The sequence below is a fragment of the Streptococcus ilei genome, from assembly GCF_000479335.1.
GTDB classification, from domain to species: Bacteria; Bacillota; Bacilli; order Lactobacillales; family Streptococcaceae; genus Streptococcus; species Streptococcus ilei.
The window spans coordinates 1382946-1613631 of record NC_022584.1 but is presented as its reverse complement, the minus strand read 5'-3'; the positions used below and the strand labels follow the sequence as shown (position 1 = coordinate 1613631).

The following is a 230686-nucleotide window of genomic DNA, read 5'->3' as shown; positions in this document are numbered from 1 at the left end:
AAAACACCCTAAGTTCGTCTCCTGTAGACATCACTCGGGTGCTATTTTTAACGGCTTTGTATCTTGTTAATAGAACACGCCTACAACTCTTTGGAAAAAGATAAATCCAACTAGGAGCAATCACTCCGTCGTTGGATTTCCTAATTTCATCTTGCATTTTGTGGGCTTTATATCTTATTTGACCTTCATCATTCTGACCAGATTGGCGCGTTCGGCTTCTTCGAGTTTCATTTCGATATAATAGATGGTCTCCTTGAGGTCTGGAATGGTCGCATACTCCAGTCCATTTACCCGACGGCGCGTTTTTTCGATCTCATCGGCCATGAGCTGGCAAGTTTTTTCAATCTCAGCTAGACGAAGCAGGTCTGGGAGGAGTTCTTCCATTTCTTGAATGGTGCTATCCATCTGACTATTGGAAGCCACGTAGCTGTAGACCACGTCTCCCTCATCGTCTCCATACGGATTATCGATATGGGCATGCATCTTGGGCACGCGCACACTCATGATATTCTCCGTCTCGATATGCAGGCTGACCTCACGCGTCGGCACCGCAAAGATTTCCTGGACCATGAGGTCATTTTCCAGACATTTGGCGAGGACAAATTCTTGCATATTTCCGACGAGAGCTGCCTCAACCTTCTGGCGGAGGCGGTCATTTTCACGGACTGATTCGATGAAGCGTCGCATGAGCTCGTCTCGTTTGTCCTTGAGAAGTTTATGCCCTCTAGTTGCTGTCTTCAGACGCTCTTTGAGGGTGTTTAACTCCATCCGGGTGGGTTTGACATTTAATCGTGCCATTTGACTTCCTCCTTTCTACTCCTAGGCTTGTGCTTCCTTGGAAGTTTTTGGGAGGTATTCGTCAATCATATCATCCTTGATCCGCTTGAGCTCTGTCCTTGGCAAGATAGCCAGCAATTCCCAGCCCAGATCTAGACTTTCTTGAATGCTCCGATTGGTAGTAAAGCCTTGATTGATGTATTCCTTCTCAAAGCGATCAGTAAATTTGACATAGAGCTTGTCTGTATCTGACAAGGCAGACTCCCCAAGCACCACGGCTAACTCTTTTGCTTGTTTCCCTTGGGCATAGGCCGCAAAGAGCTGGTTCATGGTTGCTGCATGGTCTTTCCGAGTCTTCCCTTCACCAGATCCCTTGTCTTTCAAACGAGAAAGAGATGGAAGGACATTGATCGGTGGACGGTAGCCACTGTTGTATAGATCACGGGACAGAATAATCTGACCTTCGGTGATGTAGCCTGTCAAGTCAGGAATAGGGTGGGTGATGTCATCCTCCGGCATGGAAAGGATCGGAATCTGGGTCACAGATCCTTTCTTTCCAACCAACCGTCCGGCACGTTCGTAGAGGGTGGATAGGTTGGTATAGAGGTAACCTGGATAGCCCCGACGTCCTGGAACCTCCCGGCGGGCAGCAGATACTTCCCGAAGGGCTTCACAGTAGTTGGTCATGTCGGTCATGATGACCAAGACATGCATGTCTTTTTCATAGGCCAAATATTCTGCCGCTGTCAAGGCAATCCGAGGAGTGGCTATCCGCTCGATAGCTGGGTCATTGGCTAGGTTGATAAAGAGGACGGAGCGGTCAATGGCTCCTGTTTCCCGAAGGTCATTCATAAAGAACTCTGCTTCTTCAAAGGTAATCCCCATGGCCGCAAAGACCACAGCAAAGTTTTCTTCGGAATTCAGTACCGTCGCTTGACGGGCAATCTGAGCTGCCAACTCCTTGTGAGGAAGACCAGAACCGGAGAAGACTGGGAGTTTTTGGCCCCGAACCAGGGTATTCAAGTGGTCAATGGCCGAGATTCCTGTCTGGATAAATTCATCTGGATAGTCCCGAGATACTGGGTTGATGGCTTGTCCATCAATGTCCAAGTACTTCTCTGGGATAATCTCCGGACCACCATCAATGGGTTTGCCCATCCCGTTAAAGATACGCCCCACCATGTCTTCGGACACTGGAAGTTCTAGGGGACGTCCGGTAAAGCGGACTTTGGCTTTTTCCAAGTTGATCCCGCTAGATCCTTCAAAGAGCTGGACCATGGCCTTGTCTTCTTGGACTTCGAGGACTTGTCCCTGACGGATTGTACCGTCATGGAGCTTGATTTCTACGAGTTCATTGTAGTGAACCCCTTGGACCTGATCGACAATCATCAAGGGGCCAACAACTTCGCTGACAGTACGGTATTCTTTAATCACGCTCATTGTCTACTCCTCCTTGGGCTACGATTTGGTGTAGGGTTTCTACGATTTCTTCTTTCAGGGCTTGAATGGTGGCCAACTGATCCTCATGGATGAACTTGCTACGGGCAATGCGGTCCCGAAGATCTACCGTTCCTTCCATGATTTCTGTGAAGTAGGCCCCTAATTCCAACGCTTTTTGACTTTCTTGGTCAAAGGTCAGAATATTGGTCAACAAGGCAACCTGCTTGCTGAAAGAAGTATAGGTGTCTACCTCATCAAAGGCATTTTGTTGCAGGTAGTCTTCGCGGATCATCTTGGCCGCATTCATAGTCAAGCGGTCTTTTTCAGACAAGGAGTCCAAACCAACCAGGCGCACAATCTCTTGCAATTCACTCTCTTTTTGCAACAGATTCATAGCACGGGTCACTTTTTCTGCCCAGCTAATCTGCTCATGCTGATCGATATATTGGCCTACCTCATCTTGGTAAAGGGAATAAGAGCTCAACCAGTTGATGGCTGGGAAGTGGCGTCGTTGCGCCAACTGAGCATCTAGTCCCCAGAAGACCTTGACAATTCGCAGGGTGTTTTGCGTTACGGGCTCTGAGATATCTCCACCCGGAGGGGAAACGGCACCGATGGCGGTAATAGATCCTTCACGTGCAGTGGTACCAAGTGTCTTGACCCGTCCGGCCCGTTCGTAGTACTCGGCAATCCGGCTACCAAGATAGGCTGGGTAGCCTTCATCTCCGGGCATTTCTTCTAGACGACCAGACATTTCACGAAGAGCTTCTGCCCAGCGCGATGTCGAATCGGCCATGATGGCAACGGAATAGCCCATATCACGGAAGTATTCTGCAATAGTAATCCCTGTGTAGATGGAAGCTTCCCGCGCCGCCACTGGCATATTAGAAGTGTTGGCAATCAGAACCGTCCGTTGCATAATGGATTGGCCAGTTGTTGGATCAATCAATTCTGGAAACTCATTCAGAACGTCTGTCATTTCATTTCCACGTTCTCCACAACCAACGTAAATTACGATGTCAACATTGGCAAACTTAGCCACCTGGTGTTGCACGACGGTTTTTCCAGCTCCGAAAGGTCCAGGAACTGCCGCAGCACCACCTTTTGTCACTGGGAAGAAGGTATCAATAACCCGTTGACCTGTGACCAAAGGCTCTACTGGGATCAGTTTTTGTGCAAAGGGGCGGCCACGACGAACCGGCCATTTTTGCATCAAGGTTCCGGTAAAGAGGCTGCCATCAGCCTGCTCAATCTCATAAACTGGCTCCTCTACTGTGTAAGAACCAGATGCAATCTTAGTCACACGCCCACTGACTCCGTAAGGCACCATGATGCGGTGTTCCACCATATTAGTCTCTTGGACGGTACCGACGATGTCTCCAGCGACCACCTCTGTCCCTTCTACCACAGTCGGTTCGAAGGTCCATTTGGTGTTACGGTCTAGATTTGGAACTTGCACCCCACGAACCAGAAAATCACTGGCTGTAACTTCTTGGAAACGTTCCAAGGGGCGTTGGATCCCGTCAAACATCTGCGAGATCAAACCTGGTCCCAACTCAACAGAGAGGGGAGCCCCAGTTGTGACCACCGGTTCACCTGGACCGACTCCAGACGTTTCTTCATATACTTGGATAGATGCCTCATCCCGACGCATCTCAATAATTTCGCCAATCAATCCAAGATCGCCGACCCGGCAAATATCTTGGATATTGGCCTCCTGCATCCCTGATGCGACCACCAAGGGACCGGAAACTTTAATAATTTTTCCTTGAGTCATGTATTCCTCCTGGGAATCCTTTGTTTCTTTGTATTACTTTTGCGCCATATCGGCTAGAGATTGCTTTTGTTGACCATTTTCATCGAAATTAGTTGGATCTAACCAAGCTTCAAAACACTGTTTGATAGCTGGCCATTCTTGGTCAATGATAGACAACCAATCTGTGTCTCGAGTCCGACCTTTATAAACAAGAGCCTGACGGAAACAGCCTTCATAGGTGAATCCCAAGCGCTCAGCTGCTTTACGAGAAGCTTGGTTTAAGGCATCACATTTCCACTCATAGCGTCTGTAGCCCAAATCCTCAAACACATAGCGCGCCAAGAGATACTGAGCTTCGGTTGCCATGCGTGTCTTCTTAAGCAATGGTGAGTAGGTCACCGCTCCAACTTCAATCACTCGGTTGGCTTGATCCATCCGCATGAGAGAGAATGTCCCTAAAGCCTTGCCGGAATCTTTGTCTATAATCGCATAGTAAAAGCGACCTTGGGCTGTCATGAGATCATCCAACAGGCGATCCCACTCAGCTTCATTGTGGACAGGGCCATTGAATAGATAGGTCCACATATCTGCTGGGGAGGCTGGCCCGTAGACCTGATAAAGATCCGCTCCGTGTTTTTCCTTTGACAGGCGCTCGATTACGGTATAGCGACCCTCGATCCGCTCAATAGCTGGTAGACGCCCCGGTGTAAAATCCGGCAGTGCATCTCCAATCTCTTGGCCAAATTCATTTGTTCTCATAAAATATCCTGTCCTACTGCTTTTTCGACATTATCGCGAATGCGTTGCCGTCCTAGCCCAGTCGAGCCCTTATGAGTAGGAATCAAGATGACTGCTGGAGTTACTTGGCGATCGTAGTGGGCAATGGTATCTGGGATTTCCTGAGCCATATCTTCCGTCAGATAGATGATGCCAAAATCTTCTTGGCTCAAGTGACGTAAGGTATTAATGGTTTCCTGAGCCTCTGCTACGGGAAAGGTCTGAAAGCCAATCATCTGAAAAGGAAGGATAGCATCTCGGTTTCCCACAACGGCAATTTTTTGCGTTTTACTGGCCATAGATCGGTCTCATCCTTTCTTTTATTTTGTCAATTGGAAGCTGATTGTCCAGACCTGTCAAGACCAAACGTAAATTCTTCACCTCTAGCTCTTTTCCGAAAAGATAGCGAGCTAAAGGCAAGGGGCCGTCTGTCTCAAAGGAAGCTTGTTCCAAAATTCGGTACTTAATCACATGCTCCAGGTATTCCACTGTCTCAGCGCTCACTCTCCCTGCTCGCATCTGCTCTTCGTACCGAGTCAATTCCACATCATAAGGCAAGGGATTGACTTGTTGAAACCAACTGATGAGGTTGCCCTGCTTCACACATTGGATGACTTCTCTTGCTGAGAGAGTTCCAGCATCGGACAAGAGTTGCTTCATAAAGCTTCCTGGCTTTTTCAGGCTGAGGGCTCGCTCAACTGTGATGACATTGTAACAATCAATGGTCAAGGTGACCAGCGATTCTAAAAGTGGATGCTCAAGGTTTTCCACCAAGCGTTTGAGATGATCAAAGTAAGCCAGATCCATGCCGATTTCCAGAACCCGAATATCCTGATAGTCGACATATTCCTGCCAGGTTGCTGCTACTTCTTGAGCCATAAACTCTGGGCAGTTCTCTGAAGAAAAGGTCTTGGCTACTTGTTCAAGAACTGCTAAGGAATAGGGGCCTGCATCCAATAATAAGAAGTTCAACTCCCTCCCCGTTGCTCGCTCTTTCAAGAAAACCTTGAGATTGTGATAGGTGTACTTGAGGGCAAAGAGGTCAACCACAGCTGGATTCGGAGCTACTTGATAAGCCCAGTCATACTCTGCTAGAAGGTGCTTCATCAAGGCTTGCTCGACAACTTGGACTTGACGCAGTTGATCTGCCTCCAAGGCATAGGCCGTCCCTTGCAAGAGACTGGCACGCGCTTCTGCACCTGGGCTGGTCAGAAGGGCATCAAACTGAGCTGGGCTCAAAAAACTAGCTTCACGTACACTAATCCCGGTATTTACTTGAGAATACGTCCGTTCACTCATAGGCCCTCCTAGTTCTTCTCTTCTTTAAAAATGCTAGCTGCCATATGGAAGCTCTGCTCCTCCCGTACAGCATCAACGAGATCACGGTAGAGATAGCTGGCATCCACTTTGCCAAAGGAAAGGATAAAACCTGCTTCTTGGGCAAGAGTTTCTTTTGCTAACTGAAGCTGTGGATAGGCCTCTATCAAATCCCGACAATCTTGATCCGTCAATTTTTCTGCCGTCACAGCACCTAGGGTTAAGACCATTGCTTGGTCTGCATAACGAGGAAGAATGCGGTGAAGAAATGCGAGTTCTTCTTCACGCGACCAAGCCGCCATTTTCTGGTAGGCGTCCGCAAACAGCTCTTTTAAAACCCGTTGCTTGGTAACCAATGTTGATTGACGTTTTTGATTTTCGATTTGTTGGCTTTCACGTTGCAAGCGGCGCTCAATCGTCTGCAATTGAACCGCCCGTTGATGTAACTTTTCTTCTACCAAACGAGTTTCCTGCAACTGAGCTTCTGCTTGGAGCTTAGCCGTCGCTTCCGCCACTAATTTCCGGCCTTTTTCATGGGCCTGTTCAAGGATGGAGTCCTTTAATTGGGAATAATCCGTCATTGTTTCTATTTCCTCCTTTGGAGTTCTTCACTACCGATAAAAAAGGTGTGTCTAGATTAGCCGACGCGAAGAGTCAAAAGGAAGGACACAACGAAGGCCAAGATGGCATAGGTTTCAACCATGGCCGCAAGGATAACCCCTTTCATCATGTCTTCTGGGCGTTTTGCCAAGATTTGCATCCCAGCAGTTGCGACATTCCCTTGGTGTTTCGCTGAGAAATAGCCAACAATCGCTACTGGAAGAGCTGTGAAGAAGTATGCAACTCCTGTTTCAAGAGCCATATCTGGCTTAATTTGCAACCAGATCAAGATTCCGATAACGAAACCATACAGACCTTGTGTACCTGGCAACAATTGCAAGATCAAAGCTTGGGCAAATTTTTCTGGTTGTTCTTTCAAGAGTGCGGCAGCAGCTTGACCAGTCTTACCAACACCGAGGGCTGAACCCATTCCGCTAAGAGCCACTGCAATGGCTACACCAAGTGCTGCAAAGAAGGCACCCCCATGGGTTGAGAAATATGAAGCTAAAGATTCCATGAATATACTCCTATAAAATTTTTTATGATTGATTTACTGAATTATTTTTTTGTTTTGACATAGCGTTCCGACGGTTTTAGAGGTCGGAAGGGTTTGCCACCACCCTCGTAGAACTTGCCAAAGAACTCGACAAAGATCAAACGAGCCCCGTGCACGTAGCCTGATAAGAAGGACAGGAACATGTTGATAGCATGGAGTAGGACAAAGAGGACAAGGCCGACTGTGAACCGTCCCAGAGTCGGGAAGAGATTGACAATCAAGTTAAAGGCTGACCCGATGCTAGCCCCAGATAAACCGAGCGCCATCAAACGGGTGAAGCTGACCAAGTCTCCGACATAGCCACTAACATTGTAGAGGTTAAACAAACCTGCTGCTAATCCTGATAATTTCTTGGCACTGACAATGGACACCACCAGAATCCCAATCGCATTGAGAATAGCTAGCCACTGGCCAATGGGAACTAGGTAGGATAAGCCTGGTAGGATATTCCCGACTGCTAAGAGCATCAAACCTAATAAGATCAAGACCCAGGCAAAGCCTGCATTGTAGGCTTCCGTATAGTCTTTCAGGCGGACATTTTTCATCCCTCCTAGGAAGAGACCAACCAAAACGGTGATGAAACCAAAGACAACCGATAGGATCAAGATGGTCATAGCATTGGTGGTCGTGCTGATCAAAGCAAAGGGCATCTCAAAGCCGAAGAAGGAACCATATACGACTCCCCAAAGGGCTACCGAGATTCCTAAGAGGCAGAAAAAGCGAAGGTTTTTTGCTGCGCTCGGCCGTAGCTGGAAAGCTTTTAGAGCAAGGCCAGTTGCCAGCGTTAACAAGAGGCCATAGCCAATATCTGCTACCATCATTCCAAAGAAAACAAAGTAGAAGAGAGAGACGATTGGCGTCGGATCTTTCTCGTAATACTTGGGCAGGGCATACATCTCAGTCACCAACTCGAAAGGCTCCACCAAGGCATTGTTTTTCAGTTTGATTGGCACCTGATCCCATTCTTCTTGGGTAACCTCTCGCGTCTGCAAGACGACTTGGTTCCCAAATTCCTTTTGAAGTTTGCCCTTTAAAGCTTCGAGTTGAGAGGTCTCAATCCATCCTTCTAATGCGACTAGATGGGCTGTACTGGCAAGAGAGCCTTTAGCCTCTTCCCGAGCTCCTAGACTCAAGACATAATCGAGTTGGTACTTGAGTTGGTTGAGATCTTCCTTGGCTTGGCTGAGCCTTTCCAAAGTAGCCGCTTCAACAGCTCCTTGTTCTTTGATCTCTCTCTTGAGTTGCTCCAAACGTTCTTTCGGCAGGGTCTCTCCCTGATAGTCAAACTCTTTGAAATGCGAACTGGTCAGCGTATCTTGAAGATCCGCTAAGTCACCAGACTTATACAGGACAACGACTCCATGCTCTGTTTCCGAGCTGAAAACTACATCAACCTCTACATCTGGGTGCGCTAGCAAGGCTTGACGCGCCTGATCCTGTTCACTATTGGGAATGGTGCCGATTAAGCCATGAACATAGCGGAAACGCTTGAGCTGGTCCGGTGTCATTGTCAAGTCAACCCATTTTTCCAAAGAGGCAAGCTCTTCTTGGGCTAGCTGGATGCGATCCCGCGCCTTTGCTAAGACAGCCAATTGTTTTTGCACCGACTGTAAGAGACGTTGCTCATCACGGATAAGCCCATGAGACTCTAAATCGTGAAAAGATAAAGACAAGGGAGCTTCTTTTAGTTTTTCTAATCCCTTCTTTTGAGGAATGAAAGGCTCCAAAGCTTGAATGGCCTTTTCTAACTGCTCTTCCCGACGTCTTAGTTCATCCAGTCTTTGAGCTGATCCTTTGGTCCTATCACTCGTCTGGAAAGCAACTTGCCAGTCCTCTTGCTCGCTCAAATCATAGATTTGGACGGATTCCTCTGACTGGAGCGACAAGAGAAGCTCGTCCATTAGATTTGTGGGCAAGACTAGGGAAAGGTGTTGCATTGGGCTAATTGCCATAGGTTGCTACCACCTTTTCTACAATTTCGTCTACCAAAGCTGCTCGCTTATTTGTCATGGCTTGCTGCACCTTTTCGTCATTGCGCTGGCTGGTCACTGCAAGGTCTGCTGCCAAGCTAGCAATCGTCGCTCTCGAGGACTCTTCCCGCTCTGCTACTAGCTTTGCGGTCTCTTTGTCATAGGATGCTGCCACCTCCTGTAGGTGATCACCTAACTGTTGGCGCAAATCTTGGACCTGATCTTCGTAACTTGCGACAACGGCTTCTGCCGCCATTTCAATCTCTTGCATCATTTCTAGAGTTGCGTTGGCCATCACTCCACCTCCTTACCTCTTCCTTTACGAGAAGGAACAAATTCTTGTGTAAATTATAACATATTTTAACAACTTTTTTCAGCGTCTTTCCTTTGTTTCCAGAGGTTATTTTTTTTACAAAGTTGATTCAAAAGAGACGCTGATTCTGTTCCTTCTTTCAGTCGTTCGCTGGTCGTACTCCTTGTATATCCCGGTTTTTTATGTTATACTGTGAAATATATTATAGGATTTTCTCCATGTGTAACCTCAGTTGAAAGGAGGACCGCTGTGAAACAAGATCGTGATCTCCGAAGCATTATTAAGAGCCATCAAGAAGAAATGACGGAGCTAGAGTTAGACATCGCCCGCTATTTTTTATCTCCTGAAGCACAGCAACACTCTCTTTCCTCGTCTAGAGTGACGGAACTGTTGCATGTATCCAAAGCTGCTTTGACCCGTTTTTCCCAAAAGTGTGGCTTCACAGGCTATCGAGAATTTATCTATCACTTTAACGAAGAAACCAAATCTCAAAAACAACAATCCCCGCACGATGAATTAACCCAGGATGTCTTGCGTCGCTACCAACATGTCCTTCAGGCTACAGAAAACCTAGCAAAAGATGACCAAATCAAAGAAGTCGCTAACTTAATCACTCAAGCAGATCGGGTCTACTTCTTTGGAAAAGGAAGCTCAGGATTGGTGGCTTCTGAGATGAAACTTCGCTTCCTCCGACTAGGCGTTATTTGTGAGGCCTTAACCGATCAAGACGGCTTTGCATGGACGACCAGTATCTTGGATAAATCCTGTCTGGTCATTGCCTTCTCTCTGTCGGGAACCACACGCTCGATTATCCATAGCCTCTTGGATGCTCAAGAAATGGGGGCAAAAACCGTTCTTCTTACGGCTCAACCAGACGCTATCAAAGATGACTTTACGGAAATTTTACCAGTTGCTCCCCTACCTGGAAGCACCTATATTGACCGTATTACGGCGACCCTTCCGTTCTTAACCACGATTGATTTAATCTACGCTCACTTTCTTGAAATGGATCGGGAGCGCAAAGAGAAAATTTTCAATAGCTATTGGGAAAACAAAAAACTCAATGGCTACGATTCACGTAGACGGTAGTCTCCATATGTATCACCAGGCGCCAAGGGCTTTTGCCTTCGGCACCTGGTTTTTCTTTTCCACAAAAAGAGAGTGGGACAGAAATCGGTAATTCGTTAGAATTCGATTTCGTCGTCCCACCTCCGCACAGTTGAGTAGGGCTATAAAAGCTGATGAAAGCAGCGTAGTAGAGCCCATTCAACCACTGCGGCTTGCTCGACAATGCAAAGGCTGGGACTTTTGTCCCAGCCTCTTTTCGATTTAATTGCGTCTAGCTTGCTGTTGCTTGAAATGGTAGTAAGCTCCTATCATCCCCGCCGTATTTTGATGATGCGCAAACTCCAATTGTGTTTTGTCTGCAAGGCTTGGAACGAGGGAGTCTTTGAGGGCGACTGAAATTTTTGGTTTCAATATAGCTTCCTGTCCCATGACCCCACCACCAAGAATGACCACTTGAGGATTGACAACATAACAGATATTGGCAAGCCCCTTACCTAGGTAGTCGACCATGCGATCGATCCCCGCCATACAGATGGTATTTCCTTGGGTCGCTTCCTTGAAAATACGACGACCGCTCCATTGTTCGACAGGGTCCCCATGTTGCTTAGCAACATATTCAACTAAAGCTGTTGTTGAGGCCAAATCTTGGAAGGCGCCATCTTGAAGATGGAGGTAACCGACTTCACAGGCAGAATTGCTAAAGCCATGGAAAATCTCCCCATTGATTAGGAGACAGCCACCGATTCCAGTGCCGACTGTTAAACAGACCGCAACTTGAGCCCCCTGGCCATTCCCTGACATGACTTCTGCTAAACCAGCACAGTTGACGTCATTTTCAATTTCGCAGGGAATATGATAGGCATCTTCAATTTCTTTTTTAAACTGAGTTCCCGCATAATTGGGAATCTGAGGACCTGCATAAAAGATTTCCCCCTTATCGGGATCAACCATGCCAGCTGACGAAATACAGACTCCAAGAATATTATTTTCTTGGAGGTAAGATTCTACTAAAGCTTTGGTTTTCCCTAGAATTCCAGGTCCCCCTTTTTCAGCTTCTGTCGGCATTTCATGCGACTCAATCAAATTCTCTGCTTCATCAATCAGACCATATTTAATATTGGTCCCACCGATATCAATCGCTAGGTAATAGGCCATACACCTCTCCTTTCCGATTTCCATTCCTTTTTAAAGAAAACGTTCCTTGACTTCACGGATTAAACTAGCTGCCTTTTGAACCACTTCCTGGTCTGCTTCAGTTACTGGAGTTAATGGACTCCGAACAGATCCCAGTTCTAGACCTTCATTGATCCGCAAGACTTCTTTAATGACGCCATACATGTTTCCATGAGCAGACGTCAAGACTCCGATGATACCATTGATGGCAAACTGCAAGGCACGCGCAGTCTCCAAATCCTTGTCCGCAATCAATTGATTGAGTTTCAAGAAGAGCTCAGGCATGGCACCATAAGTGCCTCCAATACCCGCTCCTGCTCCCATCAGACGGCCACCTAAGAATTGCTCATCCGGACCATTGAAGACGATATGGTCTTCACCACCTAAAGAAGCAAAGGTTTGAATATCCTGCACCGGCATCGAAGAGTTTTTCACCCCAATGACCCGTGGGTTTTTCAACATTTCTTTATAAAGACTCGGTGTCAAAGCCACTCCTGCTAATTGCGGGATATTGTAGATAACAAAGTCTGTGTTTGGCGCTGCTGCGCTGATTTCATTCCAGTAGTGGGCGACACTATATTCTGGCAAGCGGAAGTAAATAGGCGGAATGGCCGCAATGGCATCTACTCCTAGCTCTTCTGCATGTCGTGCCAATTCCACGCTATCCTTGGTGTTATTGCAGGCTACGTGAGCGATGATGGTCAATTTTCCTTTAGCCACTGCCATGACTTCTTCTAAGACTAGCTTGCGATCGGCCACACTCTGATAGATACATTCGCCGGAAGATCCGTTGACATACAAGCCCTGCACACCTTTCGCGATAAAATATTCTACGAGAGCACACACCCGCTCCGGGCTAATTTCTCCTTGGTCATCATAGCAAGCGTAAAAAGCTGGGATGACTCCTTCATATTTTTTTAAATCTGACATTCTTTTTTCCTTTCACGAATGTTTACAAAATCCTATTTTTTCTTTTTTATTCTTTAAAACGAGCAAATATTTTTTCCATCAATCCAACCTGTAGGAAGGTCAGGCTAGAAAAACCAATCAAGAAGAAGACCATGAGCCCTAGTAGAAAGCTTAAGACAGAAGTCACAAAAACCATAGCTACTAGCAACAAGAAAGTCCCCATAACGAAAAACCATGGGAAATACAAACCGGTTACAATCAGAGCTTTTTGAAGACACTCTACCCAGGTCAAGCGGTAACGCGCCGCAATTGGATAGGCCGCTAGCATGACCAGAAGGAGGAATATGAAGAGTCCTAGACACACAGCTTTTAACACCTGCATCGGCAAAGTTGTCTGGTTCCAAAAGAGCAACAAGTCAAAGAGACAGATCCCTGAAACGAGCAACTCAATTCCTCCGAGCTGAAGACCCAACTTCCAATTTTCGCGAAAGGCGCTGATGTAGGTCCGAATGACTGGTAGGCGACGCTGATGTTTGATCGCAAAAACCGTTTGATACAAACTAATCTTCGCGATTCCGATGGTAACAATCGGTAGACAGCTCAGCACAAAAAGAAGATTGACTGTGACTAAGTCCGCTATTTTCTCGCTGATTCGCATCACCAGATTGTCTGTATTAAAAACTGTTTTGATCAATCCTGCTTCTCTTTGTGACATACCGTCTCCTTTCTGACTCTCTTAATCGATTAAAATCTTCACTAACTGTTTTCGAACCTTATCTTCTTGACCCGCATAACCATTAGGCTGGTGAGGTTCTCCTGGGAAAAAAATCGCAAAATTATGATAACCCAGATGTAGCGGATAAGACTCCTGACAATGGACAAAGCCGATGTCCGATGCTTCATCAAATGCGATAGCCTCATCTGTCACACGAGATCCATAACTCGAAAACTCATGCCCTTCTACCAATAGATGCAAATCGGCATATTTTTTGTGATGTTCAAAGCGATTGCTTTCTTCTTTATTGAGGGTATTTTCCTGAACAAGCAGAAAGACCTTATCCCCATCAATATCGTATCTCCCCAATTCAAAAGAATCCTTCCGATGCTCATAGAGAAAGTCAATAGCTTTATCTAGATTGGGATGGAGCCCCTTGTAAACGGTGATGTTTTTTAAATCATCAAATATCATATACTCATCCTTTCGACACTTTTTAGGACAAGAAAAGAAAACAAGTGGTTTCTTCCCCAGCCCCGTCTAAGGCACCGATGAGGTGTGGAGCACACAAGAGCCCGACACCTCTCAGCCTAGAAAAAAGTATCTGTACACAACTATCATTTGTCCAGGTGGACGACTTATCCTTTGACCGCTCCCATAGTAATCCCTTGGGTGAAGGATTTTTGGAAGACAAGGAAGACCGTAACGATTGGCACCGCTGCTAGGGCTGCCCCAGCCATGATCAAGCCATAGTTAGTAGCCATTTCAGCCTGCATAGTCGCTACCCCTAGTGAAATGGTCAAGTTTTGACGAGAGGTCAACATAACCAATTGCATAAAGTAGTCGTTCCAGGTGTTGATGAAGGTAAAGATGGCAAGAGCTGCAAATCCTGGCTTGACAATTGGGAAGGCAACGCTCCAGAAAGTCCGTAACTCTCCACAACCATCGATCTTAGCAGATTCTAAGAGTTCTGTTGGGATGTTTTCACTAAACTGCTTCATCAAGAAGACCCCGAATGGCCATCCAACCAGTGGCAAGATAACCGCTGCTAGGGTATCGTGGATTCCCATAAAGTTGATAATCCGTACCAATGGAACCAAGACAACTTGCTTCGGAAGGGCCATGGCTGCGATAAAGGTAGCGAAGAGAATTCGTTGACCATAGAAGCGTTTCTTAGCTAAGACATATCCTGCCAAGGAAGAGGTCATACACACTAAGAGCATGGTGGCAAGGGAGATGAAGACACTGTTCCACAACCATTGTAGGGCTGGGTTTTGTACCATCAACTGTTGGAAATTTTCCATGGTTGGTGTCTTTGGCCACCACTGAGGTGGGATCATAATGGTATCTGGTTGAGACTTAAAGGCCCCCGTCAAAATCCAATAAAATGGGAAAATGAACAAGACTGTCAAAAGGAGCAAAACGATGGTGGAAATCACTGTAAAGGCAGTGATGGGTTTCTTTTGTGTTGATTTCATCTGAGGCTCCTTTCTTTAGTATTCTACGTCGTTTCCGAGGATCTTGAATTGCGCAAAACTAATAATGGCAATCATCACTGCAAGGAAGACACCCATGGTGTTGGCATAACCGTATTCAGAGAGTTTAAAGGCTTTTTCATATAAGTAGTACATGAGGGTACTCGTTGAGTAGTTAGGACCACCGGATGTCAACAATTGGATCAAGGCGAAACATTGGAAAGAGTTAATGGTCGTAATGATCGCAATATAAAGGGTTGTTGGCAACAAGCTTGGCCATTTGATCTTCCAGAAAACTTGAAGTTCTGTCGCACCATCGACACGCGCTGCTTCTACGAGAGAATTATCAATATTTCCCATAGCCGCGATGTAGAGGATGATGGGTTGACCAACAGAGGTGGTCAACAAAATAATGATGATGGCCATCAAAGCCCAGTGTTTGTCCCCCAACCAAGAAATATTTTGGTTGATGACATGTCCAGATTTCAATACAAAGTTCAAAATACCTGATAGTGGATCATAGATCCATTTCCATACTACTGTAACAGCTACACTCCCTGTAACAACAGGAAGGAAGAAGACAAAACGGTAGAAGGAACGCGCAATGGCATTTTGATGATAGGTCTGAGAAGCCACAAACAAGGAGAACAATACTACGATTGGAACGGATCCAATAACGATGATAACGGTATTGATCAAGGACTTGATAAAGACCTTATCCGCAAACATGCGGGAATAATTTTCAAAACCAACAAATTTGAAGGAGGTCATAGAGTAATTGAAGAAACTAGTGACAAACCCCATAATCATTGGTGCTAATACAAAGACAATAAAGAAGATTAAAATGGGTGCTAAGAATGCGTAGGAAACCAGCGTCTCCCTCATTCGGATTTTGTTTACCTTCACAATAAGGCACCTCCTGATGTTCTTTTTCTATTTTGATTACTTGATTCTTTATTTGAAGCAATTCCATGTTGCTTCAAATAAAGAATCAATAGGAAGAATGAAAACACAAAGGCCCCTCTTTCAATCTACACATGGAGATAAGAAATCGAGGGGCCTATGCTTTCTTATTTCTATGAAAGGATCATTTGAATTTCATAGATGATCTATTTTTTCTGGATCGTTTCGTTTGCTTTTTCGGTGAACGTCTTCAAAGCATCTTCTGCTTTTTCATCTCCGTTTGAAACAGATTGCAACATTGGGAACCAAAGTGTACGCATTTCTGCAAAGCCGTCGATTGTGTTGTAGTATGGTGAGTAGTATTTAGTCCAAGTGCTGATGGTTTCCATCCGTTTGTCATCATACAATTTACCAAATGAACTACGAACTGGGAAGGCACCTGTACGAACAACGTTCTTAGGACCCCATTCTTTGTCATCAGCGATGAATTGAACAAATTTCTTAGCTGCTGCTACTTTCTTTTCATCCTTGTTGTTGAAGACTGCAAAACCATTGACAAGGTATTCCAATTTTGGTTTGCCTGAATCAGATGGGAATGGTACTTCGACTACTTCAACTTTACTTGCTTCCAACAATTTAGCTTGGATACCGTTTTGTGAAGGTGCCCACAAGATAGTGTAAGAAGTTTGACCGTTGGCAAAGTTTTGGATGTCTGCTCCACCATCAAATTGGGAACCGTTCATAAGCAAACCGTCTTCAATCCATTTAGATGCTTTTTCTAAACCTTTGACAAATTTTGGATCATCCGTTGTATACTTGGTTACTTTTTCATCTGTTACAGAACCACCGTAAAGGTTGGCGATAAAGGCACGAGTACCTTGGTCTCCACCTTGACCATTACTGAAGAGGGATCCTGGTGTGTAGCCTTTGTCTTTCAAAGCTTTCAAGACTTTTTCGAAGTCGTCTGTAGTCCAGCCTTCTTTGACAAGGTCTAGAACTCCTGCATCTTCCAACATTTTCTTGTTCATGGCCATGTAGAATGGTGCTGAACTGATTGGATACATGTAGGCAGTGTCGCCAGCCTTGCTAGCTTGGATGATATTGTCGTTGTTGACATCTTTTACAAAATCTTCTGTAAAGAGATCGTTCAAATCAGCCAATTTACCATTTTTACCGTATTGGATGATCCGCCCTGGTGCGTCAAAGAGCACGTCTGGAGCAGTTCCCGCTTCAATAGCTGTTGTAATCTTTTCAGGACCAGATTTGAAGTCGATGGTTTCTAGTTTAACCTTGATATCTGGATTGGCTTTTTCGAAAGCTTCGATAATAGATTTTTCGTAGGTACCTACACCATCATCAGCTTTCTCTTGAGTAAAGACTGGGAAGGCCCACCAAGTGATTTCTGTTTTACCAGAGTTATCGCTTGAAGATTCAGATTTAGATCCTCCTCCAGATCCACAAGCTGCAAGTGCTAGCACCGCTGCACCAGCTACTAACGAGTACAGTACTTTTTTCATTTTCATGTGATTTCTCCTCACGTTTGCGGTAAGATTTCTCTTACTTAGTGTATCCTCACTGAGGACAGTGGTCATTAAGTATTCTCATTTCTACTGGATGACTTCTCTCTTCCTAGCTTCCTCCTTGTCTCTTTTTACTGTTCTTTTTTTCTATTTTAAAGCTGCGACGAAGCGTTCTGTAATTTCTTTAGGTCGCGTAATAGCTCCTCCTACTACAACCCCTCTGACCCCCAGGTCATGAATTTCTTTGGCTTGTGCAGGATAGTGGATCTTACCTTCAGCAATCACATCGACACCCGCTTGGCAGAGTTGGCGAATCAACTCAATGTCAGGTCCGTCTATTTTCGGACTGTAATCTGTGTACCCAGATAAGGTCGTTCCGACAAAATCAACCCCTGCTTCGACAGCTGTTAAGCCTTCTTCAAAGGTGCTAATATCTGCCATCAAGAGTTGGTCAGGATATTTCTCCTTCACCTGGTGGATAAAGTCGACAATCGATAGACCGTCATGGCGCGGACGTTTGGTACAATCCAGTGCAATCACTGCGATATCTAATACAGCCAATTCATCTACTTCTTTCATCGTAGCAGTAATGAATGGTTCTTCAGGTGGATAATCTCGTTTGATGATCCCGATAATCGGAAGCTTTGTCACTTCCTTGATTTCTTTGATATCGCGGACGCTATTGGCCCGGATTCCAACCGCTCCTCCTTGCTCTGCTGCTTTCGCTAAGAGAGGAATCACACCTCCAGCCTCTGTGTAGAGAGGTTCATGAGGAAGCGCCTGACAAGAAACGATAATGCCGTCTTTGATCTGTTGAATTAATTCTTCTTTCGTGATCTTGGACATACATTCCATCTCCTTTGTTTATTACGTCAACTCGAGTACTTGTAAAGTTATTATATAGTATTTTTAAAGCGCTTACAATATTAACTAATCAAATTGATAATAGTTTCATATTTTAAACTATTATCTCCTCCGTCTGAAACTAGTTTCAGAGATTTAAACATTCTAAAACTTTTTAACAAATTTTTTTCATTTCCAGATTTTTATACGAATAGTATAAGTGACCAAACAAAAAGAAAGGAGGACCACAGATGTACTATACTCCCATTATCATCCCATGGTTTTTGTATTACTTCTTCCGCAAATAAATAAGGAAAGGGAATACCTAACATGAAAAAGAATACCAGAGCTTTTGTTTTATTGATCTTGCTTTCATTGATTTTATTTTAAACAAAAACTTGAAACGTAAGCTAAACACTGCATTGGTTATTTAACCTTATCCTTGCTTCATCTAATCAGCTCAGCTGACACAAAATGAACAAAAGTCAACCACATACAAGCTAGCTCTATTGGAAAATTACCCTAGCTTTGCTATTCAACAAAAATTAGGAGTATTAAGATATGAGATGGCCTATCCACACTATGATATTTGCAATCATCATCGCATTAACCGTTTTACATGATGCACATCTGATTGCATTTCAACCAAAAATGAATTTAGCCATTGCGGCTACGATCTATCTAGCAGTTGATGCTAGATGGCAACAAACAAAAAAGAAAGAGGAAAACTAAATGACAACAGAATTAACACAAAAATTCACACCCTTAACAGAAGCAGAATTGACTCAAGTCGATGGGGGAGCTATCCCATTGATTGCTTGGGTCATTGCTCATCCCTATCTATCTGGCTCGATTGCTGGTGGTGTAACAGCTATCGGAACTGCCATTTGGGGAGCGTTTAAATAATTAATTTGAAGGAGAAAAGCAATGATCGACCAAGTACAATTTAAAGAGCTCACGCATGAAGAATTAAGTGATATCAACGGTGGAGCACTACCAGTTTTATTTGTATTCGCATCCGGTTTTTCCACTGCCTATATCGGGACGACTAAGCTGATTGATGCCTTTCATCGAAATATGACACGAAAATGGTAAAGGAGGAACCCTATGAGCCTAGTATTTATCACCCTCATCCTTTTAACAGGATACTGCATTCTCGATAAGAAAGACCCCAAACAAGTAGAAGGGTACCTTCCTAAATTTGCCATTGCCTTCATGGTCACTTTCACCATTCTGAACGAGGCAATTGATTTACTCTACACGATCTTACATTAAGGAGGACAGCTATGGATACAAGCATCCATTATACTTGCCTAACGGAAGCTGAACTTGCGACCATTGACGGGGGAGCCTCCGTCTTTGACTCGGCAAAATTCATCGTTCAAACATGGAATATTTTATACAATTCCGGACGTGATTTTGGCCGTAGTATCATCAACGGCATTATGTACTAGAAAGGAGCAAGCATGAAACTCGAAGAAACACGTTTTAGAAGCTTGTCCGAGCAGGAGCTTAGTCATGTGGACGGTGGGTCCGTATGGATCACTGTTGGACTGATTGCAACTCCCCTACTTATGGGAACCTTCGCTGGCGCCTTTGACGAATATGCTCGCAAACGAGGCAAACATTAACCACTTCTTTATCATCTCTTAAACAGTTCAAAAAATCCCAGCTTTTAAGAAAGCTAGGATTTTTTCGTATGAACGAAGCAAGACCTTTTTCTATTCTCCCTCTTCATCATCGAGGAAAGTGATCCCAAATAAATGTCTTCTAGAACTTTCAATTCACTAGGCCACCTTTTGAACCGGTTTTTCCTTTACGACAAACACAAAGCCAATAGAGCCGACGAATGCCCCAAGCAAGATCCAATAAACTATATCCGTTGAAGTGAACGGACCTTCTAAGAGACCAGCCAATAAAAAGAGATCAATATACAGTCTGGTGTCACGATAAAAGTCCCAATTGAAATGGTAGCTACCTACTGGATACTGGCGATTGGACACCTGCGGTTGAAAGACCTGAAGAAGAATCAAAATCCCTACAAAAGCAAGATAAGCAAGGCTAACAACCGAAAGCGGATCCTGTATCATCATAGCTACAGCCACTAAAAGTAAGACCAAGAGCCAGAAATGGAAGTCAAACCAGAACTCACGATGATAATGGAACATTTTCTTAAGATCACACCTTTCTATTTATGTTACCTTTATAATTATATTATAGTACATTTTGTTAGGAGCGGCAAGTAAATAGAGGTGACAAGAACAACTACTACATCTGTTAAAAAGGACAGAAATATGAAACAGTTCCTGTCCTTTTTATTTCAGCATCAAACGATTGAACCTTCTTAGCTGAGGTCATTATCAATAATGACTTTCAAGGCATTGTTTTCGCCAGCATGTTTGAAGATTTCATATGCCTTCTCTGCTTCTGAAAGTTTAAAGTGGTGTGTTACCAATTTAGTAGCGTCGATCTTACCAGACTTCAATACATTAAGAAGCATTTCAGTTGTATTGGCATTGACCAATCCCGTGTTGAGCGTAATGTTCTTGATCCAAAGATCATCAAGATTGAAGCTAACTGGCTTCCCATGCACTCCGACGTTGGCAATATGACCGCCGACAGAGATAATATTTTGGCAGACATCAAAGGTTGCTGGATAGCCCACACATTCCATAGAGATGTCAACACCACGACCATCGGTCACTTCATTGATAAAGGCCTTGATTTCATCAATATCACTTGAACAAATGGTATGAGTCGCTCCAAATTTCTTAGAAGCTTCAAGACGAGATTCTGACAAGTCTACCATGATAATAGTAGCTGGAGAGAAGAATTGTACGGTTAAGAGAGCTGCTAAACCGATTGGCCCCGCACCAACGATACAAACGTTGTCTCCTGGTTTCACGTGAGATGGGAGCACCCCAATCTCATAGGAAGTTGGGAGAATATCTGAGAGCATAACCAAGGCTTCATCATCAACAGAGGCAGGTGCATGATAGAGACTGCCGTCTGCGTGAGGAATATGGACATACTCTGCTTGAGTTCCGTTAATTAAGTGGCCAAGAATCCAGCCCCCATCTTCACAGTGAGATGGTAAACCACGTTTACAGTAGTAGCAGGTGTTACAAGCTGTCACACAAGAGATGATAACCTTATCGCCCACCTTAAAGTTAGTGACCGCATCGCCGACTTCTTCGACAATCCCGATTCCTTCGTGACCGAGGATGGTTCCTTCTTTACAAGCTGGAACATCTCCTCCCAAAATATGGAGGTCTGTTCCACAAATGGTCGTTTTTACCAAACGCACAATAGCATCAGTTGGTTTCTTGATGACTGGTTTTGGTTGATCGATCAACTGAAGATTTCCTGCGGATACATATGTTGCTGCTTTCATAAGCGACTCCTTTTTTGTTGGTTTTGTCAAACCATTTTATTACAGTTTTTTACTTTGTGAATATTATAACATACAAAGTAAGCGCTTGCAACATATTTATTAGATTTTTTATAAAAGTATTTTCAAGAAATGAACCATCCTATCAAATGAAAAAATCCCCCACTCTTTCGAGTGAGGGATAGCTGATAAACATCATTTGTTCAGTAGCGTCTTATTTACGACGTCCTGGACGTTCTTTGTAACCGTAGTAAGCATCTTCGATGATTTCTTGCATATGATCCACCATTGGAAGACGTGGGTTAGCTGGCGAACATTGATCTTCGTAAGCAAGGAAGGCCAATTCACGAGAATGTTTCTTCCATTCTTTTTCATCGATTCCTTGTGCTTTGAAGTTCATTTGGATACCTACGCGCTCACCAAGCTCGTAAACAGCTTTTGCATAAGCTTCTACTGCTTCTTCTGGTGTAGAGCATGGAAGTCCTAACATACGAGCGATGTCTTGATATTTCTCATCTGCACGGTAGTAGTTGTACTTAGGCCATGTCGCTGTCTTGGCTGGACGTGTACCGTTGTAGCGGATAACGTATGGAAGCAAGATCGCATTGGTACGTCCGTGAATCGTGTGGAATTGTGCACCGATCTTGTGGGCCATTGAGTGAGAAATACCGAGGAAGGCATTGGCAAAGGCCATACCTGCGATAGTTGACGCATTGTGCATTTTTTCGCGTGAATGGAAGTCTGCGTTCTTCACTGAGCTTTCCAAGTTTTCAAAGACAAGTTTGATGGCTTGAAGAGCAAGACCATCAGTGTAGTCACTTGCCATTTGAGATACGTAAGCTTCTGTTGCGTGAGTCAAGACGTCCATACCAGTGTCCGCTGCAACAGATCCTGGAACTGTCAATACCAAAGCAGGGTCTACGATTGCCACAGTTGGTGTCAATGAGTAGTCAGCGATTGGGTATTTACGGTTGTTTGCTTTATCAGAGATAACGGCAAATGGTGTTACTTCAGATCCTGTACCAGATGTTGTTGGGATGGCGATGAATTTAGTCTTCTTACCAAGCAATGGGAACTTGAAGGCACGTTTACGGATATCCATGAATTTTTGAACCAAGTCACGGAAGTCCACTTCTGGTTGCTCATAGAAGAGCCACATTACTTTGGCCGCATCCATTGGAGATCCACCACCAAGAGCAACGATGGTATCTGGTTTGAAGGCACGCATGATCTCAGTACCACGTTCAACGGTTGTGATATCTGGATCTGGTTCTACGTCTGCAAAGATTTGGTAAACTACCTTGTTGCGACGAAGGTCAAGCTGTTCGATGATGCGATCAAGGAAACCAAGCTCTACCATAGCGTGGTCTGTAACGATCATGACACGTTCAACGTCACGACATTTTTGTAGGTATTCAATTGAATCACGTTCAAAGTATGTTTTTGAAGGAAGTTTCATCCATTGCATGTTATTTCTCCGGCGTCCGACTTTTTTGATATTCAAGAGGTTGATGGCACTAACGTTGTCCCCAACAGAGTTGCGTCCGTAAGAACCACATCCAAGTGTCAATGATGGCAAGAAGGCATTGTAAACATCCCCGATACCACCGAAAGTCGAAGGAGAGTTGCAGATGACACGAATGGCTTTGACTGCTTTACCAAATTCTTTGGTCAATTCTTCGTCTGCTGTATGGATAGCAGCTGAGTGACCAAGACCGTTGAATTCAACCATTTGGCGTGCTTTGTTAATTCCGTCTTCACGGCTTTCAGATTTCAAGACAGCGATAACTGGTGACAATTTTTCACGAGTCAACGGCTCTTTTTCACCAACTTCTTTACATTCTGCAGCAAGGATGTTGGTTCCTTCTGGTACAGAGAAGCCAGCTTGTTCAGCGATCCATGCTGCTGGTTTCCCAACGATGTCCGCATTCAATTTCGCACCTGCACAGTTTTTGCTATTCGCTTTGACACCGAAGCAGAACTCTTCAAGAAGGGCTTTTTCTTTTTTGTTAACAAAGTAAGTATGGTAAGATTTGAATTCTTCGACAAACTCATCGTAGATTTCTTTATCGATGATAACCGCTTGTTCAGATGCACAGACCATTCCGTTGTCAAATGATTTAGACATAACGATATCGTGAGCAGCTTGGCGGATGTTAGCTGATTTTTCAACATAAGCTGGAACGTTACCTGCACCTACCCCAAGAGCTGGTTTCCCACAAGAATAAGCTGCTTTCACCATGGCGTTACCACCGGTCGCAAGGATTGTTGCAATCCCTTCGTGGTTCATCAATGCACTAGTTGCTTCCATAGATGGTTGCGTGATCCATTGTACACAGTTCTCAGGAGCTCCTGCCTTAATCGCTGCATCGCGGACGATTTGTGCCGCATGAGCAGATGATTCTTGAGCCGATGGGTGGAAGGCAAAGACGATAGGGTTCCGTGTCTTCAAGGAAATCAATGCTTTAAAGATTGCTGTTGAAGTAGGGTTTGTTGTAGGAGTGATCCCGCAGACTACTCCGACTGGCTCAGCAATAAGGGTCAAACCAGTGACGTCATCCTCTTGAATGACACCAACTGTCTTGGTGTGGCGCATATTGTTCACTACGTGCTCACAAGCGAACAAGTTCTTAGTCGCCTTGTCTTCAAAGACCCCACGACCAGTTTCTTCATAAGCATGAAGAGCAAGCTCACCGTGAGCGTCAAGAGCAGCTACAGATGCTTTCGCAACAATGTAGTCTACTTGTTCCTGATCCAATTTGCGCATTTCTTCAAGCGCAACAAGCGCTTTTTGCACCAACTCGTCTACGTGTTTTTCAGCAGCGAGTTTCTTTTCTTCAGGTGAGAGAGATTTTTTATCAGCCATTTGATGCTTTCCTCCAATGTTTGAAACCCTTATCCTTTTCCGGAACTTTTTCTTGTTTTCAGAAACTTTCAAGAATAGTGTAAGAAATTTCGATTTGTTAATTTTTTCACAATATAATTGTACTCTATTTTAGAAAATTTGTAAATAGTTTCACAAAGATTTTTTTAACTTTTTTCTATGACCCCTCCTTCTCCTTCTATACAGGAGTATTTTCAAGAAAAAATTGAAGGATTTTTTTGAGAAAACACTTCAATTTCACAAACAAATATTTTCACGCAATTTATGTAAGCGTTTTCTTAATTTTACTAAAAAAAGCAATTTTCTTCAAGTGAAAATTGCTTAAATAGCTTAGTAAATTTCTACGGTTTAACTGGCCCCTGATTGGCTTGATCAACTGCTTCTTTCACGACCTTGGCATACAGGTTTCCTCCGACATCGATGGAACCATCTGATTCTAAACCAAAGTGGACATTATCCGTTCCAGCCCAAATAGCTGGGTTATCGATAGCAACTTGGTACCAGTCTGCTATATAGACATAGTCATATTTTTTAGCCAATTCCAGCTCATACTGTCGAGTCTGAACGGTGACGCTATTGCTATCATTGGCTTCACGCCCGTCATATGGCGTTACCAAAATTAAGCGATGTCCTTTGGGTAATTCTTGAACAAATTTATCCAACAATTCTTGATAATTATTAGAAGAGTTGGTTCCAAGTGCAATCACCACGTTCTTGAGCAAGACTCTATTGGCAATATCCGTTTCATATACTCTTAAGCCTGAATCCAAATTACGACTCACCAAAGCATCTAATTGGATATCCGGCATAACTTGTTTCAAATAATCTGATGCCCGGAGGTTTACAGAATCTCCGATCATGGTCACTCCATCTGACACATTGTAAGAAGTCGCTGAAGCATTGTCTACTTGGGCACGCGTGATCTGCATCTTGCTGTCGGATTGACGAAGCCCTTCGGTAATCAGGTTTTCATCAAAGGCTCCGACGCGTGGCGCAAAGAGTGCAATCCCAAACATGAGCAAGGTCAACGGAATCGCGCTGTAAAAGAGCGGTTTCGTGAAACTACTGAGATCCATAGAGATGCCAAAAATCTTTGGTTCACGTCCAGCCAAGGTTGGTTCAATAATATAGAAGCTTAAGGCAGCAAGGCTAAAAGATACCAGTGTTGTTAGCAGAGAAGCCCAGCCATTGGTCATTAATTGAGAAAAGATGATATAAAATGGCCAGTGGAAGAGATAGACCCCATAACTTGTATCCGCAATAAAGGTAATCACTGCAGGTTCTTTCTGATCTGGCGTCTTTTCATGGAGGACACGAGTCATCACAATCATCACAGATCCTGCAAGAGTCGCTACTAAAAAGCCAAATAAATAGGTCCAAACACTATCAAACGGAAGAATAAAGGTCAAGAGCAACAAGACTAGAAAAGCACCAGCTAAAATTGCTAAGGTCTTCTGTAGAGATAACTTCTTCACTAATTGAGTAAGATTTGGGCTGGTCGTTGTAATCCCTGTTACTGTCGCTAAAGCACTCCCCACAAAGAAAGGAAAGACGTGAGCGATGCTAGAAAAATAGACATTGGACAAATTCTTCGTGACCAGTGCTCCGACAAAGAAGGTCAGGAAGGTCACTAAAAAGAGACCTGTCGAAGAAAGGAAGATATAACCTCTATATTGGCCAACTGATTTAGCTTTTTTACCCAAAAACCAAGCCAAAAGAGCCCAGAGTACGTAGTAATGAACTTCCAGAGCCAAACTCCAGGTATGAATGAAAAGATGAGGGATGAACTGGCTTTCGTAACTTCCGCCACTTAATATCTCATAGAAGTTGGTCACAAAGCCAAAGACGGCTGCAATCTGTGTCCCAATCCCAGCAATAAAGTCTCGTCTGACCAAGAAGGTAAAAGGCATGACCAGCAAGACCATAAAGACTAAAGGAGGAACAATCCGGTAGAAGCGGCGTCGCAGGAAGCCTTTGAGATCAATTTTTTGATGACGGGCAAACTCATCGATTAGAAGAGCCGTGATCAAAAATCCTGAGAAAGTAAAGAAGATATCGACTCCAATAAATCCACCAGGAAAAACTTTTTGAAAGAAATGGTAGAGAAGAACGAGAAGAAGTCCCGTTATCCGTACCAATGAAAACCATTTAATTCGCATTTTGATATATTCCTTGTTTAAACGTTCCTTTATAAACGACATTTTGTTCTGTCGTCAAGGTTCCCTGGCCTTCTGGTTGGCCATTGACAAATTCACCTTCATATTTCCAACCAGCCTTGGCTGTAAAGGTGCCATGACCACTAAAGGTCCCATTGACAAAATTGCCCTTGTAGGTGTCTCCGTTTTCAAAGGTCACGGTCCCTTGGCCATTCATCTTGCCACGAACGATACTGCCGTCATAGCGAATAGCTCCCTTATCGAGGGTCAAAACACCTCCGAAAGGGATAGAGGAAAGAAAAACCCACAAAGCAGACAGAACAATAATCCCCAAGGACAATCGTTCAATATTCTCTCTCGTAACATAGACCTTATAGGTCTCATATAATTCTTTTATTTTTTCCATATTCTGTTCATTCTGTTTCTATTCAACCGGTTACTCATTTAAGGAGCAAGTCCGAAACTAATCTTCTAATCGTTCCAACCATTCTTGACAACCAGCTAGGACGCGGCGATAGGTCTCTTCGAAATCTCCTGTGTACCATGGATCTGGGACACTTTCTCCTGCAAAGAGATGAATCTTGTGCTCTGTCCCAGGAGGTGCCATTCGTTTGAGGTCGGACACATTGTTCTCATCCATTCCTAAGATCAGATCAAAGGTATGAAAATCTTGGTCACTGATTTGAAGGGATGTTTTAGATGCATCATAGGGTACGCCATGGCTACGAAAAATCTTTTGAGTCCCTTGGTGAATAGGGTTCCCATGCTCCCAGTTAGAAGTAGCACGACTTTCAATCTCATACTGGTTGGTCAAGTCCTTCATGACAAACTCCGCCATGGGGCTTCGACAAATATTTCCTAAACACACAAATACGATTTTTTTCATGACAGCACCTCCTTTCTATTATAACAGAATGTAGGAAAAATATAATCTGCTAAAATTATAATTTTGAGGCAAGACGAAAAAAGCCTGTCCACCGTTGAGGTGGGCTGACTTTCTTTTTTTAGTTAGGCAAGATGATCTGAAGGCTTGGCCATTTTCGTTTCCAATCTTTCTTCCGCATGCGTTCCGTATAAACCACCAAGCGCTCTGGGCTGGCTAAAAAATGTGGAGTCGGCTGAACGACGAAGTCTTCGATATCCCTTGTCCCATAGGGGAGAAAGAGCTCCAACTGACCATCTTTCCTTAGGCGAACCGCAAGAGCCGTACACTGCTCGGGGTATTTAGAAACCGCATCACAGGCGCTGCGATAAGGGGCCGTCCCCGGGCTATGCTGGTGCATGTAGACTTGATTCTTCACTTCCCAAGCGTACTGGGGATAGACCTTCTTTAATTCCTGCTCAATCTGCTGCGTCTCCTCATAGCTGATCGCAGGGTCATAAAAGACCAGATCCAGATCTGTCCTTGCGTCAAACCCTGGTCTTCCAGAGAGCTGGTTCCAGATAAAATTTCGTACCGCACCCGCTGCTAACCAAGCATCTGCCAAATCTAGATCTCGAATAATGGCCAAGACTGCCATCATCTCCGAATCCGCTTGGATTTGTTCTACGATCGTTTCTTCCTTCAGCATCTTCTGCTAATCTCCATTGTAGGGATAGCCTAGGTGTTCATAGGCCTTGCGGGTTGCCACGCGCCCAGTCCGGGTCCGCATGATAAAGCCTTTCTGAATCAAGTAAGGCTCATACATGTCTTCTACCGTCTCGCGTTCTTCAGCAATATTGACCGATAGGGTCCCAAGGCCAACTGGGCCTCCTCCGTACATCTCGATCATGGTGCGCAGAATCTTTTGATCGACATAATCCAATCCTTCATGGTCCACATCTAGCATGGAGAGGGCTTTATCAGTAATGGTTTCGTCAATCAAGCCATCCCCCATGATCTGGGCAAAATCGCGCACCCGTTTGAGCAAGCGGTTAGCAATCCGAGGGGTCCCACGACTACGAAGAGAAAGCTCTTCAGCAGCCTCATGGGTAATCTCCATCTCAAAGATCTCGGCGGTCCGCTCGACAATCTCTGTCAGATCATCCTGCTCGTAGTATTCCATATGACCCGTAATCCCAAAGCGAGCGCGCAAGGGATTGGACAGCATACCCGCTCGGGTCGTCGCCCCAATCAAGGTAAAGGGAGGAAGATCCAGGTGGACACTCCGGCTGGTCTCGCCAGCACCAATCATGATATCGATGTAAAAATCTTCCATGGCACTGTAAAGCACTTCTTCGACTGACATAGGCAGACGGTGAATCTCATCGATAAAGAGAACATCACCCGGCTCTAGGTCATTGAGGATGGCTACCAAGTCACCAGCCTTTTCAATGACAGGACCGGAAGTCTGCTTGAGATTAACACCCAACTCATTGGCAATGACAAAGGCCATCGTAGTCTTCCCCAGTCCCGGGGGGCCAAAAAGAAGGACATGGTCCAGCGCTTCATCCCGAAGCTTAGCCGCTTCAATAAAGATTTTTAGCTGGTCCTTGACCTTATCCTGGCCGATATATTCATGTAAATATTGCGGGCGTAGCGTCCGTTCAACAGCCTCTTCATCGCCCATGATTTCATTGTCTAAAATTCTACTCATACAGTCTATTATAGCAAAAAATGATGTCTCTGTTGATTTAAAATCATATTCTATTTAGTATATTACTAATTATTGATTGTTTAGTATTAGGAACCGATTTCCTTCTTGAAATACCTTGTTTCTTTTTAAGGAACGTAGTTTTCGCTTCGCTCAAACTGCATCAATATCTCTAAATTCGGTTGAACTCTTTGAGTTTACCTCATTAAGAGATATAGAAAAGCCACCGGTTTTGGTAGCTCTTATAGGGAGATTATTATGAAAAAGTTTTATCATTCAAAGTTAGGAGGTCTTTGATGATGGTATTAGTATACGACGGGAAGCTTAAAGTTTCCTTATAGTTATTTTTGAAAAATATTTTCTAAAAAAGAGGGGGCCTTCAGCAAGAATTTTATATCCTTGTTTGGAGCCTCCCCTTTTCTCATTATTTCTTAGCAATAGCACGGTAGCTGGTCTTGCTGGTATAGACTTGCCCTGCTCTCAAGATGACCTTTTCAGCTTGGTCACTATGAATGGCATCTGGCACTGTTTGAAATTCGAGGGCCAGGCCATTGTGCTGAACCATTGGTTTGCCTTGAAGATGAACGGTTTCATCTACAAAATTGGCTGAATACACCACCAAGGCTGGGGCTTCTGACTTGAAGGTCAAAAAGCGCCCAGACGGCTGATGGTAGAAGAAACCTGCATTTTCATGCCCTTCTGGCAAAGCGAAGGGATGGTCTAATCCTTCTACCAGGCGGATTTGCGGATCAGCATCCTTGAAGAGATCCTCTAACAGCATGGCTTGGTAGAGATGCTGAACAATTGGACTTTCTCTATCCACAGTGTGAAGAGGAACGCCATCTGGATGAATGGGGTAAAGCCCCTGATGATTGATCTGGAAGACATGGTCATTTATCGGCTGGGTAAAGTTGCCTGATAGGTTGAAATAGCTGTGGTTGGTCGGATTGACTAGGGTGTCCTGGTCTGTCTCTACTCGGTAACTGATTTCCAGCTCCCCTGCTTCAGTCAAAGCATAGGTCACCCAGATCTTGAGATTCCCAGGGAAACCACCTGTGCCATCCGCGCGCTCTGTGTACAGACTGATTTCTTGGTCTGTTACCGACTCCACGCTAAACAAGGCGCTGTCCCAACCAGTCAGTCCACTGTGGTTGCAGTTGGCGCCATTATTGGCCTCCAAGTGGTAGGTTTGACCATTGAGGTCAAAGCTGGCACCTGCGATCCGACCAGCGACTGGACCAATGCTAGCTCCATACTTAGGGCTATTACCAACATAAGCATCGAAATTGTCGAATCCCAATACAATATTAGCGAATTGATCCTGTTTGTCTGGTGTCACATACTCTAGAATAGTAGCTCCATAGGTCATGACAGACAATTGATAACCCAGGTCATTTTCGAGGCGATACGCTTCTACATCTTGACCGTCCAATTGACCAAATCGATATTTTTGATAGTGTTTCACAAGTTGTCTCCTCCAACATCGTTCATTCTAGTGAAAGGGGTGAATCACCACTCCTTGTACAACACGGTTGACTGTTCCAGTTGGTGATGGCGTATCTGGGCGATTTTGAACCTTGAGCGAAGTCAAGAGAGAAATCAATTGACCGTAGATAATGTATGGGAAGGCACGGTAGATATCCAGCGACTCTGCTGATGCTTCTACCAACACTTCTCGTACATGCTCAATCCCAGCAGCTTGGTCGGTCAAGAGGATGACCTGACGGGCAATCTGATCTCCCGCCACTTCTCCAACCAAATCCAAATCGTACTGGCGTGTATAAGGATCAATGGATCCAAAAACCAAGACCAGGGTCTGGTCATTGATGAGGGATTTCGGACCGTGACGGAAGCCAACAGGACTCTCATACATGGTCGCGATTTTACCAGCTGTCAACTCTAAAATCTTGAGCTGGGCTTCATGAGCTAGCCCAAAGAAAGGTCCTGCTCCTAGGTAGATGACACGTTCGAAGTCTAAATCTACAACTTCCTTGACCTCGTGATCTTTCTCCAAGACCTGCTCTGACAGATAAATCAATTCTTCCACTCGTTTTTCCTTAATTTCTTCCTCACTTGGGTCAAAGACCAAGAGGGCTGTCAAAAGCATAGAAGTAAAGCTGGAGGTCATGGCGAAGCCGGCATCGTTGGTTTCTTTTGGTTGGAGAAGCAAGAGATTGCGCTCATCTCCGTGGGCCTGCTGGGCCAGCTTTCCTTCTTCCGCACAGGTAATGGTGATCTGATAGAGTTCATCGACCAAGTCTTGAGCCAACTCAACTGTCGCGACACTTTCAGGTGAGTTGCCACTTCGTGCAAAGGAAACTAAGACCGTCGGCACTTCTTTTTTGAGATAGGTTTGTGGATGCGCAACGATATCGGTCGTCGCAATGGATTGGAAATTCCAATGGCGTTCATCGTGCACTTCCTGCAAATAGGGAACCAAGGTATCCCCCACATAGGCTGAGGTCCCAGCCCCTGTTAAGATAACCTTGATGTAGCCATGACGCTTCCCAATGGTCGCTAAAAACTCTTGGATTTCTTTTGCTTTCTCTTGATAGAGACGATAGGTTTCTTTCCAGACTTCCGGTTGCTGGTAAATTTCACGTGTCGTAATTTCAGCCCCCAGTTCAAGCAGTTCTTCTTTTGTATAATCTAACATGCTTCTCCTCTTTTCTTTTTTAGTGACCGCCTTATAAGCGGTAAGAGGCTGAGACAATCGTCCCAGCCTCATTCCAAATGTTCAAGCGGTTTTCTTATTCGTCCTCGTCATCATCAAAGCTGGATAAGAGATCATTAACCTTCACGACACTTTCGCGCGCACGTTCTGGATAGTTCTCTTCTCCACCGACAAGGCTATGGTTAATAAATTCAATCACCATTGGCAAGTTCATCCCTGCATAGAGGTCAATGGCGCGCCCTTCAAGAATCAGACGGCTAACCGTATTACAAGGAGTGCCTCCCAAAAGATCCGCAAAGACGATGTAGTCCTCAAAGTCTGCAACACAGGCTTCAAACTTGGCTGTAAACTCCTCAGGACCTTCCTCTGGCAAGAGGGCCACGGCATGAATGTTGTCTTGTGGTCCCATAATCATTTCTGTACTGGCTTTGAGCTCTTCACAGAAGCGACCATGACTGACCAATACTAACTGTTTTGCCATACCTTACTCCATTATGCCATTCCAAAGAAGAAGTGGCCAAATGCTGAGAATGCGATTGCTGCAAGGATGATGAGCAAGATAGCTTTTGTAGAGTTCATACCCTTACGTCCAAGCAACCAGTAGATTACACCTGTGATGATAGCTGGTACCAAACGTGGGAAGATAAGGTTGAGCATATCTTGAATTTCAATCGCTTTGTCCCCAATGTGTGGAGCCCAAGAAACTTCAACACCAATCATGCTGGCAATCAAGGCACCAACCATGAAGATACCCAGAACGGAAGCTGCATCGATCAAAGCTGTCAAGGTACTTTGCATGTTGTTGATGAGGTTAACCCCTTCTTTATAGGCAAATTCCAATTGTTTCCAACGGAAAATGTCATAAGCAACTGCCACAGCAATCCACAAGAAGATACCGGCTGGGTTTCCTGCAACAGCCAAAGTTGCTGCGATTGAACCCATAATAGCTGGTACCAATGATCCAAAGATTGAGTCCCCAAGAGGAGCGAATGGTCCCATGAGACCTGTCTTGATACCATTGACCGCATCTTTTGATTTGACACCATCTTTTTCTTCCAAAGCGAGGTCAAAACCAGTGATAATGGTGTGGAAGAATGGTGAAGTATTGAAGAATTGCGTATGCAATTTCATCATTTCTTTCAATTCTGGAGTGCCATCACCATACATTTTACGCAACTGAGGTAAAATCATATAAAGGTAACCAGAAGCCTGCATCCGTTCATAGTTCCAACCTAACTGGAAAGTAAACAGACTACGTTTGTTAATTTGATTAAAATCCTCTTTAGTGAGTTTGTAGTTCTTAGAATTCGTCATCTTCAATTTCCCCGCTTTCTGATTCAGTTACTGGAGCAGCTACGACTGTACGTTGACTGTTTTTGAAGTGTTGTACTGCAAGGAAGATACCGATAATGGCAATACCAATCATAGATACACTCTTGAAGTTGTTAACAAAAGTAATAGCTTGTCCTTCTGGAAGTTTAGCGAACACTTCAGAACCAATAATGCTAGACACTGCAGCACCAAGGCTTTGAACATTGCTATAAAGCACTGTCAACATAGCTGTCAAACCAAAGCCAAGGGCAAGATAGTGAAGGTTACGACGAACAGGAAGGTAACGAAGCAAGATCGCAAATCCAAGACCTGGAAGCATTTGACCTGCAAGTTTCAGACCGTTTGCCAACCATTGTACATTAGCAAGACCTGTAACAACAGTTTCTACGAAAGATCCACCAAAAGCAAGCGCGAAGTAAACTGGGAGAGCACGAGAAAGAGCCCAAGGAAGAGCACCAAGGAGATAGTTGCGTTCGATGCCTTTGTAATCAAAGCGTTCAATCGCAGCATCTACACGGTGAGCGAAGTAAGTTGTAGTCATACGACCAAGAATATCAAAGTATGTCAACAAAGTTGCTACCGGCACAGCGATTGTAGCAATAGCAAGCTCTGGATCAATCCCTTGTGCTACTGAGAAGGCAGTCGCAAGAACGGCACCAGAAGTAGCGTCAATACGAGAAGCTCCACCGAAAGTACCAACACCGAGCACGGTCAATTGAAGAGAAGCTCCGATAAAGAGACCTGTCTTTAAATCCCCCATGACAAGTCCTGTAATGAAACCAGCAAAGACTGGTGAGCCTGCTGATGAAACAATCGTCAACTCATCACAGATTTGATAAGCTGAGTACAAAGTAAGTAGTAAAATTTGCCACCATTGTATCATGACAATTTCCTCCTAAAATTTTTCTTTTTTTATTTATAAACTATTTGAGCAACTTCAAGAAGTCTTCAACTGGATCATTTGGAACCATTTGAGCAGTTAACTTAACTCCTTTTTCAGCTAGCTTGTGGAAAGCTTCCACATCGGCATCCACTACGTTGATCGAACGAGTAATCGGACGAGTCTCATCTGATTGAGACATGTTCCCTACGTTTAAGGTTTCAAGTGGTACACCTGCTTCTACCAAACCAAGGAAGCGGTCTGGCTTGCGGGCTACGATGAAGAGACGTTGGCTGTCATATTTTCCAGCCAAGATATTTTCTGCAGCCTTTGCTACTGGCAAGATACTGAGCTTGACACCAGGTGGTGTCGCTAGTTTCAAACCACTTTTTTCGATATCATTTTGAGCGACTTCATCATCGATCACCATGATACGTGAAACATTTAGTTTGGTAGTCCAAAGGTTGGCTACCTGCCCGTGGATCAAACGTCCATCGATACGGCATCCTACAATAGTCATAAGTTTTCCCCCTTTACTTCTTTGAATGTAGGTTGTGAAACAAGTTTTAAGGTCTCCGTCCAAGTGCCCTCTGTCTCAAAGACGAGGATCTCATTTTCCCCATCTTTGAGAAAACCATGAGGGATGTAGAGGGAGAGTGTTGGACCGACTTCCCAGAAACGACCGATATGGTGGCCATTTACAAGGACGATCCCTTTTCCAAATCCAGTCATATCAAGGAAGGTATCCTCAACCTGATCTAGATGAAAAGCAAATTGATAAAAAGCTGGTTGACCTTCTTGCCATTCTTTCGAAAAGTCCAAGCGATCCAGCTGGCTAAAATCAAGCGCATATTGTTTCCAATCAAGCTTGAAATGAAGATCGATACAAACTCCTGTACGTATTCCTTTTCGCTGCGTATCCGCTAGGAGCTTGTGTCCATAATTGACTCGTCCCATATTTTCGATCAAGAGTTTTAAGTTTGTAATCGTTTTCTTTTTTCCGTTTAAAAAAAGATCTTGACCGATTTCTTCTTGGTATTGAGTGGCAATCAATTGATTATTGGCATAAACCTGTACCCGGTCACGCGCATCGATGATACGCAAGCGCTCTTCTTCCGCATCCATTTCAACATCTGTCTCATAGAGCAGATAGCCTAAGGGATGGTCGATTTCTTCCATGGTCTGTGGATAAAGACTTTCTGTGACCTGAGCAATCTCATTTAAATTACCAAATAAACTAGTCTTGTTGGTTACCTTTAGTCTATGCTCTGGCAAAGTCGACTTCACAAGCGGATCCATCTGTGGATACTCTGGATAGTAGGTCGCCATCATCTTTTTGACTGCATGGTACTTAGGAGTCGGATTGCCCTGCTCATCTAAGAGAGCATCATAGTCATAAGATGTTACCTGTGGCAAATCCACGGTCCCTCGTGCTGAGCAACCGTTCATAAATCCAAAGTTGGTCCCACCATGGAACATATAGAGATTGATAGAGCCTTCTTGTAAGACTTCATGGACTGCTTCTGCCAACTCTTCTGGATCTCGCTTTATGATAGGTTCTTTCCACCGATTGAACCAGCCATCCCAAAATTCCATACACATGAGTGGCCACTCTTTGTCATGCTCAGCAAAGAACTCTTTCATCTGAGAGAAGTTGTAATTCGCACGCGAACCAAAATTACCGGTTACAAAGAGTCCATCCTCAATCAAGGTCCCTGCTCGAAGGGTCGCCCTCCAAGGTCCATCAGAGGTGAAGAGTGGACAAGTAATATCCCGCTCAATCATTAGATCTCTGATCGCCCGAAGGTAGGCCTTGTCTTCGCCATAAGAGCCATATTCGTTCTCAACCTGCATCATGAGGATATTGCCCCCACGATCCAATTGGTACTTGGCCACACGTGGCAGGAGCTCGTCGTAATAGCGAGCCACTTCCTTGAGAAAGGCCGGATCCGATGAGCGAATCCGAAGGTCTTCTTCGATTAACCAGGCTGGCAAGCCCCCAAATTCCCACTCCGAACAGATAAACGGTGACGGACGGAGAATCACATATAGATCCAACTCTTGAGCTACTTGGATAAAGTGTTCCAAGTCCAAATTCCCTTCAAAGTGAAAGTGGCCTCTTTGTGGCTCATGAGCATTCCATGGAACATAGGTTTCAACAGTATTAAAACCTAGAGCTTTTAGGTTATATAAGGAATGATACCAATCCTCACGATCGATCCGAAAATAATGAATTGCACCAGATAAAATCTTAAAAGGTTGATCATTTAAATAAAAATCTTCACGGATTTCAAATGCCCCCATACTGAGAACCTCCTTCTAAGAAACCCTTTTCATTTATTAATATAATATATTGATCAAAAAATGTCAACCACTTTTGAAAAAATATGTTAAAATAATATTAACAAGGGATATCGAAAGAAGAGGTGAAGCACATGGCAATCCCAAAATACCAACACATCAAAGATGATTTGAAGCAACAAATTATCTCAGGTAAATTCGAAAATGGAGATAAATTTTACACAGAAGCCGAGCTGATTAAGATTTATAATGTTAGCTCGATTACTGTTGTTCGGGCTTTAAACGATTTGGCTAGCGATGGATACATCGTCCGCCAACAAGGGAAAGGAACGTTTGTTTCTCGCGCTAGAAAACACAAACTGGTTGAGTTTTCAGACGTTGAAACCTTCCCTATCCAAAAAGCGACCGTAAAAGTTCTCTCTATTAAGCGTGGCAACGCGCTGAATATCCTGGATAAACTGGGGCTCGCTCCTACTCAATTCTATTATAAGATTGATCGGACTCGTCATATTGGTGAAGATACCTATATCTACCACCAGACCTATGTCCCAGAGCAATATATTAACCCAAATTATCCGAGCTTAGATTACTATAGTTCGATCTATGACCGCTTCAAAGAAGATTATCATATCCATATGAATGATGAACACTTTGAAGAAATCAATGATATTGTATTTCCAACACCAAGCAAAATCGCTTCTGTGTTGAATATCGATGAAAACTTCCCAACTGTCCGTCAAGTGAAGACGACAAAATTGGAAGCGACCGGTCAAATTCTCGAATATAGCGAAACCTATAAACGCGGCGACTACTATAAAATCAAATTTATCTCTTGTGATCGTGATCATTGATCATTAAAAGTCTGGGGTCTGGCCTCAGACTTTTATGATACAAATTATAGCATGAAAAAATAGTTCCTAAAACATGTAAAACGAATAATCTATAATTAGTGATAGACTTCCTATAAATAGTTTAATCAGTCAAAATTTATTATGATAAATTCAGGGTCTAGAGCACCTGATATAGGCAAAGAAGAGAGGCTGGGACAAAAGTCCTAGCCTCTTTTCTTTGGATTGTTGAGCAAGACGCAGTGGTTGAGTGGGCTCTACTACGCTGATTTTATCAGCTTTTACAGCCTTACTCAACTGTGCGGAGGTGGGACGACGAAATCGAATTCTAACGAATGACCGATTTCTGTCCCACTCTCTTTTTTAATCAAGTCTATAAGGGGCTTAGTCGCCCAAACCGATGCGTTCGAAGATTTCATCCACCCGTTTGGTGTAGTAAGTTGGGTTGAAGATTTCGTCGATTTCTTCTTGAGTGAGGCGAGAAGTTACCTCTGGATCGGCTTCAAGAAGTGGTTTGAAGTCTACTTGATTATCCCATGATTGGGCAGTCTTTGGTTGAACAAGGTCGTAAGCTTGCTCACGGGTCATCCCCTTCTCAATCAAAGTCAACATCGCACGTTGGCTAAAGATCAAACCAAATGTAGAGTTCATGTTGCGAATCATGTTTTCTGGGAAGACGGTCAAGTTCTTAACGATATTTCCAAAACGGTTAAGCATGTAGTCAATCAAGATGGTTGTGTCTGGTGTGATGATCCGCTCAGCTGATGAGTGAGAGATGTCACGTTCATGCCAAAGGGCTACGTTTTCATAAGCTGTTACCATGTGACCACGGATAACACGCGCAAGACCTGTCATATTTTCAGAACCGATAGGGTTGCGTTTGTGAGGCATTGCTGAAGACCCTTTTTGCCCTTTGGCAAAGAACTCTTCCACTTCACGTTGTTCTGATTTTTGAAGACCACGGATTTCCGTTGCCATACGTTCGATTGAAGTCGCGATGCTGGCAAGAACTGCAAAGTACTCAGCATGAAGATCTCGAGGAAGGACCTGTGTAGAGATTTCTTGAGCACGGATACCCAATTTATCGCAGACGTATTTTTCTACAAATGGTGGGATGTTGGCAAAGTTCCCCACCGCACCAGAAATTTTACCAGCTTCCACACCTGCAGCCGCATGCTCGAAACGCTCGATGTTGCGTTTCATTTCGCTATACCAAGTTGCCAATTTAAGACCAAAAGTCGTCGGCTCAGCGTGCACACCGTGGGTACGACCCATCATGATGGTAAACTTGTGTTCTTTCGCCTTGTCAGCGATGATATTAAGGAAGTTTTCAAGGTCACGACGGATGATGTCATTGGCTTGTTTGTAGAGGTAACCATAGGCTGTATCTACCACGTCGGTAGATGTCAAACCATAGTGAACCCACTTGCGCTCTTCGCCAAGCGTCTCAGAAACCGCACGCGTGAAAGCCACCACATCGTGGCGAGTCTCCTGCTCAATCTCTAAAATACGGTCGATGTCAAAGTCCGCCTTCTCGCGAATCAAAGCCACATCTTCCTTAGGGATTTCCCCCAACTCAGCCCACGCCTCGTCAGCCAAGATTTCCACCTCAAGCCAAGCACGGTATTTATTTTCTTCAGTCCAAATGTTCGCCATCTCAGGGCGAGAGTAACGTTCGATCATGTTTTTCTTTTCCTTTCTTTTGATGTTTCACATCAGTTAGCAACCGGCAATCACGTTATTCAAATTCTTCTTTCTCAATCCACACAGATGGATAGTGATCCAGTGTATTCAAATCTGTATCCAGCGGGACATCATAGATAGCTAAATAGTTATCAGGAAATTGTGCAATTAGCTCTTCGTACTTAGCTTTTACCTTTTCGTGATTGCTACTAGCATACAAGACTTCGACGACTGCTCCAGCCTTATCTTTTTCAACAAATGCGTTGACAATGAGTTGAATCATAAGAATTAATCAAGTCCGTAGCCCGTATTCAGTTTTGGTGAATACGTGAGTCCTTGTTCCTTTCTTTTTTTATTTTTTCTATTAAAAATTGGACGTTTGGTCTCAAATTAATGGTATCCTATGTCCGCGTCTTTCTAATTTTAAAATTTTTTTACAGGAGTAGGGATACTTTTAGTCCAAGTTAAAATACTTGGACTATTACTCTTTTCTTATTTTATATAAAAATTAGATATCTGAATTTAATCTGAATAAATACGGCATCTTTTTCTCTATAATATGTTATATCTTGAATTAATTACTCATATTCACAAATCTATATCTAATTTTTATGTAGATCTCTGGCAACTATTTGCAAATAGTTCTTTCTTGCTTTTATCTTTTCAATCTTTTCTTCTTTACTATAAATGTCATAAACTAAATTTTTAGAAATCATTCCATTATCCCATAATATAGCGACTAGGTCTATTTCTAAATCATTCACTCCAGACTCACTACTGGAGTAGACGTTATTGTCTAATTTTAATTTAAAAAAGTTTGCAAACATATCTGATAATATTAAATTATAGAAATTTTTTCTACTTTCTGTTGAATAATATGTTTTTCTTAGATATAGATCCTCTATATCTCTAACTCTATATTTTCTACTATCTTCCCAACTTAAGTACAAAATTCGAAATATTCTATAACTAACAGAAAATCCTATAGTCTTTTCAAACAACTCATATTCATTAAGCTCATAGCTTTCTTTTTCTTCTTTCAACTTCTTCATCCAAGCATTAAAAAAATCAATATTTTCTTGAATAATAAGTTCATCATTCCCCTCAATAAAATTTTTCCTAAAAATATATTTTCTAGAGTCTAACTGCTCTAACTCCCTTCCGAACTCAATATCTATATTATCTCGTTCAGATTTATCAGTAATAAGTTTCATCAAGTTCTTAATCATAGCAGCTTGAGAAACTATTCCATTTTGAGAAAATTCATCCTTATAGCCCAACATTTTAATTTTTCCACTTAACTCAGACTTAATATCAAAATTCTCACCATTAAGGGCTCTCATAATTTTATTACATGTTTTTTCAACAGTCCGTGATCTTGATAAACCATATAAATCATAGATTAAAGAACGTGATACTGGTTTTTGATTTCCATTAATAATTGAGAATAAGAAAGCATCTTTTGATGGATCTGTGTCAAATACAAAAGAGACTAACAATTCAAAGTTACCAATTACTCCTGATTCCTTCAAACCTTCTAGTCTATGTTGACCATCTACAATAGAGCAAAATTTATTCTCATCTTCACTTATCATAGGAATAGTCAGAGTATTTTCCTCCTCATTTATAACAAAATAATCACTCGATGCAGATAAAATAATAGGGGTGGGGAACATTGCATTCTTTGTTTTACAAAATTCAGCTATACTTTTTATCCTATGGGGATCAAGTTTTCGTTGTATACCGCTACTATCATTATAAGATTTTCTTGTTTTTGATGCTGCAATACTTGCAACTTGAGTTGCTTTCATCTTAACTAAAAACATATCTCCCACAGGCTGTTCTAGTTTGATATAATTTAATTCACTCATAAAAATCTCCCATATCCTGAGAAGTTTCAGACTCTTCACTAGAAAACTGATCATTCAGTGGTACTTCACTTCCTTTAGACTCTTTTATCAAAAAGTCACAAAAGTTTTCAAACTCATTCAAATACCTTGACAGCTCCTCGCAGAACTCCGAATTCTTGAAATTATCTTTATCTGGTTTATAGCAACTTCTCAAACAACCTTTCAAATTGCTCAACATGTTCAAGTCAATATCTAAACTGCTTTGAGTCTCATCTGCAGACGAATCCGTTTTCTGAGCTTTTCTTATATTAATTCGTGTTTCAACATAACTATACGATTCTAAAGACTGAAAGCACTCTAAACTTATTTTCCTGATTCTTTTATTAAACTCTTCAGAAAAATTTGATTCACCTAAAATAATTTTATTTAAATCATCTCTTAGGCTTCTTGAATTTCTTTGAAATTTATCCTCATAATCCTTAACAAATAAGGACAGAGCTTGGTTCTTTCTTCGATCAAAAAAATCCCGACTTTCTTCTTCTGATTTTATTTGTTTCCTAACATCATCTATATTAGTCAATACTAGACAACTGATAAATAGAGAAGGAAGTGCCGTTAGACTTAAAGTATCTGGTACAAAGTTACACCATTTTTTAGATATTAAAGATAATATCAGCGCAAATATAGCTGAAAAAGCAAGGCTCAAAACGAACCAATAAATATTTACTCTCTTTATATTATGTTTTTTAAGAAAATCCTTCATATACTCTCCTAAAAATCAATCCCTTTTCCAAATTCCTCAACCTTATCCGGCACATCACTAAACAAAGTCACATGTCCCATTTTGCGGTTGTGCTTTGCTTCTAGTTTACCATATAAGTGGAGGTGAGCGCTTGGATTTTCTGTGACATATGTTTCAGTAGCCTCGACGTGTTGGCCGAGAACGTTAAGCATGACAGCAGGCGCGTGAAGGTGAATGGATGGCAATGGTGCTCCGAGAACACCCAAGATATGGGTGTCGAATTGCGAGAAGTCGCAAGCTTCGATTGAGTAGTGCCCTGAATTGTGTGGACGTGGGGCAATTTCGTTGACAATGATGTCATCAGCAGTCGCAAACATTTCTACACAGAGGGTACCAGAAAGGTTCAGTTGTTCTGCAATTCGCACGGCCATGGCTTTGGCTTTTTCAGCTAGACTTTCTGGAATACGAGCTGGAACGATGGTCTTAGACAAGATGTTGTTGCGGTGGATATTTTCCTGAACGGGGAAAACCGTCACATCCTTACCATTCCCAGACACGATGACCGAAATTTCAAGGTCGAAGTTAACAAACTCTTCCAAGACACAGTCTGCTGAGTCGGCTAGCGCATAGGCTTCTTCCAAATCTGCTTCTGAACGAATAACCTTTTGACCATGGCCGTCGTAGCCACCGGTCGCAGTCTTGAGGACATAGTTTTTCGACAGGTCGATATCTGCCAAATCTTGTCTAGAAGTCACAACCTTGTAAGGAGCAACTGTGACTCGGGCCTTGTTGGAAAGAAAGTCCTTTTCAAAAATCCGGTTTTGGGAGATGCGGAGCAGGTCTGTCCCTTGTGGAAGTTGCCCATCCTTGATGACCGCATCCAAACCGTCAGCATCGACATTTTCAAATTCATAGGTCAGGACATCGCAACGCTCCGCCAACTGACGAAGAGCGTCTACATCATTATAAGGAGCCACGATGATTTCCGCCACACGAGAGGCCGGGCAATCCGCCGCAGGATCCAGCGCGATGACCTTGTGCCCCATGTAGATAGCCGAAATGGCCATCATCTGACCCAGCTGACCGCCACCGATAATTCCGATTGTTTTAGATGAGCTCATTTGTCGACTCCTCTGCGATTTTTCCTTGTTCTTCTGCAAAGTTAGCAAGCGCATCCGCAATAGCCTTGTCTTCTACTGAAAGGAGACGGAGGGCAAAGAGAGCAGCATTGGTAGCTCCTGCTTCCCCAATCGCCATAGTTGCGACTGGTACTCCACCTGGCATCTGAACGATGGAATAAAGTGAATCCACACCGCTAAGGGCACGTGATTTGACAGGCACACCAATGACTGGAAGGGTTGTTTTAGCAGCTACCATCCCCGGCAAGTGAGCAGCCCCCCCAGCACCAGCGATGATGACCTTGATGCCACGGCTCCGCGCCTCTTCGGCATGTTTGAACATAAGATCTGGTGTACGGTGTGCGGAAACAACTTTCTTTTCATAGGCTACACCGAAGTTATCGAGGACTTCTGCTGCTTTTTGCATGGTGGCCCAGTCAGATTTTGAGCCCATGATGATGGAAATTACTGGTTTCATAGTGAATATCCTTTTCTTTTTTGATAATGGTCTTAGGTGGTGGGGACGGAAGCAAACCTTCGGTTTCATTCCTAAACTTTGAGCCTAAGGTCTCAAAGTTTCCCTCGACCAGAACAGAGCCTGTTCTGGTCTTTTCACCACAGCGACCATTATCTTCGTTTAGCTCGCTTTCGCTCGCTCTGTTAATCTTTTATCGCCTTGCTTCCGATATCTGTTCGGTAGAAGAGGCCTTCTGTGTTTTGGTTGTTGAGTTGGCTGTAGATAATGTTTTGCCCGTCTTTGACGGTATCTGCTGTGGTAACGAGCATGTAAACACGTCCTCCGTTTGAGAGAAGGTCTTGGCCATTTTCAGCGAATTTAGCACCTGCATAGTAAGTGATGATCTCGCCCTCTGTCTTGGCTGGAAGCTTGACACCTTTCTCATAAGCGAGTGGGTAACCGTTTGACGCGACAACCACACCAAGTGTCACACCCTTGTCCGTCCAAGTGATAGCTGGCTCTTTGCCTTCCAAAATATCCGTGATATTTTGCGCCAAGTCAGATGTCAAACGAGGCAAGATGATTTGCGTTTCAGGATCTCCGAAGCGAGCGTTGAACTCGATGACTTTGGGGCCATCAGCTGTCAAGATAAGACCAGCGTAAAGGACACCAAGATAAGGACGCCCTTCTTGAATCATGCCTTCAAGGACTGGCTTGACAATCGTGTCAACCGCTGTGTCAACCACGCTCTGTGGCAAGTGAGGAACTGGCGCATAGGCACCCATCCCACCAGTGTTAGGACCCTTGTCACCATCATAAGCACGTTTATGGTCCTGAGCCGTTGGCATAATGTAGAACTTGTCCCCATTGACAAAGGCAAAGAGAGAGAACTCTTCCCCGTCAAGGAATTCCTCGATAACCACACGCGCACCTGAGTCACCGAATTTATTGTCCAGAAGCATCTCATGAGCGGCTTCGACCGCTTGCTCGACTGTCTCCGCAACGACGACACCTTTCCCAAGCGCCAAGCCGTCTGCCTTGACGACGATTGGAGCACCTTTTTCTTCGATGTAGGCCTTGGCTTCCTCGAAATCTGAAAAAGTCCCATAGGCCGCTGTTGGAACATCATATTTGACCATAATTTCCTTAGCAAAATCCTTAGACCACTCCAATTCAGCCGCAGCCTTGGTCGGACCAAAAGCCTTGAGACCAGCTGCATTGAAATCATCCACGATACCAGCCGCAAGGGCATCATCTGGACCGACAAAGGTCCAAGCAATATCATTGACTTTTGCGAAGTCAATCAGCTTAGAATGTTCGGAAATTCCAATATTGATCAAATCTAGACCATCTAATCGCATCCCGTCATTACCAGGAGCCACAAAAACCTGTTCAACGTCTTTAGACTCCAACAATTTCTTGGCAATCGCATGCTCACGACCGCCAGATCCAACAACCAAAAGTTTCATTTCGAACCTCTTTTGCGAATTATTTTATTAAATTATATCATAATCGTTCGTTTTGTTCTAATATTTCAAGAAATGTCCGATGATTTTCATTAGAAAACAAACTTTTTCCATTATTTTTTAAATTTTTGCTCCTTTTTACGAATATTATAATTGAGACCTCTACTATTTTTTAAAAAAGGAGTTTTATGCAGAGAATGAAGAAACTACTCTTGGCAGCTTGCCTTTTCTGGGCAGGGGCTTCACAAGTTGCAAGAGCAGACCAAAACGTCAATTACATCTACAAGGAAAAGGGACAATTAGTTGTCCACCTCGGGACCATTCCAGATCGCTTCCAAAGCGTTAGCGTCCCCATTTGGTCCGAGCAAAACGGCCAGGACGATCTCATTTGGTATCCTGTTCAACGAGGAGAAAATGGCTTTGATTTGCAAGTACCTCTGACCAATCATTTAGATCAAGCAGGACTTTACCATATCCATGTCTACGGCATCCATCCTAACGGAAACCTTGAAGGACTGTTTCCACTACAGACAATCGTTGAGAAAAAAGACCTCGCATCTTCCCAACCCAAGATCACAGTCCGACCTAGCACTACAGAGCTATTTGAGATCCAACTCCAGCTCTTTGAAGATGTGGATCAAGTCCTCTTTCCCATCTGGTCTGAACAAGATGGCCAAGACGACTTGATCTGGTATCCAGCAAAAAGAACAGCACCTGGTCGCTATCAATTGTCCTTCAACGCTGAAAAACATAAAGGAAAAGGAACCTTTCATCTCCATGTCTACCAGAAAAACAAGGGACACTTAAAAGGCCTGCTCGCCACAGCATTTCAGGTCGAGCGGGCTAAAGCTGCTCCACTGGTCACCCAGCCGGATAATTACTATCCCGTTGGCGAATGTACCTGGGCAGCAAAAGAGCTGGCTCCTTGGTCACAAAACTGGTGGGGAAACGGTGGCATGTGGGCTGCTAGTGCTCGCGTTGCAGGCTTCAGGACAGGAAATACCCCTGAGGTCGGCGCTATCGCCTGCTGGGATAATGGAGGTTATGGCCATGTTGCAGTCGTGACAGAGGTTGAACATGAACAAAAGATTCAAGTAAAAGAAGCTAATTACAATGGAAATCGGACCATCAACAATTTCCGTGGTTGGTTTGACCCAACAAATGTTGTCTGGGGAAGGGTCAGCTATATCTACCCAAATTAAAGGTTTCTTGACTAATAAAGGCACTCATCGATGGATGAGTGCCTTATTTAATCTTTCCAAGATAAAACACATAGTATCATTTTTTTAATAATTGATATTACACATTTTCATAGTTTCAAAGAAATTTGTCCAACCTCGTTAAACATAGAATATCTCTAAAATATACAGCTTTTTTATTCTACCAGCTATAAGAAATATGATTTATTCGTTTCATCCTTATATCAGTTACCTCAAAACAATCCGGCGTAAATATAGCCAAATTGAATCCTTCAGGATTCATAACGCTGCGGAATTCAATTCCTTGATAAATTAATTCTCCAGAAATTGGTTTGGTTAGAGATTTCACAAAATCAGCTATATATTGAGTAGGGATATAATCTAGAATATCATCAGAATTTCTCATTACTCGCCCCATCTCAGAATCAATCTTTTTTAGATTTTTTTTATTAATCGCTAATTCAGCAAGATCATCAATAATACCATCTTGAAAAGGGCTAATTTCAATTATTTTTTTAAAATCAATGACTGTTATTGCAGACTTCAACTTAAAAGTGCCAATACATACATGATCATATAAACCTGTTCTTGTTTCATGTATTGTTGTCGTCTCTGAATCACCTAAATAAAGCATTACAACTCCTTTTGGATTAGCCCTTCCATCGGCTGATTTACCTTTAGGAGGTGCCCCTATCCCTTCTGATTCAAATGGTTTCCCGTCTTTTGAAATCCTACACCTATAGAACTGTTCTCCTTCTGAATGAGTCTTTTGAATAGCTTCACAATACTTTCTTAGAATGCATTTATTAATTTGATTTGAATGAAAACGATTGTTATATTTAATGTCGTCAACAAAATCTTCCCAACTCTTACTGAACAATGAATGATCCTTTAAATAAATTGGGTCATACATCTGCTTTACTCCAACAGGGTGCGTTAACAATTCAGGACTTTCTTCGAATAGATTTTTACAAATCTCAGAAAGCATTTGGTGAATCTTGAACTCCTCTTTAGTAGTAAATATATTCCAATTTGTAGCTATTTCTGTTTTTAGAAGCGTTTCTTGCCCAACTGGGAAATTTTCTATTTTATCTACTGGAGAAAAAATAGAAACGAGAGAGCTCAAAAATGGAATTAAATAGTCGTCACACTGTGTATCATAAACACAAACATTATTATTTGAACAAATGTCACAGCTAGCTTGCCTTTCAGCTATATTAACTTCATTTTTTAGAATCTCATCTGCAAAACAATCTTTACAAATTTTCATTCACTGTCTCCACTGTTCCGATCAAGATACTTACTAACCAATTCAATATGATGCATAATGGACAATTTCTTTACTGTGCCAAGACCTGGATAAGAACCCGTATTATACAGTTTTTCAAATTCATATATCGCCAGCGTTCTTTCCACTCGGCCCTCATTGACAAATGTAATTAATTTTTCAAGTGCTTCCTTAAACTTACCAGCTGGGTTTGTTGGATCTTGGTTTGTTTCTGATACAAAATGGTGAATTCTTAGATTTTCATCAGAATCAAAATAAACGATGTGGATAGCAACAGCATAAGGAGCAAAACCTGATTCACTATACTCCTCTCCTACAATGGAATAATCAGAAAAGCCCTTATATTTATCTTCTATAAAATATTTATGATCATCTGAGAAGAATTCATCATCTTTGTCTGAATAATCCGTATTTCTTGCTAATTTAACGAAATTGTCACTAATCTTGACTTTATTTCCCTGAACTTCTCTTTTTAGTCTTCCCATTTCTGAAATAAAATTATACGCCGTCTTTTGATCCCTATAATTTTTATTATATCCTTGTAAATCATCGGGCTTCTTACATACTGTTATTTGTTTGCCAATATCCGCAATAGACTTAAAATTTTCTTCTAAACTATAATCCTTACTCATCAACGAAACATAATAAAAATTCTCACTTTCATCAATCAAACTATCCAATCGAGTAGCAAGATTACTTTTAGAAAAATCGCTATATTCCTCCAAAAAAGATCCTACACCTGGATTCATTACAATAGAACATTTCTGTCTCTTATCTTTAAAACCCTCCAAAGTACTTACTAGTGTAGGAGATAATCTTACCGGTTCAATAATTGGAATTACAGCGCTTCCTAATTTATTATTTTCTAACAATTCTCTAAGAGCAATTAACTCATATTGTCTTCCTCTCAAATACGGAAAATACATATAAATACTCCTTTATTCATTTAAAAACTGCTTTAATGCCTTAAAATCCTTAGGTTTAAAATTCATGAAATACACTAAAAATTTAAGTTCATAAGGAACATCCGCAAATAAATCTTTATCTATTGAATTCCTCTTCTTCAATTCCATAAGAAAATCCGAATAAAACTGTTCCAATGGAATCTTTTTGGTTAATAATTTACAAACGTCATAATATTCAAATTGAGACACATCTGGTAACGAATTAAAATGTTTCTCAATAATATTTTCATATTCCCCCTTACGAAGTATTTTAAAAATTATTTCCCTATCTAAATCAGTATTGTACTTCTCTGGTTTAATTATTGTTTTAATTTTGCTGTTTCTTTGGAGCACATAAAGACCTACAGGTTTTCTTAACAACTTAATCTTCTCCAAAGCTAAATTTACATTTTTTTCATGAGTAACAATTGCAACGTGATTAAATGCTCTATAGTATTCTGTGATTTGATTTTCTAACCTGTCAAAATTATCAAATTCAGTTTTGATTTCATATACCACAGCTTTTCCATTTATTAAAATAAAATCGGGTTTTGCATTTCCAACAGGTATTTCAGTCAAAGCAGTAGTAGTATTTATACTATGTACCCCTAATAATAATTTATTTAATAACGTATTCTTATAAAAATATTCATTTCTATACGATTGAGAGAGTTTCATATAAGTGTTTTGAATTATAGACAAATTATTACCTAATTTATGATACTGCGATACACACTCAAAAATTGGGTCTTTTTTATTTTGAACGAGGTTTTTTATAGTGTTTCTGGAAAAAAATCTATTAATTAAATAATTTTTTTTAATTTCCACGTCAATCTCCCCCTTAATCGTATTCTACTAATATTTATTATATCAGAAACATCTACCTCTAACACATTCAATTATACTTTATTTACCACGTAAATTCTGAAATTATGATTTTTTAACTTATAGGTATAACTTTTTACATACAGTTTATTAATTCTTCAATTCCTCTCTAAAAAGCGAGCATATACCTTTGGATATGCTCGCTTCAAATTAATTAAAATATAATTTACAAATTTATGATGAGCACTGCTTCACGAATTATAATTTTATATTAACAAAATCTCTTAGCAACTATCAAAGGATTAATTTATAAAATGTCTTACGCCTGTGAAGACCATGACCAAGCCATATTTCTCTCCGCTTCGATAGATTCTTAGTCGCGGACGGATCCACCAGACTGGATGATAGCTTTGATCCCTGCTTTAGCAATTTTTTCCACGTTACTACAAATGAACAGAATTTATTACCTACTCCAAAGATCTTCTATGTAATCCCGGAAAATACTACTTATATCTGCTTTAAATTTTCCTTTTTCTATATTCATAAATTTCCGGCTTTGATATATTTCGCTATTTAAGAATGGGGAAAGCTCATTTAAGACTTCTTCTTTATCTCTATATTCTAAAATAGCTCCATTTTCTATTGTTTTTAACCACAAACCCCTCTTGCTTTCTGCTATTTTTATGAATTTACATATCTCTGTACGATTATTCAAATTATTGTAGCGATTGCTAATTTCTAAAATTGATAATGCTTCTTTTACATATTTATTTTCAGTGTATAACTCTATTGCTAAATTTATGCCATCTTCTGTAATTTCTTTAGAATGCGATAAGTAATTATCAATCGTCTTCTCAAATAAGCTATTTACAGAAAATTTAAATTTAAAATATTCATCAAGCCCATAATAACGAGGATTATAATGAAAGTATTTTGACCCTTTAAACTGTTGATTACAATCTTTACAAGATGGAACTAAATTGAATTTTGACACACAAAATAAAGGAAAGAATGATTGAGGGTAAAAATGTTCGATATCTGCTGTTGTAAATGTCGAATGATTAACAATAGAATTCAAATTACAATAAGGACAAACCTCACAACTGTATAACCCCCATAATCTTACTCTATAAAATTTTCTATACCGCTTATAATTTAAAAAATTTTCGAGTTTTTCATTTAATTCTATAAATTTACTAAAAATTTTATTATTTTCCTTTTTAAATTTAGAAAAATTAGCAGTCTTGTAGTAGAGATGATTACAATCAATTAGTTCTTCCATTTTGGGATAGTGAGTTATACATTGCAGAATATTAGAAACCCACTCTAGCCTATATTTCTTATTATCCGATGATTTCATCTTTTTTAAGTCTAAATAAAATCTACCAACTAAAAAGTATTCAAGAAACAAACCATCCGACTTATCTTTTATATTAAACCATTCATCAGTTATCAATAATTTAAAATTAGCCATATTACCACATAATTTCAAAATTTCTGGAATTATTCTATGCGTATTTCCATCCTTAGCTAATCTTTCTAATAAACTCTTGTAGTAATTTTCAAAACATACATCAATTTCTTTTAATTGTGGTTGCTGAGGTAATTCTAGTTTAATCACTATCTTCTACACTTCTTTCAATTAATGTCTTCAAAACTGGATCATCAATATATAGATAAGCCTCTTTGTCACGTTTTAATATTTTTTTTCTAGCAAATTCTCCGATTGAGTAATCCAAAAAGAAAGTATCTGACAGTATATCAATAATATTTGCAGCAAAAGATTTTTCTGCTCTTTTGATTTCTACCATCTTCTCTTTCACTTCCAGAGAAAAAACGTTTTCTTTGGGAACATCTGAAATCATATATGGCGAATGCGTCGCTATAATAAATTGGATATTCACATCTGAATAGTTATTAACAAGAGTGATACAATCATCAATAAACCTTCTACACCACTCTGGATGAAGGTTCAAATCAGGTTCATCTAATACTAGCACACAATCATTCCCATCTTTACTTGCTCTCCGTATTTCCATGAATATTGAAGAAAACGTGTTAAAATAAACAATCTCTCCGTCGCTTAAATTTTCAAATCGAACAGAGAATAACTCCGAAAATTCTACCATAAGCAATTTAATGAAGTTAAAATTTATATCTTTGTTCCTCAAAGAAGAACTAGATACTTCAATTTTATAAGAGTTACCTTCGAAATACCCGTATTCCTCCAAATTCTTTAAGTTAGAAACAATATCCTTTAAATCATCTCGCTTAATGAACGGAGTATCTCTATTACTTTTTCCCTCAAAATATTTTTTCCTCTCACTCCAGTCTCTTAAATCATTTACTATATTTTCTAAAAATGCTATTTTATCTTTTAAAAATTGTTTGGAGAAATAGTTTTCCTGCAAGTAAAATAAATCTACTTCTCTCAATCTATTAAAATATTCTCCTGTCGACTCTTTTATAATAGAAAAAATTTTATCTCTTTGCTCTCCATCTTTTTCTAAGAATTTTATAAGATTCAATAAATACTTTTCTAAAACCTGGACAACAAAATAATACCCTTTATGTTTTCTAAAATAATAATTTTGAACCATTCGACTATTGAAGCTAATCGAATTTTCTCCTACTTTCAATCTTAAACTTCTTTTCAACCGTTCCGGTAATTCAGCATCAATGTTCATAATTCGATTATTACCATATAGCTCATCTAGTATTGCAGGACTATTGGATGAGTAAGATTGTTTCTGATTAACTTTTAAAAAAATTTTTTGCTTTGTAACATTGTTATTTTTTGCCTCTACTATAAATCTAAACACATTTTCAGCAGATTCCACGTGCTTTTCATTCCTGATTATAGTACTTTTATCCGAGTTAGCATCTTTATAAGAATCTCTGTTAAACCAATTTACAATTGGACTAGATCTTACTAAGGATATTTGCAATTTGACATCTACTTTACTATCATAAGACACAAACTTGTTATTCCCTATGGTCATAAATAATCCTGTATTCGACCTCATATTACTTATTTTATTAATTAAACTTGGACTACCCTCTATAAAAAAAATATTATCTCTAAGATGAAAAATATTAAAGTAACTATTTCTTCCTCTTCGTAAATTGATATTTTTATTTGAAAAAGAAATCAAGTCTAATAAACTACTTTTACCTATGCCATTTTTTCCAACAATTAATGACAAGTTAGATATTTTTTCACCAAAGAATCTTCTGTTCTTATCTTCTGTATAAAACAAATTCCTATCTTTCAGTTTAAATTTATGCTTATCTGAAAAAACGATCTCACTGTTTTTAATACCAGTATCCATTTTTTCTATATAGGTATAAACCAACTCAGCCATAATGATTCCTTTAATCTCTCTTATTATTTTATGTATATTATAGCAAAATTCCATCATTACTGATGGAATTAATTATATATTAATGTCTAAAATGTCTCACGCCTGTAAAGATCATGGTTAAACCATATTTATCAGCTGCTTCGATAGACTCTTGGTCACGGACGGAACCACCCGGTTGGATGATGGCCTTGATACCAGCTTTGGCGATTTCTTCCACGTTATCTGCAAATGGGAAGAAGGCATCAGAAGCAAGAACAGCACCGTCAAGACGGTCTTTGGCTTGGTCAATGGCGATGCGGACGGAAGCCACACGGTTAGTTTGACCGGGACCAACACCAAGTGTCATGTGGTCGTTGGTGATGATGATACCGTTTGATTTGACGTACTTGATGGCTTTCCATGCAAACTCAAGAGCAGTCGCTTCTGTCTCCGTTGGTTGGCGTTTGGTCACCACTTGCCAGTCAGCTGGACTTTCTTTCACCACGTCTTGGTTTTGCACCAGAAGTCCACCGACAACACCTGTGTACTCTGCTTCCACTTCACTAGCATCTTGAGCGTCAAATGGCAAGGCAAGAATCCGCAGGTTTTTCTTTTTATTGGTCAAGATTTCAAGTGCTTCGTCTGTGTAGCTTGGTGCGATGATGATTTCAAGGAAAACACCATGCATCTTCTCAGCTGTTGCAGCATCTACCTCACGGTTGAGAACGACAATCCCACCAAAGATAGAAACTGGGTCAGACTCATAAGCGTAGTTCCAAGCTGTCTCGATATCATCAGCCTGACCGATACCGCACGGGTTCATGTGTTTCAGAGCCACAACGGTTGGACGGTCTTTGAAATCACGGATGATACGAATTGCCGCGTCAGCGTCACGGATATTGTTGAAGGACAATTCTTTCCCGTTGAGCTGTTTAGCCGATGCAATCGAGTAATCCGTCGGCAAAGCTTTTTGGTAGAAATCAGCGTCTTGTTGAGGGTTTTCGCCGTAACGCATTGGTTGTTTAAGGTCATAGGTCAGAGTGAGTTTTTCAGGTTTTTCTTCACCCACTTGAGCTGTGAAGTATTCCGCAATCAAGGCATCATAGGCTGCTGTGTGACGGAAAACTTTTGCTGCCAAACGTTGGCGAGTTTCATAAGTGGTTTCGCCCTTGGCTGCCAATTCGTCAAGCACAACAGCATAGTCAGCAGGGTCTACCACAACTGTAACGCTAGCGTGGTTCTTCGCTGCGGAACGAAGCATTGATGGTCCACCGATATCTATGTTTTCAACCGCGTCCGCATAGGTCACATCTGGTTTGAGGATGGTTTCCTTGAATGGATAAAGGTTGACCACAACAAGATCAATGAGCTCAATCTGATTGTCCTTAGCAGCCTCTAGGTGACTTTCGAGGTCACGACGAGCGAGAAGCCCCCCATGGATATTTGGGTGGAGAGTCTTGACACGACCATCCATCATTTCTGGGAAACCAGTCACATCGTCAATGGCAATGGTGTCTACCCCAGCATTATCAAGGGCAACCTTGGTCCCACCTGTTGAGATAATGTCCCAACCGAGTTTTTTGAGTTCTTGGGCAAATTCAACAATGCCCGCTTTATCTGAGACACTAATTAGTGCGCGTTTAGTCATTTTATTTTCCTTTTTAAAGTTCTTTCTCTGCTACAGTCGAAAATTTTCGTTCCGCTCTAACACTTCCTCATTTTCTCGCTACTCCTAAACTATCCAAGACTTCTGGATAGAGCTTGTACTCTGTTTCGTGGATACGGGTTTCGAAAGTGTCAAGGGTATCATCTGATAGCCGTGGCACACGAACCTGTTTGATGACCTGACCTGTATCAACACCCGAATCCACCCAGTGAATCGTCACGCCAGACTGCTCAACACCTGCATTCCAGGCATCCTCAATGCCATGAGCACCTGGAAATTCTGGCAAGTAAGCTGGATGAATGTTAATAATACGACCCTCGTAAGCAGCGAGCAAAGTCGGACCAACGATTTTCATGTAGCCTGCTAGACAAACCAAGTCAATCTGGTGTTCTTCCAAGAGTTCGACAAGTGCTCCTTCGTAGTCTGCCTTGCTCTCAAACTCCTTGACTTCGAAGGCATAGGTTAAAATCCCAAGCTTTTCTGCTCGCTCAAGTACGTAGGCATCCCGGTGATCTGAAAAGACAAATTCTACTGGAAATTGTTCCGCAATTACCTGGAAGTTTGAGCCATTGCCAGAGGCAAAAACAGCAATCCTTTTAGCCATTATTTAATCACCACACTTGCGCCATCTTTCTTCACAATTCGACCGATTTCATAAACAGGTTCGTCAAGAAGTTCTTTGACACGTTCCACATGTTCTGGTTTCACCGCAAGCATGAGACCAATACCCATATTGAAGATTTCAAACATTTCTTCATGTTTGATTTCACCATATTTTTCAAGGGCTTTGAAAATTGGAAGGATTGGGACCTTGCTTTCGTCAATTTCAGCAGCCAAGTCATCTGAGAACATCCGTGGCACATTTTCGATAAATCCACCACCTGTGATGTGGGCAATACCATTGACCAATTCTTCTTTGATGAGTGGCAAAACAGCTTTGACATAGATACGAGTTGGCTCCAAAAGAACCTCTTTGAGTTTTTTACCTTCCAGTTCTGGGAGGACTTCTTCGCCTGTGTAATCTGCAAAAACACGACGCACGAGTGAGTAACCATTCGAGTGGATACCGCTTGAGGCAAGCCCAAGAATCACGTCTCCCTCTGCTACTTTTGATCCGTCGATGATTTGGCTTTTTTCAGCGACACCTACTGCGAAACCAGCCAAGTCATAGTCATCTTCGCCGTACATACCAGGCATTTCAGCAGTTTCACCACCGATAAGAGCTGCACCAGCTTGCACACACCCTTCGGCCACACCAGCGACCACTTGTTCCAATTTAGCTGGTTCATTCTTACCAGTTGCTACATAGTCGAGGAAGTAGAGGGGCTCCGCACCTGCAGCGATGATGTCGTTGACACACATGGCTACACAGTCTTGACCGATTGTATCGTGCTTGTCGTACTTGATAGCCAGCATAAGTTTCGTTCCGACACCGTCCGTTCCTGAAATTAGAACAGGCTCTTTGACACCTGTTTTCGAAAGGTCAAACATGCCACCAAAACCACCTAGAGCTCCCATGACACCCGCACGCTCTGTACGTGCCACGTGTTTTTTAATCCGTTCTACAACCTCATAACCCGCTTCAACATCCACACCCGATTGAGCGTATGCATTCTTATTTGTCATTTTTTAATCCTTTTCTTTTTTTGAGAAAGAGTGCGACGTATTTTTAGATAAACAATTATTTTATCTAAAAATACTAGTCAGGTCTCTAGCTTTGGTCCCATAGGACAAAGCGTCTACTGACAAATGCTTTAGTTTTTAGTCAGTAGTGAGACGTGGCGCGTAAGCATTTTTATTTGTCATTTGTTTATTCCTTTTTCTCTTCCTAGATCCTACTGATGATCGATCAGATTCACTTGCAAACATTCCTAATAAAAGGATGTCTGCTCATTCAAACTTTCCAAATAGCGTTCTTCGTAGTCATACAAAGGCGTTGGGTATTTCCCATCAAAGTAGGCTACACAAAGACCACCGTTTGGTGCATCGGTATCAATACCAATAGAATCAATCAAGCCATCAATGGACAAGTAGGTCAAACTATCCGCACCGATAATCTCACAAGTTTCCTCTACTGTATGATTGGCTGCAATCAGTTCTTCACGGCTCTGAATATCAATTCCGTAGAAACATGGATAAGCTAGAGCTGGGCTAGCAATTGCCACATGGACTTCTGTAGCCCCTGCTTCTTTCAACAATTTCACAATCCGACGAGAGGTGGTTCCACGCACGATAGAGTCATCAATCATGACAACTCGTTTGCCTTTCACGACACCAGATACGGCAGAAAGCTTCATCCGCACCCCTTGTTCCCGCAATTCCTGAGTCGGTTGGATAAAGGTCCGTTGGACATACTGATTCTTGATCAAGCCCATTTCATTTGGTAATCCAGATTCTTCCGCAAAGCCCATAGCAGCACTGAGAGAGGAGTTGGGAACCCCCACTACAATATCTGCTTGGTTCTTAAATTCTCGTGCCAACTGAGCTCCCATCCGCTTGCGAGCCGTATGGACGTTGACCCCTTGGATATTGGAATCAGGACGGGCAAAATAGATATACTCCATGGAACAAATCGCCAGTTGAGTATCATCCGTATAGCAATCATAGGTAATGCCATTTTCATCAAAGATAACGAGCTCACCAGGGTGCACATCTCGAATCCATTCTGCTCCAATAACCTCAAAAGCACAGGTTTCAGAAGAAACAACCAAGGCTCCATTAGACATTTTTCCGATGGATAGAGGACGGAAACCATTTGGGTCCAGAGCTGCGATTAGCTTATCTTCAAACAGCATCAGATAAGCAAAGCCACCTTTGACCGTATTGAGTGCTTCCTTGATTTTCCCCATAAAGGAAGGGTTGTGACTCCGACGAATCAAGTGAGCTAAAATTTCTGAGTCAGAGGTCGAGCTAAAGATGGCTCCATTTTTTTCTAATTCAGATTTGAGCGATTGGGCATTGGTCAAATTCCCATTATGGGCCAGACCAAACTGGGTATCTTGAAAGCGGAAGAGGAAGGGTTGGATGTTATCCACAGAAGCTTCCCCTGCTGTCGCATAGCGAACATGCCCAATAGCAGAACTTCCTGTCAATTTTTCCAAATTTAAAGGATTTCGAAAGACTTCTGAAAGCAGACCGGTATCCCGATGGCGTCTCAAGGTTCCTTGATCATTGGCCAGGATTCCTGCCCCCTCTTGTCCCCGGTGTTGGAGACTGTGAAGGCCAAAATAGGTGAGTTTCGCAGCGTCTGGATGTCCCCAAATCCCAAATACTCCACACTCTTCATTAAGAGATTTTACTTCGTATGTCATGTTGTATACCTTTTATTTTCCAGTAAAATATTGAACCGCTGATGCAAAGAGATGCTGGTCTTTATTTCCTGGAATATTTTGGAAGAGACCGTCTTCGAAACGTTCTGAGTGTCCCATCTTCCCAATGATTTGACCGTTCTTGCTAGTGATTCCTTCAATCGCATGGACAGAACCATTTGGATTGTATTTAGAATCCATGCTAGGTTTTCCTTCGAAGTCAACGTATTGGCTAAAAATTTGACCATTGTCACGAAGCTCTGCAAATTCCTCAGCTGTCACGACAAACTTCCCTTCACCGTGTGATACTGGGATAGCATGGATGTCACCAACTTCCACGCCAGCAAGCCATGGTGAGTTCGTGTTTGCAATCCGTGTTTCCACCATCTTAGCCACGTGTTGGTTGGCATCGTTGTAGAAAAGGGTTGGACTGGTACTGCTTGCATCTTCAAAGTTACCGTATGGAAGGAGACCTGATTTAACAAGGGCTTGGAATCCATTACAGATACCGATGATCAAACCACCACCTTCGATAAAGTGATCAATAGCTGCACGTACTTTTTCATTGAGCAAGATATTCACGATAAATTTAGCTGATCCATCTGGTTCATCTGCTGCTGAGAAGCCACCCGCAAAGAAGATAATGTTGGCTTTTTCGATGTTGTCAACCATGGTGTCAACTGACTTGACAATCGCTTCTTCATTTAATGTGACAAATGGCACTAAGTTGACTGTTGCACCTTCTTTTTCAAAGGCCTTAGCGGAGTCATACTCAGAGTTGGTTCCTGGGAATACTGGGATGTAAACCACTGGTTTTTCCACTGCTTCTTTAGCTTTAATAACAGGATTTGATGCAACAGCAGGTACTTCTTCCAGTTCAGTAGCCTGTTCAAACTCTGTTGGATAAACTTCTTCCAACTTACCTTGGAAGGCACTGTCAAGCTTGTGTCCATCAAGCGTTACACCGTTGACAAGCAGTGTAAAGTCTGCAACTGTTTGTCCAATCTTCTCAACACCTGCAATTTCTTCAGGAGATGTGAAGACAAATCCGCCTAATTGAGCTGTCAAGCTGGTGTCAAGATCAGCTAATTGAACAGTGGCACCAATATGGTTCCCAAAGCTTGCAAGGGCAAGAGCTTCAAGGACACCACCATATTTGACAGCTGATGCGGCTGTCACTTTGTGAGCCTTTTGAATGGCTTCAAATTGAGCAAAGTTCGACTTGATGAGATCAAAGTCAATCTCTTGGGTTAAAGCTTGACCTGGGATGTAGTAGATATGTTCACCAGCAGCCTTAAATTCTGGAGAAAGAACCTTACGGCTGTCTGCTGTTGTCACCCCAAAAGCAACCAAGGTTGGTGGTACTGTCAATTCTTCAAAAGTACCAGACATAGAGTCCTTCCCACCAATAGATGGCAAACCAAGTTGAATCTGAGCTTCAATAGATCCAAGAAGAGCAGCTACTGGTTGACCAAAACGCTCTGCTTGTTTATCCATCCGCTCGAAGTACTCTTGGTAAGAGAAACGAGCCTTAGACCAGTTTGCACCAGCAGCAACCAAACGAGCGGTTGCTTCAATGACCGCATAAGCAGCTCCATGATATGGAGACCATTCAGCTACATAAGGGTTAAAACCTTGGGCCATGACAGAGGCCGTTGTGGTCACTCCATGTTGGACTGGCAATTTCTGAACAGAAGCTTCCGTTGGTGTGAGTTGGTAGCGACCACCAAGTGGGTGATTGACTGTTGAACGACCAACCGAGCTATCAAAGATAGTTTGTAAACCTTTTTGACTGGCGTGGTTAAGGTCAGCCAATACTGCAAGAGTATCTGCTTCAAGGGTTTTAGCAGATGTTTGGCGTTCTTCTGGGAGCTTGACATCCTTGTCAACTACCTTAGCATCGACAACTACCCGTACTCCGTTTGTATCAAGGAAACGACGTTCCAAATCAACGATGGTTTGGCCATTCCAGTGCATGACAAGATTTGGTTTCTCCGTCACAGTTGCCACGACAACCGCATCAATATTTTCTTTGTTACATTCAACAACGAAGGCATCTACATCTTCTGGACGAACCACCACTGCCATCCGTTCTTGTGATTCAGAAATGGCAATTTCGGTTCCGTTCAAACCTTGGTATTTCAATGGCACTTTGTCTAGATCAATTTCAAGACCATCTGCCAATTCACCGATAGCCACACAGACACCACCAGCTCCAAAGTCATTTGATTTCTTGATCAGACGGGTCACATCCCCATTACGGAAAAGACGTTGAATCTTCCGTTCTTCGATGGCATTCCCTTTTTGAACCTCAGCACCAGCTGTTTCAACCGATTCAACCGTTTGAACTTTAGAAGAACCGGTCGCACCACCGACACCGTCACGTCCAGTCTTCCCACCGAACAAGATAATCACATCACCAGCTTCAGGTTTTTCACGGACAACATTTTCCTTAGGAGCTGCACCGACAACGGCACCTAGTTCCATACGCTTAGCAACGAATCCTGGGTGGAAGTATTCACGAACATAGGTTGTTGCAAGACCAATTTGGTTCCCATATGAAGAATAGCCATGAGCCGCTGTTTTAGAAATCACTTGTTGTGGCAATTTACCAGCGCGAGTCGCTGAAATCGGAGCTGTAATATCACCAGCACCTGAGATACGCATGGCTTGGTAAACGTAAGAGCGACCTGACAATGGGTCACGAATGGCACCACCGATACAAGTAGCCGCTCCACCAAATGGTTCAATTTCCGTTGGGTGGTTATGAGTTTCGTTCTTGAACATAAGAAGCCATGGTTCTTTGACACCATTGACATCTACTTCAATTTCAACTGAGCAGGCATTGATTTCATCAGACACTTCCATGTCATTCAAACGACCATTGGCACGCTCATAGCGACCAAAAATAGTCGCCATATCCATCAAGGTTTGAGGTTTTTCCGTACGTCCCAACTCATCACGCATGGCGATATACTTGTCATAAGTCGCTTGCAATTGTTTTTGGAATTTAGAAGCTGAGAAGTCGATGTTTTTCAACTCAGTCTCGAACGTTGTGTGACGGCAGTGGTCAGACCAGTAAGTATCCAACACCTTAAGCTCCGTCTCCGTTGGTACCCGTCCAATTGACTTGAAATAGTCTTGAATGAAGAGAAGGTCATCCACTTCCATGGCCAATCCTTGCTCTGCCTTATACTGTGCAAAATCTTCTGCTGTATAAGTTTCAAAGAAATCCAAGCTTGGAATGGTCTTATCAGACTCAGAGAAATCCTGCTTGGCAATGCCAAGAGTGATATCTTTGAAACGAGAGTCCACCGGGTTCAAGAGATAGTTTTTAACAGCTTCCAATTCATTCGCATCAATATCCTTGTTAACCAAGTACAATTGAGCAGTATTGACTGTTACATCACTTGAGCTACCAAGCAATAGCAAAGCTTCTTGTGAAGATGCTGCACGTTGGTCAAATTGACCAGGCAAGCTTTCGATAGCAAAGAAAGCATAGTTAGCAAGATCTGCCTTGATCGTAGCTTCATCCAAAACAGTATCGGTCACTTGCTCAGAGAAGATATGTTTCTCCGCACGCGCAAACAAGTCCTCTGCCAAATTAAAGACATCGTAAACCTGCACAATCCGAAGATCCTTCAAAGTTTTCAACTGAAGATTATGCTGTAATTCTTTTAGTAAAGAGTGAGATTTCACACGAAAATCAGCTTTTTTCTCAACGAAAATACGTTTATCCATTTTATTTCCTTTATATCTATTCAAATAGGTTATTGAAGCTGAAGAAAATCATTACTTCAAGCCCTGCAATTTTTCTAAAACAACCTTATATACATCTGTCAGACTGCCCAAGTCTCTACGGAAAACATCCTTGTCCATATGGTGCCCTTCTGCATCCCAAAGGCGACAGTTATCTGGTGAGAATTCATCGGCCAAGATAATCTTGCCATCCTTATCAAAACCAAATTCCAATTTAAAGTCAATCAAACGCAGACCAATTTGCTCAAACCAACTCTTCAACAACTCATTGATACGACGTGTTTCTTCCTTGATATAAGCAATTTGCTCATCATTAGCAATATCCAAAAACTTCACATGCTCATCATTGATAAAGGGATCATCCAACTCATCGTTTTTGTAGTAAAATTCAACGATTGGAGTTTTTAAGTCTAAACCTTCTTCAACACCAAAACGTTTTGAGAAAGAACCCGCAGTCACGTTACGAAGCACAACCTCCAAAGGAATGATGGTCACCTTCTTGTTGAGTTGTTCGGTGTCAGAAATACGTTCGATAAAGTGTGTCGCTACACCCGCAGCATTTAATTTTTCAAAAATAAGAGACGAAATCTGATTATTCAGCACACCTTTGCCCTCAATGGTCTCTTTGCGAGCTCCATTCAGCATGGTTGCCTGGTCCTTGTAGACCGACTTAATCACATGTTCGTCTTCCGTACTATAAATATCTTTTGCTTTCCCCGTATAAATTAATTGATCGGACATCTTCTTGTTCGCCTTTCATCTTTTATCCCTTTCAGTGTATCACAGAGATGTTGTTTTTTCAAGTTAAATCCGTATCTTGTTAGCTTGTAATACAAAAATAATAAGAGATTGAATCAAAAAGATTCAACCTCTTATTTTTAGATGCTTATTCGTTCGTAAAAACCGAACTTTATTTGCTTGTTTTCTTCAAAACGTAGTCTACCATATCTCCAACAGTTGCCATGGCATCAATGTCTTTATCTGGGATGTCAATTTGGTAGGCTTCTTCCAAATAAATAATGTATTCCATGAGATCAACGGAATCTACTTCCAAGTCCTTTCGTAAATCTAAATCCAAAGTAACCTCATAGTCAGATCCCTTATGATCTTGAATCAACCCTTCAACTAGTTTAAAAATTTCTTGATGACGACTCATTTCTCTTCCTCCAATTCTGATAATTCAACCACAGATTTACGAATAACATCTGTTTCCAACATGGTCCGGATCTGGCGGATCGTACTATAGACTGCCTTGGCATCACTAGAACCATGGGTTTTCACGACAGGGGCTTGCAAGCCAAACAAGACCGCACCTCCAACATCTGAATAATCCAAGGTCTTTTTCAAACCTCGTAGATCATTCTTCAAGAGGAGGGCTCCAATCTTAGCTTTCAACCCGCCACCACTAAGGACCGTTTTCAACTGTTTAAAGAGGCCCAGAGCAGTTCCTTCCATTGTCTTAAGGACAGCGTTTCCTGTAAATCCATCTGTCACAATGACGTCAGCAACTCCATCCATCAAGTCACGCGCTTCTACATTTCCTACAAAATTAAGAGAAGGATCTGCTGCTAATAATTGATAGGTCTCCTTGCGTAGGGGATCACCCTTGCTTTCCTCTGTTCCGTTATTTAAGAGACCGATACGAGGCCGCTTAATGCCACGGACATTCTCTGCATAATAGGCTCCCATAATCGCATATTGGTGCAAGTGTGTTGGCGTATTTTCAGCATTTGCCCCCAGATCCAACATATCATAGCCCTTCCCATCAAGGGTAGGAAGAGTCGACATCAAACCTGGACGATCGATGACCTTGATCCGACCGACGATGAAGTAACCAGAGGCAAGAAGAGCCCCTGTATTTCCTGCAGAAAGCATGGCATCCGCTTCTCCATTCTTAACTGCATGCGCTGCTAAGACCATGCTGGCTTGCTTTTTCCGACGAATCGCACGAGTCGGCTCATCATCTGAGTTGATTTTCTCATCCGTATGGACGATGGATACCCGTTCAGTTGCTGTCAGGTATTGCTTAATTTTAGCCTCATCCCCATACAAAATGACTTCAATATCCTTAAATTCTTGTATGGCTTGATTGACCCCTTCTACCAGGGCCTGTGGAGCATGATCTCCACCCATTGCATCAACTGCAATTTTTTTCATTTCTTACCTCCAGACTGATCTTTTAAGATCTCTCCCCAGCTTCCTAGGGAATCAATAAATTTCTTAGATTTTAGATGAATGCCTACATATTCATCATAGAGTTGGTCTAGGCACTTTCTCAACTCTTTCTTCATCTCATCATGGATGGAAATCGTCTCTAACTCACTAAATTTCACAGCTTGAAAACGATCCAACAAATAGAGGGCGTTTGGATCCCAGTGCGCTCGTCTTTCGTCACGATCATAATGATCTGGGCAAAGGACACCACCCAAGCGGAATGAAAAATCAAAAGGCAACCCCACTCGATGACAGACACAACACTCATGGACGTTTAAGGCAACACCAAATCGGGATAAAATCTGCATTTCAAAAATATTGGTCAAGATTTCATAATCCAAGCCCCGATCCATCAATTGCAAGGTCTGCTCTAAAAAAGCAAATAAAGCTGGATCAGGTTGACGATCCTGTATACTAGCATCTGCCAAGGCCAGTATATAGGTTGCGTAGGAAAGACGAAAAAGATCTTGATTAATCCCTTGGAAACTTTGAACCTCATGAATATCTTCGATATAGCTGAGTCCGTCATCATTGATTTTCAGATACATATCCGCTAAAGTCAACGGTTGGATCATAGAATTCAACCGAGAACGATTGGCATGTTTCACGAAAAACATGAGCTTGCCAGCTTGCTCTGTAAAGATTTTAACCAGCTTATCGTCCTCTCGGTAATCCCGATGGTAGAGGACAATGCCACGACTCTCAATGCTCTCCAGCATGTTCTTTCATAAACTCCTTCAACCGACTCATCGCTTCTTGGATTACTTCCATACTTACTGCATAAGACAAGCGCACATATCCTTCGCCGTAAGGGCCAAAAGCCATTCCTGGGATAAAGGCAACAGCCTTTTCTTGGGCTAGGAGCTTCAAAAAATCGAAGGAGTCTTGGTTATATCCTTGTGGGATCTTAGCAAAAATATAGAAGGCCCCATCTGGGCGGATGATATCAAAGCCCATGGCAGACATTTCTTTGATGATATAATCTCGACGCTCTATGTATTCCCGTTTCATCGGCTCTGCGTCGTCTTTACCAACCGTTAAGGCTTCAATGGCTGCATACTGGTTCATGGTCCCCGCCGCAGTCACCAAGTACTGATGACTCTTGATTAAGTGAGCTGTCAAGGGAGCCGACGCAAAGATAAAACCGAGTCTCCAGCCTGTCATGGCATGAGACTTAGATAAGCCATTGATAATAATGGCTTGGTCCCGTAGATAGGATCCCAAGGAAACGTGAGACTGACCTGTATAGGTTAGCTCTGAATAAACTTCGTCACAAACGACAAAGATTTCATATTTCTTCAAGACTCTAGCCAACTCCTGCATCTGCTCCTTAGAGTAGGTGACACCTGTCGGATTAGCTGGGTAGTTGAGAATAACCGCCTTGATGCGATCTCCTTGCTCTTCTATGGCCTTTTCTAAAGCCTCTGGACTGAGGATAAAGCGATTGTCTGTCGTATCGATTTCGACGACACTAGCCCCCATCAGTTTAATAATAGGTTCGTAACCAGGATAAGCTGGTGCTGGTAAGAGCACTACATCTCCCGGTTCCAATATAGCGGTCAAGGTCGCAGAAAGGGCCTCCGTTGCCCCAATCGTGACCAAAATTTCATCCTCTGGTCGATACTGTAGGTTATATTTTTCAGCTACAAACTGACTAGCAGCTTCACGTAGAGCTAGCAAGCCACTCATCCCCGTATAATGACTCTGGTTGGCGTCAATAGCTGCTTTTGCTGCTTCCTTTACATGATCTGGCGTTGTAAAATCTGGTTCACCCAAGGTTAAGCGTAAAACACCTGGAATAGAAGAAATGGCTTGGTCAAACTGACGAATCAAGGAAATCTCGATTCGATTCAAATTTTGATTAAACCGTTTTGTTAAATCCATAGCCACCTCCAAAAAAGTTCTATCACCATTATACTATAAATGGAAAAGCATCGCAAAAAAGGGGCTAGTCCCAACTAAAATGATACAATAATGGCCTTTCTCATCAAAAAAGGACTTAGCACATGCTAAATCCTCTCATTGAATAAATTTTACCAAATCTTTTCTATTCTTGACCACGTGTTGCAACATAATTCAACTGATCACCATGTTTCGCCAAGAAATCCTTCATTTCCGAATCCGGAATTTGACGAAGGTAGAGATTGGAACGGATCGTTTCATCTTCTTCGCGACAAGTAGACAAGACTAGGTACTTATCAGAAGCATTGATTTTAATATTTGGATTTTTTGTACGCGCTGACTCATAGATGTTTTTCAACTGGGTAGTGAAATCTTCATCATCTGAAAAGCTGGTACGATAGAAAGCTGTTGTTTCAGGAACAATGACCAAGCCCATTGCTTCGTAATAATACTTGCGCTCAGGTGTTTCAATAACTACGTAAGGGTGCTGATTAAAGTACTCTTGGTTATCATAGAAATTAACATCATTAAACATGCGATGATCTGCAACTTTACTGCCACGTGCATGACCAAAGAGCCAAGTCAAACGATCGCTAAAGTCCTTTTTGTTATCTGTATCCATGAAAACAGTTCCCATAAGAGGTTCGTTTCCACCATCAAAAGTTTTATCCAAATAAGTAGCATTGTCCCCTGTTTGAACAACAGGCTCATCTAACTCAGTTCCTGGTGCATAAACATAACCAATTGTTTCTGGATTAACCGCAGTTAATTGGGCAAAACGATTTTTTAAATAATCTTTTTCTTCTTGACTTGGTTCATATTTAGCTGCTTGTTTGGTTGAGCTTGTACTAGTTGACTTTTTAGCTGTGCTAGAAGATTTTCCTCCCCCAAATGGATTGAAGAAAATAAAACCAGCAACAATCACGACGACTGCAGTAAGAGCAATAATGATTCCAACCAATTTATTTGAAGCTTTTTTCTCAGCTCTTTTCATTTCGTTGATCTCCTTATGACGATTTTTTCTCTAAAAAATATCACTGAGCCCTAGGACTCAGTGATATTCGTTTCGAGCTAATTAATAATCAAATTATTTAACTGCGCTTGTTTTTGGAAGAGTTTTACCAGCTTTAGCATCAGCTTTAACTAGGTTACCGTTATTGTCAACAGTACCAATAACGTTACCTTTTTCGTCTTTAACTACAACGTTACCATTTTCATCTGTAGTAACAGTAACATCTTTACCAGTTTGAGCTTTGATGTCTTCTGCAATACGAGTAAGGTTAGGTTTGTTATCTTCTACACCAGTTGGATCGTTCCAGTAGTTACCTTGGCTTTGAGCTGCTTCACGATATTTTTGTTGAAGAACTTGGATGTAACGGTTGCGAACAGTATTGTAAGCTTCGTTGTAAACACGATCAAAGTCTTCTTGAGCGCGAGCAAGTTTTACATCATGGTCATGACCAGTGTAATCTTTAGCCGCATCAAGAGCTGCTTGAGCTGCTACTACTGAAGGTTGTTTTGCAACTTCTGCACGAATTTCTGCATCGTGTGCTGCCACTTGTGCATTTGCTTCATCAGCAACGTCACGTTCAGAAACATATTTCTTTTGGATCAATTGGTTAGATGCATTTGGGTTTTCACCTTGTGCAAATACAGGTGCTGCTGCTGCAAAAAGTGAAAGAGCTGCTACTGATGATAATAAAACTTTTTTCATTGTTTTATCTCCTTTTTTCATTTTAAAAAATAATTCGTTACTTCGTAACTATTACTAGTTTACTACGATATATTTTATTTGTCAATAAAATCTGACCTATTTTTTAAATTAATTTTATATTTTTTTAGGTAAGAGAAGATTTGACTTTTAAAGTAGAAATCTTTTATTTTGTGAGTGTTTTACTTCTTTTATTTGATTGCACCACTTTTTGGCAAGGTCTTTTTTGGTAGACAAGGATCCATTCTATCCTCATTTTTTTGTGCTTCTTTCAACAACTCCTCCCTCTGATTTTTTATCTTACTTTCTTTTTTTAACCAGTTGAAAAACATATCTTTCCTTTCTTAAAAAAGAGGCTCTCTACAACCTCTTTTTTACATTTTTAAGATTTTTTCGCATTTCCAATTTCAAATAGAGGAGACAGAGGGCGTTTTTCATGGATGCGGATAATCGCTTCTGCCAATAGTTTAGCGATGGAGATTTGTTCAATTTTATCGATTAAGCGCTCTTCAGGTAGGTAAATGGTATCCAACACCACCAACTTCTTAATGGCTGATTTCTGAATATTGTCCATAGCTGGACCAGATAATACAGGGTGCGTACAACTTGCATAGACTTCTACAGCTCCTGCTTCAGCAAGTGCATCCGCAGCGTGGCAAATGGTTCCCGCAGTATCGATCATATCATCGATCAGGATACAAGTTTTCCCTTCAACGTTCCCAATGATGTTCATGACTTCGCTGGTGTTCATTTTATCAACACTCCGACGTTTATCAATGATGGCGATCGGTGTTTTCAAAAATTCAGCTAGCTTACGAGCACGCGTCACACCACCGTGGTCCGGACTGACTACCACATAGTCAGAACCAATCATGCCACGACGTTCAAAATAGTCTGCAATCAATGGAGCCCCCATCAAATGATCCACTGGAATATCAAAGAATCCTTGAATCTGAGCCGCATGCAAATCAATGGTTAAAAGGCGATCCACACCAGCAATCTCTAACATATTGGCAACCAATTTGGATGTAATCGGCTCACGAGCACGAGCTTTACGGTCTTGACGGGCATAACCATAATAAGGCATCACTACATTAATGGTTTGAGCACTGGCACGTTTTAAAGCGTCTACCATGATCAAAATTTCCATTAAATTATCATTTACAGGAGAGCTCGTTGATTGAAGAATATAAACCTCTTTACCACGAATAGACTCCTCAATATTGACCTGGATTTCCCCATCTGAAAATTGACGTACGGTCGACTTCCCAAGTGGCAATCCCATCTCCTTAGAGACACGTTCAGCCAAATCTTGGTTAGAAGATAAAGCAAACAGCATTAAATCCGAAAACGACATGATTTCCTCCACATAAATTTAACCACAATGTACAAATTGTACAAATCTTCTCTTTACCCATTGTAACGCTTTTTACATGATTTTTCAATCCATAATCCACCAAAAATTAAAATAGTAACTATAGTAAAAAACACCCACTAAAAGTGGGTGTTTTGAATTCTTAGTTTGGATAGATATAAGTAACTGTTCCTTGTGCATTAACTGGGTTAAACCATCCACGGTAGTTCCCAATGCTACGGATACCTAAGTAGTTAGATTCAGATACTTGGATACTTGTAGTTGACTGAACAGCTGTAACCACTGCTACGTGTCCATATCCACCGTCATTCCAACAAGCAATAGCACCGACTTGTGGTTGGCTACCAGTACGGAATCCAGCTGCTGCAGCACTTGCAGCCCACTGCGCTCCATTCCCCCAGTAATCACCAGCCCAAGGAGCCAATACTTTCGCACCCCAAGTACATTCACCTACTGGATATGAACTTGCAGAACTGCTGTATGTTGGACGACTAGCTGCAGCAGGTGTAGCAACAGTTTGAGTTTGAACTACTGGTGCTGCAGGAGTTGCAACAGTTGCTTGAGGTTGTGCTGCTTCAGCTGCTGGTGTTTGAGTAGCAGCTTGCACTTGTGCTTGCAAGTTCGTATTAGCAGATGCTTCTACAGCCTTACGTTGCTCTTCTTGTTGTGCGCGGTATGCTGCTTCAGCCGCTGCTGCTTCAGCTGCTGCTTTCTCTGCAGCCGCTTTTTCTGCAAGCAAAGCATTCTTTTCATTTTCTGCAGTTGATTTTTCAGCTGCCAAATTCAATTGTGCAACCTTCAACTCAGCTTCTTTAGTTGTCAATGCTTGCGAATCTTCATCTAATTTTTGTTGGTTGGCAATAACAGTGTTGATCGCTTCATTGTTTTCTTTTTGCTTAGCGTCAATTGCTTCTTTATCGCGTTTTTGCTCTTCGAGCATTTTGTTGTTGGCGCTAGCAATTTCATTCATTGCAGAAACACGTGAAATAGCTTCAGTCAAAGAACCAGAACTTACAATAGCATTAATGTAACTTGTAGCAGTTCCTGTTGTTTGAGCACTGCGTGCTTGGTTCGCCAATGATTCTTGACGAGCAACAATATTTTTAGAAAGCTCTTCAATCTCTGCTGAAAGTTTAGCAGACTCTTCGTTCAAACGATCATTTTCAGCTTTAAGAGTTTCTTGTTGCTTTTTGATTTCAGAAACTTGAGATTGAATTTGATCAACTTCTGCTTGTGCGCTTTGTTCTTTTGAACTCAAATCAGCAATCTTACTATCTTGTGCAGCAATTTTATCATCAGTAGAATCAGCTCCTACAGAAATAACTGTACCTACTTGTGATAAAGCAACTGTACTAAGTAAAATAGTCGTTAATAATTTTTTCTTCATAAAATAAAAGACTCCTTCATATAAGACACTAACTAGTATAACAGAAAATGAAAGATTTTATGTTACGCCTTTGTTACATTTTTATTTCTATTGATGTATTAAAATAACAAAAAAAGTTAGCTAGAAAGCTAACTTAATTTTATACGGAGAATGGGGGATTCGAACCCCCGCGCCGGTTACCCGACCTAACGATTTAGCAAACCGTCCTCTTCAGCCTCTTGAGTAATTCTCCTAATGGGCACGAGTGGACTCGAACCACCGACCTCACGCTTATCAGGCGTGCGCTCTAACCACCTGAGCTACGCGCCCAAGTAAAAAACTTGGTATTGAACGAATGTTCAAAGCGGGTGACGAGAATCGAACTCGCGACAACAGCTTGGAAGGCTGTAGTTTTACCACTAAACTACACCCGCTTAGTATTAAAAGAAAATGGCGCGAGACGGAATCGAACCGCCGACACATGGAGCTTCAATCCATTGCTCTACCAACTGAGCTACCGAGCCAAATATTGCGGGAGCAGGATTTGAACCTACGACCTTCGGGTTATGAGCCCGACGAGCTACCGAGCTGCTCCATCCCGCGTTAATATTAAGGAGGATGTGGGATTCGAACCCACGCACGCTTTTACACGCCTGACGGTTTTCAAGACCGTTCCCTTCAGCCGGACTTGGGTAATCCTCCAGCTAATTATGGACCTTGTAGGACTTGAACCTACGACCACTCGGTTATGAGCCGAGAGCTCTAACCAGCTGAGCTAAAGGTCCGACAAGATCAATAGTATAGCGGCGAAGGGGATCGAACCCCCGACCTCCCGGGTATGAACCGGACGCTCTAGCCAGCTGAGCTACACCGCCATAAATCGGGAAGACAGGATTCGAACCTGCGACACCTTGGTCCCAAACCAAGTACTCTACCAAGCTGAGCTACTTCCCGAACTAAAGCTTACGCTTTATGCACCCTAGAGGAGTCGAACCTCTAACCGCCTGATTCGTAGTCAGGTACTCTATCCAGTTGAGCTAAGGGTGCTCGTTCTTATTCAATTCTTACATAGTCTTGCGACCATGCACCCTAGAGGAGTCGAACCTCTAACCGCCTGATTCGTAGTCAGGTACTCTATCCAGTTGAGCTAAGGGTGCTTCTTCTCCAACCTAAGTCTATGCCGAGGACCGGAATCGAACCGGTACGATCGTTACCAATCGCAGGATTTTAAGTCCTGTGCGTCTGCCAGTTCCGCCACCCCGGCCTCCTCAAGCGAACGACGGGATTCGAACCCGCGACCCCCACCTTGGCAAGGTGGTGTTCTACCACTGAACTACGTTCGCATCTGTTTCTTTATATAAAAAAATGCCGGCTACATGACTTGAACACGCGACCCTCTGATTACAAATCAGATGCTCTACCAACTGAGCTAAGCCGGCTCATTATTATTCCTTTATGCGGGTTAAGGGACTTGAACCCCCACGCCGTAAAGCGCCAGATCCTAAATCTGGTGCGTCTGCCAATTCCGCCAAACCCGCTATAATGACCCGTACTGGGCTCGAACCAGTGACCCATTGATTAAAAGTCAATTGCTCTACCAACTGAGCTAACGAGTCGTATCATTATCTTCTAGAAACTGCGTTTCTACGGTCCCGACGGGAATCGAACCCGCGATCTTCGCCGTGACAGGGCGACGTGATAACCGCTACACTACGGGACCTATGGGAGTTAACGGGATCGAACCGCTGACCCTCTGCTTGTAAGGCAGATGCTCTCCCAGCTGAGCTAAACTCCCAAATGGTCGTCTAGCTCAGCCAACGGTGAGAAACTGCGTTTCTCTTATCCGCCGATTGGAATCTCGATTTCCTCTCAATTCCAACTAAGCTAAACTCCCAAAAAAGGAAGCGTCTAACTTCCTATCTTGCTAAGCGACTACCATATCTCACAGGGGGCAACCCCCAACTACTTCCGGCGTTCTAGGGCTTAACTTCTGTGTTCGGCATGGGTACAGGTGTATCTCCTAGGCTATCGTCACTTAACTCTGAATGATGAACATTCAAAATTGAATACCTATATTCTAACAAAAATCTAAACGGCTGTAAATATCCTCAGTTACTTTTTGGATAAGTCCTCGAGCTATTAGTATTAGTCCGCTCCATTGCTCACACAACTTCCACTCCTAACCTATCTACCTGATCTTCTCTCAGGGCTCTTACTAACATATAGTTATGGGAAATCTCATCTTGAGGTGGGTTTCACACTTAGATGCTTTCAGCGTTTATCCCTTCCCTACATAGCTACCCAGCGATGCCTCTGGCGAGACAACTGGTACACCAGCGGTAAGTCCACTCTGGTCCTCTCGTACTAGGAGCAGATCCTCTCAAATTTCCTACGCCCGCGACGGATAGGGACCGAACTGTCTCACGACGTTCTGAACCCAGCTCGCGTGCCGCTTTAATGGGCGAACAGCCCAACCCTTGGGACCGACTACGCTAAGCGACTACCATATCTCACAGGGGGCAACCCCCAACTACTTCCGGCGTTCTAGGGCTTAACTTCTGTGTTCGGCATGGGTACAGGTGTATCTCCTAGGCTATCGTCACTTAACTCTGAATGATGAACATTCAAAATTGAATACCTATATTCTAACAAAAATCTAAACGGCTGTAAATATCCTCAGTTACTTTTTGGATAAGTCCTCGAGCTATTAGTATTAGTCCGCTCCATTGCTCACACAACTTCCACTCCTAACCTATCTACCTGATCTTCTCTCAGGGCTCTTACTAACATATAGTTATGGGAAATCTCATCTTGAGGTGGGTTTCACACTTAGATGCTTTCAGCGTTTATCCCTTCCCTACATAGCTACCCAGCGATGCCTCTGGCGAGACAACTGGTACACCAGCGGTAAGTCCACTCTGGTCCTCTCGTACTAGGAGCAGATCCTCTCAAATTTCCTACGCCCGCGACGGATAGGGACCGAACTGTCTCACGACGTTCTGAACCCAGCTCGCGTGCCGCTTTAATGGGCGAACAGCCCAACCCTTGGGACCGACTACAGCCCCAGGATGCGACGAGCCGACATCGAGGTGCCAAACCTCCCCGTCGATGTGAACTCTTGGGGGAGATAAGCCTGTTATCCCCAGGGTAGCTTTTATCCGTTGAGCGATGGCCCTTCCATGCGGAACCACCGGATCACTAAGCCCGACTTTCGTCCCTGCTCGAGTTGTAGCTCTCGCAGTCAAGCTCCCTTATACCTTTACACTCTGCGAATGATTTCCAACCATTCTGAGGGAACCTTTGGGCGCCTCCGTTACCTTTTAGGAGGCGACCGCCCCAGTCAAACTGCCCGTCAGACACTGTCTCCGATAGGGATCACCTATCCGGGTTAGAGTGGCCATAACACAAGGGTAGTATCCCAACAACGCCTCCATCGAAACTGGCGTCCCGATCTCTATGGCTCCTACCTATCCTGTACATGTGGCACAGACACTCAATATCAAACTGCAGTAAAGCTCCATGGGGTCTTTCCGTCCTGTCGCGGGTAACCTGCATCTTCACAGGTACTAAAATTTCACCGAGTCTCTCGTTGAGACAGTGCCCAAATCATTACGCCTTTCGTGCGGGTCGGAACTTACCCGACAAGGAATTTCGCTACCTTAGGACCGTTATAGTTACGGCCGCCGTTTACTGGGGCTTCAATTCATACCTTCGCGTTACCGCTAAGCACTCCTCTTAACCTTCCAGCACCGGGCAGGCGTCACCCCCTATACATCATCTTACGATTTAGCAGAGAGCTGTGTTTTTGATAAACAGTTGCTTGGGCCTATTCACTGCGGCTGACATAAAGTCAGCACCCCTTCTCCCGAAGTTACGGGGTCATTTTGCCGAGTTCCTTAACGAGAGTTCTCTCGCTCACCTGAGGCTACTCGCCTCGACTACCTGTGTCGGTTTGCGGTACGGGTAGAGTATGTTTAAACGCTAGAAGCTTTTCTTGGCAGTGTGACATCACTAACTTCGCTACTAAACTTCGCTCCCCATCACAGCTCAATGTTATAGAACTAAGCATTTAACTCAATTCACACCTCACTGCTTAGACGTGCACTTCCAATCGCACGCTTTAGTTAGCCTACTGCGTCCCTCCATCACTACATACTCTAGTACAGGAATATCAACCTGTTGTCCATCGGATACACCTTTCGGTCTCTCCTTAGGTCCCGACTAACCCAGGGCGGACGAGCCTTCCCCTGGAAACCTTAGTCTTACGGTGGACAGGATTCTCACCTGTCTTTCGCTACTCATACCGGCATTCTCACTTCTATGCGTTCCAGCACTCCTCACGGTATACCTTCTTCACACATAGAACGCTCTCCTACCATACCATTAAAGGTATCCACAGCTTCGGTAAATTGTTTTAGCCCCGGTACATTTTCGGCGCAGGGTCACTCGACTAGTGAGCTATTACGCACTCTTTGAATGAATAGCTGCTTCTAAGCTAACATCCTAGTTGTCTGTGCAACCCCACATCCTTTTCCACTTAACAATTATTTTGGGACCTTAGCTGGTGGTCTGGGCTGTTTCCCTTTCGACTACGGATCTTAGCACTCGCAGTCTGACTGCCGACCATAATTCATTGGCATTCGGAGTTTATCTGAGATTGGTAATCCGGGATGGACCCCTCACCCAAACAGTGCTCTACCTCCAAGAATCTTTATGTCGACGCTAGCCCTAAAGCTATTTCGGAGAGAACCAGCTATCTCCAAGTTCGTTTGGAATTTCTCCGCTACCCACAAGTCATCCAAGCACTTTTCAACGTGCCCTGGTTCGGTCCTCCAGTGCGTTTTACCGCACCTTCAACCTGCTCATGGGTAGGTCACATGGTTTCGGGTCTACGACATAATACTAAAGCGCCCTATTCAGACTCGGTTTCCCTACGGCTCCGTCTCTTCAACTTAACCTCGCATCATATCGTAACTCGCCGGTTCATTCTACAAAAGGCACGCTCTCACCCATTAACGGGCTCGAACTTGTTGTAGGCACACGGTTTCAGGTTCTATTTCACTCCCCTCCCGGGGTGCTTTTCACCTTTCCCTCACGGTACTGGTTCACTATCGGTCACTAGGGAGTATTTAGGGTTGGGAGATGGTCCTCCCAGATTCCGACGAGATTCCACGTGTCTCGCCGTACTCAGGATACTGCTAGGTATAAAGACTATTTTAAATACGAGGCTGTTACTCTCTTTGGCCTACCTTCCCAGGTAGTTCTTCTATAATCTTTATGTCCACATTGCAGTCCTACAACCCCGAAGAGTAAACTCTTCGGTTTGCCCTCCTGCCGTTTCGCTCGCCGCTACTAAGGCAATCGCTTTTGCTTTCTCTTCCTGCAGCTACTTAGATGTTTCAGTTCACTGCGTCTTCCTCCTCATATCCTTAACAGATATGGGTAACAGGTATCACCTGCTGGGTTCCCCCATTCGGACATCCCCGGATCAGCGCTTACTTACAGCTCCCCGAGGCATTTCGTCGTTTGTCACGTCCTTCTTCGGCTCCTAGTGCCAAGGCATCCACCGTGCGCCCTTATTAACTTAACCTTATTAACCTAATTTCTTAAAAAATTAGAAAACTCATTAAATATTCACAGCGTTTTCGGTTTATTTTCTTGTTACTATTTGATATAGATATTCAATTTTCAATGTTCATCCTTGGTGATCTCTCACCAATGGAGCCTAGCGGGATCGAACCGCTGACCTCCTGCGTGCAAAGCAGGCGCTCTCCCAGCTGAGCTAAGGCCCCACAAGACCTCTCAAAACTAAACAAGACGAACGTGCAGGTTTCCTTATCCTTAGAAAGGAGGTGATCCAGCCGCACCTTCCGATACGGCTACCTTGTTACGACTTCACCCCAATCATCTATCCCACCTTAGGCGGCTGGCTCCTAAAAGGTTACCTCACCGACTTCGGGTGTTACAAACTCTCGTGGTGTGACGGGCGGTGTGTACAAGGCCCGGGAACGTATTCACCGCGGCGTGCTGATCCGCGATTACTAGCGATTCCGACTTCATGTAGGCGAGTTGCAGCCTACAATCCGAACTGAGACTGGCTTTAAGAGATTAGCTTGCCGTCACCGACTTGCGACTCGTTGTACCAGCCATTGTAGCACGTGTGTAGCCCAGGTCATAAGGGGCATGATGATTTGACGTCATCCCCACCTTCCTCCGGTTTATTACCGGCAGTCTCGCTAGAGTGCCCAACTAAATGATGGCAACTAACAATAGGGGTTGCGCTCGTTGCGGGACTTAACCCAACATCTCACGACACGAGCTGACGACAACCATGCACCACCTGTCACCTCTGTCCCGAAGGAAAACTCTATCTCTAGAGCGGTCAGAGGGATGTCAAGACCTGGTAAGGTTCTTCGCGTTGCTTCGAATTAAACCACATGCTCCACCGCTTGTGCGGGCCCCCGTCAATTCCTTTGAGTTTCAACCTTGCGGTCGTACTCCCCAGGCGGAGTGCTTAATGCGTTAGCTGCGGCACTGAGTCCCGGAAAGGACCCAACACCTAGCACTCATCGTTTACGGCGTGGACTACCAGGGTATCTAATCCTGTTTGCTCCCCACGCTTTCGAGCCTCAGCGTCAGTTACAGACCAGAGAGCCGCTTTCGCCACCGGTGTTCCTCCATATATCTACGCATTTCACCGCTACACATGGAATTCCACTCTCCCCTTCTGCACTCAAGTTAAACAGTTTCCAAAGCGTACTATGGTTAAGCCACAGCCTTTAACTTCAGACTTATCTAACCGCCTGCGCTCGCTTTACGCCCAATAAATCCGGATAACGCTCGGGACCTACGTATTACCGCGGCTGCTGGCACGTAGTTAGCCGTCCCTTTCTGGTAAGATACCGTCACAGTGTGAACTTTCCACTCTCACACTCGTTCTTCTCTTACAACAGAGCTTTACGATCCGAAAACCTTCTTCACTCACGCGGCGTTGCTCGGTCAGGGTTCCCCCCATTGCCGAAGATTCCCTACTGCTGCCTCCCGTAGGAGTCTGGGCCGTGTCTCAGTCCCAGTGTGGCCGATCACCCTCTCAGGTCGGCTATGTATCGTCGCCTTGGTGAGCCGTTACCTCACCAACTAGCTAATACAACGCAGGTCCATCTGGTAGTGATGCAATTGCATCTTTCAAGCAGATATCATGCAATATCTACTGTTATGCGGTATTAGCTATCGTTTCCAATAGTTATCCCCCGCTACCAGGCAGGTTACCTACGCGTTACTCACCCGTTCGCAACTCATCCGCTCGGTGCAAGCACCAAGCTTCAGCGTTCTACTTGCATGTATTAGGCACGCCGCCAGCGTTCATCCTGAGCCAGGATCAAACTCTCATTAAAATAATTGTTTGTCTTAAACTCATTCTGTCACTGACAGATTTATTGTTTTTTCATTGTTCAGTACTATAACCTTAGTTATAGCGCCCTGCACATTGGTTCGTCTTGTTCAGTTTTCAAAGGTCTTTGTCGCTCTCGCGCGACAACTATATTAGTATATCACGACCAAAACTACTTGTCAATATCTTTTTTCTATTTTTTTAAATTTTTATTTTTTTATGAAAAAGGATGCTTTTTTACATCCTTTTTCATAAATGATGATCCTTGAAATCTTTCAAGTATTCTTGGAGTCTTCTCCGCATTTTTGCTCGTCCAGAAAAACGTTGATTCATCAGAAGTTTATCATAGTCTTCTTTTTCCTGATCGGTTAGGTTTTCTCGGAATTCTTTTAGGGCTCCTCTTAACAGGACTAGTTCATCCAAAAAGAGTTCTGTCTTAAACTCATTCTGTCACTGACAGATTTATTGTTTTTTCATTGTTCAGTACTATAACCTTAGTTATAGCGCCCTGCACATTGGTTCGTCTTGTTCAGTTTTCAAAGGTCTTTGTCGCTCTCGCGCGACAACTATATTAGTATATCACGACCAAAACTACTTGTCAATATCTTTTTTCTATTTTTTTAAATTTTTATTTTTTTATGAAAAAGGATGCTTTTTTACATCCTTTTTCATAAATGATGATCCTTGAAATCTTTCAAGTATTCTTGGAGTCTTCTCCGCATTTTTGCTCGTCCAGAAAAACGTTGATTCATCAGAAGTTTATCATAGTCTTCTTTTTCCTGATCGGTTAGGTTTTCTCGGAATTCTTTTAGGGCTCCTCTTAACAGGACTAGTTCATCCAAAAAGAGTTCTTTTGATCGAAGTCGATGACTAATTTCTCCAATCTCTGTATAAGGTACCTTATTTAACTTCCTTTTATCACTCTCTTGTTTTCTAACTTTATCTTTTATATGATTGCGAAACTTTGTTTTGAAGTAGGTTAATAGAATTTCTTCATTTTCTTCTACTTCAGGATTACTTATTTGTAGCTCATATAAGACCAGTCTACCTTCTTGTTCCCAATCTGAGTGATCCCAAAGATGAATATAAAATTCCTTTTCACATTTCCATACTATCCATTTTACTTTTTCATATGATTTTTTAAAGTTCATTGGACCTCCTTTCTTACTTGTTTTCATTTTAAAGGAGGTTTGGATTTATTTGGGTTTATTTTCTATTTGGAATCTTTTTAACTCTAATCGGTCATTATTTTGATAAGAATGTCAGAATAATGGTTTTATCAAACAAAAAAAGTTGCCACGAATGTAACAACTTTTTTGTGATAGTCCGTACGGGATTCGAACCCGTGTTACCGCCGTGAAAAGGCGGTGTCTTAACCCCTTGACCAACGGACCATTTTTACAATGTAATCTATTATATCAGTTCATTTTCATCTGTCAACACTTTTTTGAAAAAAAGAGCCGAAATTTCGGCTCCCTTGAATGTAGACAAACTATTGTTTTACATAAAAAAGCAAGATGCTTTTCAAAAAATTACTTTTATTTTTAGTCATTTAGGAAGATTAGAAACTTTTCCGCCGTGAGAAAAGTGCCTGAAACGTAATAGTTTCAGGCACTCGGAATTATTGAGACCTTAGGCTCAATAATTAGTCATGGAACTTCTTAGAAGTTCGCTGACGTCCGATCTCACCTAAGGAAAGTTTTTAGAAGACTTTATCTTCAATCTGGGGAGCCGAAATTTTCGGTTCCTTCTAAATACTTTAGAAGACTATAAAGTTTATTACTTATTTTCTTCCATTTTAGATTTAATTTCTTCATAAGATAATGGTTTAGATTCTTTTTCTAATTCTAAATCAGTATCTTCTGGCATTTTACCTGTTTCATACAATGACTTAATTTGAACACTATCCAAGGTTTCGTATTTCAACAAGGCTTCTGCAATCAACTTGTGGGTTTCACGATTGTTCTGGATGATTTCAGCTGCTTTATTGCGAGCTTCATTCAAGAGACTTCTTACTTCTTCATCAATTTCATATGCAGTTTGCTCTGAAATGAATTTTTGAGTCGTTTGAGCTCCAAACATAGCATGGTTGCCTTCGTATTGAACTGGACCAAGCTTTTCACTCATTCCATATTCCGTTACCATAGCACGCGCCATTTGGGTCGCTTGCTCAAAGTCATTGGAAGCCCCTGTGGTTTGAACGTTGAAGATAATTTCTTCTGCAACACGTCCCCCCATCAATCCAGCCAATTGTTCTTTCATATCTTCTTTAGAAAGAAGCATTTGGTCTTCTTTTGGAAGAGCAATCATATAACCACCAGCACGTCCACGTGGAACGATGGTCACCTTGTGAACAACACGAGCATTAGATAGGACTAATCCGACAATGGTATGCCCTGCCTCGTGGTAAGCAACCAATTCGCGTTCCTTTTGAGAAACTGTTCGGTCTTTCTTAGAAGGACCAGCAATCACACGATCTTCTGCTTCATCAATATCAGATGCATCAATGACCTTCTTATTGCGACGAGCCGCTACTAGAGCTGCTTCGTTTAAGACGTTTTCAAGATCTGCTCCAACAAATCCTGGTGTTTGTTGGGCAACCAGTTTCAAGTCAACATCTTTGGCCAATGGTTTATTTTTAGCATGGACACGCAAGATAGCCTCTCGTCCTTTTACATCCGGACGACCGACTAAAACCTTCCGGTCGAAACGACCTGGACGAAGAAGGGCTGGATCTAGAACATCGGAACGGTTAGTGGCTGCAATCACGATGATGCCTTCGTTTCCTTCAAAACCATCCATCTCAATCAAGAGCTGGTTGAGGGTTTGTTCACGTTCATCATTTCCTCCGCCAAGGCCAACGCCCCGTTGACGTCCCACAGCATCAATCTCATCGATAAAGATAATGGCTGGTGCTGCTTTTTTAGCATCTTCAAATAGAGAACGAACCCGGCTTGCACCGACACCGACAAACATTTCAACAAAGTCAGAACCTGAAATACTAAAGAAAGGTACTCCAGCTTCACCTGCTACTGCTTTTGCTAGAAGGGTCTTACCAGTCCCTGGAGGGCCTTCAAGAAGGACTCCTGCTGGAATACGGGCACCCAATTTTGTAAAGCGTTTTGGATCTTTTAAGAATTCAACCACTTCAACGAGTTCTTGTTTTTCTTCTTCAGCCCCGGCAACATCTGAAAAACGAACCTTGATATCTTCCTTATTGGTAGCACGCGCTTTGTTACGACCAAAGTTCATGGCACCACGGGCACCACCGCCACCACCTTGGTTCATCATGGAGAAGAAGAAGAACATGACAATCACAAAGGGAACGATTGAAGTCAGAATGGTAATCCACATTCCACTTGAGCTTTCCCGTTTAATAGTGATGTCAGCCTTATGTTCGGATGCTAAGTTTTGTAATTCTTGAACCGTCAAATCGGACGGTAAGATCACACTAGTGAAGCGAGTGACCTTGCTTGGGCTTGGAGTGAAAAACTGAACCCCTGTATCATCCTTACTGGTTTTTGCTTTGTTATAGGTACCGGAAATTTCAATGACACTACCGTTTGGCTGGTAACTAATTTCCTTGACATTGTCTGATTTGATCTCTTTTACCAATTCTGTATAATTGATTTGCTGACTTTGTCCAATACTGTTTCCAGCAAAGAAATACTGAAAACCTGTAACAGCAGCCACTATAATCAATAAGTATAGAAAAGGATTTCGAACAAAACCATTGTTTTTGTTATTTTTCATCTAATTTCCTCTATTTTGAATATACTTCTTCTTTCAAAACTCCAATATAAGGAAGGTTTCGATAGTTCTCATCGTAGTCTAAACCATAACCCACGACAAATTCATTTGGAATAGTGAAACAAGTGTAATCTGCTTCAATTTCAACCAAGCGACCTTCAGGTTTATCCAATAAGGTGGCAATTTTAACAGATGCCGGTTGACGGCCTTCAAACAATTCTTTCAAACTCTTGAGAGTTTTACCTGTATCAATGATATCTTCAACAAAGAGAATATCTCTTCCCTTAATGTCTTGGTCCATATCTTTGATAATATTGATCACGCCTGAGCTTGATGTTCCACCATGATAGCTAGACACTAGCATAAAATCCAACTCAATATGCGTATCAATATGCTTAATCAATTCTGCCATAAATGGGACGGATCCTTTTAAAATCCCTACTAAAATTGGATTTTTTCCTTGGTAATCTTTTGTCAGTTTTTGACCAAGTTCACGTGTTGCAGTCACGATTTCATCGTGGGAAATGAGTATCTTTTTGATATCGTTCTCTAACATCTTTTCTACCTATCTATTTTCTGGATATAAATTGTATGCTTCATTATACCATTTTTTAATTCCTTACTCAAATCACTGATCGCAATTTCAGGAATAGCCAATATTTGCTTATCTTGTTCTAAAACTACCAGATTATTTCGTTGATGTAAGGGAATTTTTTGGTTAATCAATAATCTGCTAATTTTTCTATGGTGACCGTTCATTAGAATACGATCTCCCTTTTTTCGGGATCGAATAGAAACTGGATGGTTGCTTGGAAGTGGGATAGCCTCTATATATGAATCGCTCGGTTCCACTCCAAATAAAAAGCGATAAGCCCCTACTGCCTTTATGGTTCCAAATTGTAACAAATCTTCTGACAGTCGGTCATCCGTCCTACGACTGATTTTCCGAATTTCAAAATAGTGATAGTCTTTGTAAAGTTCATAACCATTCTTTAGAACTTGTTGCGTATTGGACTTGGTCACTACTATTCTATGTAATTGTTCAAATTGTGCCCGACTCAATTGCAAGTCTGGAAAACTAGCTAGATACTCTTCCAGCAAATAAATCTGAACAGCTGGTGATTGCTTTTGAAACTGTGTCACATCTTGTGGATTCAAATCTTTGGTCAACTCTTTTAAAGCCTGGTGCCAATGACTGAGATCCTCTCCTAAGTTGACCAAAGCACTCGTCACTTGAGGATTTTCTTTTTCTAACAGTGGGAGATAACGATGGCGGATACGATTACGGAAATAGTCCAAGGAGCGGTTGCTCTTATCCTCATAATGAAAAATTTCTGGAAAATCCTTTTTTTTGAAATATAAGAGGGGACGGATCAACACACCCTGTCCAAATGGTTGTTTTAAAGGAATACCTTTTAAATGCCGTGGACGACTCCCACGAATCAGACGCATTAAAATCGTTTCTGCCTGATCATCCATATGATGAGCGGTGACGAGAGCGCTACAAGCTTCTTCTTTCATAACTTTTTCAAAGAAATCATAGCGGAATTGTCTAGCTTGGCTTTCAGAAAAAGGACCAGAGAAATGGGCAACCTTCAGCGGTAGATGTTTTGCTTCAGCTATTGCTCGAATTCCTCTTTCCTCCTGATCAGCTTCAATGCGTTGGTGATGATTGACATGAGCAAGAACGAGGTCGATTCCCAATTGATGCTGATAATGGTAGAGCCAATCCAGTAAGGTCATGGAGTCCACTCCTCCTGATAAAGCCAAAAGGACTTTTTGATGAGATTCAAAAAGTCCCTCCTTTTGACAGAACTGAAGAAATTTTTCTTTCATTACTGTAAGACCTCATAAATATCTTTGGCAATTGCTGAGATAGTCTCGTAATCAGAGTGATCCGTAAAAATAGCTAAAATAAATGGTGAATCGGTATAAACAATGGCGACATCATGACGAAAATCATATGCATCTCCAATCTTGTGAGCAACCTTGACTGGGATATCTTTTGAAATTCGTTGATCATCAAAGCGAGTATCCGACAAAGCATCAATGATCCCACCATTTTGTTGGTAGATAGCTTCCATGACATTTCCTGCCATTTTTGCAGATGCCATTCTATTTTCTACATTCCATGTTTTTCCTGCAATCTTATTGGTCACCTTTTGAAATTCTTTATCTGATTGATGCGTCACATAATAGCCTAAAATATTATGAGCTACATTATCAGATTCTTTGGCCACCCGATTAATCAAATCAGCGACGGTATAATCTTTATCATCTGGTGTTTTTGAAATACTTCCACTACCTTCCGGTTCATAAGATCCAGGATAATCATTGACTTCTTTTGTATACTTTAAAGAAGTCTGCAAATCTACTTGATTCTCATTCAACTCTTTTTGAGTATAGTACAAATATAAAAGCTTGGCTATACTGGCAGAATACATTTCCTGATCTTCATGTATCCCGGCAGTCTTTCCAGTATCCACTTGCTTCACGTAGACTGCAATTCCATCTTTGTTGTACTTCTGATTCAGAATCTCTTGGACTTTTTCCATCCGATTATCTGTAGCAGAAAGTTCATCTTTTGAAATCCAACCCTGGCCAGAAATTTCTAGGTAGATCCCTTTTGAAGTTTTGGCACTCTTGGTGACTTGAACCTTGCTATAGGGAGCCAGACTTGTTTTTTTACTTTTTGCGCCATTCACCAAAGGTTGATCATAAACTGTAAAAGAGGATGACAGCCACATGGTCTTTTTTTCTTCTGTTAATTCCAAAATCGAATCTTCGTAAATTTGATCTTGATCAGCTACTACATACTGTTTATTCGATAATTTAAAAACAGATTTCCCTTGGTCATTCACAAATAATTGATCAACAGTAAAGGGAGTATCAGGCTTGATTTCCCCAGCTTTTTGACTCAATTCTGGATCTGAATAGGTCACGATTGGCTGATAAACATTTGGATTGGACGGGATGGAGACAAAGAAATGGTCTTGAGTCCCTATTTGGCTAGTGTAAGAAGAATCAGAAGTTAAAGGAATTTGGGGCTGGGAGGAATCAGATAAGGGTTGGGTGGCTAAGAAAGTAGGAAAAACCATCCAATAAACTAACTTATTCATCCTTGCTCCTTTCTTGATTTTCTTCCTGCAATTTTAAAGCTTGATTCTTTTTAGCTAACTCTTCTAATTTTGTATCAGAATATTCTAGAAATTGTTGAACTGTTTTTACAATATTTTCCATTATTTCGGTAATAAGTTAGGTATCGTATAAATATATTCGCCATCTTTAGAGAAGGAATATTTTGCGCGTGCATATTTTGCAGCGTATTCGTCATCCTTCAATTTCTCTACGATATCCTTTTGATATTCTTTTTCCTCAAGGGTTTGCTGATATTGTTCTTGCAATTGAACGTATTGTTGTTTGCGTTTTTGAAGCGTCTGGTAACTCTGAGCCAGATTATAGGTTGGAAGGATGAACAATAAAATAATTAAAATGAGAACCCAACCCATAAATCGGTTCTGTTTTTTTCGCTCCTCATTCTGGTATTTCTGACGTTGGTGTTCGTCTTGGATATACCGATTATTCATTTGTACAATATTTTTAGGCATCTTCTTCTATCCTTGTTTCACGAATGATTTCATACATTTTAGACGCATCTTCTTTTTTGGTGCTATCTAACATTTCCAATACTTTTACTGTCAATAGCTTATTTCCAAAGCGAACTTCAATTTCGTCATTTACCTTCAAGTCGGTTGAACTTTTTGCTAGGACCCCGTTAACTTTGATGCGCCCCTTGTCAGCCACTTCTTTAGCTACAGGGCGTCTTTTGATAATGCGGGAAACTTTTAAATATTTATCTAATCTCATCGTATCACCTCTAATGTATTATTGTACCATTTTTTTAGAAAGAGCCCAGTAAAATCTTTCTTTCTAGTCTTGATTTTCCAATTTTTCCTGCTTGATGGCTAGTAATTTCTCCCCAAATTGTCGCAAGCCTTCTAAAATTTCGAAGTCTTTCTTATTTCGCACATCAAAGATTAATTCAATCAATCCTTGGTTTTCTGCAATACGAGCTTTTAAATTCGTTGCTGATAGGGCAGCAAAATAATCTTGAGTCAAGAAAAGTTGCTTGGTAATTGGCTCAAATTTTACCGTTAGTTGCTGGTCTTTTCGATCGACTACTTTAACAAAGACCTGATCTAGATAAGATTTGATAAACCCTATTTCTAGGAGATAGGCTACCACATCTGGGTATTCTCCGAATCGATCAATCAATTCGTCTTGCAAGAGCTCATAATCTTCTTGAACTTGAATTTCTCGAATGCGTTTGTAAATTTCAATTTTTTGACGTTCATCGGAAATATAGTCACTTGGAATGTAGGCATCAATTTGGAGATTGAGTTCTGCATTTCCTTTTTGGCGTTTTTTCTCTTTTCCTTGTTTCTTCTCAATAGCATCTTCGAGTAACTGTGAATACATTTCAAATCCGACAGAATCAATAAAGCCAGACTGAGAAGCTCCTAAAATATTTCCCGCACCTCGAATAGACAAGTCTCGCATAGCAATCTTAAAACCAGATCCCAACTCAGTGAAACCTTTGATGGCTTCTAGGCGCTTTTCAGAAACTTCTGTCAAGGTTTTGTCCGGCCGATACATCAAGTAGGCATAGGCAATGCGATTGCTTCGTCCGACCCGACCTCTCAATTGGTAAAGGGTAGACAAGCCCATATGGTCGGCATTTTCAATAAAGAGGGTATTGGCATTAGGAATATCTACTCCTGTCTCAATAATGGTGGTTGTGACTAAAATATCATACTCACCTTCAATGAAGTCCATCAAGGTATTTTCTAACCGCACTTCACTCATCTGTCCATGGACAAAACCAATAGAGGCTTCTGGAACTAATTCTTGTAGTTCTGAAACCTTTTGTTCAATGGTATCCACCTTATTGTAGAGATAATAGACCTGGCCTCCCCGATCCATCTCCCGACGAATGGCATCTCGTATAATGGTTGGATTGGTTTCTAGGACATAAGTTTGAACGGGATACCGATTGGTCGGTGGGGTTTCAATAACAGATAAATCCCGAATCCCCAACATAGACATGTGGAGGGTACGAGGAATGGGCGTTGCCGTCAAGGTTAAGACATCGACCTTTTTCTTTAATTCTTTGAGGGTTTCCTTGTGTTTGACACCGAACCGTTGCTCCTCATCAATCACGATAAGACCTAAATCAGCAAATTCCACATCTTTAGACAAGAGACGGTGGGTTCCAATCAAAATATCGACCTGGCCTTTTTTAAGTTTTTCCAAAGTTTCTTTTTGCTCAGCACGACTCCGGAAACGACTCAAGACATCGACTTCTACTGGAAAGGCCTCGAAGCGTTCTTTAAAATTGGCATAGTGCTGTTGAGCTAGGACCGTTGTCGGAACTAATACAGCCACTTGTTTGTGGTCTTTGACAGCTTTAAAGGCTGCTCGCATGGCTACTTCTGTCTTCCCAAAGCCCACGTCACCGACCAAGAGGCGATCCATAGGGCTTGAAGACTCCATATCTTTCTTAATTTCTTGGATAGAGCGAATCTGATCATCTGTTTCAACATATGGAAAAGCCTGATCAAAAGCTTCTTGATTCTCATCGTCTGGAGTAAAGGCAAAACCTTGTAATTGACTGCGCTCTGCATAGAGTTGAATCAGATCATCTGCAATATCCTCTACTTCTTGACGGACCTTTTGTTTGGCCTTTTGGAAGCGACCATCGTTCAGTTTGTTGATTTTAGGAGGCTTGCCATCACTCGCAACGTACTTGGACAGCATCTGGATTTGATCCACAGGAATGGAAATCCGGTCCCCATTTTGATACTGGATGGAGATATAGTCTCTGTGAACGCCAGAAATTTCAATGGTTTCTAGTCCTAAATACTGACCAATTCCATGAACCTGGTGAACGACGTAGTCTCCCTTTTCCAACTCATTGTAGTTTTTCAACCGCTCAGCATTGGAAATAGTTTGCCGACGAATCTTTCTTTTAACCTTTTTCTGAAAGATTTCTGTCTCTGTAATGAGGACAATCTTCTCATCCACAAAGTGGAATCCACGCGCCAAACCACCGATGATCAACTGGCTCTGTCCTGGATGAAGCTGATTGGGTACAAGATAATCTAGGTCAATCCCATAGTCTCTCAAGTGCTCTTGTAACTGCTGGAAGCCTTGTTTACTCGTCACCTGAAGAATAACTGTGTAATCTTGTTTACGGAAACGGTCAATTTCATCTTTTAAGAGAGTAAATTGACTGAAGAATTCCTGCATGGGGTATTGGTTAAAAGAATAGAGGGCATCGAATCGCAGATTTCCCAAGCCTTTTTGGAAATTTGAAAAATAAGAAGCTGGTTTATAAGTGCGTAAGTGCGCGCTATTGTCCGCAAAATACTGGGCTTCAGAAAAAGACCGACTCTTTTGTAAATCCTCCGTCAAAAGGTTAGCAACTTCTACATCAAACCGCGTTTCCTGATCCATGATTTTATGGTAATCATCCAAAAAAACAGGAGCATGCTTGGGCAGGTAATCAAAAAGAGTATAGGTTTGCTGATAAAAAAGAGAGAGAAATTTTCGACTATCTGCATGGAGTCGCTGGTGATGCGCCTCTGTGAGAATCTCAGTCAAATAGGATTTTAGCTCTGGATTAGGGCTTTTTTGAATCAGATTTTCTAGGTTCTTCTGTCCTCTTAAAAAATCATCTTTCGTTAGTAGCATATCACTAACTGGATGAACCGTTATCGCATCTAGATTTTCTAGTGAACGTTGAGTCTCTGGAGAGAAAGTCCGAATGCCATCTATCTCATCTCCAAAAAATTCCAGGCGATAAGGGAGATCTTGACTGGCTTCAAAAAGATCTAAAATATCCCCTCGAAGACTAAACTCGCCCTGTTGGCTTACCTGTGAAACCTTTTGATAGCCCATGGCCAGTAGGGTAACTTTCAATTCTGTCAGATTTCGCTCTTCCCCAACAGAGAAAGATTGAATCATAGAGCTGACAGTCTTTGGATTAGGTAAGAGCAAACGGCTACCACTTACATTGGCAATAACGATTCCTTCTTTTTCTGGAGCTAGGAGAAAGTCCAGAGCTTCCAAACGAGAAAAGACTCGTTCTTGGGAAGCAAAGACAAACTCTGCCAAGGGATTGTCATCTCCGAGGAAAAGATAGACCTTTTCTTCACCTAATAATCCCAGTAAATCACTGGCGAGCCGTTCTGCTTCATTTTGAGAAGAGGTCAAGACCAAGACCTTGTGACCATCTTCAACAGCTGTTGCCATCGTAATGGCTTTAGTAGAGGAAGACAGACCTAGTAAAAGAGAGCGACTTCTTTTTTGCTGGTCCTGTTGCCATTTTCTGATATCTTTATTTTGTTGAAATAGATCAACCAGTGTCTTATATTTATCCATTGTATCGTTGCATTGCTTTTTCAAATTGACCATCTTTCAAATAAAAACGAAGAGCTTCTTCTGATTTGTCGATGGCAAGTAGGATGGCAGCATAATCATCCTGATCGAATTTCCCTAAGACATGGTGGACCACTGACATGCCATGCTTAGGTCTTCCGATTCCAATCTTGATTCGATTAAAGGTCTGAGTTCCAATATGGTTGATAATCGATTTGATTCCGTTGTGGCCTCCAGCCGATCCTTTTGCTCGAAGGCGAATCTTGCCGACTTCCATATCCAAGTCGTCATAAATAACGACCAAATCTTCCACCTCTAAGCCATAATAAGTCAAAAGCGCGTGTACGGCCTTGCCACTCTCGTTCATAAAAGTGGTTGGCTTGACCAAAAAGACCTTTTCTCCATCTATAAAAGTAGAGGTTACATCTGCTTGAAAAATCTTATCATGTGAGAAGGTGAGATTGAGAGACTTCGCCAGCTGGTCCACTAGCATAAACCCTACATTGTGTTTTGTTTCCACATATTTATCTCCCGGATTTCCTAATCCGACGATTAATTTTGTCATTTACTTTCCCTTTCAAAAGCCAAAAGGGCTGGAATTTGTTTCCAACCTTTTGGTTATTTACTTGTTTTCTTTATACATTGAAGCGGAATTCCATGATATCGCCATCTTGAACGATATATTCTTTTCCTTCTTCTCGCAAGCGTCCAGCTTCTTTTACAGCCTTTTCAGATCCATATTTCACCAAATCGTCATAAGACATGGTAACTGCACGAATAAAGCCTTTTTCGAAGTCAGAGTGGATGATACCAGCAGCTTGAGGAGCTTTCATGCCACGTTTAAAGGTCCAAGCACGAACCTCTTTTTCACCAGCTGTGAAGTAAGTTCCAAGTCCAAGTAAATGGTAAGCTGCACGGGTCAACTTATCCACACCTGATTCTGTCAAACCAATAGCTTCAAGAAATTCTTTTTTATCTTCATCGTCTAACTCAGAAATTTCTTCCTCCGCACGCGCAGAAATCACCACTACCTCTGCATTTTCTGTTGCTGCAAATTCACGAATTTGCTTCACATATTCGATAGATTCTGGGTCTCCAACGACATCCTCATCCACATTTGCTACATAAAGAACTGGTTTAGTGGTCAAAAGGAAGAGTCCTTTGACTACTTTTTGCTCTTCATCTGTAAATTCGATGGTACGAGCTGATTTTCCATCTTCAAGAACAGGTTTAATCTTTTGAAGAACATTAAATTCTGCAACGGATTCCTTATCTTTTTGAGTACGTGCCATCTTTTCCACACGCGCATAGCGTTTATTCACCGATTCTAAGTCAGCCAAAATCAATTCTAGGTTAATGGTATCAATGTCTGCTAATGGATCGACAAAGGCATCTTCACGACCTTGCTCCCGCATGACATTTTCATCATCAAAGGCACGAACCACGTGAACAATGGCATCAACTTCACGGATGTTGGCCAAGAATTTATTTCCAAGCCCCTCTCCTTTTGATGCACCTTTTACAATCCCTGCAATATCTGTAAATTCAAAGGTTGTCGGAACTGTTTTCTTAGGAGTGATCATTTCCGTCAATTTTTGGAGGCGTTCATCTGGAACTTCTACCATTCCAACGTTTGGATCAATGGTCGCAAAAGGATAGTTTGCAGCCTCTGCTCCTGCTTTTGTAATTGCGTTAAATAGGGTTGATTTACCAACGTTTGGCAAACCTACAATACCTGCTGTTAAAGCCATTTTTCTTCTTCTCCGTTCCCATTTCAATCTTATCTATTATATCATAATTCAAAGAACAAAGGGATGAAAAATGGATTCTGAATTATTACTAAACTGTAACGTTTCCTAAAGTAAAAATATGATATAATCAAACCAACAATAATAAAGGAGTTTTTATCATGAAAAAACTATCAATCAAATCTATCTTTCTGCCTCTTTTAGCAGTCTTTACTCTCTTTCTTCTGGGAGCTTGTGGACAAAGTACAAAAAAAGGTTACCTTCAATTAATTGACCAAGATAAGAAAACAGACATTCGTGTAGTTCTTGAATATCAAGGTGATAAAATTTTAAGTACAGATTCAACAAGTATTATTTACTACGAAGGAACAGGCTTGCCAAAGGAACAATTGAAAAAAGTTATTGATGAATATGATAAAAAATTCAAAGATGTCAAAGGATTCTCACACTCTGCAGAATACAAGGATGACTATCTTGTTGAAAAAACAAAGATTGATTATACCAAGGCAGATTTAAAAGAATTACAAAAAAATCAGTTAATTGCTGCACAAGAAAATCAAAATGTTGATTACATTGGCTACAAGACAACACTTAAAACCTTTAAATCTAATGGTTTCAAAGAAGTAAAAGATGGAAAATTTGAAGAATTAAAATAATAATACAAAAGAGGCTAGGACAAAAGTCCTAGCCTCTCAATTGTCTTTGGATCGTCGAGCAAGACGCAGTGGTTGAGTGGGCTCTACTACGCTGATTTCATCAGCTTTTACAGCCCTACTCAACTGTGCGGAGGTGGGACGACGAAATCGAATTCTAACGAATGACCGATTTCTGTCCCACTCTCTTTTACAATACTTTTTTCATTTTTTGATCAAAATCGTGACGGCTCATCATGACCATATGATCACAATTGCTACAACGAATTTTGATATCTGCCCCTACTCGCCTAATTTCCCAACAATTGGCTTTTTTCCCTGTTGCTTTGATGATACAAGCATGGGGTTTTTTCATTTCTACAAAATCACCGACCTGATACATGGATTTTCCTTTCATCAACATAGAAGACGAAAAGCTAGCCTTTTTGATGCTAGCTTTTGGCCCTTAATTGGTCCGAACTGGTGTAATTAATTGAATGAAGCGTTCAGATTCCTCTGCTGGTACCAATGTAAAGGGACGAACTGCAGAGATGAAGCGAATGACGACTTTTTCACTTTCAATAGCTTTCAAAGCGTCAATCAAATAAGTTGGATTAAAGCTGATGTTCAAATCATCTCCCGAAACTGCTTCTGTATCAATTTCTTCATTCACACGCCCTACCTCAGGAGAATTTACGTGAGCAGAAACAACTCCACTAGCGATTTCTAATTTAACAGTACCATTTTGAGTAGCGTTAGACAAAAGGCGGGCCCGTTCCATTGCTTGGCGAAGATGAGCAACTTTAAAGGTTACTTCAGAACTAAACTCTGTTGGAATCAAGCGATCCGTATCTGGATAGTTTCCTTCTAGTAAGCGTGTATAGAAACTGATATTGTCACTTCTAAATAAAATCTGGTTATTGGCAAAGAAGACTTCAATCTGTTCAATTTCATCTGAAAAGACAGACGTTAATTCGCGTAAAGAACGGCTTGGAATCACAACATCAAAGTTATCCCCGTTTTTTTCAAGGGTAATATTTTTTTGACTCATGCGATGAGAATCCGTTGCCACCGTTTTTAATTCCTTGTGATCAGAAAGGACAAAATGGACTCCTGTCAAAATCGGACGACTTTCTTGGGTACTTGCTGCAAAAGCTGTTTCAGAAATGATTTTCTTCAAGGTTTGAATTGGGAGCGTTAGAGGGTTGCTAGCTGAAATTTCTTGAATGCGAGGATATTGTTCTGCATCTTTCCCTTTAAGGGTAATTTCTGATTTCCCACTAACTAATACAATTTGTTTTTGTTCGATTTCTTTCACATCTAAAACGACATCTGGTAGACTTGAGACAACATTAATAAAGAAAGTTGCTTCTAAGAGAATAGCTCCTGGTGTTGTTACTAGAAGTCCTGCATTTTCATCTTTAACAGAAATAAAATATTCAATAGAAATTTGTCCATTTGAGCCAATGAGAGTAATTCCTTCAGAAGTTACATCAATCTTAATAGTGGATAAGATAGGAATTGCATTTTTTGAACTAATGGCTCTTTTTGTCGTATTTAAAGCTTGTAGGAAATAGGCCTTGTTAATAGAAAAATTGATCATGAGATCTCCTTTTATTATTTTAGTATTAGTAAGTTAATAGTAATAGTAGAGTGTGTGGAACATGTGGAAAAGTCTTCTAAAGCCAGACAGGAATTAAAAAGTTCCTTGTTTACAACATGTGGAAAAAGAAGCAAGTTTTTCTATGATTGTCCACATGAGATTACTTTAATTTTTTCTTGATAGTTTGAATCTCGAGTCTGAGATTGTCATCAATTTCGATCATCCCTTTGATTTTTTCATAAGCATGCATGACTGTTGTGTGGTCTTTTCCTCCAAATTCACGACCAATACGGGGAAGACTATTATCAGTCATTTCGCGGGCGAGGTACATAGCTACTTGTCGAGCTAGGACAATATTTTGAACCCGTCGAGTGCCTTTCATTTCATTGACACTGACATTGTAAAATTTTCCAACCTCAGCTTGAATCTTTTCAATAGGAATTACAGTGATTTGTAAAGATTCATTCTTACGAGCTCGAATGGCTTCGGCTGCGACATCAATTGTAATATCTTTGATTTTTTTAACTCTTGCCACGAGAGAAATATCATTCAAAGCACCTTCTAAGTCTCGGACGTTCGAATCAAATTGACCTGCTAGGTATTCAAGAGTATCATCTGGGAAAGTAAAGTCTAGGTCTTCGATTTTATTTCTCAAAATAGCAATTCGCGTTTCAAAATCTGGTGGTGTAATATTTTGAGTCAAGCCCCACTTAAAGCGCGTGACTAGACGTTCTTCTAAGCTATCTAAATGATCAGGACTACGATCGCTGGTTAGGACAATCTGCTTATTATCCCCATAAAGAGCATTAAAGGTATTAAAGAACTCTTCTTGAGTTGTAACCTTTTTCCCTCCAAGAGATTGAATATCATCAATTAAGAGCAGATCCAAGTTTCGATAGGTTTTTTTAAAGGTATCCATATCATTGAGGCGAAGACGCTCTAAAAATTCATTGATAAAGGATTCTGCTGGGATGTATTTTACTCGAGCATTTGGGTAGTTTTCCATAATCTGATTCCCAATTGCGTTGAGCAAATGCGTTTTTCCTAAACCAGGTCCTCCATAGATAAATAAAGGATTATAAGTGGTAGCTAGGTTTTCAGAAACTGCTAAAGCGGCAGCCAAAGCCCATTGATTTCCGTCTCCACTTACAAAATTATCAAAGGTGTATTTCTTTTTTAACCCTGTTTGGATAGGAGGCAAATCGATTATTGGAGTATGGCTAACTGCATAGTCTCTATTCGTTTCTGAAAGAGGGACGAACTCTTTTTCTTCTTCCTCTTCTTCAAGATTGAATTGATAGGAAATGGTTAATTCTACTGCATAAATTTCAAATCCAGCAGTCAGAATCACCTTTGTCATATTCTCTTCCCAGAATAATTTCTTTACTTCCGCATCTAAATAAATAATGGCTTCTTGTTGATCGACTTTGATGAGTCTTGAAGTAAGGACAAAATAGTCAAAAATTTCTTTTTTAAATGTCTTTTTACTTAATTCAATCACACGATTCCAGAAGGTTTCTTCTCTTGACACCTATCGCCCTCCTATTCATTTTTACTTGCTATGTTTTTCTTATTTTATCATAAAAGGAGGGAGTTTTCCACAACTTGTTCTGAGGGAATAAAAAAGAGTTTTTTCCACAATATGTGAATAGTTATCCCCAATGTGTGTAGAAGTTTTCCACAAGTTGGGGATAAGATAGAATAAAGTAGGAATAGCAAGTAAAGAAGAGTTGTAAATAAGTGGATAAATCTGTTAATTGTTCTATAAAAAATAACAGCCTCATTTGAGACTGTTAATAATTCGTTGGTATTCATCAAGGTTGTTAAATGAAATATGAATACTTCCTTTTTCTTGTTTCGTCAGATGGATTTCTACTTCGGTTCCTAGAATCTTTTTTAGTCTATTTTCTTCCTGTGCTAAAAAGAGTTCTTTCTCTTTTTTACTTGGTGTTTTCTTTTTTTGACCAACCTTTTCTTCCAAACTACGAACGCTTAGTCCTTCTTTCAGAATTCGTTCCAGCCAATAGATTTGTAGATCTTCCTTTAAGGGAACTAAAATGCGGGCATGTCCTTGTGAAATTTTCTCGTTTTTGATAGCGTCTTTGACAGCTGGTGAGAGATGAAGTAAGCGGACCATGTTGCTGATGTAAGGACGAGATTTTCCCATAAATTGAGCAATTTCTTCATGGGTAGCCCCTTTATCAATAAGATGTTGGTAGGATTCGGCCTCTTCAATTGGATTCAAATCTTCTCTTTGTAAATTTTCGATAATGGCTTGTTTGATCATGTCATCATCTGATAATTCTCTTATAATCGCAGGGATTTCTTTGAAACCAGCCATTTGAGCTGCTCGGTAGCGTCTTTCTCCAGCAAGTAGTTCATAACCAACAATAGGAGATTTTCGAACAATAATAGGTTGGATTAATCCATTTTCTTTGATTGAGGCTGCGAGTTCTTCTAATTTCTCTTTTACAAAGGTTTGACGAGGTTGAAAAGGATTGGTTCGTATTTGCTTTACGTCAATAATATCAATTTTTTCCATGATGTATATAGCATAACACACCTTTACAATTTCGTAAAGGTGTGTTGACACTGTTGTAAATTTACTTAATTTCCAAGATTTTCTGTTGATTTTGTAAGTTCAATGGTTGCTGTTTTTTGCTTACCATCTCTATAGAAAATGACTTTGATTTCATCACCAATTTGATGAGAATAGAGGGCAGATTGTAAATCTGCAGTTGATTCAATGGTTGTATCATCGATTTTTGTAATGATATCTAATCGACGTAAATGTTTGGATGCCGGCATATCATTTTCAACTGAGCGAACAAGAACCCCACCTTTGAGTTTGCTTGGAATGTCTAATTGGCTAAGATCAGAAGAGGATAGACTAGCCAGGTCCATCATGGTAATTCCAAGTGCTGGACGAATGACTTTACCATCTTTTTCTAAATGTTCAATAATATTTTGCACATCATTTACAGGAATAGCAAATCCCATTCCTTCAACCGCAGTTTGCCCATTTGAAGAAATTTTACTTGAGGTAATTCCGATGACTTGTCCCTGAATATTGATAAGGGGACCACCAGAATTCCCTGGGTTGATTGCAGCATCCGTTTGCAAAGCTTTTGTAGACACATTTTGACCGTCTTCTGATTTGAGCTTCACAGTACGTCCAAGACTAGAAACAATCCCTTGGGTAACGGAATTGGCAAATTTTGTCCCTAAAGGACTACCAATAGCGATTGCGGTCTCTCCGACGGTCAATTTAGATGAATCCCCAAATTCAGCCACGGTCGTAACGTTGTCTGAACTGATTTTAACAACCGCAATATCTGAGAAAGTATCTGAACCAACAACCTCTCCAGATACTTTATTTCCGTCTGCAAAGAGAATATCGGCTTCTGTTGCTCCCATCAATACATGAGCATTGGTTACTACATAAGCATCTTTACCATCTTTTTTATAGATAACACCTGAACCTTCACTAGCCACTTCTGGATCAGAATCTGTTTCTCCATTAATAAAGCCTTTTTCAGAGGTTTCAGCGTAGGTAATAACAGAAACAACTGCATTTTTAACCTTATCAACAGCTTCACTAGTTGATGTTGTATTCTTATAAGCTCGATTGACTTTGGTAGATTTTATTTCTTGGCTAGAATTTGCAGAATTCCCTTTGGTAAACTGGAAAGAGGTTAAGGTTCCTAAAATTCCTCCAGTAAAACCAATGACAAGAACAAGTAAAAGTTGCAAAGCTTTTTTTAGAAAATTTGATGATTGTTTCATAGTTTTCTCCTATTTATTCCAATTATGGAAAATTATAGATCTAGTTTCTTAATTATAACTTAAAATAGAAATTTTTTCCACAACTTGTGGAAAACTATGTATAAGTGTGAAAAACATGAGTATAGAGCCATTTTTTTAATGATATATTCAAGTGAATTTGTTGAAGACTTGTGTATAAGTTCATTTGTGTTAGAATATGAATATGAAAATTAAGATTGTAACCGTTGGAAAATTAAAAGAAAAGTATTTAAAAGATGGAATTGCTGAATATACTAAACGCTTGGGTCGGTTTACGAAGGTAGAAATGGTAGAATTGCCGGATGAGAAAACTCCAGATCGGGCCAGTGACTTAGAAAATCAGCAAATCCTTGAAAAAGAAGGAAATCGCATTTTAGCAAAAGTTGGCGATCGTGAGTATGTGATTGCTTTAGCGATTGAAGGACAACAATTTCCATCTGAGAAGTTTAGTCAAACCTTAGAAGAGGTAACAGTAAGAGGATATTCTGAAATTACTTTTGTGATTGGAGGGAGCCTAGGCTTGTCTCCAGCTGTAAAAAAACGAGCGAATTTACTCATGAGTTTTGGAAAATTAACCCTTCCCCATCAATTGATGAAGCTTGTTTTGATAGAACAAATTTATCGGGCATTTATGATTCAACAGGGAAGTCCTTACCATAAATGAATCTTGACGCTCCTCCTATTTTCTGATAGAATAAAAGGACATCTGGTCTCATAGCTCAGCTGGATAGAGCATTCGCCTTCTAAGCGAACGGTCGCAGGTTCGAATCCTGCTGGGATCAAAATAAAAAACGTGATTTTTATACAAATCACGTTTTTTTGTTATCTATTTTTTTAAAGAAACTAGATTTTTTTAAAACATATGGGATAAAAAAATTGCAAAAACTAGATTTTCGTTCCAAATAGCTGTAAAAATGAACCAAATAGCGGAAATGTTAAAAAGTCTTTGATTTTTTACTAAAATTTATGTATATTAAATTTAATAATTTAATAACCAAATAAATTATAAGGAGTTTTTTTTATGAAAAATAATCCATCAACAGTTTCTAAGGCATTTAAAGTTCTTACAGAAAAAGAACTGCAGCAAATTTGTGGAGGGGATAAACGAAGAAAGAATAGTGTTGGTGAACTTATTAATCTAATTTTTGGTAGGGGAGGAAACTGATGTTTCTAAATACTCTATCTTTAATCTTAACTATTTTTATAATTTTTTTATCTTTTTTAAAAATTGATCAAAAACTTAATAAATATAGTAAACAATTGATTTTAGGATCTGGTGTTGTTGCTGTATTTGTCATCACAGCGGTCTTAGATTACTTTGATTTAAATATTGATTATCTAATGTTATGTCTATGGCCACTGTTTCTGTACCTTTATTACTATTTTATTTGTAATATTCAACGTCAGATAGCTATTTTATATTCATTCGTCATTTATTTAGCAGTTGAAAGTACAGATACATTTTTATCTGTAATCACTTCTTCTGTTTTTGGTGATAGTATAATTCATCAATGTTCTGACTATTATTTTTTGACTATCCGAATTATCTCACTTGTTTTAATCATGAAGATATTAACCATTCTCGAAGTGAATCTTCTTTATTTTAAAGAGCGGGTTTTTAAGCAATTTGTCCAGGAATTGATTGTTAGTTATCTTATTTTAACCTTAGTATTGAATGCTTCTCATTGGATAAGTGATATTGGTCATTTCAATAGTTTTGGTAGTATGGTAGCAACGATTTGTTTCTTGATGTTTGTCGGAACCTTGGTTCAAATGAAGACGGTTCGAGACCGTTATGAAAAGAAAATGGAGTTGAAGCAAAAGAGGTTTGAACAGCGCCAAATGGAACAGTATATGAATAAAATTCAAGGCCTCTATTTAGAATTAAAAGGTTTTCGTCATGATTTTGGAAATATTATCACTTCCTTAAATTTGGCGATTGAGGAAGAGAATATTGATGATATTAAACGAATTCAAAGAGATGTTCTTGAGGAATGCTATGGCCAACTCCAAAAAGAAGAATATACAGGATTTGACCTAGGAAATATTCGAGATTCTGCTTTGAGAAGTATCTTAAGTAGGGGATGGATTTATGCGGAGGAAATGGGTGTTAAACTAACCTTTGAAACAGAAGACATTATTGAAAAGGTTCCAATGAGATTGTTGGATCTCGTACGAACTGTCGGAATTTTAGTCAATAATGCTATTGAAGCTGCTAAAATGAGTCAAGAAAAAGAAGTTCAAATAGCGGTTTTTAATATGCCAAATGGAGTGCATCTGATTATAAAGAACTCTATTTCTGATGAGCCGATTAATTGGAATCGACTCTATGAAAAGGGATTTTCAACTAAAGGGGATCGTAGAGGAATGGGCCTTGCGATTGTAAAAGATCTTATTGGAGAATATGCTGCGATTTTTCTAGAGACAGAATTAATCAATGGAAGATTTACGCAGAGCTTAGTTATTGGAGAGAAAGGAAGATAGATGAATATTGTATTGCTAGAGGACGAAATTTCTCAACAAGTTCGAGTAGAGAAACATGTGAAAGCTATCGCTGAGGAGGAAGGCCTACGATTAAATATTGTTTCAACCAGTAAAATAACTGAACTAAAGGAATATCTAACCAATGGTGATTTTCATCAGCTTTTCTTCCTTGACATTGATATCAAAGGGGATGAAAAAGCTGGTATCAAGGCAGCTCAAATGATTCGTGAAGTTAATCCTTTTGCGATTATTGCCTTTATCACGACGAAATCGGAATTTGCTACCATTACCTATCGTTACAAGGTATCAGCTCTCGAATTTATTGAAAAACCTTGAATGAAAACTTGTTTAAAGAAAAAATTCGAGAATGTATTCTCTACTTGAAGAAGAATGTGATTGAAAATAAAAATATCGTTGATTTCTTTGAGTATAGTTTCAAAAATATGGAAATTCGAGTTCCATATCGAGATATATTGTACATTGAGACAACTGGAGTTTCCCACAAATTACGACTTGTTGGAAAGAATTTTCAAAAGGAATTTTTAGGGACTATCAAGGATATACTTGAAAAAGATGTAGACAATCATTTCTTCAGTCCCAATCAGTCCTATCTAGTGAATCAAAGAATGATTGTCAACTTTGATCGTCGCAAGAGACTCTTGATGTTAGAAGAGGAGACAACTTGCCCTGTCTCTCGTACACAGGTGAAAAAGGTCGAAAAATTATTAAATAAAATACAGAAAAAGGCTTGACAATTTTTGAATCGATGGTATAATGGGATATGTTCTGTTAATGACATGGTCCGTTGGTCAAGGGGTTAAGACACCGCCTTTTCACGGCGGTAACACGGGTTCGAATCCCGTACGGACTATATCTCATTCCGCCATAGCTCAGTTGGTAGTAGCGCATGACTGTTAATCATGATGTCGTAGGTTCGAGTCCTACTGGCGGAGCTAAACTAGCATCCTAAGGGATGCTTTTTTTGTTTAAAATAAGAGAGTGGGACAGAAATCGGTAATTCGTTAGAATTCGATTTCGTCGTCCCACCTCCGCACAGTTGAGTAGGGCTGTAAAAGCTGATGAAATCAGCGTAGTAGAGCCCACTCAACCACTGCGTCTTGCTCGACAATCCAAAGATAATTGAGAGGCTAGGACTTTTGTCCCAGCCTCTTTATGATGCATCTCTACTGATTTTTTGAGGATTGAGATCTATTTCGAATAGCATTGTAGCCAGCGAAGGAAAGAATTCCAAGTAGAAAAGCGATGGTTCCTTCTTTCAACCCATGTGGAATAAACTGTAGAATAACCTGTCCTTTTCCTTTAGGGACATCAACAGCCATGAATCCTTTTTGAGCTCTTCGAATAGGGACAGGCTGGTCATCCATCGTCGCTGTCCACCCTTTATCATAAGGAAGTGTGAAAAAGAGACTTGTATGATGATCTGCTGTAAAATCTGCAGTGACAGTATTTCCTTTGGTTTGCACATGAACTTCTTGTTGGTGTAAAGTTTCAAAGGCTTCCTGGTAGGCTTGAAGGTTCAAAGCAAAAAATTCTGGATTTTGGAAGGTTACTGTCGAATTTTCAGGGAAGGCAATTCGAATCTTAACAGTTTCTCCTGCTTTAAAGTGACCAATGGTGAAGAAGGGAAATACATTGTCTGTTGTATAGCGGTTGACTTGGCCATTCGTGATGATTTCAACGTCGGTATAATCTTCATTCTCAAATTCTAAAGAAGGAAGGTTTACATAAAGTTGACTATCATTTTGAACGTAGAGCTCATATTCGATACTGGCATAAGTTAGAAAACTATCTGCTTCTACTTTAGCCTTTTGAGGTCCTTGAGAAGGATTGTCTGAGCTAGTTTTCAGTGGATATAATCGCTGATAGAAGGTCAAGGATTGGCCTGTTAGATGATTGAGAAAATTCTTTTGGTTATCCAAGGTTAGATTAGAAAATTGGATATCCTTGTAGGGACTTGCTGTTAGAAATGCTAGTGAAAGAGCTTTTTCATTTTGATATAAGGTTTGATTTCCTTGAGTTTCCAATTTATGAAAAGCAAACTTTTGAGGATTTCTATCTGTAATATTGTATTTGATCCCGAACAGACTGTCCATTAGTAAAGTATTGTTTTGATAGCGTAAGTTTAAGTTCGTTCCATCTGATTTAAAACCAAGCTTGTCCAAGGTTGAACTGGTATCTGTATTTCTGACAGATGAAAATTGGGATATCCCTCTAAAATTGTATTTCATACTGTCATTACCTGTTTGAGGCTGGAGAATCTCTGTTCGGTAAAAATCTTGATCATCCCGTAAACTTGATGTCAACTTATCAATTGCTGGAATCTTTCCTTGATAAGAAGAACGAGCTGCAAATACCCATTCATTTGCAATCCCATCCATCTGATAATAGCTGTTGATACTGATTTCAAACAGACAGAAGAAAAGAATCACAGCAGAAAAAATTGTATAAGAAAGTTTACGAACTGTAAAGGCAAGTGTCACAGTAAAAAATACAAGAAGAAATTCTAGTGTCAATACATAATGACTGCTTGTTAAGAAATGATAGTGCTTGCGAAAGATAAAAGTGAGAATAAATCCAATGCTAACTAGACTAAAAGCTAGACATAGGCGTTGCCAATTGATTTCTTTTATCCGATTGAGGACTTCTGCTGCCATGAACAAAATAGTCAATGAAAATAGCCAGGCATAACGGTGAAGAAACATATTGGGAGCATGCATCCCCTGCCAGAATAAATCTAAAGCTTGTAAATAGAAACTTGCAATAAGAATGACTAATAAAGTCAAATAGGCTAGTTTCACGTGAAACCGAATCGATTTGACAAAGAAAAATAGAAAGGCAAGTAAAAACGGGAACAGACCAACATAGATCATTGGGATAGCCCCATACTTTGTTGTGTCGAAGCTACCAATTAAGTTTTTTGCAAAGACGTCTAAGTACCAACTATTTTCTGTAAAGGTTCTTGTTATCTTAGTAAAGTTTTCCCCATGAGTTCGTAAATCTAAAAGAGTGGGGTAAATCATGATTAAGCTAGTGATCCCAGCTGAAATTGACACAATTGTAAAGTCTAAAAAGGAAGATATTCTTTTTTTTAAGTTCCAGGAAAGCTGCGTACAATACCATAAAGTTAAGAAAATAGCCATCATAAATCCAAAATAATAATTCTGGATGAAGAGGATAGTCAAGCTTGTAAAGTAGAGGACACGCTTCTTCTGAGTCATTAAACGGTGTAAACCTAACAGAATGAGAGGAGCTAAAATAAAGACATCGAGCCAGGTTTTGATTTCAATCTGGCTGATAGAGAAACTCATTAAAGCAAATGAAGTTGACAGTGAAAGGATCAAGAATTTTTGTAGTTGAGGATAGATTCCTTTAATGGAGTGATAAGTTGACAACCCTATCAATCCTATTTTTATCAGTGTAAAGAGATAGACGGAATCAACCATGGATAAACTGTCAAAGAAGAAGACAAAGGGAGATAAAAAACTGCCCAAATAATAGCTAGAAAGAGCGTAAAAATTTAAGCCTAGTCCACTTGTAAAGCTGTAAAAAAGGCTGTCGGTTCCGTGTAAAATATTTCGTAAGGTAACGTCGAAAATAACGTATTGATGAAAACCATCGCCTAATAAAGGAGAAGTCTCACTACCCCAATAAATACCTTGACTGAGGTAGACAAAAAATAAGATTGTAAAGGGAAGTAAAAAAGCTGTAAAGTAAAATATGATGGGGTGTGATAAATAGTTTTTAAATTTCATATGGTCTATTGAAAGACCCTGAAACAAAGGTTCCAGGGTTTTTGATCATTTTGAGTGATTTCTTAGTCTTTCCAAAGTTCTTTGACTTTTGCTTGAACTTCTTGGTTTTCTAAGAATTCGTCATAGGTTTCATCAATCCGGTCAATGACACCATTTTTTGAAAGAACAATGATATGGTTGGCAAGTGTTTGAATAAACTCATGGTCGTGACTGGCAAAGATGATCGATTCTTTGAAGTTTTTCAATCCATCGTTTAAGCTTGAAATAGATTCCAAATCCAAGTGATTTGTAGGATCGTCAAGTACAAGAACGTTTGACTTCAAAAGCATGAGTTTTGAAAGCATCACGCGCACCTTTTCTCCCCCTGACAAGACGTTTACAGGCTTGTTAACCTCGTCTCCAGAAAAGAGCATACGTCCGAGGAATCCACGAAGGAAGGTATTGTCATCTTCTTCTTTACTTGCGAATTGACGGAGCCAGTCAAGGATCGACTCTCCACCTGCAAAGTCAGCTGAATTGTCTTTTGGTAAGTAAGAGCGACTAGTTGTGACACCCCACTTGACAGTTCCTTCATATTCGATTTCACCCATAATAGCGCGGATCAAGGCAGTTGTTTGGATGTCGTTTTGTCCGATAAGAGCTGTCTTGTCACCTGGACGCAAGATGAAGCTGATGTTGTCAAGTATAGTTTCACCGTCAATCTTTACAGATAAGTTTTCTACTGTCAACAAATCATTCCCGATTTCTCGTTCAGCTTTAAAGCTGATAAATGGGTATTTCCGGCTAGATGGGACAATTTCTTCTAACTGAATCTTGTCAAGCATCTTTTTACGCGAAGTTGCCTGTTTAGATTTTGAAGCATTGGCAGAGAAACGAGCCACAAATTCTTGTAATTGTTTGATTTTTTCTTCTGCTTTGGCATTACGATCTGCTAACAACTTGGCAGCCAGTTCAGATGATTCTTTCCAGAAATCATAGTTACCGACATAGAGTTTGATTTTTCCAAAGTCCAGGTCGGCCATGTGAGTACAGACTTTATTCAAGAAGTGACGGTCGTGGGATACAACGATAACAGTATTCTCAAAATCAATCAAGAAATCTTCTAGCCAGGTAATGGATTGAATATCAAGACCGTTGGTCGGCTCGTCCAAAAGAAGGACATCTGGTTTACCAAAGAGAGCTTTGGCTAGGAGGACTTTCACTTTATCCCCATTTGCTAGTTCACTCATATTTTGGTAGTGGAGCTCTTCTGGAATATTCAGGTTTTGGAGGAGTTGTGAAGCTTCGCTTTCTGCTTCCCAACCACCTAGTTCAGCGAATTCTCCTTCAAGCTCTGCTGCACGGACACCATCTTCATCTGAAAAATCTTCCTTCATATAGATAGCATCTTTTTCTTTCATGATGCTATAAAGTTTTTCATTTCCCATGATAACGACGTCAATGGCACGCTCATTTTCGTAGTCAAAGTGATTTTGACGCAGAACAGAAAGACGTTCGTCTGGACCAAGAGAGATGTGACCAGTTGTTGGTTCAATATCCCCAGCTAAAATTTTTAAAAAGGTTGATTTCCCAGCACCATTGGCCCCAATCAAACCATAGGTATTTCCTTCTGTAAATTTGATGTTGACATCATCAAACAATTTTCGATCACTAAAACGTAGTGAGACGTCTGTAACTGTAAGCACGTATATTTCTCCTCTATTTCTGTCTATATAAGCCTATTTTACTAGAAAACGCTTGATTTTTCAATGAATACCCTTAAGCATTTGAGGGAGATGATTATGGAGGATAAAAGAGAGAAGAACTTGACTTTCCCTTGATGTCATTATATAATGAAAATCAATCAGAAGAGTAGTCTAGATTCGTTTTTTAGAGAGCTTATGGTCGCTGAAAATAAGCAATGAACTAGCATGAAATGGACTGATATTCAAATAGAATCTGAACCAATAGAGATTCGGCTAGCAGGCCTTATGTGCAGCTCATTTGTGATGAGCCAGAGGGAACACCAGATGTTGTTCTAAGTGAGGTGGCACCGTGTCTCAGACGCCCTCGCATAGTTTTTGCTATGCGTGGGCTTTTATTTTGTACTTCAGGGAGGAAGAAAAATGACTAAGCCGATTATTTTAACTGGAGATCGCCCGACTGGGAAACTCCATATTGGACACTATGTCGGTTCATTGAAGAATCGAGTTCTTATGCAAAACGAAGACAAGTACCAGATGTTTGTCTTTTTAGCAGACCAGCAAGCCCTAACGGATCATGCTAAAGACCCACAAACCATTGTCGAATCCATCGGAAACGTTGCTCTAGACTATTTAGCAGCTGGATTGGATCCAAATAAATCAACCATTTTTATTCAGAGTCAAATCCCTGAGCTAGCGGAATTGACCATGTATTACATGAATTTGGTCTCTGTTTCACGTTTGGAACGCAACCCAACCGTTAAGACAGAAATTGCTCAAAAAGGGTTCGGAGAGTCTATTCCATCTGGTTTCTTGGTTTATCCTGTTTCTCAAGCAGCAGATATTACCGCTTTTAAAGCCAATCTGGTACCTGTTGGGACCGACCAAAAGCCCATGATTGAGCAAACACGTGAAATCGTCCGTTCCTTTAATCATGCCTATCATTGTGATGTCTTGGTTGAACCAGAGGGAATTTTCCCAGAAAATGAGGCGGCGGGTCGTTTGCCTGGTCTGGATGGAAATGCCAAAATGTCTAAATCTCTTGGGAATGGCATCTATTTAGCGGATGATATGGACACCTTGAAGAAAAAGGTGATGAGTATGTACACGGACCCTGAGCATATTCGTGTCGAAGATCCAGGAAAAATCGAAGGAAATATGGTTTTCCATTATTTGGATGTTTTTGGAAAAGAAGAAGATCAGGCGACTATTCAAGACATGAAAGAGCATTACCAACGGGGTGGTTTAGGTGATGTTAAAACCAAACGCTATCTTTTAGAGATTCTAGAGAGAGAGTTGGGACCTATTCGCGAACGCCGAATTGAATTCGCTAAAGATATGGGACAAGTCTATGATATGCTTCAAAAGGGTAGTGAAGTGGCTCGTTCTGTTGCAGCAGAAACGCTCGATCAAGTCAAGTCTGCTATGGGTTTGAACTATTTCAAATAAGCTCTTGATATGAAGATGATCTAATACAATAAATGATTCAAAAGAGGTTTCAACACCTCTTTTTGAAATATTGTACAAATGATTGACAAATTATCTTAGAATGGTATGATATTATCAATCAAAAAAGACGAGCTTGGCTCAAAAAGAAAGAAAAGAGGAAAATGGGAATGTCAAATTGGGACACTAAATTTTTGAAAAAAGGTTATACCTTCGATGATGTATTGCTCATTCCAGCTGAAAGTCATGTATTACCAAACGATGCAGATCTTCGTACAAAATTGGCGGATAACCTTGTGTTGAATATCCCAATCATCACAGCTGCAATGGATACAGTCACTGAAAGCCAAATGGCTATTGCCATTGCGCGTGCTGGAGGACTTGGCGTTATTCACAAAAATATGTCCATTACCCAACAAGCAGATGAAGTTCGTAAAGTAAAACGCTCTGAAAACGGCGTTATCATTGACCCATTTTTCTTAACACCTGAACATACCATTGCTGAAGCCAATGAACTCATGGGACGCTACCGTATCAGTGGTGTACCTGTTGTTGAAACCATGGAAAATCGTAAACTAGTTGGGATTTTGACCAACCGCGATTTGCGTTTTATTTCTGATTATGATCAACCAATTTCAAATCATATGACGAGCGAGAATCTAGTAACTGCACCAGTCGGTACTGATTTAGAGACCGCTGAACGGATTCTCCAAGAACACCGAATTGAAAAGTTGCCATTGGTAGACGAGAATGGTCGTTTGTCTGGTTTGATTACCATTAAGGATATTGAAAAAGTCATTGAGTTTCCAAATGCAGCTAAAGATGAATTTGGTCGTCTTTTAGTAGCAGGTGCGGTGGGTGTTACTTCTGACACATTTGAGCGTGCAGAAGCATTGTTTGAAGCTGGTGCAGATGCGATTGTGATCGATACGGCCCATGGTCATTCTGCAGGGGTTCTTCGTAAGATTGCTGAAATTCGGGCTCATTTCCCAGACCGCACTTTGATTGCAGGTAATATTGCTACAGCTGAAGGAGCGCGTGCTCTCTATGATGCAGGTGTTGACGTTGTTAAGGTTGGAATTGGACCTGGTTCAATCTGTACAACTCGTGTAATTGCTGGTGTTGGGGTTCCTCAAGTTACTGCGATTTATGATGCAGCTGCTGTCGCGCGTGAATATGGAAAAACAATCATTGCTGACGGTGGAATCAAGTATTCTGGAGATATTGTAAAAGCTTTAGCTGCGGGTGGTCATGCAGTTATGCTTGGTTCCATGTTTGCCGGAACAGATGAAGCTCCTGGTGAAACTGAAATTTTCCAAGGACGTAAATTTAAGACCTATCGTGGTATGGGATCCATTGCAGCTATGAAGAAGGGATCTAGTGACCGCTACTTCCAAGGTTCTGTCAATGAAGCCAACAAATTGGTTCCAGAAGGAATCGAAGGTCGGGTTGCTTATAAAGGATCAGCAGCTGATATCGTCTTCCAAATGATTGGTGGTATTCGTTCTGGTATGGGCTATGTTGGAGCTGCCAACCTTCAAGAATTGCATGAAAATGCGCAATTTGTTGAAATGTCCGGGGCAGGTTTGAAAGAAAGTCATCCACATGATGTTCAAATTACCAACGAAGCACCAAACTACTCCGTTCAATAAAAAAGAAAAAGTGTGAAATTCTATGATTTCACACTTTTATTGTGTCAAAAAGATGTAAATTTAAATTGACAACACTGTTAATTATTCGTCAATTTGACCTGAGTGAATATTGAAGATTTTTAAGTCTTCAGGCAAGTCTTTTAGGTGATCTAGAGTTGTAGTTGTAATAAATGTTTGGATGTCACGAGAGATAACTTCTAGTAAATGTAGTTGACGATTGTTGTCAAGTTCACTCATGACATCGTCTAAGAGTAAAATAGGCTTTTCATTCGTCAAGGATTCAATCAATGAAATCTCTGCTAGTTTTAATGAAAGAACAACACTGCGGTGCTGACCTTGGCTACCAAAAGTCGCATTCATGTCATTGATGTAAAAACTAATGTCATCTCGGTGAGGACCGACACTGGTTGTTTTTTTGATGAGATCCTTGGTCCGATTTTCTCGTAGTAATTTGATAAAAGTTGGGCGAAGTGTTTCTTCATCTTGAAAAGGAACAGAGGAGTCATACCGAATGGTGAGTTTTTCAGCTTGATTGGAAATTTCAAAATGTTTTTCCTGGCCAAAGTTTTCTAATTTTTTAAGAAAAACTTTCCGATGGATGCAGACTCGGCTACCATAATCTGCTAATTGTTCATCTAAAACATCTAAAAAGGTTGGATCTACTGTGTTCGCCGTTTTTAAGTAACTGTTGCGCTGCTTTAGAACATGATGATAGGCTGTTAAATCCGATAGATAAACGGGTTTCATCTGCCCTAAATCAATATCAATAAACTTGCGACGAAGAGAGGGTGATCCTTTAATGAGTTGTAAATCCTCTGGAGCAAAGAGAACCACATTCATGTTACCGATATATGTTGATAACTTGCTTTGTTTTAAGTGGTTCACTTTAGTGACTCTTCCTTTTGAGGATAAGGAAATTTCTAGAGGGATAGAGCCTGTCTTTTTTTCTAACACTCCTGAAACGGTAAATTGTTCCTCTTGAAAATGAATTAAATCTTTATCGGAACGAGTCCGATGGCTACGCGTCAAGGCTAAAAAGTAGATAGACTCAAGGAGATTGGTTTTGCCTTGAGCATTTTGACCTAAGAAAATATTCAAACCGGAGTGGAATTGGAGTTCTACTTCTTTATAATTTCGAAATTTTTGAATATGTATGGATTTAAGCCACATATTATGTCCCTGGGAAACGAACGGGTTTCCGTTTGTTCTCCTCTTTTTTGGTTTTGTGTCTTTTTTTTGTTTCTGTTCTTTGTTTAATTTCTTCACTAATTGAGCAACGCGTTCTTTTTCTAGCTTGTCCGCTTGGTAGTCTTCAATTTCTTCTGGACTAGGTTGCGTAATCGTTACGATTTCCTTATCACCAATTACTTTGATTGTATCTCCTACTCGTAATTTACGTCCTCTTCTGGTTTCCACTTCTCCATTGACCTCTACTTGATTTTCAAGTAAAAAGGCTTTGATAGCTCCACCGCTTTGGATGATTCCCAGTTCTTTAAATAGAGCTTGTAATGTGATAAATTCATCAAAAAGTTTATAGTTCATAGTTCACCTCAATGATTGTTATTATACCACAAAAGGATGAAAAACCTAAAATAGGGCGAGTCAGTGTAAACGTTTTTTAATCTGTCTGGGAAAGATTTTACTGGGATTTCATGATATAATGAAGAGTAATATTTGTTAGAACGAGGATGACGATGGAATTAGTTACTGGTGTTCGAATCCATTTTATGAAATCAGAAAAATTTAAGACCAATGAGATAAAAGTGCGATTCTCGGCCCCCCTTTCTGAAGAAACAATAGCAGGACGTGTTTTAGCCTCACGCATGATCGAAACAGCCAATCAACTTTACCCAACTTCTCAGCAATTTAGAGAACAGTTGGCGAACTTGTATGGAGCCAATTTTTCTACTTCTGTTTCAAAACGCGGCCAAACACACTACGTTGATATTAATTTATCCTATGTCCGTGATGCTTTTTTGAGCAAGAAAAATGTCTTGACAGATCAGATGCTGGATTTATTAAAGGTATCTCTTAATGCTCCTCTTGCAGAAAATGGATGCTTTCATTCAGAAACTTTTTTAGTAGAGAAAAAAAATCTTATCACAGAACTAGAAGCAGAAATTGAAAATCATTTTTATTATGCTCACCAACAATTGAATCGGTTGTTTTATGATCAAGCTGACATGAAACTAAGTAAGTATGGAAGTGTCCAGCAGATTCAGAATGAGGATGAAGAGTCAGCTTATCAAGCATTTCAAGAAATGCTTCAAACAAATCTGATTGACTTTTTCTTTATGGGTGATTTCAATGAACTAGCGGTCATTGAAAAGATCAGTAACTTTGGTTTACAACCTCGTAAATCTAATGTCAACCTTTTTTACACACAATCTTTCTCGAATGTTGTCAGAGAAGGACTGGAGCAGCGAGAGACTCATCAATCTATTTTAGAATTAGGTTATCACTTTCCTGTTCAGTATGGAGAGAAAGAGCATTTTGCTTTAATTGTTTTAAATGGTTTACTGGGCACTTTCTCTCACTCAAAATTGTTTACAGTCATCCGAGAAAAAGAAGGGTTGGCTTATACTATCTCCAGCCATTTTGATATTTTTTCTCATTTTATGCGTATCTATGCAGGGATTGATAGAAAAAATAGAACCCGGACGATGACTCTGATGAGTCGTCAAGTGAGTGACTTTAAGAGAGGGAAGTTTACCAGTGAAGAGTTGCGCTTGACAAAAGAAATGATAATAAATGCTGCAAAATTGTCGCAGGATCGACCTGGCACCTTGATTGAAAGAGCTTATCTAAAATCCACTTTAGGAAAACAGTTCTTGTCAATTGATGATTGGATTCAAGCCATTCAACTGGTGACGAAAGATGAAATTATGGCTGTTGCCAAATCACTCAAATTACAAGCGGTCTATTTTATGGAAGGAAGAGAATGATAAAGAAAGATTTGGAGAAAATAGAGTATCCAGCTGTTGGAGAATGCGTTTATCAGACAACTCTCCAAAATGGATTGAGGTTATATTTAATTCCAAAAACGGATTTTAATGAAAGCTATGCAATCATTTCTACTAAATTCGGTTCAGTTGACACAAGATTTACAATGGATGGAGTAGAAGGTGTAAAAGAATTTCCAGCAGGGATTGCACATTTTCTTGAACATAAATTATTTGAAGATCAAGACGGTCAAGATTATTTACAACATTTTGTACGGCTGGGGGCTGAAAGTAATGCTTTTACTAGCTTTACGCAGACCAGTTATCTCTTTTCGACTACCTCGTATGTCAATGAAAGTCTGAAATTGTTACTGGAGATGACACAGTCTCTTCATCTCTCAAAGGATTCTCTAAAGAAGGAACAATCGATTATTCAACAAGAAATCGAAATGTACCAAGATAGTCCTGACTATCAATTATTCTTTAGGGCGCTGGCGAATCTCTATCCAGATACACCATTGGCCCAAGATATTGCAGGTACTACAGCTTCTCTCTCTCAAATTGATGAAGAGAGTTTACAGGATAATTTCGATTTATTCTACCAACCATCCAACATGTATCTAGTAGTTGTCGGAAATTTTGATCTTGACAGTCTTGTGAACCTTGTTTCTGAATTTGAGATGAAAACTTCTTCAAATCCTCTTCCTCACATTTCACCTGTAGACTTAAATCCAGTTGTTCAAAATGAGACAAGTCGGATGGAAGTTGCTTCACCAAAATTAGCAATTGGAATTCGTGGAAGAAATCAAATTCCTCCTATGTACCAGTATCGCTACAAGATTATCCTCAAATTATTGTTTGCAATGATGTTTGGGTGGACATCCAAACGATTTCAGTCGCTTTATGAAGTTGGTAAACTTGACAACTCCTTGACATTAGAAATTGAAGTCGAGTCTTCGTTTCACTTTGTGATGTTAACGATGGATACTTCTGAACCTGTCAGTATATCACATCAGTTCAGAACTGCCATAAAGAATTTTGAGAAAGATCCCGATGTGACTCAAGAGCATTTGGATACGATTAAAAGCGAAATGTTTGGTGATTTTTTACATGGTTTGAATTCCTTGGATTATATTGCTACTCAATTTAATCCAATTGAGACGGGTGAAAATCTATTTGACCTTCCAAAAATTTTACAAAGTATTTCTTTACAAGACGTTGTAAAGGTTGGGCGAGACTTTGTCAACGCTTGTGATATGACGGACTTTATCATTTTTCCTAAATAATGGGAAAAGAATGGAATGATGATTTTGTCGAATTAAATCGAGGTCGGTTTTGTCAATTAGATGTAAACTATTATGTAAACTAGTAAGGAGACTAGAATGAAAAAAGAAAATATTCCTAATGCCTTAACACTGATTCGAATTGTGTTTATTCCCATTTTTATTTTGATGCTAATATTTGGCAAAAGTTATGGCTGGCATGTAGCAGCAGCTATCGTATTTGCTGTTGCAAGTATCACCGATTATTTAGACGGTTATCTAGCTCGTAAATGGAACGTTGTTAGTAACTTTGGAAAATTTGCAGATCCTATGGCTGATAAGCTTCTTGTCATGTCTGCCTTTATCATGATGATTGAATTAAAGATGGTTCCGGCCTGGATTACGGCAGTTATTATTTGCCGTGAATTAGCTGTTACTGGCCTCCGTCTGTTATTGGTTGAAACAGGAGGAGTTGTTTTGCCAGCAGCTATGCCTGGAAAAATTAAAACCTTCTCACAAATGTTTTCCATTATTTTCCTTCTCTTTCATTGGGATTTATTGGGCCAATTGACGCTTTATGTTGCGCTAATCTTTACAGTCTACTCTGGATATGAATACTTTAAAGGCAGTGCCTACCTCTTTAAAGATACCTTTAGATAAATGAATAATATTATAGAAGTTCGAAATCTTACATTTAAATACCAAAAAACAGATGAGAACCATCAGTTAAATGATATTTCGTTTCACGTGAAACATGGTGAATGGTTATCCATTATCGGACATAACGGAAGTGGTAAATCAACAGTGGTTCGTTTGATTGATGGTTTGTTGGAACCTGAATCGGGTGAAATCTATATCTCTGGAGATTTGCTAACTCCTGAAAACGTTTGGGATAAACGTAGTGAGATTGGTATGGTTTTTCAGAATCCGGATAACCAATTTGTTGGAGCTACTGTAGAAGATGATGTGGCGTTTGGATTGGAAAATCAAGGGATTCCAAGAGATGAGATGGTTCAACGAGTAGATGAAGCTTTGAAAATGGTTCGCATGGATGAGTTTAAGGATCGAGAACCAGCTAGGTTATCCGGTGGACAAAAGCAACGGGTGGCGATTGCAGGAATTATTGCTTTACGACCTAAAATCATTATTTTGGATGAAGCGACCAGCATGTTGGATCCTGAAGGACGCTTGGAACTGATTCGTACGGTTCGAGAAGTTAAAGAACGATACGGTTTAACGGTTATTTCTATTACCCATGATTTAGAGGAAGTTTCCCTAAGTGATCGGGTTATTCTCTTTGAAAAAGGGAAAGCGACCTTGGATCTGACTCCAAGAGAACTCTTTTCTCGAGATGATTTAGATGAAATTGGACTAGAAGAACCTTTCGCGAATCGATTGCGAAGCATTTTACATCAAAAAGGTTTTCCAGTCGGAGAAACCTATCAGACTGAAGGAGAGCTAGAAAAACTATTATGGGAATTGCTTTAAAACAGCTTAGTTATACCTATCAAGAAGGAACTCCATTTGAAGGAGCGGCTCTTTTTGATGTGAATATGGAAATCCCAAGCGGTTCTTATACAGCTCTAATTGGGCATACTGGAAGTGGAAAATCAACCATTCTCCAATTATTAAATGGTCTGCTTTTACCTAGTCGAGGGGAAGTGCAAATGAATGATTTACACATTGATTCTGAGTCCTCTCAAAAAGAGTTAAAGAACCTTCGGAAGAAAGTTGGTCTTGTTTTTCAATTTCCAGAAAGTCAACTTTTTGCTGAGACTGTGGTAAAAGATGTCGCTTTTGGTCCTCAAAATTTTGGAGTAGACCAAGAGTCAGCTGAAAGCATTGCCAAGGAGAAATTGACTTTAGTCGGTCTTTCTGAAGAGTTGTTTGAACGGAGTCCCTTTGAATTATCTGGAGGACAAATGAGACGGGTTGCTATTGCAGGCATTTTAGCGATGGAACCTGAAATCTTGGTACTGGATGAGCCGACAGCTGGCTTGGATCCCTCAGGCAGACGGGAATTAATGAAGCTATTTGCGTCACTTCATCAAGCTGGCATGACCATCGTTCTTGTTAGTCATTCTATGGAAGATGTGGCAGAATACGCAAATCTTGTTTATGTTTTGGAAAAAGGACGAATTGTGAGGTCTGGGCACCCAAGGGACGTATTTCAGGATGTAGAAGGGTTAGAAAATATTCAATTAGGTGTACCTAAAGTGACGAAATTTGCTTGGCGTTTACGTCAAAAAGGACTATCTTTGCCAATTTTACCAATCACTTTACAGGAGTTTAAGGAGTTAATTGGACATGAATAGTATGATTTTAGGACGATATGTACCAGGTAATTCCATTCTCCATCGTATGGATCCAAGAGCAAAGTTACTGGGACTTTTCTTATTAATTGTTATTTTGTTTTGGGCTAATAATGTGATGACAAATGCCCTGTTATTTTTATTTGCCCTTGCTTTGATTTTGATTGCTAAAATCCCCTTTCGTTTTTTTATTAATGGCTTGAAATCTATGGTCTTTATCATCGCATTCACCACCCTCTTTCAGTTGTTTGCGACGACTGGTGGTAAGACTTTATTTCAATTTTATTTTTTGACTGTAACGGATAAAGGTCTTGCGCAAGCTGGTGTGATCTTTTGTCGTTTTATTCTCATTGTTGTATTTTCAACGATTTTAACGCTGACAACCACACCCTTAAGCTTAGCAGATGCAGTAGAAAAATTGTTAACTCCTTTTAAAATGATCAAAGTTCCTGCTCATGAAATTGGGCTCATGTTGTCTATGAGCCTCCGTTTTGTTCCCACTCTGATGGATGATACAATTCGCATTATGAATGCACAGAGAGCTAGAGGGGTTGATTTTGGAGAAGGAAATCTCCTTCAGAAAATCCGCTCTTTTATACCGATTTTAATTCCCTTGTTTGCATCAAGTTTTAAACGTGCAGATGCTCTTGCAATTGCCATGGAAGCAAGAGGTTATAAAAGTGGAGAGGGAAGAAGCCGATACAGGCAGTTAAAATGGCAAGCCTTAGATAGTATAGCTATTCTATCTATAGTGGCAGTTGGTGCTATCATTTTTTGGTTAAAATATTAGAATACCACCACTACATATAGGGTGTTTTTTCTAAAAAGATGAAGAAAAACGCTATTTATAGCGTTTTTTGCATGAAAAATACATGTTTTTGTAACCTTTGTAACATAAAATATAACTAACTGTAATATTTAATGTGTAAGATAGTATTATGTTCGAAAGGAGAATGTATTGATGAACACAAAAAAAGTCCAATGGACATTAACTTCTATTATCTCAGCTCTTTCACTTTTTGTTACTGGTGTGGTAGTGAATGCTGAAACATACGAAGTAAAAAATGGTGATACTTTATCAGAAATTGCGATTAAGAATAACACTACTATCGAAAAGCTTGTTGAATTGAATCAAATCAGCAATCAAGATTTGATCCATGCTGGTCAAATTATTGAGTTGGGTGAACGTTCAAACTCATTGATCAACAAAGTAAATACTGCCAAAGCAAGTCAGGAACCATTAGCTGGAGCTTCTACAAATCAAGTTGCAGCAGAAACAACAACTACTGCTACTTATAATGCGACACCAGTTGTTACGAATTCTGGAAATGGGATTGTACTTGCAAATGGAAATACTGCTGGAGAAACTGGATCTTATGCAGCAGCTCGAATGGCTGAAATGACAGGGGTTCCTGCATCAACTTGGGAAGCAATTATTGCCCGCGAATCAAATGGTCAAGTGAACGCAGCAAACCCATCTGGGGCTAGTGGTCTTTTCCAAACAATGCCAGGTTGGGGTTCAACTGCTACAGTTGATGATCAAATCCAAGCAGCTTATAATGCCTATTCAAACCAAGGACTTTCAGCTTGGGGATACTAAAAAAGAGGGGGAACCCTCTTTTTATTTTGTTTCTTATCTTGACAAGTGCGGGAAAGAGTTGTAAAGAGGTACGATAGTATTCGTCAACCTTGATGACCGATGTGTAGTCTTACCCAAGCGTGATTTTATACAAAAAAGAGGTTTACAATTTTGTAAACCTCTTTTATCAACTTAAATGAGTGAGTAAATCTAGGGGAGAATCTATGATGGTATCAGGACTTTCCTCTTTTAATTGATTTAGAGGAGCAAAACCCCAACTGACTGCAATTGTATGAATGCCAATGGTTTTTCCTCCAATGATATCAAATTTAGTATCCCCAACGATACAAGCCTCATCTTTTGGAATTTCATGATCCAACAGTACACGCTGAATGATATCAGCTTTGTGCATGGATCCAGGGATAGAACCATAAATCCCTTCAAAGTAATCACTAATTCCTAGTAAATGGGCTATTTCAAGACTCACTTCCTGATTTTTAGAGGTGGTGATGAATAAGTGGAAACCCAATTCCTTCAATTGATGAAGGAGTTCTTTGATACCTGGGTAGAGGTAGGTTTGCTGTTGGCCGGTTTCTTTGTAATAGGTGCGATAGATTTCTACAGCTTTTGTGACAAGTTCTTTTGGAACATGGTTTGTAAATGTAACCTCGAGTGGAGGGCCCATAAAGGTTCGAATAGTCTCTTTATCAGGTGCAGGAACCCCCAGCAGGTTAAAAGTGTGTAGAAAGGTGGTCTCGATACCTTCGGAACTATCGACTAAGGTCCCATCCAAGTCGAAAAATATATACTTCATAGATTACTCTCCGAAAATTTCTTGTTGTAGTCGTTTCCCAGTTGGAGTAGTTGCCAGACCACCTTCAGCAGTTTCTCTAAAGGCAGTTGGTAGGCTTGATCCGACCTGATACATAGCATCGATGACTTCATCAACAGGTATTTTGGATTCAATTCCTGCCAGGGCCATATCTGCCGCAATATATGCATAACTCGCTCCCATAGCGTTTCGTTTGACACAAGGAACCTCAACTAGTCCTGCAACAGGATCACAAATCAGGCCTAGCATATTTTTAATGACGAAACAAATAGCTTGGCTAGCTTGGTAGGGACTTCCTCCCGCTGCTAGCGTTAAAGCTGCTGCGCTCATAGCAGATGCTGACCCAACCTCTGCTTGACAACCTCCCTCGGCTCCAGAAATCGATGCATTGTTGGCAATAACCAGACCAAAGGCTCCAGCCGCTAATAAGAATTCCAATTGTTGGTGTTCATCTAAATGGAGTTTCTCAATCGCTGAAGTGAGAACAGCGGGTAAACAACCGGCCGATCCGGCTGTTGGAGTAGCACAGACCAAGCCCATTTTTGCATTGTGTTCGTTGACAGCGATAGCATTTTTGGCTGCAGTTAGGACAGTATAGTCAGAGAGGGCTTTTCCAGATTGAATATAGCGATCTAGTTTTGCAGCATCTCCTCCTGTCAAGCCACTTCGAGAAAGCTGATCATTGAGGCCTAAGTGGACAGATTCTTTCATCACCTCAAGATTACGTGTCATAAGAGTCAGAACTTCTTCTCGCTCACGGCCAGTTAGTTCAAACTCGGTAGCAATCATTAATTCTGCGACATTTCCTTCATAGTGGAGGGTCGCTTGCTCAACTAGTTCTGTAATTGAATAAAACATGGGGTCTCCTTATTGAAAGAAATTCACATTGTGTAAATGGGGAATTTGACGGATTAATTCAATCGCTTCGTCACAATTTCGAGAATCTACTTCAATGATCATAATAGCCTTTTCACCAGCTTTTTCGCGGGTTACGTTCATTTGGGCGATATTGATATCATAGCGGGAAAGGGCTTCTGTAACATGGGCAATCATCCCAGGAACGTCTTGGTGAACGATAATAATAGTTGGGGTGTTCATGTTCAGTGAAATTGCGAAGCCATTTAACTCAGTTACCTGAATATTCCCCCCACCAATAGAAATTCCGGTGACGGAGATAGTTTTATGCTCATTTTTTACCGTGATGGTCGTCGTATTTGGATGAGGAGCATTACTCTCCTTTTGAATAGACCAAACGATTCGAATTCCTCTTTCATGTGCAATTTCAAGACTATTGGGAATTCTTGGATCATCTGTGTCCATGCCTAAAATACCAGCTACAAGGGCCAAATCTGTTCCGTGACCGCGATAGGTTTTGGCAAAGGAATTAAACAACTGAAATTCAACTTCTGTCGGATCCTCTCCAAAAATAGAAGAGACAATTTTTCCAATACGAACGGCTCCAGCAGTATGGCTACTAGAAGGTCCAATCATAACTGGTCCAATAATATCAAATACGGATTGGAATTTAAGCGAATTCATCAGTCTGCTCCTTAGGGTTTCTTTTCTTTCATTATAACAAATCTAGGTCTTGTTTTCTCCTATTTGAGAGGGAAATTTTGTTTTAAACTTAAAAGATACTTAAAACCATTTTATTTGAGGTGTTATTTATTCTCGCTAACACATTGTTGAAACATTTGACGTGATTTCATAAAATTTCCGAAACATTTCTTCTGTAAGATAGAGAGCATACAGAAAAGGAGTGTAAAACCATGAATAAAAAAATGTTTGTAAAACGTGTTATCGAACTTAGCTTATTATCAGGAATGTTTATTCCTGTCCTCGCCAGTGCAGAATCTTACACTGTAAAGTCAGGGGATACCTTATCTGCTATCGCTAAGGAAAAGAACACCACTGTTGATGAAATTGCTAAGAAAAATAAGATTAGCAATGTAAATCTCATTACAGTTGGACAAGTTCTTGAGATTGAAGAAACTAGCTCAACTAAACAGACAACTGAGCAAGCTACCACCAGTAAAGTTGACACTACACAAGCAACAACGACGGGTTCTGCATCAAATGGCTTGAGTGCAGAGGATGCTGCGGCTAAAGAATGGATTGCTCAGAAAGAATCAAGCGGCAGTTATACAGCACAAAATGGCCAATATTATGGTCGATATCAGTTAACAATCACGTATTTAAATGGAGATTTATCACCTGAAAATCAGGAGAAAGTAGCCAATCAATATGTCGTTAACCGCTATGGATCATGGTCTGCAGCTAAAAACTTCTGGTTGACCAATGGTTGGTATTAAAGTACATGAAAGAGTTCAGCAATTGGACTTTTTTTTGATTTACAGAGCTGTAAACGTAGATAAAATAGTAAATAAGAAGAATGGCAAGATGCTTGTTTTCTACTATAAAGCGTGTTACAATTGATAATGCTCAAAACGACCTTCAATCGTTGAAGCAAACCACGACCTTCAATCGTGAGAAACGAAAAGATGGGAGAAATCTATGAGTGATAACTCGAACACACGTGTTGTTGTTGGAATGAGTGGTGGTGTCGATTCATCTGTAACGGCTTTGTTGTTAAAGCAACAGGGTTACGATGTCATTGGCATCTTCATGAAAAACTGGGACGACACAGACGAAAATGGGGTCTGTACAGCTACGGAAGATTACAAAGATGTAGCAGCAGTTGCAGACCAAATTGGCATTCCTTACTATTCTGTCAACTTTGAGAAAGAATACTGGGATCGCGTCTTTGAATACTTCCTTGCAGAATACCGTGCAGGCCGTACACCAAATCCGGATGTCATGTGTAACAAGGAAATCAAATTTAAGGCCTTCTTAGATTATGCCATGACTCTCGGTGCCGATTATGTAGCGACAGGGCATTATGCGCGCGTGGCACGAGATGAGGACGGCATTGTTCATATGCTACGTGGCGTTGACAATGGGAAGGATCAAACTTATTTCTTAAGCCAGTTGTCTCAGGAGCAACTTCAAAAAACCATGTTCCCATTGGGACATTTGGAAAAGCCTGAGGTTCGCCGTTTGGCAGAAGAGGCTGGATTGGCAACAGCTAAAAAGAAAGATTCCACTGGGATCTGCTTTATCGGTGAAAAGAATTTTAAAGAGTTTCTCAGTAACTACCTCCCTGCCCAGCCAGGCCGAATGATGACTGTAGATGGACGTGATATGGGCGAACATGCTGGTTTGATGTATTACACAATCGGTCAACGGGGTGGTCTTGGAATTGGTGGTCAACAAGGTGGGGACAATGCCCCATGGTTTGTAGTTGGTAAAGATCTGAGTCAAAATATTCTTTATGTCGGTCAAGGCTTCTATCATGAAGCACTCATGTCAACAAGTTTACAAGCTAGTCAAGTTCACTTTACACGAGATATGCCAGAAGAGTTTACACTAGAGTGTACAGCCAAGTTCCGCTATCGCCAGCCAGATTCCAAAGTGACGGTTCATGTCAAGGGTGACAAGGCTGAGGTTATTTTTGCAGAACCTCAACGGGCCATTACACCAGGTCAGGCTGTTGTCTTTTACGATGGTGAAGAGTGTCTCGGAGGTGGTTTGATTGACAATGCTTACCGGGATGGAGAAGTTTGTCAGTATATTTAAATTGACAAATTTTCTCAATTTGCTACAATAAGAAAAGCAATAGAAATGATGGTCAAAGCTCATGGATGTTGCAGGCTTTTTTGTCCTGCACTTCTCAGAGTTTTGACTATTTTTGTGTCGTTTCGAAAGGAAGTAACATGCAAGAACAGGATTTTCGGACCAAGTTGAATCAGACAGTTTTTGGTGTGAGAGCAACTGCTTTAATTGTAGAAAATGGTCGATTGTTAGTTATAGAAGACAAGGATGGTTTCTATACAATCGGTGGCGCTCTTCAAGTGAATGAAGCTACAGAAGATGCTGTGGTTCGGGAAGTCAAAGAAGAACTTGGCGTTGCTTCTAGAGCTGGTCAGCTAGCTTTCATTGTTGAAAATCGCTTTAATCAAGCTGGAATCCACTACCATAATATTGAATTTCATTATTTGGTGGACTTGCTGGAAGATGCCCCTTTAACCATGCAGGAAGATACAAAGTCCTTACCTTGCCGGTGGCTTGCTATAGAGGCCTTATCTACTGTTGACCTGAAGCCGGCATTTTTAAAAACGGCCTTACCAGAATGGAACGGACAATTACAACACATACAGCTGGAGAAATAGGAGAAAAGATGACTTATAATTTTATAGAAGAATACGATATTATTGTAATCGGAGCAGGACATGCGGGTGTAGAAGCCTCACTTGCTGCGAGCCGGATGGGTTGTAAAGTTCTACTTGCAACCATCAATATCGAAATGTTGGCGTTTTTGCCTTGTAATCCTTCGATTGGTGGTTCTGCAAAAGGGATTGTGGTCCGTGAGGTAGATGCCCTCGGTGGAGAGATGGCCAAGAATATTGACAAGTCCTACATTCAAATGAAGATGTTGAATACAGGAAAGGGTCCAGCAGTCCGTGCGCTTCGTGCCCAAGCGGATAAGGAACTTTATTCTAAGGAAATGCGTAAGACGGTTGAGAACCAAGAAAATCTGACTCTTCGCCAATCAGTTATTGATGAGATCATCGTCGAAGACGGGAAGGTCAGAGGAGTTGTAACAGCGACTCATCAAGCCTATGGAGCCAAGGCTGTTATTGTCACGACAGGGACAGCTCTCAGAGGAGAAATTATTATCGGGGATCTCAAGTATTCGTCAGGACCAAATCACAGCCTTGCTTCGATTAAACTGGCTGATAATTTAAGAGACCTAGGACTTGAAATTGGTCGTTTCAAAACAGGAACGCCTCCTCGTGTCAAGGCATCGTCAATCAATTATGAAGAAACGGAAATTCAACCTGGTGATGAAAATCCAAATCACTTTTCTTACAATTCGCGTGACGAGGATTATTTAAAGGATCAAATCCCTTGTTGGCTCACCTATACCAATAGTCAAAGCCATGAGATTATCAACAGCAATTTACACCGGGCCCCTATGTTTACAGGTGTTGTAAAGGGTGTTGGTCCTCGTTATTGTCCATCTATTGAAGATAAGATTGTTCGCTTTGCGGATAAGGAACGCCACCAACTTTTCCTAGAACCAGAAGGACGCAATACAGAAGAAGTATATGTCCAAGGCTTGTCAACCAGTTTACCAGAAGACGTGCAAAGAGAACTAGTTCATTCAATTAAGGGGCTAGAAAATGCTGAGATGATGCGTACCGGTTATGCAATTGAGTACGATATGGTTCTTCCACATCAGTTACGAGCAACTTTAGAAACAAAGAAAATATCAGGTCTCTTTACAGCGGGCCAAACGAATGGAACATCTGGTTACGAGGAAGCTGCTGGCCAAGGAATTGTAGCAGGGATTAATGCGGCTCTGAAAATTCAAGGGAAACCAGAACTCATTTTGAAACGGAGTGATGGCTATATCGGGGTCATGATTGATGACTTGGTGACCAAAGGAACAGTCGAACCATATCGGTTGTTAACCAGTCGTGCTGAGTATCGCTTGATTCTCCGTCATGATAACGCAGATATGCGCTTGACAGAAATTGGGCGCGAGGTTGGTTTGGTTGACGATGAACGTTGGAACCGTTTTGAAACCAAGAAGTATCAGTTTGAAAATGAGATGAAACGTCTTGACAGTATCAAGTTAAAACCTGTAAAGGAAACCAATGAAAAAGTTACAGCACTTGGCTTCAAACCATTAACAGATGCAGTTACTGCCAAAGAATTTTTACGTCGACCAGAGGTATCCTATCAAGATGTTGTCAACTTTATCGGACCTGCTGCGGAAGAGTTAGATGATAAGATCATCGAACTGATTGAAACAGAAATTAAGTATGAGGGATATATCTCAAAAGCTTTAGACCAGGTTGAAAAGATGAAACGAATGGAAGAAAAACGAATTCCTGCCAATATTGACTGGGATGATATTGACTCCATCGCAACAGAAGCTCGTCAAAAGTTCAAACTGATTAATCCAGAGACCATTGGTCAAGCTAGTCGGATTTCAGGTGTCAACCCAGCTGATATTTCTATCTTGATGGTTTATCTTGAAGGCAAGAGTCGGAGTATTTCGAAAAACCAAGAAAAAGAATCCTAACTTGATGAGGATGTAAATATGTGAAGGAAGTGGCTGAAGAGCTACTTCTTTTCTCGTTTTATAGTTTGTTTACAATGGTGTAAAGATTCTTTACAGTGTTAGACAAGTGATCAATCAATCCATGATCCATCTTAGCCATTTGTTTGGCGGAAAGGCTTGACTGGCCTCGCTTTTTCTTATATTTTATGGTATAATGGCCCAACAGAGGTTTATGATGAAAAAATTTCGTATGACTCCTATCCATTATTGTATGGTAGGTTTGTTAGCATTTATTATATTAGCCATCAGTTCCAGATTAATGGGTGGCACAATTGCAAATTTATTTGTGATTCTGTTGATCCTTTCCGGTGTCATCTATCTTTTTCTTCATCAATTAAAGCAAGTAGAGTTAGATGAGTTAGAACAAATTCAATATGTCAATCATCAGGCTGAAAATGGATTGGCCTCGCTACTAGATAAAATGCCAGTTGGTGTGATTAAGGTAAACGGTGAAACCAATGAAGTCGAGTGGTTTAATCCCTATGCGGAGTTGATTTTCTCCACTGAGGATGGACAATTTGATGTGGAATACCTGCAACAAGTTTTGGCAATTCCATTTGAGGGGAAAGGCCATTACGCAACCATTGGGGATAAAAAATATTCGGTTTATCTGGATTCCCAAGCTAGTGTCGTTTATTTTTTTGATGCTTCAAGCGAGTACGAAGCCAACGTCGGTCTTGTTACCACTAGACCGGTTATCGGGATTATGTCTGTAGACAACTATGATGACTTAGAAGATGTTGTGTCTGATTCAGATATCAGTAGCATCAATGGATTTATTGCAAACTTTGTTGAAGAATTCTCTGAAAAATACCATATGTTTTACCGAAGAGTTGGGATGGATCGTTTTTATCTCTTTACCGACTATACGGTCCTTGAACAATTAATAGAATCCAAATTTTCTATTATTGACCAATTCCGTGAGGAAGCAAAAAATCGTGAATTACCAATTACGGTAAGTATGGGATTCTCATACGGGGATGGCAATCATGATGAAATTGGTAGAGTTGCTTTATCGAATCTAAACTTAGCTGAGGTTCGAGGGGGTGACCAAGCGGTTGTAAAAGAAAAAGAAGAAGGTAAGGATCCTATTTTCTTTGGAGGGGGGACAGCTTCTTCTATCAAGCGCACCCGTACACGTACTCGTGCGATGATGACAGCTATTTCTGAAAAATTTAAATCGGTTGATCAGGTATTTGTTGTTGGCCACAAAAAATTAGACATGGATGCTTTGGGGGCATCGATTGGGATGCAATTATTTGCAAACAATATCAACGAACGCTCTTATGCTGTTTATGATGATAGGTCTATGGCTCAGGATATCAAACGAGCGGTTGAAAAAATTCAATCTGATGGAGCGACTAAACTATTAACGGTTTCAGATGCTTTACGGATGGTAACTGATCAATCCCTTTTGATTATGGTGGACCATTCGAAGACAGCTCTTACGCTTTCAAATGATTTGTATGAGAAGTTTTCCCAAGTCATTGTCATCGATCACCATAGACGGGATGAAGACTTCCCTGAAAATGCCATGATCACTTATATTGAAAGTGGTGCAAGTAGTGCGAGTGAGTTGGTTACTGAATTGCTTCAGTTCCAAAATTCTAAGAAGAACCGCTTGAATAAGATTCAAGCCAGTGTTCTGATGGCAGGTATTATGTTGGATACCAAGAATTTCTCAGTTCGTGTGACAAGTCGTACATTTGATGTAGCTAGTTATTTGCGAAGCCGAGGCAGTGATAGTGCCCTCATCCAGGAAATTTCAGCTATTAACTTCGATGAGTACCGCGAAGTAAATGAATTGATCCTAAATGGTCAAATGGTCTTCCCACATATTATTGTGGCAACGGGAGCAGAAGATGTTCCTTATGGGACAGTCACCATTAGTAAAGCAGCGGATAGTATGTTGGCCATGTCCAAAATTGAAGCTACCTTTGTTATTGCTCTGAATGAACAAGGAAGCATTTCCATTTCAGCTCGAAGCAGAAGCAAGGTTAATGTGCAAAAGATTATGGAGCAAATGGGAGGCGGAGGCCACTTTAATTCTGCGGCTTCTCAATTGTCAGATGTAACAATAGATCAGGTTCGTGCCCAGTTGATTGACTGTATTCGAGAAGAGGTCCAAAAGGATAAGGAGGAAGAAGAATGAAAGTTATCTTTTTAGCAGATGTAAAAGGAAAAGGAAAAAAAGGGGAAATTAAAGAAGTCCCAACAGGTTATGCTCAAAACTTTTTGATTAAAAAGAATTTAGCCAAGGAAGCCAACGCCCAAGCGATTGGGGAGCTTCGTGGTAAGCAAAAATCTGAAGAAAAAGCCCATGCGGAACTAGTCGCAGAAGCGAAAAAAATTCAAGCAAAATTAGCAGAAGAAACGACCGTTGTCCAATTTACAGAAAAAATTGGTCCTGATGGACGTACATTTGGTTCTATTACCAATAAAAAAATTGCAGAAGAACTACAAAAACAATTTGGAATCAAAATCGATAAGCGTCACATTCAAGTGGCTTCTCCAATTCGCTCTGTTGGCTTGATTGATGTGCCTGTTAAAATTTATCAGGATATTACAGGTGTTATCCAAATTCGAGTAAATGAAGGTTAAGTAAATCGTTAGAAAGGAATGACTATGGCTGAGATAGAAGAATTAAGAACCCAGCCTCAAGATATCCAAGCAGAGCAATCTGTCTTAGGAGCCATCTTTATCGATGAGGGAAAACTGGTTTTTGTTCGTGAGTTTATTGAGCCAGCAGATTTCTTTAAATATGCCCATCGGTTAATTTTTAAGGCGATGATTGACCTTGCAGACAGGGGAGATGCTATTGATGCGACTACAGTTCGCAATATTCTAGATAGTCAAGGGGATTTACAAAATATCGGTGGTCTCTCGTATCTAGCCGAAGTCATCAACTCTGTTCCAACCTCAGCCAATGCGGAATATTACGCAAAGATTGTTTCTGAAAAAGCGGTGCTAAGACGCTTGATTGCTCGTTTAACGGAGAGTATAAATCAAGCATATGATGGAGCTAGTCCGTCGGATGAGATTATTGCAGGTGCAGAAAAAGCTCTGATTGATGTTAGTGAAAAGACTAATCGGAGTGGTTTCAAGAATATTAAGGATATCTTAAATATCAACTTTGGAAGTCTTGAAACTCGGTCTTTGCAGACAACGGATATTACTGGGATTGCAACGGGGTATCGAGATCTTGATCATATGACAACAGGTCTTCATGAAGAAGAGTTGATTATTCTTGCAGCTCGTCCAGCGGTTGGTAAAACTGCCTTTGCTCTAAACATTGCTCAAAATATCGGAACCAAGTTGGATAAAACAGTTGCTATTTTCTCGCTGGAAATGGGTGCTGAAAGTTTGGTAGACCGGATGTTGGCAGCAGAGGGCTTGATTGAATCCCATTCCATTCGTACTGGTCAGCTGACAGACGATGAGTGGCGGAAATATGCAATTGCACAAGGAAATCTAGCCAATGCAAGCATTTATATAGATGATACTCCCGGTATTCGGATTACAGAAATTCGGTCTCGTTCTAGGAAATTAGCACAAGAGACCGGTAATCTCGGTCTAATCCTCATCGACTACTTGCAGTTGATTACTGGGACTGGACGTGAAAACCGTCAACAGGAAGTCTCAGAAATCTCTCGTCAATTAAAAATTTTGGCGAAAGAATTAAAGGTTCCTGTGATTGCACTCAGTCAGCTATCTCGGGGAGTCGAACAACGACAAGACAAACGTCCGGTTCTATCAGATATCCGTGAATCAGGATCCATCGAGCAGGATGCAGATATTGTTGCCTTTCTATATCGAGATGACTATTATGAACGTGCGGGTGAGGAAGAAGAAGGCATGCCGAATAACAAGGTTGAAGTCATTATTGAAAAAAACCGTTCGGGTGCGCGTGGAACAGTGGAGTTAATCTTCCAAAAGGAATATAATAAATTCTCCAGCATATCAAAGAGAGTAGAGGAATAATGGATGAGTGATGCATTTACTGATGTAGCGAAAATGAAAAAAATCAAAGAAGAAATCAAGGCTCATGAAGGTCAAATTGTAGAAATGACCTTAGAAAATGGCCATAAACGTCAAAAAAATAAGTTTGGTCGATTAATTGAAGTCTATCCTTCTTTGTTTATTATTGAATACACAAATGAAAATAGTTTACCTGGTGAACCAGCAACAACCTATGTCGAATCTTACACTTACTCAGATATTTTAACTGAGAAAAATCTGATTCATTACTTAGACTAATTTGGTTAGGGTGAGCTACAAATTTCAGCCGTCTCTTCTCGGAGATGGTTTTTTTATTATATGATTGTTATAACTATGTAAAAATATTGACAAAGCTGTCAATTTTACAATCCAATCTGTCAATAATAGACAGGGGATCTTTTAAAGGGTTTTGTTCTTAATCTTTCTAAAATAGAGACATTTGGGAGACTGTTAAAACAATCATGCTTGACAAGTTGTAAAAAAGTTGTAAAGATTCATGTAAACAAAATAAAAATGAGAGGATAGAAAAGGAAATACATGATAATCGAAGTCAGAAATTAGCGATTTAGAAAGTCGCTAGCTAGAAGCGCCCATTTTACTTTTCACTTATAGAAAGAAATACAAAAAAACGAGAAAGCAACTTTACAAGGACTGGTATTGGTGGTATAATAGAATTTGTGCGAAATGACAGCAGGACAAAATGAAGCTCGTCAACAGGAAGCCAGCTAGAAAAGTAACCTTTGCTGTTTGGGCGAAGGCTTTCTGAACGAATCAGGTTTGTCTAAAACGTTATTTCCTACAAAAAATTATTTTTATAGGAGGACATTTCAAATGTCACGTTATACAGGACCATCTTGGAAACAATCTCGCCGTCTTGGCTTGTCACTTACAGGTACAGGTAAAGAATTGGCACGTCGTAACTACGTACCAGGTCAACATGGACCAAACAACCGTTCAAAATTGTCAGAATACGGTTTGCAATTAGCTGAAAAACAAAAACTTCGTTTCTCTTACGGACTTGGTGAAAAACAATTCCGTAACTTGTTCGTACAAGCTACTAAGATCAAAGAAGGAACTGTCGGTTTCAACTTCATGCTTCTTTTGGAACGTCGTTTGGATAACGTTGTTTACCGTCTTGGACTTGCGACTACTCGTCGCCAAGCTCGTCAATTCGTTAACCACGGTCACATCCTTGTTGACGGAAAACGTGTTGATATCCCTTCATACCGTGTAACTCCAGGTCAAGTGATCTCAGTTCGCGAAAAATCAGCTAAAGTCCCAGCTATCCTTGAAGCTGTTGAAGCAACTCTTGGACGTCCAGCATTCGTATCATTCGATGCTGAAAAATTGGAAGGTTCATTGACTCGCTTGCCAGAACGTGATGAGATCAACCCAGAAATCAACGAAGCACTTGTGGTTGAATTCTACAACAAAATGCTTTAATTTTAAGAAAAAACTTGCAGAAAGCCTACAACAGTGGGCTTTTTGTTTTGTCTTAAAATGTTGATTTCTTGGGTTTGCTTAGATATTTGTTCCCTATGCTTGCTTCATAGAAAGAAATGACCGCCTGTAAAAATAGGCGGTTTTTCTTTTTCAAAATAAATGATCATTCTCCTGATTTGGAGATTTTTATGACCAAATACTTAAAATAATAAACCAAATAGCGATTTTTTCTTCTCCGATAGTCCTTTTTGTTAAGATGAAACAAACAATTGGAAAGGGTTCTTATGGGATTTAAGAAAAAACATTATCGCCAACAAGTTGACATGAGAGACTGTGGTGTTGCAGCTTTAGCCATGGTCTTTGGCTACTATGGATCATACTATTCTTTAGCTAGTCTGCGGGAGAAGGCAAAAACGACTGCAGATGGAACGACTGCCTTAGGTTTGGTCAAGGTAGCTGAAGAGTTGGGCTTTGAGACACGCGCCTTTCGAGCAGACCGCACTCTTTTTGACTTAGAAGGAGTGACCTATCCATTGATTGTCCACGTGATCAAGGATGGGCGTCTCCCTCATTATTACGTAGTGTATAAGAAAGATAAAAAACATCTTTACGTAGCAGATCCAGATCCAAAAGTAAAGATGACCAAATTGACGATCGAAGAGTTTGAAAAGGAATGGACAGGGATTGTCATTGCCTTGGCCCCGACTCCGGCCTATCAACCTAGTAAGGAAAAGAAAAATGGGCTCCTAGACTTTGTCCCTCTTTTGTTTAAACAGCGACAATTGGTCCTTCATATTGTTCTTGCAACTTTATTGGTAACCCTTATCAATATTGTTGGTTCTTACTACCTACAATCAATTATTGATACCTATGTGCCTGATCAGATGAAGCAGACCTTGACTGTGATTTCACTAGGTTTGATTGTGGTTTACATCTTACAGCAAATCCTCACCTACGCTCAGGATTATTTGCTCTTGGTATTAGGTCAACGCTTGTCTATTGATGTCATTCTGTCCTATATTAAGCATGTTTTTCAGTTGCCCATGAGTTTCTTTGCAACTCGACGGACAGGGGAAGTGGTGTCGCGGTTTACAGATGCCAACCGCATTATCGATGCTCTGGCTAGTACGCTGCTTTCAATCTTTTTGGATCTGTCCATTGTTTTGATTTTATCCGTAGTCCTGTTTAGCCAAAACGCTCACCTCTTTTTCTTGACCATTCTCTTGCTGCCGATTTATGCAGTCATTATTTTTGCCTTTATGAAGCCTTTTGAGCGCTTAAATAATGAAACTATGGAAGCCAATAGTGTCTTGTCTTCTTCTATTATCGAAGATATCAATGGGATTGAAACCATCAAGTCTCTTACCAGTGAGCGTAGTCGTTATCAAAAGATTGACTCAGAATTTGTGGATTATCTGAAGAAGTCCTTTGCCATGAGCAAGGCGGAAAGTCTTCAAAAGGGGCTCAAGCACTTGGCTCAGTTGATTTTGAATGTTTTGGTCTTGTGGATGGGAGCTCATTTGGTCATGAAGCAAGAATTGAGTTTGGGTCAGCTGATTACTTACAATACTCTCCTTGTTTATTTCACAGGGCCTCTAGAGAATTTGATCAACCTCCAAACCAAACTTCAAGCCGCCCGAGTAGCTAATACCCGTCTGAATGAAGTCTATCTAATAGACTCTGAGTTCGCAGAGAAGAAGCCCCTTCAAGAGCGTGAGGCTCTCGATGGTGATCTAGTATTTGAGGGAGTAGATTACAAGTACGGTTTCGGGGCCAATGTTCTAACAGATATTAACTTAAGAATCAAAAGAGGGAGCAAGGTAAGTTTTGTCGGTATTTCAGGTTCTGGAAAAACAACGCTAGCTAAAATGATGGTGAATTTCTACCAACCCACTAAAGGAACGATTCGTCTGGGAGGAAGGGATATCCAGCAAGTGGATAAAACCTTGCTCCGCCAGCAAATCAATTATTTACCCCAGCAGCCCTATGTCTTTAATGGCACAATCTTAGAGAACTTGCTACTAGGAGCACGGGAAGGAACGAGTCAGGAAGATATCTTGCGCGCTGTTGAAATCGCAGGAATTCGAGAAGATATTGAGCGCATGCCCCTCAATTACCAAACGGAATTAACAACGGATGGTATGGGAATTTCTGGTGGACAACGGCAGCGGATTGCTTTGGCGCGTGCTTTGTTAACGGACGCTCCTATTCTGATTCTGGATGAAGCGACCAGCAGCCTAGATATCTTGACGGAGAAGAAAATTGTGGACCGCTTGATGGCCTTAGATAAGACCATTATCTTTATCGCCCATCGGTTAACGATTGCAGAACGGTCTGAAAAAGTCTTCCTCATGGACCAAGGTTGTCTTAAGGAAGAGGGAAGCCATGAAGAACTACTGAAAAAGAATGGCTATTACAGCCATTTAGTTACTTGTTAAGAGAGGACTAGGAGAAAAAAGAGAGTATGATGAACGAAAAATATTTTGAAAGTGCAGAATTCTATCAGAAACGTTTCCATAATTTTGCTAGTTTATGGGTAGTCCCTTGTTTTCTTTTACTACTTTTTGTTGTGGGATTCTCTGTCTTTGCCAAGAAGGAAGTGACCTTGTCTAGTCGAGGGACAATTGAAGCTACGCGCGTGATTGATCAAATCCAATCAACCAGTAATTCTCCCATTCAAGTCAACCATCTAAAGGAAAATAAAGAGATTAAGAAGGGAGAAATCTTGGTAGAATACCAAGAGGACCAGGAAAAACAACAAGGAATGAGCTTAACGCAACAGCTAGACCTCTTAAAGAAACAGGAGGAACAATTAAAATTGTTGAAAACGAGCATTGAGACAGGGGAGAGCCAGTTTACAGGAAATGAGCATTTTGGTTATGACCAGCTGTTTAAGGATTACCAGCAACAGATAGCGATTCTCCAAGCTCAAGCCCATCAACAAAATGCAACCATTGCTTCTCAAAATGCCAGTGCAAGTTCCAGTCAAGCAGAAATTGGCCAAGTTATCCAAGACCAAGAGAAGCGCTTAGCTGATTACCATAGTCTAAAATCAGCTCTACTAGAGGGGAGAAGTCTGGATGCGACTCATCCACTTTACTCTTTCTACCAGAGTTACGCTCAGCAAGCACACGGAGAGGAAAATGCTCAAGCACAAGCTTCTTTTATTGGCCAGCTGGATAGTCAAATCCAGCAGTTAGAGGCAAGTATTTCTAATTATCGCATCCAATATGCGGGATCCGGAAGCCAACAAGCTTATTCGACCAGTTTAGATAGTCAAATAGCCTCCCTGAAAGCTCAACAACTGAGTAAGGTCGGACAAGATCTTCTGCTTCTTTCTCAGCAAATCGCAGATCTAGAAAGTAAGGTAAAAACACAAGAAACTCTTCTTCAGAAGACTCGGATTCTAGCGAAGGATGAAGGGGTGCTTCATTTGAATGATGAAACAAAAGGAGCGAGTATTGTAGCGGAAGGGACTCCTCTGGCTCAAGTTTATCCTCTCATTCAGAAAGAAAAAGAAGTCAAGATTGTCACCTATATTCCTTCAAAAGATATAGCCACGATTCATGTGGGAGATCGGATTCGCTTTAGCACGCAGGGAAGTAAACAAAAACCAATTACGCTAGAAGTCCGTATTAGCTCAATAGCTTCGAGTGCAACTCGGACAGAACAAGGCAACTTTTTCAAAATAGAGGGAGTTCTTCGTCTTAAGGATCATGAGGCCAAGCTCCTACGGTACGGTTTGGAAGGGAAGTGTGTCTTGATTACAGGAGAAAAATCCTACTTCAGTTTCTTTGTGGATCAATTTTTAGGAGCGGGGAACTAAAGAAGGATAATAGAAAAAGAGACCGAGGTCTCTTTTTTATTCCAGCATTTTTAATAGGAAGTCAGCCATTTGTTGCGGGCTTTCTTTTTGGCCTCGCGCAACCCACATTTGACAGACTCCAAAGAAGGCATTGGTGAGGTAGACAGAACTGTAGTCTCTTTCGATTTCTGTCAAAGATCGATGGCCATAACGCTCTTGCAAGCTATCGACTAGTAGAACTTGTAGTTTATGCCGTAAGAAGGATTGAATTTCTTTTGTCCCATTCTCGGTTAGAAGGACAGCAAAGAGGGGCTCCTTGGTGAGAAATTCGAAAACTTCGGTAACGGCTTGGTGTTTATCTTCTTTTTGTTTGTCAAAGATGTATTCAACTTTGTGGAAAAATTCCTGTTGGTAGCGCTCGATCATATCATACTTATCGCGGTAGTGGGTATAGAAGCTACTCCGGCTGATACCAGCCTCTTTTGCCAACTGAACGGTTGAAATCTCATCAAAGGACTCTCTATGAAGCAGGTCAACCATGGCTTCCTGGATGATATGTTTTGTTTTTATTCTCTTGTTGCTTTCGGTAACCATTCTAGTCCCTTTCTTTTATATACAAAATTATACACAGTGTCCAAAAATCGCTTTTTTAACTTGCGGTTTTTCAAAAGAACTGTATAATCAATTATATCAAAAAATTAGACAGTGTGTATAAAAAGGAGACAAAAAATGTTTAAAGAATGGAAAGCGATTTTTAGGAAACCGACCGTTATCGTTGTGATGATAGGGGTTGCTTTGATCCCAGCTCTCTATAATGTGATCTTTCTATCTTCTATGTGGGATCCTTATGGCAAGGTTTCGAACTTGCCGGTAGCAGTTGTCAATCAAGATCAGCCAGCTCGTTATCAAGAACAAGAATTGACAATTGGAAAAGACATGGTGTCCAATTTTGAGAAGAGTGATGCCCTGGATTTTCATATTGTAGATGAAACAGCAGCTAAAGAAGGACTGAAAAAGGGTGATTATTATATGGTGGTGACCTTGCCCCAAGATCTATCCGCTAAAGCAGCTTCTATCTTAAGCAATCATCCCGAACAAATGACCATTGCCTACCAAACATCTAGTGGCCATAGCTTTATTGCTGGTAAAATGAGTGATTCAGCCATGATAAAAATTCAGCAAACCGTTGCTAGTAATGTTACCAAAACCTATACCAACGCTCTTTTTGAAAAGATGGGAAGCTTGAAGACAGGAATGGGAACAGCAGCTGAAGGAAGTCAAAAGCTGGCAACCGGTGCTGGTCAGTTAAAAGAGGGTGGGCAAACCCTGACAGACCATTTGACAACCTTGTCCAATTCGAGTCTGTCTTTCTCAAATGGGGCACAGACTCTTAGCACAGGACTCTTGGCCTACACCAGTGGAGTTGGTCAATTAGCGACAGGTCTTCACCAAATGAAGGAGAAAGTTCCGACCCTCGTATCGGGAGTTGGGCAACTTCATAATGGTTTTACCTCCTTTAGTAGTGGACTGACGGCCTATACGTCTGGTGTTGGACAACTTGGAGATGGTTTGAACCAAATGGCTAGTCAAACGCCTCAGTTAGCCTCTGGAATTGGCCAATTGCATACAGGAATGAACACTCTCACAACAGGACTGGATACCTACACAAAAGGAGTCAGTCAGTTGAATGTTGGTGCTAGCAATTTGACGAATGGTCTAACAAACTATAGCACAGGGCTTGCTACTCTCAGTGGTGGAGCTAGTCAATTAAGTGGTCAATCGGAAGCATTGAGAAATGGAGTGTCTCAGTTAGAAACAGGAATTCAAACCTTATCTACACAACTTTCTCCGTCACCAAATCAACAAGAGCAGCTTGCCCAATTAACAGCAGGCCTCACCCGATTAAATGAAGCTATTCAGAACACGAGCGGAGATACTAGTCAACTCAGCACAGCATTGGCAACCATTGCCACCTCTGCTCAAGGGATTTCAGCTGCAGCACAGGCTGACCGCAATTCAGTACTAGCCAATCTTCAAGCTACTGCTGCCTATCAATCGATGACAGCCGAACAACAGGCAGAACTGACGGTTGCTGTGTCTGCTACTTCAAGTACGACGGAGACTGCTGCTCAAGCGATTTTAACTACCGTTCAAGGTTTGCAAGAAGGCTTAACGACCGAGAGTCCTTTGGCCAAAGTAAAAGAAAGTGCTAATCAGATCTTGCCAACAGCTTCGTCTACCTTGAATACTCTTTCAACTAGCTTGAGCTCCGTGCAGACAGCAGTGACAGAGCAACTTCTACCAGCTAGCCAAACTCTCAACCAAGGAGTGCAACTCTATACGACAGGGGTAGATCAGTTAGCTGGCGGAGCTAGTCAGCTTAATGATAATAGTAGCACCTTGATAGCAGGCGCTAGTCAATTGAGTGCGGGGACCAGTCAACTGGAGCAGAAATCTGCGGATTTGGTATCTGGAAGCAGTCAACTAGCAACAGGATTGGGAGAACTAAATGGAAAGATGCCAACTCTGATTATGGGAATGGACCAATTAGTTTCAGGGGCCAACCAATTGACTAGTAAGTCTAGCGAATTAACAACAGGTGCTGGACAACTGGCCAGTGGGATTGGTCAATTAAACACTCAAACACCAGTTTTAGCTAGCGGTGTTGATCAACTCGTATCAGGAGTCGATCAGTTATCGGATAAATCAGCTCAGTTACTATCAGGTTCTCATCAATTGGCGGATGGTGCAAGTAAAATAGCTGATGGCTCTGGTCAATTAGCGACAGGAGGCCAAGTTCTTGTCGGGGGCTTGGGGGATCTCCAAGCAGGTAGTCAGAATCTCAGTCAAGGCTTAAGTTCGGCTAAGGACCAATTAAATAGCGCTAGCACTAAAAAAGAAAATGCCAGCGTATTGTCAGATCCAATTACCCTTTCAAAGACAGACCATGATAATGTTTCAGTGAATGGAGTGGGAATGGCACCTTATATGATATCAGTTGCCCTTTTCGTCGCTGCTCTTTCTACCAATATGATTTTTGCCAAATTGCCATCTGGGCGTCATCCAGAAAGTCGTTGGGCTTGGCTGAAATCGAGATTGGAAGTGAACGGGATAATTGCTGTCTTGGCTGGTGTCCTGGTCTACGGAGCTGTTCATCTGCTAGGGATGGCAGCAAACCATGAAGCTTTGACTCTTTTCCTCTGTGTGCTAGGAAGTGCGACCTTCATGTCCATGGTGACGGCCTTAACGACATGGAACAACAAGGTAGGAGCTTTTATCTCTTTGATTCTCTTGCTCCTTCAACTGGCTTCTAGTGCAGGAACTTATCCGCTTGCCCTCACCAATCGTTTCTTCCAAACCATTCATCCGCTGTTGCCGATGAGCTATACCGTATCGGGACTAAGGGAAACCATTTCCTTGTCTGGTCAGATAGGTGGGCAAGTCACCTTCCTTACCCTGGTTTTGCTACTGTGTATTGGTTTAGGAATGCTGGCCTATCAACCTCAAAAGATGGAAGAAGACTAAACTTACTCTATCCATAGTTTCATGTGAAACAAATCCCCTTCTCTGAAGAGAAAGGGGATTTTTCTTAGTTAAAATAAAGCACTTCAGGATCTGGAGTAACATAGACAAGGTTATCACCCTTAAAGACAAGTTGAACTTGTCCTTCTTTGTAGGTAAAGACTGTAAAAGTTTGCTCTAATTGAGCCGTTTGAGCTAGATCGACTACACCAGCCCAAAAAGCATGGAGTTGCTCGTCAGTTAAAAGGCCCTCTTGATAGAGATTAACAAGGTTTTCTTTTTCCTTTTCTGAAAAGGTCTCGAGCATATAATTTGAATCAACATGGGTTTTTTCAGGTTTACCAAGAATTTTTTTGACTATTTTTGTTGTATAGCCTTCGAAATCAGGTGTATGCACTTTTAATCCACCGTCATATTTTTTATAGTAAACGACAGAATCACCAGTTGCATAGATCTTGTCCTTGGGGGCTTCGCTAGCATTGGCAGGGAACACCTCCATTTTTTTGCTTGAGCTGGTTTTTGTCTTAGACTCTTTCTTTTCTTTGTTCGAAGAGCTAGTTTTAGATGATTTTTTAGAAGATGAGGCTTCTTTTTCACTTTTCTCTTGTTTTTTAGAGGAGGGACGAGTGCTTGTTTCTTCCGGTTTGAAATATGATTGAAAATCAGACATACAGGCTGTCAAGAAGAAAAGACTCAAAAAGAGAGTTGCAAGGAGAGTGATTTTTTTAGACATCATATAAATCCCTTTCTAATCATAGAGCGTCATTTCTTCTATTGTACACTATAAAAGCTCGAAAAGCACGAAAAAATAGGAGAGAAGCTGTATGAAGTAGGTATTTATTTCATACAATCTTTCTCTCCTGTAAGGGATAGCTCGTTGTGATCTTATTTGAAGCGAGGAGGCTAGGACTTTTGTCCCAGCCTCTTTTTAGGGGTTTAAGAACTTTTTAAGGAAAAGTGGTATACTGTTTCTAAAAAAATTAAGGAGTCTTGCATGAGAAAGAGAGCTATTTTTGAAGATATCGTCTCCATTATGACTCACGATTCATCTACTATCAAAGATCGAAAAGGATGTGATCCAGAGCCTTTTCGGGAAAAAATAACAGATGATATGGCGGATGATGCCTTTCTTTATCAAGTCAGGTCCTACCTAGCCAGTTTTGGTATTATTGGGCACATCTCCTTTCAGAATAAAAAAGCTGGTCAGAAAGGCTTTCTCTTACGTGTAATGGACCATCAACTTTATGTTGAAAAGGCGCATGCAGACACTGGTCTCCAGGCAGGGGATCAGATCCTAGGTCTGGATGGAAGTGACTTGGAGCAGGTGGCGTCTCTTCATAAGGACTATTTTATAAGTAAGACCCCCGAAAGACACTACCGAGAATGGGCGGATTTGGTCTCTCAGTCCAAAAGAGTCACCCTGCTTCGAGAAGGGGTAGAAAAGACCATTGAAGTAGCGCCCAGTCGAGAGCCGATCCAAGATCAGATTTTTTGGAAACGGTTAGACGATGAGATTCTTTATCTTTGTCTGGATAACTTTATGGATGAAGGAGCTATTAGTCGCTTATACCAAGAGTGTTTACCGATGATGACGGAAGTCAAGTTCCTTCTCATTGATGTCCGACAGAACGGTGGAGGGACAGATTCTTTATATTTCCCTCTATTACATCTAGGCTTAGAGAAGGGTCAGGGCTATGATTCGCTTGACTGGGATGATGATGGCATGGAAATTCTCTACACGGAACGCAATGTCGACTTACGCTTGAAGGATTTTGAGGACTGGATGCAACAGGAAGAGATTAGTTCCGAAACAATTAAACTCCTTGAAGAGATGAAAGAGGATCTACTCCGCTATCGGGGCAAAGGCTATGTGCTGTACCAGCAAGAAAACGAGGAATTCTTCCCAGAGGTTAGAGGCGGCCAATATCCCGAACAGATCTTTATCTTATCAGATATCTATTGTGCTTCATCTGGGGACAATTTTGTCCAGATGATGAAGCAGTTTAAGAAGGTAACGGTGGTAGGTAGACCAACTCTCGGAATTTTAGACTATTCCAATTGTTGTACCGTTGATTATGGTGATTATCGATTGATGTTTCCTACTTCTCGCTGTCTAAGCGTAGATCAAGGTAGAGGAATGACGGATAAAGGTGTTGAACCGGATATAGAAATTCCCTGGACTCCAGCTCATTTTGAAAGAGACGTAGAAGTAGACAAGTGTTTGGAATTGATTCGTCAGAGTCGCGGAACGGCAAAATAAGGCTTAGATTAGATGATGGTTGACTTAAATCAGAAAAGCAATCAATTTAAGGGCAGATCTCAATTGTCTCTTATGGTAACGTTTTCTAGTATTTTTTCCTTGTGTTTGGATTGCTTTGACTGAACAAAAAATGGTAAAATAGTCAGTGATAATCAAAATGAAGAGTGAAAAAGATGAAACATAAAACACTTTATAAATTTATAGGGCAAACAATCTTGTATTTCGCTATTTTCTTAGCCCTACTCTATTTCTTTAGTTACCTTGGTCAAGGTCAAGGTGGCTTTATTTACAATGAATTCTAAAGGAGATCCCTACCGTGTCAAACCAACCAATTACTGATATGATTGAGGCGATTGAACGTTACGCCCAACTACAACCAGACTATCCTGTCTACAATGTCCTTGGAGAAGAGCATACCTATGGCCAATTGAAGGCTGATTCAGATAGCTTAGCGGCCCACATTGACCAAATGGGACTTCCTGAAAAGTCACCTGTTGTGGTCTTTGGTGGACAAGAATATGAAATGTTGGCAACCTTTGTGGCCCTGACCAAGTCTGGCCACGCCTATATCCCAATTGACAGCCACTCTGCCTTGGAGCGCGTGTCTGCTATTGTTGAAGTGGCTGATCCAAGCTTAATTATCGCCATCAATGAGTTTCCAATTGAAAATCCAGCTGCTCCAGTCATGTCCTTGGAGCAAGTGCGTGAAGCTTATGCGGCTCAGAATATGTATGACTTGCAACATCCGGTCAAGGGGGATGATAACTACTACATCATCTTTACCTCGGGGACAACTGGAAAACCAAAAGGGGTGCAAATTTCACACGACAACTTGCTCAGCTTCACCAACTGGATGATTACAGACAAGGAATTTGCGACGCCAGAGCGTCCGCAAATGTTGGCCCAACCACCTTATTCCTTTGATTTGTCTGTCATGTACTGGGCACCGACCTTAGCTCTTGGAGGGACCCTTTTTGCCCTTCCATCAGCCATTACTCAAGACTTTAAACAACTCTTTGCGACCATCTTTTCTCTTCCGATTGCTATCTGGACTTCAACGCCATCTTTTGCAGATATGGCCATGTTGTCTGAAGATTTCAATGCTGAAAAGATGCCAGGCATTACCCATTTCTACTTTGATGGGGAAGAGTTAACGGTTAAAACGGCTCAAAAACTGCGCGAGCGTTTCCCAAATGCTCGGATTATCAATGCTTATGGACCAACGGAAGCGACGGTAGCTTTGTCGGCAGTTGCTATCACAGATGAAATGCTAGCGACTCTTAAACGCTTGCCAATTGGTTATACTAAAGAAGATTCTCCAACCTTCATTATTGATGAGGAAGGAAACAAATTGCCAAATGGAGAGCAAGGAGAGATCATCGTGTCTGGACCGGCTGTTTCAAAAGGTTATATGAATAATCCAGAGAAAACAGCAGAAGCCTTCTTCGAATTTGAAGGACTTCCAGCCTACCATACGGGAGATGTTGGTACCATGACAGATGAAGGTCTTCTTCTCTATGGTGGTCGGATGGACTTCCAGATCAAGTTTAACGGCTATCGTATTGAGCTAGAAGATGTTTCTCAAAACTTGAACAAATCTCAGTACATCGACTCGGCTGTTGCAGTGCCACGCTACAACAAAGATCATAAGGTTCAAAATCTCTTGGCCTATGTCATCTTAAAAGATGGCGTCAAAGAGCAATTTGAACGCGAGATTGATATTACGAAAGCCATCAAGGAAGATTTGGAACACATCATGATGTCTTATATGATGCCTTCAAAATTCCTTTACCGTGATAGTTTACCGCTAACTCCAAACGGGAAAATCGACATCAAAGGGTTGATTAGTGAGGTTAACAACCGATGATCGAGTTTTTGAAACAGCTCCCTCATTTAGAACCCTATGGGACCCCGGTCTACTTTATTTATCTGATTGGGGCCTTATTGCCCATCTTTGTTGGCCTCTTCTTTAAAAAGCGATTCCCAGTCTATGAAGCCTTGGTCAGTCTCGCCTTTATTGTTCTAATGCTGACAGGGACGGATTTGAAACAAATCTATGCGGTTCTTTTCTACCTCTTTTGGCAAATCCTTTGGGTCTACTCCTATAAATTCTATCGAAGCCAGCGTGACAACAAGTGGGTCTTTTACCTCCACTCTTTCTTGGTCGTTTTGCCCTTGGTTTTTGTGAAGGTGCAACCAGCCATTGATGGCACCCAGTCTTGGATGGGCTTCCTTGGGATCTCTTATCTGACCTTCCGAGCAGTGGGCATGATTATCGAGATGCGAGACGGAACCCTCAAAGACTTTAGTCTCTGGGAATTCTTGCGTTTCTTGCTCTTTATGCCGACTTTTTCAAGTGGGCCGATCGACCGCTTCAAACGCTTCAATGAAGATTATCTGACGATTCCGGATCGAGATGAGCTTCTAGATATGTTGGAGCAGAGCGTCAAGTATATCATGCTTGGCTTCCTCTATAAGTTTATTCTAGCTCATATCTTTGGCCATCTCTTACTAGGACATGTCAAGACCTATGCCCTTCTTCAAGGGGGAATCTTTAACCTAGGCACCTTAGGGGTCATGTATGTCTTTGGTTTGGATCTCTTCTTTGACTTTGCAGGCTATTCTATGTTTGCCCTTGCGGCATCTAATTTGATGGGAATTAAGAGCCCAATCAACTTTAATCTCCCTTTTAAGTCACGTGACTTAAAGGAATTTTGGAATCGTTGGCACATGAGTTTGTCCTTCTGGTTCCGGGACTTTGTCTTTATGCGTCTAGTCATGGTTTTGATGCGCAACAAGGTCTTTCAGAGTCGGATTACAACGTCAAACGTTGCCTATATCATTAACATGTTGGTCATGGGCTTTTGGCATGGGGTTACCTGGTATTATGTAGCCTATGGTCTCTTCCACGGTCTGGGTCTTGTAATCAACGACGCTTGGTTGCGGAAGAAAAAGACAATCAATAAAGAACGCAAGGCAAAAGGACTGGAGCCCCTACCAGACAATCGCTGGACCCAGGCTCTTGGTATCTTTATTACTTTCAATACCGTTATGCTGTCCTTCCTGATTTTCTCAGGTTTCTTGGATCAGCAATGGTTTCCAAAAATGAAATAAGAAAAGGAAAAATGAAAAATGGATGTAAAATCACAAGTAATTGAAATTATTGATGAATTGTTTATGGAAGATGTCTCAGATATGATGGATGAGGATCTCTTTGATGCGGGTGTTCTTGATAGCATGGGAACCGTTGAGTTGATTGTTGAATTGGAAAACCGCTTCGATATTCGGGTTCCAGTATCTGAATTTGGTCGTGATGACTGGAACACAGCCAACAAAATCGTAGAAGGTGTCATGGAGCTTCAGAATGCTTAAACGATTGTGGCTGATTCTGGGTCCGGTCTTTTGTGCCATGGCTCTTGTCGCCACTCTTCTCTTTTTCTATCCGATTAACCATAAACATAATCTGACAGAGGAGAAAAAGGCCGCAGTGAGCTTGACAGCAGAAGGCTTTAAAAATCGTGCCCGTAAAGAAGAAGCGCTCGGGGATCCCAACTATCGTTTTGTACCCTTCTTTGGTTCCAGCGAATGGTTGCGGTTTGATATCGTCCACCCAGCAGTACTAGCTGAGAAGTATGATCGTTCTTATCGCCCGTATTTTCTAGGGCAACGAGGAGCAGCGTCCTTGAACCAATATTTTGGGATGCAGCAAATTCTTCCTCAACTAGAAGGAAAAACCGCTGTCTATGTGGTATCGCCCCAGTGGTTTACGAAGGATGGCTATGATTCGTCGGCCTTTCAGCAATACTTTAACAGCGATCAATTAACTAGCTTTTTGGCCAACCAAGAAGCTGGCCCAGCAAGCCAGTATGCGGCGTCTCGTCTTTTGCAACAGTATCCTAATGTTGCTATGCAGGGAGAAGTTCAGAAGCTAGCGAAAGGTCAAAACCTATCTGGTTTTGAAAAAGGTCTCAATCAGACCCTCATGCGCTTTGTTCGTCGGGAGGATGCCTTCTTTAGCACCTTTACGGCAATGAACAATAGCAACTATGAGAAGAAAGTTCTCTCTCGCTTAAATGACTTGCCAGATACATTTTCTTACGAAGCTTTGGAAGAGGTAGCGACTGCGGAAGCCAAAAAGAAAACCAATAATAACAAACTAGGCATTAGTAATAGCTTTTACAACCATCGACTTGCAAGTAAGTTAAAGAAACTCAAAGGATTCCAAAAGAATGAATCCTATGAGCAATCTCCAGAATACAATGATTTACAACTGGTCTTGGATCAGTTTGCTCAATCGAAAACCAATGTGATATTTGTCATCCCTCCAGTTAACTCTAAATGGATGGCCTATACAGGTTTGAGTAAAGAAATGTATCAACGGACAGTTGAAAAAATCCGTTACCAATTAGAAAGTCAAGGCTTTACCCATATTGCTGATTTTTCTAAAGATGGTGATAATCCCTACTTTATGCAGGACACCATTCATATGGGCTGGAATGGATGGTTGGCATTTGACAAGGCAGTTGATCCTTTTGTCTCCAACCCTCAACCGGCTCCTGAATACAAGATTAACAATCGTTTCTTAAGTCAGGACTGGGCTAACTATAAAGGCCAGCCGGATCAATTTAAGTAAGATGCGAAGAGGTTGAGAATACCCAGTCTCAACCTTTTTCCTATAGTTTTAAAGAAACTTATCCCCATATTCACAGACTTATCCACAGACTTGTGGATAAGTCTATCTACTAGAAAGAGAGAAACTGGTAAACCATGAAAACAATGAAGAAAATAGCTGTTTATGCGATTCTTCAAGGAATCGTGATTTTTCTCATTACGGGCCTCATCACCCAATTCATCAGAGGAGACTTCTTTTTCCGTAACTTGGCTCCAATATTTGGAGTCTTGGCAGCTATCATGCGTTTTGGAACAGCTAGTCTGATGAAAATCTTGGCCCCAACCCTATACGATGAAGAGGCCAAACAAGAGAAAGCTCCTACCGGGAAAGAAGCTGAATAAAAGAACTGTTTTTTCTGGAAAAATCTCTGGAAAAGCACTTATCTGACAGGCTTTATGGTAAAATAGAAGGAAGAATATTAGTTTGGAGAGTAAAAATACAATGAAACGTTCCATGTATGCTGGACGTGTTCGCGAGGAACACATTGGACAAGAACTGACCCTCAAAGGATGGGTGAGTCGACGCCGTGATTTGGGTGGCTTGATCTTTATTGATTTGCGAGATCGTGAAGGGATTATGCAATTGGTCATCAATCCAGAGACGGTCAATTCGGAAGTAATGGCAACGGCTGAGAGTCTTCGTAGCGAGTATGTGATCGAAGTGACAGGTCAAGTTGCTGCCAGACAGCAAGCTAATGATAAAATTGCAACAGGTCAGGTTGAAATGCATGTTTCTTCCTTAACTGTCCTTAATACGGCAAAAACCACACCATTTGAGATCAAGGATGGCATTGAAGCTAACGACGATACCCGTCTACGCTATCGATATTTGGACTTGCGTCGTCCAGAGATGTTGGAAAACTTGAAATTGCGTGCCAAGGTAACCCACTCTATTCGGAACTACTTGGATGAGCTGGAATTTATTGATGTGGAAACACCTTTCCTTTCTAAGTCAACTCCAGAAGGGGCGCGTGACTATCTCGTTCCATCTCGTGTTAACAAGGGTCACTTTTATGCCTTGCCTCAAAGCCCTCAAATCACGAAACAATTGTTGATGAATGCTGGTTTTGACCGCTATTATCAAATCGTCAAATGTTTCCGTGACGAAGATTTACGTGGAGACCGCCAACCTGAGTTTACACAGGTCGATTTAGAAACCTCCTTCCTGACAGAGCAAGAAATTCAAGATATTACGGAAGGTTTAATCGCGCGTGTCATGAAAGAAACCAAGGGGATTGAAGTAACACTTCCTTTCCCACGGATGAAGTACGATGATGCGATGGCTCTTTACGGTTCTGACAAACCAGATACTCGTTTTGAGATGCTCTTGACAGACTTGACAGAAGTTGTAAAGGGTGTAGACTTCAAGGTCTTCTCAGAAGCTCCAGCAGTGAAAGCCATTGTGGTCAAAGGAGCAGCAGACAACTACTCACGTAAAGATATCGATAAGATGACCGAAGTAGCCAAACAATATGGCGCTAAAGGTCTTGCATGGGTCAAGGTAGCTGATGGTGCTTTAAACGGTCCAGTTGCTAAGTTCTTGACAGACGTGACAACAGAGTTGACAAGTGCTTTACAGTTGGAAGAAAAAGATTTGGTCCTCTTTGTAGCGGATACACTAGAAGTAGCTAACGCAACACTAGGTGCTCTTCGTTGTAGAATTGCCAAGGAATTAGACCTCATCGACAACAGTCAATTCAACTTCCTTTGGGTGGTAGATTGGCCAATGTTTGAGTGGTCTGAAGAAGAAGGCCGTTACATGAGTGCCCACCATCCCTTTACACTTCCACAAGCAGATACAGCTCATGAATTAGAGGGCGATCTCGCTAAGGTACGTGCTATTGCCTATGACATTGTGCTCAATGGTTACGAACTTGGAGGAGGAAGTCTCCGGATCAACCAAAAAGAATTGCAAGAACGGATGTTTACGGCTCTCGGTTTCTCAAAAGAAGATGCGACAGAGCAATTTGGTTTCTTGCTAGAAGCTATGGATTTTGGTTTCCCTCCACATGGTGGATTGGCTCTTGGTTTGGACCGTTTTGTCATGTTGTTAGCTGGTGAGGAGAATATCCGTGAAGTGATTGCCTTCCCTAAGAACAACAAGGCAACAGATCCAATGACCCAAGCTCCTTCTACAGTAGCCACCAAACAACTGGAAGAGTTGAGTCTACAAGTAGAAGTCAAAACTGAGGAGTAAGAATAAAAGCGGAAAATCCGCAGAAGTAGCTTCTGGGATTTTCCCTTTATTTATAAATTGAGAGATAGTCATGAAAAAAACTCGCTTAGGTAAAATCTTACGTTATTATGTGAGAAGAATTGCCTATAACTTTAAATTACTACGGGTCTTAAAAAGTATTTCCCGAGAGAAGTACGATGAAAAGATTTCGGCTTCTTTGGTCTATGGCTTCCTATCTGCCGTTGCTGTGAACTTCTTTTTCCAGCCGGGACGTGTGTATTCCAGTGGTGCGACAGGATTGGCCCAGATTATATCCGCCCTTAGTGATCGATTTTTAGGCTTTACCATTCCGGTCTCTTTGTCATTCTATGCCATCAATCTGCCATTAATGATCATCGCTTGGTATCAAATTGGTCATAAGTTTACTATTTTCACCTTTATCACGGTGTCTATGAGTTCCTTCTTTATCCAATTTATGCCAGTGGTTACCCTGACCAATGATCCTATTATGAATGCTCTCTTTGGGGGAGTTGTAATGGGGACAGGGATTGGATTTGCGCTTCGCAACAATATCTCCAGTGGGGGAACCGATATTGTTAGCTTGACCATTCGAAAGCGAACGGGCAAGAACGTCGGAAAAATTTCTCTCATCGTCAATGGGACCATCATGTTGATAGCAGGGATGACCTTTGGTTGGAAATATGCCCTCTATTCGATGATTACCATTTTTGTGTCCAGTCGAGTGACAGATGCAGTCTTTACCAAGCAGAAGCGGATGCAGGCTATGATTGTCACTAGCCAACCGGATAAGATAATTGAGAAAATTCATAAGCGTTTGCATCGTGGAGCAACCATTATCCACAATGCGGAAGGGACTTATAATCATCAGGAAAAAGCGGTCTTGCTCACCGTTATTACCAGAGCAGAGTTTAATGAGTTTAAATTTTTAATGAAAAAAGAGGATCCTGAAGCTTTTATTACCATATCAGAAAATGTTCATATTATTGGACGTTTTGTCGAAGTGGAGGATTAAAAAATTCCTGCAAGATAGGCTTGCAGGAATTTTTTTATGCTTGTACTACCAAAATCCAACTATAGGCTGGAATGGTGAATTCTCTTTGAGAAATTTGTTGCTCTCTAGTATAAACATGGGGGTGAGCAATTGCTAATCTAGCAGGCTGTTTGAGTGAATAAGTCCACTCTTGATCCCCCAGGTTGACCAAGATAAGAAGTTTGCGTCCATCTTTTTCGATGCTGTAAGAGAAGGTGTTTTCCGAAGTCCAAGTGACTTGACAGTAGTCTCGAATGGCTTGGGCCTTCTCTAGGTGGAGGAGGTCTTCCTCTTTACGATAAGCAATGAAATCGCGAAGGAAATGGATATCTCTTTCATAGGCTGTAGAAGAAAGCCAGTCTAGTTGATTTAGAGCATCTGGGAGATTGTAAGTATTTTCTTCTAAGCCTTTGCTGCGATAGAACTCTTGGCCGGCATGTAGGAAGGGAACGCCTTGAGACAAGAGGACGAGGTGCAAACCGAGACGAGCTTTAGCCTGTCGCTTCTCCTCTGAAATATTTGGATCTTCAACCTTGAGATAGTCAAAGAAGGTTGCGTTATCGTGGCATTCCACATAGTTAATCGCCTGTTGAGGACGCACAAAGTGGGCTGCTCCTTTGAGTCCAACATTGGCAGTCAAAATATTGGCAAGATCATTGGCCTGATAACGACTATCTATTCGACCTTCCTTCAAGATGCTTCGTTTAACGGTATCTCGGAAGTTGTCACTGAAAAAGCCATAAGGACGAAGGTGACGGGCATTGTATTGATGAGCCAGGAGGTCTGGATCCAGTCCGGTATCCATCTTCCACCCTTCCCCATAAAGGTAAATGTTGGGGTAAATAGCGCTTAATTCATCTTGAATTTCCATCATGGTTTGGCGATCAATGATTCCCATGAGGTCAAAGCGAAAGCCATCAAAGCCATACAGTTGAACCCACTGCTTGACGGATTGCTTGATGTAGTTGCGAACCATAGCCCGTTCACTAGCTACATCATTACCACAGAAGGTCCCGTTGGTCCGTTGGCGGTTTTGGTCATAACGGTAGAAATAGCCAGGAACAATCTGCTCAAAAGCAAAATCGTCAGAGAGGTAAACGTGGTTATAGACGACGTCCATTATGAGGCTGAGATCGGCCTGATGGTATGCATCAATCACTTGTTGTAGCTCAAGGATCCGTTGGTAAGGATCATTTGGCTGGGTGCTAAAACTTCCTTCAGGGACATTGTATTGCACAGGGTCATAGCCCCAATTGTAACCAGCGACAGGGTTGGTTTCATCCACGCTTCCAAAATCATAGAGGGGCATGAGCTGAACATGAGTAATGCCCAGGGATTTCAAGTAATCAAAGCCAAAGGTCTGGTTTTCATGTTTAGGAGATTCTAACAAGGCTGGGAAGGTCCCAGGGTGTTGGAATCCGGCTTCTTTTTGCATGGAGAAATCTCGAACACTTAGTTCATAAATAACGGCCTGAGTCGGATCCAGTTGAGTCGCTGCTCTCTGAATGGGGCGCTCAATCTTGTGGCGGTCGATGACATAGCTAGCTCCTGAATTGGCTTCAGAAGAGAGGGCATAAGGGTCATGAACGATATGGGTTACACCATTAACCTGATGCTGGTAGGCATAAGGGGCTTTTTCCCAATCTCCCTCGAGTACTAGACGCCAAACTCCTTTTTCTGTTCGCTCCATCGGGTAGGCAGTTTGGTTGATCAAGAGCTCAACCTCTTGAGAGATAGGAGCCCAGAAGGCAAAGGTCGTTTGTTCTTTTGAGTAATGAGCTCCTAAATCCTCTCCATCATAAGCATAAAGCTGATCAAAGATGGGTTGACGGACAACATCTCGGAAGTGGAGGAGACAGGACTCGCCGTTACCATTTGAAAGAGTATATATTTGACTCATGTCGACGGGAAGAGGGCTCCGAAGAGTTTTTTCTTCCTCCGTCGGCAGGAGTTCAATCGTGTTGGAACCAGACGTCAATGTAAAAGGAAGAGAGGCCACTACGCTCTCTCCTCCTTCCACGCGAATCAAGTCTTGGTCATCTAAATAAGCTGAAAAATGAGTTGTCATGGGTTCTCCTAAAGTTCAATAATCGAGTGTTCAATGAGCTGTCTATAGCAAACGGTTTTGTTTTCCTTGTTGTCCTTAATAATTTGGAGTAGGGTTCTGACAGATTCACGTCCTAATTCAACCGTATTGATATCAATATAGGCGTCAATTGGAATCCGTGGTTTAATGGAGTCGAAGGAAATAATCGGAAGATCGACTTGTTTGTCTATCAGGTATCTCCGGACCCCTTCGGCAACGAGAATATCCGTTGTCATGAGTGCTTCCAGTTTTTCAAAAGGCAGGGTATCCATGATTTGGTAAGAATTTTCTTCAAGCAAGAAACCAAAGGAGAATTTGACCAATTCTTCACGAAGAGGGATTTGATGACTGGCAAGAGCTTCTTGATAGCCCTTGTAGCGGTCTTGAGAAACAGCCAATTCCTTATTTCCTCCAAGGAAAGCGATGTGTTGGTATCCCTTGTTGATAAAGTATTCGGTCGCATCAAAGGCTGCTTTAACATTGTCGTTATCGACTAATGATACAAAAGGGGAAGTTGCTTTCCCTAAAATCAAGAAAGGAAATTTATCTTCAATACAGAAGTCAACCAGAGGATCATTCAATTTGGAATAGAGGAAGATGAGTCCATCTACCCGCTTACCATAAATCATTTGTTTGAGTTGATCGAGGCGGTGGGTTTCATTAGCCCCTGTACAAATCTGAATCGCATAGCCATGATCAGAGGCGACCTGACTAATCCCACGGAGGACTGTAGGGAAGAAGGGGTTTTGGAAGAACACATCACTTTCATCAGGCAAGACAAGGGCAATCACCTGACTGGACTGGCTTACTAAGCTACGAGCATTGAGGTTTGGATGGTAATCCAGTTCTTTCATGGCAGAACGAACCCGCTTTTTAGTGGCTTCACTGATGGTAGATTTATTTTGAATCACTCGTGTAACGGTAGATGGTGCAACGCCAGCTAGTTTGGCGACATCTTTGATGATGACACGCATAAAGGACCTCCCTAAGGTTTGTAATCTGGATCCCGGAAATGTGTCTTATAGAAGGCAAGCGCGAGGAACAAGACAAATAGGATATTTTGGATCAAGATGGTTGTGGTAAAGACTTGGTGGAACAATAAACTGATCAGGACGCTCGCCAGAATAGGCAAACCAAGACAGTTGAGAGTGAAGTTGAAGCATTCTTTGAAGGTCTTGAGAGAGAAGAGACGTGACTTCCGTGTCAAGAAGAGGAAGAAGGAAGCTCCAAATACTAAAATTGCAAAATTCACAGCAGATAAGAAACCTGAGAAGAGGACGAGGAAGAGGCTAACTGCCAATCGATTGGCTTGGAACCAATCTTTGGAAATGGCTTGGCTTAAAGCATCTTTATTTTCGAGACTCTTTTGATTGATTGCCTGATAAGGAATACTTGCAAGTTCTTTGTTTTCTCTGCTAATCACTAGTTGGGTCTTATCGAAATAGAGGGTTAATTTTTCACCTAACGAAGTCCCTTCGTGATGACCGATGATAACATGGCCAGCTTTGTTCTTGTGAACTCCAAAATGACTGTTATAGACTAGTTCATGCTCTTCAATACGGACACTTTCTTTCAAGTCCTTCATAACATCCTCCGTTAAGGGATCAAAGACATCGCTAACGAAGGTAGTTAAAGGGTAGGTCTGGAGTTCCGCATTTTGAACGGCGACAGGAATGAGTGTCAAGGATAGAAGAAAGAGTGAGGTGAAAATCATTTGGAACCAATTGAGTTGTTTACGGTTCGCAAAGGCTTTTCTTACCTGAAAAAGGCTGGAAAAATAATTAAATGGATAGGGCATGAATTGACCTTTCTAATCTCCGAAATGTGGAGAGCATAGCAAGATTTTATCCTTAACCAAAGATGGGAGAGAGACCGGTAGCAAATCAATCAACTTGCTATCCTTGTCCCACTCCCATCCTTTCCTTAAAGATAAAATTTATGTGACTGGGAGAAAAGTAGGAGAGGAATTCTCCTCCTTTTCTTCATTGATGGAAGTTGTACCTATCCAAGGAAGGTGACAAACTTCTGATAGAAAACCTTATTTTATCCTTTATCCCCACCAGCTGTCAAGCCTGAAACAAAGTTCTTTTGGAGGAAGAAGAAGAGCACACAGATTGGGACTGCAATCAGAATCGCACCTGCCGCAAAGAAGGCAATCTTTTGATTTTTTTGGTCACTGATAAAGGTTTGAAGACCAACCGCTACCGTGTAGTTGATTTCGTCACGAAGCAAGAATTTAGACAAGATGTAGTCTCCAAAAGGTCCCATGAAGGCCCAAAGTGCTTGGACCGCAATCATTGGACGAACCAATGGAAGGACGATTTGCCAGAAGCGACGGAAGTGTCCAGCACCATCTAATTTTGCAGATTCATCAAGTGAAATTGGGACTGTATCGAAGTAACCCTTCATCAACCAAGCATTCATTGGAATTCCTCCACCGACATAGAGGAAGATCAGGAACCAACTGTGGTTCAAGGCGTTCAACATCAAGGCCATAACGAAGAAGGCAGTCAAAGCAGCCATGGTAGGCACCATTTGGATAATCAAGAAGAAGACCAAACTTTGCTTACGAGCCAAGAAGTTGTAACGGCTGTAGGCGTACCCTGCTAGAGTAATGATGGATGTTTGAGCAACCATGGTAATAATGGCGATAATCAAGGTATTGAGATACCAAGTGCCATAGAGGGTATCCGTAAAGAGCTTTTGGAAGTTATCAAAGCTGAGACTGCCACTGAAATCAAGCGTAAAGGCACTGACGTTACCAGTTTTGAAGGCTGAAAGAACCGTAATCAACAAGGGATAGATGATGACGATGGATAGGACAACCAAGTAGAGGTAAGTCAAGAAATGATTAAGGCGGCGTTTAAATTGAACTGAGTTTTTCATTTTACACATCCTCCATATCAAATGCGTGCAGTTTCTTGAAAGCAATCATCGAGATAGAGATCACAATCAGAGAGATAATCAACGTAACCGCAGCAGCCATTGAGTATTGAGGTGATGAGTTCGTTGTCAATTTATAGATCCAAGAAATCAAGATATCTGTCGAACCAGCATTTCCTCCAACAGATCCAGGTCCACCATCGTTAAAGAGGTAGATAATGGAGAAGTTGTTAAAGTTGAAGGTGTATTGGCTAATGAGCGTTGGTGCCGCAACAGCCAAAATCATTGGGAAGGTAATGTTGCGGAATTTTTGCCAAGCGTTTGCCCCATCGATATAGGCTGCTTCATAAAGATCGTTTGGAATAGATTGCAAGATTCCCAGTGTCAAGACGTAAATGTAAGGGAAGCCGAGCCAACCTTGCATCATAATCAAAGCAATTTTTGTCCAGGTAGGGTCCGTTTTCCAAGGAATGAGAACCCCATCTAAGAATGGGAAAATCTTTGCAAAGAGAGGGATGACTTGCGCATTGATTGCCCCGATACTATCGTTGAACATGTTTGAGAAGGTCAAGATAGTGATGAAGGCAGGAACCGCCCATGGAAGAAGGAAGATGACACCAAAGATGCGTTTTCCTTTAATGAATGGTTGGTTAGAAATAATGGCTGTCAAGATACCAAGAACGATTTGAAGTGTTGAAGCTGCCAAGGCCCAGATCAAGGTCCAGCCCAATACAGATGTAAAGGCAGAACGGAAGGTACTCAAAGTCCACATGTTGGTGAAGTTTTGAAGTCCGATCCAATCAAGTAGCGTAAAGCGAGCTGTATGCTTAAAGTCGTAGTTAGTAAAGGCAATCATCAAGGTAACCAAAACGGGGAAGATGATTGCAAAGGTCATGGCAATATAAGAAGGGATGATCAAAAGATAGGGGAAGCCATTTTCATAGATAGCATTGACCATCTCTTTTAGGGTCATCGGTACTCGAATGCCATTATTAATCCGCTTGGCTACAGTACCCGCATCTTTGATATTCAGAGCGTAGAACATCAAATAAACGACTGTGATAATTAAGTGGAAGGCACCACGGATTAAGATAAAAAGAGAGTTATCTTGTCCACGGACGGTACCGAGGGTGATGAGTTTGGACAATTCCCCCAAACCAAGCCCGAAAAAGTAAGCGAGAAAGACAAGCGTTACACCGAGAAAGATGTATCCTTTTGCTTTCTGTTTGTTATAGATTTGTCCCAAGCCAGGAATGAGGGATAACCACATTGCCTTTTTTGGATTTTGTTGTGTTTCCATATCGACTCCTTATATGTGAGCGGTCAGAGGCCACATCACAGCGAAAGGCTGGGAAAGATTCCCAGCCCCTTGGGAACTGTTTTACTTGCCACCGAATTTTTGTTCGATAGTTTCTTTGATCAATTTAACAGCATCGTCAGCAGCATCTTTAGCAGATTTCTTACCACTTACAGCGTCGAAGAGCATAGTTGCAGCTGGATCCCAAACAGTACTCATTTCAGAGATGTTTGGCATTGGTTGTGCATTTTCAAACTGTTTAACAACGGCAGTTGTCAACTCATCGTTTTTACCAACAGCGTATTCACGAGCTTCTGTGTTAGCTGGCACTTCGTTAGTCTTATCGTAGAAGGCTTTTTGTTGATCAGTTGTAGTCAAGAAGTCAACAAATTTTTGAGCTGCTTCAGGGTTGTTAGCACCTGCAGGGATAACCCAAGCTTTACCACCACCGAAGGCAGAATATGCTTTTCCGTTTGGAAGGGTAGGGATAGTTGCTACACCGTAGTTTACTTTAGCTTCTTTCAATGAAGATGCTTTCCATGGTCCATCGATGATGGCAGCTGTCTTACCTTCTTGGAATTGAGTTTGGATGAAGTTTGCAGCACCTTTAGTGTCTTGCAATCCTTTAGGCCATTTAGCGTACCAAGTTTTCGCGTATTCGATACCGTCGATGGCACCTTGGTTGTTCAAACCTACGTCTTTTGGATCAGTACCATCTTTACCGAAGACATATCCACCGTTACCTGAAAGGAGTCCGTATGCATAGTAGAAGTTTGTCCAGTCAGCAAGGAAGGCAGTGTTTTTACCTTCTTCACCAGCGAAGTTATACTTGCTGTCTTTTGCTAATTCTTCAAGTTCACCAAATGTTTTTGGAGCTTCTTGTAGGAGGTCTTTGTTGTAGTAAAGAACCAATGTTTCGATAACTGCTGGTGCTCCATACACTTTACCACCGTTTGTTACAAGTGATTCAGTTGTTTTGTCAGTCTTGCTATCTTTGTTCAATTTAACTTCAGCCAATTGACCGTCGTTACCAAGACCACCTACGCGGTCGTATGGTGCCATCATAACGTCTGGAGCTTTACCAGATTGGTTGTCAAGAGACAATTTGTCCAAACCACCAAGAGCGTCACCAGTCTTGATGTTTACTTTTGTACCACTTTCTTTTTCAAAAGCTTTCGCAGCTTCTTCCATGTAAGATTTGTAACCATTATCGACGTAGACAGTCAACTCGTTTTTAGTAGTAGAAGAAGAATCTTCTTTTTTGCCTCCACAAGCTACCAAAAGAAGTGATGCGAATCCGACTGTACCAAGTACAGCAGCGCTTCGAAGAATTGTGCGTTTCATGATTTATTCCTCCTAAAGAATAAAAATAAGATTATTAGTTGAAAACGTTTTAGACAAACGTTTTCCTTAACACGAATAGTATATCACAGGGAGAAAACGTTTGCAAGTATTTGTGCAAAAATTTTTAAAATTTTTTTATCTTCTATTATACACACAAATAGTTGACAAGAAAATGAGAAAGGGATACACTAGGCATAGGGTTAACCTGCAGAAAAAACATAAAAGTTTAGGAAACCTCTTGCATAAACCACAGGATTACTTTATAATGGATAATAACGCAAACGTTTTCCTTGAACGTTGCATAAAGATGATCTAGGGTCATTTATAAATAGGTTAAATTCAGTTCTATGTCTGATGACTGCCCTTCTTCTATTCTTTCTGAGAGTTGGAGTGGATCAGAAACAGTATAGAAGGTTCGTCTATTTTCTTAAAACAAAAATATATTAAACTAAAGGTGGTACCCCCAATGAAAAAACGCCAAAGTGGTGTCTTGATGCACATTTCATCCTTGCCTGGGAAGTATGGAATCGGTTCGTTTGGCCAAGCAGCCTACGATTTTGTGGATTTTCTCGTTCGTACCAAGCAACGGTATTGGCAAATTTTGCCTCTCGGAACAACAAGCTACGGTGATTCTCCTTACCAATCCTTCTCGGCTTTTGCAGGCAACACCCATTTTATTGACTTTGATCTTTTAATTGAACAAGGGCTCTTGGATGCATCTGATGTAGAAGGTATTGATTTTGGTCAAGATCCAACTGAAGTAGACTATGCCAAGATCTTCGAGCAACGTCGTCCTCTTCTAGAAAAAGCGGTTGAAGCTTTTCTCAAAACAGGTGATTGGGATGACTTCAGCCGATTTGCAGAGCAAAATGCAGCTTGGTTGGAATTGTTCGCTGAATACATGGCTATTAAAGAGCACTTTGAATTAAAAGCATGGACAGAATGGCCAGACGCTGCGATTCGTGTACGTCAACCGGAAGCCCTTGCATCCTACCGCGCTCAATTGGAAGATAAATTGACTTACCATCGAGTAACACAGTATTTCTTCTTCAAACAATGGTTGAAATTGAAAGCATACGCTAACGACAACCATATTGAGATCGTAGGTGATATGCCAATCTACGTAGCGGAAGATTCAAGCGATATGTGGGCAAATCCTCATCTCTTTAAAACAGATGAAAATGGAAAAGCAACCTGCATCGCAGGATGCCCACCAGATGAGTTCTCAGCAACTGGTCAGCTTTGGGGCAACCCAATCTATGACTGGGAAGCAATGGACAAAGATGGTTACAAATGGTGGATTGAACGCTTGCGTGAGAGCTTCAAGATCTACGACATCGTGCGGATCGACCACTTCCGTGGTTTTGAATCTTACTGGGAAATCCCAGCTGGTTCTGATACAGCAGCACCAGGTAAATGGGTCAAAGGTCCTGGCTACAAACTCTTTGCTGCAGTGAAAGAAGAACTCGGTGATTTGAACATCATCGCAGAAGACCTTGGCTTCATGACGGACGAAGTCATTGAGCTTCGTGAGCGCACAGGCTTCCCAGGCATGAAGATTCTTCAATTTGCCTTCAATCCTGATGATGAAAGTATCGACAGCCCTCACTTAGCGCCAAATAACTCTGTTATGTACACTGGTACACATGATAACAACACGGTTCTTGGATGGTACCGCAATGAAATTGACGATCCAACTCGTGAGTACCTTGCTCGTTACACCAACCGGAAAGAATACGAATCTGTTCCACATGCGATGCTTCGTACCGTCTTTGCTTCAGTCAGCTTTATGGCCATCGCTACCATGCAAGATTTGTTAGAGTTGGATGGCTCAGCTCGTATGAACTTCCCATCTACCCTTGGTGGCAACTGGGCATGGCGGATGACAGCGGATCAATTGACTCCTGCTGTTGAGCAAGAATTACTTGATTTCACAACCATCTATCGTCGTGAAAATACTGACTTGGTGAAAGAAGAAGCGAAAAAAGCAGAAAAATAATCTTTCCCCCTATCTAATTAAAACACAAGGAGACACTTAACCATGGAATCATTACAAAAATATGTGATTGACCATCATCAAAAAACAATTGCAGAATGTTCAAACGAAGAATTGTACATTGCTTTGCTTAATTACACCAAGCAAGCAAGTGCCCAAAAGAAATTAAATACTGGTAAGAAAAAAGTTTACTATATCTCAGCTGAGTTCTTGATTGGTAAACTCTTGTCGAACAACTTGATCAACTTGGGTCTGTACGATGACGTCAAAAAAGAATTGGCTGACGCTGGCAAAGACTTGATCGAAGTCGAAGAAGTGGAATTGGAACCATCACTTGGTAACGGTGGTTTGGGACGCTTGGCAGCCTGCTTTATCGACTCTATCTCAAGCCTTGGTTTGACAGGGGATGGGGTTGGTTTGAACTACCACTTTGGTTTGTTCCAACAAGTCCTTAAAAACAACCAACAAGAAACCATTCCAAATGCGTGGTTGACTGACCAAAGCTGGCTCGTTCGTTCAAGCCGTAGCTACCAAGTGCCATTTGCACACTTTACCTTGACTTCTACGCTTTATGATATCGATGTACCTGGTTACAAGATCGAAACCAAGAACCGCTTGCGCTTGTTTGACTTGGATTCAGTTGATTCATCCATCATTGAAGATGGTATCAACTTTGACAAGACAGATATCGCTCGCAACTTGACTCTTTTCCTTTACCCAGATGATAGTAACCGTCAAGGGGAATTGCTCCGTATTTTCCAACAATACTTCATGGTTTCAAACGGTGCACAATTGATCCTCGACGAAGCGATCGAAAAAGGAAGCAACTTGCATGACCTTGCTGACTACGCAGTTGTACAAATCAATGATACTCACCCATCTATGGTCATTCCTGAGTTGATCCGTCTCTTGACTGAACGCGGTATCGAAATGGATGAAGCCATCTCTATCGTTCGTAGCATGACCGCTTACACTAACCACACAATCCTTGCAGAAGCCCTTGAAAAATGGCCACTTGAATTCTTGCAAGAAGTGGTTCCTCACTTGGTACCAATCATTGAAGAATTGGACCGTCGTGTTCGTGCTGAACACAAAGATCCAGCTGTTCAAATCATTGATGAACACGATCGTGTCCACATGGCCCACATGGATATCCACTATGGATACAGTGTAAACGGGGTTGCTGCTCTCCATACTGAGATCTTGAAAAACTCTGAATTGAAGGCCTTCTATGACCTTTACCCAGAAAAATTCAACAACAAAACAAACGGGATCACCTTCCGTCGTTGGCTCATGCATGCCAACCCAAGCTTGTCTCACTACTTGGATGAGATCCTTGGACGCGATTGGCACCATGATGCTTCTAAATTGGAAGACCTTCTCTCATACGAAGATAAAGCAGCTGTCAAAGAAAAATTGGAAAACATCAAAGCCCACAACAAACGTAAATTGGCTCGTCACTTGAAAGATCATCAAGGTGTAGAAATCAATCCAAACTCTATCTTTGATATCCAAATCAAACGTCTTCACGAGTACAAACGTCAACAAATGAACGCTTTGTATGTGATCCACAAATATCTTGACATCAAGGCTGGTAACATCCCTGCTCGTCCAATCACAGTCTTCTTTGGTGGTAAAGCAGCTCCTGCCTACACAATCGCTCAAGACATCATCCACTTGATCCTTTGCTTGTCAGAAGTCATCGCAAACGATCCAGCAGTGGCTCCACACTTACAAGTAGTAATGGTTGAAAACTACAACGTGACTGCAGCAAGCTTCTTGATCCCAGCATGTGATATCTCAGAACAAATCTCATTGGCTTCTAAAGAAGCTTCAGGTACTGGTAACATGAAATTCATGTTGAACGGAGCTTTGACGCTTGGTACTATGGACGGAGCTAACGTGGAAATCGCTGAGTTGGTTGGAGACGAAAACATCTACATCTTCGGTGAAGATTCAGAAACTGTTATCGACCTTTACGCAAAATCAGCATACAAATCAAGCGAATTCTACGCTCGTGAAGCAATCAAACCATTGGTTGACTTCATCGTCAGCGACGCTGTTCTTGCAGTTGGTAACCAAGAACGTTTGTCTCGTCTTCACAATGAGTTGATCAACAAAGACTGGTTCATGACCCTTCTTGACTTGGAAGACTACATCAAAGTCAAAGAGCAAATGTTGGCTGACTACGAAGACCGTGACGCATGGTTGGATAAAGTCATCGTTAACATTGCCAAAGCAGGATTCTTCTCATCTGACCGTACAATCGCTCAGTACAACGAAGATATCTGGCACTTGAACTAATTTGTTTTCGACATTCTAGAAGCAATATACTTAGAAAGAAGAGCTCCTTTTGAATCATATCCTGATTTAGAGGGAGCTTTTTTAGCACAGGATCGCTGGGAAAATCTAAACTTGCGCTTCCCTTAGGTTCACGTTATAATAAATACTATGGATATTAGAAACGAGGAAATACAATGAAGAAAAATCCGATTTATATGTATGTCTTGCTAGCCCTCTCAGCGATGGGAACTCTATTAACTGCTCAGTCCTTCTTTGGATTGGCTAAAGTGGAGATCACAGATGAAACGGCAGCTTCTTTGAACTTAACCACTGCAATTGAACGGGAAGAATATAAAGCCTTCCTTGAAAAACTAATCGTAGCGCTACGCGGACCGATTGCTTGGTTGTTGCTATCTCTTTTAATTGGGGGCTTAATTGCTGTTGGCTATTTCTTCCTGTCTAAAAAGGATATTGTCAAGGCAACCTACGCCTATATGGGTCAAATTGGAGCCTTTGTCCTAATAAGCTTGCACAATTTCTGGTCTTATCGTTCTTCCATGTCGGTGATCACAACAGATAAATTGCGGACCTTGATACAGGCTTCTAGCTTATATGCGCTTGTCTTGAGTATAGTTGTAGCCCTTGTTTACCTGGGAATCCTTCTCTACAAATTAAAAAATAGACCAGCTAGCGACCTTTCAGCTTAGATGACAGCATTCAAAAGCTCCTCTAGCTTAGTCTTAGACAAAGAAGGAGGAGCTTGTCTGATTGGAGAAAAAAATGAAAGTATGTTTTGTCTATATCAGTTTAAGTGGCAATACTGAAAGTTTTGTCCGTCGCCTCAGTGACTATCTATGGGAGCAGTACCCTGACTTAGTTATTGAAAAAATCCATGTCAAAGACCTGGTCAAAGAAGGGAAGCCTTTCTTTGAAGTCGATACTCCTTTTATCGCCTTTTTACCTACCTATCTTGAAGGAGGAAATGGTGTTGATAATGGGGATGTGGAGATTTTAACGACCGATGTAGCAGACTTTATTGCCTACGGAAACAATGCCACTAAATGCTTGGGAGTTGTAGGATCTGGAAACCGCAACTTCAACAATCAATATTGCCTAACGGCCAAGCAGTACAGTCAACGCTTTGGCTTCCCTATGCTAGCAGACTTTGAGATGCGAGGGATGCTAGGGGATATCAAAAAAGTAGCTGGTATTATCGAAGACTTGTATCACTTTTAAAATGAGAAGAGAGTGGGACAGAAATCGAATTCTAACGAATGACCGATTTCTGTCCCACTCTCTCTTTTGTTGCTTATTTTAATTGATCTGTAATTTCTTTCGAAAGTAAGAGGCCGAGGCGATAGTCCTTGTTGATAGCGTGGATGACATCGTTGATGTTTTCCGTCGTTTGGATTTGCTCCTTGATGCCTGCTTTGAATGTTTCATCTTTTAAGAGTTGCTCTTGTAAAATCTTTTGCAGTTTTTCTCTCTCGTATTTATTGATTAAAAAGAGAATGACTAGGCTAACTAAAATAAGAATGTAAACAGTTTGGTTCATAGGGTTCTCCAGAAGATAAGATAATAGATAAGGGAAGCGCTAATCCCTAAAAATATAGGTGTATGTAACATGAGAAAAGGAGTGAGATGGAACTAAATAAGGCTTATTTAGCTATTCCTCTCACCCCTAAAAAAGACGGTTTCCTATCAAAAAGTAAGAAAGATATTACATCTTATCAGGCGCATCCACACCCAATAGACGAAGCGCTTCTTTCAAAACAACTGCTGTTGAGTAGCTAAGAGCAAGACGGCTATCACGTTCTGGGCTTTCATCCAAGATCCGAGTGTGAGCATAGTACTTGTTGAAGGCTTGAGCCAAGTTGATGGCATATTTGGCAATCAAGGATGGATCATAGTTTTCAGCAGCACGTTTGACAACACGAGAGAAGTCTTGGAGAAGCTTGATGATTTCCCAGCTTTCAGGATCGCTCAAGCTATAAGTCGCATCTGCTGATGGTGTGAAGTTGGCTTTGCGAAGGATAGATTGGATACGAGCATAAGCGTATTGAACGTATGGTCCAGTTTCTCCTTCGAAGGATACCATGGCTTCAAGGTCAAAGTCATACCCGTTTCGACGGTCTGTCTTCAAGTCATAGAATTTAACCGCACCAACACCGACTGCATGTGCTACTTCTTCCTTGTTTTCTAGTTCAGGATTCTTTTCTTCGATCTGAGCTTTAGCACGAGAGATAGCTTCTTGAAGGGTTGGTTCGAGCAGGATGATATTTCCTTTACGAGTTGACAATTTTTGGCGGTTCTTTGTCACCAAACCAAAGTCAACGTGGATCATATCGTCGCTCCATTCAAATCCCATTTTCTTCAAAACAGCTTTCAACTGACGGAAGTGGTTGGATTGTTCTTGACCTACAACATAGATGTTTTTCACAAAGTTGTAAGTCCGTGCACGGTAGATAGCGGTTGCGATATCACGAGTGATATAAAGAGTGGCACCATCTGATTTTTTAATCATAGCTGGTGGTAGGTTGACATCATCCAACTCAACGATGCTAGCCCCCTTAGACTCTTTCAACAAACCTTTTTCTTCAAGGATTTGGACAGCTTCGTCCATCTTGTCATTGTAGAAGGCTTCTCCGTTTAAGCTGTCAAATTCAACACCGAGGAGTTTGTAGATACGGTTGAATTCTACCAAGCTCTCGTCACGGAACCATTGCCACAATTCAGTTGCTTCTGGATCTCCATCTTCCAATTTCTTGAACCAGAGACGTCCTTCATCGTCCAAAGCAGGATCGTTTTCGATTTCGGCATTGATGCGAACATAAAGTTTCAACAATTCGTCGATTGGATTAGCTTCGACAGCTTCCTTGCTACCCCATTTTTTGTAAGCTACCATCAAAAGACCGAACTGTTTACCCCAGTCTCCCAAGTGGTTGATTTTAATGGTGTTGTAGCCCATTTTTTTATAGATGTTTGAAATAGCATCCCCGATAACGGTTGAACGTAAGTGACCAACTGAGAATGGTTTTGCGATGTTTGGACTAGAAAGGTCGATGGTAACGTTCGCTCCTTGGCCTTCTTCTTGTTGTCCATAGTCAGCACCCGCTTGGATAACAGATTTGATGACTTGGTCAGAGATTTGTGATTTATCTAAGAAGAAGTTTACGTAAGGACCAGTAGCAACGACTTTTTCAAAGTGAGAGGCATCGATTTTTTCCGCAATATCAGCAGCAATCGCTTGAGGAGCTTTGCGTTCGATTTTAGCCAAAGAAAAGGCAGGAAAGGCGATATCTCCGAGGTCTGAAGATTTTGGTTGCTCTAGTAAATTTAAGATAGTTTCTTGGTCTAAGTCTTCGATGACTTTTGCCAATTCACTTGCAATAAGTTCTTTATGATTCATAGTAGCTCCTTTGGTCTTTTGTTACTATTCTATCACAAAATTCGGCCTTTCTTCAAACTTTTTGGTATAATCAAAGTATAATTATTCAAAAGTGGAGCAAAAATGAAAAAAGATGAACGTCAGCTTTTGATTCGAGAAATTATCCAAAATGAGAAGTTATCGACGCAAAAAGAAATTCAAGACCGTTTAGATCAGAGAGGGGCGGGAGTGACCCAGACAACCTTATCCAGAGACCTACGAGAAATTGGTCTGATCAAAGTAAAAGAGAAGGGTGGTCTCTATTATAAATTAGCCGATGAACCTGATCGAACAGATATTTTTAGACTGATTGCTCAATATGCACAAGTGGTCTCGAGAGCAGAGTTCACACTGGTTGTTCGGACGGAGCTTGGAGAGGCGGCGATTTTAGCCAATGCAGTCGATGAAATTTTGGATGATCAAATCCTTGGAACCGTCGCAGGGGCCAATACCCTTTTAATTGTTTGCAAGGACCAAGAAGTCGCACAAACGGTCCAGCAGACCATTCTCCAACATTCTAGTCACTAGTCAAGGGCGAGGGACCAGTCCAGAAAGGGATCGGCCCTCCTTTTATATCAGTTTAGTGTTGGAGTAAGTTCTCAGAATGAATGAAATGATAGAGAAAAGGAGCGATATGGCAGCAGAAAAAATATCACCTGGCATGCAGCAATACCTAGATATCAAAAAAGACTATCCGGATGCTTTTTTGCTCTTTCGGATGGGGGATTTTTACGAGCTCTTTTATGAAGATGCCGTCAATGCCGCACAGATTTTAGAGATTTCCTTGACTTCAAGGAATAAAAATGCAGAAAATCCGATTCCCATGGCTGGAGTACCTTATCATTCAGCCCAGCAGTACATCGATGTTTTGATCGAAAAAGGCTATAAGGTGGCTATTGCAGAGCAGATGGAAGATCCTAAGCAAGCCGTCGGTGTGGTCAAGCGGGAAGTGGTCCAAGTCATTACTCCAGGGACCGTTGTCGATTCGACCAAGCCAGACAGCGCCAACAACTTCTTGGTAGCCTTGTCTCATGATGAGACGGATTATGGCCTTGCCTATATGGACTTGGTGACTGGAGAGTTTCAGGTCACTAGTTTGAATGATTTTGCCATGGTCTGTGGGGAAATACGAAACCTGCGGGCGCGTGAAATTGTCTTGACCTACTCCTTGTCAGAAATGGAAGAAAGAGTCCTTCTTGGCCAAATGAACCTCTTACTCTCCCCTATCTCAGAAGTGGCGGAGGATGTTCAACTTCTAGGGGCTGAGTTGACTCATTTGGAGAGAATAGCGGCTGGAGGTCTGCTCCAATACGTACAGGAAACCCAGAAGCGGGAGCTCCACCATATCAAGCCTGCCCATCACTATGAAGTCCGTGATTTCTTGCAGATGGATTATGCGACCAAGGCGAGTTTGGACTTGACAGAGAATGCCCGGACAGGTAAAAAACACGGCAGCCTCTACTGGCTCCTAGATGAAAGCAAGACAGCCATGGGAGGTCGTCTCTTACGGGCTTGGATCCAGAAACCCTTAATGGACCGTCATCGGATCGAAGAGCGCCAAGAGATTATCCAAGTCTTCTTGGACCATTTCTTTGAGCGAAGTGATCTGGCAGATCGTCTCAAAGGTGTGTATGACATCGAGCGTTTGGCCAGTCGGGTCTCCTTTGGCAAGATTACTCCCAAGGACCTCTTGCAATTGGGCGAAACGCTGCGCCACGTTCCCTTGATCAAGTCGCTTTTGGTCGAGATGGGAGAGCCTGTTCTAGACCCCCTCATTGCCCAGTTAGATGAGCTACCAGAGCTTTGCCGTCTCATCGAAGCAGCGATTGACCCGGATGCCCCGATTGTTCTGACAGAAGGCAATATCATCCGTACCGGTTTTGATCCAACCCTGGATCAGTACCGTGTCGTCCTCCGAGAAGGGACCGGCTGGATTGCAGAGATTGAAGCCAAGGAACGCGAAGCCAGTGGTATTACCGGTCTTAAAATTGACTACAACAAAAAAGACGGTTACTATTTCCATGTGACCAACTCCCAATTATCCCGTGTGCCAGCTCATTTCTTCCGCAAGGCGACCTTGAAAAACTCCGAGCGTTTTGGGACAGAAGAATTGGCTCGGATTGAAGGAGAGATGCTAGAAGCTCGGGAACAATCAACCAGTCTGGAGTATGCGATTTTCCTACGAATCAGAGAGGAAGTCGGCAAGTACATTCAGCGCTTGCAGTCACTAGCCCAAGCTCTAGCAACGGTGGACGTTTTGCAGGGGCTGGCCTGTGTGGCTGAAAGGCAACAACTGACCCGTCCAGTCTTCCAAGAGGCGCGTGATATCCGGATTGAAAAGGGCCGTCACCCGGTTGTTGAGAAGGTAATGGGAGCTCAAAGCTACATTCCCAATAGTATCCTCATGGATGAGACCTGTGATATCCAGTTGATTACGGGGCCCAATATGAGCGGGAAGTCCACCTATATGCGTCAATTGGCTATCATTGTCATTATGGCCCAGATTGGCTCCTTTGTACCAGCTCAAGCGGCAATCCTCCCTCTCTTTGATGCCATTTACACTCGGATTGGGGCGGCAGATGACTTGGTGTCCGGCCAGTCGACCTTTATGGTTGAGATGATGGAGGCCAACAATGCCATTCGTCAAGCGACTCCAGCCTCTCTTATCTTGTTTGATGAGTTGGGACGGGGAACGGCGACCTATGATGGCATGGCTCTGGCCCAAGCCATTATCGAATACATTCATGACCGGACAGGGGCCAAGACACTCTTTGCTACCCACTACCATGAGCTAACCGACTTGGAGCAGACCCTATCTCGCTTGCGCAATGTCCACGTCGCTACCTTGGAGAAGGACGGCCAAGTGACCTTCTTGCACCGGATCGAAGAGGGACCTGCTGATAAATCCTACGGGATCCATGTAGCTAAGATTGCAGGCCTGCCAAGCGATCTCTTGAAGCGGGCAGATGCCATCCTGAGTCAACTAGAAGGCCAAAGCCAAGAAGTGCCAGTAGCAGCTCCAACCAAGCAATCCTCTCAAGAGCTTGGAGAGCAGTTATCTCTGTTTGCGGCAGACACCACTCACCCAGTACTAGAAGAATTAAACAATCTCGATATCTACAACATGACCCCGATGGAAGTCATGATGGCAGTTGCCGAGATGAAAAAGAGAATATAAGAGAGAGTGGGACAGAAATCGGTCATTCGTTAGAATTCGATTTCGTCGTCCCACCTCCGCACAGTTGAGTAGGGCTGTAAAAGCAGATGAAATCAGCGTAGTAGAGCCCACTCAACCACTGCGTCTTACTCGACAATCCAAAGACAATTGAGAGGCTAGGACTTTTGTCCTAGCCTCTTTTTATTTATCAAGCCTTTCCTTGCAACTGACGATTGATGTCATCCACTTTCTTTTTATTGAGGTAGTAAGAGACAGCCCAGACAATGAGATAGACGAAGCTAAACTCAAAAATGACAGAGAGATAAAAACTGATTTTCATTGGGAACCAGCCACCCAAGGTTGCTAAAGGTAGGAAACCAAAGAGCATCAAGAGGTAGTGGCTGACGGTCGCGCGAAGCAAGCTCCAATCTTTGTTGAAAAGGACACTCCCCAAGCTGAAGAGGAGTCCGATACCGGCCCAGATAAGGGTACAATAGAGCATAACAAGGGATCCATGAACTTCGTGGGCTTGCATCCACTGGCCGACAGCTGAGCTAGGACTGAGAGGCGTATAAGTGGAAGGGGAGTTTAAAAAAGAAAAGAGGATAGAGAGGATGAGACCGATCAAGATCCCTTTCAAAGCGTTGGTAAAATGGTTTTTCATCATGAGAGTTTCTCCTTAATAGCTTTTAAATAACGACGAGAGGAGTAAGTCATCCTTCCGTTTTTGAGATAGATTTGAACCGATCCGCTACCGGTAAAATGCAGGTGATCGATTTCTTTGGTATTGATAATTTCAGATTGGGAAATTTTTAAAAAGTAGATGGGCAAGTCTTCAGAGAGTTGGTAGAGAGGACCTGTGAGGATGAAGTGGTCATCCTTTGTTTCCCCCACCACTTGCCGGTTTTCAATATAGAAACGATGAAACAAGTGGGTCTCTACAAGATAGGTTTCCCCATCCTTTTTCGCTCGCAAGCGTTCCTTCTGGTCCAATTCCTCTATGAATTGTTGGACTTTCTGGATGCGTTCGCTAGGTTGTGGCGCTGTGATAGCAACACCTTCTTCTTGAAAATGAGGGTCAATGGTTACTGTTACTTTCATACAAATCCCTTCTAACTGATTGACGTAAGGTAAGCGATTCGCTAGCAGGACCTCTTGCTTACAATTCTATTAAACACTTTTTCAGGCATCAAGACAAGGTTTTTTGCATATTCGGTCATTTTGTCTGTTTATCTGGTAGAAGTCCAGTATCTTTAATGGAGCTAGGGGATAAGGTTTTATAAACGGAGGCCTTCCTTGGAGATATGGTATAATAGTTCTACCTATGCGCGTATAAAAGATAAGAGGGGAAGCTATGTCACAGATTATCGAATTACCAGAAATTCTAGCCAATCAGATCGCTGCCGGTGAGGTCATCGAGCGCCCTGCTAGTGTGGTCAAGGAACTGGTTGAAAACTCCATCGATGCAGGAGCCAGTCAGATTGTCGTAGAGATTGAAGAAGCGGGCTTAAAGACCATTCAAATTACGGATAATGGACAAGGGATTGCCCACGAGGAAGTGGAATTAGCCCTTCGTCGCCATGCGACTAGTAAGATTAAGAGTCAAGCCGATCTCTTTCGGATTCGGACCCTAGGCTTCCGTGGCGAGGCCTTGCCCTCCATTGCCTCTGTCAGTGTTATGACCATTCTAACAGCTCAGGAAGGAGCCAGTCATGGAACCAAGCTAGAGGCTAAAGGGGGGGAAATCACTTCTCTTGAGCCGGCGACTAGCCCTGTGGGGACTAAAATTAAGATCGAGGACCTCTTTTTCAATACACCAGCCCGCCTCAAATATATGAAGAGCCAACAGGCAGAGTTGTCCCATATCGTCGACATTCTCAATCGCTTGAGTCTGGCCCATCCAGAGATTGCCTTCACCTTGATCAATGACGGCCATGAAATGACACGGACGGCAGGGACGGGAAATCTCCGCCAAGCCATCGCAGGAGTCTACGGCCTTGCTACCGCCAAGAAAATGGTTGCCATCGAGACAGGTGATTTGGACTTTGAAGTGTCCGGCTTCGTCTCTTTGCCAGAACTGACCCGGGCCAATCGCAACTATATTAGCCTTTTTATCAACGGCCGTTACATCAAGAATTTCTTGCTCAACCGGGCTATCTTGGATGGCTACGGCAGTAAACTCATGGTCGGACGCTTCCCGATAGCGGTCATCAATATCCAGATTGACCCCTATCTAGCTGATGTCAATGTCCACCCGACCAAGCAAGAGGTCCGTATTTCTAAAGAACGAGAACTGATGGACTTGATTTCCCAAGCGATTGTTTCCACTTTGAAAGAGCAAGATCTGATTCCAGATGCTTTGGAAAATCTGGCCAAATCGACACTTCGTCGAACAGAAAAGCCGGTTCAGACCAGTCTCCCCCTAAAAGAAAACAGCCTCTATTACGACCGAGACAAGGGAGATTTCTTTGTCCGTCCAGAGGTTGGGGAATCTCGTCCAAGTGGTGAAATAAGCCCAGAGCAAACGATTCTCTTTGCCCCAGAAGAGGGAAATCAGGAGACTAAGTCACCAGCTATCAAGTTTGCGGAGCGAAAGACGCCTCAGTACGACCAACTAGACCACCCAGAGTTGGATCTGGCTAGTCTAGACAAGGCCTATGACAAGCTGGAGGGAGAGGAAGCATCCACCTTCCCAGAGTTGGAATATTTTGGTCAGATGCATGGAACCTATCTCTTTGCCCAAGGAAATGGGGGCCTATATATCATTGACCAGCACGCGGCCCAAGAGCGGGTCAAATACGAAGAATACCGGGAGAGTATCGGGGATGTGGACGGCAGTCAGCAACAACTGCTGGTCCCTTATATCTTTGAGTTCCCTACAGACGATCTGATCCGCCTGCAACAGCGCAAGCACCTCTTAGAAGAAGTGGGCGTCTACTTAGAAGAATACGGAGCTAACCAGTTGATCTTGCGGGAGCATCCGATCTGGATGAAGGAAGAAGAGATCGAGTCGGGTATCTACGAAATGTGTGACATGCTCCTCTTGACCAAGGAAGTGTCCATCAAGAAATACCGGGCTGAGTTGGCTATCATGATGTCCTGCAAACGCTCCATCAAGGCCAACCATACACTGGACGATTACTCTGCACGCGACCTGATCTATCAACTGTCCCAATGTGACAACCCCTATAACTGCCCTCACGGTCGTCCGGTTTTGGTTAACTTTACCAAGTCGGATATGGAAAAGATGTTCCGACGCATTCAGGAAAATCACACTAGCCTACGGGAATTGGGCAAATATTAATCAAACAATAAAGGAATCTTATGTACGAATACATTAAAGGAATCTTGACGAAAATCACTGCTAAATACATTGTGGTAGAAACAGCTGGAATCGGCTATCTCTTGCATGTGGCCAATCCCTATGCCTACTCTGGCAAAATGAATCAAGAGGTGCACGTCTATCTGCACCAAGTGGTCCGTGAAGACGCTCACCTTCTCTATGGTTTTGCAACCGAAGAAGAGAAACAGCTCTTTTTAAACTTGATCTCAGTCTCTGGGATTGGACCTGTCTCAGCTCTGGCTATCATTGCTGCAGACGATAATGCAGGTCTTGTCCAAGCCATCGAAAGCAAGAACATTACCTACTTGACCAAGTTTCCAAAGATCGGCAAGAAAACAGCTCAACAGATGGTGCTGGACTTGGAAGGTAAGATCAATCTTGACCTAGAAGATGCACCGGCTCAGTCTAAAGCCAAAGTTGCAGAAGAAAACCAATCCCTTGAAGAAGCTATGGAAGCCATGTTGGCATTGGGCTACAAGGCAACGGAACTTAAGAAAATCAAGAAATTCTTTGAAGGAACTTCTGATACTGCTGAAAACTACATCAAGTCTGCCCTTAAGATGTTGGTGAAATAGGAGAAGAAGATGCCAAAACGTTGTGGCTGGGTTAAAATGAATAACCCGCTCTATGTAGCCTACCATGATGAAGAATGGGGACGTCCTCTCCACGATGATCAAGCCCTTTTTGAGTTGCTCTGTATGGAGACCTATCAGGCTGGTCTGTCTTGGGAAACGGTGCTCAATAAACGCCAAGCTTTCCGAGAAGCGTTTCATGGCTATCAAATTCAAGCGGTCGCAAAGATGACTGACTCTGAATTGGAGCCCTTGATGGACAATCCAGCTATCATTCGAAATCGGGCAAAGATTTTTGCCACACGAGCCAACGCTCAAGCCTTTCTACAAGTCCAGGCAGAGTTTGGCACCTTTGATGCTTATCTTTGGTCTTTTGTCAATGGGAAAACCATCGTCAATGATGTTCCAGATTACCGGCAGGCTCCAGCGAAGACAGTTCTTTCTGAGAAGCTAGCCAAGGACCTCAAAAAGCGTGGTTTCAAGTTTACGGGTCCCGTTGCGGTCTTATCCTACCTACAAGCAGCAGGCCTGGTCAATGACCATGAGAATGATTGTGAATGGAAAAATCCGAATAGCTAACCCATCGTAGAAAATTTTTCTACGATTTTTCTATTTTTGTGTTACAATGAAGAAAAATTACGAATAGTATAAGTGGAGGCGTTATGAAAGCAGAGATCATTGCAGTGGGAACTGAAATTCTCACAGGACAGATTGTCAATACCAATGCGCAATTCTTATCAGAAAAGTTGGCCGGTCTAGGGATCGACGTTTATTTCCAAACTGCAGTTGGGGATAATGCCGATCGTCTCTTGTCTGTTCTTGCGATTGCGCGTGATCGAAGTGATCTCGTCATCCTCACGGGAGGCCTCGGACCGACCGAAGACGACCTGACCAAGCAGACCCTAGCGCAGTTCTTGGGTAGAGACCTGACCTTTGATCCAGAAGCAATGGCCAAGTTGGACCGCTTCTTTGCCAGTCGGCCAGAACATATCCGAACTCCCAACAATCTGAGACAAGCGCAAATAGTGACAGGCTCAACACCGCTCCAAAATTTGACTGGTTTGGCAGTGGGAGGGTTGATTGAAGTAGAGGGCGTTAGCTATGTGGTCTTGCCTGGTCCCCCTAGTGAACTGAAACCTATGGTTACTGATGAGTTAGTGCCCCTTCTAGCCACAGGCGAGAAGCTCTACTCACGCGTCTTGCGCTTTTTTGGAATCGGGGAAAGCCAGCTGGTAACCGTTCTAGCCGATGTGATTGATGGCCAGACTGACCCGACGGTGGCTCCTTATGCCAAGACCGGAGAAGTGACCTTGCGCTTGTCGACCAAGGCTGCGTCACAAGAGCAGGCTGATCAGAAATTGGATCAGTTGGAGCAAGTGATCCTTCGTCATGAGACTTTAGATGGTCAAGCCTTGAGCCAGCTCTTCTATGGCTATGGAGATGACAATTCCCTAGCTAAGGTTGCTTTTGAACTCTTGCGAGAGAGAGGTTTGACCCTAACCGCAGCAGAGAGCTTGACAGCCGGGATGTTCCAATCGACTCTGGCTAATTTCTCAGGAGCCTCAGCAGTCCTACCAGGAGGTTTCGTCACCTACAGCATAGAGGAAAAGAGCAAAATGCTCCAAATCCCCCTAGCTGAGTTGCAAGAACATGGAGTGGTCTCTGCCCATACAGCTGAGCGGATGGCGGCGCAAGCCCGTCTCTTAACAGGGGCTGATTATGGAGTTAGTCTGACAGGTGTTGCTGGCCCAGACAGTCTAGAAGGCCACCCAGCAGGGACCGTTTTTATTGGAATTGCAGGTCCTAAAGGAGTCCAATCGATCAAGGTCAATATCGCTGGCCGGAGTCGTATGGATGTTCGGAAAGTTGCAGTCCTCCATGCCTTTAATCTGGTACGCCGGACTGTATTATTAGATGAAAATTTGCTATAATGATAAGAAGCTTGTATAGCATTACGCTTTGAATATAGGAGAAAAGAATGGCGAAAAAACAGAAAAAATTAGATGATATCTCTAAGAAATTCGGAGACGAGCGTGAAAAAGCGCTCAATGATGCCCTAAAGTTGATCGAAAAAGACTTTGGTAAAGGATCCATCATGCGTCTGGGCGAACGCGCAGAGCAAAAAGTTCAAGTCATGAGCTCAGGTTCCTTGGCTCTTGATATTGCCTTGGGTGCTGGTGGTTATCCAAAAGGTCGGATCATCGAAATCTATGGTCCAGAATCATCTGGTAAAACAACCGTTGCCCTCCATGCAGTAGCGCAAGCACAGAAAGAAGGAGGCATTGCTGCCTTTATCGATGCCGAGCATGCCTTGGACCCATCTTATGCGGCAGCTCTTGGGGTTAATATTGATGAACTCCTCTTGTCTCAACCAGACTCAGGGGAACAAGGACTTGAAATTGCTGGTAAATTGATCGACTCTGGTGCCGTTGACTTGGTCGTTATCGACTCTGTTGCTGCCTTGGTCCCACGCGCAGAAATCGATGGAGATATCGGTGACAGCCACGTTGGTTTGCAAGCGCGGATGATGAGCCAGGCTATGCGTAAGCTTGGAGCTTCAATCAACAAGACCAAGACCATTGCTATCTTTATCAACCAATTGCGTGAAAAAGTTGGGGTCATGTTTGGGAATCCAGAAACCACACCTGGTGGTCGTGCCCTGAAATTCTACGCTTCTGTTCGTCTAGATGTTCGTGGAAATACTCAAATCAAGGGTACTGGGGACCAAAAAGATACCAACGTTGGTAAGGAAACCAAGATCAAGGTTGTGAAGAACAAGGTGGCTCCACCGTTCAAAGAAGCCATGGTTGAAATCATGTACGGAGAAGGAATTTCACGTACAGGCGAATTGCTAAAAATTGCAACAGACCTTGATTTGATCCAAAAAGCAGGGGCTTGGTATTCTTATAACGGTGAGAAGATTGGCCAAGGTTCTGAAAATGCTAAGAAGTACTTGGCAGACCATCCAGAAATTTTTGATGAGATTGATCACCAAGTGCGCGTGCGCTTCGGTTTGATCGATGATGACACTGCTGTAGTTGTACAAGATGAAGTAGCTGAAAGCCCACTTCTTGAAGAAGTAACACTAGATCTTGATGATGCCATTGAGATTGAAGAGTAATTTTTTTCAAAATAGGTCGAAAGACTGATGGTTTTTATGGTATAATATACTACAATGTTATTATCGTGTGGCGAAAGGAGTGCATGCATGATTAAAATTTACACAGTTTCAAGTTGCACGAGTTGTAAAAAAGCCAAAACTTGGCTAAATGCTCATCAGTTGATCTATAAAGAACAAAACCTTGGTAAAGAAGGGATTACAAAAGAAGAATTACTCGATATTTTGACCAAAACAGAAAATGGCATTGCAAGTATCGTTTCTTCAAAAAACCGATACGCTAAGAATCTAGGTGTCGATATTGAAGACCTCAGCATGAATGAAGTCATCGATATCATCTTAGAAACACCACGAATCTTGAAAAGTCCTATCCTAGTGGATAACAAGCGACTTCAAGTTGGTTATAAGGAAGATGATATTCGAGCCTTTTTACCACGTTCTGTACGAAATGTTGAAAATGCGGAGGCTCGCTTAAGAGCAGCCCTATAAGAAAAGTAGCCAATCGTTTAGCTACTGAGAAGAGTCGAGATGTCAGAATCTCGACTTTTTCTTTTGTATCCGGTCAAAGAATCCACGAAAAAATGGTTGTAAGAATGTTTTTGCGGGGCATTCTATGGTACAATACTTCTGTGGGGAAAATCCCTTTTATAGAAGCTTATCAAAGGAGAAAACATGAAAAAGAAGCTTATTTGTCTAGGAGTCTTGCTTCTGGCGCTGACAGCTTGTGGACAGAAGAAACATGGGAAAACCGATTCTTCCAGTGTTCAAAAATCCAACAGTGCTAAAATTGAATCATTCAATAAAGAAAATCGAAATCTGTTAGAAAAGGCAGAAGAACAGCAAGTCTTTACCAAGCATTTTGTCCTTCCGACAGATGAGAAAGGTATTCGCCAAGAACAGACCATCACCTATCAAGGGGAACAATTACAAAAATTGGTCATGACCAATACCACTCCTGCCAGTGATGAATTGAAAAAAGCCATTCGAGAGGTCGGCCTCGAAGAAGCCCAACGATTGATGGTGGAGTCGATGGACAAGGATGAACAACTCCAACAGGCACGGACTCTTCCAGGCTTTACCATTGAACTGACCGTACCAAATGAAAATGAATACCAAACGGTCATCACCTATGACTTCACTCAGTTGGATACTAAAAAAGCGGTTGAGTTAGAGTACTTCAAATCAGCGAATATTGCGGATTTGTTGAAGTTGACACCAACAGAGTATATGAATAATCTACTCCGTAATGGAGCAAAAGAAGAATAAGGAGAAAACATGAAAAAATTTCTATTACTGGTCGTTGCTGGATTGCTTGTCTTGGTAGGTTGTGGGAATTCTCAATCAAAAGGGGGCAACTCCCTATCGAAAGATAGCGTCATCACTCGGACCTTTAAGATTGACAGAGATGTTGATGAGGTTGACGTGGTAGGTAAACAGGAAATCACAGTGACTGTATCCTACCAAGGAAAGAAATACAAAAAAGTTTCCATCAAACTAGCGACTCATGTGTCGGATGAATTCAAAGCTGAAATCAAGAAGATGATTGATGCTGAGGATGATAAAGAAGGTGCCAAGCAAGCCTTGATCGAAGGTTACGAAGGTGAAGGTGGCATTGATGAATTGAGAGACTACGATGGAATCACCGTGACATCAGATTGGACAGGTGAAGCAATGGTCTCTGAGATTGAGATTGACCCTGATAAAGTAGACTTCGATGACATTAAAAACAGCGAAGACTTGGGAGAAATTTGCAAAATGATCAAGACCTATTCTCCAACGCTCTTCATCAAAAACATGGAAAAGAATGGCTTTAAAGAAGTAAAATAAAGTCATTGAAAAAATATAGCAGATTGTTTTCGGAAACAAGTGATAAAAAGTCCAAGAAAGCCCATGAAATCAGTAATTTTCGTTTGAGAAAGTATGGAAATTATGATATAATAGTATGAATATAAAGAAAGAGGGTGGTATTGTGGGATTTACAGACGAAACAGTACGTTTTAATCTTGACGATTCAAACCGTAAAGAAATTAGTGATACATTAAAGGATGTCTACTTATCTTTGGATGAGAAGGGCTACAATCCAATCAATCAAATCGTTGGTTATGTACTCAGTGGTGATCCTGCTTATGTACCTCGTTATAACAACGCTCGCAACCAAATTCGTAAGTACGAACGAGATGAAATTGTTGAAGAATTGGTTCGTTACTACTTGAAAGGGCAAGGGATCGATCTCTAATGAGAATTATGGGACTAGACGTTGGCTCGAAGACTGTCGGAGTAGCCATCAGTGATCCATTAGGTTTTACTGCTCAAGGTCTGGAGATTATTCAGATTGATGAGGAGAAAGGAGAGTTTGGTTTTGACCGTCTCTCTGAACTGGTGAAGGAATACCGGGTTGATCGTTTTGTCGTTGGTTTGCCGAAAAACATGAACAACACAAGCGGTCCTCGAGTGGAAGCGAGTCAAGCTTATGGAAAGCGCCTTGAAGAGTTATTCAACTTGCCGGTTGAGTATCAGGACGAGCGTTTGACGACCGTTGCCGCAGAGCGGATGCTGATTGAACAAGCAGATATCAGCCGAAATAAGCGAAAAAAAGTAATTGATAAATTGGCTGCCCAGTTGATTTTGCAAAATTATTTAGATCGAAAATTTTAGAAAAAAGAGGAAATAAGATGGCACACAATCATGATCATGACCACAACCATGACGAACGCGAATTGATTACATTGGTAGATGAGCAAGGAAACGAAACCTTGTTTGAAATCCTTTTGACCATTGATGGAAAAGAAGAATTTGGTAAAAACTATGTTCTTTTGATTCCTGCAAATGCAGAAGAAGATGAAAACGGTGAAGTAGAAATCCAAGCTTACTCATTTACTGAAAACGAAGACGGAACAGAAGGCGACCTTCAACCAATCCCAGAAGATTCAGATGATGAATGGAACATGATTGAAGAAGTCTTCAACAGCTTTATGGAGGAGTGATACAGTCTGGGAGACTGTATCACCTCAACTCCTAGAAACTAGAAAGAGTTGAAACATCCAGTGGATGTTTTTAGCCCTGCTTCAAGAAACAAGAAAAAGCAGGAAGTCCGGGGGACGTTTTTAGCCTTGCGCTGAAAATGAAAACCGCAAGTAAGTCTGGGAGACTGTATCACCCCAACTCCAAGAGATTGGAAAGAGTTGGTAAGTCCAGTGGATGTTTTTAGCCCAGCTTCTAAAAATATTGGAAGTGAAATAAGAAACCAAAGAAATAGCAGAGCGTGAGCCAGCAACAAGGCTTGATCGCTCTTTTCTTTTAGGAGAAAGATATGAATCAAATTGAAGAATGGATGAATAGCCGAATTGGACTCAATTTTCGTTCAGGCTTGGGGCGGATGCAACAGGCTGTAAAGCTCTTAGGGGACCCTCGTGAAGCTGTTCCGATGATCCATGTGACGGGGACCAACGGTAAGGGCTCGACCATTGCGTTTATGCGCCAGCTATTCCAACAACATGGCCTAAAAGTCGGGACCTTTACTTCTCCGCATATTGTTAGTATGCATGATCGGATTTGTATCAATGGGCAACCAATTTCGGATCAAAATCTGATTCGCTTGGGTCAGAGCATTCAAGCGATGGAGTCTCAGCTTCTTGAGACTCACGACCAACTCTCTTACTTTGAAATCATCACCCTCTTGGCCTTTTTGTATTTCCATGAACAAAAAGTAGACCTGGCCTTGATCGAGGTTGGGATCGGAGGCCTCCTTGATACGACCAATGTCATCACAGGAGAGGTAGCAGTGATCACCTCAGTAGGGCTGGATCATCAGGAGACCTTGGGAGGAAGCCTAGAGGCCATTGCTAGGCAAAAAGCTGGGATCTTTAAAGCCGGGAAGCCGGCTGTTATCGGTCCACTGGCTAAAGAGGCTGAGCAAGTCTGCATAGAAAAGGCCCAAGCAATAGGCTGTCCGCTAGCTCGCTATGGAGAAGATTTCCAACTGGTGAAGGGCGTCTTTCAAGATGCGCAGCATCGGTTTGACTCACTGAAAATTGGGCTCAATGGAGCTTATCAGGAAGAGAATGCTGCGGTGGCTCTCGAAGCCTTTTTCCTCTTCATGGAGCAGAGAGGTCTGGCGGTCGATGAAAACGGTGTTCGGGAGGCTTTGCAAGCGACTAGCTGGCCGGGTCGTCTGGAAAACTTTGACCAAGGCGTCTATCTAGATGGCGCTCATAACCCTCATGCCATCCATCGCTTGGTCGAATATGCGCGCACCTTTTCAGATAAACGGGTGAAGATCCTCTTTGGTGCGTTAAAGCGCAAAGATTACAAGGGGATGTTGGAGATCTTTTCAAGAGACTTGCCGGAGGCGGACTTAACGGTGACGACCTTTGCTTATGGGGAAGTTGTCCAAGAGGCGGATGGCTTAGGCTATCCTTATGTAGCTGATTTCAGAGATTACTTACAGGATTTTTATAGCCGACAAGATGGCCAAGAGGTGCTATTTGTCACTGGCTCACTCTACTTCATTTCAGAAGTACGCGCTTATCTACTAGAGCAAGGAAAGAATCCTTTATAGGCAGTAACCCTCATCGGTCAGTCATAAAGATTGACCGAAAACTACCTCTATCGTATACTAAAGGTGAGCCACAAATGAACGGGGAAGTCCGTTAAAAAAGTTGGCGCGAAAGGAGACCATCCATGGCAAAGAAAATGACTGTTTTATTAGCAACAGCTACAGTCCTCCTACTTGGAGCGTGTTCAAATCAGCAAACACCATCGCAAACGAATACTTCATCAAGTGCGACGACAACAACGGCGACATCTTCTAAACAGACAACAACCAGCCCGCAGGTGAACCAAACTGGTCTTGACGGAACCTATATGGGAATGGATGAAAGTGATCAAGTGACTCTCGTCATCACTGGTGATTCAGGGACTTGGACAGCTGTAGAGGCAGATGGAGAGCAAGAGCTGAAACAGGTCAAGCTAGATGCTACCAACCAGATCATTTTTATCGGAGATGATGGTTACCGCTATCAATTAGAGGGTCAACAATTGACCCTGAAAGAAACGGACCAAGACTTGGGTGATCAGGATACGATCGTTCTGACCAAGCAATAAACTAGCAGAAGTGAGAGTGGGACAGAAATCCTAGCCTCTCAATTGTCTTTGGATTGTCGAGCAAGACGCAGTGGTTGAGTGGGCTCTACTACGCTGATTTCATCAGCTTTTACAGCCCTACTCAACTGTGCGGAGGTGGGACGACGAAATCGAATTCTAACGAATGACCGATTTCTGTCCCACTCTCTTTTTTCATTTTATCGGGTTTGCGCTCCCTTCTTAGAACTGGTATACTAGTAGGGATTATAAAAGAAGGAGAATGAGGGTGAGTTTTCGAAAGATTCGATTGTTAATGTCCAAATATGGGTTCAGTATCCTCTTTATGGGGTTCGAACTCTGGCTGTCTTTTGCGGCCTTCTTTTGGCTTAATGGATGGTTCCCAAATTGGATGTCTGTCACTATCATGGTCCTCTTGTATATCTCGACCATTTTGGCGATCGTCAACCGCAATATGCCTCCAGAGAGCAAGGTGACCTGGCTCTTGATTGCCGTCATCCCCGTCTTTGGTTCCCTTCTTTACCTCATGTTTGGGGAGCGTCGTCTGTCCAAAAAAGAAATGGTTCAGTTGGAAAATATGGAGTCCATGAATTTCCGTGAGGACAAGAGCCGCGTGCTTCGCCTCCAGTTAAAGGAAGAGAGTAAGGCCGTTTATGGGATGGTCAAGTCTATTCTATCCATGGACCACAATGCAGATCTCTACAACGGGACAGTTTCGACCTTTTTCCCACTAGGGGATCAGATGTTTCCACAATTGTTGGAGGATTTGCGCTCAGCCAAGAAATTTATCTTTCTCGAATTTTATATCATCGAGGAAGGTCTGATGTGGAACAGCATCCTAGATATCCTACTTGAGAAAGTTAAAGAAGGGGTCGAAGTGAAGCTGTTATACGATGATATTGGCTGTATGGCGACCCTCAAGGGAAACTATTCTAAACGCTTGCGCAAGTTAGGGATTGATGCCCATAAGTTTAACAAGGTGGTGCCACGATTAACGGTGGCCTATAACAACCGAGACCACAGAAAGATCTTGGTCATTGATGGTCAGATTGGCTATACAGGTGGGGTCAACCTAGCGGATGAGTATATCAACCAGAGAGAACGCTTCGGCCATTGGAAAGATAGTGCAGTGCGCTTGGACGGTCGAGCCGTCAAGGCCTTGACGCGACTTTTTCTCATGAACTGGTACATTAACCAGGGAGAAATTGAAGATTTTGATAAATACCATATGGAAAACCAAGCGGTAGATGGTGAAGGTTTCTATATCCCCTTTGGTAGTGGACCGAAACCGATCTATAAGTCCCAGGTTGGTAAGGCTGTGTATCAGAATATCATCAATCAGGCAACGGACTATGTCTATATTACGACCCCTTATTTAATCATTGATTATGATTTGACAGAAGATATTCGAAATGCGGCACTCCGAGGCGTTGACGTACGCATCGTGACCCCCTCCATTCCGGATAAAAAGTTGATCCAAATCGTTACACGAGGGGCTTATCCAGACCTGATGGAAGCAGGGGTAAAAATCTATGAGTACACTCCAGGCTTTATCCATAGCAAGCAAGTATTGGCCGATGATGAAGTCGCAGTAGTCGGGACCATCAATTTTGACTATCGGAGTCTAGTCCATCACTATGAGAATGCTGTCTGGATGTATCGAAGCCCAGAATTGACCAAGATCCGAACTGATTTTGAAGAGATTTTCTCCGTGTCTCAGCAGATCAAATTGGACACTTTCCGAATCACCTGGTACCAGTATTTGATCAAAGAGATTATGCAGTTATTTGCGCCCATGCTATAGGCGATGAGATCCCTCCGCAAGAGAAGGGGTCTTTTTTATTACGAAGTAGAGACAAAATATTACAATTTATTTACATAGGCTTGTCTAAGAATGTTCAGGGAGGCTATTTTTGGTATAATGAACATAATCTATAAAAAATAAGGAGAACTTATGAAAAAGCTCGTAAAATATGGTGTCTTACCAGCCTGCTTGTTGTTGTTGGTAGCTTGTTCGTCAAAACCAGCTACTGAGAAAAAAGCAGCCAAAGAGGATAAAGTAGAACAATCTAGTGAGTCAAAAGAGGAAAAAACAAAAAACAAATTGAGAAAGATGGAGATATCATTCTTCGTGCCATCTTCACTGACCATTCTTCTGGTTTCACAACCTTGATGGGAACGTCAGTTGACAAGTGGAAAAAACAAATTACCGAAAAATTTGTTGATGAAAATGCCTCAAAATATCTACCTGCAGAAGACTTTACACTTGAACTCTCAACTGAAACATTCACGCCAGAAAAAATCTTAGAATTGTTTGACCAAGCTCGTTTCAAAGTGCTAGCAACTATTGGTGATGACTATGAAATCACTAAGGTTGAAGACGAAGGAGATACTGCGACAGTTACGTTCAAATCTCGTGCCATTGCAACACGTGACTTGGCTAACTTGATCAACCGTGCAAAATCTAGTCTTTTTGAAAACGGAATTGAAGATGTTAAAAAATTAGAAGACAACACAGATCCAGATCTAGAAAAACGCTTGTCTCTATTGAACAACTTCTTGTTCTATTATGCCTTTGACCGCTTGAATGAAGACTTTGGTTACATCGAACCACGCGAGTACACTTTGGAATTGACGAAAACCAAAGAAGGACGTTACATCCTTAGTGATGAAAGCTTCCTTGAATTGCGTAAGGAAATCTTTGTAAACGAATACTCTGCTGATGGAGCTGAAACTCGTAAAGGAAGCAATTCCTCACAGAGTGACTCAACTAGCAAGGATTCAGATACAAGTTCAACCTCAAAAGATAAAGTATAAATCTATACAAAAGGTGAGTTTTCTCACCTTCAGATTGAAGATAAAGTCTTCCGAAAAACTTTCCTTAGGTGAGTGCGGACGTCAGCGAACTTCGAAGAAGTTCCATGACTTAGTTTTGAGCCTAGGGTCTCAAAACTCCCGAGTGCCTGAAATTATTGTGTTTCAGGCACTTTTCTCACAGCGGAAAGTTTTTAATCTTCTTAAATGGCAAAATAAATCATTTTTGAAGAGTAACTAGCTGTTTTATGTAAAATAATAGTTTATCTACATTCAAAAAGGTGAGTTTCCTCACCTTTTTTATTTACTCATTTCTTTGTCCCATATTGCTGTACAGAGAGCTCAGAATAGTATAAAATTAATAGTGGAGAATTGGGCCTAGATTCCGATTTTTAGGATGATTTTATGTTATAATATTTAAGAAAATAGTATGGGGGATGAAATGAATCGAAGTAGAAAAAACAAACGTTCAACCAGAACGAGCAGTTGGGATCAGCTACGTATTGTCAATAGTGGTCTCTGGGTCTTAACGCTACTTGTGGCTGGACTCTTTCTTTATAATATCTTTAGCTACAATATCCTAGCTTTCCGTTATTTGAATATCCTTGTGACGGCCTTGCTAGTTGGCGGACTTTTTTTAACCTTGGGTTTGATCCTTGCAGGCAAGGCTAAAAAGACGACGCTATTTTTATTGGTTCTGGGCTTGCTAGGGACCTCCGTGGGGACCTATGTTACCCAGCAATTGGTCGATGTCGCTGGAAATGTGAACCGAAATGCCAACTATACGGAATTTGAAATGGCTGTCTATGTCAAAGCGGATAGTCCAATCCAAGATATCAAAGAAATTAGTAGTGTAGCGGCACCTACGGGGAATAACAATGCAGACGATCTTCAAGCCTTGGTAGAGGAAGTGAAGAAAACGCGCCAGCATGACTTGACGATTGAAGATGTGGAATCTTATGTGGCAGCTTACCAGGCCCTACAAGAAGACAAGACAAAAGCCATTGCCTTGAATAGTACCTTTGAAGATACCATTGCAAGTGTGGATGCTGACTATGCGAAAAAATTGAAGAAAATTTACTCTTACAAGATTCGCCGTCAAGTTGAAACCAAAGCCAAGGCAGATGCGAATGCGGACACCTTTAACATCTATGTCAGTGGGATTGATACTTACGGTCCAGTCACTTCGGTTTCTCGATCTGATGTCAATATTATTATGACGGTCAACCGAAAGACCAAGCAAGTCTTGTTGACCACCACTCCGCGTGATGCCTATGTACCGATCGCCGATGGCGGAAACAACCAAGGGGATAAATTGACCCACGCTGGGATTTATGGAGTAGATGCATCTATTCATACCCTAGAAAATCTGTATGGCATCAAGATTGACTACTATGTCCGTTTGAACTTCACCTCCTTCTTGAAGCTTGTCGACTTAGTCGGAGGGATTGATGTAGAAAATGATCAAGAATTTACAAGTCTACACGGGAACTACCACTTCCCTGTAGGAAAAGTCCACTTGGATTCGGAACAGGCCCTTGGCTTTGTCCGTGAACGTTACTCTCTCGAAGGTGGAGACAACGATCGTGGGAAGAACCAAGAAAAAGTGATCGCAGCCATTATCCATAAATTAACATCGACCAAAGCATTGAGCAATTACAATGAAATCATTTCTGGTTTACAAGATTCCTTGCAAACCAATATGCCCTTGCCAACGATTATGAATTTGGTGAATACCCAGTTGGAGACTGGCGGAAGTTACAAGGTGACTTCACAAGCTGTCACTGGACAAGGACGAAATGATTTGCCTTCATATGCTATGCCAGGATCCACCCTCTACATGATGGAGCTGAACGCTGATAGTGTGGCACAAGCCAAAGAAAAGATAAACCAAATCATGGAAGGAAAAAACAATGATTGATATTCATTCACACATTGTCTTTGATGTGGATGATGGACCAAAGACGATTGAGGATAGCAAGTTCCTCATCGAGGAAAGCTACCGTCAGGGGGTTCGTACCATCGTTTCGACATCTCATCGTCGAAAAGGGATGTTTGAAACCCCAGAAGAAAAGATCTATCAAAACTACTTGGCAGTAAAAGAGATGGTGGAGACCTATCTGCCAGAAATGACTTTGCATTTCGGAGCAGAAATCTACTATACGCGAGATATCTTAGAAAAGTTAGAAGCTGGGACCATTCCGACGCTGGCTGAGACCAGCTTTGCCTTGATTGAATTTAGTATGGCGACGCCTTACAAGGAGATTCACCAAGCCTTAAGTGCAGTCTTGCGCTTAGGAGTGACTCCGGTGGTTGCCCATATTGAACGGTACCACTGTTTGGAAAAGAATGAAAAACGGGTGCGGGAATTGATCCGAATGGGATGCTATACCCAGATCAATAGTTCTAGTGTCCTCAAGCCTAAACTGTTTGGTGATCGCTACAAGTTCATGAAACATCGTGCCCAATATTTCTTGGACAAGGACTTGGTCCATTTCGTTGCAAGCGATATGCACAATGTCGATCAGCGCCCTCCATACATGGAAAAAGCTTATCAGTTGATTGAAAAACGTTACGGAAGTGACCGGGCACGTGCCCTCTTTGTTGAAAATCAACAAACATTATTGGATAACGAATTATTTTAACAATCAAGTTCCATCACGGGGATTGAAAAGGAGAAAGTGAATATGAAAAACCAAGAGAGCAAAGAGATCGAGTTGGATGTGGTCTCCCTCTTTAAAACCTTATGGCGTCGTAAATTCTCAATTATCATTACGGCCTTGCTGTTTGCGATTGGAGCCCTAGGGTACAGCGCTTTTGTAGCGAAAAAGATCTATCAAAGTACCAGCCGTATCTACGTGGTCAGCCGTCAGAACCAAGAAAACAATGCCTTGACTAACCAAGATCTTCAAGCGGGATCCTATTTGGTTAAAGACTATCGCGAGATTATCCTTTCTCAAAATGTCTTGAACCAGGCCATTGAAGAGTTGAAGTTGGAAATGACTCCAGCAGAGCTTGCTAAGAAAGTCTCAGTGGCAGTTCCGACAGATACTCGGATTTTGTCCATCACTGCATCAGACCCAGATCCACAAGAAGCAGCTCGCATCGCGAATGGCTTGAAAGATGTAGCGGCAGAAAAAATTATTGCTGTAACCAAGGTGTCTGACGTGACAACATTGGATGAGGCAGTTGTCCCGCAAAATCCTTCTTCACCAAATATCAAACGAAATGTTGTCATTGGCTTTGTCCTTGGTGGTGTCTTGATTTCTATTCTGGTGATCTTGTCAGAGGTATTGGATGACCGTGTGAAGAAACCAGAAGATATTGAAGAAGTGATGGGCATCACACTATTAGGTGTGATCCCTAATGTGAAGAAACTGTAAGAGGGAGAATTCATGGCAACCTTAGAAATTGTAAAAAGCAAATTAGCAGCGATGACTCAGGCCGAAGAGTATTTTAATGCCTTGAGTACCAATATTCAGTTGAGTGGGACCAATATTAAGGTCGTTGCCATCTCATCTGTGCAACCAAACGAAGGAAAATCAACCATTTCTACGAATTTGGCGACAGCCTTTGCGCGTGCGGGCTATCGTACCTTGTTGATCGATGCGGATATCCGTAATTCGGTCATGACAGGTGTCTTCAAGAGCCAAGGACGTGTCGCTGGATTGACAGAAGTACTTTCTGGGAAGAGTGAGATTTCCCAAGCGATTGCGACAACAGACTATCCAAAACTGGACGTTCTCTTGTCCGGTCAGATTTCTCCAAACCCGACAGGTCTCTTGCAAAGCAAAAACTTCGAGGTCATCCTTGAGGCGCTTCGCAATCACTACGACTACATTATTGTTGATACTCCTCCGATTGGGATGGTAATTGATGCAGCGATTATTGCTCAACGCTGTGATGGAAGCTTAATTGTGACGGCGGCAGGGGCTGTGAGTCGCAAGGCTGTGCAGAAGGCCAAAGAGCAACTGGAACAGACGGGGACACCTTTCCTAGGAGTGGTCCTTAATAAATTTGATATTCAATTAGAGAAATATGGTTCCTATGGTAATTACGGGAACTATGGCAATTATGGGAAAAAAAGATAAGGAATAGGATAGGGATATTATGACAGAAGGAAGGGGATTTCACAAATTTGCTTTGGCCTTTGTTCAAAGTTTACCAGTCTTAGTTGTGGCTTATGTGTTTAGTTTTGTGACAGAGACAGAAATCCACTCTAATACAATTTTCTATCTATATTTATTGCATTACGTAGCTTTCTACGTCAGCGATTACAACCAAGATTATTTCAAGCGGGGCCATCTAGTTGATTTCTTACAAACTTTGAAATATAGCTTGTGTTTCGCGCTCGCCATCAGTTTTTCGAGCTTCTTTTTGGAGGAGAAATTCTCCCTTTCTCGTCGGGGGATGATTTACTTTTTGGTTAGTCATACTCTTGTCCTTTATTTGATGAACTACCTCATCAAACGCTATTGGCGACGCTTCTATTACAGCCTTAAAGGAAGTCACAAGATTCTCTTGATTACGGCAAATTCTCGTCTGGATAAAGTTCTGGATCGGCTTCTTTCGTCAAATGATAGCGGTGGAGAAGTAATAGCTGTCACAGTATTGGACCGCCCAAACTTTCAACACCCAACTGTTCGGGTTGTTCCGAAGGAAGACCTGTTAACCTTTGCGACCTATGAAGTGGTAGACGAAGTCTTTCTCAATCTTCCAAGTGAAGAGTATGACATTGGTGAGTATGTCTCACAATTTGAGACTATGGGGATTGACGTCACCGTTAACCTCAATGCTTTTGATTTGAACTTTGCTGGCAACAAACGGATTCGAGAAGTGGCTGGGCTCAATGTCGTCACTTTCTCGACTAACTTCTACAAACCTAGCCACGTGACCGCGAAACGTGTGATCGATATCTGTGGCTCCTTGGTAGGCTTGGTTATCTGTGGCTTGGTAGCGATTGTATTGGTACCTTTGATTCGCAAGGATGGAGGTCCTGCTATTTTTGTCCAGAAACGGGTCGGGAAAAATGGGCGCTATTTCAAATTTTATAAATTCCGTTCGATGTATGTCGATGCAGAGGAGCGGAAAAAAGAATTGTTGGATCAAAACACCATGACCGGTGGCATGTTCAAAATGGACAATGACCCTCGGATTACGCCGATTGGGCGCTTTATCCGCAAGACCAGTCTAGATGAGTTACCACAATTCTTCAATGTTCTAAAGGGAGATATGAGTCTGGTTGGAACCCGTCCGCCAACAGTGGATGAGTATGAGAAATACACTCCAGAACAAAAACGCCGCTTGAGTTTTAAGCCTGGTATTACAGGGCTTTGGCAGGTGAGTGGTCGTAGCGAAATTACAGACTTTGACGAAGTCGTTCGCTTAGATATATCTTATATTGATGGCTGGACGATCTGGTCAGATATTAAAATATTGCTGAAAACGATCAAAGTTGTGTTTAAACGAGATGGAGCGAAGTAAGAATGAGTAAAGTAAGACAGATTCAATTAGGAGAGTTGTCCTTATTAGAAAAGTATATTGAGATTTGTTCTAAGTACAATCTTCGCTATTATGCTTTAGGTGGGACTTTATTAGGAGCTATTCGTCACAAAGGATTTATTCCCTGGGATGATGATATGGATTTAGGAATGCCTAGAAAAGATTATGAAAAATTCCTGGAAATTTGCGAAAAGGAATTGCCGGATCATGTCATCCTAAGAATCCATGATGATAATTTGGGTAACACATCCATCATGGATACTTCCCTTCAAATTGAATTTGGTGGTGTTGTGTGTAGTCCTTTTATCGATGTGTTTCCTTTAGATGGTTATCCATCAGATGGTTTCCACTATTTCTTACACACCAATAAAATTAAGTATTATCGTGCCCTTTCAAAAATATCTGTTATTAATCGCCTGCATAATCGCGACCGAGGTTTCTTTGAAAATACAATTGTGAAGGTCTCTAAGGTCCTTCACCTAGACAAGTTACTAAATACTGAAAAAATCAATCAGAAGTTACAAAATACGATCAAAAAATATGACTTTGAGACAAGTGATCTCGTGGGGAATGTCTTAGGATCCTATCGCGAGAGAGAATTGGCCTACAAAGAAGTATTCGGGGAGCCACAACTCCTTGATTTTGAAACTATTAAAATCAGTGGTCATGCCGATCCGGATGCATATCTGACAAAGATCTATGGCGATTATATGAAGCTGCCTGAAGAATCAGAGCAAAAAGGTCACTTTGAATCCACTTGGGGAGAATAAGTTTGAAAAGTTTTACAATGATGGGGGTCAGGATTGACCCTTTAACAATGGCTGAAACCGTTGCTGCTACAGAACAGTTTGTCCTAGACAAAAAACCGCTCCATTTGATGGGGGTCAACGCAGATAAGCTCAATCAATGTGCGACAGATGAGGCCATCAAGAAAATTGTCAATGAATCTGAAATCATCAATGCAGACGGTGCTTCTGTTGTTCTCGCAGCTCGCTATTTGGGTTATGCTGTGCCAGAGCGCGTGGCAGGCATTGATTTGATGCAGGAATTGCTCCATTTAGCCAATGAAAAAGGCTACTCTGTCTACTTCTTCGGTGCAAAAGAGGAAGTCTTGACAGATATGCTGGCCATCTTTAAAAAGGATTATCCGAATCTCCGAGTAGTAGGTCATCGCAATGGCTATTTCTCCACTGAAGAAGAGGAGACTATCCAAGAAGATATCCGTGAGAAGAATCCAGATTTTGTCTTTGTCGGGATTACCTCTCCTAAAAAGGAGTACTTGATCCAGAAGTTTATGGACAATGGCGTAAACTCTGTCTTTATGGGAGTAGGAGGAAGCTTTGATGTCCTCTCAGGCCATATCAAGCGGGCGCCTATGTGGATGCAAAAGGCCAATCTGGAATGGTTGTTCCGTGTGGCCAATGAACCCAAACGGCTCTTCAAGCGCTATTTTGTAGGAAATGCGACTTTTATTAAGAGAGTAGTACATGAAAAACGGAAAGCAAAAAAATAATATTCTTCATATTTCTCGGACCATGGACATCGGTGGGGCGGAGCGAATTGTCTATCAGTTGGCGACAGACCTCAAGGATGAATTTGACCAGGTTCATGTCGCATCAACTGGTGGATTGTGGGAAGAAAAACTAGCAGAGAATGGGATTCAACACCATCGCATTTTGGACGTCGATAGCAAACAGCCAGCTACTGTACTCAAAATTCTTGCTAGTCTTTCCAAAATCATTAAAGAGAATAAGATCACTCTTGTCCACACCCATCACCGGATGGCTGCTTTTTATATTCGTTTGTTGCAACTGCGTCATCCGAACTTGATTCATGCCTATACAGCCCATAATGTTTTCAAGGATAAATTACCACTTTATAAATTTGCGCTAGGAAAGGCTCGAACGGTTGCTGTCAGCCAAGCTGTCCAGGAAAATATCCTTAATGATGTAAAGTCAAAAAACTCTGTTGTGATTTATAATGGAGTGAAAATGCAACACAGTGAACATACAGTAAATGAAATTACTAAGTGTGACGGTATCAAAATAGGCTGTATAGCTCGCTTATCCGAACAAAAAGGGTTGACCTATCTGATTGAAGCTATGTCACTTGTGACAAATCCAAGTGTCTTCCTGTTTATTGTCGGTGACGGAGAATTGAGAAATGATTTGATAAATCAAACAAAAAAGCTAAATCTGGAAGAAAGAATTCATTTTTTGGGCTACCGAAGCGATGTCGTAGAGTGTATCAATAGCTTTGACTTTTGTGTTCTTCCGTCAGTCTTTGAAGGATTTGGATTGGTTGCAATCGAGGCCTTTATGAACGGTAAAACGATGATTGCAACAGATATTCCAGGTGTGAATGAAGTAGTGAACTCTGAGAATGGGATCCTCGTTCCAGCTGAGGATCCGCAAGCCCTGGCGCAAGCAATTAAAGAGTTGGCAGGAAATCCTGAGAAAAGAGCCTCTTTAGCTGTTCAAGCAAAGAGGGATTATGATACCAAATTTAGCTATTCTATCTTTTTAGACAACTATCGTAACTTTTACCAATTCATGAGAAAGGGTTCAAGATGAAAAAAGTAATGTTGGTGTTTGGGACGCGTCCAGAAGCTATTAAAATGTGTCCTTTGGTGAATGAACTCAAGCAGCACAATACGATTGAAACTGTAGTCTGTGTAACAGGGCAACACAAGGAAATGTTAGAACAGGTCTTGGATGTCTTCCAAGTCACTCCAGATTATGATCTTGGTATCATGAAGGCTAACCAAACCTTGTTCACCATCACGACCTCTATTTTAGAGAAAATCCAACCGGTTTTGGAGCGGGAGCAACCTGATATTGTCCTCGTCCATGGGGATACCACTACCACCTTTGCGACAGCTTTGGCAGCCTTTTATATGGGCATCAAAGTGGGGCATGTGGAAGCAGGTTTACGGACTTACAACCTTCAAAGTCCTTATCCCGAGGAGTTTAATCGTCAGGTTACGTCTATTGTAGCAGACTACAACTTTGCTCCGACCCAGGTTTCAAAAGCGAACCTAGAAAAAGAAGGACGTACCAATATCTTCATTACGGGAAATACAGTAATTGACGCCTTAAAGACAACGGTAAAAGAAGACTACGATCATCCTATTTTGGAATGGGCGAAAGGAAGTAAACTCATCATGTTGACGGCCCATCGTCGCGAAAATCTTGGGAAACCCATGGAACACATGTTCCGTGCGGTCAACCGGATTTTGGAAGAGTTTGAAGATGTGAAGGTGGTCTATCCTATTCACAAAAATCCAAAGGTCAGAGAATTGGCCGGTAAGATTTTTGGAGAGAATGAACGGATGAAAATTATTGAGCCATTGGAAGTGATTGATTTTCATAATTTTATGAACCAAAGTTATATGATTTTAACGGACTCAGGTGGCGTCCAAGAAGAAGCACCTTCTTTAGGGAAGCCGGTCCTTGTCATGCGTGATACAACTGAACGTCCAGAAGGTGTGGCTGCAGGGACTCTGAAATTGGTCGGAACAGAAGAAGAAGCCATCTATCGCAACTTCAAGCTCCTTCTGGAAGACCAAGACGAATACAAGAAGATGAGCCAGGCAAGCAATCCTTATGGGGATGGAACGGCTTGTCAACAGATTGTAGAAATTATCATGAAGGGATTAGCATAATGGAAAAGGTTTCGATTGTCATACCGGTCTATAATGTCGAGGAGTATTTACAGTATAGTGTCGGTAGTCTTAGACAACAGACCTATTCAAATATTGAAATCATCCTGGTCGATGATGGATCAACTGATCGTTCAGGAGAAATTTGTGACCAGTATGCCCAGGAAGATGACCGTATTCGAGTGTTCCATCTTCAAAATGGGGGGATATCGTATGCTCGAAACAATGGTGTAAGAGCTGCAACAGCTGATTGGATAATGTTTCTAGATTCGGATGATTACTATGATCGTAGAACCGTTGAATATTTGATGGGATTGAAAGACCAGTATAATGTTGACTTTGTATCGACTCCGGTCATTGAAGTTAGAAATCACGAGGACAAAGATTTTTCGGGAGAGGTAAATGAAAAGAGTCCAAGAAAATTAGACCGTTATACAGCCCTCAAAGAGATGTTCTATGGTCGCCATGTAGGGACTCATTCGGGGGGGAAACTCTATAAGAAAGAGATTCTACTTCAATATCCCTATCCTGAAGGAATGATCTACGAAGACTTAGCCGTTGCCTATGAGCACATTGCTGCTTGCAAGGAGATTGCTGTTAGCGATCTCAATCTCTATAAGTACTATAGGAGACCTGGTAGTACAGTCAATTCTTCTTTTAGCGATCGCCTTTTGGATTTTTATAAGGCTATGGACTGGAACAGAGCCTATGTTGAGCGGGACTATCCTGATGATCAGGAAATGAAAAAAGCGGTAAATACCCGCTATGTTTTTAATGGCCTGCATGTAGTCCATGCCTTGTTAGGTTCTCAAATGTATGACCAAGTCAACAAGATTCGCAAAGAGTATCGTCACTATTGGAAAGATATTCTAGTCAATTCACATATTACAAGAAAAAATAAACTCAAATACCTTCTTTTGCTCCTTTCTCCTCATTTGTATCAAAAGGTGAGAGCAAAACTAGGCTAGATCGTCAATGGCCATGTTCTAGAGAAGGAAAAGATACAAAAACAGGAGGTTTAGGATGATTTATGCAGGGATTTTAGCAGGTGGAACAGGATCACGGATGGGGATTACGGATATGCCCAAACAATTTTTGGATTTAGGTGGCCGTCCTATTTTAATCCATACCGTAGAGAAGTTCTTACTGGTCCATGAGATTCAAAAGATTGTATTGGGGATTCATCCGGACTGGGTGACTTATACTGAAGACCTGGTCGACAAATACTTGGCTTCTTATAAGGAACGGATCTTGGTTGTAGAGGGAGGAAGTGACCGTAACTCTACCATCGAAAACATCATCTTGGCTATCGATAAGGTGCAGCCTTTAACAGATGAGGATATTATTGTTACACATGATTCGGTTCGTCCCTTTGTCAGCCTAAAAACCATTCAAGAAAATATTGAATTGGCCAAGAGCCATGCTGTTGTGGATACAGTTGTCGAAGCGACCGATACCATTGTTCAAAGCTTGGATAATACCTTTATCACGGATATCCCAGAGCGGCAATACCTCTATCAGGGTCAAACCCCTCAGACCTTTAAAATGAAAGATTTCCTCGCCTTGTATCATGACTTGAGTGATCAGCAGAAAGAAGTCTTGACGGATGCCTGCAAGATCTTTGTCATCAATGGGGAAAAAGTTGCCCTGGCTAAAGGGGAATATTCCAATATTAAAATTACGACGATTACAGATTTGAAAATTGCACGCGGTATGATTGAGGACAATTAATATGTTGAACCAAATCTTTCAGCTGACCCAGCCGAAAAATATCACCATCAAATACCAAGAAGAAGACATGAGCCGTGGAGACAAGGTGTTGATTCGCCCCTATTACATGGCTATTTGTCACGCGGATCAACGTTACTACCAAGGGAAGCGGGATCCTAAGGTGCTCAAAAAGAAGTTGCCCATGGCCCTTATCCATGAATCGTCTGGTATCGTGGTAGCGGATCCTACAGGGACCTATCAACCAGGACAGATTGTAGCCATGGTTCTCAACCAGCCTCCCCATCAAACAGAAGGTGTCTTCTTTGAAAATTATTTAGAGGGAACGCACTTCTTGTCTAGTGGCTTTAATGGCTTCATGCAGGAAGTGGTTGCCTTGCCACTGGATCGTGTAGTGGCTTATCCAGAGGAAGTTCGGGGCCCTGTCACAGCCTTAGCGGAGTTTAGTAGTGTTGCCATGCATGCCATTCATCGCTTTGACCTCATTGCCCACCAACGAAGAGAATCTGTTTTAATTTTAGGTGATGGAAGTCTCTCTTATGTAGTTGCGACTTCTTTAAACTATCTTTACCCAGATTTGAAAATTACAGTCGTAGGGCGCAATAGTGATAAACTGCAATTGTTTAATTTTATCCATCAGGCAATTTTAACCAGCGAGTTGACAGAAGACCAACGTTTTGATCATGCTTTTGAATGTACTGGCGGTCAAGGAAGTGAACCAGCTATCAATGACATTATTGATCACATCAAGCCTCAAGGAACCGTGATGCTGATGGGAGTTAGTGATAACCGGGTCGCGGTCAATACAAGAGATGTTCTTGAAAAGGGCTTGACCCTTGTTGGGTCTTCTCGCTCAGGTCGTGAAGATTTCGAGCAGGCTGTAGAAATGCTGGCGAATCGTCGGGTCCAAAGTCGCTTAAAGAATATCATCCATGTTGACGGAGAAGTTCAAGCTATTTCAGACATTCATCGTGCTTTTGCGACGGATCTAGTTACGCCGTTTAAAACAGTCTTTAAGTGGGGATTGTAGACAATCATGAAAGTTCTTAAAAATTACGCCTATAATCTCTCCTACCAGTTGCTGGTGATTATCTTGCCGATTATCACCACCCCCTATGTGACGCGGGTCTTTAGCTCGAATGACTTGGGGACCTATGGCTATTTCAACTCCATCGTCACCTATTTTATCCTTTTGGCGACGCTAGGAGTGGCCAATTATGGAACCAAAGAGATCTCAGGACACCGGAAAGATATCCAGAAGAATTTCTGGGGGATTTATACCCTCCAGTTGGGGGCTACGATTTTATCTCTTACCCTTTATGTTCTTTTGTGTCTCACCCTACCTTCCATGCAAAATCCTGTTGCTTATATCCTAGGACTTAGTTTGGTTTCTAAGGGACTCGACATTTCCTGGCTCTTTCAGGGATTAGAAGATTTTCGCAAGATTACGGTTCGGAATATCACGGTCAAACTGGTTGGAGTCATCTCCATCTTCTTGTTTGTCAAATCTGCCAATGATCTGTATCTCTATGTATTCTTACTCACCATCTTTGAGCTCTTAGGTCAGCTCAGTATGTGGCTACCTGCTCGTGAATTTATTGGGAAAGCCCATTTTGATATGGCTTATGCACGGGTACATTTAAAGCCGGTCATTCTGCTCTTTCTACCGCAGATTGCCATCTCCCTCTATGTCACCTTGGATCGGACCATGCTGGGGGCTCTCGCCTCTACAAAGGATGTGGGGATTTATGACCAAGCCTTAAAACTGGTCAATATTTTGTTAACCTTGGTGACCTCACTGGGAAGTGTCATGTTGCCTCGTGTATCGAGTCTCTTATCCTCAGGGGACCACAAGGCTGTCAACAAGATGCACCAGATGTCCTTTTTGATTTATAATTTGGTCATTTTCCCGATTATTGCCGGCATGCTGATTGTCAATGATGACTTTGTTCAATTCTTCCTAGGGAAGGATTTCCAGGATGCGCGTTATGCCATTGCCATTATGATTTTTAGAATGTTCTTTATCGGATGGACCAATATCATGGGGATTCAAATTCTGATCCCTCATAATAAAAACAAAGAATTTATGATTTCGACAACTGTACCCGCCATTGTCAGTGTCGGATTGAACCTAATCTTCCTGCCAAAACTGGGCTTTATTGGAGCTGCGATTGTGTCAGTGTTGACAGAAGCTTTGGTATGGGGGATTCAACTCTATTTCACACGAACGTATCTTAAAGAAGTGCCGATTATGGGCTCAATGATGAAGATTGTGCTTGCTTCAGGCCTAATGTATGGTCTATTGTCACTGGTCAAATCCATTGTCCATCTTTCGCCGACTCTGAATGTCGTTCTGTATGCCGGACTAGGTGGGATCATCTATGGAACCTTGATTTTGCTTTTCAAGGTGGTGAATGTGAAAGAGTTAAAACAGCAATTTACGAAACGTGCATAAAGCAAGACTCATCCATAAAGATGGAAGAAGTACTTGTTAGACGAAATAATGGTAACTATGAAAAGAGAGGCCGAGAAAGGAATGATAAAAGATTTTTGATGACCTTGGATATAAATAATGAGATGGACACTTCTGTCTGGCTCAAGACTAGCCTATCTCTTGTTATCCTTGGTTTCATGTTTTTTATCAATGTATTATCAATATGTTAAAAATGAAATTTGACGACCTCCTCGTTAGTGTTGTCGTAGCTATCGTCATATTCTTTAATACCCTATCAACAACGATGTTGAATAAAGGGATTTTTCACATGAATGCAAGCACTCTTTTGTTAGTAGTCTTGCTATTGGCATTGCGGTTTTGGAACAAGATCAATGTTTCTTATACGTACTTGCTATTTTCATTAGCCTTACTAGCAATTGGTATCCTCGTATATGTGAAAACTGGGAGACTCAATTTTTTAGTCTATTCCTTATTGATGTCCTTGTTAATAAGTGCAGATAGGAAGGTCGTTTTACGGACCTATATCTTTGTTGGTGGAAGTATTCTTGTATCAGTCTTCTTCTTATCTCTTTTAAAAGTCATTCCGAACTTGCAATATAGTCGGGGAGGCGTTATTCGGAATTCTTTTGGTTTTATCTATCCTACGGATTTTGCTTCGCATTGTTTTTATCTTTTCGTAGCGATGTCTTATCTATTGAAGAATCGCTATATCTGGCTACGGACCTTTGGTGGGCTCTTCTTGGCCGTCTTTCTCATTAAGTTTTGTGATGCTCGGATGAACGCCTATTCATTGTTGGTGGGAACCTTTATTTTTGCTTTCTTCTATCTGACCAAGGAAAAGAAAATTGGACTCTATGCCCTCATGCCATACTCAGCTGCGATTTTTTCTTCTCTCATCCTCTATCTGACTTATCACTTCTCCTGGACTTCGCCTTTCTATGTGAAAATCAATCAATTGATTACAGGGCGATTAGCCTTAGGGAAAAATGCCTTTAATTTATACGAACTAAATTGGTTTGGAACTAGAGGAGTTCAATTTATTGGTTCAGGGGGGAGCACAGAGTCTGTCCTCAGCTATAACTACGTCGATTCCTCCTATGTCCAAATGCTCTTCACTTATGGTATTGTTCCGGTACTCACCCTCATTTTGATTTATATTGTAGTATCTAGGGATGAGTATAAGAAGGGGAGATATCTTTACGTTGCTATTCTATCTTTAATCACCGTCAACTGTGTGATTGAAGCCTTTTGGTTTGTACCTTCTTATAATATTTTTATGTTTATCCTCTTCACTCGAAACACGATTGATGCTAGTCCATCGGAAACAGTCGGTGAGCTATCATATAGTTAGTGTTGGTATCAGGAGTGGTTGGAGAACTCACCTAAAGTATAAGAATACAATTACTGGACATGTTATTTGTATCAGTCAAAGGCATGTTAAGTTAAACACTGATGACCATCTATTAAAAGGGAGACAACTATGTACGATTATCTAATTGTTGGTGCTGGTTTATCAGGGGCAATTTTTGCTCATGAGGCAACCAAGCGTGGCAAAAAAGTAAAAGTCATTGATAAACGGGACCACATTGGTGGAAATATCTACTGTGAAAATGTTGAGGGCATCAATGTCCACAAGTACGGTGCCCACATTTTCCATACGTCCAACAAAAAAGTTTGGGACTATGTTAACCAGTTCGCTGAATTTAACAACTATATCAACTCACCGGTGGCTAATTACAAGGGGAGCCTTTACAATCTTCCCTTCAACATGAATACCTTCTACGCTATGTGGGGAACCAAGACTCCGCAAGAAGTCAAGGACAAGATTGCCCAGCAAACGGCTGATATGAAGGATGTTGAACCCAAGAACTTGGAAGAACAAGCGATCAAGTTGATTGGTCCGGATATCTATGAAAAATTGATCAAGGGCTACACAGAAAAACAATGGGGACGTTCTGCCACAGACCTTCCACCATTTATCATCAAGCGTCTTCCAGTTCGTTTGACCTTTGATAATAATTATTTTAACGACCGTTACCAAGGGATTCCAATCGGTGGTTACAATGTCATCATTGAAAACATGTTGGGTGATGTGGAAGTAGAACTTGGGGTCGATTTCTTTGCTAATCGTGAAGAGCTGGAAGCATCAGCGGAAAAAGTAGTCTTTACAGGGATGATTGACCAGTACTTTGACTACAAACACGGGGAGTTGGAGTACCGCAGCCTGCGTTTTGAACACGAAATCTTGGATGAGGAAAATTATCAAGGGAATGCTGTAGTCAACTACACCGAGCGAGAAATTCCTTATACTCGGATCATTGAGCACAAGCACTTCGAATATGGAACCCAACCGAAGACAGTCATCACCCGTGAATACCCAGCTGACTGGAAACGGGGGGATGAACCCTACTATCCAATCAATGATGAAAAGAACAACGCCATGTTTGCTAAGTACCAAGAAGAAGCAGCCAAAAATGACAAGGTCATCTTCTGTGGACGCCTAGCAGACTATAAATACTACGACATGCACGTGGTCATTGAGCGTGCTTTGGAAGTCGTAGCAAATGAATTTGATTGAAAGAAATAGTGATTCATGAAGTATTTTCTAAAAGAAGAGTTTTTAAAAGATTCTGGTGCTCGAAACGCCGGAAATAAGGCTAGAAATGATGTCGAGGAGATCGTCAAACGAGAAGGTTATCAACCTTTGTTGTTAACAGTTGATGATTGGTACCAAATGGGAACCCTTAAAGCCCAACAACACAAGGCGAAAGCTCTAGCTCAAGCTTTTTCTCAGTTGAAATCAGGGGATCAATTATTGATTCAATTTCCTATGCTTCATCATAGTTTTTTCACCACTCGCTTGGTAAGAAAAATCCAGCGGAGAGGGGTGAAAGTCAACTTTATTATTCATGATTTGGAAGCTTTACGCTATGCGAATTTGGATACAGTACCTTTGAAGCATAAGATTCGGGTTCATCTTCAAGAATCAAGTTTGTTGAAGATAGCTGATGGAATCATCGCCCACAATCCAATCATGAAATCTGTTTTAGTGGATAAAGGAATTGCGGGAAATAAGATTGTTAGCCTAGGTATTTTCGACTATTTGATTCCAAACTTCCAAGAGAAGACAGGGCTAACGAAGAATCTGCCAATCATTGTAGCAGGGAATTTAGCCCAGGAAAAAGCTGGTTATCTTTACTCACTTCCCGAAGAACCTGCTTATAACCTTTATGGTGTTGGCTTCGATGAGAGCAGAGCTCTTGCGAATGAGACTTACTTTGGGTCCTTCCTGCCGGATGAGCTACCAGCAGCTCTTGAGGGTGGTTTTGGTCTTGTCTGGGATGGGGATAGCGCTGAGACCTGTAGTGGTGTCTTTGGTGAGTATCTTCGCTATAACAACTCGCACAAGGCTTCGCTTTATTTAGCAGCAGGTTTTCCTCTAGTGGTTTGGAAACAATCTGCTCTCTCACATTTTGTCTTAGAGAATAGTTGTGGAATTGCAGTGGAATCGTTACATGATCTCTCTCAAGCGATTGCACAGTTAGACGATAAGGACTACCAAGACTTGCTTGTCAATGCAAAAAGGATTGGCCAAAAGATTCGTAATGGAAGTTATTTAACAAATGCCTTGAATAAAATTGTAAAATAGAAGCCTAAAAAGGCTTCTTTTTATATTCTGTAGAAAAAACACCTAGAAACCTTTTCGAATCCCTCTCGGTGTGCTAAAATAGGAACAGTATAAAATATGATTAAAGGAATGAAAATGAGAAAAAAGGATTTCATTTATTTTACCAGTGCAGCTGTATTGCTAGCTGCCTCAGTTCAAGTTGCCCATGCCGATGAAGTGGGAGTGAAAGAATCGGCAGTTACTGAAAGTGAAGCAGTAACGACACCAGCTAGCTCAGCGCCAGTTGTCGAGGAAAAGCAAGAAGTAGGGACTCATCAATATGTGGCGCCAGCTCCAGTAACAGAGCTTCCAGTCACTAGCTCAGAAGTTACGAAGTCAGACGACCCACAGGTAGAAACAAAGCCTATTACAGCAGGGGAATCTGTCCCATCTTCTGAGTCAGCTGCGAAACCTGTAACGGGGACCACTACTTTCTATAGTGCCGGTTCCAAGGCTCCATCTGGCCGTACAGTTAGTAGCCCTGTTTCGGCAGATTTGACCATCTCTAATCCAGATGTTAATGGGAACTTTACGATTACAGCTAAGAACCTCAAAGGCCTTGAGGGCTACAAGGAAGTGAAGATTCCTTTCTGGTCGCATGCCAATGGAATGAAGGATATCGTTTGGTATAGCCCAAGTCGTCAAACAGATGGTTCTTATACGGTTACAGCTAACGCCAATGATCATGAAAATGCCAGCGGGAAGTACGAAGCGCAAGTCTTCTATGTAGACCAGCAAGGTCGCAATACCTTTGTGAAGAAGGCCTTTGTCGATCGTGCAAAGCCAAGCGCTGACTTATCAATCTCTAATCCGGATTCTAATGGGAACTTTACGATCACAGCCAAGAACCTCAAAGGCTTTGAGGGTTACAAGGAAGTGAAGATTCCTTTCTGGTCGCATGCCAATGGAATGAAGGATATCGTTTGGTATAGCCCAAGTCGTCAAACAGATGGTTCTTATACGGTTACAGCTAACGCCAATGATCATGAAAATGCCAGCGGGAAGTACGAAGCGCAAGTCTTCTATGTAGACCAGCAAGGTCGCAATACCTTTGTGAAGAAGGCCTTTGTCGATCGTGCAAAGCCAAGCGCTGACTTATCAATCTCTAATCCGGATTCTAATGGGAACTTTACGATCACAGCCAAGAACCTCAAGGGCTTTGAGGGCTACAAGGAAGTGAAGATTCCCTTCTGGTCACAAGCGAATGGCATGAAGGACATCGTTTGGTATAGCCCAAGTCGTCAAGCAGATGGTTCTTATACAGTTACAGCTAATGTCAGTGATCATGAAAATGCCAGTGGGAAGTACGAAGCTCAGCTCTTCTATGTAGACCAGCAAGGTCGCAATACCTTTGTGAAGAAAGCCTTTGTCGATCGTGCAAAGCCAAGTGCAGATATCACTATCTCAAAAAACGAGGTAGAAGGTACCTTTACAATCACAGCCAAGAACCTCAAGGGCTTTGAGGGCTACAAGGAAGTGAAGATTCCTTTCTGGTCACAAGCGAATGGGATGAAGGACATTGTTTGGTATAGCCCAAGCCGTCAAGCGGATGGCTCTTATACGGTTACAGCTAAGGCCAGTGATCATGAAAATGCGAATGGTCAGTATGAGGCTCAGCTCTTTTATGTAGACCATAAAGGTCAGAATACCTTTGTGAAGAAAACCTTCGTCCAGTATGAAGGGAAAACAAGTCCGACTGGTACGATCACAATCCAAAACAATAACAAGGATACGGGAACTTTTGACGTCATTATTAAAGATGTCTACAGCCCTAAAGGCGTACGGACCATTCAAGTTCCGACCTGGTCTGATAAGGACGGCCAAGATGATATCCGTTGGTACGAAGCGACTCGTCAAGCAAACGGAGACTACAAGGTTTCTGTCAAGGCTAGCGATCACAAGAACTCTACTGGCAAATACCATGTTCATCTTTATTACATTCAAAATGATGGCTCGCGTGTAGGGGCTGGGACAACAACCACAGAAGTGGAATTTAGAAATCTGACGACCAAGACCCAAACAGGAATCAAAAATGTTAATTCTGGTGCGGGAACCTTTACGGTAACAGTAGACCAAGCACCTCAGGGACGTCGGATCAAGAATATCCGTGTTGCTGCTTGGTCTCAAGCTCATCAAGAAAATCTCTACTGGTATACTACAGCACCTTCTGGTACGCATACAGAAGTGCAAGTCTCTGCAGCGAATCACCAATACCAGAAAGGGAACTACACCACTCACGTCTATGTGGACTATGTGGATGGTGGCGTTGAAGGTTTTGACTTGGGTCAAACGGCTCTTTCACCTCGTGAGACAGTTGATCAAGCAGCATACACTCCTCGTGTTACGAATGGACAACGAGATCGGGTTCTTCGAGCAGCTGCAAATTTAGTAGGTGTTCGAAGTGGAAGTGCAGCCCATCATCAATTGGTCAAGGATTACAATAGCATAAATCCCCTACCAGTTGGATACGCTGTGAAAAATTCTGATGATTGGTGCGATGTGTTTGTAACAACAGTTTTCCAACGCGAAGGTCTTAGTCATCTCATTGGTCGTGAGTGTGGGGTAGAGCGCCACATCCAAATCTTTAAGCGTCTCGGTATTTGGAATGAGGATGGAGCTTCTACACCAAAAGCGGGTGATATTATTACCTTTAACTGGGACCAATACTCTCAACCGAATGATGGATTTGCGGATCATATTGGGATTGTAGAACGCGTCGAAAATGGATTGATTCATACAATCGAAGGAAATTCCGGTGTTGTTGGTACTGTAAAACGCAATGTTTACCGTATTGGACACGGCAATATCCGCGGATTTGCGACACCACGTTATAAATAACAAATTTTAATTTGTAGAAACTCCTGAAAAGATCGATAATAGCTCTTTTCAAGAGTTTTTCTTTTTAAAGATATTAATACTTCACTTATGCTGAAAACTTACCAATCTTCTAATGGGATTTTTTTTAAGAAGAGAGGAGTTATCCTTTAGATTACTTTCGTATTGCTATTCTATATGGTACAATAGGGGAGTATAAAATATGATTAAGGGAATGAAAATGAGAAAAAAGGATTTCATTTATTTTGCCAGTGCAGCTGTATTGCTAGCTGCCTCAGCTCAAGTTGCCCATGCCGATGAGGTGGGAGTGAAAGAGTCGGCAGTCACTGAAAGTGAAGCAGTAACGACACAAGCTAGTTCAGCACCAGTTGTCGAGGAAAAGCAAGAAGTAGGGACTCATCAATATGTGGCGCCAGCTCCAGTAACAGAGCTTCCAGTCGCTAGCTCAGAAGTTACGAAGGCAGACGAGCCAAAGGTAGAAACACAGCCTATTTCATCAGGACAATCTGCCCCATCCTCTGAGTCAACTGCGAAACCAGTAACGGGGACCACTACTTTCTATAGTGCTGGTTCCAAGGCTCCATCTGGCCGTACAGTTAGTAGCCCTGTTTCGGCAGATTTGACCATCTCTAATCCAGATGTTAATGGGAACTTTACGATTACAGCTAAGAACCTCAAAGGCCTTGAGGGCTACAAGGAAGTGAAGATTCCTTTCTGGTCGCATGCCAATGGAATGAAGGATATCGTTTGGTATAGCCCAAGTCGTCAAACAGATGGTTCTTATACGGTTACAGCTAATGTCAATGATCATGAAAATGCCAGCGGGAAGTACGAATCACAGGTCTTCTATGTGGACTATCAAGGTCGCAACACCTTTGTGAAGAAGGCCTTTGTCGATCGTGCAAAGCCAAGCGCTGACTTATCAATCTCTAATCCGGATTCTAATGGGAACTTTACGATCACAGCCAAGAACCTCAAAGGCTTTGAGGGTTACAAGGAAGTGAAGATTCCTTTCTGGTCGCATGCCAATGGAATGAAGGACATCGTTTGGTATAGCCCAAGTCGTCAAACAGATGGTTCTTATACGGTTACAGCTAATGTCAATGATCATGAAAATGCCAGCGGGAAGTACGAATCACAGGTCTTCTATGTGGACTATCAAGGTCGCAACACCTTTGTGAAGAAGGCCTTTGTCGATCGTGCAAAGCCAAGCGCTGACTTATCAATCTCTAATCCGGATTCTAATGGGAACTTTACGATCACAGCCAAGAACCTCAAAGGCTTTGAGGGTTACAAGGAAGTGAAGATTCCTTTCTGGTCGCATGCCAATGGAATGAAGGACATCGTTTGGTATAGCCCAAGTCGTCAAACAGATGGTTCTTATACGGTTACAGCTAATGTCAATGATCATGAAAATGCCAGCGGGAAGTACGAATCACAGGTCTTCTATGTGGACTATCAAGGTCGCAACACCTTTGTGAAGAAGGCCTTTGTCGATCGTGCAAAGCCAAGCGCTGACTTATCAATCTCTAATCCGGATTCTAATGGGAACTTTACGATCACAGCCAAGAACCTCAAAGGCTTTGAGGGTTACAAGGAAGTGAAGATTCCTTTCTGGTCGCATGCCAATGGAATGAAGGACATCGTTTGGTATAGCCCAAGTCGTCAAACAGATGGTTCTTATACGGTTACAGCTAATGTCAATGATCATGAAAATGCCAGCGGGAAGTACGAATCACAGGTCTTCTATGTGGACTATCAAGGTCGCAACACCTTTGTGAAGAAGGCCTTTGTCGATCGTGCAAAGCCAAGTGCTGACTTATCAATCTCTAATCCGGATTCTAATGGGAACTTTACGATCACAGCCAAGAACCTCAAGGGCTTTGAGGGCTACAAGGAAGTGAAGATTCCCTTCTGGTCACAAGCGAATGGCATGAAGGACATCGTTTGGTATAGCCCAAGTCGTCAAGCAGATGGTTCTTATACAGTTACAGCTAATGTCAGTGATCATGAAAATGCCAGTGGGAAGTACGAAGCTCAGCTCTTCTATGTAGACCAGCAAGGTCGCAATACCTTTGTGAAGAAAGCCTTTGTCGATCGTGCAAAGCCAAGTGCAGATATCACTATCTCAAAAAACGAGGTAGAAGGTACCTTTACAATCACAGCCAAGAACCTCAAGGGCTTTGAGGGCTACAAGGAAGTGAAGATTCCTTTCTGGTCACAAGCGAATGGGATGAAGGACATTGTTTGGTATAGCCCAAGCCGTCAATCGGATGGCTCTTATACGGTTACAGCCAAGGCCAGTGATCATGAAAATGCGAATGGTCAGTATGAGGCTCAGCTCTTTTATGTAGACCATAAAGGTCAGAATACCTTTGTGAAGAAAACCTTCGTCCAGTATGAAGGAAAAACAAGTCCGACTGGTACGATTGTAATCCAAAACAATAACAAAGAGACCGGAACTTTTGATGTCATCATTAAAGATGTCTACAGCCCTAAAGGCGTACGGACCATTCAAGTTCCGACCTGGTCTGATAAGGACGGCCAAGATGATATCCGTTGGTACGAAGCGATTCGTCAATCAGATGGGACCTACAAGGTCAGCGTGAAGGCTTCTAACCATAAGAACTCGACAGGGACCTACCATGTTCATTTGTACTATATCCAGGGGGATGATAGTCGTGTTGGTATTGGAGCGACAACAGTACAAGTTGAAAACCGCAAGGCCAATACAAAAACACAGGCTCTTATAAAGAATGTCAATTCTGAAAAAGGAACATATACGGTCACGGTATACCAAGCTCCTCAAGGTCGACAAATTAAGCAAATCCGAGTTGCGGTTTGGTCCCAGCCTCATCAGGAAAACCTTCGTTGGTATTCAACGAAACCAAGTGGTGTGGAAACCAATGTCGACATTCTTGCCTTTAATCATGGGAATGTATCGGGGGACTATACTACACATGTTTATGTAGATTATACAGATGACAGTGTTGAAGGTTTTAATCTTGGAAAAACAAAACTATCCCCTCGTAATCCAAAAGTTGGTTCTCAAACTGCTTATTATTCTCAACGCGATCCTCGTTGGGGAGGGAAATGGTATGGTGTCAGCAACATGGACCAATCGGGCTGTGTTCCAACTTCCTTGGCTATGACTTTTACGGATATTCTCGGACGACAAGTGTTACCAACTACAGTAGCGGATTATCTGTATTACAATACCAATTCTTTTAATAAAATTGCTGTAGCCGGAACAGATGCCGATGGACTTGTTGCTGCTACGAATCATTGGGGCTTAAAGAGCCAAATGCTTACAGGGAAAGATGCAATTGCTGCAACCTTAGTATCCGGAAAACACGTTCTTGCTGCAGTTGAGGAAAGTATCTTTATCAATGCTCCTTATACGCATGAAATCGTCTTGCAAGGCTATGATAACGGGAAAACCTATGTAAGAGATCCATTTAATCCTGCCAACAACGGCTGGCACTCTATTGATTATATCTTCTCAGTAAAAAGTACCGATCCAATCGATGCTAAATTAGGTTCACCATTTTTCAGCATTTTTGCCTAAGGACTTTTCTATAATAGAAAGTCAACCAGCTCCGAAAGAGGGCTGGTTTTTTTGCATCCCTTTGATGACAGGAGAAGGCATTAGACAGGGAGCTTGTGTCAAAAAAAACTTATAAATACCCTAAGGATATCCATGCAAGGTCTTTAGGGGCGTTTTGGAAGGGTATAAAAAAGCTATGGAAACAAGTGATGGAGGCATAAAATAGATCCAAAAAAATAGCTTGCAATCATATTTTTTGGGGGACTTAACCTAAATTGGTTGATTGATGCAGAAATCGAGAAAAATTTTTAAAATAAGAACATTGAGGCGTTTATTTGTTCATTTAGCGACATTTTTTATAAAATCGTTGGCTTATTTGACTCATATATGATAAAAATGTAATGAGGAACTTTTTGGGTTCAAAATGATAAAAGGAGATGAAAGAATGAAAAAGAGACCGTCCTTATGGAAAACCTTTTTGAAAAAAGGGTTTGCCCTCTTCACCATTTTGATGATGCTGGGTCAATTGGGTCAAGGTGCTGTAACAGTCTTGGCGCAAGAGCTAGCAGTCGGAGATAACGGTGCCTTAGATGTTAGCCTCTTGTATGGAGATAAGCAAGAGCATCCAGGCGGCATGGCCTATACCACGTCTGACACCATGTCTGGCTATATTCAGATTACCCCTAAAAATCTGACAACAGATCTCGATGATGTGGTTGTGAACCTAGTGCTCCCAGGGAAATACTTGTCGGAAGTCAGTGTTCCAGGTTTCACTAGTAGTTCACAACATGACGAACCAACAGTGACCAAGGTAGGAGATGATTACCATGTTAGTCTACATTTTACCAACTACCAAAAATCTGAGGTCTTGACCCTGCCATTTATCGCCAAGTTTAAGTTAGGATTCCCTCCTACCAACTACTCGATGGATATCATAGGGACACTCAATATCAATGGTGCTGAGACTGCTATAAATAGTATCACTTGGAAACCTCAATACAAGGATTATACCTTGACCAAGTTTGTCAATCAGAACTATGATGCGACCATGTCCAGAGACTATGCGGAAGCATCTCCAGGGATTGTAACTGGAGCAGATGGCAAAAAGTACATCGAAAAAGCTACTTCAGTTCCGTTTGCTTTCTTGTTAGATGGGATGCGTGGACAGTACAATGGTAGCTATCGTCAGTTGGAATCTGCAACAATCACAGATAAGCTGCCAACCTATACGGACAAAGATGGAAAAACTCGTACAGCGGTTCTAGATACAGAAAAATCAGAAGGTTGGGTCGATAATGGAGATGGTACGGTTTCAAAAACTTTTGTTGCCGATGCCAATGCCAATCCTCAAAACTATCATTCAGATTTGATGCAAAAAATTCAAGACAAGAGTTTCTTGTACTTGAAATTCCCTGATTTGGTCATGGAAAAAGACCAAACCTTAGAAGATGTCTTAGTGAAAGATTTGACCAATACGGCGTCTGTCGTGGGGATTCCTGCGGAACGTGGTGATGGAGAGCCGGATGTAACGGCTGAAGATTCTCTCATCTTCCGACTCACTTCACGTGACTTGGAAGGTAAAGGAGCCTTTGCTAAGCAAGCAGATGGAAATGTCTACGATTCGACAGACTACAAGGCGGCTAACTACAAGTGGCTCTTGAAATACAATAATACCACACCATTTGCTCAAAAGAATCTTGTCTTTTATGATGAGCAAGTAGACTCGCGCTTGAAGTTTACCAAAATTGAATATGGTCGTATGTTGATTGGAATCTATGGAAATGGACCTCTGATCAATCAATACGTGAAACGCATCATCCTAACCATGGAAGATGGCTCAACTAAAGAAATCCAACCAGAGGCAGACAAGGATGGATTTGGAAACATTGATTTGACCAAATATGGAACGGTTGTCGGCTGGAGACTGGAGATGAAAGATGACTTCGCGCTTCCATCTGGTCAAGGGATTTATATTTCTACCTATACAGCCTTCAAGGATCCAGAAAAGACCCATATCGATCAAAATGATGAGTCCAAGAATGCCTATGAAAATACTGGACGGATCACCTATAAAACCCAGTCAGGGGCAGACAGAGACCAATCTGCTAAATGGCAGTTCAAACTTCTTCCATTGACAGAAAATGTTGAACTGACTAAGAATACAGATTATAACAATGTCCAATTCACAGATGGAAAAACCATTCGTTTTGCCCTATCTGCTAATAATGTTCGCTTAGATCCAGGTAAGGATTACAAGGACTTGCGTGTTATTGATCTCTTTGATCCAAATACCTTGGATATTGACTTCAAATACCTAGATCAATACTTTGATAAGAATAACACTCGTTTTTATGCCCCTTGGTACAAATCCTATGAGGTCATTGAAAACTACCACAATTCTGGACGTTCTGCCTTGATTATCCATTTGGATCAAAAGGAATTTATCAAACGCTCCCTAGAGACTGGTGGCAAGGCTAATTTACCATTCATCTATACTAAATTAAAAGGGAAGGCTGATGGCGGAACCTTTACCAACCATATCTATCTGGCAGGAGAAGGCCTCTGGGATCTAGAAACTGCTAACCCGAATACAGTTGCAGTAGATAGCTATGATTTAAACAACAATGGTTCGACAACGGATAAGATTCCTCATGCGGAATCCAACTATACTATTGTCGCAGCTGAAGGGGTTTATTCTCGTAAGTTCATCGCCAAGAACGATGACTTGTCTGATGCTTCAACAGTAACTCGAACCTTTAAACCAGGGGAAACCTTTAATTACAAGTTGACCATTAAGAACAACACAGACAGGCCAGTTGAAAATACGGTGATTTATGACGTCCTCCCTAAAGTTGGAGATGTCAATACACTTGATGCTTCAGCCCGTAAGACAGAATACACAGTTAGTCTTCGCGGTCCGATCACTGCACCGGAAGGGTGGACAGCATACTACACAACGGACACCACAGTTACAGCTAGTACCATGGCACAAGCGGCAGATAGAGATATTTGGACAGCAGATGTCACAGATTATAGTAAAGTAACAGGAATTAAGGTCGTTGCCAATGAAGGAACCACGATTGGTGCTCGAAGCCAAGTAGATATTGCTGTACCTGTTGTTAATCCAAGTGAATTGACAGACCAAGTCAAGCAATTGATGCTAGAACGTACAGAAGATAACAAGGACAATGGTGGCCGTTCAGGTGTTGTACAAGCCCATAACCAATTCGGTTATAGAGCCAAAGGACATGAAGGAAACCGCGAATCCAACACCGTAACTTCTCAAATCTTTGCAGCAAGCTTCCATGTGAAGAAGGTTGATAAAGACGATACTAGCAAAGGATTAGCAGGTGCTGAGTTCACCTTGTCAGATGCTACTGGTGCTGTTCTTGCGACTCAAGTTTCTGATAAGGATGGCGATCTTGCCTTCACCACCCTAACAGAAGGAACTTACACGCTTAAAGAGACTAAAGCTCCAGACAACTACAAGTTGGATGAGACAGAACATGCAGTCCTTGTGACCTACGATGCGGATCAACAGCTCTACCATGTGACGATTGATGGCGAAGCGACTGGTTCAAAAGCTTCACCAAAAGTGATTGCAAATGAGAAAGATATTCATTATATCGATCTGGAAGCTTCAAAAGTTTGGGATGACCAAGACAATGTAGAAGGTCTTCGCCCAGAATCCATTGAGTTCCAATTGTACAAAAATGGAAAAGCAGAAGGGAAACCAGTAGCCCTTTCAGCAGGAAATGACTGGAAAGTAACCTTTAACAATCTTCCAGATAAAGATAAAGACGGCAAGGTGATTACCTATACCGTTAAAGAAGTAAAAGTTCCAACTCATTACACAACTGATAGTCAAGAAGCACAGTTTGTCGATGGGAAAGCAACGATTACCAACAAGCGTACTCCTGAAACTACAGAAGTAACCGTGAAAAAGGTTTGGGATGACGCTCAAAATCAAGACGGTCTCCGTCCGTCAACCATCACGGTGCATCTCCTAGCAAACGGAGAGGAAGTGCAAACAGCCACTCTATCTGGTGAGGGAGATACATGGAGCCATAGCTTCACAGATTTACCAGTCTACAAGAATGGTCAAAAACTAGTCTATACGGTAACAGAAGATACAGTTGCTAACTACTCAACAGTTATCGAAGGTTCGACGATTACCAACAGCTACAAACCAGGTAAAACAAGTGTAACAGTAACCAAGAAGTGGGTTGATGCAGAAAACCAAGATGGCCTTCGTCCGAAGAGCATCAAGGTTCAACTCTATGCTAATGACCAAAAATCAGGTAAAGAGGTAGAACTTTCTGCAGATAACGACTGGACCTATACCTTCTCTGACTTGGATGAGAAAAAAGCTGGTCAAGCTGTTCAGTATACAGTGAAAGAGATTGAAGTACCGAAAGGATATACTCAAACAGTAGAAGCGACCAATCCAGGTCAGGTAGTGATTAGTAATACGCACACTCCTTCTAAGACGAAAGTTCAAGTAACCAAGAAATGGGAAGATGCCAATAACCAAGATGGCCTTCGCCCAGCAACGATTACGGTCAAACTTTATAAAGATGGAGTTGCTACAGACCAGACCCTGGAATTATCAGAAGCTAACCAGTGGCAAGGATCTTTTGAAAATCTTGATGAAAAAGCAGCCGGTAAGGCCATTCACTACACTGTAAAAGAAGAGAATGTCCCAGAAGGCTATACCCTTTCAATTGATGACAAGGATCCAGCACATCCTATCTTGACCAATAAGCATGAGCCGACTGTCACTCAGGTTAAGGTAACCAAGAAATGGGAAGATGCTAATAACCAAGATGGCCTTCGTCCAAAAGAAATTCAAGTTCAATTGTATGCAGGTGATCAAGAGGTGGGCGAGAAAGTTGTCTTGTCTACTGACAATAAGTGGACTCATACCTTTACTAAACTTCCAGAAAAAGCAAATGGAGAGATCATTCACTATTCTGTTAAGGAAGTAGTAGTTCCTAAAGGCTACACCGTAACAGAAGAGAGCCAGGAGAAGGGTGATCTTGTCTTGACCAATACACATACCCCAAGTACGGTGGATATTCCAGTCATGAAGATCTGGGCTGACAATGACAACCAAGATGGCCTTCGTCCGGCTAAGATTACTGTGAATCTTTATGCCAACGGTGAAAAGGTGGCCCACAAAGATATCACAAGCGAGACAGATTGGAGAGAAACCTTTACTGGACTTCCTGAATTTAAGGATGGTAAGAAAATTGTCTACACTCTTCAAGAAGAACGAGTTGAGAATTATTCACCAAGTATTGACCAAGAAAGCTATACCATTACCAATACGCACACTCCAGGTAAGACGAGCCTCTCTGTAACTAAACAGTGGGATGACCAAGAGGATAAAGACGGCCTTCGTCCGAAGAGTGTGAAAGTGCAACTGTATGCGGATGGTAAGAAGTCTGGTGAAGTCATTGAGTTGTCAGCTGAGAACAAGTGGACTCATACCTTTGCGAACTTAGACAAACATGTCAAGGGCAAAGCTGTCACCTATACGGTGGAAGAAGTCGATGTTCCAACAGGTTACCAAGTGACGAAAACAGATGACGGTCAAGGTAATGTTGTTCTGACCAATAAACATGAACCAACAAAACCAGTTACACCAGAGCCTAAGAAACCAGGTAAGAAGATTGGTTTCTTGCCAAGCACTGGTACAACCATCTCCTTGATTAGCTTGGTATTAGCCTTTGTGGTAGCAAGCAGTGCAGCTTATCTCCTTAAAAAGAAGAAAAAATAAGCGCATTTCTTGATTAACAATTGTTTAATCAATCGCGAGAATAGAAGAGGCCCCTTAGGGGGCCTCTTTTTTCTGTGTGGTCAAAAATACAAAAAATTCTTGACAAACTAAAAAATTAGCGTTATTATTAACTAGTTAATTAACCGCTTAATAAACCGATTAAGAAAAAGAAAGGGATTATACATGTTTGGGAGGAAACTAAGGGCCTTAGGAATAGGATTCATCTGCCTCTTGTTGTTGGTGGCTTGTGGAAGCCAGAGAAGTTCGGGAGCTGATTCAACGAAAAAGGGGCTCAAAATTGTGACGAGTTTTTATCCTGTCTATTCCCTAGTTAAGGAGATTTCAGGCGATCGAAACGAGGTCTGGATGGTTCAGTCAGGCGCTGGGATTCATGATTACGAACCTTCGGCCAAGGAGACAGCCCAGATCTATGACGCGGATGTCTTTATCTACCATTCTCAAACACTCGAATCTTGGGCTGGACGTCTAGATCCTAGCTTGCAAGACTCGAAATTGCGGGTTATCGAAGCCAGCAAAGGAATGGAATTGGATAAGGTTGCTGGATTAGAGGATATTGAGGATACGGCAGGCAAGGATGCAAAAAACTTGTATGACCCTCATACTTGGATGGATCCACTGAAAATTGCTGAAGAAGGAAAGATCATCGCCCAAGAGTTGGGAGACATTGATCCAGAGAACAGAAGTTATTATGAGGCCAATGCTCAAAAACTTGAAAAACGCTGTGAGGCTTTGGTGGCCAAATACCAGCCACTCTTTGAAAAAGCGACACAAAAGACCTTCGTGACCCAGCATACAGCCTTCTCTTATCTAGCCAAGCGCTTTGGCCTGAAACAATTAGGAATCGCAGGGATCTCGCCTGAGCAGGAACCAACAGCCCGTCAATTGGCTGAGATTCAACAATTTGTCAAGGATTATCAAGTTCAGACGATCTTTGTTGAGAAGCATACCTCATCCAAGGTGGCCGATAGCATTGCCAAGGCGACAGGGGCAAAAGTGAAGGTGTTAGATCCTCTCGAAGCGGATCCGGAAAATAATAAAGATCTCTTAGAGAACTTAGAAGAAAATATGGCTAGTCTAGCGAAAGAATTACAGGAGTGAGTAAAAAAGAAATGAAGAAAAAAGCAACAATTGGATTAGTAGCAACCTTAGGCTTGGGTTTATGCGCCTATGCCTTAAGTCAGCAAGCACCAGTCAAGGAAGAAAAAAAGAATCAGAATCAGGTGAAGTATTTACAAGGAGACAAGAAAAAGTCAGCTAGTAGCTCAAACAAGCAGGAAGAAAGCATTGAAACCGTCAACTCGAAGGAAAAGATCCAGGCAGAGCAGATTGTGGTCAAAATTACGGATGAGGGCTTTGTGACTTCCCATGGAGATCATTTCCATTACTACAATGGCAAAGTCCCTTATGATGCGATTTTTAGTGAGGAGCTGATTTTACGTGATCCTAGTTACCAACTGCAACAATCGGATATTGTCACACAGGTGCGAGATGGCTATATTATCAAGAAGGATGGGACCTACTACCTCTACCTAACCAATCCGCAACATACGCTAAATGTCCGTTCGGTGGAGGAAATAGCCCAACAGAAAAAAGGAGAGCTGGTCTCAGGTTCGAAAGATAGCGTCCCAAAAGCTGGACAAACTCGTGACTTCAGCCAGCCGAGTCAGGCTCTACGAGAAGGGAAAACGGTGGCTAGTCTGACAGCAGGAGTCAAGCCTGGCCAAGGTGGTTATCGGACAGATGACGGCTATGTCTTCCATCCTGGGGATGTGATTTCTGATACAGGAGATGGTTTTATTGTTCCGCATGGTGGACACTACCACTATATTCCGAAAAGTGCCTTATCAGCTGGAGAATTATATGCAGCCTTAGCGGTTCTAAATGGAGGAAGAAAAAATGAAGTAAATCCCATTGCTCCAGCTTCTAGCCAGCTAGCTTCATCGGTTAATCCGAATCAGCCAATCGCAGACGCGGTCACTCCAACGATTACAGCATCTGTGCCTCATCCAACAGTGACGAATAAAGGGAAAACCTTGCCGAGCCTTTTGGAAGAATTGAAAAATACTCCGCTTTCATCGCGCCATGTTGAGTCGGATGGTTCGGTCTTTGATCCAAGTAAGATTACCAAATGGACAGATCAAGGGGTAGTGTATCCTCACGGGGATCATTTCCATTTCATTCCTTATAGTCGCCTTTCGCCTCTAGAGCGGGAGTTGGCACGACAGTTCCAACTATCCCGTACACAAGGTGGAAGTATCACAAAAGAAGAGAGTCCAACTCAACCTTCAAGTCCAGAGACAAAACCAGTCGATCAGAATCCTCATCACAAGCATGATCATGAAGACCATGAAGCCGATCATGATCATCATCATGAAAATGAACAGGCCCATGAGCACGATCATGGTTTCCATGCAGATCATGTCATCAGCAAGGATGACGAGGGCTATATGGTCGCTCACGGAGACCATGCGCATTACTTCTACAAAAAGGATCTCTCTCCTCAAGAGATCGCAGCGGCAGAGGCAGTGTTAGCTGGTAAGAAGGAAGAAGACAAGGGTCAACCACTGACAGATGATGTAGCGACCTATTCGCGAGATGCTTCGGATGAAGAAAAAATTCAGTACATTAGCCAGACTTACGGCGTCCCTCGGGAAGCTATCAAGATTTCCAATGGTTTCTTTGTATTTAACAATCCAGACCAAGAATACGATCCAACCCATATCCACCCTTATGCAGTACGGAAGGAACATGTTCGGATTCCGCTTGAAACAGGAAATCCCGAGCTAGACTTTATCAACGAGCTTTATGCAACAGCACTTCGCTCCGGTATTTCGCCATATACGATGCAAATCGAGAACGGCCAGTTTGTCATTCCGCATGGAGACCATAACCACTACATCAAGGTACGCTCAGCAGGATTGGCGGACTACTTGGCTCACCGTCTACCGACCATCCAAGCAACTTACCAGAAAGGTGACTTGGACCAGAAAGCTGTAGAGGACAAGGTCAACCAACTCCTAGCAGAAAGTCGGACTTTGTACGCATCAGACCCTCTGCAACAACGACGGATTGAGTTGAACTTGGGTCAATTCTTAGAAACAGTTAAAAACTTCCCAAGCAATTCGACAGCAGGATACTTGGCGAGTCTTGACCAAGTTGATAAAGAATATATCCATGCGACCCAGGAAGTGAAGCCGAAAGAAGAAACAGCCTTGGATCGTCGCTATCAGGAATTGTTGGAACAGGTTCGCTTGCTTGATACCGAAGCCTTCCAACTCAAGAAAGAAAGCCTTGTTTCTCAATTGCAGGAAGCCTATACAGCTAAAGATAGCCAAGGCTTGGATCAGCAAGGAAGATTGTTGCAAGCTATTCAGGAGATGCAAGATCGGACTGGTGTGACTTCGGTGGATTACCTCAAGTATTTCTACCAAAGTTTAAGCGATGCGCGTTTGACACCTGAATTGCGTGCGACAGCATCAGACCTTGCTTTGAAGCTTTACCGAGCTCAGGCCTTTGAAGAAGCTTGGGACTCAAAAGCCCATTTCATGGAACTCTACCAAGCTAAGCAAGCGATTGACCAGCTACTGTCCCAGGATAATGCTCCAACCTATCCAATCGAAAAAACAGTTCTGGATCAAAAGGGAGGAGATGCTCCGTCCTATAACCTAGCTGTTTACGACTTCCTCAAAGGGGTCTATGGTGACTTGGATGAAAAGACAGAGTCCCGTCAACGCTCTAGTATCTTGACAACCCTTTTGGAACAAATCAACTCTCTTTTGCCACAAGTAGAAGAAAGCAAGCGTCCTGCTTTTGAAGAACGTTTAGAACAGGTACGCCAAGAGCCCGATGCTGACAAGGCCTTGACTGCAGGAAAAACTCTTTTGCGTGAAGTTGGTGAAACGATTGAACAACAAAAGCAAAAGAAAACAGAGGAACCTCAACTTGGAGACGTGGCCCTCTATCAAGAGATTTATAACCAGTTGATCGCTCTCCACCAACAATTGGCCGAAAAAGGAGCCAGTGATGCCCAGTTTGAACGCTTAGAAGCTCTCTTTGATCAACTAGCTGATCCAAAGAGTGACAAGAAAGCCTTGCTACAAGCGATCCAAGCTCTTCGAGAGGATTTGCTAGCGGCTCCATCGACAGCAGTGGCGGAAGCAGACAAAGCAACTCCAGCCCCTCAAAGTCCTACCACAAGCGATCCTAGCCAAAATAAGGAAGAGGCTTCAGATCCTGTTCAGACCCCATCACCAGAGTCAGAAAAAACAGAAGCCAGTCCAGTCGCAAGTGAAGAAACGACGGAATAGGAACGATGCAGAAATAAAAGAGGCTGGGACAAAAGTCCTAGCCTCTTAACTGTCTTTGGATTGTCGAGCAAGACGCAGTGGTTGAGTGGGCTCTACTACGCTGATTTCATCAGCTTTTACAGCCCTACTCAACTGTGCGGAGGTGGGACGACGAAATCGAATTCTAACGAATTACCGATTTCTGTCCCACTCTCTTTTAAGCCTTTCTCAAAACTTGGAGAAGGGGCCTCAACTTGAATTTTCTCTAAGGTAAAGGGATGGGTAAGCCGCAAGCGGTGGGCATGGAGCATGAGACGAGGCGCTCTTTCTGGGTTATAGAGAGGGTCACCCACGATCGGATGGCCATGATGAGAGAGGTGGACTCGGATCTGGTGGGTGCGACCTGTCTGGAGCTGACAGTTGACTAAGCTGGTGCGCTTGAAAGTCTTTAAGCTAGTCACATGGGTTTCCGCATAGAGGCCCTTTCGAGGATCAACAATACGCTTGCGTCGATCATGGCGATCACGGCCTAATTTGTCCTTATAAACCAGTTGCTTTTTGGGTAAGGTACCTAAGATTAGAGCCCAATAGTCTCGTTGAATTTTCTTATCTTCTAGCAGCCGATTCAGGACGGGTAAGACAAAGGGATTCTTGGCAAAGACAAGAGCTCCACTGGTTTCCTTGTCCAAGCGATGAACGACATAACAGGTCTTCCCAACATAAGTGGAGACATGATTAAGAAGGGCGATTTCATCTGGTTGATTGGCGTGTGTTTTCATGCCTTCCGGCTTGTTTACGATGATGAGGTGCTCATCTTCATAGAGGGTTTCGACCAGGCTAGCATCCCCTGTCAAGAGATCCTTTTCTTCATAATCTTCCGGATCAAAGGTGAGGGTGAGTTGGTCACCAGCTTCAAGCATTGATTGCCAGTGGACGGTCTCCCCATTGACTTGGACATGTTTTTTGGTTCGCAAAAAATGACGAATCTTTCGTGGGATGAGAAAATAATCTTCAAGGGCCTCTTTGACCGTCATAGCGGGCAAGGCGCTTGGTATCGTTATAGTATACTGCATAGTGTTATTGTATCAGAAAGCAAAGGGAAAGAAAAGATGAGAAGGAGGAAAAGGAGAGGAGAAACAAGTTGCTAAAACCCGCTCTAGAGAGGACTTGATGGCAACCTTAAAGAAAACTAAAAGCATCCGTTTCTGCGAAGGTCTTTCTTGTCTAGACGTTAGGAAGGTGATAAAATAGGGACTATGAATAAATTAAAAGAATTAATGGAGGGAATGATTCGTCATTTCCAACGAGAGAAAAAACCAAGGAAGATTGCGGAAGAGGTTGAGTTATCAACGGACGGGGAGGAGCAAGCTCCAACCTATAGCCGGTCGGAGAATTCACGGAGAAAATCTCACTCCCAACATCCGATCAGACGCTTTTGGCGCAAGTATCACTTGACCAAGATCTTCTTATTGATTGGCCTGACCTTTAGTCTCGTCGTCGGAGGTTACCTTTTCTACATAGCCAAGACGACCAATGTAGCGGATCTGCAAAACGCCCTCAAGGCGACCACGATCATCTATGATAAAGATGGGAATCAAGCAGGTAGCCTAACGGGGCAAAAAGGGACCTATGTTGAGTTAGATGCGATTAGCGAAAACTTACAAAATGCGGTTGTTGCGACGGAAGACCGAAGTTTCTACAAAAATAGTGGGATTAACTACGGTCGTTTCTTCCTGGCGATTTTGACTGCCGGTCGCTCAGGTGGGGGATCGACGATCACCCAGCAGTTGGCCAAAAATGCCTATCTTTCTCAGGATCAGACGGTTGAGCGGAAGGCCAAGGAGTTCTTCCTGGCCCTCGAGATTAACAAAAAATATAGTAAGCAAGAAATCCTGACCATGTACCTCAACAATGCCTATTTTGGAAATGGGGTTTGGGGGATTGAAGACGCTTCTAAGAAATATTTTGGGGTCTCCGCTAGTGAGTTGACTTTGGATCAGTCGGCTGTCCTTGCCGGTATGCTCAAGGGGCCAGAAATTTATAATCCCCTTTATTCCGTCGAGAACGCCACCAATCGTCGCAATACGGTCCTACAAAATATGGTTGCGGCTGGTTATATTGACCAAGCCACAGCAGATCAATCCGCTGCAGTCGACATTCATGGACAGCTGGTGGATGCCTATGAAGGCAAGTCAGAAGATTATCGCTACCCGTCCTATTTCGATGCGGTTATCAACGAGGCTGTCAACGAATATGGTCTAACAGAAGAAGATATCATCAAGAATGGTTACCGGATCTACACAGAGATGGACCAGAATTACCAAGCCAGCATGCAGGTTATCTACGACAATGTAGATCTCTTCCCAGTTGCTGAAGATGGCACGCGGGCAGAATCTGGTAGCGTAGCTCTGGATCCTAAGACTGGAGGAGTGCGGGCGATTGTCGGACGCGTGGCCAGTGACCAAGATGCTGGCTTCAGAAGCTATAACTATGCGACTCAATCTGCGAGAAGTCCTGGTTCTACCATTAAGCCTCTCGTCGTTTATAGTCCAGCTGTTGCCAACGGCTGGTCGACCAACAAAGAATTGGACAATACGACCAGGGTCTACGGCAGTTATACAGTCGATAACTACGGTGGCATTCAAGGTAGCCCGACCGTTCCAATGTACCAAGCCTTGGCAGAATCTCTCAACCTTCCAGCTGTAGCGACAGCCAATGAGTTGGGGCTCAATACTGTCTTTGATTACGGGAAAAAATTTGGTCTCGATATGGACAAGGTGGACAGGTCCCTCGGAGTAGCCCTCGGATCTGGTGTGACGACCAATCCGCTTCAGATGGCTCAGGCCTATGGAACCTTTGCCAACGACGGAGTGATGAATGATGCTCATCTCATTACGAAGATTGAAAATGCTAGCGGTCAGGTCGTGAAAAGTCACAGTCAGAAATCGAAACGAGTGCTCAGCAGCTCAGCCAATAAGAAGATGACCAATATGATGTTGGGAACCTTTACCAACGGGACGGGTGTCAACGCAGCACCATATGGCTATACCATGGCTGGTAAAACAGGAACGACTGAAACGGACTTCAACCCTGATCTTTCCGGAGACCAGTGGGTCATTGGCTACACGCCAGACGTGGTCATTAGTCAGTGGCTAGGATTCCCTAAGACGGATGAAACCCACTATTTGACAGGAACCAGTGCAGAGACCGCATCAGTGATTTTCCGAAATGTCGCCAATAGCGTCCTGCCTTATACAGAAGGAACCGGCTTTGATAATGAGGAAAATTCTTACCAGGAAAATGGAATTGCTCCTGTCGGTCAAGAAACAGAAACGGAAAGTCCAGAAGAGGACAAGGGCTTCTTTGATACGGTCAAAGAACGCGCTGCAGGTATCGTAGACGATGCCAAAAAAGCAATCGATGAAGCAGATATTCCTGGAAAAGCGCAAAATGCCTGGGATACTTTCAAAGGTTGGTTTGGATTCTAAAAATAGACGCTTAAAAGAGGCTGGGACAAAAGTCCCAGCCTCTCAATTGTCTTTGGATTGTCGAGCAAGACGCAGTGGTTGAGTGCTCAAAGCACTGCTTTGAGGTGGTGGATAGAACTTGCGAAGCAAGTATCCTAAGTCTTTGTTCGCTTTTTAAGCTTCAAAGATGCCCTATGTTGACGGAAACTATGTTTCCTTTATCTGCAACCTTCAACAGTCTCCCAGACTGTTGAAGCTGTGCGGAGGTGGGACGACGAAATCGAATTCTTACGAATGACCGATTTCTGTCCCACTCTCACTCGGGAGTTTTGAGAGTAAAACAGTTTGGGAAACTGTTTTAGCCTGAGCCCGGAAATTAAAGAGCGAGGGGATTCAAAACTAATTGAACACGGGCTACGGATTGTGTCAAAAAGATAAGTACTCCTAGAATCGAAAGATTCTGCGTCGAACTTCCTATTTTGACTTAATCCGTGAATGCCCTTTGTATCTTAGTTAAGTCATGGAACTTCTTCGAAGTTCGCTGACGTCCGTACTCACCTAAGGAAAGTTTCTGAGAAGATTTTGAATGGAAAGGATTTTTTAAATCATTTTCCTTGCTTAGCTAGCTATCGATAGGGTGCTAAAAAAGCCTTCAGATAATCTGAAAGGCTTTTGGTTTTAGGTTTGTTACAAGTCTTTATCAGAGACGCTGAAGGTATCTCCGTGTTCAAAGTCACCGTATTGGTAACCACGTTTGAACCAGCGCATACGTTGTTCAGAAGTCCCGTGGGTGAAGCTATCAGGAACGGAGTAGCCATAGGCTTGTTCTTGAAGGGTGTCATCTCCCACGGCGTGGGCAGCATTGAGCGCTTCTTCGATATCTCCCGTCTCCATGAGGCCTTGCTCTTCAATGTAACGAGCCCACATACCCGCATAATAGTCAGCTTGAAGTTCTAAACGGACATTTAAGGCATTTTTTTCTGTCTCACTTTTTCCTCGGATGGCTTTCTGATAACTCTGAAGAGTCCCCAATTCGTTTTGGATGTGGTGGCCGACTTCGTGAGCGATGACATAAGCCATGGCAAAATCTCCGCTAGCCTTGTATTTGGTGGTTAGCTCTTTGTAGAAGCTGATATCCAAATAGATCTTTTGGTCTGTCGGACAGTAGAAGGGACCGGCAGATGCTTGGCCTACACCACAGCCAGTTCGAGTTTGACCTGTATAGAAAACCAAGGTTGGTTTGTGATAGGTCCGCCCTTCATTTTGGAAGGTTTGCCCCCAGAAATCCTCAGTCGTTCCAAGGACTTGACTGACGAATTTGCTATCTCCATCACTCACCTGGGTATTGCTTTGGCGAGTGACTTGGCCTGAGTTATAGTTCTGCGTGGTTTGGCCCTGGTCAAAGAGCCCGCTCAATCCAGCCCCGCCACTCAAAAAGATGAGGACCAGGATCAAGATTAGTTTGCTCTTGAAGCTTCCAGGTGAGAGGAGGATTTGTAAAATACCACCCCCTAAATTCCCACCAGAGCGGCCAGATGAGTAGCTTCCGCCACTTTGCCCGCGACGGTCTTCAATGTTTTTACTTTCTTTCAGATGATCGCTTTTCATAATTTCTCCTTTATCTCCTATATTGTACCAAATCGTAGAGAAAAGCCAAACAAAATGCGCTTCCAGAGAGCAGAAGAACTTGTCAAATAGTAGAAAACTTGCTATAATGGTGTGAATGGAGGCGTTATGGCATTAAAAAAAGCAAGTCTAGCGTGTACGGTTTGTGGGTCACGCAACTACTCAATCAAGTTGAGTGCGACGCCAAAACCAAAACGTCTAGAAGTTAACAAATTTTGTAAACATTGTAGCAAATATACAATTCATAAAGAAACCAGATAGGAGAATGTTGTGAAATTTTTTAAAGATATTTTTGTCTTGCTGAAAAACACGACTTGGCCAAATCGCAAGGAAAGATGGAAAAATTTTATCTCAGTAATTGAGTACACCGCTTTTTTTGTAGCTTTGATTTATTTGTTTGACCAAGTAGTGGCTAAAGGTATTTTGAAGATCATCGATATGTTCTAAAAAAAGAAACAAATCTGCGTCCCCTGTGGATGCTTTTTTTCTTGTCTTGCTGAAGAAAAACAAGAGAAACTTCTTTGATTTCTCCGGTTTTATGTTATAATGGAGCTAGGAAAACAAGAGCCAGAAGGCTTTTTTTAGTATCGTGATGAAACGAACCCCTTCTGGTAGATAAGAAAGGAAATAAAAATGGATAGTTTTGACAAAGGCTGGTTTGTCCTACAGACCTACTCAGGATATGAAAACAAAGTGAAGGAAAACCTTCTTCAACGCGCACAAACATATAACATGTTGGAAAACATCTTGCGTGTAGAAATCCCTACTCAAACTGTGCAAATCGAGAAGAACGGGAAAACAAAAGAAATCGAAGAAAATCGCTTCCCTGGTTATGTCTTAGTAGAAATGGTCATGACTGATGAAGCTTGGTTTGTTGTTCGGAATACACCAAACGTAACAGGATTTGTTGGATCACACGGGAACCGTTCAAAACCAACTCCACTTTTGGAAGACGAGATTCGTAACATCTTGATTTCGATGGGACAAACAGTTCAAGATTTCAACATTGATGTGAAGGTGGGAGATACTGTACGTATCATCGATGGTGCCTTTGCAGACTACACTGGTAAGATCACAGAAATCGATAACAACAAGGTGAAAATGATTATCACCATGTTTGGAAATGACACTGTGGCAGAAGTCAACCTCAATCAAATTGCAGAATTGTAAGGAATGAAAGAGAGTGGGACAGAAATCGGTCCTTCGTTAGAATTCGATTTCGTCGTCCCACCTCCGCACAGCTTCAACAGTCTGGGAGACTGTTGAAGGTTGCAGATAAAGGAAACTTTGTTTCCCTCATTAGGTCATATTTGGAGCTTAAAAGCGAACAAAGATACCAAGCAACCACTGCGTCTTGCTCGACAATTCAAAGGCAATTGAGAGGCTAGGACTTTTGTCCCAGCCTCTTATTCAAAGAAACCCTCCAAGACGTTGGTCTTGGAGGGTTTGTGTGTTATGAAAAGGACTTCTATCCCATCGGTGAGAAAATCAGCTGAGCGCTTGAATAGGATTAGAAAAGAATCCCGAAAAAGGGATTTTTATGCAGGTTCAGAGACTTGGAAGACTGTTTCTTTGTCAAAACCGACAGAGTAGTCCTTTCCGTCTTCACCTTTCCAAGTAAAAATCGTCGCGTAGCCAAAGACGAAAACAGTTTCTGGACGGCCGTGTTTTTCAATGACTTCTTTAGCTGTCATTCCAGGTTGAATATCCTTGAGATTCGTAACCTTTTTAGAGTTAGGCAAGGTTGCAATTTTGTTAGTGGCTTGACCTTTTTCATTAAAATCAATCAAGATAGCACTGCCATCTCCATGCCAGTAAGCACCATTGCCAGAAGTGGAATCAGTAGGACCTAACTTGCTGATGGCTTCTTCTTTTGAAGTAGGAGCAAGGGCTTCATTTCCAACAAGGATTTCCACTTTGATTTCTTTGAAGGCAGCCCATTTTGGCATTTCAGGGATATCCCCGATAGCTTCTAGTGATTCTCCTTGGTCCATCAAGCTCATTGTATAGTTAGGATCCTCGCGCGTGTTAGAGTCTGAAGAACTATGAGAATGATCATCGTCGAAGCCTGATGAAAAATCCTTTTTGCTGGATGACTTTTTAGAGTATGAACTTCTAGAACTCTTAGAGCTTTTAGAGGTTTTTTTAGAGCTGCTAACAAGAGGTTTTCTTTGATGAGTCTCTTCTTGTGCTGGTTGGCAAGCAGCGAGCATGGCCAAAGAGAGGATGCTGAGAGCATATAAGGTCACTTTTTTCATCATATCTTTTCCTTTCATGATTGGAAAACACGATCACTTACGAAGGGGTGAAAGTGAGATTCAATCAAGCTGATGTATCAAAAAAGCCCATTGCTGGGCTCATAGATATTTGTTTGTGAAGGCGGTAGACGGATTTGAACCGACGATCAAGCTTTTGCAGAGCCGTGCCTTACCACTTGGCTATACCGCCACAACATATTCTATTTTATCTTAAAAATCAGATAAGGTCAAGAAAAAATTTCAGACAAAAGGTCTATGAAAGGGAAAGAATGAGAATTTTGCAGAAAAAATAAAGGAAGGAGGGAGACTCTGAAGAAAAGCAGGAAAGTCTAGGAATTTCTCTCAAATGACTTGCAAAAAGCTTCTAAATCTGCTATACTTATAAAGTTGCGTAAAGCAATAAATACTCATCCCGGAACCATTGTGGCACCGTTGCCCTTGTGGTCGTGTTGCAAGCTGACGTCTGGGAGAGGAGAAAAAAACAAAAAGGAGAATTTACTCATGGCAGTAATTTCAATGAAACAACTTCTTGAGGCTGGTGTACACTTCGGTCACCAAACTCGTCGCTGGAACCCTAAGATGGCTAAGTACATCTTCACTGAGCGTAACGGAATCCACGTTATCGACTTGCAACAAACTGTAAAATACGCTGACCAAGCATATGACTTCATGCGTGATGCTGCTGCAAACGACGCAGTTGTATTGTTTGTTGGTACTAAGAAACAAGCTGCTGAAGCTGTTGCTGAAGAAGCTGTTCGTTCAGGTCAATACTACATCAACCACCGTTGGTTGGGTGGTACCCTTACTAACTGGGGAACAATCCAAAAACGTATCGCTCGTTTGAAAGAAATCAAACGCATGGAAGAAGAAGGAATCTTCGACGTTCTTCCTAAGAAAGAAGTTGCACTTCTTAACAAACAACGCGCTCGTCTTGAAAAATTCTTGGGTGGTATCGAAGATATGCCTCGTATCCCAGACGTAATGTACGTTGTTGACCCACACAAAGAGCAAATCGCTGTTAAAGAAGCTAAGAAATTGGGTATCCCAGTTGTAGCGATGGTCGACACAAACACTGACCCAGACGATATCGATGTAATCATCCCAGCTAACGATGATGCTATCTGCGCTGTTAAATTGATCACTGCGAAAATGGCTGATGCTGTTATCGAAGGACGTCAAGGTGAAGATGCAGTTGCATCAGTTGAAGCTGAATTGGCAGCAACTGAAACTCAAGCAGATTCAATCGAAGAAATCGTTGAAGTTGTTGAAGGCGACAACGCTTAATTCGTATAAATAGTAATTACCTAGGAGGGCGGGGCTTAGCCCGGCTCTCCTATTTTTAAAAAAATATAGGAGAAACAAAATGGCAGAAATTACAGCTAAACTTGTTAAAGAGTTGCGTGAAAAATCTGGTGCTGGTGTCATGGACGCTAAAAAAGCATTGGTTGAAGTTGAAGGTGATATCGAAAAAGCGATCGAATTGCTTCGCGAAAAAGGTATGGCTAAAGCAGCTAAAAAAGCTGACCGTGTTGCCGCTGAAGGTTTGACTGGTGTTTATGTGAACGGTAACGTTGCAGCAGTAGTTGAAGTAAATGCTGAAACTGACTTCGTTGCGAAAAACGCTCAATTCGTTGAATTGGTAAACGCAACTGCGAAAGTAATCGCTGAAGGTAAACCAGCTAACAACGAAGAAGCTCTTGCTTTGACAATGCCTTCAGGTGAAACTCTTGAAGCAGCATACGTATCTGCAACTGCTACAATCGGAGAAAAAATCTCATTCCGTCGTTTTGCTTTGCTTGAAAAAACAGATGCACAACACTTTGGTGCTTACCAACACAACGGTGGACGTATTGGTGTTATCTCTGTTATCGAAGGTGGAGACGAAGCCCTTGCTAAACAAATTTCAATGCACATCGCTGCAATGAAACCAACCGTTCTTTCATACAAAGAATTGGATGAGCAATTCGTGAAAGATGAGTTGGCACAATTGAACCACGTGATCGACCAAGACAACGAAAGCCGTGCAATGGTTGGTAAACCAGCTCTTCCACACTTGAAGTATGGTTCTAAAGCTCAATTGACTGACGAAGTTGTCGCTCAAGCTGAAGAAGATATCAAAGCTGAATTGGCAGCTGAAGGTAAACCAGAAAAAATCTGGGATAAAATCATCCCAGGTAAAATGGATCGCTTCTTCTTGGACAACACAAAAGTTGACCAAGCATACACTCTTCTTGCACAAGTCTACATCATGGACGACAGCAAGACAGTAGAAGCTTACCTTGAATCAGTAAATGCTTCAGTTGTTGAATTTGTTCGCTTTGAAGTTGGTGAAGGTATTGAAAAAGCTTCAAATGACTTTGAAGCAGAAGTTGCAGCTACAATGGCAGCAGCTCTTAACAACTAAGAATAAAAAAATAAGAGGTTTCGATGGAAACCTCTTTTTTTTGTAAGGAAGGTACCTAAGACATTTGTTTAAGGCATTTTCTAACTATTAGAAATTTATAATTCATAAAATAACGGAGATATTCTGATTGAAAATTAATTCAAATACATACTGAGACTTTCCGCCGTGAGAAAAGTGCTTGAAACATTGCTGCTTCAAGCACTCGGGAGTTTTGGAACCTTAGATCCAAAACTAAGTCATGGAACTTCGTAGAAGTTCGCTGACGTCCGTACTCACATAAGGAAAGGATCGAAGAAGGTATTTCCTAATCAGATACCATGCTTTTATTTTTTTCTTAATGCGCAAAGGTATTGAGTCCAAAAAGAAGCGAGAGAGTACCCATGATAAGCCCTGCTAGAATGACTCCCAACATGACCGCTAGGACACTCCGTTTGAAGTCCCAGTCTAGAATAGAGGCGGCGAGGGTTCCAGTCCAAGCTCCAGTTCCTGGTAAAGGAATGCCGACGAAGAGGAGTAGGGCCCAAAAGATTCCCTTATCTCCTGCAGCCTCTTCTAATTTTTGGCCTCCACGATGCCCCTTATTGAGACACCAAGTAAAGAAATTCCCGATAAGAGGCTTCTCTTTCCCCCATTCCAGGATATGGCGAGCGAAAAAGAAGATAATAGGGACAGGAAGCATATTGCCAATGACCCCGATCAGGAGGGCTTGCCAAAGAGGAATTCCGGTAGAGATAGCGTAGGGAACAGCTCCACGAAGCTCCACCAGAGGAATCATGGAGATCAAAAAAGTAATAATGTAGTTCATGTGGTATCCTTTCAATTCATCCTTTTCATTCTACCTTATCTCCGCTGGAATGACAACTATTTCAAACAGGAGAAATAGAGGGGGATCGTTAATACTGAATGATGGATGTCCTCCCTATCTTCTTGATCCATTTCTCGTATCTGAAAGAGCTTTAGTATCCCTACATTCCTATTTTATGCTTATAAGAATCTGTTCGACAAAGTATAGTTCTTTTAGTACAAACTATATATTCTTTGCATGTTCTCTTGTTAAAGGCTCAACTTTTGGTATAGTTAAAATGTAGAGTTTCTTTATTTGCAAAAGCATTTTAGAAAGCGCTTACAATTGTAAAAATCCCAAGAGGAGGTTAAATATGGGAAAGTCTTTTTTTGAAAAGCGCAGTGTATTTAGTATTCGAAAGCTTGCGGTTGGAGCTTGCTCTGTATTAATCGGTGTATCTTTTTTTGGAGCTCCGTCTGTTTTAGCTGAAGAAGAAGGAAGAGCTGTAACGGAAGAGGAGACGACAGCCACAACAGAAAGGTCAGAGCAACCGAATGGAGAGGTTGGGACAAGTGATAAAGTTTCAACAACCATAGAGGCTCCTGCTGTGATTACTCCTGAAAGAAATGAGAGAGAAATAGAACAGCCACAGGTAGAACCTCAAACAAGTGAACGTTCTGTTGGGGCTACTGAAGAGGCTACGAAGGACCAAAAACAAGTAGCGGAGGACATGGTGCAAGATCGCGAACGAGACTTTAACAAGGACTGGTATTTCAAATTAAATGCAGCTCCTGGTGCAGAAGGTCGCCAGGTGGATGTTAAAAACTGGAAAAAATTAGATTTGCCTCACGATTGGTCGATCTTCTTTGACTTCGACCACAACTCTCCGGCTCAAAATGAAGGCGGACAATTAAACGGTGGGGATGCTTGGTATCGCAAGACCTTCCGTTTGGACGACAAGGACCTCGATAAGAAGGTGCGCTTGGAATTTGGTGGAGTTTACATGGATTCCAAAGTCTATGTAAACGGGCAATTGGTTGGTCATTATCCAAATGGTTACAATGCCTTTTCTTATGATATTACCCCTTATTTAAATGCGGATGGAAGCGAAAACACCATCGCAGTTCATGTGGTCAACCAACAACCAAGTAGTCGTTGGTATTCAGGAAGTGGGATCTATCGGGATGTCAAACTCAGTGTGACAGACAAGGTTCATGTGGCCAAGTATGGGACCACCATCACTAGTCCAAAATTAGAAGAACAAAAGAATGGGGCAGTCGATACTCTAGTGAAGAGTCGTATTGTCAACCAAGATGATCAAGCCCATAGTATTTATGCGGAATACGAAATCGTTGATCAAAATGGTCAAGTGGTCAGTGAAAAGGTGCGTAGTGAAGTGCAATCCGTTTTGGCTGGTCAAGAGCTCAACCTGTCTCATACCCTTCATGTTGAAAAACCGACCCTCTGGGATGTCAAAACCAATAACCCAGCCCTCTATACTCTCTATACTAGGGTCTATCGCGATTCGCAGTTGGTCGATGTGCAAAAGGAACGTTTTGGCTACCGTTATCTGAACTGGACGCCAGAAGGTGGCTTCTTCCTCAATGGAGTGGCTACGAAATTCCACGGTGTTTCCCTTCACCATGACCACGGGGCACTTGGAGCCGAGGAAAATTACAAGGCTGAATATCGCCGTCTCAAACAGATGAAGGACATGGGAGTCAATGCTATCCGGACGACCCACAACCCTGCGAGTGAACAAACTCTGCAAATTGCAGCGGAATTGGGCTTGATGGTCCAAGAAGAAGCTTTTGATACCTGGTATGGTGGCAAGAAACAATACGATTACGGCCGTTTCTTCGAAAAGGATGCGACCCATCCAGAAGCTCGTAAAGGGGATAAGTGGTCTGACTATGACCTTCGGACCATGGTAGAGCGGGGCAAGAACAATCCTTCTATTGTGATGTGGTCCATCGGTAACGAAGTCGGTGAAGCAGATGGATCTGATAAGTCTGTCGCAACTGTTCGTCGTCTCGTCAAGACCATCAAGGAAGTGGATGCAACCCGCTATGTCACCATGGGGGCTGATAAATTCCGCTTTGGCGATGGTTCAGGAGGCCATGAAAAGGTGGCAGCAGAGCTCGATGCGGTTGGATTTAACTATTCAGAGGCCAACTACGAAAGCCTACGAGCTAAACATCCCAATTGGCTCATTTACGGTTCTGAAACCTCCTCTGCAACGCGGACACGGGGCTCTTACTATCACCCTGAAAGAGAATGGGTAGGAAGCAACCAAGAAGATCGCCATTATGAACAATCAGACTACGGCAATGACCGGGTTGGTTGGGGTCGGACAGCGACAGCCTCTTGGACCTTTGACCGCGATCATGCCGGCTATGCGGGTCAATTTATCTGGACAGGTACAGACTATATCGGTGAGCCAACACCATGGCACAACCAAAATGATACACCTGTGAAAAGTTCTTATTTCGGTATCGTGGATACTGCAGGACTTCCAAAGAATGATTTTTATCTTTACCAAAGTCAATGGTTGTCAGCTGAGAAACATCCAATGGTCCATCTCTTGCCACATTGGAACTGGGACAATCCAGAATTGGCCAATCGTGTCATGGATGAAGAAGGACGGATTCCTGTCCGTACCTTCTCCAATGCTCATAGTGTGGAATTGATTGTCAATGGGGAATCACAAGGGGTGAAGACCTTTACTAAGAAAACCACAGCTGATGGCCGGACCTATCAGGAAGGGGCAAATCCGGATGAACTCTATCTAGAGTGGTTGGTTTCTTATGTACCAGGTAAAGTGGAAGCCATTGCCCGCAACGAAGCAGGGGAAGTAATTGCCCGCGATCAGATCGAAACAGCTGGGAAGCCAGCAGGTGTTCGTCTGCTAAAAGAAGAGCACGCCATTGCGGCAGACGGTAAAGATTTAACTTATATTACCTATGAAATCGTTGATGAAGCAGGCCGTGTCGTGCCAACTGCCAATAATTTGGTGCATTTCCATCTGCATGGACAAGGCCAAATTGTCGGCGTCGACAACGGGGAACAAGCCAGCCGTGAACGCTACAAAGCACAGGAAGATGGCTCATGGCAACGTCGGGCCTTTAACGGCAAAGGGGTGGTCATTGTCAAATCAACTGAGCAAGCAGGATCCTTTACTCTTTATGCTGACTCAGACCGCTTGCAATCAGACCAAGTCAGCCTCTTTACAGGCAAGAAGGACCAGGAAGAACGCTCTATCTTGGGAGTAGAACCGGTTCGGACACAAGTTTACTTAGGTGAAGTACCTGAGCTTCCAAGTCGCGTATCTGTCGTCTATAACGGTGGCATGGCCCAAGAAGAAGCCGTTGAATGGGATGCAGCAGACTTTAGTCGTGCTGGGCAAGTTCGTGTGACAGGTCGTGTTCAAGGACGGACGGTCGAGGCACTGGTCGATGTAATCGGTGTGGAACAAGTCCTTCCGGTCATCAAACAAATCCCGCAGGGAGCGGATCTAGCAACTGTGGATAAGGCTGTGCAATTGGTCTTTACAGATGGTCGAACAGCTAGTTATGACGTTGATCAATGGACCTTGGAAGCCGGTCAAGAGGAGCAATTGTCTACACCAGGTGCTCGCTTGAAGGCGACAGGATTATTAAGCAATGGGGAAACAGTCCAAGCGACTCTGGTGGTTGCAGGTGGAACAGTCAGCAAGGCTAAGAAACCAACAGTGGAGCTAGATGGAGTAGCGCTTCCAAAATTTGGTAGTGGCAACCATACGATTTTCCGTCCGTTAGCTTATGGTCAAGAGCCTGGTCAGGTCACAGCGAGTGCAGAAAATGCCCAAGTGACGGTCTTACAAGCCAATCGAGAAAATGGTTTGAAAGCTCAAATCTTTGTCACTGCTAAGGATACGGGAGCTGTACAGACCTATGCTGTGCAATTCCAGGAAGAAAGTCCACAGATCCAGCGTTTAGAATTGCGTCTGCCAGAAGGGCAAGAACTCAAGGAAGACCAAACAGTCACGCTTGATGTCCTAGCTCATTACCAAGATGGCAGTGTGGCTAGTCTCCAAGCGGATCAAATCGATGTGGTAACAGCAGCCGGTAGTCAAGGAAAAGCGGTCGCAAGCAAGAAAGGTTTGGAACTGCGGGAAGCAGGATTGGTTCATTTACAAGCTAGCTTCCAAGGACAAACAGGAGAATTAACCTTTACCATCACGCCTAATCCAGAAGAAAAGACAGTTGTCAAGGTACGTCCTGTACGGATCAGCACTGATCGAAACGTTTTGCCAGCTCTTCCAGAGACAGTGTTGGTTGAGTATGACAAGGGATTCCCGAAAGAAAAACGCGTGACATGGGATGCCGTAACAGCAGATCAAGTCAAGGATTACCATAGCTTTACTGTCACAGGTCAGGTAGAGGGTGTGGAAAAAGAAGCCCAAGCCCAAGTCACAGTTGAAGGCATTATCGCTGTAGAAGAAGTCAGCACCACAACTCCAGTCGGTGAAAAACCAGCACTTCCAGAAAGCGTGCGGACTTATCACTCCAATGGTAAGACCTATGCTGCCAAGGTAGCCTGGGATGCGGTAGATCCGCAACTCTTGGCCCAAGAAGGAGAAGTTGTTGTCTCCGGTCGTGTAGAAGGAACCAACCTTCCAACCCGTCTCCATATTCGTGTTTCCGCAAACACAGTCAAAGGGGCTAATGTAGCAGAACAATGGACAGGTTCCGTCTTGCCACTCGCTTTTGCAAGTGATTCAAACGATGCGGATCCAGTTGCTAAGGTCAATGATAAGGTCATCTCCTTTACCGATGCTCCAGCCAACCGTTGGACCAACTGGGGCCGTGACAATGCGGAAGATTCTGTTGGTATCTTGTTTGGGGATTCTGGTATCTTGACCAAGCGTGCAGTGGATAACCTCCATGTTGGTTTCCACGAAGACCACGGCGTTGGGGCTCCGAGTGAATATGTGATCGAGTACTATGCGGGTGAGCAAATCCCAACAGTACCAAGCAATCCAAATCGCGTCAAAGACGAAACAGACCATCCATTTAACAACCCAGCTAACTGGAAAGAAGTCAGCAACCTCACCGTTCAAGAACCGGTAGCAGCTGGCAAGATGAATCATTTTAGTTTTGATAAAGTCGACACTTATGCGGTTCGGATCCGAATGAAGACACCAGAAGGCAAACGTGGAAGCTCTATTTCAGAGATTCAGGTATTTGCCAATAAGGTTGCGGCAGAAGAAAAGAGCCAAGTGACCATTCGTGTCAATGGTGAGGTTTTGCCAGGGGTCAACCCAAGTGTGACAGATTACTACATAGATGCGCGTGATCGGGCTTATCCACAAGTGGAAGCCACAGCTAGCCATCACGGCCTTGCAACGGTTGTGCCAAGCGTCCATGAAGGTGAGCCAATCCGTGTCGTCCACAAAGCGGAAGATGGCACCATCTTACAAGAATACCGCCTCCATCTCACAAGCGATGCAGAAAAACTGAAACAATCTGCTCCAGTAGCAGTGGAAGCGGGTCGCCGTTTTGTCAAAGTCGGTCAAAATCTAGTTTTACCATCTACAGTAGGCGTCTACTTCAAAGGGGATACAGGCTATGATCGCAAAGAACTGACCGTGGACTGGCAAGCTGTACCAGCTGATGCACTTTCTCATGAAGGCAGCTTCACGATAGAAGGAAAAGTCCTTGGCTATGATCTGACAGCTCGGCTGACCGTCCGGGTGTCAGAAAAGACGGGAGAAATCCTCTCTGTGAACCGTGACTACAATGCAGAGGATACCAGAGCCTTTGCCAGTGAAACCAATGATCTTGATCCAAACCAAATCGACTATATCGATTACATCAATGATGGTGGCTACAACGAGTACTATCGTTGGACCAACTGGAAGAGAGAACCAGATCAAACAGAAGTGTTTGCCGGTCTCATCTTCAAGAAAAATGGTCAAGTAACAGAGCGTTTAGTCAATAAAGTAGCGGTCGACTTCTTTGCAGATCAGGAAACAGGCCTGCCAACCAAGACGGTTCTTGAACGTTATATTGGTCCAGACTTTGATGTTCCAGATGATTATGGCAATCTGAAAAACCTTCCAGAACATCCATTTAACCAAGCCTCTAACTGGGAAGAAATTCCTTATAGCTTGGATTATGCCTTTGAGCCTGGTTATATCTCTAACCTCAGCTTCAATGAAACCAGAACCAAAGCCATCCGTTTAAGAATGGTCCGTGATGAAAATCTAAAAGGAATTGGAATCGTTGAATTGAGTGCCTATGCTCCAACTGAAGAACCTAATGCAACGACGGATGTCTCTATCCAAGTAAATGGCAAAGAGTTGGAAGGGTTCAATCCGGATGTGACGGATTATCATCTAGAGTATGAGGGAGAACGTCCAATAGTTTCAGCACAAGGTAAAAATGGAGCAGCCGTTACAGTTGTTGATGCTAAAGATTCTAATGCACCTGTCCTTGTCAAGGTTGTATCAGAAGATGGTAAGATAGAGAAAATATATCAAATCTCACTCCTAGCAAAAGCACCAACAGGCTCAGCTATTCCTGAAGAAGGTGTGAAGAATTTGGTCCATACCAAGCCAGAACTCATCATTGAGGCAGAGGAACTTGATTTTGCGCGTGAAGAACGTCCAAATGATAGCTTGCCGAAAGGTGAGAAGAAGGTTGTGCAAGAAGGCCAAGCAGGACGCAAGCTCCATCTGGTGGAAGTCTCTCAAGAAAATGGAGTGGAATCTCGTAAGGAAGTCGATGCTTTTGTAGAACTAGAGCCAGTGGCAGAAATTACAGAGGTGGGTACTAAAGAAGAGGTGCCAGAGACTCCGCAGCCAGAAGCACAACCAGAAGCACAACCACAGCCACAACCGCAACCAGAACCACAACCACAACCACTTCCAAACCCGGGAGTTCCTCTTGCGCCAGAAAGACCAGTGCAAGCAAGAACTCCTCAGTCCTCTATGGAGGTAAAAGCAGTGCACCATGAAGTGACGGAAGTGGCAGGTAAGGAAGTCGAGAAAGGACCTCAAACTCCAGCGGTTTCGCCTGCTCCAGTTTCCGAAGGGACTTTACCGAATACGGGAACAGAAGAAAGCGTCGCAAGCCTCGTTGCAGGTCTTCTAGCAGCAGGACTTGCCGGTGCTGTGCTGGATGACAAGAAAAAAAGAGCCGATAAGGCCAAGTAAAAAAGCTGGATAAACCAGCAAACATACGGTGAAAAGATCACAGGTAACAGAAAGAGGATGGGGAAAGTCTCCACCCTCTTTACCTGATGACATAAAGGAATGGAATATGGGAAAAAGATTATTTGATAAGAGAAATCGATTTGGCATCCGCAAACTATCAGTAGGGGGTTGCTCTGTAGTCGTAGCGACTTGTTTTTTAGGAGTCACTACCAGTTATGCAGAGGAACAAGCTGAGAGAAGTGAGACTCGTGAAGAACGAGTCGACACAAGTGATGTCGAGCATCAAGGGGAGGAGGAAAAAGCTGTGAAAGAGCACCAAGAAGAATCAGAACATTCCTCACCCGTAACGAGTGAGAAAGAAAACCGAGCAGTCAGCCAAGGGACAGAAGCAACCCAACCAGTAGCTACTGCAGATGAGGAACCTGAGATTGCAGACTACGGTCCCCTTCCAAGCAAGGCCCAAATGCAATACCACCGCGAAGAACTGGCAGCCTTCATCCACTTTGGGATGAATACCTACTACGATCGTGAGTGGGGGGATGGGCAAGAAGATCCTTATTATTTCTATCCAGAGCATCTGGATACTGATCAATGGATCAAAACCCTGAAAGACGCTGGCTTCAAACGGACCATCATGGTCGTCAAGCACCACGATGGTTTCCTCTTGTACCCTTCTAAATACACCGACCATACCATTGCCAAAAGTGGTTGGAAGGAAGGAAAAGGCGATATCCTAGCCGAAGTTTCGGCTTCTGCTAGCAAGTATGACATGGATATGGGGGTCTACCTCTCCCCTTGGGATGCTCACAGCCCGCTCTACCATGTGGATACAGAGGACCAATACAACGAATACTATCTCAACCAGCTCAAAGAAATCCTTGAAGATCCTAAATATGGAAACAAAGGCAAATTTGTTGAAGTCTGGATGGATGGAGCGCGTGGCGATGGGGCTCAAAAAGTAACCTATACCTTCGATAAGTGGTTTGACGCCATCCGTAAAGCCCAAGGGGATATTGCTATCTTCTCAGCGGAGCCCACCAATGTTCGTTGGATAGGAAATGAAAAGGGGATTGCTGGAGATCCAGTTTGGCATAAGGTCAATCCGGATAAGATTCGCAACAATCCATCCAATAGCTATCTCAACCATGGAGATCCGGAAGGGAAGCAATACTCAGTGGGGGAAGCGGATGTTTCTATTCGCTCTGGCTGGTTCTACCATGACAATCAAG

At 42.1% G+C, this 230686-nt stretch carries 190 protein-coding genes, 24 tRNA genes, 4 rRNA genes, 5 pseudogenes and 1 other annotated feature (1 of these 224 running past the window's edge); of the genes and pseudogenes, 99 read left to right on the top strand and 124 right to left on the bottom strand.

Annotation, left to right across the window (positions count from 1 at the left end):
• Positions 1 to 174: 174 nt before the first annotated feature.
• The 10 genes from N596_RS07560 to N596_RS07515 are packed head-to-tail and all read right to left on the bottom strand — an operon-like array spanning position 175 to position 9488.
• Entirely contained in the window at positions 175 to 798 is a 624-nt protein-coding gene (locus N596_RS07560) for a V-type ATP synthase subunit D (RefSeq protein ID WP_023027505.1), read from the bottom strand.
• A gap of 21 nt (positions 799 to 819) precedes the next feature.
• Positions 820 to 2217 carry a V-type ATP synthase subunit B gene (locus N596_RS07555; RefSeq protein ID WP_023027504.1) on the bottom strand — a complete coding sequence of 466 codons (1398 nt, stop codon included), beginning with the start codon at positions 2215 to 2217 and terminating at the stop codon, positions 820 to 822.
• Positions 2204 to 3994, bottom strand: a complete 1791-nt coding sequence (locus N596_RS07550; RefSeq protein WP_023027503.1) for a V-type ATP synthase subunit A — start codon at positions 3992 to 3994, stop codon at positions 2204 to 2206. The genes N596_RS07555 and N596_RS07550 overlap by 14 nt, the downstream gene beginning before the upstream one ends.
• Positions 3995 to 4027: 33 nt before the next feature.
• On the bottom strand, positions 4028 to 4732 hold the full coding sequence (locus tag N596_RS07545) for a GNAT family N-acetyltransferase (RefSeq protein WP_023027502.1): 705 nt from the start codon (positions 4730 to 4732) through the stop codon (positions 4028 to 4030).
• Entirely contained in the window at positions 4729 to 5049 is a 321-nt protein-coding gene (locus N596_RS07540; protein WP_023027501.1) for a V-type ATP synthase subunit F, read from the bottom strand. Before N596_RS07540 ends, N596_RS07545 begins: the two co-directional genes overlap by 4 nt.
• Entirely contained in the window at positions 5039 to 6049 is a 1011-nt protein-coding gene (locus tag N596_RS07535) for a V-type ATPase subunit (protein WP_023027500.1), read from the bottom strand. Before N596_RS07535 ends, N596_RS07540 begins: the two co-directional genes overlap by 11 nt.
• An 8-nt stretch (positions 6050 to 6057) precedes the next feature.
• Complete coding sequence (locus N596_RS07530; protein WP_023027499.1) at positions 6058 to 6648, bottom strand: hypothetical protein; 591 nt, start codon at positions 6646 to 6648, stop codon at positions 6058 to 6060.
• 56 nt (positions 6649 to 6704) lie between these two features.
• Entirely contained in the window at positions 6705 to 7184 is a 480-nt protein-coding gene (locus N596_RS07525; protein ID WP_023024938.1) for a V-type ATP synthase subunit K, read from the bottom strand.
• A 41-nt stretch (positions 7185 to 7225) separates the two neighbouring features.
• Positions 7226 to 9175 carry a V-type ATP synthase subunit I gene (locus N596_RS07520; protein WP_023027498.1) on the bottom strand — a complete coding sequence of 650 codons (1950 nt, stop codon included), beginning with the start codon at positions 9173 to 9175 and terminating at the stop codon, positions 7226 to 7228.
• A complete protein-coding gene (locus tag N596_RS07515) occupies positions 9165 to 9488 on the bottom strand; it encodes a hypothetical protein (protein WP_023027497.1) in 324 nt (107 codons plus the stop codon). Before N596_RS07515 ends, N596_RS07520 begins: the two co-directional genes overlap by 11 nt.
• Positions 9489 to 9755: 267 nt before the next feature.
• On the opposite strand from N596_RS07515, the gene N596_RS07510 reads away from it, so the two are divergent.
• Positions 9756 to 10595 carry a MurR/RpiR family transcriptional regulator gene (locus N596_RS07510; protein WP_023024932.1) on the top strand — a complete coding sequence of 280 codons (840 nt, stop codon included), beginning with the start codon at positions 9756 to 9758 and terminating at the stop codon, positions 10593 to 10595.
• 240 nt (positions 10596 to 10835) lie between these two features.
• Here the strand turns inward: N596_RS07510 and N596_RS07505 are convergent, their stop codons facing one another.
• The 8 genes from N596_RS07505 to N596_RS07470 all read right to left on the bottom strand — a co-directional run bounded on the left by N596_RS07505 (position 10836) and on the right by N596_RS07470 (position 18115).
• Positions 10836 to 11729 (bottom strand): ROK family protein, encoded by an 894-nt coding sequence (locus N596_RS07505; RefSeq protein ID WP_023027495.1) that lies wholly within the window; start codon positions 11727 to 11729, stop codon positions 10836 to 10838.
• A 30-nt stretch (positions 11730 to 11759) separates the two neighbouring features.
• Positions 11760 to 12677, bottom strand: coding sequence for a dihydrodipicolinate synthase family protein (locus tag N596_RS07500; protein WP_023027494.1), 918 nt, complete (start codon positions 12675 to 12677; stop codon positions 11760 to 11762).
• Positions 12678 to 12723: 46 nt separating this feature from the next.
• On the bottom strand, positions 12724 to 13371 hold the full coding sequence (locus N596_RS07495) for a YesL family protein (protein WP_023027493.1): 648 nt from the start codon (positions 13369 to 13371) through the stop codon (positions 12724 to 12726).
• Positions 13372 to 13392: 21 nt separating this feature from the next.
• Positions 13393 to 13845: a NanQ anomerase/TabA/YiaL family protein gene (locus N596_RS07490; RefSeq protein WP_023027492.1), complete on the bottom strand. Its 453-nt coding sequence runs from the start codon at positions 13843 to 13845 to the stop codon at positions 13393 to 13395.
• Between the two features lie 164 nt (positions 13846 to 14009).
• Positions 14010 to 14849 carry a carbohydrate ABC transporter permease gene (locus tag N596_RS07485; RefSeq protein WP_023027491.1) on the bottom strand — a complete coding sequence of 280 codons (840 nt, stop codon included), beginning with the start codon at positions 14847 to 14849 and terminating at the stop codon, positions 14010 to 14012.
• 15 nt (positions 14850 to 14864) lie between these two features.
• Complete coding sequence (locus tag N596_RS07480) at positions 14865 to 15752, bottom strand: carbohydrate ABC transporter permease (RefSeq protein ID WP_023027490.1); 888 nt, start codon at positions 15750 to 15752, stop codon at positions 14865 to 14867.
• A gap of 203 nt (positions 15753 to 15955) precedes the next feature.
• Positions 15956 to 17272 carry an extracellular solute-binding protein gene (locus tag N596_RS07475; RefSeq protein ID WP_023027488.1) on the bottom strand — a complete coding sequence of 439 codons (1317 nt, stop codon included), beginning with the start codon at positions 17270 to 17272 and terminating at the stop codon, positions 15956 to 15958.
• 144 nt (positions 17273 to 17416) lie between these two features.
• Positions 17417 to 18115: an N-acetylmannosamine-6-phosphate 2-epimerase gene (locus N596_RS07470; protein ID WP_023027487.1), complete on the bottom strand. Its 699-nt coding sequence runs from the start codon at positions 18113 to 18115 to the stop codon at positions 17417 to 17419.
• Positions 18116 to 18673: 558 nt separating this feature from the next.
• Here N596_RS07470 and N596_RS10265 point away from each other — a divergent pair.
• The 6 genes from N596_RS10265 to N596_RS10255 are packed head-to-tail and all read left to right on the top strand — an operon-like array spanning position 18674 to position 19743.
• Positions 18674 to 18844, top strand: a complete 171-nt coding sequence (locus N596_RS10265; protein WP_023027486.1) for a hypothetical protein — start codon at positions 18674 to 18676, stop codon at positions 18842 to 18844.
• On the top strand, positions 18845 to 19018 hold the full coding sequence (locus tag N596_RS07465) for a Blp family class II bacteriocin (protein WP_023027485.1): 174 nt from the start codon (positions 18845 to 18847) through the stop codon (positions 19016 to 19018).
• 21 nt (positions 19019 to 19039) lie between these two features.
• On the top strand, positions 19040 to 19207 hold the full coding sequence (locus N596_RS07460; protein WP_023027484.1) for a class IIb bacteriocin, lactobin A/cerein 7B family: 168 nt from the start codon (positions 19040 to 19042) through the stop codon (positions 19205 to 19207).
• A gap of 12 nt (positions 19208 to 19219) precedes the next feature.
• Positions 19220 to 19387: a hypothetical protein gene (locus tag N596_RS10260; RefSeq protein ID WP_023027483.1), complete on the top strand. Its 168-nt coding sequence runs from the start codon at positions 19220 to 19222 to the stop codon at positions 19385 to 19387.
• Positions 19388 to 19398: 11 nt separating this feature from the next.
• On the top strand, positions 19399 to 19566 hold the full coding sequence (locus N596_RS07455; protein ID WP_023027482.1) for a hypothetical protein: 168 nt from the start codon (positions 19399 to 19401) through the stop codon (positions 19564 to 19566).
• 12 nt (positions 19567 to 19578) lie between these two features.
• Positions 19579 to 19743 (top strand): hypothetical protein, encoded by a 165-nt coding sequence (locus N596_RS10255; protein ID WP_023027481.1) that lies wholly within the window; start codon positions 19579 to 19581, stop codon positions 19741 to 19743.
• 156 nt (positions 19744 to 19899) lie between these two features.
• Here N596_RS10255 and N596_RS07450 read toward each other — a convergent pair whose 3' ends face one another.
• The 15 genes from N596_RS07450 to N596_RS07380 form a co-directional block, all read right to left on the bottom strand.
• The gene (locus N596_RS07450) at positions 19900 to 20280 is read right to left on the bottom strand and encodes a hypothetical protein (RefSeq protein WP_023027480.1); all 381 of its coding nucleotides are present in this window, start codon (positions 20278 to 20280) and stop codon (positions 19900 to 19902) included.
• A 176-nt stretch (positions 20281 to 20456) separates the two neighbouring features.
• A complete protein-coding gene (locus tag N596_RS07445) occupies positions 20457 to 21506 on the bottom strand; it encodes a zinc-dependent alcohol dehydrogenase family protein (protein WP_023027479.1) in 1050 nt (349 codons plus the stop codon).
• Between the two features lie 211 nt (positions 21507 to 21717).
• Positions 21718 to 24369, bottom strand: coding sequence for a bifunctional acetaldehyde-CoA/alcohol dehydrogenase (gene adhE, locus N596_RS07440; RefSeq protein ID WP_023027478.1), 2652 nt, complete (start codon positions 24367 to 24369; stop codon positions 21718 to 21720).
• 359 nt (positions 24370 to 24728) lie between these two features.
• The gene (locus tag N596_RS07435) at positions 24729 to 26546 is read right to left on the bottom strand and encodes an acyltransferase family protein (RefSeq protein ID WP_023027477.1); all 1818 of its coding nucleotides are present in this window, start codon (positions 26544 to 26546) and stop codon (positions 24729 to 24731) included.
• Entirely contained in the window at positions 26536 to 26949 is a 414-nt protein-coding gene (locus N596_RS07430) for an MORN repeat-containing protein (protein ID WP_023027476.1), read from the bottom strand. The genes N596_RS07435 and N596_RS07430 overlap by 11 nt, the downstream gene beginning before the upstream one ends.
• A 57-nt stretch (positions 26950 to 27006) precedes the next feature.
• Positions 27007 to 27429, bottom strand: coding sequence for a low molecular weight protein-tyrosine-phosphatase (locus N596_RS07425; protein ID WP_023024900.1), 423 nt, complete (start codon positions 27427 to 27429; stop codon positions 27007 to 27009).
• A gap of 118 nt (positions 27430 to 27547) precedes the next feature.
• Entirely contained in the window at positions 27548 to 28114 is a 567-nt protein-coding gene (locus tag N596_RS07420) for a nucleotidyltransferase family protein (protein ID WP_023027475.1), read from the bottom strand.
• A gap of 6 nt (positions 28115 to 28120) precedes the next feature.
• Positions 28121 to 29119, bottom strand: coding sequence for a Holliday junction branch migration DNA helicase RuvB (gene ruvB / locus N596_RS07415; protein ID WP_023024896.1), 999 nt, complete (start codon positions 29117 to 29119; stop codon positions 28121 to 28123).
• Positions 29120 to 29540: 421 nt separating this feature from the next.
• Positions 29541 to 30581, bottom strand: a complete 1041-nt coding sequence (locus tag N596_RS07410) for an aldose epimerase family protein (RefSeq protein ID WP_023027474.1) — start codon at positions 30579 to 30581, stop codon at positions 29541 to 29543.
• A 27-nt stretch (positions 30582 to 30608) separates the two neighbouring features.
• Complete coding sequence (locus N596_RS07405; protein ID WP_023027473.1) at positions 30609 to 31772, bottom strand: SIS domain-containing protein; 1164 nt, start codon at positions 31770 to 31772, stop codon at positions 30609 to 30611.
• Between the two features lie 94 nt (positions 31773 to 31866).
• A complete protein-coding gene (locus N596_RS07400; RefSeq protein WP_023027472.1) occupies positions 31867 to 32271 on the bottom strand; it encodes a PTS sugar transporter subunit IIA in 405 nt (134 codons plus the stop codon).
• 11 nt (positions 32272 to 32282) lie between these two features.
• On the bottom strand, positions 32283 to 33104 hold the full coding sequence (locus N596_RS07395) for a PTS system mannose/fructose/sorbose family transporter subunit IID (protein WP_023027471.1): 822 nt from the start codon (positions 33102 to 33104) through the stop codon (positions 32283 to 32285).
• Complete coding sequence (locus N596_RS07390; RefSeq protein ID WP_023027470.1) at positions 33091 to 34005, bottom strand: PTS mannose/fructose/sorbose/N-acetylgalactosamine transporter subunit IIC; 915 nt, start codon at positions 34003 to 34005, stop codon at positions 33091 to 33093. The genes N596_RS07395 and N596_RS07390 overlap by 14 nt, the downstream gene beginning before the upstream one ends.
• Before the next feature lie 40 nt (positions 34006 to 34045).
• Entirely contained in the window at positions 34046 to 34522 is a 477-nt protein-coding gene (locus N596_RS07385; RefSeq protein WP_023027469.1) for a PTS sugar transporter subunit IIB, read from the bottom strand.
• Positions 34519 to 36306, bottom strand: coding sequence for a glycoside hydrolase family 35 protein (locus N596_RS07380; protein ID WP_023027468.1), 1788 nt, complete (start codon positions 36304 to 36306; stop codon positions 34519 to 34521). The genes N596_RS07385 and N596_RS07380 overlap by 4 nt, the downstream gene beginning before the upstream one ends.
• A 131-nt stretch (positions 36307 to 36437) precedes the next feature.
• Between N596_RS07380 and N596_RS07375 the strand changes: the two genes are divergently transcribed.
• Positions 36438 to 37154, top strand: coding sequence for a GntR family transcriptional regulator (locus N596_RS07375; protein ID WP_006595289.1), 717 nt, complete (start codon positions 36438 to 36440; stop codon positions 37152 to 37154).
• 381 nt (positions 37155 to 37535) lie between these two features.
• On the opposite strand, the gene purB is transcribed toward N596_RS07375, so the two are convergent.
• The 7 genes from purB to purD all read right to left on the bottom strand — a co-directional run bounded on the left by purB (position 37536) and on the right by purD (position 44470).
• Positions 37536 to 38834 carry an adenylosuccinate lyase gene (gene purB, locus N596_RS07370; RefSeq protein WP_023027467.1) on the bottom strand — a complete coding sequence of 433 codons (1299 nt, stop codon included), beginning with the start codon at positions 38832 to 38834 and terminating at the stop codon, positions 37536 to 37538.
• Positions 38835 to 38889: 55 nt separating this feature from the next.
• Entirely contained in the window at positions 38890 to 39117 is a 228-nt protein-coding gene (locus tag N596_RS07365) for a hypothetical protein (RefSeq protein ID WP_023027466.1), read from the bottom strand.
• A gap of 319 nt (positions 39118 to 39436) precedes the next feature.
• Entirely contained in the window at positions 39437 to 40705 is a 1269-nt protein-coding gene (locus N596_RS07360) for a DGQHR domain-containing protein (RefSeq protein ID WP_023027465.1), read from the bottom strand.
• Entirely contained in the window at positions 40698 to 41447 is a 750-nt protein-coding gene (locus tag N596_RS07355; RefSeq protein ID WP_023027464.1) for a hypothetical protein, read from the bottom strand. The genes N596_RS07360 and N596_RS07355 overlap by 8 nt, the downstream gene beginning before the upstream one ends.
• A gap of 8 nt (positions 41448 to 41455) precedes the next feature.
• Complete coding sequence (purK, locus tag N596_RS07350; RefSeq protein ID WP_023027463.1) at positions 41456 to 42547, bottom strand: 5-(carboxyamino)imidazole ribonucleotide synthase; 1092 nt, start codon at positions 42545 to 42547, stop codon at positions 41456 to 41458.
• Positions 42534 to 43022 carry a 5-(carboxyamino)imidazole ribonucleotide mutase gene (gene purE / locus N596_RS07345; RefSeq protein WP_023027462.1) on the bottom strand — a complete coding sequence of 163 codons (489 nt, stop codon included), beginning with the start codon at positions 43020 to 43022 and terminating at the stop codon, positions 42534 to 42536. The genes purK and purE overlap by 14 nt, the downstream gene beginning before the upstream one ends.
• Before the next feature lie 182 nt (positions 43023 to 43204).
• Complete coding sequence (gene purD / locus N596_RS07340; RefSeq protein WP_023027461.1) at positions 43205 to 44470, bottom strand: phosphoribosylamine--glycine ligase; 1266 nt, start codon at positions 44468 to 44470, stop codon at positions 43205 to 43207.
• Positions 44471 to 44664: 194 nt separating this feature from the next.
• Here purD and N596_RS07335 point away from each other — a divergent pair, with 194 nt between their 5' ends.
• Positions 44665 to 45669 carry a GBS Bsp-like repeat-containing protein gene (locus tag N596_RS07335; protein ID WP_258025865.1) on the top strand — a complete coding sequence of 335 codons (1005 nt, stop codon included), beginning with the start codon at positions 44665 to 44667 and terminating at the stop codon, positions 45667 to 45669.
• 178 nt (positions 45670 to 45847) lie between these two features.
• Here the strand turns inward: N596_RS07335 and N596_RS07330 are convergent, their stop codons facing one another.
• From N596_RS07330 to ychF, 55 genes and pseudogenes are all read right to left on the bottom strand, one after another.
• The gene (locus N596_RS07330; RefSeq protein WP_023027459.1) at positions 45848 to 46936 is read right to left on the bottom strand and encodes an RES family NAD+ phosphorylase; all 1089 of its coding nucleotides are present in this window, start codon (positions 46934 to 46936) and stop codon (positions 45848 to 45850) included.
• Complete coding sequence (locus N596_RS07325) at positions 46933 to 47880, bottom strand: sce7725 family protein (protein WP_023027458.1); 948 nt, start codon at positions 47878 to 47880, stop codon at positions 46933 to 46935. The genes N596_RS07330 and N596_RS07325 overlap by 4 nt, the downstream gene beginning before the upstream one ends.
• A 12-nt stretch (positions 47881 to 47892) precedes the next feature.
• Positions 47893 to 48726, bottom strand: coding sequence for a sce7726 family protein (locus tag N596_RS07320; RefSeq protein ID WP_023027457.1), 834 nt, complete (start codon positions 48724 to 48726; stop codon positions 47893 to 47895).
• A 299-nt stretch (positions 48727 to 49025) separates the two neighbouring features.
• A pseudogene (locus N596_RS10440) lies at positions 49026 to 49165 on the bottom strand (IMP cyclohydrolase); the annotation flags it as partial.
• A gap of 21 nt (positions 49166 to 49186) precedes the next feature.
• A complete protein-coding gene (locus N596_RS07315; protein ID WP_023027456.1) occupies positions 49187 to 50344 on the bottom strand; it encodes an HNH endonuclease family protein in 1158 nt (385 codons plus the stop codon).
• Positions 50337 to 52088 (bottom strand): ATP-dependent nuclease, encoded by a 1752-nt coding sequence (locus N596_RS07310; RefSeq protein ID WP_023027455.1) that lies wholly within the window; start codon positions 52086 to 52088, stop codon positions 50337 to 50339. The genes N596_RS07315 and N596_RS07310 overlap by 8 nt, the downstream gene beginning before the upstream one ends.
• A gap of 79 nt (positions 52089 to 52167) precedes the next feature.
• Positions 52168 to 53715 (bottom strand): bifunctional phosphoribosylaminoimidazolecarboxamide formyltransferase/IMP cyclohydrolase, encoded by a 1548-nt coding sequence (gene purH / locus N596_RS07305; protein WP_023027454.1) that lies wholly within the window; start codon positions 53713 to 53715, stop codon positions 52168 to 52170.
• A 67-nt stretch (positions 53716 to 53782) separates the two neighbouring features.
• On the bottom strand, positions 53783 to 54337 hold the full coding sequence (gene purN, locus N596_RS07300; protein WP_023027453.1) for a phosphoribosylglycinamide formyltransferase: 555 nt from the start codon (positions 54335 to 54337) through the stop codon (positions 53783 to 53785).
• Positions 54337 to 55359 (bottom strand): phosphoribosylformylglycinamidine cyclo-ligase, encoded by a 1023-nt coding sequence (gene purM, locus N596_RS07295; protein ID WP_023027452.1) that lies wholly within the window; start codon positions 55357 to 55359, stop codon positions 54337 to 54339. Before purM ends, purN begins: the two co-directional genes overlap by 1 nt.
• Before the next feature lie 245 nt (positions 55360 to 55604).
• Complete coding sequence (gene purF / locus N596_RS07290; RefSeq protein WP_023027451.1) at positions 55605 to 57044, bottom strand: amidophosphoribosyltransferase; 1440 nt, start codon at positions 57042 to 57044, stop codon at positions 55605 to 55607.
• Positions 57045 to 57056: 12 nt separating this feature from the next.
• Positions 57057 to 60782 carry a phosphoribosylformylglycinamidine synthase gene (locus N596_RS07285; RefSeq protein WP_023027450.1) on the bottom strand — a complete coding sequence of 1242 codons (3726 nt, stop codon included), beginning with the start codon at positions 60780 to 60782 and terminating at the stop codon, positions 57057 to 57059.
• 51 nt (positions 60783 to 60833) lie between these two features.
• Positions 60834 to 61541 carry a phosphoribosylaminoimidazolesuccinocarboxamide synthase gene (gene purC / locus N596_RS07280; RefSeq protein ID WP_023027449.1) on the bottom strand — a complete coding sequence of 236 codons (708 nt, stop codon included), beginning with the start codon at positions 61539 to 61541 and terminating at the stop codon, positions 60834 to 60836.
• A gap of 169 nt (positions 61542 to 61710) precedes the next feature.
• Positions 61711 to 61956, bottom strand: coding sequence for an acyl carrier protein (locus tag N596_RS07275; RefSeq protein ID WP_023027448.1), 246 nt, complete (start codon positions 61954 to 61956; stop codon positions 61711 to 61713).
• The gene (plsX, locus tag N596_RS07270; protein ID WP_023027447.1) at positions 61953 to 62957 is read right to left on the bottom strand and encodes a phosphate acyltransferase PlsX; all 1005 of its coding nucleotides are present in this window, start codon (positions 62955 to 62957) and stop codon (positions 61953 to 61955) included. The genes N596_RS07275 and plsX overlap by 4 nt, the downstream gene beginning before the upstream one ends.
• A complete protein-coding gene (gene recO, locus N596_RS07265; RefSeq protein ID WP_023027446.1) occupies positions 62954 to 63733 on the bottom strand; it encodes a DNA repair protein RecO in 780 nt (259 codons plus the stop codon). The genes plsX and recO overlap by 4 nt, the downstream gene beginning before the upstream one ends.
• On the bottom strand, positions 63717 to 64898 hold the full coding sequence (locus N596_RS07260) for a pyridoxal phosphate-dependent aminotransferase (protein WP_023027445.1): 1182 nt from the start codon (positions 64896 to 64898) through the stop codon (positions 63717 to 63719). Before N596_RS07260 ends, recO begins: the two co-directional genes overlap by 17 nt.
• A gap of 163 nt (positions 64899 to 65061) precedes the next feature.
• The gene (gene srtB / locus N596_RS07255) at positions 65062 to 65910 is read right to left on the bottom strand and encodes a class B sortase, LPKTxAVK-specific (protein ID WP_023027444.1); all 849 of its coding nucleotides are present in this window, start codon (positions 65908 to 65910) and stop codon (positions 65062 to 65064) included.
• A 93-nt stretch (positions 65911 to 66003) separates the two neighbouring features.
• Positions 66004 to 66630 (bottom strand): amylase-binding adhesin AbpA, encoded by a 627-nt coding sequence (abpA, locus tag N596_RS07250; RefSeq protein ID WP_042361305.1) that lies wholly within the window; start codon positions 66628 to 66630, stop codon positions 66004 to 66006.
• A gap of 379 nt (positions 66631 to 67009) precedes the next feature.
• On the bottom strand, positions 67010 to 67984 hold the full coding sequence (locus N596_RS07240; RefSeq protein WP_023027441.1) for a ribose-phosphate diphosphokinase: 975 nt from the start codon (positions 67982 to 67984) through the stop codon (positions 67010 to 67012).
• A 160-nt stretch (positions 67985 to 68144) separates the two neighbouring features.
• Complete coding sequence (pcsB, locus tag N596_RS07235) at positions 68145 to 69389, bottom strand: peptidoglycan hydrolase PcsB (protein ID WP_023027440.1); 1245 nt, start codon at positions 69387 to 69389, stop codon at positions 68145 to 68147.
• Between the two features lie 144 nt (positions 69390 to 69533).
• A tRNA-Ser gene (locus N596_RS07230) sits at positions 69534 to 69621 on the bottom strand.
• Between the two features lie 3 nt (positions 69622 to 69624).
• A tRNA-Ile gene (locus tag N596_RS07225) sits at positions 69625 to 69698 on the bottom strand.
• Between the two features lie 33 nt (positions 69699 to 69731).
• Positions 69732 to 69802, bottom strand: a tRNA-Gly gene (locus N596_RS07220).
• A 17-nt stretch (positions 69803 to 69819) separates the two neighbouring features.
• Positions 69820 to 69892: transfer RNA gene (locus tag N596_RS07215), tRNA-Phe, on the bottom strand.
• A gap of 5 nt (positions 69893 to 69897) precedes the next feature.
• Positions 69898 to 69971: transfer RNA gene (locus tag N596_RS07210), tRNA-Met, on the bottom strand.
• A gap of 9 nt (positions 69972 to 69980) precedes the next feature.
• Positions 69981 to 70070, bottom strand: a tRNA-Ser gene (locus N596_RS07205).
• 9 nt (positions 70071 to 70079) lie between these two features.
• Positions 70080 to 70153 (bottom strand) — tRNA-Ile (locus N596_RS07200).
• 16 nt (positions 70154 to 70169) lie between these two features.
• Positions 70170 to 70243: transfer RNA gene (locus tag N596_RS07195), tRNA-Met, on the bottom strand.
• Positions 70244 to 70248: 5 nt separating this feature from the next.
• Positions 70249 to 70322, bottom strand: a tRNA-Pro gene (locus N596_RS07190).
• A 19-nt stretch (positions 70323 to 70341) separates the two neighbouring features.
• Positions 70342 to 70415, bottom strand: a tRNA-Arg gene (locus tag N596_RS07185).
• A gap of 36 nt (positions 70416 to 70451) precedes the next feature.
• Positions 70452 to 70525 (bottom strand) — tRNA-Arg (locus tag N596_RS07180).
• A gap of 21 nt (positions 70526 to 70546) precedes the next feature.
• Positions 70547 to 70632: transfer RNA gene (locus N596_RS07175), tRNA-Leu, on the bottom strand.
• 7 nt (positions 70633 to 70639) lie between these two features.
• A tRNA-Gly gene (locus tag N596_RS07170) sits at positions 70640 to 70711 on the bottom strand.
• A gap of 23 nt (positions 70712 to 70734) precedes the next feature.
• Positions 70735 to 70807, bottom strand: a tRNA-Thr gene (locus tag N596_RS07165).
• 17 nt (positions 70808 to 70824) lie between these two features.
• Positions 70825 to 70906, bottom strand: a tRNA-Leu gene (locus N596_RS07160).
• A gap of 5 nt (positions 70907 to 70911) precedes the next feature.
• Positions 70912 to 70984 (bottom strand) — tRNA-Lys (locus N596_RS07155).
• A gap of 31 nt (positions 70985 to 71015) precedes the next feature.
• Positions 71016 to 71088, bottom strand: a tRNA-Asp gene (locus N596_RS07150).
• A gap of 2 nt (positions 71089 to 71090) precedes the next feature.
• Positions 71091 to 71163: transfer RNA gene (locus N596_RS07145), tRNA-Val, on the bottom strand.
• A gap of 128 nt (positions 71164 to 71291) precedes the next feature.
• A 5S ribosomal RNA gene (gene rrf / locus N596_RS07140) occupies positions 71292 to 71407 on the bottom strand.
• Between the two features lie 452 nt (positions 71408 to 71859).
• Positions 71860 to 71975 (bottom strand): 5S ribosomal RNA (rrf, locus tag N596_RS07135).
• 80 nt (positions 71976 to 72055) lie between these two features.
• Positions 72056 to 74958, bottom strand: a 23S ribosomal RNA gene (locus N596_RS07130).
• A 129-nt stretch (positions 74959 to 75087) separates the two neighbouring features.
• Positions 75088 to 75160: transfer RNA gene (locus N596_RS07125), tRNA-Ala, on the bottom strand.
• 53 nt (positions 75161 to 75213) lie between these two features.
• Positions 75214 to 76762 (bottom strand): 16S ribosomal RNA (locus N596_RS07120).
• The 16S, 23S and 5S rRNA genes sit together here with 19 tRNA genes alongside, the layout of an rRNA operon.
• 664 nt (positions 76763 to 77426) lie before the next feature.
• A complete protein-coding gene (locus N596_RS07110; protein WP_023024841.1) occupies positions 77427 to 77909 on the bottom strand; it encodes a hypothetical protein in 483 nt (160 codons plus the stop codon).
• Between the two features lie 171 nt (positions 77910 to 78080).
• A tRNA-Glu gene (locus tag N596_RS07105) sits at positions 78081 to 78152 on the bottom strand.
• Positions 78153 to 78537: 385 nt separating this feature from the next.
• Positions 78538 to 80511 (bottom strand): ATP-dependent zinc metalloprotease FtsH, encoded by a 1974-nt coding sequence (gene ftsH, locus N596_RS07095; RefSeq protein WP_023024839.1) that lies wholly within the window; start codon positions 80509 to 80511, stop codon positions 78538 to 78540.
• Positions 80512 to 80521: 10 nt separating this feature from the next.
• The gene (gene hpt, locus N596_RS07090; RefSeq protein WP_023027438.1) at positions 80522 to 81064 is read right to left on the bottom strand and encodes a hypoxanthine phosphoribosyltransferase; all 543 of its coding nucleotides are present in this window, start codon (positions 81062 to 81064) and stop codon (positions 80522 to 80524) included.
• Between the two features lie 5 nt (positions 81065 to 81069).
• Positions 81070 to 82344: a tRNA lysidine(34) synthetase TilS gene (gene tilS, locus N596_RS07085; RefSeq protein ID WP_023027437.1), complete on the bottom strand. Its 1275-nt coding sequence runs from the start codon at positions 82342 to 82344 to the stop codon at positions 81070 to 81072.
• Complete coding sequence (locus N596_RS07080) at positions 82344 to 83627, bottom strand: serine hydrolase (RefSeq protein ID WP_023027436.1); 1284 nt, start codon at positions 83625 to 83627, stop codon at positions 82344 to 82346. Before N596_RS07080 ends, tilS begins: the two co-directional genes overlap by 1 nt.
• Positions 83620 to 83748 (bottom strand): SP_0009 family protein, encoded by a 129-nt coding sequence (locus N596_RS10380; RefSeq protein ID WP_006595319.1) that lies wholly within the window; start codon positions 83746 to 83748, stop codon positions 83620 to 83622. The genes N596_RS07080 and N596_RS10380 overlap by 8 nt, the downstream gene beginning before the upstream one ends.
• On the bottom strand, positions 83748 to 84116 hold the full coding sequence (locus tag N596_RS07075) for a septum formation initiator family protein (protein ID WP_023024832.1): 369 nt from the start codon (positions 84114 to 84116) through the stop codon (positions 83748 to 83750). Before N596_RS07075 ends, N596_RS10380 begins: the two co-directional genes overlap by 1 nt.
• On the bottom strand, positions 84109 to 84375 hold the full coding sequence (locus tag N596_RS07070) for an RNA-binding S4 domain-containing protein (RefSeq protein ID WP_023027435.1): 267 nt from the start codon (positions 84373 to 84375) through the stop codon (positions 84109 to 84111). The genes N596_RS07075 and N596_RS07070 overlap by 8 nt, the downstream gene beginning before the upstream one ends.
• 63 nt (positions 84376 to 84438) lie before the next feature.
• Positions 84439 to 87951, bottom strand: a complete 3513-nt coding sequence (mfd, locus tag N596_RS07065) for a transcription-repair coupling factor (RefSeq protein WP_023027434.1) — start codon at positions 87949 to 87951, stop codon at positions 84439 to 84441.
• Positions 87944 to 88513 carry an aminoacyl-tRNA hydrolase gene (gene pth / locus N596_RS07060; protein WP_023027433.1) on the bottom strand — a complete coding sequence of 190 codons (570 nt, stop codon included), beginning with the start codon at positions 88511 to 88513 and terminating at the stop codon, positions 87944 to 87946. Before pth ends, mfd begins: the two co-directional genes overlap by 8 nt.
• A 70-nt stretch (positions 88514 to 88583) precedes the next feature.
• Entirely contained in the window at positions 88584 to 89699 is a 1116-nt protein-coding gene (gene ychF, locus N596_RS07055) for a redox-regulated ATPase YchF (protein WP_023027432.1), read from the bottom strand.
• Between the two features lie 158 nt (positions 89700 to 89857).
• Between ychF and N596_RS07050 the strand changes: the two genes are divergently transcribed.
• Complete coding sequence (locus N596_RS07050; RefSeq protein ID WP_023024822.1) at positions 89858 to 90352, top strand: DUF1307 domain-containing protein; 495 nt, start codon at positions 89858 to 89860, stop codon at positions 90350 to 90352.
• A 187-nt stretch (positions 90353 to 90539) separates the two neighbouring features.
• Here N596_RS07050 and N596_RS07045 read toward each other — a convergent pair whose 3' ends face one another.
• The 5 genes from N596_RS07045 to htrA form a co-directional block, all read right to left on the bottom strand.
• Positions 90540 to 90731, bottom strand: coding sequence for a DUF951 domain-containing protein (locus tag N596_RS07045; protein WP_023024820.1), 192 nt, complete (start codon positions 90729 to 90731; stop codon positions 90540 to 90542).
• Positions 90732 to 90794: 63 nt separating this feature from the next.
• On the bottom strand, positions 90795 to 91931 hold the full coding sequence (gene dnaN / locus N596_RS07040) for a DNA polymerase III subunit beta (RefSeq protein WP_023027430.1): 1137 nt from the start codon (positions 91929 to 91931) through the stop codon (positions 90795 to 90797).
• Between the two features lie 160 nt (positions 91932 to 92091).
• Positions 92092 to 93432, bottom strand: coding sequence for a chromosomal replication initiator protein DnaA (gene dnaA, locus N596_RS07035; protein ID WP_373364509.1), 1341 nt, complete (start codon positions 93430 to 93432; stop codon positions 92092 to 92094).
• A gap of 279 nt (positions 93433 to 93711) precedes the next feature.
• Positions 93712 to 94473 carry a ParB/RepB/Spo0J family partition protein gene (locus tag N596_RS07030; RefSeq protein ID WP_023024814.1) on the bottom strand — a complete coding sequence of 254 codons (762 nt, stop codon included), beginning with the start codon at positions 94471 to 94473 and terminating at the stop codon, positions 93712 to 93714.
• A 65-nt stretch (positions 94474 to 94538) separates the two neighbouring features.
• Complete coding sequence (gene htrA, locus N596_RS07025) at positions 94539 to 95717, bottom strand: serine protease HtrA (RefSeq protein ID WP_023024812.1); 1179 nt, start codon at positions 95715 to 95717, stop codon at positions 94539 to 94541.
• 202 nt (positions 95718 to 95919) lie between these two features.
• Here htrA and rlmH point away from each other — a divergent pair, with 202 nt between their 5' ends.
• The 7 genes and pseudogenes from rlmH to N596_RS06995 all read left to right on the top strand — a co-directional run bounded on the left by rlmH (position 95920) and on the right by N596_RS06995 (position 99172).
• Entirely contained in the window at positions 95920 to 96399 is a 480-nt protein-coding gene (rlmH, locus tag N596_RS07020) for a 23S rRNA (pseudouridine(1915)-N(3))-methyltransferase RlmH (RefSeq protein ID WP_023024810.1), read from the top strand.
• Positions 96400 to 96443: 44 nt separating this feature from the next.
• Positions 96444 to 96517: transfer RNA gene (locus N596_RS07015), tRNA-Arg, on the top strand.
• 239 nt (positions 96518 to 96756) lie between these two features.
• Entirely contained in the window at positions 96757 to 96900 is a 144-nt protein-coding gene (locus N596_RS09770) for a bacteriocin (RefSeq protein WP_023024808.1), read from the top strand.
• Positions 96900 to 98219: a sensor histidine kinase gene (locus tag N596_RS10375; protein ID WP_023027428.1), complete on the top strand. Its 1320-nt coding sequence runs from the start codon at positions 96900 to 96902 to the stop codon at positions 98217 to 98219. The genes N596_RS09770 and N596_RS10375 overlap by 1 nt, the downstream gene beginning before the upstream one ends.
• Positions 98220 to 98971, top strand: a pseudogene (locus tag N596_RS07005) (response regulator transcription factor).
• Positions 98972 to 99018: 47 nt separating this feature from the next.
• Positions 99019 to 99090 (top strand) — tRNA-Glu (locus N596_RS07000).
• 8 nt (positions 99091 to 99098) lie between these two features.
• Positions 99099 to 99172 (top strand) — tRNA-Asn (locus N596_RS06995).
• Between the two features lie 231 nt (positions 99173 to 99403).
• Here N596_RS06995 and N596_RS06990 read toward each other — a convergent pair.
• Positions 99404 to 101992: a YfhO family protein gene (locus N596_RS06990; RefSeq protein WP_023027427.1), complete on the bottom strand. Its 2589-nt coding sequence runs from the start codon at positions 101990 to 101992 to the stop codon at positions 99404 to 99406.
• A 62-nt stretch (positions 101993 to 102054) separates the two neighbouring features.
• Positions 102055 to 103677, bottom strand: coding sequence for an ATP-binding cassette domain-containing protein (locus N596_RS06985; protein ID WP_023024800.1), 1623 nt, complete (start codon positions 103675 to 103677; stop codon positions 102055 to 102057).
• Positions 103678 to 103821: 144 nt separating this feature from the next.
• Positions 103822 to 104046, top strand: a binding site (T-box leader).
• Positions 104047 to 104097: 51 nt separating this feature from the next.
• Here N596_RS06985 and trpS point away from each other — a divergent pair.
• On the top strand, positions 104098 to 105123 hold the full coding sequence (trpS, locus tag N596_RS06980) for a tryptophan--tRNA ligase (RefSeq protein WP_042361299.1): 1026 nt from the start codon (positions 104098 to 104100) through the stop codon (positions 105121 to 105123).
• A 167-nt stretch (positions 105124 to 105290) separates the two neighbouring features.
• Complete coding sequence (gene guaB, locus N596_RS06975; RefSeq protein WP_042361445.1) at positions 105291 to 106772, top strand: IMP dehydrogenase; 1482 nt, start codon at positions 105291 to 105293, stop codon at positions 106770 to 106772.
• A gap of 81 nt (positions 106773 to 106853) precedes the next feature.
• Here the strand turns inward: guaB and recF are convergent, their stop codons facing one another.
• Both recF and N596_RS10370 read right to left on the bottom strand, forming a co-directional pair.
• On the bottom strand, positions 106854 to 107942 hold the full coding sequence (recF, locus tag N596_RS06970; RefSeq protein ID WP_042361444.1) for a DNA replication/repair protein RecF: 1089 nt from the start codon (positions 107940 to 107942) through the stop codon (positions 106854 to 106856).
• 237 nt (positions 107943 to 108179) lie between these two features.
• Positions 108180 to 108314, bottom strand: a pseudogene (locus N596_RS10370) (RNA-binding S4 domain-containing protein); the annotation flags it as partial.
• 152 nt (positions 108315 to 108466) lie between these two features.
• Here N596_RS10370 and yfmF point away from each other — a divergent pair.
• The 7 genes from yfmF to N596_RS06935 all read left to right on the top strand — a co-directional run bounded on the left by yfmF (position 108467) and on the right by N596_RS06935 (position 114888).
• Positions 108467 to 109717: an EF-P 5-aminopentanol modification-associated protein YfmF gene (yfmF, locus tag N596_RS06965; protein WP_042361298.1), complete on the top strand. Its 1251-nt coding sequence runs from the start codon at positions 108467 to 108469 to the stop codon at positions 109715 to 109717.
• Positions 109714 to 111000, top strand: a complete 1287-nt coding sequence (yfmH, locus tag N596_RS06960; protein WP_023024790.1) for an EF-P 5-aminopentanol modification-associated protein YfmH — start codon at positions 109714 to 109716, stop codon at positions 110998 to 111000. Before yfmF ends, yfmH begins: the two co-directional genes overlap by 4 nt.
• A 96-nt stretch (positions 111001 to 111096) precedes the next feature.
• Positions 111097 to 111636 carry a CDP-diacylglycerol--glycerol-3-phosphate 3-phosphatidyltransferase gene (gene pgsA / locus N596_RS06955; protein ID WP_023027422.1) on the top strand — a complete coding sequence of 180 codons (540 nt, stop codon included), beginning with the start codon at positions 111097 to 111099 and terminating at the stop codon, positions 111634 to 111636.
• Complete coding sequence (locus N596_RS06950) at positions 111637 to 112464, top strand: energy-coupling factor ABC transporter ATP-binding protein (protein WP_023024787.1); 828 nt, start codon at positions 111637 to 111639, stop codon at positions 112462 to 112464. It abuts the gene before it with no gap.
• Complete coding sequence (locus N596_RS06945) at positions 112449 to 113291, top strand: energy-coupling factor transporter ATPase (RefSeq protein ID WP_023024785.1); 843 nt, start codon at positions 112449 to 112451, stop codon at positions 113289 to 113291. Before N596_RS06950 ends, N596_RS06945 begins: the two co-directional genes overlap by 16 nt.
• On the top strand, positions 113284 to 114078 hold the full coding sequence (locus N596_RS06940; RefSeq protein ID WP_023027421.1) for an energy-coupling factor transporter transmembrane component T family protein: 795 nt from the start codon (positions 113284 to 113286) through the stop codon (positions 114076 to 114078). Before N596_RS06945 ends, N596_RS06940 begins: the two co-directional genes overlap by 8 nt.
• 171 nt (positions 114079 to 114249) lie before the next feature.
• The gene (locus tag N596_RS06935; RefSeq protein WP_023027420.1) at positions 114250 to 114888 is read left to right on the top strand and encodes a LysM peptidoglycan-binding domain-containing protein; all 639 of its coding nucleotides are present in this window, start codon (positions 114250 to 114252) and stop codon (positions 114886 to 114888) included.
• 166 nt (positions 114889 to 115054) lie between these two features.
• Here N596_RS06935 and N596_RS06930 read toward each other — a convergent pair whose 3' ends face one another.
• The 3 genes from N596_RS06930 to sdaAB are packed head-to-tail and all read right to left on the bottom strand — an operon-like array spanning position 115055 to position 117238.
• Complete coding sequence (locus N596_RS06930) at positions 115055 to 115681, bottom strand: HAD hydrolase-like protein (RefSeq protein WP_023027419.1); 627 nt, start codon at positions 115679 to 115681, stop codon at positions 115055 to 115057.
• Positions 115682 to 115684: 3 nt separating this feature from the next.
• Positions 115685 to 116557, bottom strand: a complete 873-nt coding sequence (gene sdaAA, locus N596_RS06925) for an L-serine ammonia-lyase, iron-sulfur-dependent, subunit alpha (protein ID WP_023024777.1) — start codon at positions 116555 to 116557, stop codon at positions 115685 to 115687.
• Between the two features lie 9 nt (positions 116558 to 116566).
• Entirely contained in the window at positions 116567 to 117238 is a 672-nt protein-coding gene (gene sdaAB / locus N596_RS06920) for an L-serine ammonia-lyase, iron-sulfur-dependent subunit beta (RefSeq protein ID WP_023024775.1), read from the bottom strand.
• A gap of 230 nt (positions 117239 to 117468) precedes the next feature.
• On the opposite strand from sdaAB, the gene apf reads away from it, so the two are divergent.
• From apf to N596_RS06865, 11 genes are all read left to right on the top strand, one after another.
• A complete protein-coding gene (gene apf, locus N596_RS06915) occupies positions 117469 to 118011 on the top strand; it encodes an aggregation-promoting factor (protein WP_023027418.1) in 543 nt (180 codons plus the stop codon).
• Positions 118012 to 118213: 202 nt separating this feature from the next.
• Positions 118214 to 119335: a tRNA 2-thiouridine(34) synthase MnmA gene (gene mnmA, locus N596_RS06910; RefSeq protein WP_023027417.1), complete on the top strand. Its 1122-nt coding sequence runs from the start codon at positions 118214 to 118216 to the stop codon at positions 119333 to 119335.
• A gap of 137 nt (positions 119336 to 119472) precedes the next feature.
• Entirely contained in the window at positions 119473 to 119928 is a 456-nt protein-coding gene (locus N596_RS06905; RefSeq protein WP_023027416.1) for an NUDIX hydrolase, read from the top strand.
• 8 nt (positions 119929 to 119936) lie between these two features.
• Positions 119937 to 121850 carry a tRNA uridine-5-carboxymethylaminomethyl(34) synthesis enzyme MnmG gene (gene mnmG, locus N596_RS06900; protein ID WP_023027415.1) on the top strand — a complete coding sequence of 638 codons (1914 nt, stop codon included), beginning with the start codon at positions 119937 to 119939 and terminating at the stop codon, positions 121848 to 121850.
• Positions 121851 to 122064: 214 nt separating this feature from the next.
• Positions 122065 to 124041: a GGDEF domain-containing protein gene (locus N596_RS06895; protein ID WP_506344841.1), complete on the top strand. Its 1977-nt coding sequence runs from the start codon at positions 122065 to 122067 to the stop codon at positions 124039 to 124041.
• Positions 124038 to 124490 carry a 50S ribosomal protein L9 gene (gene rplI, locus N596_RS06890; protein WP_023024764.1) on the top strand — a complete coding sequence of 151 codons (453 nt, stop codon included), beginning with the start codon at positions 124038 to 124040 and terminating at the stop codon, positions 124488 to 124490. Before N596_RS06895 ends, rplI begins: the two co-directional genes overlap by 4 nt.
• A gap of 24 nt (positions 124491 to 124514) precedes the next feature.
• On the top strand, positions 124515 to 125870 hold the full coding sequence (gene dnaB / locus N596_RS06885) for a replicative DNA helicase (RefSeq protein ID WP_023024763.1): 1356 nt from the start codon (positions 124515 to 124517) through the stop codon (positions 125868 to 125870).
• A 3-nt stretch (positions 125871 to 125873) separates the two neighbouring features.
• A complete protein-coding gene (locus N596_RS06880; RefSeq protein ID WP_023027413.1) occupies positions 125874 to 126146 on the top strand; it encodes a Veg family protein in 273 nt (90 codons plus the stop codon).
• A 573-nt stretch (positions 126147 to 126719) separates the two neighbouring features.
• Positions 126720 to 127331, top strand: coding sequence for a 30S ribosomal protein S4 (gene rpsD / locus N596_RS06875; protein ID WP_003009175.1), 612 nt, complete (start codon positions 126720 to 126722; stop codon positions 127329 to 127331).
• A gap of 284 nt (positions 127332 to 127615) precedes the next feature.
• Positions 127616 to 129769 (top strand): peptide cleavage/export ABC transporter ComA, encoded by a 2154-nt coding sequence (gene comA, locus N596_RS06870; RefSeq protein ID WP_023027411.1) that lies wholly within the window; start codon positions 127616 to 127618, stop codon positions 129767 to 129769.
• Positions 129770 to 129795: 26 nt separating this feature from the next.
• Entirely contained in the window at positions 129796 to 131157 is a 1362-nt protein-coding gene (locus N596_RS06865) for a bacteriocin secretion accessory protein (protein WP_023027410.1), read from the top strand.
• A gap of 36 nt (positions 131158 to 131193) precedes the next feature.
• On the opposite strand, the gene N596_RS06860 is transcribed toward N596_RS06865, so the two are convergent.
• The gene (locus N596_RS06860) at positions 131194 to 131730 is read right to left on the bottom strand and encodes a TetR/AcrR family transcriptional regulator (protein ID WP_023027409.1); all 537 of its coding nucleotides are present in this window, start codon (positions 131728 to 131730) and stop codon (positions 131194 to 131196) included.
• Between the two features lie 135 nt (positions 131731 to 131865).
• Here N596_RS06860 and N596_RS06855 point away from each other — a divergent pair, with 135 nt between their 5' ends.
• Positions 131866 to 134661, top strand: a complete 2796-nt coding sequence (locus tag N596_RS06855; protein ID WP_042361293.1) for a YhgE/Pip domain-containing protein — start codon at positions 131866 to 131868, stop codon at positions 134659 to 134661.
• A gap of 64 nt (positions 134662 to 134725) precedes the next feature.
• Here the strand turns inward: N596_RS06855 and N596_RS06850 are convergent, their stop codons facing one another.
• A complete protein-coding gene (locus N596_RS06850; RefSeq protein ID WP_258025864.1) occupies positions 134726 to 135391 on the bottom strand; it encodes a DUF4947 domain-containing protein in 666 nt (221 codons plus the stop codon).
• Between the two features lie 261 nt (positions 135392 to 135652).
• Here N596_RS06850 and N596_RS06845 point away from each other — a divergent pair, with 261 nt between their 5' ends.
• The 9 genes from N596_RS06845 to N596_RS06805 all read left to right on the top strand — a co-directional run bounded on the left by N596_RS06845 (position 135653) and on the right by N596_RS06805 (position 144798).
• The gene (locus N596_RS06845) at positions 135653 to 136918 is read left to right on the top strand and encodes a S41 family peptidase (protein WP_023024749.1); all 1266 of its coding nucleotides are present in this window, start codon (positions 135653 to 135655) and stop codon (positions 136916 to 136918) included.
• A gap of 173 nt (positions 136919 to 137091) precedes the next feature.
• Complete coding sequence (locus N596_RS06840) at positions 137092 to 137220, top strand: teichoic acid D-Ala incorporation-associated protein DltX (protein ID WP_006595368.1); 129 nt, start codon at positions 137092 to 137094, stop codon at positions 137218 to 137220.
• A 14-nt stretch (positions 137221 to 137234) separates the two neighbouring features.
• Positions 137235 to 138785, top strand: coding sequence for a D-alanine--poly(phosphoribitol) ligase subunit DltA (gene dltA, locus N596_RS06835; RefSeq protein ID WP_023027406.1), 1551 nt, complete (start codon positions 137235 to 137237; stop codon positions 138783 to 138785).
• Positions 138782 to 140032, top strand: coding sequence for a D-alanyl-lipoteichoic acid biosynthesis protein DltB (gene dltB / locus N596_RS06830; protein ID WP_023024745.1), 1251 nt, complete (start codon positions 138782 to 138784; stop codon positions 140030 to 140032). Before dltA ends, dltB begins: the two co-directional genes overlap by 4 nt.
• A gap of 18 nt (positions 140033 to 140050) precedes the next feature.
• On the top strand, positions 140051 to 140290 hold the full coding sequence (dltC, locus tag N596_RS06825; RefSeq protein ID WP_006595371.1) for a D-alanine--poly(phosphoribitol) ligase subunit DltC: 240 nt from the start codon (positions 140051 to 140053) through the stop codon (positions 140288 to 140290).
• Positions 140283 to 141551 (top strand): D-alanyl-lipoteichoic acid biosynthesis protein DltD, encoded by a 1269-nt coding sequence (gene dltD / locus N596_RS06820; RefSeq protein WP_023027405.1) that lies wholly within the window; start codon positions 140283 to 140285, stop codon positions 141549 to 141551. The genes dltC and dltD overlap by 8 nt, the downstream gene beginning before the upstream one ends.
• 143 nt (positions 141552 to 141694) lie before the next feature.
• Entirely contained in the window at positions 141695 to 141931 is a 237-nt protein-coding gene (locus N596_RS06815; RefSeq protein ID WP_195612000.1) for a hypothetical protein, read from the top strand.
• 100 nt (positions 141932 to 142031) lie between these two features.
• Positions 142032 to 143786: an aspartate--tRNA ligase gene (gene aspS, locus N596_RS06810; protein WP_023027403.1), complete on the top strand. Its 1755-nt coding sequence runs from the start codon at positions 142032 to 142034 to the stop codon at positions 143784 to 143786.
• Between the two features lie 70 nt (positions 143787 to 143856).
• Entirely contained in the window at positions 143857 to 144798 is a 942-nt protein-coding gene (locus tag N596_RS06805; RefSeq protein ID WP_023027402.1) for a YitT family protein, read from the top strand.
• A 34-nt stretch (positions 144799 to 144832) separates the two neighbouring features.
• Here N596_RS06805 and pulA read toward each other — a convergent pair whose 3' ends face one another.
• The 6 genes from pulA to N596_RS06775 all read right to left on the bottom strand — a co-directional run bounded on the left by pulA (position 144833) and on the right by N596_RS06775 (position 152426).
• On the bottom strand, positions 144833 to 146884 hold the full coding sequence (gene pulA / locus N596_RS06800; protein WP_023027401.1) for a type I pullulanase: 2052 nt from the start codon (positions 146882 to 146884) through the stop codon (positions 144833 to 144835).
• Between the two features lie 8 nt (positions 146885 to 146892).
• On the bottom strand, positions 146893 to 147876 hold the full coding sequence (locus tag N596_RS06795; protein WP_023027400.1) for a LacI family DNA-binding transcriptional regulator: 984 nt from the start codon (positions 147874 to 147876) through the stop codon (positions 146893 to 146895).
• An 11-nt stretch (positions 147877 to 147887) separates the two neighbouring features.
• Positions 147888 to 148700 (bottom strand): DUF1189 family protein, encoded by an 813-nt coding sequence (locus N596_RS06790; protein WP_023027399.1) that lies wholly within the window; start codon positions 148698 to 148700, stop codon positions 147888 to 147890.
• A gap of 245 nt (positions 148701 to 148945) precedes the next feature.
• Positions 148946 to 149788: a sugar ABC transporter permease gene (locus N596_RS06785; protein WP_023024736.1), complete on the bottom strand. Its 843-nt coding sequence runs from the start codon at positions 149786 to 149788 to the stop codon at positions 148946 to 148948.
• 1 nt (position 149789) lies between these two features.
• On the bottom strand, positions 149790 to 151085 hold the full coding sequence (locus N596_RS06780; protein WP_023027397.1) for a sugar ABC transporter permease: 1296 nt from the start codon (positions 151083 to 151085) through the stop codon (positions 149790 to 149792).
• An 81-nt stretch (positions 151086 to 151166) separates the two neighbouring features.
• A complete protein-coding gene (locus N596_RS06775) occupies positions 151167 to 152426 on the bottom strand; it encodes an extracellular solute-binding protein (RefSeq protein ID WP_023027396.1) in 1260 nt (419 codons plus the stop codon).
• 466 nt (positions 152427 to 152892) lie between these two features.
• On the opposite strand from N596_RS06775, the gene malQ reads away from it, so the two are divergent.
• The 4 genes from malQ (at position 152893) to nrdI (ending at position 157941) form a co-directional block, all read left to right on the top strand.
• Entirely contained in the window at positions 152893 to 154425 is a 1533-nt protein-coding gene (gene malQ / locus N596_RS06765; protein WP_023027394.1) for a 4-alpha-glucanotransferase, read from the top strand.
• A gap of 42 nt (positions 154426 to 154467) precedes the next feature.
• The gene (glgP, locus tag N596_RS06760) at positions 154468 to 156726 is read left to right on the top strand and encodes a glycogen/starch/alpha-glucan family phosphorylase (protein ID WP_023027393.1); all 2259 of its coding nucleotides are present in this window, start codon (positions 154468 to 154470) and stop codon (positions 156724 to 156726) included.
• A gap of 173 nt (positions 156727 to 156899) precedes the next feature.
• The gene (locus N596_RS06755) at positions 156900 to 157412 is read left to right on the top strand and encodes an ABC transporter permease (RefSeq protein WP_023027392.1); all 513 of its coding nucleotides are present in this window, start codon (positions 156900 to 156902) and stop codon (positions 157410 to 157412) included.
• A gap of 61 nt (positions 157413 to 157473) precedes the next feature.
• Positions 157474 to 157941, top strand: a complete 468-nt coding sequence (gene nrdI, locus N596_RS06750; protein ID WP_117744832.1) for a class Ib ribonucleoside-diphosphate reductase assembly flavoprotein NrdI — start codon at positions 157474 to 157476, stop codon at positions 157939 to 157941.
• 73 nt (positions 157942 to 158014) lie between these two features.
• Here the strand turns inward: nrdI and N596_RS06745 are convergent, their stop codons facing one another.
• A complete protein-coding gene (locus N596_RS06745) occupies positions 158015 to 158260 on the bottom strand; it encodes a hypothetical protein (RefSeq protein WP_023024726.1) in 246 nt (81 codons plus the stop codon).
• Positions 158261 to 158425: 165 nt separating this feature from the next.
• Entirely contained in the window at positions 158426 to 160114 is a 1689-nt protein-coding gene (argS, locus tag N596_RS06740; protein ID WP_023027390.1) for an arginine--tRNA ligase, read from the bottom strand.
• A 102-nt stretch (positions 160115 to 160216) separates the two neighbouring features.
• On the opposite strand from argS, the gene argR reads away from it, so the two are divergent.
• Together argR and mutS are read left to right on the top strand one after the other, a co-directional pair.
• Entirely contained in the window at positions 160217 to 160660 is a 444-nt protein-coding gene (gene argR, locus N596_RS06735) for an arginine repressor (RefSeq protein WP_023024723.1), read from the top strand.
• 106 nt (positions 160661 to 160766) lie between these two features.
• On the top strand, positions 160767 to 163310 hold the full coding sequence (gene mutS / locus N596_RS06730) for a DNA mismatch repair protein MutS (protein ID WP_023027389.1): 2544 nt from the start codon (positions 160767 to 160769) through the stop codon (positions 163308 to 163310).
• 187 nt (positions 163311 to 163497) lie between these two features.
• On the opposite strand, the gene N596_RS06725 is transcribed toward mutS, so the two are convergent.
• A complete protein-coding gene (locus N596_RS06725) occupies positions 163498 to 163956 on the bottom strand; it encodes a DUF3021 domain-containing protein (protein ID WP_023027388.1) in 459 nt (152 codons plus the stop codon).
• Positions 163953 to 164390 carry a LytTR family DNA-binding domain-containing protein gene (locus N596_RS06720; RefSeq protein WP_023027387.1) on the bottom strand — a complete coding sequence of 146 codons (438 nt, stop codon included), beginning with the start codon at positions 164388 to 164390 and terminating at the stop codon, positions 163953 to 163955. The genes N596_RS06725 and N596_RS06720 overlap by 4 nt, the downstream gene beginning before the upstream one ends.
• Positions 164391 to 164643: 253 nt before the next feature.
• Here N596_RS06720 and mutL point away from each other — a divergent pair, with 253 nt between their 5' ends.
• The 38 genes and pseudogenes from mutL to N596_RS10450 all read left to right on the top strand — a co-directional run.
• The gene (mutL, locus tag N596_RS06715) at positions 164644 to 166593 is read left to right on the top strand and encodes a DNA mismatch repair endonuclease MutL (RefSeq protein ID WP_023027386.1); all 1950 of its coding nucleotides are present in this window, start codon (positions 164644 to 164646) and stop codon (positions 166591 to 166593) included.
• Positions 166594 to 166613: 20 nt separating this feature from the next.
• On the top strand, positions 166614 to 167207 hold the full coding sequence (gene ruvA, locus N596_RS06710; protein ID WP_023027385.1) for a Holliday junction branch migration protein RuvA: 594 nt from the start codon (positions 166614 to 166616) through the stop codon (positions 167205 to 167207).
• Between the two features lie 9 nt (positions 167208 to 167216).
• Complete coding sequence (locus tag N596_RS06705; RefSeq protein ID WP_023027384.1) at positions 167217 to 167783, top strand: DNA-3-methyladenine glycosylase I; 567 nt, start codon at positions 167217 to 167219, stop codon at positions 167781 to 167783.
• A gap of 83 nt (positions 167784 to 167866) precedes the next feature.
• Positions 167867 to 169135 (top strand): competence/damage-inducible protein A, encoded by a 1269-nt coding sequence (locus tag N596_RS06700; RefSeq protein ID WP_023027383.1) that lies wholly within the window; start codon positions 167867 to 167869, stop codon positions 169133 to 169135.
• Between the two features lie 47 nt (positions 169136 to 169182).
• Positions 169183 to 170325, top strand: coding sequence for a recombinase RecA (recA, locus tag N596_RS06695; protein ID WP_023027382.1), 1143 nt, complete (start codon positions 169183 to 169185; stop codon positions 170323 to 170325).
• 87 nt (positions 170326 to 170412) lie between these two features.
• A complete protein-coding gene (gene spx / locus N596_RS06690) occupies positions 170413 to 170811 on the top strand; it encodes a transcriptional regulator Spx (RefSeq protein WP_006595399.1) in 399 nt (132 codons plus the stop codon).
• A gap of 183 nt (positions 170812 to 170994) precedes the next feature.
• Positions 170995 to 171588, top strand: a complete 594-nt coding sequence (locus tag N596_RS06685) for an SP0191 family lipoprotein (RefSeq protein WP_023027381.1) — start codon at positions 170995 to 170997, stop codon at positions 171586 to 171588.
• A 9-nt stretch (positions 171589 to 171597) separates the two neighbouring features.
• Positions 171598 to 172149, top strand: coding sequence for an SP0191 family lipoprotein (locus N596_RS06680; protein ID WP_023027380.1), 552 nt, complete (start codon positions 171598 to 171600; stop codon positions 172147 to 172149).
• 142 nt (positions 172150 to 172291) lie between these two features.
• On the top strand, positions 172292 to 172558 hold the full coding sequence (locus tag N596_RS06675) for an IreB family regulatory phosphoprotein (RefSeq protein WP_006597020.1): 267 nt from the start codon (positions 172292 to 172294) through the stop codon (positions 172556 to 172558).
• Positions 172558 to 172977 (top strand): Holliday junction resolvase RuvX, encoded by a 420-nt coding sequence (gene ruvX, locus N596_RS06670; RefSeq protein ID WP_023027379.1) that lies wholly within the window; start codon positions 172558 to 172560, stop codon positions 172975 to 172977. The genes N596_RS06675 and ruvX overlap by 1 nt, the downstream gene beginning before the upstream one ends.
• Before the next feature lie 17 nt (positions 172978 to 172994).
• Positions 172995 to 173306, top strand: coding sequence for a DUF1292 domain-containing protein (locus tag N596_RS06665; RefSeq protein ID WP_006595405.1), 312 nt, complete (start codon positions 172995 to 172997; stop codon positions 173304 to 173306).
• Between the two features lie 326 nt (positions 173307 to 173632).
• Positions 173633 to 174880 carry a bifunctional folylpolyglutamate synthase/dihydrofolate synthase gene (locus tag N596_RS06660; protein ID WP_023027378.1) on the top strand — a complete coding sequence of 416 codons (1248 nt, stop codon included), beginning with the start codon at positions 173633 to 173635 and terminating at the stop codon, positions 174878 to 174880.
• A gap of 122 nt (positions 174881 to 175002) precedes the next feature.
• Positions 175003 to 175425, top strand: a complete 423-nt coding sequence (locus N596_RS06655; protein ID WP_023027377.1) for an SP_0198 family lipoprotein — start codon at positions 175003 to 175005, stop codon at positions 175423 to 175425.
• A 265-nt stretch (positions 175426 to 175690) separates the two neighbouring features.
• Complete coding sequence (gene cls / locus N596_RS06650) at positions 175691 to 177226, top strand: cardiolipin synthase (RefSeq protein WP_023027376.1); 1536 nt, start codon at positions 175691 to 175693, stop codon at positions 177224 to 177226.
• Positions 177227 to 177376: 150 nt separating this feature from the next.
• Positions 177377 to 177595 (top strand): hypothetical protein, encoded by a 219-nt coding sequence (locus N596_RS06645; RefSeq protein WP_042361291.1) that lies wholly within the window; start codon positions 177377 to 177379, stop codon positions 177593 to 177595.
• Positions 177595 to 178239 (top strand): hypothetical protein, encoded by a 645-nt coding sequence (locus N596_RS06640; protein WP_042361290.1) that lies wholly within the window; start codon positions 177595 to 177597, stop codon positions 178237 to 178239. Before N596_RS06645 ends, N596_RS06640 begins: the two co-directional genes overlap by 1 nt.
• Before the next feature lie 439 nt (positions 178240 to 178678).
• On the top strand, positions 178679 to 180157 hold the full coding sequence (gene cpsA / locus N596_RS06635) for an LCP family glycopolymer transferase CpsA (protein ID WP_042361442.1): 1479 nt from the start codon (positions 178679 to 178681) through the stop codon (positions 180155 to 180157).
• The gene (cps4B, locus tag N596_RS06630) at positions 180150 to 180881 is read left to right on the top strand and encodes a capsular polysaccharide biosynthesis protein Cps4B (RefSeq protein ID WP_023027374.1); all 732 of its coding nucleotides are present in this window, start codon (positions 180150 to 180152) and stop codon (positions 180879 to 180881) included. The genes cpsA and cps4B overlap by 8 nt, the downstream gene beginning before the upstream one ends.
• A 42-nt stretch (positions 180882 to 180923) precedes the next feature.
• A complete protein-coding gene (locus N596_RS06625) occupies positions 180924 to 181619 on the top strand; it encodes a Wzz/FepE/Etk N-terminal domain-containing protein (RefSeq protein ID WP_023024692.1) in 696 nt (231 codons plus the stop codon).
• Between the two features lie 12 nt (positions 181620 to 181631).
• Positions 181632 to 182327: a tyrosine-protein kinase gene (locus N596_RS06620; protein ID WP_023027373.1), complete on the top strand. Its 696-nt coding sequence runs from the start codon at positions 181632 to 181634 to the stop codon at positions 182325 to 182327.
• A gap of 19 nt (positions 182328 to 182346) precedes the next feature.
• Positions 182347 to 183720, top strand: a complete 1374-nt coding sequence (locus N596_RS06615; protein WP_023027372.1) for a sugar transferase — start codon at positions 182347 to 182349, stop codon at positions 183718 to 183720.
• 2 nt (positions 183721 to 183722) lie between these two features.
• Positions 183723 to 184508 (top strand): LicD family protein, encoded by a 786-nt coding sequence (locus tag N596_RS06610; RefSeq protein ID WP_023024689.1) that lies wholly within the window; start codon positions 183723 to 183725, stop codon positions 184506 to 184508.
• Positions 184509 to 184525: 17 nt separating this feature from the next.
• The gene (locus N596_RS06605) at positions 184526 to 185251 is read left to right on the top strand and encodes a WecB/TagA/CpsF family glycosyltransferase (protein ID WP_023024688.1); all 726 of its coding nucleotides are present in this window, start codon (positions 184526 to 184528) and stop codon (positions 185249 to 185251) included.
• Entirely contained in the window at positions 185226 to 186311 is a 1086-nt protein-coding gene (locus N596_RS06600) for a glycosyltransferase family 4 protein (RefSeq protein WP_023027370.1), read from the top strand. Before N596_RS06605 ends, N596_RS06600 begins: the two co-directional genes overlap by 26 nt.
• Positions 186308 to 187402, top strand: a complete 1095-nt coding sequence (wecB, locus tag N596_RS06595; protein ID WP_023024685.1) for a non-hydrolyzing UDP-N-acetylglucosamine 2-epimerase — start codon at positions 186308 to 186310, stop codon at positions 187400 to 187402. The genes N596_RS06600 and wecB overlap by 4 nt, the downstream gene beginning before the upstream one ends.
• The gene (locus N596_RS06590; protein ID WP_023024683.1) at positions 187402 to 188367 is read left to right on the top strand and encodes a glycosyltransferase family 2 protein; all 966 of its coding nucleotides are present in this window, start codon (positions 187402 to 187404) and stop codon (positions 188365 to 188367) included. Before wecB ends, N596_RS06590 begins: the two co-directional genes overlap by 1 nt.
• Before the next feature lie 55 nt (positions 188368 to 188422).
• Positions 188423 to 189130, top strand: a complete 708-nt coding sequence (locus N596_RS06585; RefSeq protein ID WP_023024681.1) for an IspD/TarI family cytidylyltransferase — start codon at positions 188423 to 188425, stop codon at positions 189128 to 189130.
• Between the two features lies 1 nt (position 189131).
• A complete protein-coding gene (locus N596_RS06580) occupies positions 189132 to 190157 on the top strand; it encodes a zinc-binding dehydrogenase (RefSeq protein ID WP_023027369.1) in 1026 nt (341 codons plus the stop codon).
• A 6-nt stretch (positions 190158 to 190163) separates the two neighbouring features.
• Positions 190164 to 191582 carry a flippase gene (locus tag N596_RS06575; RefSeq protein ID WP_023024678.1) on the top strand — a complete coding sequence of 473 codons (1419 nt, stop codon included), beginning with the start codon at positions 190164 to 190166 and terminating at the stop codon, positions 191580 to 191582.
• 202 nt (positions 191583 to 191784) lie between these two features.
• Positions 191785 to 192933: a hypothetical protein gene (locus tag N596_RS06570; RefSeq protein WP_023027368.1), complete on the top strand. Its 1149-nt coding sequence runs from the start codon at positions 191785 to 191787 to the stop codon at positions 192931 to 192933.
• A 129-nt stretch (positions 192934 to 193062) separates the two neighbouring features.
• Positions 193063 to 194160: a UDP-galactopyranose mutase gene (gene glf / locus N596_RS06565; protein ID WP_023024674.1), complete on the top strand. Its 1098-nt coding sequence runs from the start codon at positions 193063 to 193065 to the stop codon at positions 194158 to 194160.
• Positions 194161 to 194175: 15 nt separating this feature from the next.
• Positions 194176 to 195231 carry a glycosyltransferase gene (locus N596_RS06560; protein WP_023027367.1) on the top strand — a complete coding sequence of 352 codons (1056 nt, stop codon included), beginning with the start codon at positions 194176 to 194178 and terminating at the stop codon, positions 195229 to 195231.
• A 114-nt stretch (positions 195232 to 195345) separates the two neighbouring features.
• The gene (locus N596_RS06555; protein ID WP_042361288.1) at positions 195346 to 198087 is read left to right on the top strand and encodes a GBS Bsp-like repeat-containing protein; all 2742 of its coding nucleotides are present in this window, start codon (positions 195346 to 195348) and stop codon (positions 198085 to 198087) included.
• Between the two features lie 217 nt (positions 198088 to 198304).
• A complete protein-coding gene (locus N596_RS06550) occupies positions 198305 to 201652 on the top strand; it encodes a GBS Bsp-like repeat-containing protein (RefSeq protein WP_042361441.1) in 3348 nt (1115 codons plus the stop codon).
• Positions 201653 to 202076: 424 nt separating this feature from the next.
• Positions 202077 to 207413 carry a Cna B-type domain-containing protein gene (locus N596_RS06545; protein WP_023027364.1) on the top strand — a complete coding sequence of 1779 codons (5337 nt, stop codon included), beginning with the start codon at positions 202077 to 202079 and terminating at the stop codon, positions 207411 to 207413.
• Positions 207414 to 207596: 183 nt separating this feature from the next.
• Entirely contained in the window at positions 207597 to 208532 is a 936-nt protein-coding gene (locus tag N596_RS06540) for a metal ABC transporter solute-binding protein, Zn/Mn family (RefSeq protein ID WP_023027363.1), read from the top strand.
• Positions 208533 to 208543: 11 nt separating this feature from the next.
• Positions 208544 to 209746 (top strand): annotated as a pseudogene (locus N596_RS10455) (pneumococcal-type histidine triad protein); the annotation flags it as partial.
• A 78-nt stretch (positions 209747 to 209824) separates the two neighbouring features.
• A pseudogene (locus tag N596_RS10450) lies at positions 209825 to 211576 on the top strand (pneumococcal-type histidine triad protein); the annotation flags it as partial.
• A gap of 293 nt (positions 211577 to 211869) precedes the next feature.
• Here N596_RS10450 and N596_RS06530 read toward each other — a convergent pair.
• Positions 211870 to 212793 carry an RluA family pseudouridine synthase gene (locus tag N596_RS06530; protein ID WP_042361286.1) on the bottom strand — a complete coding sequence of 308 codons (924 nt, stop codon included), beginning with the start codon at positions 212791 to 212793 and terminating at the stop codon, positions 211870 to 211872.
• A gap of 183 nt (positions 212794 to 212976) precedes the next feature.
• Here N596_RS06530 and pbp2a point away from each other — a divergent pair, with 183 nt between their 5' ends.
• Positions 212977 to 215208: a penicillin-binding protein PBP2A gene (pbp2a, locus tag N596_RS06525; protein ID WP_023024657.1), complete on the top strand. Its 2232-nt coding sequence runs from the start codon at positions 212977 to 212979 to the stop codon at positions 215206 to 215208.
• Between the two features lie 666 nt (positions 215209 to 215874).
• On the opposite strand, the gene ypfJ is transcribed toward pbp2a, so the two are convergent.
• Positions 215875 to 216795: a KPN_02809 family neutral zinc metallopeptidase gene (ypfJ, locus tag N596_RS06520; protein ID WP_023024655.1), complete on the bottom strand. Its 921-nt coding sequence runs from the start codon at positions 216793 to 216795 to the stop codon at positions 215875 to 215877.
• A gap of 126 nt (positions 216796 to 216921) precedes the next feature.
• Between ypfJ and rpmG the strand changes: the two genes are divergently transcribed.
• The 3 genes from rpmG (at position 216922) to nusG (ending at position 217983) form a co-directional block, all read left to right on the top strand.
• Positions 216922 to 217074, top strand: coding sequence for a 50S ribosomal protein L33 (gene rpmG / locus N596_RS09755; protein ID WP_006595433.1), 153 nt, complete (start codon positions 216922 to 216924; stop codon positions 217072 to 217074).
• 9 nt (positions 217075 to 217083) lie between these two features.
• Positions 217084 to 217260, top strand: a complete 177-nt coding sequence (gene secE, locus N596_RS06515) for a preprotein translocase subunit SecE (protein WP_023024653.1) — start codon at positions 217084 to 217086, stop codon at positions 217258 to 217260.
• A gap of 186 nt (positions 217261 to 217446) precedes the next feature.
• Positions 217447 to 217983: a transcription termination/antitermination protein NusG gene (gene nusG, locus N596_RS06510; RefSeq protein WP_006595435.1), complete on the top strand. Its 537-nt coding sequence runs from the start codon at positions 217447 to 217449 to the stop codon at positions 217981 to 217983.
• 368 nt (positions 217984 to 218351) lie between these two features.
• Here the strand turns inward: nusG and N596_RS06505 are convergent, their stop codons facing one another.
• Together N596_RS06505 and N596_RS06500 are read right to left on the bottom strand one after the other, a co-directional pair.
• Complete coding sequence (locus N596_RS06505; protein ID WP_023024651.1) at positions 218352 to 219074, bottom strand: hypothetical protein; 723 nt, start codon at positions 219072 to 219074, stop codon at positions 218352 to 218354.
• Between the two features lie 116 nt (positions 219075 to 219190).
• Positions 219191 to 219261: transfer RNA gene (locus N596_RS06500), tRNA-Cys, on the bottom strand.
• A 311-nt stretch (positions 219262 to 219572) separates the two neighbouring features.
• Here N596_RS06500 and rpsB point away from each other — a divergent pair.
• On the top strand, positions 219573 to 220355 hold the full coding sequence (gene rpsB / locus N596_RS06495) for a 30S ribosomal protein S2 (RefSeq protein ID WP_042361283.1): 783 nt from the start codon (positions 219573 to 219575) through the stop codon (positions 220353 to 220355).
• Between the two features lie 79 nt (positions 220356 to 220434).
• A complete protein-coding gene (gene tsf / locus N596_RS06490) occupies positions 220435 to 221475 on the top strand; it encodes a translation elongation factor Ts (protein WP_023024647.1) in 1041 nt (346 codons plus the stop codon).
• Between the two features lie 334 nt (positions 221476 to 221809).
• Here tsf and N596_RS06485 read toward each other — a convergent pair whose 3' ends face one another.
• Positions 221810 to 222280 (bottom strand): COG2426 family protein, encoded by a 471-nt coding sequence (locus tag N596_RS06485; protein ID WP_023027359.1) that lies wholly within the window; start codon positions 222278 to 222280, stop codon positions 221810 to 221812.
• A gap of 352 nt (positions 222281 to 222632) precedes the next feature.
• Between N596_RS06485 and N596_RS06480 the strand changes: the two genes are divergently transcribed.
• Both N596_RS06480 and N596_RS06475 read left to right on the top strand, forming a co-directional pair.
• On the top strand, positions 222633 to 229457 hold the full coding sequence (locus tag N596_RS06480) for an Ig-like domain-containing protein (RefSeq protein ID WP_023027358.1): 6825 nt from the start codon (positions 222633 to 222635) through the stop codon (positions 229455 to 229457).
• A 106-nt stretch (positions 229458 to 229563) separates the two neighbouring features.
• Positions 229564 to 230686 carry the 5' portion of an alpha-L-fucosidase gene (locus N596_RS06475; protein ID WP_042361282.1) on the top strand. Its footprint extends 2588 nt past the window's final position, so the window shows 1123 of its 3711 coding nt (coding positions 1-1123); it begins with the start codon at positions 229564 to 229566; the stop codon falls past the right edge of the window.

Bases quoted from the DNA above. Each gene is read 5' to 3' on its own strand.
- tilS (WP_023027437.1), bottom strand. From the start codon at position 82,344: ATGAAAGAAAAATTTCTTCAGTTCTGTCAAAAGGAGGGACTTTTTGAA.
- glf (WP_023024674.1), top strand. From the start codon at position 193,063: ATGTACGATTATCTAATTGTTGGTGCTGGTTTATCAGGGGCAATTTTT.
- spx (WP_006595399.1), top strand. From the start codon at position 170,413: ATGATTAAAATTTACACAGTTTCAAGTTGCACGAGTTGTAAAAAAGCC.
- argR (WP_023024723.1), top strand. From the start codon at position 160,217: ATGAAAAAAGATGAACGTCAGCTTTTGATTCGAGAAATTATCCAAAAT.
- sdaAA (WP_023024777.1), bottom strand. From the start codon at position 116,557: ATGTTTTATTCAATTACAGAACTAGTTGAGCAAGCGACCCTCCACTAT.
- N596_RS06545 (WP_023027364.1), top strand. From the start codon at position 202,077: ATGAAAAAGAGACCGTCCTTATGGAAAACCTTTTTGAAAAAAGGGTTT.
- N596_RS06795 (WP_023027400.1), bottom strand. From the start codon at position 147,876: ATGCGTGTCATCATCAAAGATGTCGCCAAACTAGCTGGCGTTGCACCA.
- N596_RS06705 (WP_023027384.1), top strand. From the start codon at position 167,217: ATGCCAAAACGTTGTGGCTGGGTTAAAATGAATAACCCGCTCTATGTA.
- N596_RS07310 (WP_023027455.1), bottom strand. From the start codon at position 52,088: ATGGCTGAGTTGGTTTATACCTATATAGAAAAAATGGATACTGGTATT.
- tsf (WP_023024647.1), top strand. From the start codon at position 220,435: ATGGCAGAAATTACAGCTAAACTTGTTAAAGAGTTGCGTGAAAAATCT.
- N596_RS06590 (WP_023024683.1), top strand. From the start codon at position 187,402: ATGGAAAAGGTTTCGATTGTCATACCGGTCTATAATGTCGAGGAGTAT.
- N596_RS06860 (WP_023027409.1), bottom strand. From the start codon at position 131,730: ATGGTTACCGAAAGCAACAAGAGAATAAAAACAAAACATATCATCCAG.
- N596_RS07395 (WP_023027471.1), bottom strand. From the start codon at position 33,104: ATGACGAATTCTAAGAACTACAAACTCACTAAAGAGGATTTTAATCAA.
- purK (WP_023027463.1), bottom strand. From the start codon at position 42,547: ATGAGCTCATCTAAAACAATCGGAATTATCGGTGGCGGTCAGCTGGGT.
- glgP (WP_023027393.1), top strand. From the start codon at position 154,468: ATGGAATCATTACAAAAATATGTGATTGACCATCATCAAAAAACAATT.
- N596_RS07530 (WP_023027499.1), bottom strand. From the start codon at position 6,648: ATGACGGATTATTCCCAATTAAAGGACTCCATCCTTGAACAGGCCCAT.
- N596_RS06550 (WP_042361441.1), top strand. From the start codon at position 198,305: ATGAGAAAAAAGGATTTCATTTATTTTGCCAGTGCAGCTGTATTGCTA.
- N596_RS06775 (WP_023027396.1), bottom strand. From the start codon at position 152,426: ATGAAACGCACAATTCTTCGAAGCGCTGCTGTACTTGGTACAGTCGGA.
- N596_RS06850 (WP_258025864.1), bottom strand. From the start codon at position 135,391: ATGTCTAAAAAAATCACTCTCCTTGCAACTCTCTTTTTGAGTCTTTTC.
- N596_RS06685 (WP_023027381.1), top strand. From the start codon at position 170,995: ATGAAAAAGAAGCTTATTTGTCTAGGAGTCTTGCTTCTGGCGCTGACA.
- N596_RS06625 (WP_023024692.1), top strand. From the start codon at position 180,924: ATGAAAAACCAAGAGAGCAAAGAGATCGAGTTGGATGTGGTCTCCCTC.
- N596_RS07075 (WP_023024832.1), bottom strand. From the start codon at position 84,116: ATGCCTAAAAATATTGTACAAATGAATAATCGGTATATCCAAGACGAA.
- yfmH (WP_023024790.1), top strand. From the start codon at position 109,714: ATGATAAAGAAAGATTTGGAGAAAATAGAGTATCCAGCTGTTGGAGAA.
- dnaN (WP_023027430.1), bottom strand. From the start codon at position 91,931: ATGATCAATTTTTCTATTAACAAGGCCTATTTCCTACAAGCTTTAAAT.
- comA (WP_023027411.1), top strand. From the start codon at position 127,616: ATGGGATTTAAGAAAAAACATTATCGCCAACAAGTTGACATGAGAGAC.
- N596_RS06615 (WP_023027372.1), top strand. From the start codon at position 182,347: ATGACAGAAGGAAGGGGATTTCACAAATTTGCTTTGGCCTTTGTTCAA.
- N596_RS07475 (WP_023027488.1), bottom strand. From the start codon at position 17,272: ATGAAAATGAAAAAAGTACTGTACTCGTTAGTAGCTGGTGCAGCGGTG.
- N596_RS07515 (WP_023027497.1), bottom strand. From the start codon at position 9,488: ATGGCCAACGCAACTCTAGAAATGATGCAAGAGATTGAAATGGCGGCA.
- N596_RS06930 (WP_023027419.1), bottom strand. From the start codon at position 115,681: ATGAAGTATATATTTTTCGACTTGGATGGGACCTTAGTCGATAGTTCC.
- N596_RS10260 (WP_023027483.1), top strand. From the start codon at position 19,220: ATGAGCCTAGTATTTATCACCCTCATCCTTTTAACAGGATACTGCATT.
- N596_RS06990 (WP_023027427.1), bottom strand. From the start codon at position 101,992: ATGAAATTTAAAAACTATTTATCACACCCCATCATATTTTACTTTACA.
- recO (WP_023027446.1), bottom strand. From the start codon at position 63,733: ATGCTGGAGAGCATTGAGAGTCGTGGCATTGTCCTCTACCATCGGGAT.
- N596_RS07555 (WP_023027504.1), bottom strand. From the start codon at position 2,217: ATGAGCGTGATTAAAGAATACCGTACTGTCAGCGAAGTTGTTGGCCCC.
- N596_RS06485 (WP_023027359.1), bottom strand. From the start codon at position 222,280: ATGAACTACATTATTACTTTTTTGATCTCCATGATTCCTCTGGTGGAG.
- purN (WP_023027453.1), bottom strand. From the start codon at position 54,337: ATGGCTAAAAGGATTGCTGTTTTTGCCTCTGGCAATGGCTCAAACTTC.
- N596_RS07470 (WP_023027487.1), bottom strand. From the start codon at position 18,115: ATGTCCAAGATCACGAAAGAAGAATTAATTCAACAGATCAAAGACGGC.
- N596_RS06645 (WP_042361291.1), top strand. From the start codon at position 177,377: ATGAAAAAGCTCGTAAAATATGGTGTCTTACCAGCCTGCTTGTTGTTG.
- N596_RS06755 (WP_023027392.1), top strand. From the start codon at position 156,900: ATGAAGAAAAATCCGATTTATATGTATGTCTTGCTAGCCCTCTCAGCG.
- pgsA (WP_023027422.1), top strand. From the start codon at position 111,097: ATGAAAAAAGAAAATATTCCTAATGCCTTAACACTGATTCGAATTGTG.
- dltC (WP_006595371.1), top strand. From the start codon at position 140,051: ATGGATGTAAAATCACAAGTAATTGAAATTATTGATGAATTGTTTATG.
- purF (WP_023027451.1), bottom strand. From the start codon at position 57,044: ATGACATACGAAGTAAAATCTCTTAATGAAGAGTGTGGAGTATTTGGG.
- N596_RS07520 (WP_023027498.1), bottom strand. From the start codon at position 9,175: ATGGCAATTAGCCCAATGCAACACCTTTCCCTAGTCTTGCCCACAAAT.
- N596_RS06610 (WP_023024689.1), top strand. From the start codon at position 183,723: ATGAGTAAAGTAAGACAGATTCAATTAGGAGAGTTGTCCTTATTAGAA.
- N596_RS07455 (WP_023027482.1), top strand. From the start codon at position 19,399: ATGGATACAAGCATCCATTATACTTGCCTAACGGAAGCTGAACTTGCG.
- N596_RS06865 (WP_023027410.1), top strand. From the start codon at position 129,796: ATGATGAACGAAAAATATTTTGAAAGTGCAGAATTCTATCAGAAACGT.
- rpsB (WP_042361283.1), top strand. From the start codon at position 219,573: ATGGCAGTAATTTCAATGAAACAACTTCTTGAGGCTGGTGTACACTTC.
- srtB (WP_023027444.1), bottom strand. From the start codon at position 65,910: ATGAAAAGAGCTGAGAAAAAAGCTTCAAATAAATTGGTTGGAATCATT.
- N596_RS07490 (WP_023027492.1), bottom strand. From the start codon at position 13,845: ATGATATTTGATGATTTAAAAAACATCACCGTTTACAAGGGGCTCCAT.
- mfd (WP_023027434.1), bottom strand. From the start codon at position 87,951: ATGGATAAATATAAGACACTGGTTGATCTATTTCAACAAAATAAAGAT.
- N596_RS06785 (WP_023024736.1), bottom strand. From the start codon at position 149,788: ATGAAAAACTCAGTTCAATTTAAACGCCGCCTTAATCATTTCTTGACT.
- cpsA (WP_042361442.1), top strand. From the start codon at position 178,679: ATGAATCGAAGTAGAAAAAACAAACGTTCAACCAGAACGAGCAGTTGG.
- guaB (WP_042361445.1), top strand. From the start codon at position 105,291: ATGTCAAATTGGGACACTAAATTTTTGAAAAAAGGTTATACCTTCGAT.
- N596_RS06480 (WP_023027358.1), top strand. From the start codon at position 222,633: ATGGGAAAGTCTTTTTTTGAAAAGCGCAGTGTATTTAGTATTCGAAAG.
- N596_RS07540 (WP_023027501.1), bottom strand. From the start codon at position 5,049: ATGGCCAGTAAAACGCAAAAAATTGCCGTTGTGGGAAACCGAGATGCT.
- N596_RS07285 (WP_023027450.1), bottom strand. From the start codon at position 60,782: ATGGATAAACGTATTTTCGTTGAGAAAAAAGCTGATTTTCGTGTGAAA.
- N596_RS07380 (WP_023027468.1), bottom strand. From the start codon at position 36,306: ATGGGGGCATTTGAAATCCGTGAAGATTTTTATTTAAATGATCAACCT.
- N596_RS07495 (WP_023027493.1), bottom strand. From the start codon at position 13,371: ATGTCACAAAGAGAAGCAGGATTGATCAAAACAGTTTTTAATACAGAC.
- ruvX (WP_023027379.1), top strand. From the start codon at position 172,558: ATGAGAATTATGGGACTAGACGTTGGCTCGAAGACTGTCGGAGTAGCC.
- ychF (WP_023027432.1), bottom strand. From the start codon at position 89,699: ATGGCTTTAACAGCAGGTATTGTAGGTTTGCCAAACGTTGGTAAATCA.
- N596_RS06505 (WP_023024651.1), bottom strand. From the start codon at position 219,074: ATGATGAAAAAAGTGACCTTATATGCTCTCAGCATCCTCTCTTTGGCC.
- N596_RS07505 (WP_023027495.1), bottom strand. From the start codon at position 11,729: ATGGCCTATTACCTAGCGATTGATATCGGTGGGACCAATATTAAATAT.
- N596_RS06580 (WP_023027369.1), top strand. From the start codon at position 189,132: ATGTTGAACCAAATCTTTCAGCTGACCCAGCCGAAAAATATCACCATC.
- N596_RS07430 (WP_023027476.1), bottom strand. From the start codon at position 26,949: ATGGAAAAAATAAAAGAATTATATGAGACCTATAAGGTCTATGTTACG.
- N596_RS06555 (WP_042361288.1), top strand. From the start codon at position 195,346: ATGAGAAAAAAGGATTTCATTTATTTTACCAGTGCAGCTGTATTGCTA.
- N596_RS06570 (WP_023027368.1), top strand. From the start codon at position 191,785: ATGTTAAAAATGAAATTTGACGACCTCCTCGTTAGTGTTGTCGTAGCT.
- N596_RS07525 (WP_023024938.1), bottom strand. From the start codon at position 7,184: ATGGAATCTTTAGCTTCATATTTCTCAACCCATGGGGGTGCCTTCTTT.
- N596_RS07335 (WP_258025865.1), top strand. From the start codon at position 44,665: ATGAAGAAACTACTCTTGGCAGCTTGCCTTTTCTGGGCAGGGGCTTCA.
- N596_RS06815 (WP_195612000.1), top strand. From the start codon at position 141,695: ATGAAGAAAATAGCTGTTTATGCGATTCTTCAAGGAATCGTGATTTTT.
- N596_RS06605 (WP_023024688.1), top strand. From the start codon at position 184,526: ATGATGGGGGTCAGGATTGACCCTTTAACAATGGCTGAAACCGTTGCT.
- argS (WP_023027390.1), bottom strand. From the start codon at position 160,114: ATGAATCATAAAGAACTTATTGCAAGTGAATTGGCAAAAGTCATCGAA.
- N596_RS06905 (WP_023027416.1), top strand. From the start codon at position 119,473: ATGCAAGAACAGGATTTTCGGACCAAGTTGAATCAGACAGTTTTTGGT.
- dltD (WP_023027405.1), top strand. From the start codon at position 140,283: ATGCTTAAACGATTGTGGCTGATTCTGGGTCCGGTCTTTTGTGCCATG.
- purB (WP_023027467.1), bottom strand. From the start codon at position 38,834: ATGATCGAACGTTACTCTCGCCCTGAGATGGCGAACATTTGGACTGAA.
- N596_RS07465 (WP_023027485.1), top strand. From the start codon at position 18,845: ATGACAACAGAATTAACACAAAAATTCACACCCTTAACAGAAGCAGAA.
- purH (WP_023027454.1), bottom strand. From the start codon at position 53,715: ATGACTAAACGCGCACTAATTAGTGTCTCAGATAAAGCGGGCATTGTT.
- aspS (WP_023027403.1), top strand. From the start codon at position 142,032: ATGAAACGTTCCATGTATGCTGGACGTGTTCGCGAGGAACACATTGGA.
- N596_RS06840 (WP_006595368.1), top strand. From the start codon at position 137,092: ATGAAACATAAAACACTTTATAAATTTATAGGGCAAACAATCTTGTAT.
- N596_RS07030 (WP_023024814.1), bottom strand. From the start codon at position 94,473: ATGGAAAAAATTGATATTATTGACGTAAAGCAAATACGAACCAATCCT.
- N596_RS06805 (WP_023027402.1), top strand. From the start codon at position 143,857: ATGAAAAAAACTCGCTTAGGTAAAATCTTACGTTATTATGTGAGAAGA.
- nusG (WP_006595435.1), top strand. From the start codon at position 217,447: ATGGATAGTTTTGACAAAGGCTGGTTTGTCCTACAGACCTACTCAGGA.
- N596_RS06945 (WP_023024785.1), top strand. From the start codon at position 112,449: ATGGGAATTGCTTTAAAACAGCTTAGTTATACCTATCAAGAAGGAACT.
- hpt (WP_023027438.1), bottom strand. From the start codon at position 81,064: ATGTTAGAGAACGATATCAAAAAGATACTCATTTCCCACGATGAAATC.
- N596_RS07360 (WP_023027465.1), bottom strand. From the start codon at position 40,705: ATGAGTGAATTAAATTATATCAAACTAGAACAGCCTGTGGGAGATATG.
- N596_RS07275 (WP_023027448.1), bottom strand. From the start codon at position 61,956: ATGAGTCGTCATCAAGAAATTTTTAAACTAGTTGAAGGGTTGATTCAA.
- N596_RS07260 (WP_023027445.1), bottom strand. From the start codon at position 64,898: ATGGATTTAACAAAACGGTTTAATCAAAATTTGAATCGAATCGAGATT.
- purM (WP_023027452.1), bottom strand. From the start codon at position 55,359: ATGACAAATAAGAATGCATACGCTCAATCGGGTGTGGATGTTGAAGCG.
- N596_RS06640 (WP_042361290.1), top strand. From the start codon at position 177,595: ATGGGAACGTCAGTTGACAAGTGGAAAAAACAAATTACCGAAAAATTT.
- N596_RS07450 (WP_023027480.1), bottom strand. From the start codon at position 20,280: ATGTTCCATTATCATCGTGAGTTCTGGTTTGACTTCCATTTCTGGCTC.
- abpA (WP_042361305.1), bottom strand. From the start codon at position 66,630: ATGAAAAAAGTTTTATTATCATCAGTAGCAGCTCTTTCACTTTTTGCA.
- htrA (WP_023024812.1), bottom strand. From the start codon at position 95,717: ATGAAACAATCATCAAATTTTCTAAAAAAAGCTTTGCAACTTTTACTT.
- N596_RS06530 (WP_042361286.1), bottom strand. From the start codon at position 212,793: ATGCAGTATACTATAACGATACCAAGCGCCTTGCCCGCTATGACGGTC.
- mutS (WP_023027389.1), top strand. From the start codon at position 160,767: ATGGCAGCAGAAAAAATATCACCTGGCATGCAGCAATACCTAGATATC.
- N596_RS10265 (WP_023027486.1), top strand. From the start codon at position 18,674: ATGAGATGGCCTATCCACACTATGATATTTGCAATCATCATCGCATTA.
- N596_RS06790 (WP_023027399.1), bottom strand. From the start codon at position 148,700: ATGCCCTATCCATTTAATTATTTTTCCAGCCTTTTTCAGGTAAGAAAA.
- recF (WP_042361444.1), bottom strand. From the start codon at position 107,942: ATGTGGCTTAAATCCATACATATTCAAAAATTTCGAAATTATAAAGAA.
- N596_RS07425 (WP_023024900.1), bottom strand. From the start codon at position 27,429: ATGAAAAAAATCGTATTTGTGTGTTTAGGAAATATTTGTCGAAGCCCC.
- ruvB (WP_023024896.1), bottom strand. From the start codon at position 29,119: ATGAGTAGAATTTTAGACAATGAAATCATGGGCGATGAAGAGGCTGTT.
- N596_RS07500 (WP_023027494.1), bottom strand. From the start codon at position 12,677: ATGTCAGATTTAAAAAAATATGAAGGAGTCATCCCAGCTTTTTACGCT.
- ruvA (WP_023027385.1), top strand. From the start codon at position 166,614: ATGTACGAATACATTAAAGGAATCTTGACGAAAATCACTGCTAAATAC.
- N596_RS06680 (WP_023027380.1), top strand. From the start codon at position 171,598: ATGAAAAAATTTCTATTACTGGTCGTTGCTGGATTGCTTGTCTTGGTA.
- N596_RS07240 (WP_023027441.1), bottom strand. From the start codon at position 67,984: ATGTCGTTTTCGGATTTAATGCTGTTTGCTTTATCTTCTAACCAAGAT.
- N596_RS07080 (WP_023027436.1), bottom strand. From the start codon at position 83,627: ATGAATAAGTTAGTTTATTGGATGGTTTTTCCTACTTTCTTAGCCACC.
- N596_RS07355 (WP_023027464.1), bottom strand. From the start codon at position 41,447: ATGAAGGATTTTCTTAAAAAACATAATATAAAGAGAGTAAATATTTAT.
- rpmG (WP_006595433.1), top strand. From the start codon at position 216,922: ATGGCATTAAAAAAAGCAAGTCTAGCGTGTACGGTTTGTGGGTCACGC.
- N596_RS06575 (WP_023024678.1), top strand. From the start codon at position 190,164: ATGAAAGTTCTTAAAAATTACGCCTATAATCTCTCCTACCAGTTGCTG.
- N596_RS06940 (WP_023027421.1), top strand. From the start codon at position 113,284: ATGAATAGTATGATTTTAGGACGATATGTACCAGGTAATTCCATTCTC.
- dnaB (WP_023024763.1), top strand. From the start codon at position 124,515: ATGGCTGAGATAGAAGAATTAAGAACCCAGCCTCAAGATATCCAAGCA.
- mnmG (WP_023027415.1), top strand. From the start codon at position 119,937: ATGACTTATAATTTTATAGAAGAATACGATATTATTGTAATCGGAGCA.
- mnmA (WP_023027417.1), top strand. From the start codon at position 118,214: ATGAGTGATAACTCGAACACACGTGTTGTTGTTGGAATGAGTGGTGGT.
- N596_RS06655 (WP_023027377.1), top strand. From the start codon at position 175,003: ATGGCAAAGAAAATGACTGTTTTATTAGCAACAGCTACAGTCCTCCTA.
- dltB (WP_023024745.1), top strand. From the start codon at position 138,782: ATGATCGAGTTTTTGAAACAGCTCCCTCATTTAGAACCCTATGGGACC.
- N596_RS07330 (WP_023027459.1), bottom strand. From the start codon at position 46,936: ATGAAAATTTGTAAAGATTGTTTTGCAGATGAGATTCTAAAAAATGAA.
- N596_RS06620 (WP_023027373.1), top strand. From the start codon at position 181,632: ATGGCAACCTTAGAAATTGTAAAAAGCAAATTAGCAGCGATGACTCAG.
- N596_RS06845 (WP_023024749.1), top strand. From the start codon at position 135,653: ATGAGAAAGAGAGCTATTTTTGAAGATATCGTCTCCATTATGACTCAC.
- adhE (WP_023027478.1), bottom strand. From the start codon at position 24,369: ATGGCTGATAAAAAATCTCTCTCACCTGAAGAAAAGAAACTCGCTGCT.
- N596_RS10255 (WP_023027481.1), top strand. From the start codon at position 19,579: ATGAAACTCGAAGAAACACGTTTTAGAAGCTTGTCCGAGCAGGAGCTT.
- plsX (WP_023027447.1), bottom strand. From the start codon at position 62,957: ATGAAAAAAATTGCAGTTGATGCAATGGGTGGAGATCATGCTCCACAG.
- purE (WP_023027462.1), bottom strand. From the start codon at position 43,022: ATGAAACCAGTAATTTCCATCATCATGGGCTCAAAATCTGACTGGGCC.
- N596_RS07325 (WP_023027458.1), bottom strand. From the start codon at position 47,880: ATGTATTTTCCGTATTTGAGAGGAAGACAATATGAGTTAATTGCTCTT.
- N596_RS10375 (WP_023027428.1), top strand. From the start codon at position 96,900: ATGTTTCTAAATACTCTATCTTTAATCTTAACTATTTTTATAATTTTT.
- pbp2a (WP_023024657.1), top strand. From the start codon at position 212,977: ATGAATAAATTAAAAGAATTAATGGAGGGAATGATTCGTCATTTCCAA.
- N596_RS07550 (WP_023027503.1), bottom strand. From the start codon at position 3,994: ATGACTCAAGGAAAAATTATTAAAGTTTCCGGTCCCTTGGTGGTCGCA.
- N596_RS07435 (WP_023027477.1), bottom strand. From the start codon at position 26,546: ATGCGAATTAAATGGTTTTCATTGGTACGGATAACGGGACTTCTTCTC.
- N596_RS07445 (WP_023027479.1), bottom strand. From the start codon at position 21,506: ATGAAAGCAGCAACATATGTATCCGCAGGAAATCTTCAGTTGATCGAT.
- N596_RS06855 (WP_042361293.1), top strand. From the start codon at position 131,866: ATGTTTAAAGAATGGAAAGCGATTTTTAGGAAACCGACCGTTATCGTT.
- N596_RS06895 (WP_506344841.1), top strand. From the start codon at position 122,065: ATGAAAAAATTTCGTATGACTCCTATCCATTATTGTATGGTAGGTTTG.
- N596_RS06725 (WP_023027388.1), bottom strand. From the start codon at position 163,956: ATGATGAAAAACCATTTTACCAACGCTTTGAAAGGGATCTTGATCGGT.
- N596_RS07485 (WP_023027491.1), bottom strand. From the start codon at position 14,849: ATGAAATCAACACAAAAGAAACCCATCACTGCCTTTACAGTGATTTCC.
- rplI (WP_023024764.1), top strand. From the start codon at position 124,038: ATGAAAGTTATCTTTTTAGCAGATGTAAAAGGAAAAGGAAAAAAAGGG.
- malQ (WP_023027394.1), top strand. From the start codon at position 152,893: ATGAAAAAACGCCAAAGTGGTGTCTTGATGCACATTTCATCCTTGCCT.
- N596_RS07400 (WP_023027472.1), bottom strand. From the start codon at position 32,271: ATGGCAAAACAGTTAGTATTGGTCAGTCATGGTCGCTTCTGTGAAGAG.
- N596_RS07110 (WP_023024841.1), bottom strand. From the start codon at position 77,909: ATGAACTTTAAAAAATCATATGAAAAAGTAAAATGGATAGTATGGAAA.
- N596_RS07560 (WP_023027505.1), bottom strand. From the start codon at position 798: ATGGCACGATTAAATGTCAAACCCACCCGGATGGAGTTAAACACCCTC.
- N596_RS07420 (WP_023027475.1), bottom strand. From the start codon at position 28,114: ATGCTGAAGGAAGAAACGATCGTAGAACAAATCCAAGCGGATTCGGAG.
- purD (WP_023027461.1), bottom strand. From the start codon at position 44,470: ATGAAACTTTTGGTTGTTGGATCTGGCGGTCGTGAGCATGCGATTGCC.
- wecB (WP_023024685.1), top strand. From the start codon at position 186,308: ATGAAAAAAGTAATGTTGGTGTTTGGGACGCGTCCAGAAGCTATTAAA.
- pulA (WP_023027401.1), bottom strand. From the start codon at position 146,884: ATGACAACTCATTTTTCAGCTTATTTAGATGACCAAGACTTGATTCGC.
- rlmH (WP_023024810.1), top strand. From the start codon at position 95,920: ATGAAAATTAAGATTGTAACCGTTGGAAAATTAAAAGAAAAGTATTTA.
- N596_RS07385 (WP_023027469.1), bottom strand. From the start codon at position 34,522: ATGACTATTGTAGGATGCCGTATCGATGGACGTTTGATCCACGGGCAG.
- recA (WP_023027382.1), top strand. From the start codon at position 169,183: ATGGCGAAAAAACAGAAAAAATTAGATGATATCTCTAAGAAATTCGGA.
- N596_RS06745 (WP_023024726.1), bottom strand. From the start codon at position 158,260: ATGAACCAAACTGTTTACATTCTTATTTTAGTTAGCCTAGTCATTCTC.
- N596_RS10380 (WP_006595319.1), bottom strand. From the start codon at position 83,748: ATGGAAAATATTGTAAAAACAGTTCAACAATTTCTAGAATATTCTGAT.
- sdaAB (WP_023024775.1), bottom strand. From the start codon at position 117,238: ATGAATTCGCTTAAATTCCAATCCGTATTTGATATTATTGGACCAGTT.
- N596_RS06560 (WP_023027367.1), top strand. From the start codon at position 194,176: ATGAAGTATTTTCTAAAAGAAGAGTTTTTAAAAGATTCTGGTGCTCGA.
- N596_RS07535 (WP_023027500.1), bottom strand. From the start codon at position 6,049: ATGAGTGAACGGACGTATTCTCAAGTAAATACCGGGATTAGTGTACGT.
- N596_RS07460 (WP_023027484.1), top strand. From the start codon at position 19,040: ATGATCGACCAAGTACAATTTAAAGAGCTCACGCATGAAGAATTAAGT.
- rpsD (WP_003009175.1), top strand. From the start codon at position 126,720: ATGTCACGTTATACAGGACCATCTTGGAAACAATCTCGCCGTCTTGGC.
- N596_RS06780 (WP_023027397.1), bottom strand. From the start codon at position 151,085: ATGGAAACACAACAAAATCCAAAAAAGGCAATGTGGTTATCCCTCATT.
- pth (WP_023027433.1), bottom strand. From the start codon at position 88,513: ATGACAAAATTAATCGTCGGATTAGGAAATCCGGGAGATAAATATGTG.
- N596_RS07070 (WP_023027435.1), bottom strand. From the start codon at position 84,375: ATGAGATTAGATAAATATTTAAAAGTTTCCCGCATTATCAAAAGACGC.
- N596_RS06720 (WP_023027387.1), bottom strand. From the start codon at position 164,390: ATGAAAGTAACAGTAACCATTGACCCTCATTTTCAAGAAGAAGGTGTT.
- N596_RS06660 (WP_023027378.1), top strand. From the start codon at position 173,633: ATGAATCAAATTGAAGAATGGATGAATAGCCGAATTGGACTCAATTTT.
- pcsB (WP_023027440.1), bottom strand. From the start codon at position 69,389: ATGAAGAAAAAATTATTAACGACTATTTTACTTAGTACAGTTGCTTTA.
- N596_RS06665 (WP_006595405.1), top strand. From the start codon at position 172,995: ATGGCACACAATCATGATCATGACCACAACCATGACGAACGCGAATTG.
- N596_RS07375 (WP_006595289.1), top strand. From the start codon at position 36,438: ATGGCAATCCCAAAATACCAACACATCAAAGATGATTTGAAGCAACAA.
- N596_RS07545 (WP_023027502.1), bottom strand. From the start codon at position 4,732: ATGAGAACAAATGAATTTGGCCAAGAGATTGGAGATGCACTGCCGGAT.
- ftsH (WP_023024839.1), bottom strand. From the start codon at position 80,511: ATGAAAAATAACAAAAACAATGGTTTTGTTCGAAATCCTTTTCTATAC.
- N596_RS06585 (WP_023024681.1), top strand. From the start codon at position 188,423: ATGATTTATGCAGGGATTTTAGCAGGTGGAACAGGATCACGGATGGGG.
- N596_RS09770 (WP_023024808.1), top strand. From the start codon at position 96,757: ATGAAAAATAATCCATCAACAGTTTCTAAGGCATTTAAAGTTCTTACA.
- N596_RS06950 (WP_023024787.1), top strand. From the start codon at position 111,637: ATGAATAATATTATAGAAGTTCGAAATCTTACATTTAAATACCAAAAA.
- N596_RS07045 (WP_023024820.1), bottom strand. From the start codon at position 90,731: ATGTATCAGGTCGGTGATTTTGTAGAAATGAAAAAACCCCATGCTTGT.
- trpS (WP_042361299.1), top strand. From the start codon at position 104,098: ATGACTAAGCCGATTATTTTAACTGGAGATCGCCCGACTGGGAAACTC.
- N596_RS07405 (WP_023027473.1), bottom strand. From the start codon at position 31,772: ATGTTAGATTATACAAAAGAAGAACTGCTTGAACTGGGGGCTGAAATT.
- N596_RS06700 (WP_023027383.1), top strand. From the start codon at position 167,867: ATGAAAGCAGAGATCATTGCAGTGGGAACTGAAATTCTCACAGGACAG.
- N596_RS06935 (WP_023027420.1), top strand. From the start codon at position 114,250: ATGAACACAAAAAAAGTCCAATGGACATTAACTTCTATTATCTCAGCT.
- N596_RS06600 (WP_023027370.1), top strand. From the start codon at position 185,226: ATGAAAAACGGAAAGCAAAAAAATAATATTCTTCATATTTCTCGGACC.
- purC (WP_023027449.1), bottom strand. From the start codon at position 61,541: ATGTCCGATCAATTAATTTATACGGGGAAAGCAAAAGATATTTATAGT.
- N596_RS06880 (WP_023027413.1), top strand. From the start codon at position 125,874: ATGAGTGATGCATTTACTGATGTAGCGAAAATGAAAAAAATCAAAGAA.
- yfmF (WP_042361298.1), top strand. From the start codon at position 108,467: ATGGAATTAGTTACTGGTGTTCGAATCCATTTTATGAAATCAGAAAAA.
- N596_RS07390 (WP_023027470.1), bottom strand. From the start codon at position 34,005: ATGATACAATGGTGGCAAATTTTACTACTTACTTTGTACTCAGCTTAT.
- N596_RS07050 (WP_023024822.1), top strand. From the start codon at position 89,858: ATGAAAAAACTATCAATCAAATCTATCTTTCTGCCTCTTTTAGCAGTC.
- N596_RS07365 (WP_023027466.1), bottom strand. From the start codon at position 39,117: ATGATTCAACTCATTGTCAACGCATTTGTTGAAAAAGATAAGGCTGGA.
- ypfJ (WP_023024655.1), bottom strand. From the start codon at position 216,795: ATGAAAAGCGATCATCTGAAAGAAAGTAAAAACATTGAAGACCGTCGC.
- cps4B (WP_023027374.1), top strand. From the start codon at position 180,150: ATGATTGATATTCATTCACACATTGTCTTTGATGTGGATGATGGACCA.
- apf (WP_023027418.1), top strand. From the start codon at position 117,469: ATGAATAAAAAAATGTTTGTAAAACGTGTTATCGAACTTAGCTTATTA.
- N596_RS06540 (WP_023027363.1), top strand. From the start codon at position 207,597: ATGTTTGGGAGGAAACTAAGGGCCTTAGGAATAGGATTCATCTGCCTC.
- mutL (WP_023027386.1), top strand. From the start codon at position 164,644: ATGTCACAGATTATCGAATTACCAGAAATTCTAGCCAATCAGATCGCT.